At 32.5% G+C, this 230686-nt stretch carries 206 protein-coding genes and 1 tRNA gene (1 of these 207 cut by a window edge); 82 read left to right on the top strand and 125 right to left on the bottom strand.

Translation table 11 applies throughout. The annotated features are described in order from the left end of the window. Positions 1–53 precede the first annotated feature (53 nt). The 5 genes from ACUUYC_RS24020 to ACUUYC_RS24000 all read right to left on the bottom strand — a co-directional run bounded on the left by ACUUYC_RS24020 (position 54) and on the right by ACUUYC_RS24000 (position 3640). Positions 54–785: a head GIN domain-containing protein gene (locus ACUUYC_RS24020; protein WP_474270115.1), complete on the bottom strand. Its 732-nt coding sequence runs from the start codon at positions 783–785 to the stop codon at positions 54–56. A 3-nt stretch (positions 786–788) separates the two neighbouring features. After that, positions 789–1013: a hypothetical protein gene (locus ACUUYC_RS24015; protein WP_474270114.1), complete on the bottom strand. Its 225-nt coding sequence runs from the start codon at positions 1011–1013 to the stop codon at positions 789–791. 20 nt (positions 1014–1033) lie between these two features. Further along, positions 1034–2755, bottom strand: coding sequence for a PspC domain-containing protein (locus ACUUYC_RS24010; protein WP_474270112.1), 1722 nt, complete (start codon positions 2753–2755; stop codon positions 1034–1036). Next, complete coding sequence (locus ACUUYC_RS24005) at positions 2748–3092, bottom strand: PadR family transcriptional regulator (protein ID WP_474270111.1); 345 nt, start codon at positions 3090–3092, stop codon at positions 2748–2750. Before ACUUYC_RS24005 ends, ACUUYC_RS24010 begins: the two co-directional genes overlap by 8 nt. 83 nt (positions 3093–3175) lie before the next feature. Beyond that, positions 3176–3640 (bottom strand): DUF4870 domain-containing protein, encoded by a 465-nt coding sequence (locus tag ACUUYC_RS24000; protein WP_474270108.1) that lies wholly within the window; start codon positions 3638–3640, stop codon positions 3176–3178. A gap of 267 nt (positions 3641–3907) precedes the next feature. Between ACUUYC_RS24000 and ACUUYC_RS23995 the strand changes: the two genes are divergently transcribed. The 5 genes from ACUUYC_RS23995 to ACUUYC_RS23975 all read left to right on the top strand — a co-directional run bounded on the left by ACUUYC_RS23995 (position 3908) and on the right by ACUUYC_RS23975 (position 9032). Next, positions 3908–4078, top strand: coding sequence for a hypothetical protein (locus ACUUYC_RS23995; RefSeq protein ID WP_474270106.1), 171 nt, complete (start codon positions 3908–3910; stop codon positions 4076–4078). A 188-nt stretch (positions 4079–4266) separates the two neighbouring features. Continuing rightward, a complete protein-coding gene (locus ACUUYC_RS23990) occupies positions 4267–4728 on the top strand; it encodes a DUF4442 domain-containing protein (protein WP_474270103.1) in 462 nt (153 codons plus the stop codon). A gap of 57 nt (positions 4729–4785) precedes the next feature. Next, on the top strand, positions 4786–5586 hold the full coding sequence (locus ACUUYC_RS23985) for a TIGR00266 family protein (RefSeq protein ID WP_474270101.1): 801 nt from the start codon (positions 4786–4788) through the stop codon (positions 5584–5586). A 259-nt stretch (positions 5587–5845) separates the two neighbouring features. Then, positions 5846–8704: a DUF7619 domain-containing protein gene (locus ACUUYC_RS23980; protein WP_474270099.1), complete on the top strand. Its 2859-nt coding sequence runs from the start codon at positions 5846–5848 to the stop codon at positions 8702–8704. Positions 8705–8834: 130 nt separating this feature from the next. Then, entirely contained in the window at positions 8835–9032 is a 198-nt protein-coding gene (locus ACUUYC_RS23975; protein WP_474270098.1) for a hypothetical protein, read from the top strand. Between the two features lie 55 nt (positions 9033–9087). On the opposite strand, the gene ACUUYC_RS23970 is transcribed toward ACUUYC_RS23975, so the two are convergent. Next, positions 9088–10026, bottom strand: coding sequence for a LysR substrate-binding domain-containing protein (locus ACUUYC_RS23970; RefSeq protein ID WP_474270097.1), 939 nt, complete (start codon positions 10024–10026; stop codon positions 9088–9090). Between the two features lie 106 nt (positions 10027–10132). Here ACUUYC_RS23970 and ACUUYC_RS23965 point away from each other — a divergent pair, with 106 nt between their 5' ends. Further along, entirely contained in the window at positions 10133–10606 is a 474-nt protein-coding gene (locus ACUUYC_RS23965; protein ID WP_474270568.1) for a Dps family protein, read from the top strand. 362 nt (positions 10607–10968) lie between these two features. Here ACUUYC_RS23965 and ACUUYC_RS23960 read toward each other — a convergent pair whose 3' ends face one another. Both ACUUYC_RS23960 and ACUUYC_RS23955 read right to left on the bottom strand, forming a co-directional pair. After that, on the bottom strand, positions 10969–11397 hold the full coding sequence (locus ACUUYC_RS23960; protein ID WP_474270095.1) for a DUF2141 domain-containing protein: 429 nt from the start codon (positions 11395–11397) through the stop codon (positions 10969–10971). A gap of 173 nt (positions 11398–11570) precedes the next feature. Beyond that, positions 11571–11759: a hypothetical protein gene (locus tag ACUUYC_RS23955; RefSeq protein ID WP_474270093.1), complete on the bottom strand. Its 189-nt coding sequence runs from the start codon at positions 11757–11759 to the stop codon at positions 11571–11573. Between the two features lie 553 nt (positions 11760–12312). Here ACUUYC_RS23955 and ACUUYC_RS23950 point away from each other — a divergent pair. After that, on the top strand, positions 12313–12942 hold the full coding sequence (locus ACUUYC_RS23950) for a hypothetical protein (RefSeq protein ID WP_474270092.1): 630 nt from the start codon (positions 12313–12315) through the stop codon (positions 12940–12942). A gap of 101 nt (positions 12943–13043) precedes the next feature. Here the strand turns inward: ACUUYC_RS23950 and ACUUYC_RS23945 are convergent, their stop codons facing one another. Continuing rightward, positions 13044–13784: a DUF481 domain-containing protein gene (locus tag ACUUYC_RS23945; protein ID WP_474270090.1), complete on the bottom strand. Its 741-nt coding sequence runs from the start codon at positions 13782–13784 to the stop codon at positions 13044–13046. Between the two features lie 608 nt (positions 13785–14392). Here ACUUYC_RS23945 and ACUUYC_RS23940 point away from each other — a divergent pair. Next, positions 14393–15514: a hypothetical protein gene (locus ACUUYC_RS23940; protein WP_474270088.1), complete on the top strand. Its 1122-nt coding sequence runs from the start codon at positions 14393–14395 to the stop codon at positions 15512–15514. A gap of 117 nt (positions 15515–15631) precedes the next feature. Here the strand turns inward: ACUUYC_RS23940 and ACUUYC_RS23935 are convergent, their stop codons facing one another. The 7 genes from ACUUYC_RS23935 to ACUUYC_RS23905 form a co-directional block, all read right to left on the bottom strand. Next, positions 15632–17830, bottom strand: a complete 2199-nt coding sequence (locus ACUUYC_RS23935) for a response regulator (protein ID WP_474270086.1) — start codon at positions 17828–17830, stop codon at positions 15632–15634. A 108-nt stretch (positions 17831–17938) separates the two neighbouring features. Beyond that, positions 17939–19270, bottom strand: coding sequence for a DUF58 domain-containing protein (locus ACUUYC_RS23930; protein WP_474270565.1), 1332 nt, complete (start codon positions 19268–19270; stop codon positions 17939–17941). Positions 19271–19304: 34 nt separating this feature from the next. Next, complete coding sequence (locus ACUUYC_RS23925; RefSeq protein WP_474270084.1) at positions 19305–20312, bottom strand: AAA family ATPase; 1008 nt, start codon at positions 20310–20312, stop codon at positions 19305–19307. Between the two features lie 31 nt (positions 20313–20343). After that, positions 20344–21546 (bottom strand): DUF4350 domain-containing protein, encoded by a 1203-nt coding sequence (locus ACUUYC_RS23920; RefSeq protein WP_474270082.1) that lies wholly within the window; start codon positions 21544–21546, stop codon positions 20344–20346. Continuing rightward, positions 21543–22280: a DUF4129 domain-containing protein gene (locus ACUUYC_RS23915; RefSeq protein WP_474270081.1), complete on the bottom strand. Its 738-nt coding sequence runs from the start codon at positions 22278–22280 to the stop codon at positions 21543–21545. The genes ACUUYC_RS23920 and ACUUYC_RS23915 overlap by 4 nt, the downstream gene beginning before the upstream one ends. 5 nt (positions 22281–22285) lie before the next feature. Further along, the gene (locus ACUUYC_RS23910) at positions 22286–23236 is read right to left on the bottom strand and encodes a hypothetical protein (RefSeq protein WP_474270079.1); all 951 of its coding nucleotides are present in this window, start codon (positions 23234–23236) and stop codon (positions 22286–22288) included. Then, a complete protein-coding gene (locus ACUUYC_RS23905; protein ID WP_474270077.1) occupies positions 23220–24197 on the bottom strand; it encodes a stage II sporulation protein M in 978 nt (325 codons plus the stop codon). Before ACUUYC_RS23905 ends, ACUUYC_RS23910 begins: the two co-directional genes overlap by 17 nt. A 24-nt stretch (positions 24198–24221) precedes the next feature. Here ACUUYC_RS23905 and ACUUYC_RS23900 point away from each other — a divergent pair, with 24 nt between their 5' ends. Then, positions 24222–24962, top strand: a complete 741-nt coding sequence (locus tag ACUUYC_RS23900) for an RDD family protein (RefSeq protein ID WP_474270076.1) — start codon at positions 24222–24224, stop codon at positions 24960–24962. Continuing rightward, positions 24962–25567: a trimeric intracellular cation channel family protein gene (locus ACUUYC_RS23895; RefSeq protein ID WP_474270074.1), complete on the top strand. Its 606-nt coding sequence runs from the start codon at positions 24962–24964 to the stop codon at positions 25565–25567. Before ACUUYC_RS23900 ends, ACUUYC_RS23895 begins: the two co-directional genes overlap by 1 nt. A gap of 54 nt (positions 25568–25621) precedes the next feature. On the opposite strand, the gene ACUUYC_RS23890 is transcribed toward ACUUYC_RS23895, so the two are convergent. Both ACUUYC_RS23890 and ACUUYC_RS23885 read right to left on the bottom strand, forming a co-directional pair. Continuing rightward, positions 25622–26839: an outer membrane beta-barrel protein gene (locus ACUUYC_RS23890; protein ID WP_474270072.1), complete on the bottom strand. Its 1218-nt coding sequence runs from the start codon at positions 26837–26839 to the stop codon at positions 25622–25624. A 112-nt stretch (positions 26840–26951) separates the two neighbouring features. Beyond that, on the bottom strand, positions 26952–27662 hold the full coding sequence (locus tag ACUUYC_RS23885) for a peptidylprolyl isomerase (protein WP_474270070.1): 711 nt from the start codon (positions 27660–27662) through the stop codon (positions 26952–26954). Positions 27663–27664: 2 nt separating this feature from the next. On the opposite strand from ACUUYC_RS23885, the gene ACUUYC_RS23880 reads away from it, so the two are divergent. Next, positions 27665–28312, top strand: a complete 648-nt coding sequence (locus ACUUYC_RS23880) for an NUDIX hydrolase (RefSeq protein WP_474270068.1) — start codon at positions 27665–27667, stop codon at positions 28310–28312. 38 nt (positions 28313–28350) lie between these two features. Continuing rightward, positions 28351–29154 (top strand): lysophospholipid acyltransferase family protein, encoded by an 804-nt coding sequence (locus ACUUYC_RS23875; RefSeq protein WP_474270066.1) that lies wholly within the window; start codon positions 28351–28353, stop codon positions 29152–29154. A 75-nt stretch (positions 29155–29229) separates the two neighbouring features. On the opposite strand, the gene ACUUYC_RS23870 is transcribed toward ACUUYC_RS23875, so the two are convergent. From ACUUYC_RS23870 to ACUUYC_RS23860, 3 genes are read right to left on the bottom strand one after another with little or no spacing between them, the layout of a single operon-like run. Continuing rightward, the gene (locus ACUUYC_RS23870) at positions 29230–29496 is read right to left on the bottom strand and encodes a hypothetical protein (RefSeq protein ID WP_474270064.1); all 267 of its coding nucleotides are present in this window, start codon (positions 29494–29496) and stop codon (positions 29230–29232) included. Between the two features lie 28 nt (positions 29497–29524). Further along, complete coding sequence (locus tag ACUUYC_RS23865) at positions 29525–30151, bottom strand: hypothetical protein (protein WP_474270062.1); 627 nt, start codon at positions 30149–30151, stop codon at positions 29525–29527. 3 nt (positions 30152–30154) lie between these two features. Next, positions 30155–30649: an RNA polymerase sigma factor gene (locus ACUUYC_RS23860; RefSeq protein WP_474270061.1), complete on the bottom strand. Its 495-nt coding sequence runs from the start codon at positions 30647–30649 to the stop codon at positions 30155–30157. A 108-nt stretch (positions 30650–30757) separates the two neighbouring features. Here ACUUYC_RS23860 and ACUUYC_RS23855 point away from each other — a divergent pair, with 108 nt between their 5' ends. After that, a complete protein-coding gene (locus tag ACUUYC_RS23855) occupies positions 30758–32050 on the top strand; it encodes an NAD(P)/FAD-dependent oxidoreductase (protein ID WP_474270059.1) in 1293 nt (430 codons plus the stop codon). On the opposite strand, the gene ACUUYC_RS23850 is transcribed toward ACUUYC_RS23855, so the two are convergent. From ACUUYC_RS23850 to ACUUYC_RS23835, 4 genes are read right to left on the bottom strand one after another with little or no spacing between them, the layout of a single operon-like run. Beyond that, complete coding sequence (locus tag ACUUYC_RS23850; protein WP_474270058.1) at positions 32042–32746, bottom strand: lysoplasmalogenase; 705 nt, start codon at positions 32744–32746, stop codon at positions 32042–32044. The two genes, ACUUYC_RS23855 and ACUUYC_RS23850, sit on opposite strands and share 9 nt — an antisense overlap. Before the next feature lie 52 nt (positions 32747–32798). Continuing rightward, the gene (locus ACUUYC_RS23845; RefSeq protein ID WP_474270056.1) at positions 32799–33470 is read right to left on the bottom strand and encodes a lysoplasmalogenase; all 672 of its coding nucleotides are present in this window, start codon (positions 33468–33470) and stop codon (positions 32799–32801) included. Then, a complete protein-coding gene (locus ACUUYC_RS23840; protein ID WP_474270054.1) occupies positions 33460–34005 on the bottom strand; it encodes a metal-dependent hydrolase in 546 nt (181 codons plus the stop codon). The genes ACUUYC_RS23845 and ACUUYC_RS23840 overlap by 11 nt, the downstream gene beginning before the upstream one ends. Further along, positions 34005–34280: a DUF6576 domain-containing protein gene (locus ACUUYC_RS23835; RefSeq protein ID WP_474270052.1), complete on the bottom strand. Its 276-nt coding sequence runs from the start codon at positions 34278–34280 to the stop codon at positions 34005–34007. The genes ACUUYC_RS23840 and ACUUYC_RS23835 overlap by 1 nt, the downstream gene beginning before the upstream one ends. 167 nt (positions 34281–34447) lie before the next feature. Between ACUUYC_RS23835 and ACUUYC_RS23830 the strand changes: the two genes are divergently transcribed. After that, a complete protein-coding gene (locus tag ACUUYC_RS23830; protein ID WP_474270050.1) occupies positions 34448–36601 on the top strand; it encodes a TonB-dependent receptor in 2154 nt (717 codons plus the stop codon). 367 nt (positions 36602–36968) lie between these two features. Further along, positions 36969–37166: a hypothetical protein gene (locus ACUUYC_RS23825; RefSeq protein ID WP_474270049.1), complete on the top strand. Its 198-nt coding sequence runs from the start codon at positions 36969–36971 to the stop codon at positions 37164–37166. A 271-nt stretch (positions 37167–37437) separates the two neighbouring features. On the opposite strand, the gene ACUUYC_RS23820 is transcribed toward ACUUYC_RS23825, so the two are convergent. The 5 genes from ACUUYC_RS23820 to ACUUYC_RS23800 all read right to left on the bottom strand — a co-directional run bounded on the left by ACUUYC_RS23820 (position 37438) and on the right by ACUUYC_RS23800 (position 41573). After that, complete coding sequence (locus ACUUYC_RS23820) at positions 37438–37677, bottom strand: hypothetical protein (RefSeq protein WP_474270047.1); 240 nt, start codon at positions 37675–37677, stop codon at positions 37438–37440. A 20-nt stretch (positions 37678–37697) separates the two neighbouring features. After that, a complete protein-coding gene (locus tag ACUUYC_RS23815) occupies positions 37698–38363 on the bottom strand; it encodes a LysM peptidoglycan-binding domain-containing protein (protein ID WP_474270045.1) in 666 nt (221 codons plus the stop codon). 139 nt (positions 38364–38502) lie between these two features. After that, complete coding sequence (locus tag ACUUYC_RS23810; RefSeq protein ID WP_474270043.1) at positions 38503–38889, bottom strand: hypothetical protein; 387 nt, start codon at positions 38887–38889, stop codon at positions 38503–38505. A 75-nt stretch (positions 38890–38964) separates the two neighbouring features. Next, positions 38965–39480, bottom strand: a complete 516-nt coding sequence (locus ACUUYC_RS23805; RefSeq protein WP_474270041.1) for a GNAT family N-acetyltransferase — start codon at positions 39478–39480, stop codon at positions 38965–38967. 35 nt (positions 39481–39515) lie between these two features. After that, positions 39516–41573 carry an ATP-binding protein gene (locus ACUUYC_RS23800; RefSeq protein WP_474270039.1) on the bottom strand — a complete coding sequence of 686 codons (2058 nt, stop codon included), beginning with the start codon at positions 41571–41573 and terminating at the stop codon, positions 39516–39518. Positions 41574–41858: 285 nt separating this feature from the next. Here ACUUYC_RS23800 and ACUUYC_RS23795 point away from each other — a divergent pair, with 285 nt between their 5' ends. Further along, entirely contained in the window at positions 41859–43166 is a 1308-nt protein-coding gene (locus ACUUYC_RS23795; protein ID WP_474270038.1) for a phosphatidylserine decarboxylase, read from the top strand. Positions 43167–43480: 314 nt separating this feature from the next. Here the strand turns inward: ACUUYC_RS23795 and ACUUYC_RS23790 are convergent, their stop codons facing one another. The 3 genes from ACUUYC_RS23790 to ACUUYC_RS23780 all read right to left on the bottom strand — a co-directional run bounded on the left by ACUUYC_RS23790 (position 43481) and on the right by ACUUYC_RS23780 (position 48414). Then, positions 43481–46678, bottom strand: a complete 3198-nt coding sequence (locus ACUUYC_RS23790; RefSeq protein WP_474270036.1) for a M12 family metallo-peptidase — start codon at positions 46676–46678, stop codon at positions 43481–43483. 764 nt (positions 46679–47442) lie between these two features. Then, a complete protein-coding gene (locus ACUUYC_RS23785) occupies positions 47443–47901 on the bottom strand; it encodes a protease complex subunit PrcB family protein (RefSeq protein WP_474270035.1) in 459 nt (152 codons plus the stop codon). A 57-nt stretch (positions 47902–47958) separates the two neighbouring features. Next, positions 47959–48414 (bottom strand): hypothetical protein, encoded by a 456-nt coding sequence (locus ACUUYC_RS23780; RefSeq protein ID WP_474270033.1) that lies wholly within the window; start codon positions 48412–48414, stop codon positions 47959–47961. 383 nt (positions 48415–48797) lie between these two features. Between ACUUYC_RS23780 and ACUUYC_RS23775 the strand changes: the two genes are divergently transcribed. From ACUUYC_RS23775 to ACUUYC_RS23745, 7 genes are all read left to right on the top strand, one after another. Continuing rightward, the gene (locus ACUUYC_RS23775) at positions 48798–49424 is read left to right on the top strand and encodes a tetratricopeptide repeat protein (protein ID WP_474270031.1); all 627 of its coding nucleotides are present in this window, start codon (positions 48798–48800) and stop codon (positions 49422–49424) included. Between the two features lie 63 nt (positions 49425–49487). Beyond that, entirely contained in the window at positions 49488–50849 is a 1362-nt protein-coding gene (locus ACUUYC_RS23770) for a 2TM domain-containing protein (protein WP_474270029.1), read from the top strand. Further along, positions 50840–51205, top strand: a complete 366-nt coding sequence (locus ACUUYC_RS23765) for a 2TM domain-containing protein (protein WP_474270027.1) — start codon at positions 50840–50842, stop codon at positions 51203–51205. The genes ACUUYC_RS23770 and ACUUYC_RS23765 overlap by 10 nt, the downstream gene beginning before the upstream one ends. A gap of 92 nt (positions 51206–51297) precedes the next feature. After that, positions 51298–51642 (top strand): 2TM domain-containing protein, encoded by a 345-nt coding sequence (locus ACUUYC_RS23760; protein ID WP_474270025.1) that lies wholly within the window; start codon positions 51298–51300, stop codon positions 51640–51642. A gap of 90 nt (positions 51643–51732) precedes the next feature. Next, positions 51733–52488 (top strand): LytR/AlgR family response regulator transcription factor, encoded by a 756-nt coding sequence (locus ACUUYC_RS23755; RefSeq protein WP_474270023.1) that lies wholly within the window; start codon positions 51733–51735, stop codon positions 52486–52488. Positions 52489–53302: 814 nt separating this feature from the next. After that, positions 53303–54223: a sensor histidine kinase gene (locus ACUUYC_RS23750; RefSeq protein ID WP_474270021.1), complete on the top strand. Its 921-nt coding sequence runs from the start codon at positions 53303–53305 to the stop codon at positions 54221–54223. Continuing rightward, a complete protein-coding gene (locus ACUUYC_RS23745; protein ID WP_474270019.1) occupies positions 54220–54963 on the top strand; it encodes a LytR/AlgR family response regulator transcription factor in 744 nt (247 codons plus the stop codon). The genes ACUUYC_RS23750 and ACUUYC_RS23745 overlap by 4 nt, the downstream gene beginning before the upstream one ends. Positions 54964–55081: 118 nt before the next feature. On the opposite strand, the gene ACUUYC_RS23740 is transcribed toward ACUUYC_RS23745, so the two are convergent. Together ACUUYC_RS23740 and ACUUYC_RS23735 are read right to left on the bottom strand one after the other, a co-directional pair. Continuing rightward, entirely contained in the window at positions 55082–55261 is a 180-nt protein-coding gene (locus ACUUYC_RS23740; protein ID WP_474270017.1) for a hypothetical protein, read from the bottom strand. Positions 55262–55548: 287 nt separating this feature from the next. Further along, the gene (locus tag ACUUYC_RS23735; protein WP_474270015.1) at positions 55549–55755 is read right to left on the bottom strand and encodes a hypothetical protein; all 207 of its coding nucleotides are present in this window, start codon (positions 55753–55755) and stop codon (positions 55549–55551) included. Positions 55756–56099: 344 nt separating this feature from the next. Here ACUUYC_RS23735 and ACUUYC_RS23730 point away from each other — a divergent pair, with 344 nt between their 5' ends. Continuing rightward, positions 56100–56417 carry a hypothetical protein gene (locus ACUUYC_RS23730; RefSeq protein WP_474270013.1) on the top strand — a complete coding sequence of 106 codons (318 nt, stop codon included), beginning with the start codon at positions 56100–56102 and terminating at the stop codon, positions 56415–56417. 110 nt (positions 56418–56527) lie between these two features. Here the strand turns inward: ACUUYC_RS23730 and ACUUYC_RS23725 are convergent, their stop codons facing one another. The 7 genes from ACUUYC_RS23725 to ACUUYC_RS23695 form a co-directional block, all read right to left on the bottom strand. Further along, positions 56528–57709 carry an LETM1-related biofilm-associated protein gene (locus ACUUYC_RS23725; protein ID WP_474270011.1) on the bottom strand — a complete coding sequence of 394 codons (1182 nt, stop codon included), beginning with the start codon at positions 57707–57709 and terminating at the stop codon, positions 56528–56530. Between the two features lie 80 nt (positions 57710–57789). After that, complete coding sequence (locus ACUUYC_RS23720; RefSeq protein ID WP_474270009.1) at positions 57790–58374, bottom strand: superoxide dismutase family protein; 585 nt, start codon at positions 58372–58374, stop codon at positions 57790–57792. A gap of 106 nt (positions 58375–58480) precedes the next feature. Further along, positions 58481–60397 (bottom strand): S9 family peptidase, encoded by a 1917-nt coding sequence (locus ACUUYC_RS23715; RefSeq protein ID WP_474270006.1) that lies wholly within the window; start codon positions 60395–60397, stop codon positions 58481–58483. Between the two features lie 4 nt (positions 60398–60401). Beyond that, positions 60402–63605, bottom strand: a complete 3204-nt coding sequence (locus ACUUYC_RS23710) for a WD40/YVTN/BNR-like repeat-containing protein (protein WP_474270004.1) — start codon at positions 63603–63605, stop codon at positions 60402–60404. Positions 63606–64003: 398 nt separating this feature from the next. After that, on the bottom strand, positions 64004–67294 hold the full coding sequence (locus ACUUYC_RS23705; protein WP_474270002.1) for an amidohydrolase family protein: 3291 nt from the start codon (positions 67292–67294) through the stop codon (positions 64004–64006). Positions 67295–67441: 147 nt separating this feature from the next. Next, positions 67442–68086, bottom strand: a complete 645-nt coding sequence (locus ACUUYC_RS23700) for a DUF2306 domain-containing protein (RefSeq protein ID WP_474270000.1) — start codon at positions 68084–68086, stop codon at positions 67442–67444. A gap of 113 nt (positions 68087–68199) precedes the next feature. Then, the gene (locus tag ACUUYC_RS23695) at positions 68200–68373 is read right to left on the bottom strand and encodes a hypothetical protein (protein WP_474269998.1); all 174 of its coding nucleotides are present in this window, start codon (positions 68371–68373) and stop codon (positions 68200–68202) included. Positions 68374–68658: 285 nt separating this feature from the next. On the opposite strand from ACUUYC_RS23695, the gene ACUUYC_RS23690 reads away from it, so the two are divergent. Both ACUUYC_RS23690 and ACUUYC_RS23685 read left to right on the top strand, forming a co-directional pair. Next, the gene (locus tag ACUUYC_RS23690; RefSeq protein WP_474269996.1) at positions 68659–69012 is read left to right on the top strand and encodes a hypothetical protein; all 354 of its coding nucleotides are present in this window, start codon (positions 68659–68661) and stop codon (positions 69010–69012) included. Between the two features lie 5 nt (positions 69013–69017). Next, entirely contained in the window at positions 69018–70619 is a 1602-nt protein-coding gene (locus ACUUYC_RS23685) for an FAD-linked oxidase (protein WP_474269994.1), read from the top strand. 72 nt (positions 70620–70691) lie between these two features. On the opposite strand, the gene ACUUYC_RS23680 is transcribed toward ACUUYC_RS23685, so the two are convergent. The 8 genes from ACUUYC_RS23680 to ACUUYC_RS23645 all read right to left on the bottom strand — a co-directional run bounded on the left by ACUUYC_RS23680 (position 70692) and on the right by ACUUYC_RS23645 (position 85493). Then, a complete protein-coding gene (locus tag ACUUYC_RS23680) occupies positions 70692–76628 on the bottom strand; it encodes a T9SS type B sorting domain-containing protein (RefSeq protein ID WP_474269992.1) in 5937 nt (1978 codons plus the stop codon). 67 nt (positions 76629–76695) lie between these two features. Continuing rightward, positions 76696–77271 carry a YdeI/OmpD-associated family protein gene (locus tag ACUUYC_RS23675; protein ID WP_474269990.1) on the bottom strand — a complete coding sequence of 192 codons (576 nt, stop codon included), beginning with the start codon at positions 77269–77271 and terminating at the stop codon, positions 76696–76698. 2 nt (positions 77272–77273) lie between these two features. Further along, positions 77274–78047: a hypothetical protein gene (locus tag ACUUYC_RS23670; protein ID WP_474269988.1), complete on the bottom strand. Its 774-nt coding sequence runs from the start codon at positions 78045–78047 to the stop codon at positions 77274–77276. 6 nt (positions 78048–78053) lie between these two features. After that, positions 78054–79391 carry a M28 family peptidase gene (locus ACUUYC_RS23665; protein ID WP_474269986.1) on the bottom strand — a complete coding sequence of 446 codons (1338 nt, stop codon included), beginning with the start codon at positions 79389–79391 and terminating at the stop codon, positions 78054–78056. A gap of 24 nt (positions 79392–79415) precedes the next feature. After that, positions 79416–80678 carry a DUF6265 family protein gene (locus ACUUYC_RS23660; RefSeq protein WP_474269984.1) on the bottom strand — a complete coding sequence of 421 codons (1263 nt, stop codon included), beginning with the start codon at positions 80676–80678 and terminating at the stop codon, positions 79416–79418. A gap of 169 nt (positions 80679–80847) precedes the next feature. Next, complete coding sequence (locus ACUUYC_RS23655; RefSeq protein ID WP_474269982.1) at positions 80848–82110, bottom strand: TraB/GumN family protein; 1263 nt, start codon at positions 82108–82110, stop codon at positions 80848–80850. Between the two features lie 133 nt (positions 82111–82243). Continuing rightward, the gene (locus ACUUYC_RS23650; RefSeq protein ID WP_474269980.1) at positions 82244–82837 is read right to left on the bottom strand and encodes a pseudouridine synthase; all 594 of its coding nucleotides are present in this window, start codon (positions 82835–82837) and stop codon (positions 82244–82246) included. Between the two features lie 208 nt (positions 82838–83045). Further along, positions 83046–85493, bottom strand: a complete 2448-nt coding sequence (locus tag ACUUYC_RS23645) for a GEVED domain-containing protein (protein ID WP_474269978.1) — start codon at positions 85491–85493, stop codon at positions 83046–83048. A 508-nt stretch (positions 85494–86001) separates the two neighbouring features. Between ACUUYC_RS23645 and ACUUYC_RS23640 the strand changes: the two genes are divergently transcribed. Continuing rightward, positions 86002–86886: a T9SS type A sorting domain-containing protein gene (locus tag ACUUYC_RS23640; RefSeq protein WP_474269976.1), complete on the top strand. Its 885-nt coding sequence runs from the start codon at positions 86002–86004 to the stop codon at positions 86884–86886. Positions 86887–87011: 125 nt separating this feature from the next. Beyond that, entirely contained in the window at positions 87012–87890 is an 879-nt protein-coding gene (locus ACUUYC_RS23635) for a T9SS type A sorting domain-containing protein (protein WP_474269974.1), read from the top strand. A 27-nt stretch (positions 87891–87917) separates the two neighbouring features. Here ACUUYC_RS23635 and ACUUYC_RS23630 read toward each other — a convergent pair whose 3' ends face one another. The 3 genes from ACUUYC_RS23630 to ACUUYC_RS23620 form a co-directional block, all read right to left on the bottom strand. Further along, entirely contained in the window at positions 87918–89963 is a 2046-nt protein-coding gene (locus tag ACUUYC_RS23630) for an alkaline phosphatase family protein (protein WP_474269972.1), read from the bottom strand. A gap of 222 nt (positions 89964–90185) precedes the next feature. Next, complete coding sequence (locus ACUUYC_RS23625; protein ID WP_474269970.1) at positions 90186–91829, bottom strand: sulfatase-like hydrolase/transferase; 1644 nt, start codon at positions 91827–91829, stop codon at positions 90186–90188. Positions 91830–92019: 190 nt separating this feature from the next. Next, positions 92020–92664 carry an alpha/beta fold hydrolase gene (locus ACUUYC_RS23620; protein ID WP_474269968.1) on the bottom strand — a complete coding sequence of 215 codons (645 nt, stop codon included), beginning with the start codon at positions 92662–92664 and terminating at the stop codon, positions 92020–92022. A 277-nt stretch (positions 92665–92941) separates the two neighbouring features. On the opposite strand from ACUUYC_RS23620, the gene ACUUYC_RS23615 reads away from it, so the two are divergent. Continuing rightward, complete coding sequence (locus ACUUYC_RS23615) at positions 92942–93400, top strand: helix-turn-helix domain-containing protein (RefSeq protein ID WP_474269966.1); 459 nt, start codon at positions 92942–92944, stop codon at positions 93398–93400. Positions 93401–93403: 3 nt separating this feature from the next. Here ACUUYC_RS23615 and ACUUYC_RS23610 read toward each other — a convergent pair whose 3' ends face one another. The 5 genes from ACUUYC_RS23610 to ACUUYC_RS23590 form a co-directional block, all read right to left on the bottom strand. Next, entirely contained in the window at positions 93404–94561 is a 1158-nt protein-coding gene (locus tag ACUUYC_RS23610) for a tetratricopeptide repeat protein (RefSeq protein ID WP_474269963.1), read from the bottom strand. A gap of 68 nt (positions 94562–94629) precedes the next feature. Next, positions 94630–95106 carry a hypothetical protein gene (locus ACUUYC_RS23605; RefSeq protein WP_474269961.1) on the bottom strand — a complete coding sequence of 159 codons (477 nt, stop codon included), beginning with the start codon at positions 95104–95106 and terminating at the stop codon, positions 94630–94632. Positions 95107–95136: 30 nt separating this feature from the next. After that, positions 95137–95565 carry a GNAT family N-acetyltransferase gene (locus tag ACUUYC_RS23600; RefSeq protein WP_474269959.1) on the bottom strand — a complete coding sequence of 143 codons (429 nt, stop codon included), beginning with the start codon at positions 95563–95565 and terminating at the stop codon, positions 95137–95139. Between the two features lie 73 nt (positions 95566–95638). After that, entirely contained in the window at positions 95639–95977 is a 339-nt protein-coding gene (locus ACUUYC_RS23595; protein ID WP_474269958.1) for a hypothetical protein, read from the bottom strand. After that, complete coding sequence (locus tag ACUUYC_RS23590; RefSeq protein ID WP_474269956.1) at positions 95974–97485, bottom strand: sodium/proline symporter; 1512 nt, start codon at positions 97483–97485, stop codon at positions 95974–95976. The genes ACUUYC_RS23595 and ACUUYC_RS23590 overlap by 4 nt, the downstream gene beginning before the upstream one ends. Before the next feature lie 204 nt (positions 97486–97689). Here ACUUYC_RS23590 and ACUUYC_RS23585 point away from each other — a divergent pair, with 204 nt between their 5' ends. From ACUUYC_RS23585 to ACUUYC_RS23560, 6 genes are all read left to right on the top strand, one after another. Continuing rightward, on the top strand, positions 97690–100470 hold the full coding sequence (locus tag ACUUYC_RS23585) for a response regulator (RefSeq protein WP_474269954.1): 2781 nt from the start codon (positions 97690–97692) through the stop codon (positions 100468–100470). Positions 100471–100800: 330 nt separating this feature from the next. Then, entirely contained in the window at positions 100801–101985 is a 1185-nt protein-coding gene (locus tag ACUUYC_RS23580) for a T9SS type A sorting domain-containing protein (RefSeq protein ID WP_474269952.1), read from the top strand. A 3-nt stretch (positions 101986–101988) separates the two neighbouring features. Further along, a complete protein-coding gene (locus tag ACUUYC_RS23575) occupies positions 101989–103248 on the top strand; it encodes a T9SS type A sorting domain-containing protein (protein ID WP_474269950.1) in 1260 nt (419 codons plus the stop codon). Positions 103249–103274: 26 nt separating this feature from the next. After that, entirely contained in the window at positions 103275–104762 is a 1488-nt protein-coding gene (locus ACUUYC_RS23570) for a tail fiber domain-containing protein (RefSeq protein ID WP_474269948.1), read from the top strand. Positions 104763–104773: 11 nt separating this feature from the next. Then, complete coding sequence (locus tag ACUUYC_RS23565; RefSeq protein ID WP_474269946.1) at positions 104774–106267, top strand: hypothetical protein; 1494 nt, start codon at positions 104774–104776, stop codon at positions 106265–106267. A 12-nt stretch (positions 106268–106279) separates the two neighbouring features. Then, entirely contained in the window at positions 106280–107275 is a 996-nt protein-coding gene (locus tag ACUUYC_RS23560) for a hemagglutinin protein (RefSeq protein WP_474269944.1), read from the top strand. A gap of 35 nt (positions 107276–107310) precedes the next feature. Here ACUUYC_RS23560 and ACUUYC_RS23555 read toward each other — a convergent pair whose 3' ends face one another. The 17 genes from ACUUYC_RS23555 to purL all read right to left on the bottom strand — a co-directional run bounded on the left by ACUUYC_RS23555 (position 107311) and on the right by purL (position 130353). Then, on the bottom strand, positions 107311–108525 hold the full coding sequence (locus tag ACUUYC_RS23555) for a class I SAM-dependent rRNA methyltransferase (protein WP_474269943.1): 1215 nt from the start codon (positions 108523–108525) through the stop codon (positions 107311–107313). 211 nt (positions 108526–108736) lie between these two features. Further along, positions 108737–109102 carry an Lcl domain-containing protein gene (locus ACUUYC_RS23550; RefSeq protein ID WP_474269942.1) on the bottom strand — a complete coding sequence of 122 codons (366 nt, stop codon included), beginning with the start codon at positions 109100–109102 and terminating at the stop codon, positions 108737–108739. 353 nt (positions 109103–109455) lie between these two features. Next, entirely contained in the window at positions 109456–110178 is a 723-nt protein-coding gene (locus ACUUYC_RS23545; protein WP_474269941.1) for a DNA alkylation repair protein, read from the bottom strand. 61 nt (positions 110179–110239) lie between these two features. Then, complete coding sequence (locus ACUUYC_RS23540) at positions 110240–110665, bottom strand: VOC family protein (protein ID WP_474269940.1); 426 nt, start codon at positions 110663–110665, stop codon at positions 110240–110242. An 86-nt stretch (positions 110666–110751) separates the two neighbouring features. Further along, positions 110752–111306, bottom strand: coding sequence for a VOC family protein (locus ACUUYC_RS23535; RefSeq protein WP_474269939.1), 555 nt, complete (start codon positions 111304–111306; stop codon positions 110752–110754). Between the two features lie 438 nt (positions 111307–111744). Then, positions 111745–112386 carry a peroxiredoxin gene (locus ACUUYC_RS23530; protein WP_474269937.1) on the bottom strand — a complete coding sequence of 214 codons (642 nt, stop codon included), beginning with the start codon at positions 112384–112386 and terminating at the stop codon, positions 111745–111747. 308 nt (positions 112387–112694) lie between these two features. Then, positions 112695–113429 carry a hypothetical protein gene (locus ACUUYC_RS23525; RefSeq protein ID WP_474269935.1) on the bottom strand — a complete coding sequence of 245 codons (735 nt, stop codon included), beginning with the start codon at positions 113427–113429 and terminating at the stop codon, positions 112695–112697. A gap of 785 nt (positions 113430–114214) precedes the next feature. Then, positions 114215–116026: an acyl-CoA dehydrogenase family protein gene (locus ACUUYC_RS23520; RefSeq protein WP_474269933.1), complete on the bottom strand. Its 1812-nt coding sequence runs from the start codon at positions 116024–116026 to the stop codon at positions 114215–114217. A gap of 118 nt (positions 116027–116144) precedes the next feature. Continuing rightward, a complete protein-coding gene (locus ACUUYC_RS23515) occupies positions 116145–117335 on the bottom strand; it encodes an acetyl-CoA C-acyltransferase (protein ID WP_474269931.1) in 1191 nt (396 codons plus the stop codon). A gap of 43 nt (positions 117336–117378) precedes the next feature. Next, entirely contained in the window at positions 117379–117726 is a 348-nt protein-coding gene (locus ACUUYC_RS23510) for a four helix bundle protein (RefSeq protein ID WP_474269929.1), read from the bottom strand. 91 nt (positions 117727–117817) lie between these two features. Next, positions 117818–120223, bottom strand: a complete 2406-nt coding sequence (locus ACUUYC_RS23505) for a 3-hydroxyacyl-CoA dehydrogenase NAD-binding domain-containing protein (protein WP_474269927.1) — start codon at positions 120221–120223, stop codon at positions 117818–117820. Between the two features lie 80 nt (positions 120224–120303). Further along, on the bottom strand, positions 120304–120765 hold the full coding sequence (locus tag ACUUYC_RS23500) for a MarR family winged helix-turn-helix transcriptional regulator (RefSeq protein ID WP_474269925.1): 462 nt from the start codon (positions 120763–120765) through the stop codon (positions 120304–120306). A gap of 204 nt (positions 120766–120969) precedes the next feature. Next, complete coding sequence (locus ACUUYC_RS23495) at positions 120970–122745, bottom strand: AMP-dependent synthetase/ligase (RefSeq protein WP_474269923.1); 1776 nt, start codon at positions 122743–122745, stop codon at positions 120970–120972. 220 nt (positions 122746–122965) lie between these two features. Continuing rightward, positions 122966–124030 (bottom strand): fatty acid desaturase family protein, encoded by a 1065-nt coding sequence (locus ACUUYC_RS23490; RefSeq protein ID WP_474269922.1) that lies wholly within the window; start codon positions 124028–124030, stop codon positions 122966–122968. Beyond that, positions 124017–125204 carry a class I SAM-dependent methyltransferase gene (locus ACUUYC_RS23485; RefSeq protein ID WP_474269920.1) on the bottom strand — a complete coding sequence of 396 codons (1188 nt, stop codon included), beginning with the start codon at positions 125202–125204 and terminating at the stop codon, positions 124017–124019. The genes ACUUYC_RS23490 and ACUUYC_RS23485 overlap by 14 nt, the downstream gene beginning before the upstream one ends. Then, complete coding sequence (locus ACUUYC_RS23480) at positions 125205–126071, bottom strand: alpha/beta hydrolase family protein (RefSeq protein ID WP_474269919.1); 867 nt, start codon at positions 126069–126071, stop codon at positions 125205–125207. It abuts the gene before it with no gap. Between the two features lie 595 nt (positions 126072–126666). Continuing rightward, positions 126667–130353 carry a phosphoribosylformylglycinamidine synthase gene (purL, locus tag ACUUYC_RS23475; RefSeq protein ID WP_474269918.1) on the bottom strand — a complete coding sequence of 1229 codons (3687 nt, stop codon included), beginning with the start codon at positions 130351–130353 and terminating at the stop codon, positions 126667–126669. Positions 130354–130597: 244 nt separating this feature from the next. On the opposite strand from purL, the gene ACUUYC_RS23470 reads away from it, so the two are divergent. Further along, positions 130598–131701: a bestrophin family protein gene (locus tag ACUUYC_RS23470; protein WP_474269917.1), complete on the top strand. Its 1104-nt coding sequence runs from the start codon at positions 130598–130600 to the stop codon at positions 131699–131701. A gap of 147 nt (positions 131702–131848) precedes the next feature. Beyond that, the gene (locus tag ACUUYC_RS23465; RefSeq protein ID WP_474269916.1) at positions 131849–132505 is read left to right on the top strand and encodes a carbonic anhydrase; all 657 of its coding nucleotides are present in this window, start codon (positions 131849–131851) and stop codon (positions 132503–132505) included. Between the two features lie 110 nt (positions 132506–132615). Here ACUUYC_RS23465 and fumC read toward each other — a convergent pair whose 3' ends face one another. Next, complete coding sequence (gene fumC, locus ACUUYC_RS23460; protein WP_474269914.1) at positions 132616–134013, bottom strand: class II fumarate hydratase; 1398 nt, start codon at positions 134011–134013, stop codon at positions 132616–132618. 197 nt (positions 134014–134210) lie between these two features. Here fumC and ACUUYC_RS23455 point away from each other — a divergent pair, with 197 nt between their 5' ends. From ACUUYC_RS23455 to ACUUYC_RS23445, 3 genes are all read left to right on the top strand, one after another. Continuing rightward, positions 134211–134708 carry a LysM peptidoglycan-binding domain-containing protein gene (locus tag ACUUYC_RS23455; protein WP_474269912.1) on the top strand — a complete coding sequence of 166 codons (498 nt, stop codon included), beginning with the start codon at positions 134211–134213 and terminating at the stop codon, positions 134706–134708. An 86-nt stretch (positions 134709–134794) separates the two neighbouring features. Beyond that, positions 134795–136168, top strand: a complete 1374-nt coding sequence (locus ACUUYC_RS23450; protein ID WP_474269910.1) for a metallophosphoesterase — start codon at positions 134795–134797, stop codon at positions 136166–136168. Positions 136169–136254: 86 nt separating this feature from the next. Then, the gene (locus tag ACUUYC_RS23445; protein WP_405301422.1) at positions 136255–136419 is read left to right on the top strand and encodes a hypothetical protein; all 165 of its coding nucleotides are present in this window, start codon (positions 136255–136257) and stop codon (positions 136417–136419) included. A 56-nt stretch (positions 136420–136475) separates the two neighbouring features. Here the strand turns inward: ACUUYC_RS23445 and ACUUYC_RS23440 are convergent, their stop codons facing one another. From ACUUYC_RS23440 to ACUUYC_RS23425, 4 genes are all read right to left on the bottom strand, one after another. After that, a complete protein-coding gene (locus ACUUYC_RS23440) occupies positions 136476–137045 on the bottom strand; it encodes a carboxymuconolactone decarboxylase family protein (protein WP_474269909.1) in 570 nt (189 codons plus the stop codon). A gap of 60 nt (positions 137046–137105) precedes the next feature. Further along, positions 137106–137717: a TetR/AcrR family transcriptional regulator gene (locus tag ACUUYC_RS23435; RefSeq protein ID WP_474269907.1), complete on the bottom strand. Its 612-nt coding sequence runs from the start codon at positions 137715–137717 to the stop codon at positions 137106–137108. Between the two features lie 80 nt (positions 137718–137797). Next, on the bottom strand, positions 137798–138517 hold the full coding sequence (locus tag ACUUYC_RS23430; RefSeq protein ID WP_474270563.1) for a type 1 glutamine amidotransferase domain-containing protein: 720 nt from the start codon (positions 138515–138517) through the stop codon (positions 137798–137800). A 117-nt stretch (positions 138518–138634) separates the two neighbouring features. Next, entirely contained in the window at positions 138635–139228 is a 594-nt protein-coding gene (locus ACUUYC_RS23425) for a Crp/Fnr family transcriptional regulator (protein ID WP_474269905.1), read from the bottom strand. Between the two features lie 547 nt (positions 139229–139775). Here ACUUYC_RS23425 and ACUUYC_RS23420 point away from each other — a divergent pair. Next, the gene (locus tag ACUUYC_RS23420) at positions 139776–141413 is read left to right on the top strand and encodes an ABC-F family ATP-binding cassette domain-containing protein (protein ID WP_474269903.1); all 1638 of its coding nucleotides are present in this window, start codon (positions 139776–139778) and stop codon (positions 141411–141413) included. A gap of 14 nt (positions 141414–141427) precedes the next feature. Here the strand turns inward: ACUUYC_RS23420 and ACUUYC_RS23415 are convergent, their stop codons facing one another. From ACUUYC_RS23415 to ACUUYC_RS23380, 8 genes are all read right to left on the bottom strand, one after another. Further along, positions 141428–141877, bottom strand: coding sequence for a hypothetical protein (locus ACUUYC_RS23415; protein ID WP_474269901.1), 450 nt, complete (start codon positions 141875–141877; stop codon positions 141428–141430). A 209-nt stretch (positions 141878–142086) separates the two neighbouring features. Next, a complete protein-coding gene (locus ACUUYC_RS23410; protein WP_474269899.1) occupies positions 142087–142695 on the bottom strand; it encodes a hypothetical protein in 609 nt (202 codons plus the stop codon). 50 nt (positions 142696–142745) lie between these two features. Next, positions 142746–143492: a LytR/AlgR family response regulator transcription factor gene (locus ACUUYC_RS23405; protein ID WP_474269897.1), complete on the bottom strand. Its 747-nt coding sequence runs from the start codon at positions 143490–143492 to the stop codon at positions 142746–142748. Further along, positions 143492–145141, bottom strand: a complete 1650-nt coding sequence (locus tag ACUUYC_RS23400) for an ATP-binding protein (protein WP_474269895.1) — start codon at positions 145139–145141, stop codon at positions 143492–143494. Before ACUUYC_RS23400 ends, ACUUYC_RS23405 begins: the two co-directional genes overlap by 1 nt. A gap of 214 nt (positions 145142–145355) precedes the next feature. Then, complete coding sequence (locus ACUUYC_RS23395; RefSeq protein ID WP_474269893.1) at positions 145356–145943, bottom strand: hypothetical protein; 588 nt, start codon at positions 145941–145943, stop codon at positions 145356–145358. A 101-nt stretch (positions 145944–146044) separates the two neighbouring features. Then, the gene (locus tag ACUUYC_RS23390; RefSeq protein WP_474269891.1) at positions 146045–146686 is read right to left on the bottom strand and encodes a hypothetical protein; all 642 of its coding nucleotides are present in this window, start codon (positions 146684–146686) and stop codon (positions 146045–146047) included. A 298-nt stretch (positions 146687–146984) separates the two neighbouring features. Continuing rightward, positions 146985–147260, bottom strand: coding sequence for a RebB family R body protein (locus ACUUYC_RS23385; RefSeq protein ID WP_474269890.1), 276 nt, complete (start codon positions 147258–147260; stop codon positions 146985–146987). Positions 147261–147322: 62 nt separating this feature from the next. Further along, a complete protein-coding gene (locus ACUUYC_RS23380) occupies positions 147323–147919 on the bottom strand; it encodes an aspartyl/asparaginyl beta-hydroxylase domain-containing protein (protein ID WP_474269888.1) in 597 nt (198 codons plus the stop codon). A 230-nt stretch (positions 147920–148149) separates the two neighbouring features. Here ACUUYC_RS23380 and ACUUYC_RS23375 point away from each other — a divergent pair, with 230 nt between their 5' ends. Next, positions 148150–148827: a LipL32 family surface lipoprotein gene (locus tag ACUUYC_RS23375; RefSeq protein ID WP_474269887.1), complete on the top strand. Its 678-nt coding sequence runs from the start codon at positions 148150–148152 to the stop codon at positions 148825–148827. A 92-nt stretch (positions 148828–148919) separates the two neighbouring features. Here ACUUYC_RS23375 and ACUUYC_RS23370 read toward each other — a convergent pair whose 3' ends face one another. The 4 genes from ACUUYC_RS23370 to prfB form a co-directional block, all read right to left on the bottom strand. Continuing rightward, entirely contained in the window at positions 148920–151355 is a 2436-nt protein-coding gene (locus ACUUYC_RS23370; protein ID WP_474269885.1) for a TonB-dependent receptor, read from the bottom strand. Between the two features lie 123 nt (positions 151356–151478). Next, on the bottom strand, positions 151479–151820 hold the full coding sequence (gene arsC / locus ACUUYC_RS23365) for an arsenate reductase (glutaredoxin) (RefSeq protein WP_474269883.1): 342 nt from the start codon (positions 151818–151820) through the stop codon (positions 151479–151481). 5 nt (positions 151821–151825) lie between these two features. Beyond that, a complete protein-coding gene (locus ACUUYC_RS23360) occupies positions 151826–152449 on the bottom strand; it encodes a zinc-ribbon domain-containing protein (RefSeq protein WP_474269881.1) in 624 nt (207 codons plus the stop codon). 62 nt (positions 152450–152511) lie between these two features. Then, positions 152512–153619 (bottom strand): peptide chain release factor 2 gene (gene prfB, locus ACUUYC_RS23355; protein ID WP_474269879.1). Its coding sequence is split into 2 segments (ribosomal slippage): positions 152512–153555 and positions 153557–153619, totalling 1107 coding nucleotides; the frame shifts between segments, so codons are not numbered across the junction. Between the two features lie 140 nt (positions 153620–153759). Between prfB and ACUUYC_RS23350 the strand changes: the two genes are divergently transcribed. Together ACUUYC_RS23350 and ACUUYC_RS23345 are read left to right on the top strand one after the other, a co-directional pair. Then, a complete protein-coding gene (locus tag ACUUYC_RS23350) occupies positions 153760–156192 on the top strand; it encodes a zinc-dependent metalloprotease (protein WP_474269877.1) in 2433 nt (810 codons plus the stop codon). A gap of 79 nt (positions 156193–156271) precedes the next feature. Next, positions 156272–157294 (top strand): threonine aldolase family protein, encoded by a 1023-nt coding sequence (locus ACUUYC_RS23345; protein WP_474269875.1) that lies wholly within the window; start codon positions 156272–156274, stop codon positions 157292–157294. A 60-nt stretch (positions 157295–157354) separates the two neighbouring features. On the opposite strand, the gene ACUUYC_RS23340 is transcribed toward ACUUYC_RS23345, so the two are convergent. Further along, on the bottom strand, positions 157355–157684 hold the full coding sequence (locus ACUUYC_RS23340; protein ID WP_474269874.1) for a YegP family protein: 330 nt from the start codon (positions 157682–157684) through the stop codon (positions 157355–157357). A gap of 249 nt (positions 157685–157933) precedes the next feature. Here ACUUYC_RS23340 and ACUUYC_RS23335 point away from each other — a divergent pair, with 249 nt between their 5' ends. After that, positions 157934–159616, top strand: a complete 1683-nt coding sequence (locus ACUUYC_RS23335; RefSeq protein WP_474269872.1) for an OmpA family protein — start codon at positions 157934–157936, stop codon at positions 159614–159616. An 87-nt stretch (positions 159617–159703) separates the two neighbouring features. Here ACUUYC_RS23335 and ACUUYC_RS23330 read toward each other — a convergent pair whose 3' ends face one another. Both ACUUYC_RS23330 and ACUUYC_RS23325 read right to left on the bottom strand, forming a co-directional pair. Then, positions 159704–159949, bottom strand: a complete 246-nt coding sequence (locus tag ACUUYC_RS23330; protein WP_474269871.1) for a hypothetical protein — start codon at positions 159947–159949, stop codon at positions 159704–159706. Positions 159950–160118: 169 nt separating this feature from the next. Then, entirely contained in the window at positions 160119–160442 is a 324-nt protein-coding gene (locus ACUUYC_RS23325) for a YbaB/EbfC family nucleoid-associated protein (protein ID WP_474269870.1), read from the bottom strand. A 139-nt stretch (positions 160443–160581) separates the two neighbouring features. Between ACUUYC_RS23325 and ACUUYC_RS23320 the strand changes: the two genes are divergently transcribed. The 3 genes from ACUUYC_RS23320 (at position 160582) to capB (ending at position 165261) form a co-directional block, all read left to right on the top strand. After that, positions 160582–162642, top strand: a complete 2061-nt coding sequence (locus ACUUYC_RS23320; RefSeq protein WP_474269868.1) for a S9 family peptidase — start codon at positions 160582–160584, stop codon at positions 162640–162642. 82 nt (positions 162643–162724) lie between these two features. Then, entirely contained in the window at positions 162725–163765 is a 1041-nt protein-coding gene (capA, locus tag ACUUYC_RS23315; protein WP_474269867.1) for a cysteate synthase, read from the top strand. A 236-nt stretch (positions 163766–164001) separates the two neighbouring features. Beyond that, the gene (gene capB, locus ACUUYC_RS23310) at positions 164002–165261 is read left to right on the top strand and encodes a cysteate-C-fatty acyltransferase (RefSeq protein WP_474269865.1); all 1260 of its coding nucleotides are present in this window, start codon (positions 164002–164004) and stop codon (positions 165259–165261) included. 81 nt (positions 165262–165342) lie between these two features. Here capB and ACUUYC_RS23305 read toward each other — a convergent pair whose 3' ends face one another. Beyond that, positions 165343–166131 carry a nuclear transport factor 2 family protein gene (locus tag ACUUYC_RS23305; protein WP_474269863.1) on the bottom strand — a complete coding sequence of 263 codons (789 nt, stop codon included), beginning with the start codon at positions 166129–166131 and terminating at the stop codon, positions 165343–165345. Between the two features lie 309 nt (positions 166132–166440). On the opposite strand from ACUUYC_RS23305, the gene ACUUYC_RS23300 reads away from it, so the two are divergent. The 5 genes from ACUUYC_RS23300 (at position 166441) to ACUUYC_RS23280 (ending at position 173683) form a co-directional block, all read left to right on the top strand. Next, positions 166441–167643, top strand: coding sequence for a DUF4856 domain-containing protein (locus ACUUYC_RS23300; RefSeq protein WP_474269862.1), 1203 nt, complete (start codon positions 166441–166443; stop codon positions 167641–167643). A 105-nt stretch (positions 167644–167748) separates the two neighbouring features. Further along, positions 167749–168861 (top strand): imelysin family protein, encoded by a 1113-nt coding sequence (locus tag ACUUYC_RS23295; protein ID WP_474269860.1) that lies wholly within the window; start codon positions 167749–167751, stop codon positions 168859–168861. A gap of 63 nt (positions 168862–168924) precedes the next feature. Next, positions 168925–170283, top strand: coding sequence for an HTTM domain-containing protein (locus ACUUYC_RS23290; RefSeq protein WP_474269858.1), 1359 nt, complete (start codon positions 168925–168927; stop codon positions 170281–170283). Beyond that, positions 170276–172705 (top strand): TonB-dependent receptor domain-containing protein, encoded by a 2430-nt coding sequence (locus ACUUYC_RS23285; RefSeq protein WP_474269857.1) that lies wholly within the window; start codon positions 170276–170278, stop codon positions 172703–172705. The genes ACUUYC_RS23290 and ACUUYC_RS23285 overlap by 8 nt, the downstream gene beginning before the upstream one ends. Before the next feature lie 447 nt (positions 172706–173152). Further along, positions 173153–173683 (top strand): hypothetical protein, encoded by a 531-nt coding sequence (locus ACUUYC_RS23280; RefSeq protein WP_474269856.1) that lies wholly within the window; start codon positions 173153–173155, stop codon positions 173681–173683. A 320-nt stretch (positions 173684–174003) separates the two neighbouring features. Here ACUUYC_RS23280 and ACUUYC_RS23275 read toward each other — a convergent pair whose 3' ends face one another. Then, entirely contained in the window at positions 174004–174441 is a 438-nt protein-coding gene (locus ACUUYC_RS23275) for a hypothetical protein (protein WP_474269854.1), read from the bottom strand. Positions 174442–175040: 599 nt separating this feature from the next. Here ACUUYC_RS23275 and ACUUYC_RS23270 point away from each other — a divergent pair. Then, positions 175041–175259, top strand: coding sequence for a hypothetical protein (locus ACUUYC_RS23270; RefSeq protein ID WP_474269852.1), 219 nt, complete (start codon positions 175041–175043; stop codon positions 175257–175259). Positions 175260–175325: 66 nt separating this feature from the next. Here the strand turns inward: ACUUYC_RS23270 and ACUUYC_RS23265 are convergent, their stop codons facing one another. The 4 genes from ACUUYC_RS23265 to ACUUYC_RS23250 form a co-directional block, all read right to left on the bottom strand. Beyond that, positions 175326–177122 carry a sodium:solute symporter family protein gene (locus ACUUYC_RS23265; RefSeq protein ID WP_474269850.1) on the bottom strand — a complete coding sequence of 599 codons (1797 nt, stop codon included), beginning with the start codon at positions 177120–177122 and terminating at the stop codon, positions 175326–175328. A gap of 120 nt (positions 177123–177242) precedes the next feature. Then, on the bottom strand, positions 177243–179774 hold the full coding sequence (locus tag ACUUYC_RS23260) for a PIG-L family deacetylase (protein WP_474269849.1): 2532 nt from the start codon (positions 179772–179774) through the stop codon (positions 177243–177245). A gap of 371 nt (positions 179775–180145) precedes the next feature. Then, the gene (locus ACUUYC_RS23255) at positions 180146–180427 is read right to left on the bottom strand and encodes a hypothetical protein (protein WP_474269847.1); all 282 of its coding nucleotides are present in this window, start codon (positions 180425–180427) and stop codon (positions 180146–180148) included. A 210-nt stretch (positions 180428–180637) separates the two neighbouring features. After that, positions 180638–180823: a hypothetical protein gene (locus tag ACUUYC_RS23250; protein WP_474269845.1), complete on the bottom strand. Its 186-nt coding sequence runs from the start codon at positions 180821–180823 to the stop codon at positions 180638–180640. A gap of 256 nt (positions 180824–181079) precedes the next feature. Here ACUUYC_RS23250 and ACUUYC_RS23245 point away from each other — a divergent pair, with 256 nt between their 5' ends. Beyond that, positions 181080–182855, top strand: coding sequence for a hydrolase/aminopeptidase (locus tag ACUUYC_RS23245; protein ID WP_474269844.1), 1776 nt, complete (start codon positions 181080–181082; stop codon positions 182853–182855). 247 nt (positions 182856–183102) lie between these two features. Here the strand turns inward: ACUUYC_RS23245 and ACUUYC_RS23240 are convergent, their stop codons facing one another. The 6 genes from ACUUYC_RS23240 to ACUUYC_RS23215 form a co-directional block, all read right to left on the bottom strand. After that, positions 183103–184041 (bottom strand): septum formation inhibitor Maf, encoded by a 939-nt coding sequence (locus tag ACUUYC_RS23240; RefSeq protein ID WP_474269842.1) that lies wholly within the window; start codon positions 184039–184041, stop codon positions 183103–183105. 57 nt (positions 184042–184098) lie between these two features. Beyond that, a complete protein-coding gene (locus ACUUYC_RS23235; protein WP_474269841.1) occupies positions 184099–184533 on the bottom strand; it encodes a hypothetical protein in 435 nt (144 codons plus the stop codon). A 265-nt stretch (positions 184534–184798) separates the two neighbouring features. After that, the gene (locus tag ACUUYC_RS23230) at positions 184799–185392 is read right to left on the bottom strand and encodes a Maf family nucleotide pyrophosphatase (RefSeq protein ID WP_474269839.1); all 594 of its coding nucleotides are present in this window, start codon (positions 185390–185392) and stop codon (positions 184799–184801) included. A 3-nt stretch (positions 185393–185395) separates the two neighbouring features. Continuing rightward, positions 185396–186298 carry a geranylgeranylglycerol-phosphate geranylgeranyltransferase gene (locus tag ACUUYC_RS23225; protein ID WP_474269838.1) on the bottom strand — a complete coding sequence of 301 codons (903 nt, stop codon included), beginning with the start codon at positions 186296–186298 and terminating at the stop codon, positions 185396–185398. Between the two features lie 12 nt (positions 186299–186310). Continuing rightward, positions 186311–186841 carry a KdsC family phosphatase gene (locus ACUUYC_RS23220; RefSeq protein ID WP_474269836.1) on the bottom strand — a complete coding sequence of 177 codons (531 nt, stop codon included), beginning with the start codon at positions 186839–186841 and terminating at the stop codon, positions 186311–186313. After that, a complete protein-coding gene (locus tag ACUUYC_RS23215; RefSeq protein ID WP_474269835.1) occupies positions 186831–187586 on the bottom strand; it encodes a Rossmann-like and DUF2520 domain-containing protein in 756 nt (251 codons plus the stop codon). The genes ACUUYC_RS23220 and ACUUYC_RS23215 overlap by 11 nt, the downstream gene beginning before the upstream one ends. Before the next feature lie 179 nt (positions 187587–187765). Between ACUUYC_RS23215 and ACUUYC_RS23210 the strand changes: the two genes are divergently transcribed. The 4 genes from ACUUYC_RS23210 to ACUUYC_RS23195 all read left to right on the top strand — a co-directional run bounded on the left by ACUUYC_RS23210 (position 187766) and on the right by ACUUYC_RS23195 (position 192318). After that, a complete protein-coding gene (locus tag ACUUYC_RS23210; protein ID WP_474269834.1) occupies positions 187766–188050 on the top strand; it encodes a hypothetical protein in 285 nt (94 codons plus the stop codon). 19 nt (positions 188051–188069) lie between these two features. Further along, positions 188070–188507 carry a hypothetical protein gene (locus ACUUYC_RS23205; RefSeq protein WP_474269833.1) on the top strand — a complete coding sequence of 146 codons (438 nt, stop codon included), beginning with the start codon at positions 188070–188072 and terminating at the stop codon, positions 188505–188507. Next, complete coding sequence (locus ACUUYC_RS23200) at positions 188507–188896, top strand: group III truncated hemoglobin (protein ID WP_474269831.1); 390 nt, start codon at positions 188507–188509, stop codon at positions 188894–188896. The genes ACUUYC_RS23205 and ACUUYC_RS23200 overlap by 1 nt, the downstream gene beginning before the upstream one ends. A 119-nt stretch (positions 188897–189015) precedes the next feature. Continuing rightward, entirely contained in the window at positions 189016–192318 is a 3303-nt protein-coding gene (locus tag ACUUYC_RS23195; protein ID WP_474269829.1) for a cytochrome c biogenesis protein, read from the top strand. Between the two features lie 38 nt (positions 192319–192356). Here the strand turns inward: ACUUYC_RS23195 and ACUUYC_RS23190 are convergent, their stop codons facing one another. The 4 genes from ACUUYC_RS23190 to ACUUYC_RS23175 form a co-directional block, all read right to left on the bottom strand. Further along, on the bottom strand, positions 192357–192530 hold the full coding sequence (locus ACUUYC_RS23190) for a hypothetical protein (RefSeq protein ID WP_474269827.1): 174 nt from the start codon (positions 192528–192530) through the stop codon (positions 192357–192359). 134 nt (positions 192531–192664) lie between these two features. Beyond that, entirely contained in the window at positions 192665–193429 is a 765-nt protein-coding gene (locus ACUUYC_RS23185; RefSeq protein WP_474269825.1) for a LytR/AlgR family response regulator transcription factor, read from the bottom strand. A 10-nt stretch (positions 193430–193439) separates the two neighbouring features. Further along, the gene (locus ACUUYC_RS23180) at positions 193440–194453 is read right to left on the bottom strand and encodes a sensor histidine kinase (RefSeq protein ID WP_474269823.1); all 1014 of its coding nucleotides are present in this window, start codon (positions 194451–194453) and stop codon (positions 193440–193442) included. A 29-nt stretch (positions 194454–194482) separates the two neighbouring features. Then, positions 194483–196852 carry an outer membrane beta-barrel protein gene (locus ACUUYC_RS23175; protein WP_474269821.1) on the bottom strand — a complete coding sequence of 790 codons (2370 nt, stop codon included), beginning with the start codon at positions 196850–196852 and terminating at the stop codon, positions 194483–194485. A gap of 126 nt (positions 196853–196978) precedes the next feature. Here ACUUYC_RS23175 and ACUUYC_RS23170 point away from each other — a divergent pair, with 126 nt between their 5' ends. Beyond that, a complete protein-coding gene (locus tag ACUUYC_RS23170; RefSeq protein ID WP_474269820.1) occupies positions 196979–197797 on the top strand; it encodes a hypothetical protein in 819 nt (272 codons plus the stop codon). Between the two features lie 14 nt (positions 197798–197811). Here the strand turns inward: ACUUYC_RS23170 and ACUUYC_RS23165 are convergent, their stop codons facing one another. The 3 genes from ACUUYC_RS23165 to ACUUYC_RS23155 all read right to left on the bottom strand — a co-directional run bounded on the left by ACUUYC_RS23165 (position 197812) and on the right by ACUUYC_RS23155 (position 199441). Further along, positions 197812–198402: an LURP-one-related family protein gene (locus ACUUYC_RS23165; RefSeq protein ID WP_474269819.1), complete on the bottom strand. Its 591-nt coding sequence runs from the start codon at positions 198400–198402 to the stop codon at positions 197812–197814. Between the two features lie 213 nt (positions 198403–198615). Then, positions 198616–199128: a hypothetical protein gene (locus ACUUYC_RS23160; protein ID WP_474269818.1), complete on the bottom strand. Its 513-nt coding sequence runs from the start codon at positions 199126–199128 to the stop codon at positions 198616–198618. Next, a complete protein-coding gene (locus ACUUYC_RS23155; protein ID WP_474269816.1) occupies positions 199118–199441 on the bottom strand; it encodes a hypothetical protein in 324 nt (107 codons plus the stop codon). Before ACUUYC_RS23155 ends, ACUUYC_RS23160 begins: the two co-directional genes overlap by 11 nt. A gap of 60 nt (positions 199442–199501) precedes the next feature. Between ACUUYC_RS23155 and ACUUYC_RS23150 the strand changes: the two genes are divergently transcribed. Together ACUUYC_RS23150 and ACUUYC_RS23145 are read left to right on the top strand one after the other, a co-directional pair. Continuing rightward, complete coding sequence (locus tag ACUUYC_RS23150) at positions 199502–199642, top strand: hypothetical protein (protein ID WP_474269815.1); 141 nt, start codon at positions 199502–199504, stop codon at positions 199640–199642. Positions 199643–199809: 167 nt separating this feature from the next. Continuing rightward, a complete protein-coding gene (locus tag ACUUYC_RS23145) occupies positions 199810–200010 on the top strand; it encodes a hypothetical protein (protein WP_474269814.1) in 201 nt (66 codons plus the stop codon). Positions 200011–200129: 119 nt separating this feature from the next. On the opposite strand, the gene ACUUYC_RS23140 is transcribed toward ACUUYC_RS23145, so the two are convergent. Continuing rightward, complete coding sequence (locus ACUUYC_RS23140) at positions 200130–200717, bottom strand: CHAP domain-containing protein (RefSeq protein WP_474269812.1); 588 nt, start codon at positions 200715–200717, stop codon at positions 200130–200132. A 395-nt stretch (positions 200718–201112) separates the two neighbouring features. On the opposite strand from ACUUYC_RS23140, the gene ACUUYC_RS23135 reads away from it, so the two are divergent. The 9 genes from ACUUYC_RS23135 to ACUUYC_RS23095 all read left to right on the top strand — a co-directional run bounded on the left by ACUUYC_RS23135 (position 201113) and on the right by ACUUYC_RS23095 (position 207612). Continuing rightward, entirely contained in the window at positions 201113–201721 is a 609-nt protein-coding gene (locus tag ACUUYC_RS23135) for a glutathione peroxidase (protein WP_474269810.1), read from the top strand. Positions 201722–202160: 439 nt separating this feature from the next. Then, positions 202161–203570 (top strand): MATE family efflux transporter, encoded by a 1410-nt coding sequence (locus ACUUYC_RS23130; protein WP_474269808.1) that lies wholly within the window; start codon positions 202161–202163, stop codon positions 203568–203570. A 48-nt stretch (positions 203571–203618) separates the two neighbouring features. Next, positions 203619–204779, top strand: a complete 1161-nt coding sequence (locus ACUUYC_RS23125; protein WP_474269806.1) for a trans-sulfuration enzyme family protein — start codon at positions 203619–203621, stop codon at positions 204777–204779. A gap of 5 nt (positions 204780–204784) precedes the next feature. Next, the gene (locus tag ACUUYC_RS23120) at positions 204785–205150 is read left to right on the top strand and encodes a hypothetical protein (protein WP_474269804.1); all 366 of its coding nucleotides are present in this window, start codon (positions 204785–204787) and stop codon (positions 205148–205150) included. A gap of 166 nt (positions 205151–205316) precedes the next feature. After that, on the top strand, positions 205317–205850 hold the full coding sequence (locus ACUUYC_RS23115; protein WP_474269802.1) for a hypothetical protein: 534 nt from the start codon (positions 205317–205319) through the stop codon (positions 205848–205850). Between the two features lie 357 nt (positions 205851–206207). After that, positions 206208–206924 carry a bacillithiol biosynthesis deacetylase BshB1 gene (gene bshB1, locus ACUUYC_RS23110; protein ID WP_474269801.1) on the top strand — a complete coding sequence of 239 codons (717 nt, stop codon included), beginning with the start codon at positions 206208–206210 and terminating at the stop codon, positions 206922–206924. Positions 206925–206929: 5 nt separating this feature from the next. Then, on the top strand, positions 206930–207151 hold the full coding sequence (locus ACUUYC_RS23105; protein ID WP_474269800.1) for a hypothetical protein: 222 nt from the start codon (positions 206930–206932) through the stop codon (positions 207149–207151). Between the two features lie 20 nt (positions 207152–207171). Continuing rightward, a complete protein-coding gene (locus ACUUYC_RS23100; RefSeq protein ID WP_474269798.1) occupies positions 207172–207393 on the top strand; it encodes a hypothetical protein in 222 nt (73 codons plus the stop codon). A 143-nt stretch (positions 207394–207536) separates the two neighbouring features. Next, positions 207537–207612 (top strand) — tRNA-His (locus tag ACUUYC_RS23095). 267 nt (positions 207613–207879) lie between these two features. On the opposite strand, the gene ACUUYC_RS23090 is transcribed toward ACUUYC_RS23095, so the two are convergent. Then, complete coding sequence (locus ACUUYC_RS23090) at positions 207880–209316, bottom strand: hypothetical protein (protein ID WP_474269797.1); 1437 nt, start codon at positions 209314–209316, stop codon at positions 207880–207882. Positions 209317–209818: 502 nt separating this feature from the next. Here ACUUYC_RS23090 and ACUUYC_RS23085 point away from each other — a divergent pair. The 8 genes from ACUUYC_RS23085 to ACUUYC_RS23050 all read left to right on the top strand — a co-directional run bounded on the left by ACUUYC_RS23085 (position 209819) and on the right by ACUUYC_RS23050 (position 217631). Continuing rightward, complete coding sequence (locus ACUUYC_RS23085; RefSeq protein WP_474269795.1) at positions 209819–210409, top strand: Crp/Fnr family transcriptional regulator; 591 nt, start codon at positions 209819–209821, stop codon at positions 210407–210409. A 319-nt stretch (positions 210410–210728) separates the two neighbouring features. Then, complete coding sequence (locus tag ACUUYC_RS23080) at positions 210729–212339, top strand: glutamate synthase-related protein (protein WP_474269794.1); 1611 nt, start codon at positions 210729–210731, stop codon at positions 212337–212339. 116 nt (positions 212340–212455) lie between these two features. Continuing rightward, on the top strand, positions 212456–212842 hold the full coding sequence (locus ACUUYC_RS23075; RefSeq protein ID WP_474269792.1) for a DUF2721 domain-containing protein: 387 nt from the start codon (positions 212456–212458) through the stop codon (positions 212840–212842). A 4-nt stretch (positions 212843–212846) separates the two neighbouring features. Continuing rightward, a complete protein-coding gene (locus ACUUYC_RS23070) occupies positions 212847–214796 on the top strand; it encodes a thiamine pyrophosphate-dependent enzyme (RefSeq protein WP_474269791.1) in 1950 nt (649 codons plus the stop codon). 8 nt (positions 214797–214804) lie between these two features. Further along, positions 214805–215188, top strand: coding sequence for a YHS domain-containing (seleno)protein (locus ACUUYC_RS23065; RefSeq protein WP_474269790.1), 384 nt, complete (start codon positions 214805–214807; stop codon positions 215186–215188). Between the two features lie 96 nt (positions 215189–215284). Then, positions 215285–215740: an OsmC family protein gene (locus ACUUYC_RS23060; protein ID WP_474269788.1), complete on the top strand. Its 456-nt coding sequence runs from the start codon at positions 215285–215287 to the stop codon at positions 215738–215740. Between the two features lie 6 nt (positions 215741–215746). Then, on the top strand, positions 215747–216385 hold the full coding sequence (locus ACUUYC_RS23055) for an ion channel (protein ID WP_474269786.1): 639 nt from the start codon (positions 215747–215749) through the stop codon (positions 216383–216385). Positions 216386–216389: 4 nt separating this feature from the next. Then, positions 216390–217631, top strand: coding sequence for a cation:proton antiporter (locus ACUUYC_RS23050; RefSeq protein ID WP_474269785.1), 1242 nt, complete (start codon positions 216390–216392; stop codon positions 217629–217631). Positions 217632–217646: 15 nt separating this feature from the next. Here ACUUYC_RS23050 and ACUUYC_RS23045 read toward each other — a convergent pair whose 3' ends face one another. From ACUUYC_RS23045 to ACUUYC_RS23025, 5 genes are read right to left on the bottom strand one after another with little or no spacing between them, the layout of a single operon-like run. After that, on the bottom strand, positions 217647–218285 hold the full coding sequence (locus tag ACUUYC_RS23045; RefSeq protein ID WP_474269783.1) for a hypothetical protein: 639 nt from the start codon (positions 218283–218285) through the stop codon (positions 217647–217649). 13 nt (positions 218286–218298) lie between these two features. Further along, positions 218299–218970, bottom strand: coding sequence for a hypothetical protein (locus ACUUYC_RS23040; protein WP_474269781.1), 672 nt, complete (start codon positions 218968–218970; stop codon positions 218299–218301). A gap of 13 nt (positions 218971–218983) precedes the next feature. Continuing rightward, positions 218984–219436 carry a hypothetical protein gene (locus tag ACUUYC_RS23035; RefSeq protein WP_474269779.1) on the bottom strand — a complete coding sequence of 151 codons (453 nt, stop codon included), beginning with the start codon at positions 219434–219436 and terminating at the stop codon, positions 218984–218986. Positions 219437–219489: 53 nt separating this feature from the next. Further along, positions 219490–219897, bottom strand: a complete 408-nt coding sequence (locus tag ACUUYC_RS23030; protein WP_474269778.1) for a hypothetical protein — start codon at positions 219895–219897, stop codon at positions 219490–219492. A 55-nt stretch (positions 219898–219952) separates the two neighbouring features. Next, a complete protein-coding gene (locus ACUUYC_RS23025) occupies positions 219953–220780 on the bottom strand; it encodes a universal stress protein (protein WP_474269776.1) in 828 nt (275 codons plus the stop codon). A gap of 268 nt (positions 220781–221048) precedes the next feature. Between ACUUYC_RS23025 and ACUUYC_RS23020 the strand changes: the two genes are divergently transcribed. The 3 genes from ACUUYC_RS23020 (at position 221049) to ACUUYC_RS23010 (ending at position 223982) form a co-directional block, all read left to right on the top strand. Then, the gene (locus tag ACUUYC_RS23020; protein ID WP_474269774.1) at positions 221049–221459 is read left to right on the top strand and encodes a hypothetical protein; all 411 of its coding nucleotides are present in this window, start codon (positions 221049–221051) and stop codon (positions 221457–221459) included. An 11-nt stretch (positions 221460–221470) separates the two neighbouring features. Further along, entirely contained in the window at positions 221471–223438 is a 1968-nt protein-coding gene (locus tag ACUUYC_RS23015; RefSeq protein WP_474269772.1) for a heavy metal translocating P-type ATPase, read from the top strand. Positions 223439–223526: 88 nt separating this feature from the next. Continuing rightward, entirely contained in the window at positions 223527–223982 is a 456-nt protein-coding gene (locus ACUUYC_RS23010; RefSeq protein WP_474269771.1) for a pyridoxamine 5'-phosphate oxidase family protein, read from the top strand. 127 nt (positions 223983–224109) lie between these two features. Here ACUUYC_RS23010 and ACUUYC_RS23005 read toward each other — a convergent pair whose 3' ends face one another. The 4 genes from ACUUYC_RS23005 to ACUUYC_RS22990 form a co-directional block, all read right to left on the bottom strand. After that, complete coding sequence (locus ACUUYC_RS23005) at positions 224110–224922, bottom strand: T9SS type A sorting domain-containing protein (RefSeq protein WP_474269769.1); 813 nt, start codon at positions 224920–224922, stop codon at positions 224110–224112. Between the two features lie 31 nt (positions 224923–224953). Beyond that, a complete protein-coding gene (locus tag ACUUYC_RS23000; RefSeq protein WP_474269767.1) occupies positions 224954–225964 on the bottom strand; it encodes a hemagglutinin protein in 1011 nt (336 codons plus the stop codon). Positions 225965–226022: 58 nt separating this feature from the next. Continuing rightward, a complete protein-coding gene (locus ACUUYC_RS22995; RefSeq protein WP_474269765.1) occupies positions 226023–229349 on the bottom strand; it encodes a hypothetical protein in 3327 nt (1108 codons plus the stop codon). Between the two features lie 133 nt (positions 229350–229482). Then, positions 229483–230686, bottom strand: partial view of a WD40/YVTN/BNR-like repeat-containing protein gene (locus tag ACUUYC_RS22990; protein WP_474269764.1) — the end only. 2738 nt of this gene lie beyond the right edge of the window; only the last 1204 of its 3942 coding nucleotides appear in the window; the start codon falls outside the window, past its right edge; the stop codon is at positions 229483–229485.

Below are 230686 nucleotides of genomic sequence, written 5' to 3'. Positions count from 1 at the left end.
CGCGCTTTTAGCTTTTTTAGTTGGTTTGGGTATGGGTATTTTTTTGGTTGTGATTATTTTTTATGAACGCCGCCTCCAGAAACTGACTTGTTTTTAGTAACTGATTCAGGGTTTCCGTAATAGTGAATGTCACCACCACTAGAAGTATTTGCGACTAATACATCAGAAGTATAGACTGTAATATCTGCACCACTACTTACAGAAGCATCGCATGATTTTACTTCTAGACCTTTAGCCTGAATATCACTTCCGCTACTTGCATCCGCTTTTAGTGAATCGGCAGTTCCAGAAATTTTAATATCTGCTCCACTTGATGTTGAACAAGAAACCGATTCGGCTTTTACTTCAATCTTAACATCGGCGCCACTATTACTCTTAACTTGTAAATTTTCGGCAACTAAAACATCTGTAGAATATACATCAGCACCACTGGTACTAACAATTTTATCGATGATAGGTAAACTTACATATACTTTTTTTGATTTTGCTCTTCCAATATTTTCTTTTGCGTGAATAGTAAGTACACCATTATCAATATCAGTAGCAATTAATGAAATAATATTTTCGTCAGCTTCAACTTCAATAGAAGCAGTATTACTTTGTGTAATATAAACGTCTAAACCTTCTGAAGCTTTAATTTTTGTGAAATCTTCGTCTGTGTCTCTTTCTTCAGAAACTACATTTCCGTTTCCAACTTTTCCTGAATTGAAATTTAAATCGAAATTACAGGAACTTACTAATAAGCCAACAATGGCAATGGTGATAAATCGAGCGATGGTGATCATAATTTAATATTTTAGTGATTGATGATTATTTATTTTTAGCAGTAAAAAAACTGCTATACAGATGACAAGTGTTGTTGGAATTCCAACAAAAGTACTTGCATATATCCATTCGTTTGGTAAACTGTGTATAGGATAAAGATACGCAATAACGCTACCAACAAACAATCCAACTATTAAAACTGTGATGAGCAGTTTTAATAGTACATATATGGATTGTGAAGTGTTCATTTTTGATTGATGAATTTTATTTAATTATTATTTAATGTGTCTGCCTTAATGCTTCCACTATCAATTTTGATATTATTGTTTTCTTTTTCTTTGTTCTTTTTAGTAATGACTTTAGTTGTTTCGTCATCGTCTTTCTTTAACTTTTTAATATCGTCAGTACAATCAAGACAGATAAGTTCGTCGTCAATTACTTTTAAATAATGCTTCTCTTGTCCAGTATCTAAAATATCTCCTCCTTTTCTTGAATAATTTTGATGATATGATCGTGTGTTTTTATCAGCATATAAAATTGTTCCTTTTGGTAAATACACAGTAATTTCTACCTTTTGTTGGTTATGTCTATCATTCGGGTCAAACAAGAAATATCCATTCAATTTCAATGTATTATCTTCAAAGATATATTCATAATCAATATTACGTGCTCTATCTTTTGCTTGATCGTACGATGCGCCACCAGCAGATTTGTTAATCTTTATGCGAGCATTTTCACTTTCAGATTGCTTCACAGTTAATCGTATTGCTGATGAATATAAAATTTCATTATCATTCTGATCGTATACTCTTTCATAGTCATTAAAATCTCTGTACAGGCGAACATCATAATAATCATTACCAACCATTTTTAGCTTCAATGTATCATTTGCTTTAATTGATAATTCGGATCTCGTATTTACAGATGCATCTACACTTCGATGCATGGCTGCGTTTGATGCTATAATTGCTGCTGAAATAAGTGCGCCAATCCATAAGATAACCATGGCAATTTTTGCAGGTGTTCCAATTGATTTAGAGTTCTTAACTAATATCTTTATTCCTAAAATAAATAATGCAAATGCAGGAATTCCAAATATTAATAATATTAATAGCCCAAAAGTCCATCTAGGAATTTCACTAATCATTCCTAAATCTTGATAATGAAACAATCTATCATTCATGACTATATTATTAAAGTCAAAGAAACTAATACTGATAGATCCAAAAATAATTCCGATCAATAATGATGCAGCGGTAATAATAAAAATAACTCCAAAAAGTTTGGCGAAAATCTTTAAGATTATCATTAAGATATCTCCTAAAGAGTCAAAGAAGGAAGAAGCTCCGCTTTTGGCTTTTTTGCCAACTTCGTCGAAGTTTACATCTGTTAATCGTTCTTGAACATCATCAAACCCTTCTTTGATTTTTTTTTCTATGTTGGTGATGTTCGCTGGCTTTCCCGCCATTGCTAGTTTTTCAGAAGTTGTATTTGCCTTTGGAATAATGAACCATAAAATGATATACACTAAAATTGGCGATCCAGCTGTTATGAAAACTAAGATCAAAGCAAGAATACGAATCCATAAAGAATCAATTCCAAAATACTGTCCAAAACCTGCACATACTCCACCTAAAAATTTGTTGTCATAATCTCTATACAACTTTCTATAGGTGCTATTTTGACGATACCCACTAGATCGTGGATTGTCTTCAAAAATTTCGTCGTCTACTAAGTAATCTTCTGGTTGTCCCATAATTTCAATTACTTCCTCAACTTCTTTCATTCCAATAACTTGGCGCTCACTTTGAAGGCGTTCTGAAAACAGTTCGGCAACTCTAGCTTCAATGTCAGAGATAATTTCATCTCTACCTTGCGAATCGGTAAAAGAACGTTTGATAGCGTTTATATATCGCTGTAGATTGTTATATGCGTCTTCATCAATATGAAAAAACATATTTGCTAAATTTATATTGATTGTCTTATTCATTAGTTGTATTTTTTTGGCGTGTTACGAGTGATACGGCATTTTGTAAATTGTCCCAAGTGGTGTTCAGTTCTTTAAGAAATAATTGTCCTGTTTCTGTTAATCCATAATATTTTCTTGGTGGTCCAGAAGTTGACTCTTCCCAGCGATAACTTAATAATCCAGCATTTTTTAACCTTGTTAGTAGTGGATAAATTGTTCCTTCTACAACAAGCATCTTTGCGTCTTTCAACGTGCCAAGTATTTCGGCTACATATGCATCTTGATCTCGCAAGATGGACAAAATGCAATACTCTAACACACCTTTACGCATTTGTGCTTTTGTGTTTTCTATCTTCATGTTTTCATGTGTCTTTTAATGATATTGTTCGTTTTTTGATTGATGATGATTGATTGATGATGATGATTGATTGATGATATTTTTTATTTGATGAATCGGAATGTAAAAGGATATGTATAATGCTCACCTTCATTTGCTTTCATAGCTGCAATAATTGTATATGCAATATTTACAGCAAACAATAACAAATGTCCAAGTCCAGCTAAAATTCCAATAAAAGAAGCGTGATGTAAATAAAATCCATCGCTAAAATTAATGTTGATGTTATTAAAATGGAAAAAATCCCATGTGTTGAAATGATGCATTCCAAAAATAAAACTAACTGGAAATAGAAGCATTGCACCTGCAATTCTATAGCATAATAAGCTAAGTTGAAAATTTAAAACTTCTTTTCCGTGGTGATCTATAAAATTAGATTCCTTTTTATAGATAGACCAAAATATGATCGGAACTATAAAATTTCCTAAAGGAAAAAAGTACTTACTAAAAGCGGCTACATGTAAAACTGTAGCGACATTTTTTTGATGTTTTGTGATTGCAGAGTCCATTACCTATTATTTTCTTATACAAATATATGGTTAAAAAAAGGTATTATGCAAAACATAGTACTAAAATTTAACAAAATTTAACATTTGATGTTGTGGAAAATTATAGGAAAGGAAGAGGTGTTTTGGATACAATCTATATGTTTATCCCAGTATTTATAGTGTTTGTCACTCTATACTGAGGTTTTGTAAAACATCACTTGTAACTGTTTGATTATAAATAGTGAATATGTTGTTTTGGACTATTGTTAACGTAAAAATCATTTAAACATGAAACTAAAAACATTAGAAATATTCAGAATTAGCAAAAAATCACAAAGAAAAATAGTAGCAGGAATGCCTTCAACTCAAGCACCCAATACACAAGCTCCAATTACAGATCCATGCGTAAGCTTAGCATGTATAGAAGCGGAAGAAGAAAGTCACAATGCAAATAGTTAGACAATAAAATTGCAATAGTAATTTTAAACACAACTATTTTCATAAAATAATTAGAAAGGAATTGACAATTTTTTAGAAGCTATAAACTCTACAGGTCAATTTCTTTCTTTTTTGATATAATTAATACTTACTTTCCGTAAGTGAATGTATTTTTTTGTAATTTGCTATGCGTGCATAAAATATAATTCATGAAACTGACTCCATCAAAAATTAATAAATTTCTATTATTCAAACTTCCATCTGCATACTTTTCTGGTGTGCGATTAAAAGAAATCTCCGAAGATGAAGCAACGGTAACTGTAAAGCATCGTTGGATCAATCAAAATCCTTTCAAATCATTATACTGGGCAACACAAGGAATGGCTTCCGAACTGGCAACAGGTGTTTTGGTAATTCAAGGAATTGAAACTTCAGGAAAAAAAATATCAATGCTTGTTCGATCACAGAAAGGAACATTTACTAAAAAGGCTACTGGACGAATTCGATTTATATGTAAAGACGGTAATAAAGTAACAGAAGCTATAAACAAAGCAATCGAAACTGGCGAAGGACAAAGCCTTACTTTATATGCTGAAGGATTTGATGAAGCTGGTGAAAGTGTTTCTAATTTTGAATACGAATGGGGAATTAAACTAAAAAAGAAAAAGTAAGTGTAACAAACACCGTTTTTTTACATCTAATACATAGCAATCAAAAAACTACATAAAATGACATCACACGAAATTGACTATGAAATATACGGAGCAGAAATGCAATACGTAGAAATAGAACTCGATCCACAAGAAGCCGTTGTCGCGGAAGCTGGAAGTTTTATGATGATGGATGACGGAATTAGCATGAATACCATTTTTGGAGATGGATCAAATCAAGAAAAAGGAATTCTAGGAAAACTGTTCTCCGCTGGAAAACGAATCTTAACAGGCGAAAGTTTATTTATGACTTCTTTCCTAAACAATAGTAGTTTCGGAGTTCGTAAAGTAAGTTTCGCATCACCATACCCGGGAAAAATTATTCCAATTGACTTAACAGACTATAGAGGAAAGTTCATCTGCCAAAAAGATGCATTTCTTTGTGCAGCAAAAGGTGTAACTGTCGGAATAGAATTCTCGAAAAAATTAGGCCGTGGACTTTTTGGTGGTGAAGGTTTCATCATGCAAAAACTAGAAGGAGACGGAATGGCATTTGTAAATGCAGGTGGAACGATGGCTCGAAAAGAATTAGCACCAGGAGAAACTATTAGAGTTGACACAGGTTGTATTGTTGGGTTTACACAAGATGTAGATTACGATATCGAATTTATTGGCGGCATCAAAAATACCATCTTTGGTGGTGAAGGTTTATTCTTTGCAACCTTAAAAGGACCTGGAATTGTATATATACAGTCCTTACCATTTAGTCGTTTGGCAGGAAGAATATTATCATCGATTCCAAGAGGCGGAAACAGTAAAGGAGAAGGAAGTATCTTAGGAAGTATCGGTGATTTATTTGACGGAGATAATAACTTCTAAGAAGTATATACATCATAAAATAGTAAGCGTTAATTATCGAATTACAAATTGTAATCCGATAATTAACGCTTTTTTTATATTATTTTTGGTAAAGCAAAATACATTATAAAGAATAAAACAACCATAAATCTATGTAGAGTTAGGCACAATTTATAAATTACGAGATGTATACATTTGCTGACATTAATTAAGTATATATATTACATCAAAATTGATTTTAAACCTTAAAAAAGAAAATAACTAGACCAAAATCTACTACATGAAAAAAACCTACTTAGTACTTTCATTGTTTTTCCTTATACAATGGAGTCAAGCTCAAATTGTAAACATTCCAGATGCTAATTTTAAAAATTACTTACTTACCGAAATTCTTATAGATACAGATAATGACTTTTTTTGGGACAGTACAATAGATCTGAATAATGATGGAGAAATTCAAGAATCAGAAGCTTTATTACTAACTTCCTTATACATCCCAAATAGGTCAATAGCATCTTTAGAAGGGATTGAGTATTTTACGAATTTGGAAGAGCTAGTCTGTTCTAGAAACCCAATTCCAAGTTTATCAGTTCCCAATAATGTGAACTTGAAAACGATCTCTTATAGTAATTCTTTTTCTGATTTTTCTCTTACTTCTGTAGATGTTTCACAAAATGTAAATCTTGAATATTTAAATATATCAGGTAATGATCAAATTAGTACGTTAGATGTAAGTCAAAATGTAAACTTAGAAAATTTAAGTATTAGTGGATGTAATTTTACTTCTATTGATGTTTCACAAAACATGCAACTAAGAGAATTTAATTGTAATGGGAATTCCTTGACGAATATAGATGTAAGTCAGAATTTAGAACTAAAGGAATTATCTTGTAATTCTAACCCGTTAAACACAATTGACGTCACACAAAACGTAGATTTAGAATCATTAAGTTGTGTATCCAGTTTGCTTACTAATCTAGATGTTACACAAAACCCAAGACTCAGAACTTTAAATATAGGGTATAATGATATTTTGAATATTGATCTTTCTCAAAACCCAAATCTACAATCATTTGATTGTCCTTTTACTTTATTAACGACTCTTGATTTTACTCAAAACCCGAATTTAAAATATTTGGACTGTGAGAATAATAGTTTTACAACATTAGATTTATCTCAAAACTTAAATCTGGAAGAACTTAATTGTTTTGAAAACTCATTAACAACCTTAGATTTAAGTCAAAATATAAACCTAAAACGAATTAATTGTAGTAATAATTTATTAACCAGTTTAGATGTATCAGATAATAGTAACCTTACAAATTTAACCTGTGATGATAATCTATTACAAAGTATAACTACAGCCGGAGCTACTAATCTTATAAATTTGAAATGTAATAATAATTCATTGACAGCTATAAATATTACCGCAAATACAAATTTGAAATATTTACAATGTAATAATAATTCATTGACGCAATTAGATTTGAGTCAAAACAGTGATCTTTTAGATATAGAATGTAATGATAATTCGTTAATTACATTAGATGCAAGTCAAAATCCACGTCTTGATGATATAGAATGTTACAATAATCAACTTGAATATTTAAATATAAAAAATGGAATCAACTCTAGTATTTATGAAGTTATTTTTTATAACAATCCAACGTTAGAATTCATCTGTGTAGATCAAGGTGAATTAGCAGTAATATCAGCAAATATTAGTGTGCCAGCTAATGCTATTGTGAGTACATATTGTTCTTTTACGCCAGGTGGCGAATATACAACTGTGCAAGGAACAGCAACATTAGATTTAGATACAAATGGCTGCGATATGAGCGATGCTATTTTTCCAAGTATGGAATATCAAATTACAAATGGTTCCTCTACAGGAATAGTGATCGCAGATGCAACTGGTGATTATTCAATTTACTTATCTGATGAAGATTCATACACGATTACACCACAACTAGAAAATCCAACGTATTTTACTGTCTCACCAACTTCTTTAACAATAGATACTTCCACAGCATCAAATCCTACAATACAAGATTTTTGTATTACTCCAAACGGAACACATAACGATGTTGAGGTCACAATAGTTCCTGTAGAAGAAGCACGTCCAGGTTTTGATGCTCCATATCAAATTACATATAAAAATAAAGGAACAACTACACGTTCAGGAACTGTACAACTTACGTTTGATGATGATTTGATGGATTTAGTTACATCGAATCCAATGTCTGATGTACAAGCTTTAAATTCACTTACGTGGAATTATACAAACCTAACACCATTTGAATCTCGTACAATTACTTTTACGATGAACATAAATACGCCAACGGACGTTCCAGCGGTGAACGGTAATGATATTTTAAATTATGAAGTGATGATAACTCCAACAGGAGATGATGAAACTCCTGATGATAACGTACTAGTTTTACAGCAAACGGTTGTCAATTCGTTTGATCCAAACGATATCACATGTTTAGAAGGCGAAACTGTGACTACAGATTATATAAATAAATATGTACACTACATGATTCGTTTTGAAAATACAGGAACTGCTTCGGCGGTAAATGTTATTGTAACAGATGTAATTGATGAAACGAAATTTGATGTTAGCACATTAACTCCAACAACGTCAAGTCATGCAATGGTGACAAACATAAAAAATACAAATGAAGTAGAATTTATCTTTGAAAACATCAACTTACCTTTTGATGATGCTTCAAGCGATGGATATTTAGTATTTAAAATAAAAACCTTAGCAAGTTTGGTAGAAAATGATGTTTTTGAAAATCAAGCAAACATCTTTTTCGATTTCAATGTGCCAATTGCTACCAATACGGCATCCACTTTAATCTCAAATCCGTTAAGTATTTCTGAGGAAAATCTTGCGGAAGCAGCAATTACGCTCTATCCAAATCCTGCAAAAGAAATGATTCATGTTACAGCGAATGAACCAATAGAAAAGTTAGAATTGCATACAATAGAAGGAAGGCGTATTCAAACAAAAATTAATGCATCGACAAGTTTTTCAAACACGATAGATGTATCATCTTTGCCAGCAGGAATTTACCTTATGAATATTACTACAACAAAAGGTAAGGCAATGAAGAAAATAGTAAAACAATAAGTTCTGATTTTGTTAAAGTTTTGTTTAGGAAGTATAAACATAGATTTTTTTTACTAAATTTATACAACTTAAATAATAGCCTATACACGAAAATTACTCTTTAAAATTTTAACCTAAACCCTCGTTAAATATGGCAAGAGCGATGTTTGATTACACTAAAACTATACTCAAAAAAGTAAGTTTTGAACCCTCATTATTTTGTAGAGAATTGCAAAAAGCTTTGCAAAGATTACTACCACATGAGGTAGAAGAGTTAAAAATCTGGATAAAATCTCTCGTAACAAAAAACCCAGAATTAGATCAATGTTTAATCTATTTAACACCATAAAAAAAAGCCACGTACTGCGTGGCTTTTCTGTTTTTATAAACGATTTTACCTGTACTTATTTCTGTATAGGACTTATAATTTCTACATTATGAAAAGCGATTGCACCGCGTACAACACCCATAATTACACTTTTTAATGCTTCAATAATTTGCATTTTTAATTCACTCTTATGAAATAGTAAACTTACTTCGCGTGCTGGTCTTGGTTCTTTAAAATGGCGTAAATACTTCTTTTCATTTTCTTTAATATCTAATGTGTGCAAATAGGGGAGCAGTGTCATTCCTAAATTTTCATTAGATAATTTTATTAATGTTTCAAAACTTCCACTTTCAAGTTGAAAATGGTCTTCTTCAATGCTACGCGGCACTTTACACAAATTAATTACACCATCTCTAAAACAATGTCCGTCTTCCAATAATAGAATATCATCAATATCTAAATCTTGTGTCGTTAACTCTTTCTTATCATATAAACGATGATTTTCAGTGGTATAGCCAACAAAAGGCTCATAATACAATACGCGTTCTTTAATTTGATCGTATCCTAATGGAGTTGCAGCAATCGCAGCATCTAAATGCCCTTCATTTAACTTCTGAACAATTGCTTCTGTAGTCAATTCTTCTATTTTTAAATTCACTTTCGGATACTTTTTAATAAAACTTTTTAAAAACATCGGTAACAAAGTCGGCATGATTGTCGGAATAATTCCCAACTTAAATTCTCCACCAATAAACCCTTTTTGCTGATCTACAATATCTTGCATTCTGCCTGATTCATTCACGACATTACGTGCTTGATCAACAATTTTTTTCCCGATTTCAGTAAGCTGAATAGGTTTTTTACTTCTGTCAAAAATTTGAATATCTAATTCATCTTCAAGTTTTTGAATTTGCATACTTAACGTTGGCTGAGTTACAAATGATTTTTGTGCGGCAAGCGTAAAATTTTGATGTTCGGCAACTGCCAAAACATATTGCAATTGGGTGATTGTCATTTATTATAGGTTTAAGTGATAAAAATATAAAAACTATCGATAAAACTTATGATAAAGCTCGTTAATTCTTTAATAATTTTGTTTCAACAAAAAAATAATAAACATGATGACATTAAATATATTAGGACTTGACGTCCAAAAAACTGGAGAATTAATTCAAGATTTAAACGTATTACTAGCAAATTTTCAAGTGTACTACCAAAATTTACGAGGAATTCACTGGAATATTAAAGGAAAAGGTTTTTTTGAATTACATACCAAGTTTGAAGAACTCTATAATGACACACAAATAAAGGTAGATGAAATTGCAGAACGTGTATTAACGCTTGGAGGAGAACCTTTACATACGTTTGAAGATTACATTCAAAACGCGAAAGTTCCTGTTGGAAAACACATTTCACAAGATGAAAAAGCCGTAGGATTAATAATTTCTTCTATTTCGGAATTATTAAAACTGGAACGCACATTACTGGACAAAGCTGGAGATGCAAATGATGAAGGAACAAATGCAATGATGAGTGATTTTATCGCTGAACAAGAAAAAACCATTTGGATGATGAATGCTTGGTTAAATAAATAGTATGTTGAGTTTAAAAAGGTTAATAAACATGAATTGTTAATTTTTCTTAGAAGAATTCTTTTTCCGAAGTGTAGCAGTCATTTTTCGTTAAGAATTTTTGAAGCCTTGGAGAAAATTTAGAAAAGTGAATGTGGTTTTAACTTTTTCAGCTAAAAATACCTCTGGAAAAATTCCCTTTCTTTTGTTGAAGCTTGTGCTGAACTTGATTCAGTATTCTTTGGGAAAGCAAAGAAAACGAAAATTTAAATTATTAAATCTATATTGAATTAACTTTGAATTGTATTTTTGTAGACATACAAAAGCGACACAAATTTGTGTCGCTTTTTTTAATAAAAATAGTTTTGATTGATGTAAACGGTATATTATAAGGTAATCTTCATTGCAAGATTTTTATCAACAACCGTGAACTTAGAAGGTCCAAATTCTGGTGGTCCGTAACTCATAGGATTGTTAGACATTCCGTAGTCTTCTTTTGGCATTCCAGTTTCTTCAAAATCCATGCGCCCATTGTCGTTTTCGTCATGTACACATGTAATTGCATATTCTCCTTTGGGAACATTCGTAAAAGTAACAGTTACCGTATTTCCTTCAATAGTACTTGCTGTAGTTTGTTCTGGTTTCGCTTTCATAAATGTTTTTTCTGAATACAAGGCAAACAATACTTTTCCTTTGTTGGTTCTTACTTTATCAATAGTAACAGTGATTGTAACACCTTCTTTATCAGAAGGAGTAGTTTGTGCTGTTGCGAATAAACTTGAGAATAAAACGGCAATTAAAAGTAATTTTTTCATGATGATTGTGTATTTGATTAATGATTGATTTTTGTTTTGTTATTGTTTGATGATTCAAAAGTCTACATAAAATCAGAATGCACATAAAAAAAGGAACTGGACTGTAATTTTTTAAGGATGAGTTGTAAAAAAAGAGATGAATAACTATTTCATCTCTTTTAAATTTATTATTTCTATGGAATTGTAGGTTTGTTACAGCCGTTTGAACAATAATTCAAGCAACTAATTAATACGGAAGCTACAGTTATAGGGATACAAATTTCGGTCAAACATAACGTTCCTTCTCCTTTTACTGAATTAGCTTGTAAATCACTGATAGACTTCTTATTTAGTGTTAAATTTTTAATTTTCTTTTTCTTCATAAATATTTTTTTGAAGTTAAACATGATTTCAAAGCTATTTTAAAAGAATTTGCCATAAAAGAAACGCTAGTCTTGATTTATAAATAACGAGAAAGTTAAAAAAAATCATTTCCAGGAACCTTTTCAAAAAACAACACGTCTATATATATGTAAGTTGTATTTATTTCAGGAATTGAGTTTTAGTATTTCATTTTCATTGTGTTTCAATTCTTTATAAAATAAAATTAGCGTTTCAACTTTACACCATAGGATTATTTTAGGTTAGGTTTTTTATATACTACAAAACTTCAACTTGCCTTGAATGTTTATTATAAGTAGTTGTATAAAATGAGAAAAGCGAGTTTTTTAACTCGCTTTTTTTATTTTCTATAGGTCAGTATGAGAAACTACATTGTATAATTAGCCCCTTATTTAATCAGTAATAGTAATAGTTTGGAACAAGAATCCTTGTTATATATATAATTGTTAGCAATTTTATAAAAAATACGTAACAAAGTAGCGGTTTATTACACTAATAACAGCGTATACCTAAACTGATTAAAAGAAACGACTTATGAAAAAAATAGAACCATTCAGAAATTTTAATGATGCACTTTCAAATCTAGACAATGGAGGAAGATTTTATAATATTTTGACAAAAGCAGATGATGGAATCATCTCGAAAGCAGAATTGGGAAAAGTAGGTGGAATCTTTAATAACAAACAACGAATGATTTTATTTTTTGAGTTATCAATTTCAAAATTGGATAATGAAAAAAGAAATGCAGTGATTTCAAAATTAGATCAAAGTCTTCAAGAGTCATACCTAAAGTACAAACCAATCGAATTAGTGCCATCTGAAGCGTATACGAAAGGTATAATTGCATCGAACACCATCATTACAGGAATTCCAACGTTGATTGAATCTAAAAGTGAGTTTACAGGATTTATAATGATTCCTATTGTTACAGGAAATGTCACTACATTTACAATGATTCCATTAATTGACATGTATGATGTATATGAAATAAGAGATGAGGAATCTGATGAAAACTTTCTGATTGCGCATGCAAAAGGAGCAACTAAATTGCCTAAGAAAAAAATTAAAGTAGCTGGTATATTAAAAGAATTAAGATCAGATCAGAAAGAAAGAGCAGCTTCTAAACGATTTTTGGAAGCCATTTACCATATGGATATTCACTAACATACTTTAAACGCAGTCGAGAAACTTAGGGAAGTTATTGTTTTTAGCGGTTAAGAACCGCTAAAGTATACACAATATTAAGTTCCATCTTTTTCATTCTATTAATAACTCTTCAACGTTAAACCAAAAGTTAAAAACTGATCTTCTTGTTTTTGATCAGCAATTACAATACTTTCAAACGTATGTAAATAGTTTACTTTAAAGTTTAGAAACTTCCAAATAGGAAACTCTACACCTAAATCTGCACGCCAACGAAAATTGTCACTGTTTTCTAAGGAAGGTTGAAAATAACTTTCATGACTTAGAATGACTTTATCTTTAAACAGATGATATTTCCCGTTTAACCAAAGTGTTCCACGCATCGTGTTTATGGTTGATTCTCCATTATACGCAGCACCAGAACGATTAAAGTTTGTTTCATCAAAGGTTGTATGTTCATATTCACTGGTCAGCGAGACTTTGAGCCAATGTTTTTTCTTATTTAAAATTTGATACGTTACGCCAGCACCAACTAAATAACGTACATCAATTTTTCTGCGGAAATTAGTACTTACAAATGCTAAGGCTAACGGATAAAATCGCCGTTCAGGATTTAAGTATAAAAAATTTAAACTCAATACATCTTCATCTGCTTTTTCTTTTCCAAATTCTTGATATACATACGAGTTTTGCGTTTTAAAAACCCACTTTCTAAACGGTTTAAAACTCACGTTTGACTTTGCTCTGAAAATCAAGGTTTGGACATTTCCTCCTTGCCAAAAACCAGTTAAAGAAAGATCAGCTTTTACACTTAATGTATCACTTTCGTTAATTTGTGCTGATAAGAAAAGGGGAAAGATCAATAAAAAATACAATATCATTTTCATGTGACCACTATAAAATTTTATGTTTTTAGGGCGACGAAAATAAGTAATAATATGTCATAAGCAATAACACTTTTAGAAATTTTCTATATCAAACGTTTTCGCTAACAAGATTGTTTTCTGTTGTTTAGAAAATTACATGGTTTTATATATTTTCTCTTGACAAACTCACCTTTTCTTCAAGTGAAATACATTTTCTTATCAAGTTAAATTACTAGTACTATAAAGAAAATAAATAAATTTACTACGTAGTGAATTTATTTTTACTAGTTAGTAAACTATTTTTTACTACCTAGTAAAGTTTAAAAACTACTTGGCAAAATGATTAAAACCACAAGAGAAAATATACAAAATCTCTTGATGATACATTTCAGTTGTCCGTTAGTTAGCGCATAAACTTAAAGTAGTAAAAACTTTTATTTTACTATTTTAAGTTTGCTTACTTCTTAATAATCAGTAAAAAAAGAAGGTTTCTTTTATGGAGTTACGGGAAACCTCATTGTGTATGTGTAATCTTTGATTTACTTTTATGGAGAATAACAGGAATTCTTGTTATACTTACGTTAGCGATAATTAAAAAACTAATTATGAAGTTTAAAGTCTTTTTATCAAGTAGAAATAATGACAAATTGAGTATAGATGATGTTGACTTTGAAACAATGACAGAAACTAGATTATATCTCAAAGTAGAACTTGAAAAGGAAAGATTTCTTGGAGAACAATTATTTAACATAAGAATAAACGAAGATTTTGCGGCAGATACTTCAATGGACAGCTACAACACTTGTCTTAAAGAAGTCAAAGATTCAGATTTTTCAATTGCAATTGTGAATGGTGCCTCAGGATGGGCTCCTTCAGGAATTGATCTTGGAATATGTCATGCTGAACTTGATGCTGCTATGAATATATCAGAGAAAAAATCAGCAATAATAGATGTAACTAAGTTTTATAATATAAAGCCTATTAATAATGCTGAGGAAAAGAGAAACAAAGTCTTCGCGGAATATTTGACTGAACAAAACAAGTTCAATAATCCATTAAAATTAAAAGCTATCAATAGAAATGAAAGTGGATATAAAACGACTTTACTTAGCTTGATTAAAAATATTCTTTACAAGCATATAAATGAAAGAATTAAAATCGCTGATCTATATTATAATATATCTGCTAATAACAAAATATCACTTGATTGGAAAAAAATGAAGTATACTGAAAGGGATGAACTAATCGTTGATATCTTAAAAGGATTGGTCAAATCGGATGTGAACTTTAATAAATATGAAAATAATGTTACCTCCATTCCAGATAATATGTCAGTCTCAGATGCCAAAGCATTTACTGGGAGGCAATTTTTAAAAGATCATAAGTTAATAACTCTCGCAAAGGAAGGTAAAGAAAAATTTGGACCTATTCATTTCATTGGAGTGTATGGTAATGCTACAGAAATACAAACAAAAAATTTGATTGGTTTTCCTGACTTAAGCGTAATAATTGACGGGTTTGGTTTATATGTATGGGAACAGAATACACATATACAATTAGTTTTTCTTACAGGTTGCAAAACACCAAGTGCATTAACATCTAAATACTTATTATTTCAAAACTGGGCTAAAGCTACAAAAGAGCTGGGGAACATCGAAAAAAGAGCTGAAGCGAGGTATCATATTTTGAAATCTGTTATTGAAGCTGATGCAATTGCAAAAAAATAATTTATTGTTATATCCCAAACTAGCCTAAGTTTCCAACTCACGCCCACAAACAAACTTAAAAAGCCATTCATAAACATCCTGTAAACTACACATTTCATACTCTGAAAAAAAGATGCTTTAGAAATAACTTAGCAAGATATTTTTTAAATCAGATTTCTCAGTAGATTTTGTAATTACATCTTGCATGTTAGCTGTAATGCATTGAGACAATACTTCGTCTTTACTCAGCGCTGTATAGGCAATAATAGGAAGATTTGGGTTGTATGTATGTATTTTAATACTGGTATCAAAACCATTTAGATTTGGCATGTTTAAATCCATTAAAACTAAATCGTACTGCTCTTTCTGAATTTGTTCAATAGCATCATGCCCATTATCAATAACATCACATTGTATCTTAAAAGATTCAACTATTTTTTTTGTGACTAATAAGTTAATTTTATTGTCATCTACATACAGAATTCTTCTAGATGTATTACTAGTAGATAATTTAGGTTGTTCGTGTTTAACAACCATAACCGCAAGACTGAATGCTACTTCTTGATTTTCTATATTAGAAAAAGTTAGCTCCGTATTGTAAAACGATAACAATTGGTTGGACAAAAGAATCCCTAGTTTTAAACCATTATGAGTTTTATCAGGATCATAGGTTGCGTTTTCTTCTTTTAAAGAATTTAGCGTGTCTTCGATGATTCCATTTCCATTGTCAACAATAGAAAATAATAAGTTAGCTGTTTCTGTGTCTATCTTTTCTTCTTGGACGCGAAACGTAACGATGGATGAATTAGGTTCTTCAATCGCATTCTTTAAAAGGTTTTTAAGAACAAGCTCAATTTTGTCCAGATCCATTAAAACGAGATTAGTATCAGATTGATTGTCTAAAACTAACGTGCAATTATTCACGTTTGCGAAAGGTTTGAAATAGTCAATAAGAGTATTGATAAACATCGTCAGGTTTACCGTGCGGTTATTCAACGTTATGTTAATCTTAAAAAAATTGAGTCGCGAATATTGTAGCGAATTGTCAATATGGTGACTTAAGTTTAAAAAGGCAGATTTAATCTGATCTTCAAAACTAAGTTTTTGGACTTGGTTTTCTTGCTTAAAAAAAGAAGAAATTAATTCCTTTAATGTATATAATGGCGTCCTAATCTCATGACTAACAATAGAAAGAAATTTATTTTGATTTATAGTATTAAGACGTAATTCTTTGTTCTTAATATCAAGAAACGTATTTATTTGATTTACTCTTCGTTTCATCCAAATAAAGTATCCTAAAAATAGTAATGCAAAAGCGGTGATTCCTAATAACAGATAGTTAATACGCTTATTAAATGAATTTTCTTTTTCTTGAGTTTTATTAATTAGTTTTAATTTTTCAAGTTCCTTTTCCCTAGTTATAGTTTTGATTACATAATCATTGTTTAGCATGGATTTATACTCTAATAAATCAATCGTTTTATTAAAATATTCTCTGGAATTTTTTTGATAATAAGTTATAGAATCTAAGTTTAACTTAGAAAAATCTTTATGGTAAATAGCTTTGTAATAACTAATTTTATAATAATGTTCATAGATTCTAGGAGAAAACCATAATACAGATTGTAGATGTTCTTTTTTTAGGCGATCCAAAAGTTTATTTGCATATTCAGTTCGAATACCTTTTTCCATCAAAGCGTACGATTGATATAATTGGTACGTGATTAGTAATCGTTTTTTTAACAACTCTTTATTGGAACTTTGCGAATAGGCAGCTTCATAAGTATCACTATTAATTTCATCTATAATGACAGCTGTAAAATCAATTATTGAATCGTATTTTTCTTGATCATACAATCTAATTAATTCAGATTCATAGATGTAAAATTGTTGATCTCCTTTAGTATAAGTATTGTATAATTTTGCGAGTGGCACATACTTATTGTACCCATTAGTATCTTGATTTAAAGCATATAAATGGATTAGATTCGCAAAATTAATTCCAAGACGAAGCGTATCATTCTTTTTTTTATTTAATGCTATGGCAGCAAGAAAATGCTCTTCAGCCTTATTGTATGCGTAATGTTGAATGAATGCCAAACCCAAGAGGTTTTCACTTCGAGCCTTATACGCTTCAATGTTAGCTGCGATTGAAATATCTTGGAGTGTATAAATAGTTTTCAGAGATTCATAGTATTTATCTGATTGCATTTGATTGAGCGCCAGCGTATAAAGAGAATCTAATTGTGAAAGAGAAGTTTCTTGAGAAAAAGCACTCATATACATAAATAAGGAGAAGAATAGCATCCTTACTTTAGTACTTTGAAAAGTTTTCAAACAAAAAACCATTTTTTATTTAAATTACGAAAAATTAGCGTCAGATCGAAAATTTATTTTGAAGCAATAATAAACATTTGTGAATCTCTAGTATAACGAATAACAACTCTACACCAACCCACGCGCTTTCATCTCCAAATACTTATTAATAGCGTCAATCGTTAAGTTTTCTGGAGAAGTTAAGATGGAATGAATTCCGTATTTCTTGAGTTCGCTGACAATCAAACGTTTTTCAAAAGAGAATTTTTCTGCAATGACTTTGTCATACGCTTCTTGTATAGTGCCAGCTTCACCGTAAATCAATTCGTCTAATTCTGTGTTTTTGAAGAAAACCACAACTAACAAATGACTTTTGGAAATTCCTTTTAAGTAGGGAAGTTGTCTGTGTAATGCATCTAGGGTTTCAAAATTTGTGTAGAGCAATATTAAACTTCTATGTTTTATATTTCGTTTAATGTCTGCATACAAGCGTCCATAATCCGATTCAAAGAAATCTGTTTCTACATTGTATAATGACTCTAAAATCATGCTCATTTGCGCACTTCGCTTTTCTGCAACGACAATATTTTCCACCTTTTTTGAAAAGGTAAACATGCCGGCTTTGTCTTGCTTTTTCAGAATTACATTACTCAATACCAATGTTGCATTAATTGCGTAGTCTAACAAACTCAAACCGTCAAAAGGCATTTTCATCACACGACCTTTGTCAATCACAGAATAGACAGGTTGCGATTTTTCATCCTGAAACTGATTCACCATCAATTGGTTACGCTTTGCAGTTGCTTTCCAGTTTATGGTACGTAAATCGTCTCCTATGACATAATCCTTTATTTGTTCAAACTCCATGGTATGACCAATGCGACGAATTTTTTTAATTCCGTACATCGTCAAATTGTTGCTAATGGCAAGCAAGTCGTACTTTTTTAATTGTAAATATGCAGGATATGTCGGAACCATGATTTTATTATCAAAATAAAAGCGTCTGGAAACCAACCCTAAAATAGATTTGATATATACATTTAGTTTTCCAAACGTATATTCACCGCGTTCTGTTGGGCGTAATTTATATTTTAATTCAATCGCGCTTGACGCAGGAATTTTTTTAATAATTGAAAAATCGCGCACTTGAAACTGTTCTGGGATTTCATCAATTATTTTCGCATCAACAGCAAATGTATAATAGTTTTCTAACCGAATAAATACAGAATTGTCATCGCCATTAGAAAACTTTTCAGGCGTTTCACGTTTTCCTGAAAGACCAGTTCTGGTAGCATATAAAATAATGATATCAAGAAATGCAAACGTTACTACAATCAGTAATAATAACTTTGAAATAAAGAAAAATTTCGGAAAAATAAAGCTAACAATAAAACATACAATAACCGCCAAACACGCATAAAAGAAGCGATCTTGGAGATATAATGATTTAAAAAAATGTATGATTTTCTGTTTCACAAGGCGTTTATTTGATTAGTTATCTTGGAATTTCAATAGTTTGAATGATTTGCGCAATGATTTGTTTAGAAGTTACACCTTCCATTTCACGTTCTGGCGTTACAATAATTCTGTGTTGTAATACAGGAATTGCAACTTGTTTTATATCTTCTGGCGTTACAAAATCACGACCATTCATTGCTGCATACGCTTTTGAAGCTTTTAGTATGGCAATAGAAGCTCTTGGCGACGCACCAATGTATAGGAATTGATTGTTTCGTGTATTGATGATAATTTCGGCAATGTATTTTAGTAAATGTGGTTCAATAATGATATCATTTACTAAATTTTGATATTTCTGTATTTGTGCTTTCGATAAGAACGAATTTACCTGGTCTATTTTTTTCCCTTCTTTTAAAGCATGTTCACGCGCAATGATTTCTACTTCTTCTTCTAAGTTAGGATACTCAACATTTATTTTGAATAAAAAACGGTCTAATTGTGCTTCTGGCAAACGATACGTTCCTTCTTGCTCAATTGGGTTTTGTGTTGCCAACACCATAAATGGCGGATCTAATGTATATTTTACGCCGTCCATGGTAACTTGACGTTCTTCCATTACTTCAAATAAGGCAGCTTGTGTTTTCGCTGGCGCACGATTGATTTCATCAATAAGTAACATATTGGTAAAAACTGGTCCTTTTTTAAATTCGAACTCAGATTTTTTCATGTCAAAAATTGACGTTCCTAAGATATCACTTGGCATTAAATCTGGCGTAAATTGAATTCGACCAAAATTAACTGTCAATGATTTTGCAAGCAACTTGGCAGTAATTGTTTTTGCAACACCTGGAACACCTTCAATCAATACGTGTCCTTTGGCAAGCAATGCCGTAATTAGCATGTCAATCATCCCTTTTTGTCCAACAATTACTTTTGAGAGTTCTTGTCTTATTTTTTGGATTCCTTCTTGTAATTCCGACAGATCAATTCTGTTTGTGAATGACAGCGGAGTTCCTTGCGTATTATTTTCTCCTTGTAAGTCCATATATTGATTTTAGTATATATTAATAGCTAAGTTATTTCTTTTCGTTAAAACGTTCCACAGCTTTTGTAATGCTTAGTACGTCTTGTTCTTGGAAATGCACTTTCTTTTTTAGTATGATTATTAGTGATATTAAATCTTTAATTTCATCTTGATCTTTTCCTGATTTTAACGCCAAACGTTTTACAAATGGTTCATCAAGTACTTGTGTATCCATTAAATAATCGTTTCGTAAATGTTCTAAGAAATACGTGATCTTTTTTTGAACAACATTCCGATGATCTCGTGTTTCATAAAATAGATTTCCGATGGTTTTGGTGAAATCGAGTGTTGTATTTTCTAATGGATTTATAATTTTTACAATACGTTGTTTTCGTTTTACATTAAATAGTATAAATACAACTAATGTGAGTAACGAAAGTAACCAAGCCCAACGTAATGGTGGTTGTGATAAGATGAATCGTAATGGTGAATCACTTTCGTCCATTCCTACTTTATTGACCGAATCAAAATAGATATCTTTCGTTGGAATATATCCTAAAACACCTTCTGCATATTTGAAATGATCATCTTTTAGTAAATGAAAGTTTGTAAATGCAACAGGTTGTGTATGCAATAAAAAGGCGCCTTCACCAACAGGAATTTTGACAAAATTTGTATAAATAGAATCTTGACTAAATTTTTGGTAGCCAAGAGGAATTGTCGTTAACGTATCGATTTCTGTAAAGTGAATATTTTTAATTCCTTTTTCAAAAGTGATAGCATTATTGTCTAAATTTTCATTAAAAAAGCCTAATTCTGCTTTTGATGCTAATTGATAGTCATAATTTGTTTTAAATCCGAGTGAATCCTGAATATATCTAGGGATTTCATGTGTAGACATGAAAATGGTATTTCCTTCGGAAGCAAAGTCGAATAGTTCAATTAAAGATGATTCATCTGTGTAAAAACGTGGGCGAATGCTTATGTACGAACCTTCAATAGTATATTTATAAGTATCCCAATCGTACTTGTCATTAAAATATTCGTACGGTGTATTACGAATGTTTTTAACAGAAATGTTATCAAATAAATTGAGGAGTTCTTTGTGTAATATTTTTAAACCATATGGTTTTGTATGGCGTTCGTTATAGGTTTCTGTCCAATCGATCGTAATAGGTTTTGACGACTCAACAGACATTGCTATAATTATAATAGCAACCAATACGCCAATGTATATTTTTAATGTTTTACTCATGCCGCAATGTTTTTAAGTAATACATTAAATGAATCGGACGCTTTGTTGTACTGTATTTTATCAATTAGGAATTCTCCATACCATATGTAATTGTATAAATAAGAAGCATATTGAAATTGCTCACGCAACGTATCATTTTTGATTTCATAGGTATAATCAAGATTCGTTTTTTCAGGATCATACGAAATAACTTCATACGTACTCATCTTTTTGAGCATGTTTAGGTATTGATAACGGACAGCTAAGCGATAATCGTTGTTGATTGTTGCTTCAGAAATTAAAGCATCAAAATCGACAATATGAATATTGGTTTCTACATCTTCATACTGTACTAGTTTTTTATCAGATCTTTTTCCAAAAACCCAACGGCCTTCACCATTCATAATAGCTCTTACAATAAAATAAACCACAAGTATAATGATGACTCCGTAGAAGATAAGTTTCATTGTATTTAAGTATTCTGAAGCTTTCTTTCGCGAACTTAAATTAAATAACTCTTCTATTTTTTGTTCTAACCAATCGACCAAACGTGTAAACCAACCATCAGATTGTTCTACTTCATATACATAATCACTACTGTCATAAGTATCTTTAAAATCATCTTCAAATGTACGTGGTTGCACATTTGTAGAGTCTTCTTGAATAGGAAGTGTTTGCCGCGCAATAGCTGCAGTAGCAATCAAAGTTCCTAACAAGAGAACATTTAGTAAGATGTATTTTAGTTGTTTTGGCATGTAGTTTATAGTCCTGTACCTATTTCGTCAATAGTAGTTTTTGCGTAGATGTTTTCTTTTTCCTCTTTTAAACTATAATATATTATTGTTTGATTTATTTGAGAAATAGCTGATGTCAATAAATTCATTATATGTGAAAATATTTGAGACAGAAAAAGAACAATGAATGAAAAAGACCAAGTTTCATGAACAACTTGCATTGCATTCGGATCTGTTAGCGTAGTAACTCCTAAAATACTTGTAATGATCAATTGAACAATTCCAACTGCCATTTGAAATACAAATACGATAAGAAAGAAAACTGCAATTCCACCGATTGCAGGAAAGAATTTTTGAAAACACATATTAAAACCATAACTGTAGCATTCAACAATACCTTTATCCGTATTAATGTATTCCATGAGTGTTGCATGAAAAAATAACGATATAACAGCGCCTAACAATAATAAAAATGGAATTCCGATAATTGTAATTGTTAATATTAGACCTACAATTATTGCAACAATAAATACGATGATACTAACTAAAATGCTTGAAAAAATGAAAACAATTAATTTTTCAATATTAGCTTTGAGTTCATCAAATAATTCTTTTGACCCGAAGTCTTGACCACGATGTCTGTCGTACAGTTTAAAATATATTGGAACAAATGCATAGTTCAATACACTTACAATAATTATAATAAAGAAACCTATAGAACCATATAAAATGATTGTTCCTAGGTTATCATTAAAATAGTTTGATAAAGCATTAGGATCTCTATTTAGAATCATACTGTTAACGACAACATCTTGGTATACTTTAAAAAAGTAGTAAAACATTGTTGCTAAAATCAACAAGAAAACACCATTTACAATTAAAAAATTTTTAAAGAAATGTCTTCCGTGTTGTTTTAAAAAGCCAAACGTATCTTGAAAATACGCTCCAAAATCTCTCGATTTATATAGTTGAAACATCTAGTCTTAGTTTTTTGTGTACAATAAAAGGGTATATCAAATAATAATAAGAGATAATACCAAGTGTGATTAAAATAATTCCGACTGAAAGCCAGTTGTGCATTACATTTGAATATCGGGTAACAAAGCCTTCTAAAAAGCCTGCGGCAAAGGTAAACGGAAATGTGCTGATTAAAATTTTAATTCCGTTTTTTAGCCCCATTTTAAAGGAAGCCATTCGCGAAAATGTTTTTGGAAACAGAATACTTGCCCCAAGTAACAGACCTGCTGCACCTTCTATGACAATAGCAAAAATTTCCATAGCGCCATGAATCCATATACCACGAACACTTTGCCATAATACGCCTTGTTCATAAAACATATATTGAAAAGAACCCAACATAATACCATTTTGCATCAATACATAACCTGTTCCAAAACCACCGAACACACCAAGTATAAACGATTGAATTCCTACATAAAGATTGTTGAGCGTAATACCGACAAACATTCCGAGTTCTCCTCCGTTTTTATAAATAGCAACAGGATCGCCTTTTTCAATATTATCTAATGTTTCGTTTACATAACCATCACCCAAAATTAATCGGATAAAGGAATCATCATATGCAGCTGAAAATGCACCAATAGCGACAAAAACACCAAATATTAAAAATGCATATAGTACATAACGTCTAAATTGATATACAATAAGAGGCACTTCAGTTTTCCAAAAAGAAATAAAACGATTCGATTTTTCTCTTTTGGTTCTATAAATACGTTGAAAAGCAGCAGAAGCAAGCTGATTTAAATAGCTAATAGTTTTACTCTTAGGGTAATACGTTTGCGCATACGCCAAGTCATTCATCAATTGTATATAAAGTGATGAAAGTGTATCAGGATTTTTAAATTGATTATTATAAATGGTTTGTTCAAAGTTTAACCATTTTTCTTTATTTTGCTTGATAAATGCAACTTCTCTCATAGATACGCTAAAATAAAACATAAAATGTCAGAGATACAAATTAATACTACTCAAAATGTCAACATCAACTTCACTTTAGCGTCAGTTGGAGAACGTATCGTAGCACATCTTATCGATTTGTTGATAAAATTTGCATATGCAGGAATTATAATATGGATACTATCTGAGATTATTGACAGTTCTCCTAAATTAAGAAACTTAGATTTTTGGTCAATAGCTTCCATCTATGTAGTGCTACTTTTTCCTTTTATATTTTACTCTTTAGTCTTAGAAGCAATATTTGAAGGGCAAACGTTAGGTAAAAAAGCGATGAAGATTAAAGTGGTAAAAATTGATGGTTATCAAGCTTCATTTATCGATTATATAATTCGTTGGTTTTTTAGAATTGTAGATTTAAATATGTTAAGTGGTTTCATTGCTTTAATTTCAATAATTATTACTGATAAAGGACAACGCTTAGGCGGAATGACCTCGGGAACCTCTGTAATTTCTTTGAAAAATAAAGTTCGAATTTCACATACAATCTTAGAAGAAATAGGAGACAACTACAAACCTCAATATCCAACGGTAATCAACCTTTCAGACAATGATATGCGTATCATTAAGGAAACATTCATGACTGCACGAGATGCTAAAGACACTGATACACTTTTAAAACTAAAGAAAAAAGTAGAAGAAGTAATTGGAGTTACATCTACCACAGATACGACGACGTTTTTAAATATAATTATTAGAGATTATAACTTTTACACCCAAAACATGTAATGCTTTTTTACTCACTTGATATTATAGGAACATTTGCTTTTGCTATTTCGGGCGTTTTAGTTGCGATGCAAAAACGAATGGATGTATTTGGTATTTTTATCATTGCTTTTGTTACAGCAGTTGGTGGCGGAACATTGCGTGATATGCTTATAGGAAAAACGCCTGTCGGTTGGATGAACGATTTAAATTACGGATACACAATTGCTGCGGCAGTTATTATTTCTATTATTTTTAGAAAGAAATTAAATAAGCTCCGAACGTCCTTATTTCTGTTTGATACAATTGGCTTGGGTGTATTTACCATTATTGGTGTAGAAATTGGAATTTCTGCAAATTTGCATCCTATTATTTGTATTGCTTTGGGAACAATAAGTGCTAGTTTTGGAGGTGTAATTCGTGATATTCTGTGTAATGAAATTCCAGTTATTTTCCGAAAAGAAATTTATGCAACAGCGTGTATTTTAGGGGGAATTACATTTTTTGTATTGAAATATTTCAACCTTAAAGAAAATCTTATTTACATATGTACTGCGTTAATGGTAATCATTATTCGCTTAGTTGTGGTAAAATTCCGTTTGAAACTTCCAAATGTATATCAAAAATAATAACAAAAGCCAAACAACGTATTGCTTGGCTTCTGTATGATGGTATCTATGTTTTTAAAGAATTCTATATCCTACTGAAAAGCTCAGCTGATTAATTTTTAGATTTGTTAAATTATTATTCTCATAAATGTCTCTAGGCGTATTATATCTAAGCTCAAAAAAGTAAGTATTCTTATAACTATATCCAACACCAATTGCGCCTCCAACAGTACTTTTAGAATTTGATGAATCTGAAAAAAGATCTCCTGTAACATTTCTTTTTAAAGCAAAATCAACGACAACAGCTGCATTAAGGAATAATTTAGATGTATCATTGAGAAACATGTAATGACGAAGTCCAATTGGAAGTTGAATTGCAGAATATTCAACTTCAAAAGTTCTAAAAAATGTAGAATTAGTAGTAGCGAAAGAGCCATTACCTTTATATGCTTGATAATTAGGCTCAATAAATGCTGCCCATTTATTTTTATTAAATGAGAATACATATTCTAGATCAACACCGAGCCTTGGACTCCAATTTGCTCCAGACTCAATATCATTATCAAAGCTTTGACCAAATCCTTCCGTTTTTATAATTGTTTTTTGGTTTGAAATACCAAGATTAAGTCTAAGACTCCATTTACCTTTAGTTTCCTGTTTAAAAGCTATAAAGTCATCATTTTTGCAGGTATTATATGCTATAAATAATTGAGTCAAATTATTTTTATTATAGCGTAATCTAGAAATTGTTTTTCTTGATATAGACTCGCAAGTTAATTGCGTATATAGTTGTTGGCGAAACTTATTGTTTTCTGCCAATTCACCATCTCTAGTTAAGTAACTTTTCTTTACTAATTGTTTAATTTGACTATCATCTTTTTTATAAAAAAGTTTACTCAAATCTCCATTTTTGTACCTGTATAATGAAGCCTTTCCTTCAACTAAAACATTTAAAAAAACTGTTTGTTTTCTCCACTCAGGATTTTTGTCATATGATAATTTTGATATATTATTTATAGACATATCAATATTAACCGTATGTTTTTCATACTTACAAATATTTGGAATTGTAAAAGATTTTACAGTAGCTAATCTGGCAATTTTAGCCTCACTATCGAGTGTTAATTTGTATTCAAAACTAACAGGATTATTAACCCAGTCAACGTTTTTGATGTAACAGTCTGTTTTTTGCCCGCTGTTAGAAATGAAATACCCTTTTTCGAATTTTATTTGTGCAGAAAGTCCAGAGGTAATTAACAAAAGGAAAAATAATGCTAAATAATTTTTTTTCATGTGTTTTTAGATCTTTAAATTTTGCCACAAATCTAATAAAACTATGTAAGAATATCCTATACTATTGTATAAGCGTTACTTATTTTTAATAAGCGTAGTATATAGTATGTTTTTAGTCTAAAACTTCAACTTTTTTGATCATAATGTTCTTCTTTGGCCATTCACCTTTATCAGTTTCTTGATTGGCAATTTCGTCCACAACGTCCATTCCGGCAATTACTTTCCCAAAAGCGGTATATTCTTTATTTAAATGATGTGTTCCACCTTTTTTCTGAACAATAAAAAATTCAAATGGAGACGCCATTTTATATGCATTGTCAATTTCTCCACTTGGCATTGAAATTACACCACGATCATGTCTAAATCCTTTTTTTGTATCTGGCGGAAGCAAATACTTACCAATCTTTCGACGTTTTTTTGCAATATTCCAACCATCAGAATTTCCACCTTGAATGACAAAATCTTTTACAACTCTATGAAATTGAGTTCCTGCAAAATAATTTCGCTTGGCAAGCATAATAAAATTAGCTCTATGATATGGAGTTTCATTGTAAAGTTTAATGTCAATATTACCAAAGTTGGTTACAATCCGAACGCGTTGTTCCTTATTTTCTTTTCCGTAGGCAATCATATAATCGAGCACATTTTCCGTAGAAATGAAAACATGTTTTTCTTCCTTTTCTTTCTCTTTTTCCTTTTCTTTCTTTGGAGTTTTTGTCGTGTCAGTTTTTTGGCTTTCGCCAGAAGTAGGTGTGGAAGTTTTAGTATCTTCACAGCTTAGAAATACGCAGGCAATAATCAATAAAAAGCAAATCTTTTTCATAGATGAATTTTGATGACTTTAAAAAAATCCTACCAAAAATAGCAAAAATACCGCTTCCAGGCATTTCTTCACAGTTAAAAATGGCACCTTCTATGCGACAGGAAGCTTTAGCAAGTATGGAAGAGCGTATGAAAACTGCTCGAAAATCAGCAGTAATGGCACTGTTTTACCCAAATACAGAAAACGAAACGAAGATTGTACTAATTCTTCGAAAAGCGTATGAAGGAGTGCACTCAAATCAAGTTGGATTTCCTGGAGGAAAAGCAGAGCCTGAAGATGCAAACTTACAAGTGACAGCTTTACGTGAAACGGAAGAAGAAGTTGGTGTACAGCAAGATGCTATTGAAGTAATTCGAAAGATCACATCAACATATATTCCGCCGAGTAATTTTATGGTACAACCGTATATTGGTGTATCATATACTACACCTACATTTATTCCACAACCGTCTGAAGTGGAATCTATCTTAGAAGTCTCGCTTCACAGTTTGCTCACAGATACATCAATTATTGAAAAAAAAATGACAACTTCTTATGCGGTAGCTATCAATGTGCCAGCGTTTTACTTAAATGATTATGTGGTTTGGGGTGCGACAGCTATGATGTTGAGTGAAGTTAAAGATATCATTCTGGAAGCCATTTCAAATTAGTTTTTGTAAGTTTGTAATTCGCCTAAAAATTAAAATACATGGGATTATTCAAAAGAAATCCTTTTGGACATATACTTTTTCTTAAAAAATGGTTGATTAGAATTGCAGGAACGTTGACACATAGACGGTATCGTGGTTTTAATGAATTGAAGATTGAGGGTTCTGAAATATTGAAAAATTTGCCAGATAAAAATGTATTATTCGTTTCCAATCACCAAACGTATTTTGCAGATGTAGTGGCAATGTTTCACGTTTTTAATGCGAGTTTAAGTGGTAGAGGAGATTCTATCAAAAACGTAGGATATTTATGGAATCCGAAATTGAACTTGTATTATGTAGCTGCAAAAGAAACGATGAAATCAGGTTTGTTGCCAAAAATACTCGCATATGCTGGATCAATAAGTATTGAACGTACATGGAGAGCTAATGGAGAAGATGTAAACCGTCAAGTGAAGATGAGTGATATTTCTAGTATTGGAACTGCACTAGCTGATGGTTGGGTTATTACATTTCCGCAAGGAACAACACGACCTTGGAAACCAATTAGAAAAGGAACCGCACATATTATAAAAAGGTACAAGCCAATTGTAGTACCAATTGTAATTGATGGGTTTAGAAGATCGTTTGACCGTAAAGGACTTCGTATTAAAAAGAAAGGAATTCTTCAATCTATGGAAATAAAAGAGCCTTTAGAATTTGATTATGAAAACGAAAGTGTAAAAGATATTATTGAAAAGTTAGAATTCGCAATAGAGCAACATCCATCATTTTTAAAAGTAATTCCACAAGCAGAATTGGAAGCAATGGAAGAACTCAATAAAAAACGTAAGTGGGAATATTAGATTCACAAAAACATATAAACAGAAAAAAGGGCTCAATAATGTATTGAGTCCTTTTTTTATGAATATAACTGAATCTTAATTATCAGTTGTTGGCTCTTCTTCGTTTGGTGTTTCATCACCGTCTAATGTTGTAGAAACTACATTTCCTAATTTATAAAATAGGTTATAAATTAATTGAATAACTCCACCATTTCCACCAGTATACATTGCTGCATTCATTTGTGTACTTTCTAGGACAAATGCCTTTGAAGCTACTTCTTTGTTAAAAGTTACGTTTTGTTGATGTGCACTTACTGATACTGAAAAGATAAGACACACTATTAAAAAAGCTATTTTTTTCATAATTATTCAATTTTGATGGTAAACGGTTTTATGATTTTAATTGTTTTAATTCTTTGTAATTACGTTTCAGTTTCTTGGTTAAAAGACCGTAAAGTAAATAATATATTCCGTAGAATAATGCTACAATAACACACGCTATTAAAATGGTGACAACTGCTAATATTAGGTATTTAGTAATATTAGCTTCTGCTGAAAACTTTTCCATTCCACCAGTTCCTTCAATAAAACCAATAGGAAAAGCAACGCAAATAGTAAATGCAATCACACTTAAACTATACACAATATAATGTTTTACAGTTTTACGTGTAGAAATAATATTCTGCATTAAATCTTTAATAGAGTTTGTAGTAGAAATCTTTTTATAATTCATAAAGAATTTATAAATAAAGTAAAATACAACCGCAGAAGAAGCGTAGCAGAACCAATTTAGCCAAACTGGCATTGTGGAATCACTCAATAAATCGGGTTGTATAAATAAGGCAAGTACCACAATGGCAATACCAAATCCGAGTTCAAATAAACTGACATAAAAAATCCATTTCACCAAAGAGGATGATTTCTTATGGGTCATTTTGTCAATATCGTTGTAGGATAGCTTAGGCTGATTCTCCTCTTGCTTTTTCCAATCTTTTTTTAATAGGTCTAATTCTTCCATGGGTTATGGATTTAAAATCTTCTTCAATTTGGTCTTAATTCTGTTCATCTTCACTCGTGCATTTACTTCAGTAATACCAATTGTTTCGGCTATTTCTTTATAATTTTTATCTTCCAAGTATAAAAAGATCAAAGCTTTTTCAATATCTGATAATTGCTTAATCGCTTTATACATAATTTTTAACTGTTCTTCTTCAGTGTCATCGTAATCTTGTGATTTTATTTTAAAAATCACACTTTCATAATCTTGCGTCTTTATAGAACGTTTGGATTTTCGGTACAATGTAATAGCAGTGTTTAATGCTACTCTGTACATCCACGTACTGAATTTAGAATCACCTCTAAATTTTGGAAATGCCTTCCATAATTGTATAGTAATCTCCTGAAAAAGATCGTTATGTTGATCTTTATTAGAAGTGTAAATTCTACACACTTTATGAACGATATTCTGGTTACGTTCTAATTGGGTTACAAAATTATGTTCGAGTTCTTTGCTCAATTCTTGATGGTTATTTGATTATATGTATTCCGTTATACAAATATGTTACATATTTTTTAAAAAAGTTTTTAAAAGCTGTATTTTTGTACCGTTAAAAGGGACATTTTTATGAACATACCAAGAACGAGTTTTCCAAGAGTAGTGATTATTGGTTGTGGATTTGCTGGCATTTCACTCGCTAAAGAACTAGGAAAACAAGAAGTACAAGTTGTATTATTAGATAGACATAATTATCATACCTTTCAACCGCTTCTTTATCAGGTTTCTACAGGTGGATTGGAACCAGATTCTATTGCGTATCCAATTCGTAAAATTGTAAAAAACTATCCTAACTTTTACTTTCGCTTGGCAAATGTAGCTTCAGTTGATGCAGAAAAACAATGTGTGTGTACGGATATTGGAGATATTAATTATGATCACTTAGTCATTGCAACAGGTTCCAAAACAAATTTCTTTGGAAATTCTAACATTGAAAAGTATAGTATGGTTATGAAAACGATTCCACAATCGTTAAATCTTCGTAGTCTAATACTTGAAAATTTTGAAGAAGCGTTACTAATATCTGATTTAGAAGAACGCAATGCATTGATGAATTTTGTCATTGTAGGAGCTGGACCAACAGGAGTAGAATTAGCTGGTGCTTTGGCAGAAATAAAAAAGGGAATTCTTCCGAAAGATTATCCTGATTTAGACATTCGTCAGATGAAAATTAACTTGGTACAAGGCTCAGATCGAATATTGCCAGCCATGAGCGAGCAAGCTTCCGCTAAAGCCGAAGATTACCTGCAAGATTTGGGCGTAGAAGTCTGGAAAGATCTACGTGTTACCAATTATGATGGCGACTGGGCAAATACGAATACTGATATTAATTTCAAAACAGCAACATTAATTTGGTCAGCTGGTGTAAAAGGTGCTACAATAGCCGGATTAGATGGAGAAGATTTTATTGTCCGTGGAAATCGAATGGTTGTCAATGAATTTAATCTAGTCAAAGGGTTTAAAAATGTATATGCATTAGGAGATATTGCGGCAATGCAAACTGAATTATATCCGGAAGGACATCCAATGATGGCGCAACCTGCCATTCAACAAGGAAAAAAACTAGGTAAAAACTTAGTGCGACAAATGAAAGGGAAAGAAATGAAACCTTTTGTTTACAATGACAAAGGTTCTATGGCAACAGTTGGAAGAAATAAAGCAGTTGTAGATTTGCCAAACTTCAAGTTTCAAGGAATTTTTGCTTGGTTTGTGTGGATGTTTGTACACTTATTTTTTCTAATTGGATTTAGAAATAGAATGATTGTCTTTATAAATTGGGTGTATAATTACATTCGTTTTGATAGAGAAGCTCGTTTAATCATTAGACCGTATAAAAAGCAAAAACAATCCTCATTAGATTAAAAAAGTGTCTTCTTCTTTAGAATCTTTACTAGGACAGTTCATTGCTAAAATTCCGAGGATTATAAACAATTGAGAAATTCCGTATAAAAACATAATATAAATGTCTTTATACTGCAAGGTTTGATGAAATCTGTTCAGTCCAATTAGAATTTGTGCAATGGTAAAAAATGAAGTTCCTATAAATACCAAACGGTAACTTTTTATATTCACGTTCTTATACCGTAAATATGCAAGTTTTAATAAATTTAAGACCATCGCCATGTAAATAATTACAGGAACTAGTAAATTATTTAATCCATCATACATTAGATAAATCAGTGAAAGCGATATAAGTAGTGAAACTGCCAAATACGGAATCAACCTGTCAATATCGTAGCGCGTTTGTTTGTAAAAATACAAGGAATAGAAAAATATCGCGATTAAAAAAAATACAAGTCCAATAATGAAAGAGTAAAAAGGTGTGTCTTCCAACAGAATAATATCCCCCAAACATAAAAAAGCTAAGGCAGAAAAAATAATTAACCTGCTTTTTAACTCCATTTTTTTACTATTCAGATAGAAAAAAATGCTCAATATGATAATAATTAAAGGTTTTGTGAAAAGTCTTAACTCATAAAACTCTTTAGCATTATTAAAATAAATGTCTAAAGAAAGATTTAGTAAAAATAAGATAATAAACGCTTTGAAAAACTTCATATACTATAGGGGGAAACTGACTAAAAGTTAACGCAATATAGTAAAAAAAGGATTACACCTTATTTTTGTAACTTTTAAGAATTCCCAAAACAATTAAAAATTGGGCTATAGCATAGGTTGACATGATACTAATATTTGAATAGGGAAGTGCAGTATAGAACTTATTGATAGCTAGTAGACTATCAGAAATCATAAAAAATATTGCTCCAATAAATACGGATACATAACCATACTGAAGTACCATTCCTTTTCTTTTAAAAGCGGTTAAAGCCATTGTTAAAATAACTGTCATATACACCAACACTGGAATCAATAAATCTCCTAAACCGTCTTTAATGAGATAATACAGTCCAGCTGCATACACTAAAAGCAATACTGCAAACGGTAAAATACTTTTCTTATCATTTCTATCCCGAAGAAACACCAAAATATACATAACGTGAGCTAATAAGAAAGAAATCAATCCTCCGATAAAAAAACCTTCATCGTTAGATACAAACATCAATAACACATCGCCCCATAAAGAAAAAAGTAACGCTAATATGGTCGTTAATTTTATAGGAAAAGCTAAATGATCAGCATTAAATATAAAAAACAACATCAAAGTAATAACGATGGCTGGTTTTGTAAAATAATGCCACGATTCATACGCCTCAAAACTTCCAAAGATGAGTTCTAACGTTACAATAATTATAAAAATGACAGTAAAAAGTTTAGTTTTCATATAGAAGTTTCTTTAATAAGAAAGTTAAAACAATTAAAATTATACATGGAATGCCAATATAAAAAAATTCATTTTGAAGGACTCGTAATCCCCATTCACTAAAAAAATTGCTAGCACCTAAAGGCGAAACTAAAATTGGTCGCCAAGGGAAAAAGTAACGACTATTTTCAAACGGAATAAAAAAACCAACACCTTTGCCGCCGTTGGTCATTGCATCTAAAAAGCTATGAGATAAGGTTGATAATAAGAAAGCAATATATAAGATAATTCCAGTTTTGGAAAAGTATTTCACTTTTCTATAAAAAATAGCTCTGATTACAAATGCTAATAAAAACGCAAACAAAATACCATGCGAAAACCCACGATGACCTAATGGATGTCCATATGAATAACCAAAATTAAACATGATTACATCTGCATCAGGAATAACAGCACAAAATATAAGTAGTAATGAAAATTTTACAGGGTTTAACTTTAGGTTAGATACTTTTCCAATAGTATAAGCGGCTAACGCATGCCCAAAGATAGAAGCCATTAGTCGGAGTTAGAATATTCGTCTAACATCGCTTTTTCTTGCTTGGATAGACTTTTTACACCTTTGGCATTAATCTTTTCTAAAATACGATCTATTTGTGCCTGTTTCGCCTTTTTCTTGGCGTTGAACTCATCATCAATAGTTTGATATTTATCTTTAGAAGCACTTGAGAAAGTACTGCTTCCAGTTTTTGATCTAAAGATCATGTATAAGAATACGGCAATAACAGCAATGGAAATATAAGGCATTAAACTCATAGTAATGTGACGCTTCAAGCAATTTTGTATACTTCAAATCTACAATAATTCTACTTTTTGTGCAATTGAAATAAATTACAATTCATCCTTGAATTACGACAATTGAGAACTTTCCATTTTTGAAAACCTTCATTTCGTAAGAGATTTGTGCCATCATCAATCAAGAATAACAAAAAATACAATACATGAAAAAATTAGTTTTACTCAGTTGTCTACTATTCCAAGTCCTTGTTTTTGGGCAAAATACGATTTCGGGAATCGTAACGGATCAATCTAACGAATCAATTTTTGGCGCCAATGTATATTTAAAAGGAACATATGACGGCGGATCAACTAACGAAAAAGGGGCATTTACATTTACAACGGACGAAAAAGGAACGCAAACTTTAGTTATTTCTTTTTTATCGTTTGAAACGAAAGAAGTTACTTTAGATGTTTCACAAATGAAAAACATCACCATTCAATTACGTGAAAGTGTAGATGCATTAAATGCTGTAATTTTAAGTGCAGGTTCGTTTGAAGCAGGTGATAATGCCAAAGTAACAGCGTTGAAACCATTAGATATTGTAACGACAGCAAGTGCATTAGGAGATGTTGTTGGTGCTTTGCAAACTTTACCAGGAACAAGTACAGTTGCAGAAGACGGACGATTATTTGTACGTGGTGGACGTGCAGAAGAAACACAAATTTTCATTGATGGAATTCGCGTATTTACGCCATATACTAATACAACGAATAATATTCCTGCACGTGGACGATATTCACCATTTCTATTTAAAGGAATTACGTTTTCTACAGGTGGATATTCTGCCGAATTTGGACAAGCATTATCAGGAGTGTTAGAACTTAATACGATTAATGAACCAGATCAAGAGAAAACGGATATTTCTATAATGACCGTTGGTGGTGCGTTAGGACACACGGAAAAGTGGGAGAAAGGTTCAGTAAGTGTAAGTGCTTCATATATCAATTTAGCGCCATATTTAGAATTGTTTCCTGATCGTAATGAGTGGAAAAAACCATTTCAAGGCGGACAAGGAGAAAGTGTATTTCGTCATCATTTTGAAAACGGAACCTTTAAATTTTATACAGCGTTTGATATTACAAATTTTGAACTTGATCAAGAAAGTATCAATTTTGATGAATTAGTTCGCTTTAAGCTAGATAATAAAAACCTATATATGAATGGTTCGTACAAAGGAACATTTGGCGAAAAATGGTCTATAGCTTCTGGATTGAGTTATACTCGAGACAATTCTAAAATCAGAATCATTGATGACAAAATCAATAGTTTAGAAAATTCGTTTCACTTTAAAACAAAACTTAGAAAGAACTTCAATAATAGAATCAAGTTGAGTTTTGGTGCAGAATATTTTACGACCGATTTTGATGAAAATTTTCAAAACTCAAATATTGCTAGGATAGATTATGGTTTCAAGAATAATTTAATTGGCGCTTTCGCTGAAACGGACATATTTTTCTCTAAAAACTTTGCCATGAAAGCTGGTGTACGTTTAGATCATGCAGATATGCTGAAAGAAACAACAATTTCACCACGATTATCAGTGGCGTATAAAACATCTGAGAAAGATCAAGTATCGTTTGCATTTGGTCAATTTTACCAAAATCCGAACAATAATTATTTGAAATTTAATACAGCATTCAAACCAGAAAATGCAACACATTATATTTTAAACTATCAATATGTGCATGAAGGAAGAACGTTTCGTGCGGAAGCGTATCACAAAGAATACAATGATTTAGTTACGTTTTCTGGCGATTTTCCAGAACCGAACGCCAATTTTGGAAATGATGGATTTGGTCATGCTACAGGATTAGATATATTTTGGAGAGATAATAAAAGTATTAAAAATGTAGATTACTGGATTTCATATTCGTACTTAGATACATCGCGTAAGTTTGAAAACTATCCAACAGAAGCAATGCCAAATTTTGCTACAAAGCACAACTTTTCATTGGTGACAAAACATTGGATTGAAAAATTGAAAAGTCAGGTTGGATTTAGTTATAACTATTCATCTGGACGTCCATATACAAATCCAAACACCGTTGATTTTTTAGGCGAAACGACCAAAGATTATCATAGTTTAAGTGTGAATTGGGCATACTTATTATCACCACAAAAAATATTGTATTTCTCAGTTTCAAATGCATTAGGAGTTCGAAATGTATTTGGATATGAATATGCAAACCAAGCAGATGTAAACGGGAATTTTCAACGTATGACACAACGTCCTGCTGCTGATCAGTTTTTCTTTGTTGGTTTCTTTTGGACGATTAGTGATGATAAAAAAAGCAATCAGTTGGATACGTTGTAGTATCTAGTATTGAGTGGTGAGATGTTAGTATTGAGATTTTGACATCTTGCAGAACTCGATGGTTTTAAATTCAGAATTATGATTTCATGATTCTGAATCTTCTCTTTTATTATTTTTTGTCATTCCTGCAAAGGCAAGAATCCACCATTTCAGTACCGAGTGGATTCCGCAATAAATGCGGAATGACAGCTTAGAATAAAGAGACCCTAAGAACCTAAAAACAAAACGCATTTAATAATTTATTCTTTGCCTGTCTGGATGAATTTCAGACTTGTGTTAACTTGATTATTAGTTATTTAACATTTACTTTGGGTTACTTTTTTTTAATATCTTAACTATACTATATAAATCATTTAATTTTTTAATTATGAAAAAAAGAAATTTCAAATCATTAGACCTTAACAAGACTTCTATTTCTAATTTGAATCGTAAAACTGTTAATGGTGGTCATTCTGGTACTTCGGTAACTCCAGCAACACCAGTTGCTAATTTTACAAAAGGTGATTGTGTTGATACTTTGGGTGATGATCATTGTTGGACACCAACTCCAGGTCTTGGATGGTAAACAAAAAAAAGGACAGCGAACTTAAGTTTGTTGTCTTTTTTTTATAGTAAAATGTAAATAGATACGTTGTAATTCAGAGTTTTTAATTCATATAACTAAGATAAAATAGTAAAGAGACTATCTAAAAGTTTATAAAAACGTCATTCTGAACTTGATTCAGAATCTCATTAAATTGATTTTCAGTTATGATGAGAAACTGAATCAAATTCGGTTTGACAAAGAATCACTTTTTTAGATAGTCTCTTTTTGTTGAAAATTATATGAGATCATACTATTGTATAAGTTTCGTTAGAAAATCAAGATTCTTTTTACTGAGGATGCTTTTTAAATCTTGATAGTTTGATTCATGTGTATTTTTTTCTAAATTATCTAATAAGGCATTGACTAAAAGTGTAATTCCAACAGTATCGTATTGATCTATTACATCTGTTGAGTTCCAATGGATACAGTTTCGTAGATGGTTTTCAAGTTCTTCGAAAGAATGTACTATTAGTTTTGAAGTATTGTGCATAAATTTTAGTTACTTAAAGGTTAGTCTTTACACTCATCGTTATACACAGTACTCACTCTACTTGAAGATTTTATAATATCTTGATAGCATTGATCTGTAGATAAACCCTTTTTGCTACATTTTGCCATAAGTTGCTCAAAAGTTGGACCATCTGGGTTACCATATTTTTGAAGATCTCTAGCTTGAAGACTTCTTACAGCTTGCTTGTCAGCCATCATAAAGCGTGCATTTACACGTGCATTATGTCTCAATTTATAAGCTTTAGAAGCTCTTGTTTTTAAATCGATATTTTGTTCAATCCAATATGTATTCAACTTAGAAATTGCAACAACTTGGTAATTATACCAAATTCGTATATCGCAATCAGTTATTGGTACAGCAACCAATACATCACTTTTTTTTGTTGAACTACCTGAGGAGGCGTACTTAGGAATCCATAATTTTTGTCCAATACGAATCTTTCGAACATCCGTAATTTTTTGAAAGCTTTTATCAGCTAAATGTTTCTCGTTGGTACTTTCAATAATTTTATAATACAAATGTGGATTTCCGTAGGCTTTTTGAGAAATTTTGCTCAACCAATCACCATGTTGAACGGTATATGAATTGTTTACTTCTTGACTATAAAGGTTGCAAAATGATACTTGAAATAGAAGAACTACTAGTAGTTTTGAGAATTGATTCATGGTTTAGGTTTTGGTAGTTTTTATAATATGGCGGTTGTAATGATAAAAATAAGATAAAGATTATAGATATACAATGTGATAGTTTTAATTGTAAGAAAAATGTATTTTAAAACTATTTAGAATCAAAAAAGGATAAACGTTAATTAGTATTGTCAATAGTGTTTACTCTAAAACATTGTTCTTCCCCTAAATACTTTTGATCTCCGTGTTTTTCTGACCAAAAACCATTTAAAACATTAGTATTTATAACGCTATACACAGCAACGCCTTTGTAAATATTAGAATCATCTCCTTTATAATTGAAGTTAATAACTAGAATATTATCTTTATAAAACCCAACACCTTTCATTGTTTGCGAATCATTGTTAATTGACCAATGTGCTATTATTTTATCGTTTTCATTGAAAGATAATTTTAAAATACCTGTATACGTTGTTCTTTCAGCATCTTGATTTACACCTTCAATAGTATAGATGCCAATAATATCTTTTATAGGTACAGGATTCCAAAGTGGAATTGATTTCATAGTATACTTGGTTTAGTTTATACTGTTTATTCTATTAGGTTTGTATAAGAGTACCGTAAATTATGGTGGACAAATTTAATACTCCAAAAACATCACATGATTAGGATTGGTGCATGTATCAGAAACGACAAAATCATGATAACCTGCAATTTTGAAATTATTTTTCGTGTAGAAATTAACCGCACGTTCGTTCTCAATCAATACATACAACCACATTCCTTGTTGCGCTTGTTTTTTGGTAAAATTGACAAAGAAATTGAATAGTAATTTTCCCAAACCTTTACCGTGAAATTCTTTTAAAACGTAGAATCGATCTAGTTTTGTAATTGGTTTTTGATGTATATGTTCATTTTCAGAATTTAATACAATTTTAGAATAACCAACAAGTGTATTTTCAAGATAAATAAGGTGATAAAAAATTTCTGTATGCTGCAACTCTTCGGCTAACGTATCTTTATCAAATGCTTTTTCTATAAAATTCTCTACAGCTTCCTTTGGAGTATTGACCAAATATGTTTCTAAAAAAGTTGTTGTGCCAAGTTTGGTTATCGTTTCTATATCATTAAAATTTGCACTACGAACGGTAATCATTACTATTTTTTTAAGTGTACTAAAATAGTAAACATCTAGTATTTTAAAGGAACAGTTAGCTCTATTTTTGTACCTTTTGGATTCATACTACTAACATTTAGTTTAGAATCAATGATTTTGGCTCTTTCTAAAAGTGTTTTCATACCTAAGGTGCCTTTTTTTATCTTTTCAGAAAAATCAAAACCTTTTCCATTATCACTAACAATGGCGTTTATTATATTATCTTTTTTCTCTACCATAACATTAGAAGCTTTAGCATCAGAGTGTTTTACTATATTATTAAGTGATTCCTGTATGATGCGATACAAATGTAGTTCATGTTCAGGACTTAAAATGCCATCTATATTATCGATATTAAACGTGAAAAAAATGTCGGTATTCTTATCTAATTGATGAACCATTGAAGTAATAGCTGTCGAAATTCCCGTTTGTCTAAGTGTTGCAGGATGAAGTCCATGAGAAATAGAACGTATTTCATGTAATGATTCTTTTGCCAATGTATTTAAGTCTTCTTCTTTAATTTTTTGAATCTTTTTAACAAGTAGCATCAATTTTTGTCCAACACTATCATGAAGTTCTCTAGAAATATGAGAGTATTGATCTTCTCTTTCTTTAATTAGGTTTTGAGAGAACTCCGTTTGTAATTTTCTTTTCTTACTATTAAATTGCCTTGAATACGCTAAAAATGTAATGATAGATATTGCTACTAAGCTTATTCCTCCAAATAGAATAAGTTGAGATTTTGTCTTGTTTTGAGCATCTAATAATTGAATCTCAGATTCCTGTATAACGATTTTTGCTTCTTTTTTCTCAGTTTCAAGTAAGGTTAAATAATAAGAGAAACCATTGGCTTTTTGAACGCTTTCTATGGAATCTTTTATGTTATTAGATATTTTTAAATAGTGATAAGCTCTTTTTTGATTTCCCAAACGATTGTATACTTTGGATAAGAACTCATTGACCAAATAAATACCTTCATAAAAATTTGAACCTGTTAGTGCTTCATTTTCTCTTTCTCCCCAAATAGCAGCTTGGGCATAATTGCCAATGGCATATTCATACTGTGCCATAGCTAAATTATACTCAGGAAGATTAGGTGTTTTTGTATCTTTTAAACGCTTTTCTAATTGTAGTTTGATTTGCTTGGCTTTTTGGATAAAACCATTTTCGGAATATGCTCCTAACTTAGCTATTGACAATTCTAGTAGATAATATTCATCTGTTAAATGTTTATTATACACTGTTGCCGAATCTAAATATCGAAGCCGTTCTTTGTGGCTTCCATGTAGCATTTCATCAAAAGCTTGATCGTAAAATATTGTATAAACTAACGAATTGTTTTGAATATCCTTTGCGAAATCAACGACTTCCTCACGTATTCTTTTTGCTTCTTCTTGTAATCCATTTTGAGAATATAAAATAGCAAGACCTCTTTTAATATGGCCAGTTTTTTTGGGGTTAAATGTTGAATATAATTCAATAGCTTCTAGTAATACAGTAGATGCCTCTTTAAAATCACCTATCATTGAAAGTGAATGTCCAATATCTTCTTTATTATTCACTAAAAGACTCGTATCTTTAGCTTTAAGTGCAAATTCTTGAACTTGTTTCAAGTAAGTCAAACTTTCTTCGAAGTGACCAGACATTAAATAGGTCGCAGCTCCTTCCGAATAAAAATTCCCTAATGCCGAATAGTGCTTGTTTTTAGGAAATTTAGGAATTAACTCATGAAACATTTTTTTGGCATGCTTAATTTGTCCTAACGTTACGGAAAGATGATCTAATAATTCAGAAGAATGAATTAAAGCCAGTCGTATTGAATCTTGTTCCAATGCATATTGAATAGTCTGCTTTGCAAAAACTTCATATTCCTTTATTTTACCTGAACGCATGACTTTTGAGAGACTGTCCATCCATTTTAATTTTTCACTGCCTTGTGTTTTTTCTACTTTAGTTTTAAGTTGTGCTACAGATTGTGTTAATTCTAAATTCTGAGCGCTTACCGTATTACTCACTAAAAGAACATACGCAAATATACTAATGTAACGTGTTTTAATTTTTTTGAAATAGGCCTGAAGTCGTAGAATTTTCATAGAAAAAGAGGTGTAATATGATGATAGCTAAATTATCTTAATAGTGCAGTTTTTGAAATAAGTAGCGGCACTTATATAGCTAGTATCAGTACGTATATTCTGTAGTTCTAATATTTTTTTACTGATGAGAAATTCAATTGGTTTTTAATCTGATAGAGTTATTGTTAAGAAGTTCTAAAATCCGAGCACGCAATTCTACGTGCTTTTAAAATTAGGATATTAATACGCTACTATATCCGTTGTTTTCATCATACATTTGGTATAAATCAAAATAAAACTTTTACCATGAAAAATACAACGATTCATAGCCACAGTGAAATTGTACAAAAGCTAAAAAAGTTACTTGCCGCAGATCCAGCAATGGAAGCAGCGTTACTCGTTTCTTTAAACGCTGCTAATATTTCAGCAGAAATAACATTGAATGCAGATTTATATGCTGCATTGAATGACGAGTTTTACGGAAATGCCTGGCCAGTTACTATAGAACAATATTATGATTATTTAGATATATATGTATGCTTGGTTCCAGATGAAAGCAGCGATCCAAATTATCCAAACGCTTGGAAAAGTACAGATACATCAAATGGTTACAATCAAAAAGTATACGATTTATTATGTCAGTTTTACTGGTTAGTTGATCAAAAAGTGCCAGATACAAACCTTTCTATGCAAAGTTTTCCAAAATTTGCAGATTGGCTGGTAGAATTTGCTGTTGCTTGGGGAAGTTTCTTAGATACAACAGATTCACTTACTAAAGATAGTCTGTATTCGTTTAAGCATAACGCAATGTATAATTATCCATTATATGCTGATAATGCTTCAACTTGGACTACATTTAATGAATTCTTTTATAGAGAATTTAATAATGCTGATCCAAGTACAGGAATTTCACCATTACGTCCAATTGCTGCGCCAAGTGACAATACAACGATTGTTGCACCAGCAGATTGTACATTTAAAGAAGACTATCCAATTGATGCAGAAGGAAATGTAATAGGTCCAGATGGGAAAAAAACAACAGATCGTTTAAAACATACACATACTATTGGTACTGTAAAAGAATTATTAGATAATAGTGAATACGCAAGTGATTTTTACGGAGGAACATTTGTGCATTATTTCTTAGGACCATATGATTATCACCGTTTTCATACACCTGTAAGTGGGACAGTATTAGAAATAAAAGATATTCAAGGGAAAGTATATTTAAATGTAGAAATGGATGGTGATCAATGGGATGCACCTGATGGAGCTGGAGATGGATACGAATTTAACCAAGCACGTGGATTAGTTATTGTAGATGCAGGAGAAGAAGTAGGAAAAGTTGCGATTCTTCCAATTGGAATGGCGCAAGTTTCAGGAGTAATGATGTATACTGAAAAAAAACCACCAGCAGGAGTTAGACCAGAACAGTTAATTAAAGTAGGACAGGAAGTTGTCAAAGGAAAAGAATTTGGTAAATTTAGGTTTGGAGGTTCAGATATCATTATGTTATTTGAAAAGCCACCAAAAGATTTATACATGTATAAAAGAGATCCAGGACATGTGCCAATTCACTTCCAATTTGGACAAACGGCTATTTATCTAAAATAGAAAAAAACATATATAATAGAAAGCAAAACGCCATAACTACTGTAGTTATGGCGTTTTTATATAAAATTGTTCTGAAAATTTTAAAAGATGTCATTTTGAACGTGATTCAGAACCTCATTATACTGATTTTAATGATGACGAGAAATCGAATCAAGTTTGGTCTACTGGAGAAAATTCTTCATATTCTGTATTTCTTATGCGTTTTAATTTGTTTGTTACCTTGTATTGTCTATTTCCATCTTTATCTATTGGAAAAAGAATAAGCCTCTTAAAAAAAGTTAAGAGGCTTATTTTATATAAAAAATCTAAATTATTTATTGAACAATCAACTTCTTTACACTTGATTTAGATCCTATATTTGATATGAATTGTACAAAATAGATTCCTCTAGGATATCTACTAATATCAACTATTGTGGATTGATTTGACTCATTAATACGGCTTAGTACTGATCCGTTAAATGATCGAATTATGTATTCACCACTAGTATCCTTATCTGTTTTTATTTTGAATTCTACTTTTGAAGAAGCAGGATTTGGAGTAACAGATAAACTTAATGTCTCTTTGTCATCTTGTTTAGGGGGTCTTGGCGGATCATCAAAACAATCAGAACATTGTTTATCACTCCAAACAGTTTCACTTAAACCTTTACATTTTGCACCTATTCTATACGAGAAGCAGTTATTTTCAAGATTTCTTGGGAAAATACGAACTCTATCTGTATCACCAATATTCCAAGTCTCAGTGGTTACTGCACCTCCAAAGCAGAAACAATCTGGATCATTCCAAATTACTTCAATAACATATTGATCTGCTCCATTAACTTGGTCAAATGTAGCCCAATACGTTTTACAATCGAAGTCTAAGTTTGTAGGCTTATCTTCAATTCTACAACATGTTCTACATTGAGGATTTCCCCAAATAATAGTACCATTACATCTAACTCCTACTTGAATCGTTAGACATTCAACGTCTTCTGCATTAGGTATTGTATAACTAGTTTGAGTATAACTTAAGTATTTTGTAATACTAGGTTGTGTTAATGGTTTTTCACAACATGTTCCTTCATTAAGATATACACGTAAGACGTAACCATCTACATTAGCTTGACTAGCCCATGAAACCGTACTACTGGAACAATCAAATCCAGGTCTAACTTTTTTTGAATCACAAGGGAAATAAGTATCTATAATACTACAATCGACGACTTGTTCTGGGCTAAAAATATCTACTTTGTTTTTGTCTTTTTCTGATATTTTTACAGTTCTCGCAAAACATATTTCCCCACAAGGAGTACGTAATTTATGAATAAGTGTATACTCTACACCAAACTCTGCGCCACCATAACTAAAATTACCTACAGACGAGCTAACAGGAGTATAACCTCCATTACCATCACTTATTAATAAATACCATTCATGTAATACATTGTGACTACTGTAAGTCTCAAAATTAGAGCTAGAAATAGTGTAAGTAGAACCCGAACCTGCAGTAGTAGCAGGGAAGAAGCTTGCGTCCCAAAAATTATCACAACATTCTACTGTAAATCTCTTTTCTACAGGTGTCCATACTCTACATTTATCTAAATTGGAGAAAGCAATAGTTAATTGGTATTCGCCTTCAGTAAAGTATTTAGGAGTGTCAAGAGCAGCAAATTTTTCAGAAATATTTACTTCATTCATATTTCCATAAAGCCACCCAATAGATCCAAACCATTGTTTTTGACCGTTTACAATTCTCCATGCATGAATGTTGTATTTACTTTCTCCAGTTGTTGCGGTACCATCTGCCCAAATATCTTCTCCAATACAGAAAACATTTTTCTCATTGTCGTTTACATCTTCTAATTTGTAATCAGCAGGCTCTACATAAAAAGGTTCAATAGCAATACGACGTTCACGCCAGCCATAACAAAAATCACTCCAAATTCCATGCTTAACGTAGTATCTTTTAGACATGTCTAACCAATTCCAATTCGCTGTAGTCCCATTTTGTATGCCACCAATAGGACCGTCAATTGTATTTGCATCTGAAACTTCACCTTGTGTATCTGTTTCATAAAGTCCCCACCAATGATTTTGTGGATCTAAATCTGATGCGGTAACCCTCACTTTCCAAGTACCATTATCACAAAACGTTTCAATTTCAAAATTAGCACTGTCTGTAGTGTCGCAAGGGAAACAACTACCTAAACAGCCCGCATCATTGACTTTATCTCGTAATAGATCTCCAGGTTCGTTACCAAACCCTAAAGCAAGATCAACACCTGGACCACCAGTTTGATCACAGTAAGACATTATTGTACCTGAAGTAGGAATGATTGTATTATCATCATCACAATCATCAACATCAGCAACTAATACACTACCACAATCATCTATTTGATCGTCTCCACTAGATCCCCATGCACAATCATGAGTGTGACGAGATCCGATGGTATGACCTATTTCGTGAGCAAATACCTTTACTGATCTTGAATAATTTGGAACATTAGCTATGAATAATCCAGTATCAGTATACGCATGTGCATCATCTTTATCACACAGTTGGTCTCTAAATGCTATTCCACCTATTCCAAAATTGTCTCTATCGACTAGATGCGCTATATCACCATTATAATTGTCATCCAACTCATCGCGAAAATCATTCAATGTATCTGATGAATTACTTTCTGCATAAGGATCATCGGTATCCCATACTAATATTTCTGAAATATCAATAGCTATATTTTCATTTTGATACAAAACAGCTGCTTGATTAAATAAATTTATAATGAAAGTTTCAGTATTTGCCACACTTCCTCTGTTAGTAAATAACTCAAAACCAGCTTCTATGTATACTTTTATACAAGGTGATTCTAACGCTTTAGGAGAATTTTCATCTTTTTTGTCGCGAGTATCTTCAGGTTTTGCACTAGTATCTGTACCACATAAAAATTCAAAAGGAGCTGTTAAATCCTCTTCTCTATAAACAATATGAGATGTACTATTTTCCATTTTTTCAATGGAATAATTTCCGAGATTAGGTAGTGAAAACATTCCGCTTATATTTGTTTTCCCAATAGTTAATGCAGCAATTCCTTTTACTCCATTATAAACTACTTCTCCTCTAAGAATAGTTATTGTATTTCGAATGCTGGTATAGGGTTTTCCACTGCTTGTACGCACAGTATAATTTCCTATGAGATTTGAACTTTCTATTAAGTTTAATTGAGCAAAAGATCCATCAGGAAGTGGAACTGATACTGTAAAGAATCGTTCTTTAGACTTATGAACCTGATCTAAAGCCGATGTTGATACATTAAGAAATTTGAATGCCTTCACTTCTTTTTGAACTAGCCTATTTAGTTTAGCATCTGAGCTCTCTTTAAAAAAATCTATCTTTTCAAAATGGACATTGGATTCTTTTAACTTAGAAATATCGTCAATAAGACAGCCGTGCTTTCGCTCTTGAGCATTTGAGAACAAACATCCCAAAATAAAAAGACTCAATATTAATAAGGTTTTTTTCATTGCTATATATTTTTATGGTTCCTACTCTTTATTATTTGGCTTTTCGGATTCCGCCTTTACCGTATCGTTTTATGAATTAAGAATTATTGGTTAAATTTTATTACCCATATATCATAGCTGCTGCGAAAAAAACCGTTAAGAAGAATTATTTTTTCACTAATACTATTTTTTGTATTTATTTGATAGACAAGTTTTAAAATTAATGTGAGGTAAAACTAATAAAACAACAGTAGTTATAGTAAGTGTTCATATTACAATTCAGTGAATTGTAATAACTAAAAAGAAGTAGATAATATGAATTTAATAAAGGGGAAAAGTGAGCCAAAGTTGGCTTAAACATATAGCAGTCAAACTGTTTTGATCGATAGTCCGACAGTGTATGAAATTCTATAGACAGTTTTCTTATTTGTAGAGTTTGAACATGTAATTTGGTCTATCTCCTTGATATTAGAATATTCTTTTAATTTCTTCTCCATTGCAAGAGTAAAATATCAATACTATTATGATCAATATATTCTTTTCAGATTGTTATTTTTCAGACTAGCGGATATATGTGAAATTCCAGCTATACCTACTATATAGAGAATAATAGAAACTATTAATATAGAAACGAAGACATATTAAGAAGCATTCAAAAGATGAGAGTGTTTCTCAAAAAATGAATTTACCTGCTTCAAATCACGTATCAAAAAGTTCGATTTTAAGCAATTTGAGGTTGACGAAACTTTGACTTTTCAGACAACCTTATTTATAGACTAAAAATTTTATTGAAAAATTACAGGCAATGTATTCTTAGGAATTTTTACAATATGATACGGTTGTGTAATCACTGTAGTTGCAGCTCCTTGTGGAACAAGATCTGTAATTGTTACAAAAATATTTTCTGAGTTTGCATTAACAGTAATGCCTAATTCATATCCACCATTTCCTCTAACTTGGTCAATGGCAACAATAACTGTAAACGCAGAAAAATCAATAGCTGTTTCTGTAAAAGAATCAGAAGTATTGTTTACAGCATCTAATAGTGCAATCAATGCGTTCCATTCAGTTTCCGAATTAATTATAAGGTTTTGTTCAACAACGCCTTGTGAAGAACCACCGTGTAGATTTCCTTTACCAATAAGCGTGGTTTCAATGGTTGTTGTTGTTACTGCTTCAGTATCATCTGAGTTACAACTCAATAAGAATAAGGAAAAAACAAAGAGTATTAATGACTTTTTCATAAAATCGGTTTTTATGTTATGTATCTGTAAGATACATAATTTGTAAAATGGTTGCGTTTAATATTTCGTTTTTTGCCAAAAAACAGCGCCTAAAAGTAGTCCTAACATTAAATATACACTAGCAATTTCCATCCTAATTGCATCTAACTTTTGTTGTGTTAAGGTTAGAATAATTTCTTCTTGTTTAAAAAATAATACAATCGTAATAGCGAGTAAAATGCCCAATCCTAACAATTCAGGAATCCAGCGTTTTTTTAGTTGTACATAAATATGACTTGTCAAAAATCCCCAAATCCAACAAACAAGAAGCATTTCAGCAGTAATAGTTGTTGTTTTACACAAATACAATAACAATGTGAAAAATAGGGCAACCAAAAGCAACTGTTGTATTGTTTGAATGTACTTATGAAGCGCGTATTTATCTTTTTTAAAACAAAAGAATAGTGTGGTTAAAAAATTATAAATCAATAAGGTGCCAGTAGTAATGTACAGAAAATACATAAGTGTATTCATGAAAAGCATAGTTAGGTTATTTCTTTTTAAAAATACGCAAATCACACTACTATGAAATACCTAACAATGGGGAAATTCTTCTTCGCGATAAATGTCAAACCTTAAAAGTGAAAATATTTCTTATCAGCCTATAATTGATAAGTCATAACAGAAAACAATCAACCAATTACAATTCATCCTTAAAAAAAGACAATTCAGTAGTTTCTTTTTTTCTAATATGGCGTTTTGTGAGATATTTGAACCATCAATCAAGAAGAAGTATATCAATCAAATCAATCAAAAAATGATCAGTATCGTATTCATCATCATCCAAAATCTTGCTACATATGTAGCAACAATCATCTAAAACAACATCAATCATTAACACAAAAACATCATCAACAATGAAAAAAGTACTATTAATTTTAAGTTTTATCTGTATTGCTTTTACTGTAAATGCACAAACAAAGTATGAAAAAGGAATGCAAAAAGCATTCGATTTAGTAAAAGCAGATAAAGGCGCTGAAGCAGCAAATTTATTTGAACGTATTTCAGAAGCTGCTCCAAAAGAATGGTTACCTTCCTATTATGCAGCACAAATTAATATTATGAGCGGATTTGCCATTAAAGATAAAACTAAGTTGACGCTACAATTGGAGAAAGCACAAAAACAATTAGACCATGCATCAAGTATTTTGCCAAACAATCCAGAAGTAATGGTTTTACAAGCAATGTTATACACAGTTTGGGTAGCATATGACGGCGCAACATACGGAATGAAATATGGCGGAAAAGTGGCTGAAATTTACGCAAAAGCACATGCAATTGACAAAAACAACCCGAGAGTATTATTGTGTAAAAACGAATGGGACATGGGAAGTGCACGTTACTTTGGAAAAGATACAGCACCGTATTGCGTAGTATTTGAAACAGCATTGGAAAAATTCAATACATACAAAGCACCAAGTGCATTTCATCCTAGTTGGGGAAAAGATCGTGTAGAATATTTAATTGCAGAATGTAAAAAGTAAGCAACAAACGTTCAAAAATCATTAGTATATTTGAAGGAAAGCCATCATAACGATTCAAAAGAAATGAAAGAATTTACCAAAGTTATAAGTGTCGGACTTATTATAGCAGTTGTGTTACTAGGTGTAGATTTAATATTTAGATACACATCAGGAAATGTTATTCATTTCAATCAACGTTTATTGATTGCCTTGGGATACTACTGTATGTATTCTGTTGCTATAAGCATTGTTAATTCATATTTCTTTGAGTATATCAATTTTAAAGTTAATTGGACACCAAGCACAAAACGGTATAGACTATTAGCAGGAATTATAGGATCGATTATAATTACCATATGTACGGTTTTTTTAGTGCGAATGATACAGGAAATTGGAATTGAAGGTGAATCATATAAAGTATTTATAAAAACAGAAAGTTCAGCATTTTACTTTAGAGCATTACTCATTACAATCATATTTTCAGCATTCTTTCATGCATTGTATTTCTATAAAGAATTACAAAAGAAGAAAGTAACCGAGCAAAAAATTATTGCAGGAACGGCTTCTGCACAGTTTGATGCTTTAAAAAATCAATTAGATCCACACTTTCTGTTTAATAGCTTAAATGTACTTAGTTCGTTGATAGATGAAAATCCGCGTCAAGCGCAAAAATTTACGTCAGGATTATCAAAAGTATATCGATACGTTTTAGAACAAAAAAACAAAGAATTAGTAACTGTTGATGAAGAATTCAAATTTGCTAAAACGTACATGAGTTTATTAAAAAAGCGCTTTGAAGATAGCATCATTTTTGAAGTCCCTGAAAATGCGAGCAATCCAGAAAGTAGAGTAGTACCATTGTCATTACAACTATTATTAGAAAATGCAGTAAAGCACAATATGGTAACACCAACAAAACCGTTACACATAAAAATATATGAAGATGGAGGAAATTTAATCATACAAAACAATCTTCAAGAAAAACAAATTGTAAAAAAGAGTAGTGGTGTAGGTTTAAACAATATTAGACAACGATATGACTTACTTACACAACGCGAACTATACATTAACAAAACAACATCGGATTTTCAAGTAGCAATTCCGATGCTAACAAAACAAGTAGAAATTATGAGAACAAAAGCACTAGGTCCAGGAGAAGAGTCTTTGGACGATCAATATATAAAAGCACGTAAACACGTAGAAAACTTAAAAGGGTTTTATTATAACTTATTAGCATACTGTTTAGTTATACCATTTTTAATCTTTATCAACCTAAAAACGGTACCACAATTTCACTGGTTTTGGTTTCCAATGTTTGGTTGGGGAATTGGAATAGCTTTTCATGCCTTAAGTGTTTATTTTGAAGACGGACGTTTTGGGAAAAACTGGGAAGAGCGAAAAATTAGAGAATATATGGAACAAGAAGAACGCAAAAGATGGAACTAATAGAAAGCAATACAACAGACACTCACGAAAGACCAACACACGCACAAAGTGACGCGTACATAAGAGCAAAGCAAAAAGTAGCTAATTTAAAAGGGTTTTATATACACTTGTTTGTATATATTATAGTCAATACATTCATCACTTGGCAGCAAGTATCAGAACATATTGGCAATGGGAAAACACTAGAACAAGCGTTTCAAGATAGTGGAACATATATGCTTTGGATCGTTTGGGGATTTGGAATAGTATTACACGGACTTAATGTTTTTATCACTAACGGTGTATTTGGTCAAAAGTGGGAAGAACGAAAAATAAGAGAATACATGGAAGATGCAGAAAGTCATGCTCGGAAATAAAAGATAAAAAATGAGCTATCACAATTAGTTGTTACTAACTAATATGATTATTCGCAAATTCCATCTTACATAACTAATAAAACGAAAACAAGATGAAAAGATTACCATCATCATCAAAATTTAAAAACTACTCAGAAGAAGAGTTATATATGCAAGCTCGCAAAAGAGTAGAAAAGATAAAAGGATTCTATGTGCATTTTGCAGTATACGTTATTATAAATATATTTTTGTTATCAATTATTGCGGTGAATTTAGATAAAGGAGAAAGTTTCTGGAAATTCGGACACTTCTCAACAGCATTCTTTTGGGGAATAGGAGTTGTATTTCATGCACTTGGTGTATTTGGCATAAACATACTATTTGGCAAAAAATGGGAAGATCGAAAAATTGAAGAATATATAGATAGAGAAAAAGAACGTAGTAAAGGTTGGGAATAACGAACAACCAAAGAGCGTAGCGACCTAAAACCTAAGACCTGTTACATCGAGCGCAGTCGAGATGCAAAACCCAAAAACAACTAAACGAAAATGAAAGTAATCATCATAGAAGACGAAAAACCATCAGCACGTCGCTTAAATCGAATGTTAGAAGCAGAAAACATGCCTGTTGATACCATGTTGCATTCTGTGGCGGAATCTATAGAATGGTTTCAGAATAACGAACATCCTGATTTAATCTTCTTAGATATTCAACTATCAGATGGATTGTCTTTTGAAATCTTTGAAGAAATAGACATTAAATCGGCCATTATTTTTACAACTGCGTATGATGAATATGCATTGCAAGCATTTAAGTTGAATAGTATTGACTACTTACTCAAACCAATTGATGAAGATGAATTGGTTGTAGCAGTTGAAAAATACAAAGCACGAGCGCCACAAACACAAAACGTTCAGCTCAACTTTGATGACATCAAAAAATTATTAGTCAATCCAATAGAAAGAACCTATAAAAAACGATACACGGTAAAAGTCGGACAGCATTTAAAAATGATTCCAATTGACGAAATAGAATGTTTTTACAGCGAAAACAAAGGAACATATGTACATACTACAGAAGGTAGAAATTATCTCTTAGAAACGTCGTTAGAACACTTAGAAGATGAATTATCTCCAGAACTCTTCTATCGCGTAAGCAGAAAATTCTATATCAATATCAATGCAATTAAAGACATTGTAAGTTACACCAACTCACGATTGCAAATAAAATTAAACAACTTCAAAGAACAAGAAATCATTGTCAGTCGAGAACGTGTAAAAGATTTTAAGAACTGGCTTAATTAGTTATAATTATTAGTATTGAGTGATGAGAAATGAGTATTGAGAAACGATAAAAGTTCAGATTCCGCCGTATTTCCCAATTTCACCTCAAAAATCACTCGAAAAGGCATTTATGTTTTAAATTGAAAAATGCTTTTTACCCAAAACCCCAACTCACTAACACCAAACGACAGCTCACTATCATTTTTTTTAGTAGCATATTTGTTTTATTGACTTTTATACTTGAAATTTAAAAACAAGTATGATGATAACAAAACGACTATGTACAGTACTAGGAAGAGTACTTCTTTCCACCGCTTTTATAATACTATTTATTTTTGGCTTAGAGTTGATAAGGTTTAATTTTGATGTTGATAAAGGAAGCAAAGTGATTTTAGAACATTTTGGTTCTATGGTAATAGTTTTTTTTATAACTCTTTTATCTTTTTTTATGACTAATGAATGGATGCGGGTTAAAAATAAACTACACAAACCTTTTCCTTATTTTTTATGGATTTTAGTAATACCAATACTAACATCAATTATAGTAGTTCCAATTTCAAATTATTTCCTTGAAGGAAAAACTAATTTTATTCCTTCACTTAACATTTTGATAGAGTCAAATATCATTATGATTGGTAGTATTATGTTATTTTTTGGAATCATTCATTATTTAAAATATAACTATAAATCTAAAAAAAGCTACAGCAAAAAAAATATATTACATAGTACTATAACACTTAAAAAATTACTTTTATATACATTAGGGCTGTCAATAGTATATTCAGTTATTATATATACAGCTATGTACCAATACATAGGGCTTGAACTAATAGAGATGCTTTTTCTATTTTTTGAAAACTATATAATTGGTCTTACTGTCTGGTATTTAGTACGTTATATTAATAAATTTCTAGAACAGAAAATTTCATTCTTATCATTACTAATAGTTACGGTTATTGGAATTGTTGTAATCATGCAATTTATTTTCCCAATGCTTTATATGACTAGAATGTTGATTGCATATGGATATGATGCTTTTATAAAAAGTCTTGATTTCTCTCTTTATGATAATATTACTATTCATATTTATGAAAGTATTTATGTAATTTTCTGCACACTATTTTATCAATTTTTATACTTCAATAAAACACGTACTATTGAACAAAAAGCATTTAAAGCAGAAATAGGAAAACAAACAGAAAAGTATGAAAGTTTACGTCGTCAATTAAGTCCACATTTTTTGTTTAATAATATAAATGTATTAACTGCTTTGATTGAAGAAAACCCTAAAAAAGCTGTTCATTTCTCAGAATCACTAGGAAATATTTACAGACACTTTTTACGCCAAGAAAATGAAGATGTGGTTTCACTAAAAAGCGCACTTGCATTCTCAAAAAATTATTTAAAATTGTTGAAATATCGCTATGAAGAAGCGTTCAATTATGTATTACCAGATACAGTTGATTCAAATCAGTATATCATTCCGTTAGCATTGCAACAAGTCATTGAAAATACCATTAAACATAACGAAGTTTCAACCGAAATGCCTTTGCAAATTATCATTGGAATACACGATGATTATTTGGTCGTGCAAAATACAAAACAATTAAAGGCCAATACAGAAACGACCAAAAAAATAGGAATTAAAAACATAAAAACACGGTATGCTTTTTTAACTGAAAAAAGAGTCATTATTGAAGATACAACAACTTCATTTATGATTAAATTACCACTTTTAAACATGGAAAACGCATGAAAGCATTAATCATAGAAGACGAGATTCCATCGAGTAGAAGGTTAGCCCGAAAGTTAACAGCAGCAAATGTTGAGGTTGTTGTAGAACTTTCCTCTATACAGCAAGCGATTTCATGGCTACGAAAAAATGAACATCCTGAAGTGTTTTTTGTAGATATTCAATTGGGTGACGGATTAGTATTTGAAATTTTTAAAGAAGTATCAATTTCAAGCTATATCATTTTTACAACGGCTTATGATATGTATGCATTGCAAGCTTTTGAATATAAGAGCATTGCGTACTTGTTAAAGCCAATTACAACCGAGAAATTAGCGGAAACAATTACCAAAGTGAAGAGTTTTCAAACGATTCCAAATCGAATGGAAGAAATTCAACAACTGATGCAACATACAGATGAAACGACTTCAAAGAATAATTTTGCAGTGAAAGTTGGACGAAAAATTAAAATCATCAAACTACCTGAAATTGTATGTTTCTATAGCGAACACAATACTACATTTATACAAACAACGAGTAGTCAATCTTTCCCGATTGATTATTCATTATCATATTTAGAAACGGTTTTACCGAAACAAGTATTCAATCGTGTCAATCGTAAATTTATTATACACAAAACGTTCATCAAAGATATTTCAAACTATACCAATTCGCGATTACAAATCAATTTGAATAAGTATGCTGAGCAAGAAATCATTGTCAGTCGTGAACGTGTAAAAGATTTTAAGAACTGGCTTAATTAGTTTTTAAATGCGTGCATTGTATCCTAGCTTAGATGTACTTTATGAGATAATTTAGATCTAATAAAAGTGCATAAAAAGCGAACCGAAGTTCGCTTAATACTTAAATCAATTTGTTTACTTAGAATGTTTTACAAACATGCTGATCTCCATCTGTAAACCAAACATGATCTGGCTCATGTGGATCATGTGCATCAGTTTGCCCACATGTGTGAGATGGTCCTGGTCTTCCTCCGAATAATTTAAAATTTGAAATTGCTTTTTTGTTAAGCTCTAAATTTTTGAAATTCCTTCTTTTCATAATTTGTACTGTTTTTAAAATTAATAATGATCAATGATAGTAAGAAGAAAAGTGAAGCTCTAAGAAGGTATATGACGATTCAGGGAATTTCATAGTATGCATAATAGAATTCACTGAATTGCGAGTGTTTTCAGATGATTACGGGAGTAATTATTGAAGAAGAATTTAGTTTTTTAACAAAAAAACTATTTTTTACTCACTAAATAGCAACAGAAATGATGAATGAAAGTAAATTGTAATTATAAAAATGAAAGACAAAAAAAGCGAACCGAAGTTCGCTTTAATTATTAACCTGTAGTAAAACTACACCATGATGGAAAAGTTCTGCAAGCCATTCCACCACCATCAGTGAACCAAACATAATCATCATCTATTGGAGGTCCAATAGGATCATCATTGCATCCATTTGATTGTGGCGCTCTTCCACCAATCGCGTTAAAAGTAGCAACAGATACTTTGTTGATTTTTAACGATTTTAAATTACGTTTTTTCATAATAAAAATTTTTAAGATTAATACTTAGTAGTTCCTATATCAAGAAAGTGTTACCCGAAAAAGAAGATTGTTTTTAAAACTATTCATCCATACGATTATCGTCAAAGTAGAAGGTGAAATATGAATTCATAGTATAGCACTTATAAGTACTTTAAGTACGCCTCAGTTTTTCTTTACTCAAAAATATACTCCAGTCACACAACGAAATTGGTCACTTACTCATTTGTTTTTCTTTTCGACTGATAATCAGACATCTTTGAGCTGTGATTAGTCCAAAACAATACGAAAGGCGTATGCTGAAAAGCCTTAAATAGAGTAAGCATTTAATCTAAAATTTTTTAATTATGAGTTTAGTAGGAGTATATAAAAACGATGATTCTGGAGCAGTATTAGAAATTACTACTGTAAATGATACAACTGGTCAAGGAAGTGGAAACTTTACTATAGGTGATGTTTGCATTGGAGTATCAATTGGTTATCACTTTATGAGTTCAGGAGGAACAACAATGTTATTTCATGGAGCTGTAAATGATCCAAACCATTATACAGGCGCATCTGGATTTGGAAATGATACTGCTGCTAGTATCGGAATTCGATTAGCAGGCGGAGTTACATTAGAAAAAGTAGTTATTCCTTTTTCTGGATTTTTTAGAAAACAATAAGTATAAAGTTGAACTTATATTAAAAGCATTCTTTTTACGAAAAGGATGCTTTCTCTTTGGAAGAAGTTTTGCTTTCAACTCAAAACCAAAAAAAGAAGCGAGTCTAAAAATTAATCTTCATCCACACGATTGTCATCAAAGCCAGAAGGTAAAATATTAGGGATAAATTTAATGACGAAAGGAAGTAGTAACATACCGCCAGGTAGCATAAATATTGCCAAACTTGGAATGGTTTTGAAAATGTCTAATAACTGATCTTTTACTTTTTTCTGTTCTTCATCAGTGAGGTTTCGAACCGTTGATTGCGAAAGTAAAATCATTAATTCTTTGCTTTCTTGCAATTCTTTTGACAAGCGTTTTTTATTTCGAGTAATCAATTTAGAAACCATATTGCTAGAGTTTTCATAGAAACTCTGTACCATATTCTGTGATTTCAATAACTTAATATCATCTTTATGTGTTGTGTAGTATTGATGAATATCGTCGGTAGCTTTTAGTATAATTTCTTTTGAAATATGTAAATCATGCGCTAATTGATTTAAAAATGTACGCTCTTGATCGTCAATAATTTTATCACTCCAAAATGTCATACATACCAAATCGACAATGTATTTTTTTGTCAACGGATGGGTTATGTGAATCAGCACATCACTATAATGTAATCGTACGCGATTGTCGTAACGAAAGGAAGCTTCAAACAGTTTGATAAGGCTTTCATCATACGTGCTTTTTTCAGTTTTTAAATCGAGTGCCGCAAAAATAATGGTTTCAATAGAAGATTCTATTGTACGTAAATATGCATCACTCACTTCGCCTGATAACAAATACTTTTCATATGCCAACACATCTACAAAAAGCAATGTATTTGTGATAAAATAATTGAAGTTCTTAGTAATTACATTATCATCAATTGCAATTCGTTTATTGATCATACTTTCCAGTAAATCGTATGATTTCTTTTTTCCTAAGAATAATTCTTCAAAGAATGAACTCTTATAATCGTCTACAATGTTGTAAAAATCTATGATGCTTTCTAAAAAATCTTCTTCAAATTGATGATACTCATGAATAAACAAAAAAGACAGAATGATATTTATTTTACACAATTCATCATGCGTATAATCATTCTTTTCAACCTGATTGAACAACGTATGAAAGTTTGTCCCATAGATAAAACCACACTTTTTTAAGTCAGTATAGAACTCATCTAAAGTATGTGCTTTTTCCTTTTTTGGAAGCGCACGATACTCTTGCAGTAATTTTTTTATCCAACCTTTTGAAGAAGGGTTCATGGTAGCTGTGTATTATAGTGACAAAAATAAAGCTACTCGGTTAAAAGTAGCTTTATCAATATAGTATTTATTTTTAAATTTTATTCGATAATTCCGCCACAGCTTACACGTGCGCCAGCTGCTCCAGATGGTTGCGAGACAAAATCATCCGTTCCTTGATGTACAATAATTGCTTTTCCGATAATATTTTTGTTATCGTCATCACATGTAATGCACCATTCGTCTGTTTCAAAAGTAATTGTTCCGTTTCCTTTAGCATCTGCTTCAAAGTTTCCAATATCTCCTTTATGAAATCCAGTTTTATCACCCCATTTTCCATGTGGTTGTGCAGTTGGATTCCAATGTCCACCAGTTGATTTCCCGTCAGGAGAAGAACAATCTGCTTTTGCATGAATATGAATTGCATGTGTTCCAGGTGTTAAACCTTCCATAAGAGCAATCATTTTTACAGTTCCTTTTGTTTCTGTAAAAACTACATTTCCAGATACTTTACTGTCACTCTTTGGTGTCAAAGCAAATTTAATTTTCGCTTGTTCCACAACTTTTGGAGCTACAGTTTCTGTTTTTTCTTCCGCTTTTGGAGTAACTTCCTCTTTCTTTTCACCTTTACAGCTTACGGAAATTAGTAGCAATCCAACGGCAGCAATTAGGATTCCTTTTTTCATTATTTCTAGGTATTTGTTTAGTTTAAAAATCGCGATTAACAAGGTAAGTAGATAATTAAACATACGCAAAGAATAAATTACGTTTAAAAATTTACATGCAAATGACCTAACCTTTAAAAGGAGTTTCTTTTTTCAAATACAGATCTAAAAATTTTAGAATTCGACTGTTCGCTTCAATCTGATTTTCCTTCTTTACAAAACCATGTCCTTCATCTTCAAATAAAACATATTCCACCGGAACGCCGTTTTTCTTTACACCAGCAACAATTTCATCAGACTCTATTTGTAAAACTCTCGGATCTTTGGCACCTTGTAATACCATTAATGGCTTGGTTACTTTATCTGTATGGAAAAGTGGTGAAATTCTTTTTAATCGAACAGAATCTGCCGTATGTGGATTTCCTAGTTCTAAATACAATGCATCTTTGAATGATTCCCACCATGGTGGAATGCTCTTTAAAGTTCTAACCCAATTAGTCACACCATAAATATTAACACCGACATCAAATTCTTCTGGAGCATATGTAAGCGCAGCCATTGTCATATAACCTCCATACGATCCACCAATAATTCCAATTTTGTCACCGTCAATTTCTGCTTGGGAAGCCAACCAATTTTTACCTTCAACACAATCTTGTAAATCACCTTCACCATGATTTTGGTCGTCCATTTGGAAAAATGTTTTTCCATAACCACTACTTCCTCTATTATTTACGGCAAGCACAGCATATCCATGATTTACTAAATATTGAATTAATGGTCTAAAAGATTGTCTCGATTGTCCACCTGGACCTCCATGAACCCAAACCAAAGCAGGAACTTTTTTAGTCGCAGAAGCTTGTTTTGGTAAGTAATAAATGGCAGGGATTACGGTATCATCAAATGATTTATAACGAATTACTTTCGCGTTCACCATGTCATTTAAGTCTACCGTTTTGTTTAGCGTATTGGTTAATTGTTTTAAATTTTTCGTAGCCAAGTCATACACATATAAGTTTGAAGGCGTATTAGAACCACCAACATACAAGCGCATTTTAGTTTCATCTCTAGAAAAACCAACATTGGTAATACTTTGATTTTCAAAATTTGGCAATTCAATGTTTTTCCCAGAAGCAACATCTTGAATTTCAATAGCATTTTTTGCATCTTCGTTGATATACGTAACACGATATGTTCCGCCATTGGTCACATAACTTCCGCTAATGTCCCATGGTCTTTTGATAACTTCTTCATGTTTTCCGTCTGATAAATTATATTTCATTACATATGAAAATTCAGCATTTACATCAGTTGAATAATACAGCGCAGCATTATCACTTGAAAATTCTTGTGCAACATTTGAACTCATCTCACGATTTACTTTCGTTAATTTCTTTGTGCTGATCGTATAGACAAATAAATCGCTATCACTTGTATTAATTGTTTTAACCAATGCAATATGATTTTTATCATCAGATAATTCAGAAACAGTATAACCTTCCTCATTTTTGTAAATGATTTTTGATGTGAATGTTTCTAAATCCATTTCATGCAAATCCATATAACGACTGTCGCGTTCATTGGATTCATAAAAAAAGCTTTTCTTATCTTTTGCCCATTCAAAGAAAGAAGCTCGCGCACCTTTTTTCGTTGTCAATTCCGTAGAAGTTCCATCAATATTTTTTACGAATAGATGGAAAATCTCGTCTCCATTATTGTCCATTCTGTATAAAATACGATCATCTTCCGGGAAAAATGAAACTGAATAGATTGAAATACTATCCGATTTCGTAATTGGCGTGTAATCACCACCTTTTGTAGGAACTGTGTACATATTGAAAATTCCTGAACGATTACTCGTAATCAATAATTTTGATTTGTCTGAGGAAAAACTTCCGCCAAATACACGTTCGTTATCCATGATTTGCTCAATAGAATATTCTTTTACATTCTGTGCAACGTCTTTTTTGTCAGCTTTCTTTTTATCGTCTTCACACGAAACAATCAAAAGCATTAATGCGAATAGTAAACTTAATTTTTGCATAATATTAGTTTTTTAGTTGAAACGTTTTTGTGTCTTTAAATGGTTTTAAATCAACTTGTTCCATTTCTGTACGATACGTTTTCCATTCTTTGTTGAAAAATGCATTTGTTTTGTCTAACGCTTCTTTTAATGCAACTTCCGCATGGTCCATTAATTGTTTTTCAGTATTTGTTAATCCGTTTTGACGCGTTCTTGCATATCTATTAGCCAAGCCAATTCGTTGCATAACATTTACTGCCGGATTACGTGTAATTCCTTGACGCTTATCAACTTTTCCTAAATACATAGCTACAACGGCATCAATCTTTTTTACAATAGATTTTGATTTTTTAATAGCATCTTTATGTTTTTTCTTGTCTAATTTCCCAAGAACTTTTTGATATTCTTTGGCAATATTTTTACTTTCAACTAATTGTTTTACAGCGTCAGCAGCATTTTGCGTCATGCCTTCAATTTTCTTTCCTGCTGCGTATGTTTCGTTAATGTTTTGTTGAGAAACTTGTAATCGTGGATCGCTTTCAACCTTAATTGATGTTTCAGCAATTTGATCTCCATAGGTTAACTTTAGTTGATATGTTCCTGGTTTTACGTCCATTCCTCCGCGTTCACGTGTACGTTTACGGATAGTTCTTGATGGTCTGTCAACACCTTTTTCGTCCATTCCCCAAAACACTCTATGAATTCCATTTTCTTTTGGAACCTTGTTTTTTAAGGTGCGAATCAATTTTCCATTGTTATATACTTGAAGTGTCAATGAATCCCATTTTACTTTTTTTTCGTCATTTTCTTTTGTATCATCTTCATCTTTCTTATCCTTTTTAGCAGGTTTTGGTATGTCTTTCTTCTTAATGTAATACGAAATCATTGCGCCACCTCTTTTATTTTCTCCATGATAAATAGCATCAGCTCCAAAACGACTTCCTGTTGGTTGTTGATATGCCGCTTGATACGCCGTTGGTGGTTCAAATAATTCTATATTTTTAGCAAGAATACTTTTGTCTTTCGCGATAGCGCGTAATGGACGAATATCGTCTAAAACCCATGCAGCTCTACCAAATGTTCCAATCACTAAATCGTGTTCACGTGGTTGAATCACTAAATCCTTTGTAGAAACTGTTGGAAATCCTGAAGTCCATTTTTGCCATTTGTTTCCAGCGTCAAGCGAAATGTATAAACCATCATCTGTTCCTAAGAATACTAAGTTTTTATTTTCTGGATCTTCAACAATTGATAAGGTATAGCTTTTTACATCAGAAGCATCTACAATACGCTCCCACGTTTTACCATAATTAGTAGTTCTGTAAGCATATGGCTCGTAATTGAATCGTCTGTAATCATTCGCGATAAGCAATGCTTCACCTTGCTTTTTATTAGAAGCTTTCACTTGCGTAATCCAGCTTCCAGCAGGCAAACCTTTTAATCCTTTGGTAACTTCAGTCCATTCCTGTCCACCATTTCTAGTAATATGAACACGTCCGTCATCAGTTGCTGCCCATAACATATCGCGCTCAAGCGGAGAAGGTTCAATCACTAAAACCGTACAATGATTTTCAGCTCCAGTTGCATCCATCGTTAATCCGCCACTTTCAGCTTGCTTTAATTTCTCAGGATTATTTGTAGATAAATCATCTGAAATCACAGTCCACGTTAAACCTTTGTCTGTGCTTTTGTGTACAAATTGACTACCAAAATAAAGCGTACTATTATTAAAAGGATCAATATTGATTGCTGAATTCCAGTTGAAACGAAGTTTTACTTTTGCATCTGGATGTGTTGGTTTTACGGTGTAATTATTTCCAGTCATCCAATCATAACGTGATACAAAACCTTGTTGACTCATAGACCAACCGTAACGAGAATCATCTTTGTCTGGTACAACATCAAATCCGTCTCCAAAAGAAATCTCTTGCCAATATGAGTTGCGAATTCCTTGCGCACGCCATACATAAGCTGGTCCACGCCAAGAACCATTGTCTTGCATTCCACCATATACATTATATGGAAATTCGTTGTCTACATTGATATGATAAAATTGCGCTACAGGAAGATTTCCGATAAAACGCCATGTTTGTCCACGATCTTTTGTGATGTTCATTCCTCCATCATTTCCATCAATCATGAATTTTCCGTTTGTCGGATGAATCCACCATGCATGATGATCAGGATGTACACCATTGTCAACACCATATGCAGGCATTAATTGTCTAAAGTTTTTTCCACCATCATCAGAAACATTCACATATGTAAAAATTGTATACAATCTGTTTTCGTTTTGCGGGTCTACATAGATTTCAGAATAGTAAAATGGACGATTCCCAATACCAGGTTTATCGCTGACTTTTGACCATTTAAATCCGCCATCTGTACTTTTGTACAAAGCATTCTTTTTTGCTTCAATTAATGCGTAAATAATATTTGGACTGCTTGGCGCGATGGCAACTCCGATTCTTCCTAAGTTTCCTTTTGGTAAGCCTTCTTTATCCGTTAGTTTCTTCCATGTTTTTCCTCCATCATGTGTAATGTGTAAACCAGAACCTTCACCACCAGACTTGAAAAACCAAGGATCACGTTTGTGTTCCCACATGGCTGCGATTAGCTTGTTAGGATTTGTTGGATCCATTACTAAATCAGCGGCTCCAGTTTTGTTATTTGCGAATAGAATTTGTTTCCAAGTTTCGCCACCATCAGTTGTTTTGTATACTCCTCGTTCTGGATGTTCTCCCCAAGGTGAACCAATTGCGGCAACATACACGATATCAGGATTTGTAGGATCAATAATCACACGGTGAATATGACGCGTTTTCTCTAATCCCATCAATTTCCAGTTTTTTCCACCATCTAAAGATTTGTAGATTCCGTAACCGCCATTTAAACTGTTTCTTGGATTTCCTTCTCCAGTTCCTACCCAAATAACGCTTGGGTTTGATTGTTGAATGGCAACTGCTCCGACTGAAGCTGTTACTTCTTTGTCGAACATTGGTTTCCATTTGATGCCGCCAGATGTAGATTTCCACAATCCACCAGAAGCTGTCCCAACATACATTACATCAGGATCGTTGTTAACAACGTCAATAGCTGTAACACGTCCGCTCATTCCGCCAGGACCAATATTACGTGGTTTCATATTTTTCACTGTTTCCATGGAAAACTCTTGTGCAGAGACGCCAATAGTGGAAAAGGCGAGTAGTAGTAGGATTAGTTTTTTCATTTTTTTTGGTTGATTTTGGTTTTTATTAGTTTTTTGGTTGATGGTTTGTTATTTAGATTCGCTTGCGATCTTTGATTGTTAGAACGCTTTGTTTCTAGATAACTTTGTTCTTAGATTTTTATCTGTTGTTTGTCAATTCGTGGGTTCTTGAGAAACTTACTAATACCTATTGCCCAAGACCTAATGCCTTTATTATTTACAATTCCAAAGTACTTCTCGATACAATTTTTCTTCATTTCATTTTGAAAAATCACTCGAAGTGACGTTTGGATTTATTTAGTGTGTTTAGTAATTCTAACCGTCAGTTCGAGTGCTAAATCTATGATTTAGTGTATCGAGAACAGTTACGATTTCTTAACACTTTTACATTTAAAATTTATAATTCAATATTTATAATTTTACTGATGTCCTAAATGGCAACCACAACCTGGGCGAGAGAAACTGTTTGATTCTTCATGCCAAGGAAATGCTGCATTGTATTTGCTGTTTTCCCAATAGAATTGTGTGCGTTTTTTTGATTCGTTTCCGATTTCGTTCATCGTTTCTGTATCATACAAACGACCATTAATCATTGTATGCGTAATGCTTTCAGTATTTCTAATGTTGTCTAATGGATTTTTATCCATAATGATTAAATCGGCAAGTTTTCCAACTTTTAGAGAACCAATGTCGTTTCCTGCGCCAATGTATTCCGCAGGATTAATTGTAGCTGTTTTTAGCGCTTCCATTGGTGACATTCCACCTTGTTCCATCATCCATAATTCCCAATGTGCGCCAAGTCCTTGCAATTGTCCGTGTGCGCCTAAGTTTACTTTTACACCTTTGTCAGCTAGTGCTTTTACCGTTTCGGATGTTAGGATATGTCCATTTTTATATTCTTCTTCTGGCAACATTGTACGATGTCTTGAACGTGCATCAATGATTCCTCTTGGTGTGTATTTTAAAAGCTTTTCGTTTTCCCAAACATTCGTTTTTTGATACCAATAGTATTCACCATTTACACCTGCATAATTTACAATTAACGTTGGCGTATAACCAGTTTTACTAGTTCCCCATAATTCTAGTACATCTTTGTATACAGGCGCAACAGGAATGTTGTGTTCAACTCCTGTATGTCCATCCATAATCATGGTCATGTTGTGATAAAATGTTGATCCACCTTCTGGAACTACAAAAATTCCTTCTTCACGTGCCGCTTGTAATATTTGTTGGCGTTGTTCGCGTCGTGGCTGATTGTAGCTTTTTACAGATAGTGCGCCAAATGCTTTTGTACGTCTGATTGATGAACGTGCATCTTCCAGATTGTTTACAACCGCTTTAAAATCACCATCAGCTCCATATAATATAAAACCAGTAGAGTAGAGTCGTGGTCCAACTAATGTTCCGTTTTTCACCAATTCAGATAAGGCAAAAACCGTTTCTGTATTTGCAGATGGATCATGTGCCGTTGTTACTCCAAACGCTAAATTTGCATAGAACTGCCAATGTTTTTGAGTTGTGAGTCCATAACGAAAAGCACCAATATGTGCATGAGCATCAACGATTCCTGGCATGATTGTTTTACCTGTCATGTCGTATGTTTTTGTTCCGCTTGGAACTCTTACATCACTTGCATTTCCAATTGCCTCAATACGATTGTCTTTTACGAGAATTGTACCTTTTTCAATCACTTCTTCATTATCCATTGTGATGATTCGGGCGTTTAAGAATGCAATTCGACCAGAAGGTTTGTCTGTTTTTTGTGTGAGATTAATTTTGATTCCTTTGGTAGTGAGTTCAGGTGTTTTTTCTGGAGAACCGTCTAAAAAGGTAAATCTATCTTTGATTTCATTTGAGAAATATTCATCTCCTAATGTCCATAATACTTTTTTACTATCAGGTGACCAATGTAAATTTACACCAGCATCTTTTGCAATTTGTGCTACAGGAAATGCTTTTGTTTTATTGTCTAAATTTACTTTTTGACCAGTTACAATCATTGGTGCAACATAGGCTTTGTGTAATTGTGAAAAGGCAATCCATTTATTGTCTGGACTTGGAACCATTCTGTTTGCATACTTTGATGTAAAGTGTGTGCGTTTGTCGCTTCCTTGAAGATTCACACTGTGTAATGACTTTGTTAAGTTTCCAAAGTATGTTCCTCCAGTTTGAATAAAGATACGTTTTCCATCAGCTGAAAAGATAGGATATTCACCATCTTTGGTAACAAAATGTGTTTCACTTCCGAAAGCTGTCATTGTGTAGATTCCCGCTTTTTTAGCAAATGTAAATCCTTGATCACTGTTTCCGCGTTCTTTTCTGTATACGATATGTTTTCCATCAGGTGAGAATGAAGGCGTTCGGAAACTTCCTTTTTCAGAAGTTAGTTGTGAAGAATTTCCACCGTTTATTGATATTTTTCGGACTGAACCTAATTTGAGGTCATTCCATGTAACGTATACAATTTCTTTCCCGTTAGGAGAAAAACTAGGTTCCGATTCAAAATCAGTTCCTGTTGTCAATCGTTTAGGTGTTCCATTAGGTAAGTTTTTCTTCCATAAATAACCAACAGCATTAAATACCAACGTTTTTCCATCTGGAGATGTCACTGCTTGACGAATTACTTTCGCATTAAATTCATTTGGAGCAACAGGCGTATCAAACGAAACTGCTTCTGCAATTTGAATATTTGCGTTTACTTTGAACGGAATGTTTGTCACGCTAAGTGAACTGATATTAATTTTATTAATTTTTCCAGCTGCCCAAAATACAATTTCGTTATTGTTTGGCATCCAGCTAAAGTTTGGATAGACACCAAATATTGCCCAAGCTTCTTGCTGATCTTTGTTTAAAGCATCATATATAGGCCATTCTTCACCAGTTATGAGATCATGTAGATATAAAACAGATTTTGTACGAACTCTTTTGATGAATGCTAGTTTTTTTCCATCTCTGGAGATTTGAGGACGTGAAGCACCACCTGGTCCACCAGTTACTTGTGTTGTTTTTCCAGTTTGAAAATCATAACGTTTGATAACATAAATTTGCTTGTTTGGATCTTTGTTGTACTGAAAAAATCCACCAGGATATACATCTTCACTGTAGTATAAATAACGACCATCTGGAGAAACAGAAGGTTCGTTAACGTCTTGCTGCGAATTTTTCTTTTTAGTTAATTGTAAACCAGAACCACCAGTTATGTGATATTGCCACATTTCTCCTGCGCCAAGCGATCTTCCTGATGTAAAATGTTTTCGAGCAACAAATGAATTTCCATCAGGCATCCAAGTTGAATTGTTTAAAAGTCGGAAGCTTTCTTTTGTAATTTGTTTTGCATCTGAACCATTAGAGTTCATCACCCAAATGTTATCACCGCCACCTGCATCACTTGTAAACAATATTTTAGAACCATCAGGACTGAAATGCGGTTGTACTTCAAATGGAATTCCTGAACGTAATACAGTTGCATTTCCGCCAGAAATTGGAAGACTATATATATCACCCAGCATGTCAAATACGATGGTTTTTCCATCAGGACTAACATCCAGATTCATCCATGTACCTTCCGTTGTTGTAAATTTATGATCTTTGTAATTGAAATCTCCTTTAGGATTTGAAACATCCCATTTGTCAGTTTTTGATTTTTCTTGCGCAAGCGAAAAACATACAAAAAAGAGTCCAAGAAGGACAGAAAGATTGGCTTTTAACATTTGGTTATTGGTTTAGGCTTCTAAAATAGCCAATCTTGTGTTAATATTTCTTAAAAGAGTGTTAAGGTGTTTTGTTGAAATCTTAAATATTTAGTGTGAATGAGTTATTGTAACGGAATCGTTTTGAATTGTTAGGAATAGCTTTACTTATTGTGCGATTTTAGAAGTCTTTTTATTTAGTTTCCAAAACCAATAGCTTATATAAGCAAAACCAAAAACACTTGGCATTAGCCAGCCAGCGATTCCTGGAATGAATTGATTTACTACAATAAACGCTGTGACTGCCGAAATGTAACCGCCGAGCATTTTTCCAATATGAAGTTTTAACCAACCTTTTCGTAGTTTTTTAGTGTTTTTGAATAATAGAAAATCTCGTATTGAAAATACAATTCCGATAGTTCCGAAAACAGTTAAGACAATGTTGAGTTTTCCGCTAATTAGTAATGGATAACCGATCATGACAATTCCTGTAAGTAGCATAAAACCAGCAATTATTTTATCTAGCGTAAGCGAAGGGTTTGGTTTTTTGAATCGTAATGCACGATATCCTGTGATGATAAAATACGAGCTAAATAATCCGATTGTGAATAGAAATGGACTTTCATGTTTTGGTAATACAGCAATTACCAACGCTGATATCGCCGAAAATAACATTGTGTAATAAAATACAATTCCAGATTTTTTATGGTAGTTTCCGCCTTTTTTGGTAATAATGGCTATGAATCCAGCGATGAAAGCAATTCCACCAAATGTTGCATGTATGTAAATGAGATAAGTTGCAAATGTGTCCATTGAGTTATTTTTTATCAAATGTCCACTATTTGGAATCACATATTAATTTTTTATGACTGAGTTGTAGTATTTGATTGCTGAATTGTGTTTTCTGTCAAGCAATAAACTAAAATTTATTTTGGGTAATTTGCTCCTAACCAAATCATAAAGCCTACTGAAAGTAGTAATGATAAAATTGAACCATAGAATAGTCCCCAACCTATTTTTTTTAAATGATTTTTTGCATAGAATTTTAATAAGATTCCACTAACTAAACTGATACTATAAATTGTAATTATTAGACTCAAATTATCCAATAATTTAAAAGTTACTAATACTGAAATGTGAATCAATAAAGTTAGTGCAAGCGATATTTTAGCTATGTGAGTCATTATAAATCTTATAATAATCAATAAAAATTTCATTCGTTATGATTCCTTTTGTCAATACCTTAAACTACTAGTTTTCTAATTAAAACCAAAATCATTGTAAGTGTTTTTATGCTATTCTTATTTGCTGAGTATTTGGGTGTTTATACCCTTGAAATTCAACTAGAAAGCGATTATTTTTATATTTAATCAATTTGAGGGATTATGAAAGTAAAATATAAAACATTAGTTAAATGGAGTGTAGCACTTATAATATGCTGCCTTTTCTCGTCTTGTTATAGTGTTCGATTGAAGAATGTATATGGAGATCCAATGCCAGATCCTGTAAGTGATCGAACTGATTATTACAGAATGATGAAAGTCAATGAAATAGATACTGTAATCACTATAAAAGCAACGGATAAAGATTTTACATTATTATTGAAAGATTGTGGCACTAGTGGAATTCATACAGTAGAATATCGAAATACTTTTGGAGGTGTTCTGTTGAGTGCTGTAACACTTGGTCGTAAAAGACGTGTGCGCGTAAAATATGTATGTATGAAACCTAATTTTTAAGAATTATGGCAAAGACAACACCTTACACAAAAAGTACTTGGGATACGCTACATAATAATGGTCCTTTTCCGTTGAAAACTTTATATGTAACCGAATTGGAAGGCTCTGCAAATATGTTTTCAAAATATGATCGTTATAATGATGCAGCGATAGAAATTCAACGACTTATTAGAGAAGCTGCGGATAGAAATGAAGGTTTCAGAGCTTATGGTTCTAGTTGGTCATTATCGCATATTGCACATCAAAAAGACAATATGCATTACAATGGTTTTATGAGTATTCATATTCCAATTCCACAAGAATTGACACATGAAAATACGGCGTATGCTAATGAAAATTTATTCTTTTTTCAATGCGGAAATACCATCAAAAGAATTTCTGAAGTATTAGGTTCGCATGGGAAATCGTTAAAAACGAGTGGAGCTAGTAACGGACAAACTATTGCAGGTTGTATGTCTACAGGCGTACATGGTTCGGCTTTAAATGTTGGTTCTGTACAAGATTATGTAGTTGGAATCAATTTAGTAGTAGGCGATAAGCCAACAGATATAGTATATTTAGAACGACACACGAAACCTGCTTTGAATGATGGTTTTGCTAAAAAGATAAATGCTAAAGTAATCAGAAATGATCATTTATTTAATGCAGCTTTGGTAGGATTGGGCGCTTTTGGATTTATACATGGCGTTGTGATTGAAGCTGAAGATCGTTTTCTGTTGAAACGCTATGTAAAGAAGATAAAAAAAGAGACTGCGTTGGAATTAGCGGATACGATGGATTTTGAAAATGCTGCTTTTAAAATTGATGGAGAAGTAGATGAACATGGAAAACCCAATCGCCCATATCATTATAAAGTTTTTATCAATCCATATACAAATGAAAGTGAATACGTGGTCGAGATTATGTATAAAAAACCATATGCAATTCCATATCCCGATCCATTTCCCGTGATTAAAACATCATTATATAAAGATCTAATTTATTTATTGATAAAAGTATCTGAAAAGTTTCCGAAAAGTATTCCGTGGTTTATTAAAAAATTACGAAAAACAATTCTTCCTACGGTAAATGAAGAGACCTTAGGAACTTTGTATGAAACGTTTTGGGACGCACCATATCAAGGTCCAGCGTTTGCATGTTCGGTAGGAATTCATCACAAAGATTCATCAAAAGCGTATAAGGTTTTAGAAAAAATGACGCAAAAGGAAGGTCCGATTCCAGGAATTTTTGCAATGCGATTCGTAAAGCAGACTGAAGCAACATTAGGTTTTACAAAATTTCCAATTACGTGTATGTTAGAGATCGATGGTGTATTGTGGGAAAAAACAAGAAAGCTAATGAGTTTAACAGAATATTCAAAACGTATGATAGAAGTATTGCAAGAAAATGATATTCCGTTTACGATTCATTGGGGAAAGAATTCCGATTGGAAGTTTCCTAATTTGGTAACTGATATGTTTGGTGAAAATGTTGTTGAATGGAAAAAATATCGAAATGGATTATTATCTACGGAAATGCAACAAGTATTCTCAAATAGTTTCTTACAAGATATAAATTTACATACGCCAAATGATACGAATGATGATGATCTGATAGTTTCATTATAGAAGAAAAAATATCATATAAATAAAAAAAACCGAAGATATTTTTCATCCTTCGGTTTTTTATTTCAGTGTAAATTATCTCTTAAGTGTAAAATGATTGATAAATTCTTTTGGAGTTCCATCAAATGGATCTACATATTCGACTCTAAACCAATAATCAGCTGATGGCATAATGTTTCCATTAAAAGTTCCATCCCATCCTGGTCCAGCAGGACTAATCTGTTTTAAGAGCTTTCCATACCTGTCAAAGATATAAATTTTCGCCGCAGGTTGGTTCTGCAGTCCAATGATATTCCATGTTGGATTGTACTCATCACCATTTGGTGTAAAGAACTGCATAAAGTCTATCAATCCAAAGGTCTTAACAATCTCTCCACATCCATTGGTATCTCTTACCGTAATAGTATGCTGTCCTGATTGCAGGTCTGTGAATATTCCATCAGTTTGCCAAGCTCCATCATCTAATTGATACTCATAACTGCCTGAACCACCTGATGCGGTAGCCGTTACATTATGTGTATCTGCAAAGGCAGGTGTATTCACTGCAATGTCTACCGCAGCTGCATCAGTAGCTGTTTGATAGTACACCACTTCCATATCAGTTTGTCCATTAATAATGGTAGCATCCAAACTGGTAAGATCAAAGGTAGCCGTATCTTGATCGCTCTGATCATCAGCACATTCTTCATAAGTATTAGGAAGTGTTGCCGTTGGGATTGGTTCTACACTCAGCTCTAAACTAGCAATGTTATTAATGTTAACACACTCGGTAACGGTATTCTCCACACGGATAAAGACCGTTTGTGGATCCGTTGTATTCTCAAAGCCATTGACTAAGGCTGCTGTTCCTGCTAAGGCATCTGCCACAGTAGGATGATAAGTCACAGTAAAGTCTGCTATATCCTGTGGAGCTGTTAGTAAGTTTAATGAAGCAGTCACTACATCCCAATCAAACTGTCCTACATCATCAGCGTCATACTCACAAAACACATAGGTAAAGGCTGTATCTGTTAAGGCTGGTAATGGATGTACAATTACAGGTAACTCTACAATGGTATAACAAGGCAGCATATTACTATCAATTTGAAGATCACTCTCCACTCTAACATAGATGATCACCTGTCCGTTAGTGGCAGTTGCCATATCTATGGTATGCATCGTTGGATCAACAATGGCATTGGCATCATCGATGGCATCCATCTGATTGATATGATAGCTTACTGTAACATTATTCTCGTTATCTACAATCTCAGCCTCTGATAGAGTAAGATCAAATACCAAAATCCCATCAACATCATCATCACACTGAGTTAATGGCTCAGGCATGGTGTTAGGAGTTGGTACTGGAAGTACTCGAAGTGTCATAGTGATATCAGTAGTACATCCTGCACTATTGGTTGCTCTGATGCTGATTGTTTGTGGATTGTCTATATTTTGATACGCTGATGGGTCTGTTATTGGCGTGTCACTGGCTAGATCTGCTGCATTAGCATAGTAAGTCAAGGTTAAACTAGTATCTCCGCCTGTGATCTCTAAGTATTTATCGGTTAGATCAAAAGTAGTAAGCTCATCACTGGTATCTCCACTTAACTCATCATCACAGAGTTGAAATTGAGTAGGTTGTACCAGTACTGGCGGTCCAACCACAATAATATCAAAACTACCAATGGCAAAACATTCGGTAGTGTTGTGTTCTAAACGTACCCAGATTGTTTGCTGATTGGCTACAATGTTGGTATAGTTTGTAAGATTCACAATAGGATTAACATCATCTTCTGCGTCCATTTCACTCTCGTGATAACTAAGGGTGAAGTCTCCTGGGGTTTGTGTTCCATAGATCTCTGTCTGTGTCTGAGTAAGATCAAACATATCAAAGCCATCCAAACTTGATGCATCATCACACTCTTCTAAATCTGTAATCACTAGTGGTAATACTGGAATTGGTGTAACTGTTAATAATAGTGGTGTAACAGTAAAACATCCTGTCACAGTATTGGTTGCCAAGACATAGATTGTTTGACTATCCATCATAATGTTGGTATATGGAGAGGCAAGTGGAAATAGATTCATCTGTGCATTTTCTAGTGTCTCATGGAAACTATAATCTACATCAGGCTCATTGTTGATAATATCATTTACCAGATCATTTAAATCAAATAATTGGAATCCATCATTGTCCTCATCACAAATGTCAGCTGTAAGCGTACCATTTGGATCAAGAGTTGGACTCGGAAGTGGATTGACTCTAATATCAAAGGTAATCGTATTTTCACATGTTGTGGTATCATTGGTGGCTCTTACAAAGATGGTTTGCACACCAATCTCTGTATTGCTATACATCGTTGGATCCGCAATAGGAGTATCACTAGCTAGATCCGCTGCATTGGCATAATAATCAAGACTAATTCCTGGCGCGCTGTTAAGTAAGTCTTCTGCCAAAGACGTTAGATCAAACACTTCAATCCCATCATTAAGGCTAACGGCATCACATGCTTCTAAACCTGGCAATTGTACAAGTGTTGGCAATTCATTGACAACAAGGGTTAAATTAGTCACTGTAAAACAGCCTGTGGCTAAATCCTCCACACGTACCCAAATCACTTGTGGACTTGGTGGTATGTTGCTATAAGCGTTTGCATTGTTGATCTGTCCTACACCAGTACCATTAGCGGCATTGACCTGTGTGTTATAATAAGAAATATCATGAGTTAATGGATCTTCTCCATTTAGAATGTCTGGTTCACTTTGAGTAAGATCAAACTGTGCAATCTCATCGGTATCGGTATCACACTCAGCAAGAATTGTTGCATCCATCGCAGCGATCTCAGGTGAATCATGAACAATAAGATCAAGCGATACTACATTGAAACATCCCGTAAGGATATTCTCCACACGGACATAAATTGTTTGAGTATAGGCATTGATATTGGTATAGTTATCCGCTAAAACATTCACATTGTTATCAGCATCTTCTGGAGTTTCGTGATAAGTTACTGTTACTTGTCCTGGAATTACACCACCTGTAATTTGACTCTCAGTACTTCTGATATCAAAAATACCAAAACCATCATTGTCTGTATCACAGTATTCTAATGGTGTTGCAGGGAAAACAGTTGGTGATTCACTGACAACGATATTAAAATTAGTAATACTAAAACATCCTGTAGTTCCATTTTGAACACGAACAAAAATAGTTTGTGGATTGCTGATGTTTGTATATGGAGAGGCAAGTGGGTTTGTGTTTGTTTGTGCATCTACTAAATTGAGATAGTATTGTACAGATACACCAGTTTGTGTTCCGATGATTTGTGCACTTTGTGAATTTAGATCACTAGGAGCAATCCCGTCAAAAGGCTGATCACATACAATTAAATCATCAGGCATGTTGGCGATTGGATTCTCATTGATGATCAGATCAAAACTCATGGCTGTATTGATACATCCTGTCACGGTATTTATGGCGCGCACAAAAATTGTTCTAGGAAAAGAAGTGTATGGACCTGTAATAGGCGCTGTATCAGCTTGTGCATCAGCAAGTGATTCGTGATACGAAACGTCAATATTGGCTTGACCATCGATTACTTCGGTATCTTTAATGGTTAAATCAAAAGTAAATTGATTGGCATCATCACTACAGACGATATAGTCTGTAATTGTATTTTGAGTTGGTAATGGATTTACTGTAAGTGATATATGTTCTCCAAGTCCCAGACATGCATTATCCACATCACTATCGACACGCACAACAATGTTCTGTAAGTTTGGTGATGCATCATTTCTGTGATTACTGATATCTGCAATTGCATTGGTTTCTGCTAGTGCATCGGCAAAGTTCTCGTAGTATGTTATGGTAAGTGTTTGTCCAGTGGCAGGAAAGAGTGCATTGATTTGTGCTTGTGCACCACTAAAATCAAAGGTAGCAACTCCATTGGTGTTATCACCATCCACTAGATCATCATCACAGACTTCATAGGCAATTTGAAATGAAGCAGGGATTTGAGTTGTGGCAACAGACAAGTTTACTTCTCCAGTTCTAGGACAGCCATTTACAGTTTCAATACGTACATATAGAGTTACAGCATTTGTACTTGAATAAGCAGTTGGATTAGCAATAGCACTAACACCATCCATGGCATTCATTAGACTGGTATGATAGGTGAAGGTTTCATTTGCAGAGTCAGCAGATAAAAGTGAATTGGCTTCTGTTAGATTAAAATCAGAAACACCATCGGTATCATCATCACATTGACGAAGTTCAACAGGTTGTAAGATTATAGGAAGTGGATTGACCACTACATCAAAGGATGTAGTTTCAAAACAGTTTGGATTGTCATTGTTTTCAATACGCACGAATACTTGATTCCCACCAGCCATTGGGTTGATGTATGCATCAGCAAGTGCGTTCATATTATCATTGGCATCGTTTAGATTTGGATGATATGAGACTGTAAACTGAGTAGGATCTTGTGTACCTAACACCTGCGGATCAATTGTAGTAAGATCAAAAGTTGAAAACTCATTGGTATCATCACCATCAATAGCATCATCACAGAGTTCATAAGTAGCAATAGGATTTGCAGTTGGTTGATCGAACACATCGAAATCAAAAGAAGTAGTAGCAAAACAATCTGTATTGTCATTATTTTCAACACGAATAAAAATTGTTTCCAGCGTATATGCAGCTTGATTGGTGTACATTCCAGCGATTGGATTCATGTTTGTATCCGCATCAGCTTGAGTAGGATGATAAGTGACAGAAAATTGAGTGTCACTTTGAGTCCCTAACGCTAGTGGAGTGAAATCATCCAAATTCAACGTAGAAAAACCATCATTGTCATTATCACAAATCAATTGATCATCAATGACATTGGCAGTTGGAGTACTAAATACTTGAATTGTAAATGATGTAACTCCAGAACATCCTGAACCACTATCTAATCGTGCCCAAATAGTTTCTAGTGTGAATGCATTTTGATTTTGATACATATCCGAAATTGGATTCGTTGGACCTTGCGCATCCATTTCAGATAAATAGAATGTTACTGTAGGACTTGCTGCACCATTCGCGATAAGCGCATTATTTTGAGTTAAATCAAATATTTCGAGACCATCTCCATTTCCATCACAGGCAGTTAAGTTATCTGGAGTTCCAGGATCAATGTTTCCTGAAATTCGTACTTGAAAATCATCTATAGTAAAACAGCCTGTATTGTCATCTTGTATTCGTACAAATATATCTTGTGGCGCACTCGTATTTTGAAATGCTGCTGGATTTTGAATAGGACTGTTAGCAGTTTGCGCATTTCCAAGTGATGTGTAGTAAGAAATACTTATTCCTGTTTGTGTCCCTATAATAACAGGCGTATTTACAGTTAAATCAAAAATAGTAGAATTGTCATTTGGATCGCCAGTTGTATCACATTCTGCTAAATGCAATAATGTTCCTTGCGGCACTGAATCTGGTGCATCATTAAAGGTCGCAGTTCCTGTCCAATCTAAATCAAAACTACTGTTTCCTATTGGTCTATCTATGACAATGAAGAAACGATCTCCAGGATTTACATCTAACCAACGTACAAAACTATTTCCGGCAGCTCCAGGACCTTCTGAGGTATCTGTTTCTGTAGCGTTCATTCCTGTAAGGTTGTTTCCTTGTCCGGCAGCTTGTGGATTCGTCGTAGAACAGCGAATTGCCTGACCAATATTACCACAACTTACATTGGGGCCAAATATAAAAAAATCAAAATCTTCAGTAATGGCAGTACTTGTTGGTGTTAAGGTAAAGCCGAGTGTTCCGCCTGTATTTACGGTAACATCTAACCATATAGAATTGGTTTCTTGACTTCCACATGTATTTGATCCAGAAAGTTCTTGTGTTCCTACGCCGACTACGTCTAAGTCTTCAAAACCTAGATTTCCGCATACAACAATAGCTTCATTACAATCATTTTGGGAATATGCAATACTAGAGAGGAGTAATAGAATAACTATTACTATTGGTAACTTTTTCATGTTTTTCATAATAATTATATGCAAGATATTAATTTGATCAATACGATACCTATAATTCCCATGATTGTTAGCGTGTACTCCTTGATTTCACGTTTTTAGTACACAAATGAATGATTTCTGTAATTCGTTTCTCACGAGTTGCTTCTCGTTTTGCTTGATTTAACCAATATAAATAGCTTTTTCTATAGGAAGGACTGAAGTTTTGATAGTTTTTGTATGCTTTAGGCGAGTTGTTAAAAGCAGTTTGTAAGTCATTAGGAATGATTAAGTTTTCAACATCATCCAATGCTGTCCATGAACCATCTTTGATTGCAGCAATCATTTTGAGTGAACCACTTTCATGCATTTTATTTTCTGCGATGAGCTGTACAATGTAGGTTTTATTGAGTTTACTCCAAACACTTTTTGGTTTACGTGGGCAGAAATATTGTCGCCTGCGTTCGTCATCTAATCTTTTTACGGTACTATCAATCCAACCGAAACACAACGCTTCTTTTACAGCTTCTTCCCAACGCATACTTTCTTTGTCTGAACTTACTTTGTAAAAGATGAGATAAATACCTGTAGAGCTATCATAGTTTTTTTCTAACCATTGACGCCATTCTGTTGTATTTCTAAAGTATAATTCTTCTCTTTCCGTCATGATTATTGAATATTATCTAAAAATGGTTTCATTTGCAAGAGTATAATATCGTCTCTTTTACGAAGTTCTTTTAAAAACCAACCTTTATGTCCAGCACCATATGTAATTAGAATTCGTTTGTTTTGATTGCGATATTTTTCGAGTGCTTTTTCAATATTCCAATAGTGTGCAATATTGATATTGTCCCAACCGCCAAGTCCTAATTCTACATTAAATAACTTATTATAAACCTCTAAACTGATATTGTAAATACTATCATATGTTTTTGTATGAATAAAATATGGATCGTTTTCTTTTCCAATTGCTTTCATGAGTGAATCAGAAATTTTATTTGCTTTTGTATATGCTTTCCAATCTTCAATACGTGTAGAATCTTTACTGATAGCACGCAATTTTTGCTGTCGTTCCATAGCCATTGGTCGTGTCCAGCCAGCTGTTGGAATGATCTCAAAATTCATCGTTTTTGATAATGGAAAAATAACATCTGTATATTCAGGAAAACGCATCACTCTTGGTTCAGAAATACTATCGTCTTTTTTGAAACCTTCTATAGCTGCAGCAAAACGATCGGGTGGAATTTCCGTAAGGATAATATCTGGTTGAATTTCCTGAATAAGCTTAGTCAATTTTTCAATAGAATATTCCTCTTTGGTCAAATGACCACTATGGATTGTACCCAATACTAATACTTCATTTTTGTTTGTTTTCTCGTGTGTACACGAATTAAAACAGCCTAAAATAATTGTCGCAAATAATATTTTAACTATAATTTTCATCAAAATCTATCTAAATGTTTTTGCAGGAAAAGCAATTAAACTTTCATGTCCGTTTTTGCCAACAGTAGCAATTCCAAAATAGTAATTGTCAATCACAATTCCTTTTAATGTAAATTCAGTAACATCACCTACAAATCGTGAATGTTGCCATTGTGGTGCAGTTGTATCACGCCAATAAATTTTATAACCAACTACATTAGAATCTTCAGATTTTTTCCAACGAAATTTTGCGCTTGGTTGTACAATTCCTCCAATTTCAACATCTTTTGGCGGCAATGGTGACCAACCTAAACTTGCTAAGTTGATTGCGTTTACAGCCGTCAATTTTTTTGCGTACGCAAAATTTACACCTTCAATAACATCACCATATTTGATACCGTTTTCTTCGCGAATATCTTGATGCTGACGATTGTAGTTTTCATGAGCTTCCATAATTCGGATTCCTGCAAAACCTAAATCGTTAAAAGGTCTGTGATGTCCACCACGACCAAATCTGTCCAAACGATAAATCATCATTGGGTTCATTTCGGGCATGTATGTTTTTACTTTTTTGTGTATGTAACGTGCTAATTGTCTTGAGATTCCATCAACTTCACCACCATAAAAACGACGAGCTCTGCGTTGACGTTCTATTTCGTTTGCAGGAACAGGTTCAGAGAAAATTCTAAATGAACGATTGTCAATCACACCATCAACGCCTTCAATATTTCCGATCATATCATTGTTTAAAACACCAATAATATCCCAACCTTTATCTTTTGCATATTTTGCTAAACCTTGTCCGCCAAATAATCCTTGTTCTTCACCAGAAAGTCCAACATAAATGATACTATTTTCAAATTTGTAGTTCGATAAAACTCTAGCAGCTTCAATGGTTCCTGCCATTCCTGAAGCATTATCATTAGCACCAGGCGCATCCGTTGTAAAATCCATAGTGTCGCTTGCGCGCGAATCAATATCGCCACTCATAATAACATAACGATTTGGGTATTTTGTTCCTTTTTGAACCGCAACAACATTTACAACCCAAGCATCTTTTGGGACACGACGATTACCTTCTTTCGTAACAAAATCTTTCTGATAGAAAACTTGTAAACAATCATCACAATTGCCAGATATTTTGTCAAACTCTCCTTTTATCCAACGGCGTGCAGCACCAATTCCACGAGTTTCAGAAATGGTGTCACTAAACGTGTTTCGTGTTCCGAAATTAGCGAGTGTTTTAATGTCGTTTTCTATGCGTTCTTCCGAAACTGCATCAATGATATCATACAAGCGTTGATCGGTTTGTGACATCGCGAAAGCAGTAGAAAAGAGTAGGATAGTAGTGATAATGTTTTTCATAAGGATATATTCTTAATGTATGATTTATTTTTTGGTATAGTTGAATGGTATAATAGCTGTTGTACCATCTTTTTGACTAATGGCAACATATACAATCATATTGTTTTCATCTATAGATTCAAATGTCATTCCTTCAAAGATGGCTTTGTTTTTGGTAACTCTAATCAATTGAAAATCAACGGTTTCATCTTTGGTTTCCCAGCCTTTTAAATCGTTACCAAAATGCTTTAGACGTAACAATAAACTATTGTTTACTTCTGAAATGGTTTCAATTTCATAAAAACTTACTTTTCCATCAGAGATTAATTTAAAAGTTGCCATCATAGAGCCACCAGAAGGTTCACTCCAGTTTTCTTCTGTAATTCCGCCAAAGGCTTCACCTTTCCAGTTTCCAGCGATCCAACGAATATTTTCAAGCTTTGGTTCAAGCGCGGTTTCTTGTTCGGCAACAAGTACTAATTTATTGTTTGGTTTGTTTACCGTAATTCGAGTAATGTTATCAAAGTCTTCTTTATCGAATAGTTTCACGATTTTCCATTCCGTATCTTTTTTAGGGTCAAATCGATATAATGCTTTTCCTTTTCCCATCAAAATAGAACCATCAGCTAACCAACACATATCTTCTACATTGGAAACTGTATTCGTAATTTTTTTGGTTTCGAACGTTGTCGTATTTAATGAACGAATTTCCCAAGCATCATTTTGCTTTTTTATATAGCTTACCAAATTTGTATTTGGAATGTTGTGTAACGATCTACCAATATTGGTGTCAACCGTAGGATGTGTGTTTTTTTTGAAATTTGAAACTACTAAGCGATGTGGTTCATCTAACACAAAGGAAACCAGTACATTTCTAGAATTCCATACATGATATCCAATTTTTAAATCACTAAGTAACGGTTTGCTTTTTCCTCTTCGGTATCGGTATAAACGTTGTAATCCTGTTGTATCGAGTCGGATTGCCGAAAAGTCTTTTGTTGTAGGAATGCTTGTGGGCGAATATTCACTTCCTTGTTTGGTGTCCGTTAACCATTTTTTTTTGCCAGTTCCTGTAGTGTAAGCAAGAACATCGGTTTGTTTGTTTCGCGTCGACGCAAATAGAATGGTGTTTTGATATTGAAATGAAGGTTGATTGTCATATCCTTCATTGTTGGAAATGTTTTTTCCGTTGGTGATTGTCAATTGATCTCCATCTGCTTTTAAATCAAATAGATATACTTCGGTATTTGGTTGGCAAAAAACGGCAAGCGGAATCATAACTACTAAAAGTTGTAGTAATCTTTTCATATGTGGTTGTTGGTTTGGTGACTGAAAGTTACACAATTTTGAAAAGATGGGTTGTTAACACATGATTTTTTAACAAAACAAGAAATATGAAGTGTTAAAAATAACGCAACTATACATTAATGCCTTACATTTTAAAAGAATCATTTCTATAATATTCTAAGATTATTTTTTAAGCTCCTAATCGATCTTTTAAACCTGTAATTTTTTGTAAACCATGACGATTATTGCCTACATGCGCTTGCCCTGTAAGTACCGTATAGCTTGATGGATTTTGGTTTTGATCTTGAGTGATTTTCTCATACATAGCTTGATTCATACCAGCTTCACGATTGTATTCGAAATTTTTATCATCTGGAAGACCTTTTACATGTGGTGAATCTGCAAAGACTACATTTTTACCAGCTTTTATATGAGAATCCACAAGATGCTCATATGTTCCAGCTTGCCCTTGTGCAGCGTACTTTTGATTTTCTTGACTTCGCTCGTTTTGTAGACGAAAGTTATTATCTATACGCTGTAAATATCCTTTTAGCAATTTAGGCATAGGAGTCGTATTATCTTGTGCATATTGTTGTTTGTAATGCGTTACTAAAGGTTGTATTTCTTGGTTGAGCTCTAAATACAACGAATCTTTAGCATTTCCTTGCTGTAAATCATTAGCTAATTTTTGTTTTTGATTAGGTAGATGATGATATTCTCCAAGTACTTCTTTTTCATGTGGATGATTTGCATGTGTTTTACTTTTGCCTGCAGTAGCACCATCATATATAAGTTTTTTTGATGTATATGCATCATAAGCTTTTCCTTGTGGAGACATTTGTTGCTGACCTCTGCTTTTATCATCCTTACCAGTTAACGTATTGAGCCGCATTCCTAAATCGTTGAGCGTTTGTGGATGCAAACTGCTAGTCATGGTTCTGTTTTGTTTATGTATTCCTAGAAATTGTTTTTCGAAATTTGAAAGATGATTATGGTCAGTATTGTCAGCACCAAGTTTATCTTTGTGATCATCTACATCATCTTCAAAATATTCACTATCAACATGCACATCGGTCATATTGTTTGGTTTTTGAGGGGCATTTCCTTTGGGTTTAGTTGGTAAGGTGTCATAATAATGGCCTGCTAAAGCACCAATTCCTGCTCCAATAAAACCTCCGATTCCAGGCGCAATAAAATTTCCTAATAGTCCTAGTGCGGGAGCACCAATGCTCTTTCCCCAAGGGAATCGTTGTATTACTGTTGATTCAGAAGAAGCTTGTTGTTGTACAACTTGTTTTTGCTGATGATCTATCTTATGTTGTAGTTTCTTTTCAGATATACCATTTGGACGATTATCTACAAGTTGAAATGGAGTTTTTTCATGCTGTTGTGAAATTGAATTTGCAACAGATTGACTTTTTGTCTCTTTCTTTTTATTTGTAGAAGTATACATAGCTTTTATCTTTCTTAATAAATCAAAAGCATATTTACTCAATGAATTTAGATTTTGAAAATATTAATTACTATAAATGTAAGATATATATTATATTTCTGCAAGGCGGTTTTTGTTGAAATAATATGATGATTTATGATCTATCTGCAATGATATCAAAAGAATTCACTTCAATAATTTCACCAGATTGTAAATCGTTTAGTAAAATATCACCAATACGAATACGCATTAAACGTAAGGTTGGAAACCCAACTTTGGCTGTCATTTTTCGAACTTGACGAAACTTTCCTTCAGTAATTGTGATGGAAATCCAACTGGTTGGACCGTGGCGAGCATCACGCAGTTTTTTGGTGCGTGCTTTAAAAATTGGTGCAGGATTTAGGATAGAAGCTTCACAAGGCAAGGTTTGATACTTTTTACCATGAATGCCAATTTCGACACTAGTTTTAAGTTGTTCAATAGCTTCAAGTGTAATTTCACCATCAACTTGCACATAATATTCTTTTTCAACCTTTTTACTTCTAACTTGTTCACTAACCATTCCGTCAGTTGTTAAAAATAGTAAACCTTCCGAATCTTCATCCAAACGACCAATTGCCATAATTCCCTCTGGAAAATCACCTAATTCTCCTAAAAGCTTTTTATTCTTTCGTTTGCTTTGATTGTTTACAAATTGCGAAAGATATTTAAATGGTTTGTGTATGATGAAGTGACGATGTTTGGACATTAGGGAATATGATAGGAGCTACTTGATGCAACTTTTATTAGATTTTTTAGTTTTTCTTTTCTAAAAAAAGGATCATTAAAAGTACTCAAAATAGCTTGTTTTATAAACTTTTTTTAATATTATATTCTAATACCTGATGAACTTCAAAATGACTGATTAAATTCATTTTTGTTTCTTTTATATTTCGACTCGGCTTAGCATATATTTTTTAATCTTCGGGTAGTTGTTCTTGTATTAAATATGTACTGAAATTCAAAAAGTTTCCTGAGTGCGATAATACGTTTTGTAAGATAAATGGTGTGTCTGGCGCTGTTCCGCTATATTGTGTTTCTCCATTCATATCAACATCATTATTATTATATCCAGAAACTTTAAAAGTTGGAAAATTTAAACTATTTCCAACATCATTTAATACATTAGATAAGATACTTGGTGTATCTGGACTGGTACCTAAATATTGTATCTTTTTATCTGCATTAACATCTCCTGACCATAGTGCTACTATATTGGCTGGCATACCAAAAGTGGTTTGCGCATTAGAGCCATAAGTGATTTGATTATTAGCTTCTGTAAAATCAATCGAGGTTATAGTGTTAGACAAACTTACTGTTGCAGCGCTCATTATACCTAAGTGATTCCGATGTTTAATTGCCACATAATAATCTCCTGCTGGTTGCTGAAATTCTAGATTAGAAAAACCATCTACAGCTACTACCATTCCATTTCTTAGTAATAAAGCAGACTGACTGTCTACAATAGTTGTATTTGTAACATCAGATCTTAATTCTATATAAACCCAATCCACGACTGCATTGGTTCCTGTAGTATTAAATACAGAAGTATCACAAGATAATCCATCTGCATACGGACTTGTAGTTGGCACTAGATTAGCTACACGCAAATCGTCACGCATTAAGGTTTCTTCTCCCACATTTGGGTTTAAGGCAGCGCCTTGAATATATACTTTTGGACTTAACCCAACTACGCTGCTAGCAGTTACAGTAATCGTATAATCTTCAACTTGACCATATCCGGTTCCTAGACAAGGATCTAAATAATTGGTAGTGTTATATATTTTCTTAACTCGCATTAAAGTATTACCAGCAGTAACGCCTGCGGGTACAACGATCATACCTGTAGCTTGCATGCCGTCGGTTCCGGTTGAGTTAAAAATTGTTTCTGTAATTTCATAAACTTCACCGCTATCATCTAAAATACCATTCTGGTTCCAGTCGATAAAAACAGCAAATCTATTTGTATAACTACCATCTGTATTTCCTTCCAAAGCAATTGGATAGGACATTCCCTCTTCCATTGCTCCAACAATGGATGTATAGTCTTCATGCGCAGGACCTCCTAGAGTAGCATTTGTTACATTACTAATGCCTGCAACATCAACCAAAGTAATAGGTTCAACATTAGCCGTAAATTCTAAAGATCCACAATAAAATAGTCCTACTACAACTGATGCAGTAGCTGAATAATCATTACAATCATCATTTGAAGCTTTTATTCTATAATGATAGGTTGTATTTGAAACTATTGTAGTATCTGTGTAAGAAGTAATATTAGCGTCAACACCAGCTCCAACAGGTACAATCCAAGTCGCGCCTCCGTCGTCAGATCTTTCAATTAAATAACCTAATTCGTTTGTTGCGTTATCAGTCCAAGATAAATCTACTCCAGATGAATTATTCATAGCGGTTAAACCCGAAGGGTTGATTACATCTGTAGGTGCAGCTCCCAATAAATTATAAGCAGTATGACCAAGTCTTATTGCTAAACCATTTGCTATTCGTGTATACTGTTCAGGTGTAAAAATTCCGCCACATGCATCTGAATAATATGACATCACATTATTGATATCTGGTGTATAAGTAAGCCCATTTTCATCTTGCATACTAACGCCATCATTTATAAAGTTACAATTAGCATCATTACTACCATTTGGATCCGCCTCTGTATCACATAATAAATCACCTGTAGAACTACAATTGGAATCTGGTCCAGTTCTAGGAACATTTTCAGCGTTGGCATTTGTATTCCCGTTTCCTGTACTCTGATGTGTATGTGCTAAGTTGAGAAAGTGCCCAAACTCATGCACGAAAGTTCCATTAGGACCATTTAATAGACATCCATTATCCATTAGCATATTAAGAGAATTAGTATCATTACTAGGATAACGGGCATAACCACAAGCTCCTCCAAAATTAGGGATAGTAATGCTATCAACAAAATAGACATTCACGGCATCATAGGTAGAGTTAGCAGCAGTCATTGCAGCTTCTTCTGTAGTATCGAATGTATACAAAGCAGAACTATTGATAATATTTACAGAATGTATATAAAATTCAATGCTCGCAGCTAGATAGAAATTATTCAAATTTGCTACGCCTTCATTTACATCTGCCATCGAAACTCCTCCATTTCCAGCATCATCCGTAACAATATGAATTCTAATAGGTAAACAGGTAGTCCCTGTATTTTCTCTCGTTGCTCCTGCCTTATCCACAACATCAAGTGTGTATCTTATTTGACTTTCAGTCATAGATGGAGTACCACACGATAAGTTTTGGCTATTAAGTTGAATGCTAAAAAAGAAAACAAGTGATATAAAGAATGTTTTTGTGCTAATCTGAGAGATTAAGTTGGTCATAATGTTAATAATTGTTTTTCATAATGATGAAATTCAGAGAATCAAGTAATCAAAATGTGGTTAACATTCCTAAATTAATATAAAAAATTATACTAAACTACTAAAGTTGAAATATTTATAAAGTATTATTAGCGACTGAAAAATAGTTTTCATGAGTCTAAATAAAACAAAAATACCCGTTTCAATATTGTTGGAATCATAGAAATCCTTTTAGGAATTAGTTTACTGTTTGAAACTACACGATCTGTTGCCACAATAGGAATCATTATTTTATTAGTTGCTGTATTTCCTGCAAATATATATCATTATCAAAAGGCAAGACGTAAAGGGAAATTTGTTATTCCAACCTTGATTCGATTGCCAATACAAGCACTGTGATCTATTGTATACGTTTATATGATATTTTTAGTGCCCTAAAAGCATAAAAAATATATTGAATTAGGGTTTTAAGCAATTATGAAGACGTGATTTATTTCTATATTGCTTGTAAGATTAAACTACGAATACTATGAAAAAACAAATACTCTCTTTATTACTATGTTGTTTTCCAATACTTTTTTATGCACAATCACTTCAAGTAAACGATTTTGAAGATGGAACACTTAATAATTGGACCAATTCAGATGGAAGTACAGTTAATTTAACAAATGAAATACACGTAGATTCAAATCCAATTTTTGATGGAGGTAATAATTATTTGAGAAAGACTTGTGATGGAACAAATACTGCAACTGGAATTATGAGTATTAAATCATTAGATTTTCTTGAAGGAGATTTTTTTATTCCGGGACTATTTGGATTTCCTGCATTTGAAAATTGTGAATTTATAGTAAGAAATACCAATAGTTTTGATTTGCATTTGAGAATTGTATTAACAGGATTTAATAATGCAAAAATTGTAACTACAAATCCTTTTATAGTTCCTGCGAATTCTGGATGGATAGGAGGAAACTTCTTTCTAAGTGCTGAGAGTAATACTTTTACATTATTTCCAGGATCAGCAACAAACATAGATGTTTATGGTGTTTTAACATCAGTTACATCAACAGAAGTTATTCATAGCACTACAATATCAACAGAAGGAGAAAATATAATAGGATTATTGGAAATTGATGCTTTTAATTACTATTTTTTATTATCTACAGAAGAAATTTTTTTAAGAGATATTCATGTATTTCCAAATCCAGTAGTAGATCAATTATTTATCAATTTTCCACATAAAACAAAAGGAACACTTACCTTAACTTCTATTGATGGCAAGCGATTGCTTTCGCAAGAACTAACAAGTGCACAAATGCAATTAGATATGTCTAAAATAAGAAGTAAAGGTATTTATTTCTTAAAAATAGAAACACCTTTAGGAACATTGACAAAAAAGATTGTCAAAAGTTAAGTATTCAATATCTCTTTTTTACAGCCCTAAAAACAGCAATTTTATGTCAAATTAGGGTAGAATGTATTTTAAATTTGTAGATAAATAATTACATTGTAGTAAATTAAGAATGAAAAAAACACGCTATGAAAAAACAACTACTCTTCGTATTATTATCATTACCATTATTTCTTCAAGCACAATGGAGTAATTTTGAAGATGGAACATTAGATAATTGGACAAATTCAGATAATTCTACAACTGCATTGACCAATCAACTTCATTCGAATACAGGAACTGCTGGACCTACCTTTGGTAATTTCAATTATTTATTAAAAACCTGTGATGGTACGAATAGTGTAAATGGACAAATGAGTATTAAATCGTCAGATTTTAGTGGAAATATTATAATTGGAACTAATGGAGCTGGAAGTTTTGGTGTTGCTTATTGTGATTTTTTAGTTAGGAATACGAATAGTTTCGATTTGCATTTGCGCATCGTACTTACTGGATCAAATGATACAAAGATAGTTTCTACGAATCCTATAATTATTCCTGCTGGGTCACCATGGATGTTCACTACTTTTCCTATTGACTCAAATGGTGTTTTTACATTATTTCAAGGCACAAACCCAGCAACAGATTATGTAGATTCTGTTTTGACAAACGTAATAGAAACTGAAATTATTCATAATACAACGATAGCCACTGAAGGAGAAATTATCACTGGAACGTTAGAAATAGATAGTATTGGATTTATCCACTTATTATCTGTAGAAGAAAAGTTTTTGAATGCTATTAAAGTGTATCCAAACCCTGTGGTTGATCAATTGTATATCAATTTCCCAAATACCACAAAAGGAACACTTAGCTTAACTTCTATAGATGGTAAACAATTGCTTTTGCAAGATATAACTACTGCACAAGTACAGTTAGACATGTCTAAAATAAAAAGCAAAGGTATTTATTTCTTAAAAATAGAAACACCTTCAGGAACTTTGACAAAGAAGATTGTAAAAGGCTAAAGGTGTAATATTCTACATTTATAAACTTTATTTATTTAAAGTGTATGTTCCTTGCTTATACTGAATTGTATTTGTGTTGGCATCTGCCCAAACTAATGTGAGTGTAGTTTCATCAGAAGCCATTGCAATAGGACTGTTGACATTGATAGAAACATCCGTCATTTCTTGTTCTTTTGTCCATCCAGCTTGATCTAATGTTGCATAACCGTTGCTTAGTTGATTTTCTGCGGAATAAATTCCTGTCAACCCAAATACTTCGGTATATGCGTTTGATAAATCTTTATAGCCGCCTCTGTGTACCAAATGCATTTCTCCTGAAACTGTTGATACAGCCATATTCCCTAAATTTTGATATTCATCTGCTAAAGCTGCCATCTTTTTTGAAAAATGACCTACGGAAAAATCTGTGACTGACCATTGATGCAATGTTGTATTGTTTTCAGGTGCAGGATTGTCATGAAAATCATGCGCTTTAAAAGCATTAAATGGTCCTGTGTTATAAGAAGTAATGCGCATTTTACGCGTGTTTCTTTCTTTATATATTAAAAATAAAGAAGCGCCTAACTGCCCTAATGTCATTGGACCATCTGTCAATTGATTCACAGGAACTTGATCTTTAAAGACACCAGTTGCATTACCAATTTTAGATTGAATGAAACCATTGTCAGAAACCCAACATAACATTAATCTATTTTCTGAGGTTGCCATGTCTAAATAGGAAGTTAAAGCAAAACTTTTAGCTGATTTTATTCCTAAAGCTGTAGTAGAAGACCATTGTTTTGTGGTAGCGTCATAAATAGTCATCATTAATTCAGCATCAATACCAATATTTATCAAAATAGTATTGTTTCCTATTGATGCTAAAGCAATTTCTCCTTGTGTAATAATTCCCAGTTTGTTAGGATGACTCCATCCTGAAGAAGTAAGAATACTATCAAATAACTGTCCATTTGGACTAGAAAACACCATATGCTTTCCTTCCAAGCCATTTGTGACGGCCAAAGCAGTGCCGACGGCTAGTTTTGTGTCAATAGCTGCATTCCAGGCAAAAGATTCATTCCAAAGAAATCTGAACCAATTTGCTCCGTAATCATTCTTTTTTAAAGAACCTAATTGGAAATTTTCTTGTACAGTTCTAATCAAATTATAATGATTATAAGGTGTATCAATTGTAGTTCCAGGTGTAATCATATCACCTAAAAGAACCGTATATATTTGGTTTGGTCCATCGTAATTGGTGTCATAACCATTAGCATCGTAATCAGCTTCATCAAAGGTAATTACTAATAAAGTTCCTTTTGGTACGTTTGATTGTTCCCAAGCTTTTTGTGGATCAGTTAATAGTAAATCGATATCTAAGTTTAATCCAATATTTTTTAATCCAGTTGCATCGCCTCCTTGAATCTTTGTGGTTTCAATATCTCCTAAAAAAACATGTTCTAGCCAAGCAGATAATTGTGGTACTAATTGTGTACGCGGATTGGTGTCAATATGTGTATTGTATAAGTAATGTCCGTCATTCCAAATATCTGGTGTAAACCAACTATATTCTGGTAATGCATCATTAGCAACATCTTGCCAAAACTCAACATCACTTACAATTTTTTTCCATCTATTTTCATCTTTTTGAACATTATGAAACGAAGCAAAAGCATTATGTTTTCTATAATATCTAGAAAGCTCCGTTTTGCTGTCAGCAGGAGGGAATTGTGTAATTGGTTGCTCTGTTGTAGGATAATCAGGATTAACCCAAGCTGGATTCCAAACATCATTGTTAGGTTTGTCAGGATATGCCTCCATATATGCTTTCCAGCTTATGTTTTTGGCTTCTAATAAATCTACTAGTGTTTCCTGCATTAATGGAGAAGCTGGAGGAATATCATTGGTTACACCACAAATTTCACCAGCAAAAGATGCTAAATAATTAGTTTGTGATGGATGAAAAGCACCAAAATAATTCGTCATATCCGCTCCTGCAGATGCTAGTTTTTTTAGAAATGGATTTTGAATTACATAACTTCGGTACTGATTCTCAAACATTATGGTAATAACGCGATCGAAAGGTTTGCTCATAATATTGGGTTAATAAGGTTCGTTTTATACAATATGGTTTATAAATGTAAAACAAAGATTAAGTATACACAATTTGATTGCATTCAAATCAAGCAAAAACAGGTATAAACACGTATTGGTAATCAAATGAATATGTATTTGTTTGATGAGATGGTAAAACAAAAACTACCTCAGTTGCGAGATAGTTTTTAATTGTTTTTTATAGAGAATATTTAATCTGAATCATTCAGTTTTTTGACTAGGAACATCTGCAAATTCCCAATTGTTTGGTAGTGTGTAAGTTTTTTGCATTTTAGAGGTAAGAATAGCGTGTAATTCTTTCCAAGTATCTAAAACAGTTCCATGAACATTCGTAGAATTTGCCAAAAGATTTTCAGTTTCTGTTTGTCCGCCTTCTGTACTATAATCATACAATTCATATTGAATTACTGATGATGGCATACTCGAATCATCTTTACTTACTGAAATTTCTCCGTTATAATTCACAACACCATAGTTTTGGCTTCCATAATCAGCAGCATAATAGACACCATATTTATATTGATGACTAATGATTCCTCTTATACAAGTATAGGCAGACATGGAACTATCATCAGTAGCAAAGTAATTATATTCTCTATTGTTTGAAACACCTTTTAGAACAGTATTGGCATAGCTTTCTCCTTGTATAGCAATATTTTTAGGAACGTTTGCACCAGTGATTTCTATAATCGTTGGCATTAAATCTATTAGCGAAACTAAATCGTCTTTTACTACATTTTGTGGTAAGTTTGGATTGGAAAATATCATCGGAACATTGATGGTTTCTTTGTAAATCGTGTTTTCCTTTTGACGTAATCCTCCTTGTGACATTGCCATTTCTCCATGATCAGATAATCTAATTACATAAGTATCTTTTTCCAGTTGATCTCCTACATGAACGTTTGCTCGCATTGCTTTGATAATATCACCTGTCAAATCATCAATTAAGGTTTGCAAATATGCATAGAATTTTAAATAATTTAATGCTTCATCATGATCTAGTTTTCCTCCTTGAAAAAGATCTAAAAAATTTTGTTGTGCAGTTGGTTTTGTATCTAATGTAGCATAATAGCTTTTCGGAAGTGTAAAGTCACGATATGCTTCTCCTAACCATTTTTGATCAGCATAACCAGCACTAATTGGCGCATACGGATATACCCAAACATCATGCGGGTTTGCCAACGAAACCACTAAACAAAATGGTTTTTCATCTTTTGGATTGTAATTTTTGATAAAGTCTACTGCTGATTCTTGACTATCTAGAAACATTGGTCCATGTACAATTCTATTGTCATTCGCGGCTGTTCCGCCTCCAAGAGAATTCAACGGAGAGTTTTCATTAGGTTTTTCAGTTCCTCTTTCTGTCATGTTTGTTTCACAAGTACCTAAATCTGGAGACGTCCATCCTGGAAATGCATAATGATTTTCCATCGCATCATCTTCTATCATCATGCGATCCATATCTGAAGGACGCATATAACTAAAGTTTGCAAAAGAAGCATCTAAATGCCATTTACCTTTGTACACCATTCTATAGCCTGAATCGGTCATGATTTGTCCTAATGTAGCTAAAGATCCGCCCATTGGTAAGGTACGACTCATATTTATAGTATCATTTACTTTAAGCACACCATTTACTGTAGGATACGTGCCTGAAAAAATAGTGGATCTACTAGGCGAACATGCTGTTGAACTACACATGTTGTTTGTAAAAGTAACACCAGTTTTCTTTAAATGTGTTGTCCAAGGCAAATGCTTTTCTGCCCATCCGTCTGGGAAATGTTGAATGCTTCGTTGTTGATCGGTAATTAGAATAAGAATGTTTGGTTTTTTCGCTTGTTTCATGATATAAGTTTTCAAAGTTTGATCTATATAAATGTATATCAAAGATGAAAATTATACAATTTCATTTCGGTTGAATTTTGAAAAACACGTATTACCACGTATTGATAATGAGGTAGTTATGTGTGTAATTCACAAAAAATAACTAGATAGACTTAGAATTTACGATCTAAAAACAAAAAAAAATATAATATTATACATTGCTTTTAATGAATTCTGAAATGATATCAGCTTCATTTATCACACAAATATGACTTCCATTTTCAATGATTAAATCTGGCTTTTCAACTAATTTATACGGTAAGGTTTTGTCATTAGTTCCATGAATTCGAATAATTTTAGTAGTAGGAACTTTAGGAGCTGTCCAAGTAGACAATGCTTTTATTGCCCATTGCAAATAAGAGTTTGTTTGCTTTTCGAGCATGCTCTTAAATAGAGCTGTTGTCTCTTCATCAAACCCGTGACTTTTACCCCAAAATTTAACAGATTTAATGCAAATTTCTTTTGTAAAAAAACGATCTACGTGTAATGGTTTTACAATTTTGAATGAAAGCGGTAATTCTTTCCTTGATTGTATACTTGAAACTAAAATGATTTTTTCAATTGGTTGTATACTTGCAATTTCTTGCGAGACAATTCCGCCTAGCGAATGACCAATTAAGATTGTTTTGTCAGAAGAGGTTTTAGCAGTAGCAAACAAACGTTGTGAATACTCATGAATGTGCTCGTTTTTGAGTGGTTCAATCCAGTTGAGATATTCAATTTCAAAGTCTGATAGATTCAAATTGTGAAAAATACGATCATCATAACCAAGTCCTGGAATTAAAATAAGTCCCATATGCTTTTTGCAAAATTATAGATTCGTAAAGTTAATGTATATATTTAAAAGCTATTCAAATAGCTGAAAATTCTTCTTGTAAGATGTTTCTAAAAAAGGAAATAATAGAGTGTTTGTATATGATGAAACCTCATTTTATTAAATGAACTATTGTTTCGAATAATTGGTGTCAGGTAACTGTCATATAACTGTCGTGTCCGTGTCTGCTTGCTTTCAACGGAAAGAAAGCTGAATGCGTATCTTTGTCCAATAATTATTATTAAAGATGTATACGACCATGAATTCAAATAAAATTAATTTAAGAGATGTGAAGAAGATGCGATTAGAGCGTCATTGGTCACAAGAACAACTTGCTGAAATGAGTGGTTTGAGTATACGAACGATTCAACGAATTGAAAATGGAGAAAATGCTGGTTTGGAATCATTGAAATCATTGGCGGCTGTTTTTGAAACAGATATTGTTGATTCAGATAAAAAAGACGAAATGGAACAGATTAGAAAAGAAGAAGCATATGTTGAAAAAGTGAAAGGTTTGTATAAATATGTTGCTATTGCAGCAGTGAGTCTAATTGGTCCATTAATTCTTGCAATTATGGATGCTGCAAATTGGAGTGTTTTTCTATGGGTATTACTTTCTTGGGTAGTTGTAATAGGTATTTATTCGTTGAATGTTTTTGATTTCTTTGGAGAAGAATGGAAACAAAAATTGATTGAAAAAAAGTTCAAAAAGAAATAAGTTCTATTCTTTACAATGTTTCTTTACGGCTCCTAAAACCATTGAATTTGTATCTCCAAGAGAAACTGCTTTTTTTAAATCTTCACAAACTTTAGTGAGTTCGGCAGCTGGAATTTTAGTTTCTTTTGAAGCCATTATGACTACATCTTTGGATTTTGATAAAGTACGACTGTTTCCAAATTCATATTTTCTAATTATAGCAAAAGCTCTATTTGAGTAGGCATTGGTGTAGTAAGGCTCTATTTCTAGTGCTTTATTAAAATCTGTAATCGATTCATCAAATTGAAAATTATTTAGCTTTGCTGAAGCTCTTGCAAAATATCCATCAGCCCAATCTTCATTTAACTGAATGCATTTTGTGTATTTTTTTATTGCCGATTTAAAATTTCCTTGCCTATAATACGCTTGTCCCTGATTGTAGAATTTAAAAATCTTATCGCTTAGTTTATCGTTTTGATACACTCCATTTTTGTAGCTATTTTTACCTTTTAATTTTCCAGTTGAGTAATACGTTAACGATTCGCCATTCATTTTTCCAGCTTCATTAAATAAAGATTCTTGTTTTAATTGTCCGTTTGGATGATACATTTTCCAACTGCCAACTTCTTTTCCTTTATTAAAATTCCCTATTTGCTTTAAAGTTCCATCTTTATAAAAACGTTTTTCAACTCCATGTGAAATTCCGTTTTCATATTCAATTTCGTCAGATATGTTTCCGTTTAGATAGTAGAATTGTCGTTTTCCTTTTAATTTACCATTTACAAAAAAACCTTCTCCTTGTTTTTTTCCAGTCAAATAATAATCTATAAATTTCCCTGAGTATGATGTTGTACTATTTTTTAAACACCAAGCGCCATTCTTTTTAACCATTAATTTTGATGTTGGAATTGCTTTGATACTATCTGGTCTTTGCGCATATGCTTTGGTAAAAACATAAATGATTTTATCAGAATTTTTATAACCGTATGATGCTATTGTCTTTTTATCTTTTAGAACGAAAACAGTACTAATTTCTTCTTGTGTTAATGTCCCAAATCCTTCTTTTGGTTCTTCTATTACTGGAATAGAATCGACAATGTAAAGAATGTTTTCATTTGTGTTTTGACTAAAACCAACGAATGTCATTAAAGTTAAGAGGAACGTTATTAGTATATTTTTCATTCGTATTTTTTGTAATTAATGATTCTTTTTAGATTTTAATTAGAAGTGTTATTCGTGCTTTTTTATGTTCAGAATCTAAATTTTAAAGCAAACCAAACGGCGACAAATTCTTCTAGTGTTACATCGCCATCAATTGTAAATAATACATCACTTGGAAAGCGCGAACGTTCTTTATATACTTTTCCATCTCTAATCGTAGCAATGATATCAAAAATAGAATTTGAATTCTCTTTGTATACTTTTCCATCTTTGATATTGAATAGAATATGATTTGCCATTCGCGAGCGTTCGTTGTACACCTTTCCATCTCTTACCGTATAAAGGACATCAAATACAGATGTAGAATTTCCTTTAAAAATTTGATCATTCATAATAGTGTAAATAATATCACCACTAAAAAAAGAATTTTCCTTGTACACTTTTTCATCTTTTACCGTACAAATCAAATCCATTGAAAATGTAGAATCACCTTTATACACTTTTACTTGTGCTAAGAGTGTACATGTTGTAAAAAATAGGAGTGCAGTACTGAGTAACTTTTTCATATAGATGAAGATAAGAATTATTTTTTCGAGTTACGTTAAATCTTTCGTAAGATAATGCGAAGCATGCCCTTTTGGTCTATCGTTTAATGTGGCTATATGTTTATATCCAACTTTTTCGTAGAATGGTTTCGCTTGCCAACTAGTTGTTTCCACAAAAACTTTCTCACAGTTATGTTCTTTGGCAAACTTTTCGGCAGATACAATCAATTCTTTGCCGATTCCTTTTCCGCGACATTCTTCAGATAACCATAACAATTCAATATGCATTGTATTCCAAAAACAAGTTGCTCTTACGCCGCCAATTATAGTTGAATGTTCATTTCTAGCAAACACAAAAAATTTTACTTCAGCTTCAATTGGTTCAAGATCGGGTACTTTTAATTGGTTGAAGTCAATAATTCCTTTGCTGATAGTTTTTGCATCAGCTTTGTTTGGGTTTGTTGTAATTTCTATGTTCATTTCAATGTGTGCAATTTTGATTAAAAGTAGGATTTTAAATTAATTATAAGTAAATAGAATATGGAATACTTTTTCATCCATAAAAGAATTCTAATACTCCACTAATTAAAGTCAAAACTCCAGCGCCTAACATAATGTAACTCCATAATCTATTTGATATAAAAAAGAAATGATTATACATTTCAATCCGTACTTTCTTACCATCATTTATAACATAGTCATAGCTTGTATGATAGGTCCAAATAAAAGACAATAGAAATCCAATTCCCATACTAAATTGGAAAGAAGCTTCAGAAGAAAAAAAAACTCCAACATTATCTTTCAAAAAGCTATATAGCAATGTAACACCTAAAAATGGAACGATGATAAATACAGGAATTAAGATTCCTCGATTGTTATAAAGTAAGATCATTCTAAGGTTTCTGATAGTTCTTCTGCATCTTTCTTATTCGGAAATACTTTTGAAACAATATACCCTACAATCATTGCAAAAGCAAACGAAGGCGCCAATACATCTAATTCTACAAAATACGCACCAACACTTTCTAAGTTCGACATTACAAATTTGAAAAATATAACAGAAGCAAACCCAGTAATCATAGACGCAATGGCTCCTTTTTCAGTATATCCTTTCCAGAATAATGATAGAATAATTACAGGACAAAACGTAGCGGCAATTCCAGACCAACCAAAAATCATAATCCAAAAAATCTGTCGATCAGGATATAAGAAATATAGTAAAACTGCGATTCCAAGTGCTACCATTGCCATTCCAATAGTAACCAATCGAGAGAATTTTGTTAAGTCTTCATCTTTTAAATCGGGTCTAAATATTTTCTGATAAAAATCACGTGTAATCGCGCTTGACGCAAGAATCAATAAGGAATCTATGGTAGACATTATTGCAGAAAGAACGATCGCAATAAAGATTGCAACTAAAATTGTGGGTAAAAATTCGTTAGTAATCATGCTCAATACATCTTCTCCGCCAGTTCCTAAAACGGACTCAGGATCTTGTCCGGCTTGTGTAAAATAGATTCGAGCAAGTATACCAATGGTTACAGCTGCAGCATCTGTTAAGAGTGTAAATAGAAGCGCTACCCATTTTCCTTTATCAATTTCATGTTCACTTTCAATAGACATAAAACGGACATATACTTGTGGTGATCCTAAGAAACCTAATCCAATCATGGAGAAACCAAGAATGGTAAATAAGTTCATCCAACCGTCATTACTTCTTCCCATGAATTGTGTTAATGTAGGATCAATTGCATTTAATCCTTCCGTAATTCCAGCTCCGTGATCCATAGAAAACCATACTACAATTGGCAGTAAAACGAGGCCGAAAAACATTAAAATACCTTGAAACATATCTGACCAAACAGCAGCGACAAATCCACCAATAAAAATATAAATAAGCACAATTGTAAAACCAATTAAAACACCAATTCGATAGTCAATACCAAGCATGGACTCAAATGCAATTCCGGTGACATCCATTTGCGAAGCCACATAAATGACGACAAAAACCACTAATACCGAAGCAGAAATAATCCGTAGCGTGTTTGTGGACGATTTAAAATGACTTTGAAGGTAATCGGGTATTGTGATTGCTTTGTATTCGTCAGACCGCTTTTTAAAGCGTTTTGCCATAAATTGCCATGAGATAAAAACGCCGAGTAATTCACCTGCAACAACCCAGTAACCAGAATAACCTGCAATGGCGCCCATTCCTGTTAAACCGATTAAAAGCCATCCAGACTCGCCAGTGGCTCTCGCAGAAAAAGCAACAGCCCAAAAGCCCATTTTTTTTCCTCCTACATAATAATCACTCATACTTTTGACTCTTCGCGAAGCCAATATCCCTATTAAAAATAGAATGGCTACATAAATTGCTAGAACGGTAATTTTTGTGATCATTGGTTTTTGGTTTAGGTTATTTTTATAAAGATAGTGTTTGGATAATAATTTGTATTGTTTAAAAAGATTAAAATTACAATTAACCAAATTTCGAAAGTAAGTAACTGTTTTTGCGGCTTTATTTATCTACTGATGTGTAATTGCTTCAATTTTTTTATGCTTTTTGGTTTAAAACCTTATTTTTGAATAAGAATCAATAACTAAATGCGAACTTTCTTTTTTTTAATATTCACTGTAATTCATTTTATTTCTTTTGGGCAAACAGTTGATGTTCCTAAATATTTAGAACTAGTAGAAGATGAAAAACAATATTATATTGGAAATTATGTTGAATATTATATTGACTCTACACGCTCGCTTTCTTTTGAAGAAATAAAAAACAGAAAGTTTTACAAACTTGAAAAACCACCAAGTGTATCAGAGGCAATAGTTTGGTATAAGTTTTATACAATTCCCAAAACAACAGCAAAACAGTTATTATTTACACCAAATATTGTTGATCTTTCAGATGTATATATTCCTTATAAAAATGGTTATAAACAGTATAAGGTAGGAATTCTTACCAAACGGAAAATGAAGTATATAACTGGAGATGCTTCTGTTTCAAACTTATCAATTGATTCTTTAGATTTTACAAAACCCTTTTATTACAATAAGCGACAGCTTGGTTTTAGTGGAAAAGCTTATTCAAAATATTCAGGTATTTTATTTCTAACAAATAATGTAAACAACTGGTATTCAAATAAACTTACGGAATATGATGACAATTATAGTTTTAAACAGTGCTTAGCTGTTGTATTTATTTCGTTTTTGCTGTTTTTAGTAAGTTATATAGTTACAAAAGATAGAAACTTCTTGCACTATAGTTTGTATCTGCTTTTTACAACGCTCATATTTATTATGATGTTTCGAAATATTTCGAACTTCTTAAACTCCATACATCCATATATAATAAACTATGTTGGGATTGTTAGTGTAATTATGGCTTCGGTAACATATTTTTATTTTGTAATCTATTTTGTAGAATTAAAAAACAAAAATTCAACGATTTATAAATTAGCTCAATTTACTATTATAGCTTCTTTAGTATTTGCCGCTTTCATTTTACTACAAATGATTTTTGTGCCGTATTTTTCGTATAGATATGTGCTTATAGATTCTTATAACATTATATTTTTAATCATCTCAATTATCATTTTTATTTATCTAATGTTTACACCATTAAGTATTGCAAAAAGGATTGTTGTTGTTGGTAGTTTGTTTTTAATTATAGGGCAAATATTGAGTGTTGTTTTGGGGCTCTCTTTTTTCTTTATAGGAGCGGTAATTATTGAAATTATTCTTTTTTCTGGAGTTGTTTCGTATCAAAATAGAATCACAAATAACAAGAGAGTTTTAAGCGAATCCGCATTAGAAATCGAAAAAAGTAAACGAGAAAATCTGCAAGAATTAAATGAATTAAAGTCTAAATTTTTCTCCAACATTTCACATGAGTTTAGAACACCATTAACGCTAATTTCTGGTCCAATTCAACAACAACTAGAAAAGAAAGATTTGCCAGATGAAGAACGTAGTAATCTTGAAATGATGCAGCGAAATTCTAATCGGTTACTTTCTTTGGTAGATCAGTTATTAGGCGTGTCAAAAGTTGAATCTGGAAATGTAGTATTAGATGTATCAAATAACAACATCATTACTTTTACTGAAATCTTAATTGATAGTTTTAGATTTACGACTAAACAAAAACTCTTAAAATTTGAGACCGACATAGAGCCAACAGTACTTGAAACTTGGTTTGATAAAGATATTGTCGAAAAAATTATTACAAATCTATTGTCAAACGCTGTAAAGTACACTTCTGAAAATGGAGAAATTGCTTGCAAAGCTGTTGTAAAAGACAATGAATTTCACTTTGAAATAAAAAATACTGGAGAACAGTTAACACCTGAAGAAATAGAGAAACTCTTTGACCGTTTTTACCAAGTTGATCAATACAAAGAAGGAACTGGAATTGGATTGTCGTTAGTCAAAGAAATTGTAAGTCTTCATAAAGGAACAATCTCAGCCACCAGTATTGAAAATTGGATAACTTTTAAAGTGATGTTGCCAATTGCTAAAGCTGATTACAAAGATTTAGAAGCTGAAGAAGTATTAGAACATAAAGATGTAGAAAAAGACATTGTGATTTCCAATACAATTCTAGAAAATGAAAATGATTTTGATGATGATACACCAATTCTTTTAATTGTTGAAGATAATACGGATGTGAGAATGTATGTTGATTCTATTTTTAAAGACAACTATAAAATTATACATGCTGAAAACGGACAAGAAGGAATAGATTTGGCAATTCAGCATGTTCCTGATATTATTATAAGTGATATCATGATGCCGGTAAAAAATGGTATTGAACTCTGTAATACTTTAAAAACGGACGAGCGAACAAGTCATATTCCAATTATTTTACTAACCGCAAAAGCTGGTGAAGAAAACGAAATTGAAGGTGTGAAAACTGGTGCCGACGACTATATTACAAAACCTTTTAATAACGAACTCCTAAAACTAAAAGTTGAAAAACTGTTGGAGAATATAAAAAAACTACAGGAAAAATTTAGTCAAGAAGTTCTTTTAAAACCAACAGAAATTTCAATCAGTTCTACAGATGATTTATTTCTAAATAGATTGCAAGATGTTTTAGATGATAAATTGGTAGAATCTACTTTTAATACAGATGATTTTTGTAAATCAGTAAATATGAGTAGAATGCAATTACACAGAAAACTGAAAGCTTTATTCAACATGACAACTACAGAATTTATTCGTTCGCAACGTTTAAAACTAGCTGCTGATTTGTTAAAAACATCTGATGTAACCGTATCACAAGTTGGCTATAGTGTCGGTTTTAATGATCCTGCATATTTTAGCAAACGCTTTAAAGAAGTCTATAATTGTACGCCTACACAATACGCTAAAAGAGGTAATTAAACACCTTATATTTTTAAATTTTCTTTCTTTTTTTTAAATGTTTATTCTTCATAAACATAGGTAATCTCTGCGTTTCAAGCAATGTTACAATAGTCATAGTGTTTGTTACAATACTTATAGTCTTCACGCAACTACACAACTACTTTTACTCTCATAAAAACTATTCTAAATGTAATTAATATAGGAATGAAACTATATGAAGGGAAATTAAAAGAAGCATTAACCGATAAGATTTACTTAAACGTAAACAATCTTAAGAAAGGTTCCTACACCTTAAGTATTATTAATAAAAACAAAGTCATACAAAAGACAACTTTTAAAAAATAACCCATGAAATCAAATATCCACGAATACAAAAACAACTATTTAAAAATGGGGAAGCAAAAAATCATATTTCTGATTGCGTTGCTATTTTTAATTAATACATCAAACGTTGATGCGCAATCTAATAATACCTTCTTTTTAGGACATAGTTTGATAAACTTTGAAGTACCAAACATTGTAGATAAGTTATCAATTGCAAGCAGTCAAACCTTTTCATATGATGCTAACATTGGAAATGGAGCTACTTTATCATGGCATTGGAACAATCCAACAACTGGACAAGGAGATCAGTGGGATTTGACACTACCTAATGGCGGATATGAAAACTTTATTTTAACAGAAGCTGTTCCGCTACTAAATCATTTAAACAGTAGTAATACTTTTCAAGTTGCAGATGACTTTTGCAGTTTTGCGAATCAACACAATCCAAACATTCAATACTATATATACGAAACTTGGCATTGTATTAATAGTGGTAATGGCAGTACTTCGGGTTCTGGAGGTTATCCATGCGATTGGGATACGGAAAGTAATACTCCATGGAGAGATAGACTTGACATAGATCTAGCAAAATGGGAAAGTATTGCTGATCATATCAATTTGACGCACACAAACCCGATGTTAATAATTCCTGGTGGTCAAGCGCTAGGTAGATTGTCTGATCGTATTGAAGAAGGTACAGTTCCTGGATTATCTTCAATCTTTGATTTATTTGTAGATACACATCATTTAGACTCACGCGGTAATTATTTTATTGCTTGTGTGATGTACGCTGTCATACATAAAATGTCTCCAGTTGGCTTACCAAACCAACTAACAAATAGATATGGTAATTTATATACAGTATATCCAACGCCAGCACAAGCTGCAATTATGCAAGAAATTGCATGGCAAACTGTCTGCGATTACCAAAGAGATGGAGTTGAATGTGCTCCGTTAAGTGTTTCATCGATTGAAGATGAACGTTCCAAAATTAAAATTTACCCTATACCTGCCAATGATCAATTGTCTATTCAATTTACTGATTCGTTTGCTAAAAATATCTCGTTTTCAATCTATGATCAATTAGGAAAAATTGTTCATGAAGGTGTTTTAAAATCTGAAATGACATCTATTAATTTAATAGCGTTATCCGCTGGAATCTACTTTCTGAAAATTAAAAATGAAACGTTCAAATTTATAAAATCATAACACATGAAAAAACACTACTCAATTTTTTGCATACTATTTTTCTTAAGCATTCAAGATCATACTGCACAAACTGAATTTAGAAGAGATTCCATCCATATATTTTCTTGGTCAAGTGCTGATACTAATTGGTCTCATAACACAAGAGAATTATACACATTTGATTACGAAGGAACGAAAGAAACCAATCTATTACGATTGATAGCGAATGGTGGTACTGGTAATTGGGTGAATTTTTATCAATTTAATAAAGACTATAATACTTTAAACAATATAACCGAAAGTATACAACAAAATTGGAGTAGTGATAGTTGGTCAAATAGTGCAAGAGATACGCATACATACAATGCACAGAACAATGAAACTGTTTTTCTATATGCCATAAGAGTGAACAATGCTTGGAGAAATCAAAGACGAGAAATTAAAACCTATAACGGAAACAATCTTACCATTAAAACACTTGAAGAGTTTGACGGTTCTGTCCTTGTTCCCGAAGATAGATACCTATATGAGTACGAAATAGGCTCTGATAGATTAACGCAAGAGATTGAGCAAATCTATTTCGAAGACGTAGATTTTTGGCTCAATGTAGAAAAAAAGGAATACAGTTATACCAGTTTTGGAGCATTGGAAAAAATAGAAGAATTTGGATTTAATGGAAGTCAAAACGATTTTAATGTAAATGGATCGGAACAAACTTTATATAGTTACAATGCATTACAACAACTTACGGAGCGAACAAGGCAATTACGAATAAGTGGCACCTACAGAAATTTTGAGCGTTTTGTATATGTATACACACTGGGAAACCAAACAGAACTAATCATTCAAGAATGGGTTACTGCGGATGGTGTTTGGATAAATAAATTTAGGCAACTACGAACGTTTGATGCAGATGATAACGAAACCGAACTTATATATCAAGCTTGGAACGCAGATACTGATGATTGGCGAAACCTAACGCGTAGCGTATCATTTTGGAGTGCTGCTGCTGCTTTTGATGCTACAACACTAAGCATAAACTCAATTGATGAAAACTCGTATTCCGTTGTTGTATATCCAAATCCGACAGCAAATTACATCAACATAAATACTAATACTTCAACACCAGTTCATTCGGTGACTTTGTTCAATCTACAAGGACAACAAATTCTTAAAACTAACGGAGAAACAAAAATTGCTATTGGTCATTTAGCAGCAGGCACATACTTGATTAAAATTCATATTGACAATAGTATACTTACTAAAAAAATTGTAATCAATTAAAAAATTGAAAACGTAAAAATAAGCTCATGAGAAAAATAATTACAGTACTTGTCTTACTATTAGTAACAATTTCAACTTTTGCGCAACAAGGCATAAATTATAAGGCAATTATTAAAGACGATAGTGGTAATGTAGTAGTCAATGACTTAATACAAGTACAATTTAGTATTCGTACGAGTACAAATATTGCAGACAATGTTTATGTAGAAACGCACTCACCAACTACAAATGCTAATGGTTTAATAATACTCAATATTGGAGAAGGCGTAGCAACCAGTGGTGTTTTTACAGACATAGATTGGGCAACCAGTGATCATTTTTTAAACGTACAAATAAATACTGGCGCTGGATTGGTAGATATGGGAACTACTGAGTTTATGGCAGTGCCTTATGCAAAACATGCTGAAACAGCTGCTAATGTATCTGGCTTAGAGCAAATAACAGAAAACAATGGCACACAAGATAATACTGGCTGGAGATTGGTTGGTCGTAACCCCAATTCTCACTTACCAATAGGTGAAGGTGCCATCGACTTTAGTACTTTTGGAGATCTAGCTGGAGGTGCTAGTGGTGATTATTCTATGGCTATTGGTCCTGGCTCAGTAGCTTCAGGACATTCTTCATTTTGTAGAGGTTATAATTCAAATGCTTCTGGAACAGGATCTACGGTAATAGGAAGCTATTCTTCTGCCTCAGGAAATGGTTCTATAGCATATGGGTATGCTTCTTGGGCTTCAGGTATTAGTGCTACAATAATTGGGTCATATTGTAATGCATCAGGTTTTGGTTCAACCGCCATTGGTCATAGATTAGAAGTAGATTCTTATTATTCATTTGCTCTTGGAAGATATAATATTGGAGGTGGTAATTCTAGTACTTGGGAAGATACTGATAAGCTATTTGAAATTGGTAATGGTGTAGATGATGATCATCGTAACAATGCAGTAACGGTTTTAAAAAATGGTAAAGTTGGTATCGGCAGAGATCAACCTTCTAGTCTGCTTGAAGTCGCCCATGAAAATAGTCCGCCTACATCTAGTGATTACACAAATGCATTTAGCATACACAATAAAACTACAGGTGGTTCTTGGCAATTTTCAACAGTCAGCTCTGGGCATTTAAGTATATACAAAAACGGAAGTTATCGTGGTTTTTTTAATCAAGCTAGCGGAACGTATAGTTCTATTTCAGACAGACGTGTAAAAAAAGACATCATAGCTATAGAAGATGGTACGCTAGCCAAAGTAATGCAATTAAATCCTGTAAGTTATTTAATGAAAGATCAAAAAGGAAGTAAGCGGAACATCGGTTTAATATCTCAAGAAGTAAAAGAAATATTTCCAAGCATTACACATTACGTTGAAGAATCTGACTTGTTGACCTTATCTTATTCAGAGCTTATTCCAATACTTATAAAAGCTTTACAAGAGCAACAAACCAATATTGAAACTCAAAACAAAACCCTTGAAAAACTAATTCAACGAATTGAAGCATTAGAAAATAAAAACAACTAAAAAAACACCCTGTGAAAACACTTAAACACCTCATATTAGGATTGGTACTATTACTAACCTATACAGCAACTGCGCAAACTGGCTTTAATTACAAAGCACTTATAAAAGATGGTTTGGGAAATGTTGTAAGCAATCAAGAGATACACATACGGTTTACAATTTACTCGGTAGGAATTCCTGTGATTCCAAATTATCAAGAAAGGCACATTGCTACTACCGATGCCAATGGTATTGTAATAGTTACTATTGGAGAAGGTGACGATAATATCGTTGGGACCTTTCCAGGTAATTGGGCGCCAAGCATTAAACTTAATACAGAAATAGATATAGAAAAAGATGGCACTTATGTAGATTTTGGCGAAACCAGCTTTAAAAAAGTGCCAATGGCAATACATGCAGATAGTGCAGGAAATGTTTTTAGTGGTGATTATAATGATTTAATCAATCAACCATTAACATCTGCAGGTTTAGAGCAAATAACAGAAAATGGAAATACAGGTTGGCGATTGGTTGGTCGTAATGCTGCAAATTATGGAAACATAGGTGAGAACGCTGTAGATTTAAGTTATAGTGAATTATTATCATCAGATTATGGTGCCACTGGAGAAAGCTCAATAGCAATGGGAATTATAACAACAGCTTCTGGATTTTCTTCAACGGCTATGGGAAATGGTACGTTAGCAACAGGAAATACCTCAACAGCAATGGGAAATGGTACGTCAGCAACGGCAAATTTTTCAACAGCAATGGGAAATTCTACAGAAGCTTCTAGAGCTTATTCAACTGCAATGGGATTTTCCACAACGTCTTCTGGTTTGGCTTCAACAGCAATGGGACGTTCTACAGAAGCTTCAGGTGATTATGCAACTGCAACGGGTATTTTTACAACAGCAAAATCCTATGCTGAAATTTCGATTGGCGCATATAATACAGATTACACACCAGTAAGTACTACAAGTTTTTCTGGAAGCGATCGTATATTTAATATAGGCAATGGAGTCTTCAATTCAAATAGAAGCGATGCGTTAACTGTTTTAAAAAATGGTACCATAACTGCACCTAGTGTAACGAACTCATTAATTAATACTGCTGGTGACAAAGCACTAATAACAAAAGAATACGCAGATACGAATTATTTAGTGACTAGTGGTAGTGTAGATATTTCTATTGATGGAGAATTACAACAAACAAGTACTGGCAACGCAAATTTAGTCCCGATCGCCTATGGCATTGTAGAATCTACTGGAAGTGTTTTAAGTGGTACAGGTAATTTTACTGCTTTTCTTAGCGGTAATGTATTTATTATAGATGTCAACGGTACAGAATCATTAAATTATAGTAATACAGTAGCTATCATAACACCAATTTCTACTACAGCTAGAACTTCGACTACTACTATCTCTGATGGCAATGGAGATAGTGATGCAGACCTTAATGTACGCATCTTTACTGCTAGTGGCACGCAAGTAACTACAACTTTTCAATTTGTGATTTATAAACTATAAAAAATGATTTTTATGAAAACAACATATATAGTACTCATAGTATTGCTCATAAGTCATATTGGATTTACGCAAACCATAGAAAAATATAGTATTGATAGTGGAGGAGCATCAGCTACAGCTGGTGGATTAGAAATACTTTATACAATCGGAGAAACAAACGTACAAGAACATACTACGACAACGCTTTCTGTTTCTGAAGGATTTATTACGACTGATTTTAAAATTAATATCAATCCAAAAATATTTTTGCAAGGACCACTTTTAAATCCAGCTACTACAGGATTGATGAATGATGATTTAAGATCAAATAATCACTTACCAACTACATCTCCGTACGCAGATGCAGCTATCGCAGCAGCAACTATATTCAATTTAGGTGGAACTTCTGGTACAGGAATGTCACAAGATGATATTGTAGATTGGGTTTGGGTAGAAATACGCCAAGCAAATGATAACACTAAAATCGTACGAGCACAATCGGCATTAGTACAACGTGATGGAGATATTGTAGACGTAGATGGCGTTTCAACAGTACAACTAAATGCAGCACCAACCAATTACTATGTAGTGGTAAAACATAGAAATCATTTGGGAATAATGTCTGCCAATATAATTACGCTCAATAGTTCTGTGACAAGTGTTGATTTTACCAACCCAACTACACAAACTTTTGGTTCCAATGCACAAACAACTTCTGGAATTCCTTCTGGAACAATGGCTCTGTGGACAGGAGATGTAAATAATGACGCAATTGTACAATACTCAGGAACTACGCCCGATTCGCCAAGTATCTTATCACTCGTGCTAAATGATGCAGGTAATTTTTTAAACTTCCCAACATTTGTAGTTAGCGGATACAACTCGCACGATATCAACATGGATGGAAACACACAATACACAGGAACAGCGCCTGATACGCCTATTATTTTACAAAACGTATTAGCACATCCAGGAAACTTTTTAAACTTTAGCACGTATCAAATTCTAGAACAATTACCAGAAAATTAAAACACACAGCAATACTAAAATTCAACTATGAATATTTAATCAATTCTGATATACACACATTTTAAATATGCGCCTTCTTTAAACCCAATTGGATGATCGACGTCGTGGAGTGTTTTTTCAAGAATTGTATAATCTGCATTGTTTCTGTGGAGTGTTTCTTCCACTAAATCAAAGAAGACTTCTGAGGTAACTCTAGAACTGCAAGACGCTAAGACTAAAGTTCCTTTCTTTTCAACTAATCGTAACCCGAGTTGTGTCAGTTTTTTATAACTCGCCAATGCTTTATCAACTTCCGTGGCACTTTTAGCAAACGATGGTGGATCAATCACAACAATATCAAATTTCTTTTTTGACTTTGCAAGTTTGGCTAATTCATCAAAAGCGTCTCCTGTAATCGTATGATGCGTTCCAGAAAACTCGTTTAATTTGGCATTATGCTGCGCAATTTCTAACGCAGGTGCGCTAATATCAAGACTCGTAACTGCTTTTGCACCACCAAAAAGCGCATGAATGGAAAATCCGCCAGCATATGAGAATACATCTAATACTGTTTTACCATTGGCAAGTTCACCAACTTTCTTTCTATTGTTTCTGTGATCTAAGAAATATCCAGTTTTATGACCATGAATTACGTTTGCCGAAAAATTTACACCATGTTCTTTAAAAACAATTACTTCATTGTTGAGTTCACCATCTAAAATTTGTCCGTCTGTAAAATTGAATTGATTTTTTTCTTTTTGCACATTCCTACTCAATCGTAACACTGTAGTTTCTGCTTTACTTACTTTGATCAATTCTGGTAAAATATCTTTTAAATGATAAAACCAGAACGAAGCGTATAGCTTTACGACAAGCACATTATCATAGACATCAGCAACCAATGAAGGTAAGTTGTCATTTTCACCATAAATGAGTCTGTAACTGTCTGTATCGGTTTGTAATAACGGAATTCTTTTTTGATAGGCTTCATTCACTTTTTTAGCAAACCATTCTGCATTAATCGTTACCGATTTGTTTGCTTGTAGTATTTTAATTCGAATTGGTGAATTGGGATCGTAGAATCCACAAGCTAGAAATTTATTTTTTCTACTATCAAAAATAACCGCTAAATCTCCAGAATTACCTTCTTTATTTTGCTTTACAATGCTATTTTCAAAAACCCACGGATGTCCTTTTTTAACCAACGTTTCCGTAGCGGGTTTTAGTTTTACAGCAATTTTCTGTGTTTGTATATTTGGTAAATTGATCAAGTTTTTTGCTTTGTGATGAATCTTGACAAAAGTACGGTTTTTGATTTGGTATTGAGTGGTTAGTAGTGAGTATTGAGAGTTTTTAGTTTTGTCATTCCTGCGAAGGCAGGAATCTATTTTTAGTTGTTTGTGGACACGAGTTTACTTCGATAAACTCAGCACAGGTTAAACTCGCGCTAGCTGGTGGTAAATAGTTAAAATTGATAAGTGGTTAAAAAGCCCGGACGGCACGGATATAATTGTGTTCAATTGGATGTACGCGATACCTGTCGCCAGTGCGGAAGTTATGGGCCCAAGGACCGATGTAATCGGATTCCTGAGAACTCCAATACCAATCACTAGTAAAGCCACCATGACCGTATATGTGAAGAGCATTATACATTTGAAACAGCTCACGCATTGACGGAAGGATCCAGTCTTCATAACCTTGTAACTTCAGTTCTGAACATATTTTCTTTGCCTCATACCACGTTTTCCTTCCTTGATCATTTTCAGCAGCTACAAAGCCATGTTCGCCGTATTTATCTACAGCGAATATGATACCACCATGCGCTATATCCCCAATTTTGTATGCCATACTATTTTATTGTTTTAAGAAAATTGTTATTTTTATTCTCTTTCAAAGGAATGAAATTTATTTAACTTTTTTACTCTTTAAGTTCTAGTTCTTAATGATTTAATCCATTTTGGAGCGACTTTTTTTAGAATCAGACATTTTAGTGTATGGAGCCTAACGTGTTTGTGTACGATTAGTTGCGTGGTTTCAGCAACTAATTAAGCGAATACAAACCGAATAGAAAGTCTGTGCGGATTTTTATTATAATACTTATCTAAGAAATGATGTTTTTAAGCTTGTTTGCGGGCACGAGTTGGAAACTCGCGCTAGCTTGAGTAATGCACGAATGCTTTTTATGATTGAATGGTTTCACCTCAATTTCTCTTTACATAATTATTCCGATTCAAACCAACCTCTATTTTCTTTCGAAACCAATTCGCAACAAGATCTTCATTTTTAATTTCCTTTTTGTACAATTCTATAATATCCGGATGAAACTTAGCTGTCGTTTTTGAAGCCCAACCGACACCTTGTCTAATTTCTTTGTCTTTAGTATTTGCCATTGAAAGCAAAATTTTAAACATCGTTGTTACATGTTCTTTTTCTAACCCTTTTTTGATTGCATAATGCGTTCCAGCTCCTAAAGAACGAATCACCCAATTCGTATCATGATTGGATAATTTATGTATTTCTGGAATTGTTTTTTTAGGTTGATGTAACAATGAATAACCAAAAACACGTTCACCTATAATATCACATACATACCAAATGTCTGCGTCTGCTATATATTCAGATGCTTTTTCAAATGATTGTTTAAAATGACTTTCCAATCTTTTTTGAAGAATGATTCCTAAAAGTACATTTCCACCTTCCGTTTTTAATCTTTGGATTGTATCACAAAAAGTGATGTGTTGATTCTCAGGAAGTGTGTTGTAAATAGTTTCTCCACAATATTCTAAAATTGGAAATTTGACTTTGTTGGATAGTATTTCTAAATGCACTTTTTCTACAAAACTATCTAAACCATTTTGATTGTATACGACAAAACATTTTTCAAGTATTTCTTTGATTTCAGATTTTCTCGTGATTAAGCGCATTTTTCTAATTGATACAAATGATTTAGAATGTATTGTAGGCAGTTTATACCGTAATTTGAATTTATTCTGAAAGATTAAGTTGCCATGAAATACCAAATTTATCTTCACACCATCCGAATTTTTTACCAAAGCCGTAATCTCCCGAATCATAATTGTCAAGAGGAACCATCACCTGACCTCCATTTGAAGAAAGTTTTTCAAATAAAGTTTGAATCTCATTTTCTGAATTACATTCGACGAACAATGATACTCCAGGCGAAAATGACCAAGCATGATTATAACTACTTTCAGAAACCATATAGGCAGCACCATTTAATGTAAATACTCCATATTTGATAAGCTCTGGTGTTCCTCCAGCTTCTCCTTTTTGGTATTTTGTGATGCTATTAATTTCCGAATTTGGAAAGATAGAAATGTAGAAATTTATCGCTTCTTCAGCCTTTCCGCATTGGTCACCAACAAATGTTAGAAATGTTGTTATTTTCATCTTTTTAAATTTTAGTTAAATCCAATAGTTACGTATAAATAGTATAGAGACCGAATGGAAAATATATACTGGCGGGTTATTTTTTCTTATTGTAAATTTAATTGCCATGAAACACCAAATTGGTCAATTACCCAACCAAACTTTTGGCTGAAACCATAATTATTCAATGGCATGGTTATAGTACCATTTTCAGACAGTTTTGAAAATAGTCTTTCAAGTTCGTTTTCATTTTCACATTCAATGTAGTTAGAAACGGCAGGTGAAAAATTCCAATCATGAACAGGTGGACTGTCACTGCATTTAAAGAGGTTTCCGTTTAACTCAAATGTGGCAACCATAATTTTTCCTTCTTCAACAGGACCTCCTTTTCCCCATCGTTGTATGTTAACAATTTTGGAATTATCAAACAATGCAACATAAAAATTCATTGCGTTTTCAGCATTATTATCTTGAAAAGTCAGGAAAGTTGCTATTTGGTTTTTCATAGTAGTCTTATTTTGTGTCAATATATTTTTCAAGCTGTCATTTGCTGCTTGAAGTTTTTCTATTTCAACTAGGTTGTTTTTTTTAGTTTTTGAGTCTGTGCAACTTATAGCTGCCAAACTCAATAATAATAATAATATTGGTATAGTTCTTTTCATTTTAAAATGATTTAATACTATTTTGATTAAACTTTTTATTGTTCTTCAAAATGATCGCTAACGTGTTTGTGTATGGCTAGTTACGTTGGCTAGGAGGTAAGTTAATAAAAGAAAATGAATCAAAGGGAAATCCTATAGATTTTCTGAGTAGATACAGGACAAGCAATTTATGATCTTGGTTGTTGTAAACTGACTTTTCAATTTGAGTTTTCTTTAAGTTCTATAAATATAAATTATAGAAATCAATGTCATAGTAGCTATGGCAATAGAAAGAAAGTAATATTTACTAATTCTCTTTTCATTTAATGTTTGTTTAGAGTGTGTACAAATATGCTTAGTTAATAGGGAAATTCTAACTAAATTTTCCTATTAACTAAGCTATGAATTTTTGTAACATCTTACAAAGTAATCAATTATACATGTTGTTATATATTGATTTTAGTCAAGATTTGGCTGAGGTGTTAGCCTTAAATATGGTTTAACTTCAGTATGTCCCTTTGGAAATAAATTAGGAATATCTTCATTAGAAACTGAAGGGACAATAACACATTCATCTCCATTATTCCAATTTGCAGGTGTAGCTACTTTATGATAAGCTGTCAATTGTAAAGAATCAATAACTCTTAATAATTCATCAAAATTTCTACCTGTTGATGCAGGATACGTAATAGTCAATTTTATCTTTTTATTATTATCAATAACAAAAACGGATCTTACAGTCAATTTGCTATCCGCATTAGGATGAATCATATCATATAGCATGGCTACTTTTTTATCCTCATCTGCAATAATAGGAAAGTTTACAACTGTATTTTGAGTTTCATTAATATCATTTATCCAACCATTGTGTGATGCTAAACCATCTACACTTAATGCAGCTACTTTTACATTTCTTTTGTCAAATTCAGCCTTGTATTTAGCTACTGTTCCTAGCTCGGTAGTACAAACAGGAGTATAATCCGCTGGATGTGAAAATAAAATTCCCCAACTATCTCCAAGCCAATTGTGAAAATTTAATTTCCCTTCTGTTGAATCTGCTGTAAAGTTTGGTGCTTCATCACCTAATCTAATTGTTCCCATGATTTTTATGCTTTATAAATTAATGTATGTTTTTTTAAAATTTGTATAATATATATATAACAAAAATTTTAAGTATGAGTTTTTGTTATTTTGAATAAAGGTAAGTCATTCATTACAATTGTGCACTATGATTCTTCGAAGTACAATTAGAATATTAGTGAGTTTGTTTCTTTTGTCATTGACTTCGTCGAATCTTCAATTTGCTGCGTTGGAAGGAATCTGTTTTTAGTTTTGATTGTAGGTATGAGTTTCAAATTTGTGCTAGCGTGGATAAGTAGGGTAGAACCATGCAATTATTTTAAAAGCTATTAGCCAACATTGTTATTCATATAATCTATTGTGTTTGCTAGTCTAGAAAAACTAAAAGGAAGATGATCATATCCGCTATATGTATTCGATCTGTTTAGCGATTCTTTTAAATTATGAGTCCATCTATTGTATCTTTTATTTTTTATAGTTTCAATATCAATTGTATTTATAAACTCTTTGTAATAATTTAAAAATTCATCTCCAGTAATTGTATTTTGATAAACTTTAACCCATATTGGATTTAAGTACAAGAAAAAGTATGATGGACTATAAAAAAGATGCGATGCAATTTTCCAATACTCAACTTCAGTGATACTGTTAGATTTGATTTTTAATTTTAACATCTCTAGAGTATCTTTTCTTTTCTTCCATTTTTTTCGCAATTCACTTTGGTTAAGCTTTACATAAATTGTAAGAATTGCAATAGAGGACATGTATAGGATAAATTGATATTTTTGAAATATGACGTTATCATACGTTATATAGAATACAACAATAGAACCAATTATCAATGTTAACCAAGTGGGTAAGAAGAATAAACTTCCCTTCATTCCTTTTGCATCTAAATAAGCCGTAATTAATGCTAAAATTTGTAACGATATAAAAGCTTCTTTTGTTCCGCCAATCATATCATAATGATAACCAAATAAAGGAAGTACTAATTGAATAACTCCTAATAAAGCTACTGCAATAACTGCCTGCAATAAGGCATACATGTTGAATACTATTGGCATTTTTATATGTTAGTTAATAGTTTGTGTATGATTAGTTACGTCTTTCAGTGACTAATTTAACAAATACAAATCAAATATAAAACACTTGAGAATTTTTTGAAAGAACGCTAAGCAATCATGTTTTTTAACTTATTTGTGAGCATGAGTTTGAAACTTGCGCTGGTGTTGAGTTTTACCTAATTTTAGTTTTACAAGTTTTTCTTTTACTAGCTCTAGGAGTTTTTACATTTTTATTCAGAGAAAAACATTTATCATTTGCAGGATTATTGCATGTGTTGCATAATGGAACGATCATCAGTGTATTACTAGATGTGTCACTGCAATTGAAGACATGTGCGCCAACATGAACAGGGTTTGTACAGCCAGATCTTGAACATACAGTTGGTCTAGCTAATTTTGTTGTTGTTTCCCAATGATGAATGTAAGTTTTGCAACCGCATGCAAGTGGAAACATGGCCTTTCTTTTGGAGTTTTTTACTGATTTTCCTATAAAAATGATTTAATAAATAGATGATTTTTATGGAAAAATATTCAAAAATAAATAATTTATATTGTGGATTCCCGTAATTCAGCCAAAAGCATTTATGAATTCATAGTGAAAAATAGATTCCTGCCTACGCAGGAATGACAAAAAGATGTATTGTAATAATCATGAGATACTGAATCAAGTTCAGCATGACGCTCTATGAGTGTTAACAAAAAAGCCATCTCGGGATAGAGATGGCTTTTTAACAAACAACTAAATTCTAAAACCTATAGTGAATTAGAATTCTTCTTAAATATTTTTAGAAGCAGTATTCATTTTCTGCGGTCATTTTTTCTGCAATTTGATTACGTAATGCAACTACGTTTGGCATGTTTGCATATTTCGTGAAACGTTTTAGTCCCATAAGCATCATGCGTTGTTCGTCACCTTCAGCAAACGAAACAATTCCTTCTTTTGCTTTTGTTGTGATTTTTTCTACCGCGTTGAATAAGTTTAAACGTGTCATTGCGATTTGAATTTCCTGAGAATCTTCTCCAAAACGTTTAGCATTTTTCTCTGTACGTAGGATTGACGATTCTATCATGTAGATTTCGATCAAAATATCAGAAGCAGCCATTAGTAATTGTTGGTGTTCCTCTAATTGAGGTCCAAATTTTTGAACAGCCGATCCAGCAACCATTAAGAATACTTTTTTAAGTTTTCCTAATAATTCTTTTTCTTCTGAGAATAATTCAGAGTAATCTGGAATGTCAAATGAAGGAATTCCCATCAATTCGTCCGCTACTTTCATTGCAGGACCTAATAAATCAACATGACCTTTCATTGCCTTTTTAACCAACATTCCTACAGCTAACATTCTGTTGATTTCGTTTGTTCCTTCATAGATACGAGAAATACGCGCATCTCTCCAAGCAGATTCCATCGGCGTATCAGCAGAGAATCCCATTCCACCAAAGATTTGGATTCCTTCGTCTGTACAACTTTGTACGTCTTCAGAAACTTTTACTTTTAAGATTGAGCACTCAATCGCATATTCTTCTACACCTTTTAATTCTGCTTCTTGGTGTGTGTTTCCTTCTGATTCACGAATTGCAATTCGATCTTCAATATTTTTTGCAGCTCTGTACGATCCTGATTCTCCAACATAACACGCTGTTGCCATTTCTGCTAATTTAGCTTTGATAGCACCAAACTTTGCAATAGGAGTTTTGAACTGAATACGCTCATTTGCATATTTTGTAGCTTCTGTAATCACACGACGTTGTGCATCTAAACAAGCTGCTGCCAATTTGATACGTCCAACGTTTAATGCGTTCATTGCAATTTTGAAACCGTTTCCTCTTTCAGAAAGCATGTTCTCTACAGGAACTTTTGTTTCACTAAAGAATACCTGACGTGTAGATGAAGAGTGAATTCCTAATTTGTGTTCTTCTTCTCCTAACGTGATTCCATTTGGATTTTCTCTATCAAATTCAACAATAAAACCTGTAATGTTTTTGTCATCTTCAATACGAGCAAAAACGATAAATATTTCTGCAAAACCTGCATTCGAAATCCACATTTTTTGACCAGAAATCAAGTAATGTTTTCCATCATCAGATAACACAGCTTTTGTTTTACCAGAATTTGCATCCGATCCTGCGCCTGGTTCTGTCAAACAATACGCACCAAATTTTTCTCCTGTTGCTAATTTAGGAACATATTTTTTCTTTTGTTCTTCTGTTCCGTATAGAGTAATTGGCATTGTACCAATTCCTGTATGTGCTCCAAAAGCAGTTGCAATAGATCCAGTAGCTCCAGAAATATAATCACAAGTAAGCATCGTAGAAACAAATCCCATTCCCATTCCGTCATATGCTTCAGGAACTGAAACTCCTAAGAATCCAAGTTCACCAGCTTTACGCATGATTTCTTCGGTAAGTGCATAGTCTTTCTTTTCAAAGCGTTCCTTGTTCGGCCATACTTCACGATCGATAAATTCCTTTACCGATTCTTTCATCATGTTCTGCTCCTCAGAAAAATCTTCAGGAGTAAATACGTCTTCACATTTTGTTTCTTTTACTAGGAATTGTCCTCCGCGTAAGATGTCTGTTTTTATTTCTGTGCTCATTGTCAATTATAGATTTTAGTTTCTAGTAGTGAGTATTGAGATACTATTACTAGATGTTTTCAGTTTGTTATGATTGTGAATAGTAATAAACTCACTACTCACTACTTATATCTCAATTCTAATTCAAGAATTCAAAAACTCCAGCAGCTCCTTGTCCAGTTCCTACGCACATGGTTACCATTCCGTATTTCCCTTTCATATCGCGCTTACGCATTTCGTCAAATAATTGAACCGATAGTTTTGCTCCTGTACAACCTAATGGATGTCCTAATGCAATTGCTCCACCATTTACATTTACGATGTCTTGATTTAAATTTAATTCGCGCATTACAGCTAATGATTGAGAAGCAAAAGCTTCGTTTAATTCGATTAACTCAATATCGTTTTGTTGTAATCCTGCTTGCTTTAATACTTTTGGAATTGCAGCAACAGGTCCAATTCCCATGATGCGTGGTTCAACACCTGCCGCAGCATAGTTTACTAAACGAGCAATTGGTTCCAAGTTTAACTCTTTCACCATTTCTTCGCTCATGATTAGAACAAAAGCAGCTCCATCACTCATTTGTGATGAGTTTCCAGCAGTAACACTTCCGCTTTGAGCGAATACAGCACGTAATTTATTTAATACAGCAGTACTAGTTCCTTTACGAGGACCTTCATCTTTATTTACTGTGTAACTTTTTGTCGCTTTTTTACCGTTTTCATCAATGTAGGTTTGATCTACAGTAATAGGAACGATTTGATCTTGAAAACGATCTTCTGCTTGTGCACGCAATGCTTTCATGTGTGAATTGTATGCGAATTCATCTTGGTCTTCACGAGATACGTTGAATTGGTTAGCAACAGCTTCTGCCGTATTTCCCATTCCCCAATAGTAATCTTCATGACCTGCATTTACGATATCGTAGTTCAATTCCGTTTTAAATCCTGTCATAGGAACAGAACTCATACTTTCGGCTCCACCGGCAATAATACAATCTGCCATTCCTGCTTGAATTTTTGCAGCTGCCATTCCGATCGTTTCTAATCCTGATGAACAGAAACGGTTTACGGTAACTCCAGGAACATCCACAATGTCTAATCCCATAAGTGAGATTAAACGTGCCATGTTTAGTCCTTGTGAACCTTCTGGCATTGCGTTTCCAACAATTACGTCATCAATACGTTTCTTGTCGAAGTCTGGCAATTCATTCATCATGTATTGAATCGTTTCGGCTGCCAATTCATCCGTTCTTTTAAATCTGAACACACCTTTTGGAGCTTTTCCAACGGCTGTTCTATATGCTTTTACTATGTATGCTGTTTTCATTTTAAATGAATAGTATTGAGTATTGAGTTTTTAGTATTGAGGTTTATAATTTCTGCTGAAAAGCATAATTCATTTTTTGTATTTCAATACACTGCTCAATTATTGGTTGTACTTTTTCTTTGTTTATGAGATTTAACTCTATTAATAATATCAATTGCGTTTGAAGTTCGTAATTAGAACCATTTGCAATACTTAAAAAATGCTTAAATTCTTTGTTAGAATTTCTTCCTGCACCTTCAGCAATATTTGAAGGAATGGAAACGGCACTTCTTTTGATTTGAGATGTTAACCCAAATCTTTCATCTTTTGGTAAATCAGTAACAAGTAGATATAAAGCTTTTGTCAATGCTATTGACTTTGTCCATATTTTTAAATTATCTACTTTATGCATTTTTTATAGTATTGAGTTTTGAGGTATTAGTATTGAGAGAGGTTTTTAGAGCTTGTCTCATTTCTCAATACTAACATCTCAAAAACTATTTTTAGTTTCTAAGTGGCTTACCAGTCTTCAACATATGTTGAATACGCTCTAAGGTTTTACGTTCTGTACATAGACTTAAGAATGCTTCACGTTCGATGTCTAATAAATAATCTTCGCTTACTAGAGTAGGTTCCGATAAGTCTCCACCAGCCATTACATACGCTAGTTTGTTAGCGATTTTCTTGTCGTGTTCCGAAATGTATTTACTTGCTTCCATAGCATCTGTTCCTACTAAGAACATTCCCAAGGCTTGTTTTCCAAGAACTCTTACGTCTTTTCTACGCATTGGTTGTGTATATCCAGATTCTGCCATCAGTTTCGCATGTGCTTTTGCTGTTGCGATTTGACGATCTTTGTTTACAACAACAACATCTTTTCCTTTCTGTAAGATTCCCATATCAAAAGCTTCATACGCAGATGTTGCTACTTTAGCCATTCCGATGGTTAGGAAATATTCTTGCAATACGTTTAATTCTACATCTCCTTTTCTAAATGTATCTGAAGCTCTTAACGCCATTTCTTTAGAACCTCCACCGCCGGGAATTACTCCAACGCCAAATTCAACCAATCCAATGTATGTTTCCGCCGCAGCGACCACTTTATCAGCATGCATAGAAAGCTCACATCCACCACCGAGTGTCATTCCGTGAGGTGCAACAACTACAGGAATAGAAGAGTAGCGTGCACGCATCATTGTGTTTTGGAACATCTTTATAGCTAAATTTAACTCGTCATATTCTTGTTCAACAGCCATCATGAATATCATTCCGATGTTTGCTCCAACAGAGAAATTCGCAGCTTGATTTCCAATAACTAATCCTTGGAAGTCTTTTTCTGCTAAATCAATTGCTTTGTTGATTCCTTGTAAAACACCACCACCAATCGTGTTCATTTTCGATTGGAATTCTAAGTTGATGATTCCGTCACCTAAGTCTTCAATAACTGCTTCACTGTTTTTCCAAACTTCATTCGATTTACGAATGTTATCTAGAATAATGAATGCATCCTGACCAGGTTTTTTAGTTTGTGCTTTTGCAGGAACATCATAATAATACGTAGCTCCATCTTTTACTGTGTAGAATTTTGTTTCTCCAGCAGCAATCATTTCAGTTACCCAAGCCGCTGGTTCTTTACCTTCAGCTTTCATCAATTCAACTCCTTTTTCGATACCAACAGCATCCCAAATTTCGAAAGGACCATTTTCCCATCCGAAACCAGCTTTCATTGCATCATCAATTCGGTATAATTCATCAGAGATTTCAGGAATTCTATTTTGAACATACGCAAACATTGCTGCGAAGTTTTTACGGTAGAATTCTCCCGCTTTATCTTTTCCACCAACTAATACTTTAAATCTATCAATTGGTTTGTCAATCGTTTTTGTTAATTCAAGTGTAGCAAACTTGGCTCTTTTTTTAGAACGATATTCTAACGTATCTAAATCTAACGTAAGAATTTCTTTTTTTCCTTCTGCATTAACTGTTTTCTTATAGAAACCTTGTTTTGTTTTACTACCCAACCATTTGTTTTCCATCATGGTGTCGATGAAACCTGGCAGTTTGAATAATTCGTGTGCTTCGTCGTCTGGACAGTTTTTGTAGATTCCGTTCGCAACATGCACCAACGTATCTAATCCGACTACATCAACAGTTCTGAATGTTGCTGATTTTGGACGACCAATTACTGGTCCCGTTAATTTATCAACTTCTTCAACTGTTAATCCTAATTCTTTTACTTGGTGGAATAGACTTTGAATTCCGAAGATTCCAATTCTGTTTCCAATAAAAGCTGGTGTATCTTTTGCTAATACAGATGTTTTTCCAAGGAATTTTTCACCATACATCATTAAGAAGTCTGTAACTTCTTGTTTACAATCTGGTCCTGGAACTACTTCAAATAGTCTTAAATATCGTGGAGGATTGAAAAAATGCGTTACCGCGAAGTGTTTTCTAAAATCTTCACTACGACCTTCATTCATAAATTGAATTGGAATACCAGATGTATTAGACGTAATTAATGTTCCTGGTTTTCTATGTTTTTCAACTTGCTCAAATACTTTTTGTTTGATATCTAATCGTTCTACAACAACCTCAATAATCCAATCGACATCTTTTATTTTGTGAATATCATCTGTTAAATTCCCAGTAGAAATTCTGTTTGCAAATTTCTGAGAATAAATAGGAGATGGTTTTGATTTTAGTGACGCTTTTAGGTTATCATTCACCATTCTGTTGCGTACTACTTTATCTTCAAGCGTTAATCCTTTCGCTTTTTCTTTGTCGTTAAGTTCAAAAGGTACTATATCTAATAGTAGCACTTCGACTCCGATATTGGCAAAATGACAGGCAATTCCAGAACCCATAATTCCAGAACCGATTACTGCTATTTTGTTAATTGGTCGCTTCATCTTTTTTTCAATTTTTAATGTGTTTCTCAAAACTTACTTTGTAAAGAATAAGTAGATTTTAAGTATTTTTTGGTTATTTATTATTTCTCTGCATTAACTTCCATCGAGGAGTTATATATTTTCTTATTACTAATTAGTTCCAGAATGATTTCTGATACTTCATAGAAATTTTTCAGTTTTTCTTCGTCAATATTTGCACGGATTGCATCGTTGAATCGTAATACAGTCGTTTTAGAAACGTCCCGCATTTCACGTCCAAATTCTGTTAAACAGATTAATACGCTTCGTCCATCTTTTGGATTCTTTTTTCGGTAAATAAGTCCTTTTTCCTCCATACCTTTTAAGGTACGTGAGAGACTCGTAGCTTCCATGCCCATTTTGGGACCGAGTGTAGTGGAAGGTGTTCCGTCTTCTTGATCAATACTTAGTAATGTGAAACCAGTTGCCATTGTACTTCCGTACTTTCCAGCCTCCTCATTATACATTTTAGAGATGGCTTGCCACGTGGCTCTCATTACATGATCTATAGTTTTTTCTTTCATATGGTTGTTTGGACTCCAAATATAAGAAAAAATACTATGCACGCATAATAAAAAAGAAAATAATTTTATGAATTTGCTAATTTTTTAGCAAGAAGAATAAGAGTACTATATAAAATCACGGTTTAATTATGATTCTTATATAATTTCGTTTTGAGTGAACAAGATACAAAAAAACCGCTCATGAAGTTTGAGCGGTTTTAAATTTTATGCACGATCGTATATTCGTTCGCAGCAGTCTTTATAAATTTCTTTAATGACTTTTCGTTTCATTTTCATCGTAGGTGTTAATTCACCGCCATCAATAGACCAAACTTTAGGTATGAGTTCAAAACGTTTGATTTGTTCCCATTTACCAAAATTGCTATTTGCTTCATCAACTTCTTTTTGAATACGAGTAATGATTTCTTCTGAAGTACATATTTCTTCTTCAGTAGTGCCAATATTTTTATTTTTCTTTTTAATCCAATCTTTAATGAATTCAAAGTTTGGTTGAATTAAGGCAGCTGGCATTTTTTCACCTTCACCAATCACCATGATTTGTTCAATGAATCGTGATTGTTTGAATCTGTTTTCTAACAATGCTGGAATTACATATTTTCCACCAGATGTTTTGAACATATCTTTTTTACGATCCGTAATTTTTAAGAATCCTTCATCACAAACTTCTCCAATGTCTCCTGTATGGAAATATCCTTCAGACATTACACTTGCTGTTTTTTCAGGATCTTTATAATATCCTTGCATTACGTTTGGACCTTTTACTAAGATTTCTCCATCGCTTGCAATTTTAACTTCTACATTATCAATGACACGTCCGACAGTTCCAACTCGGAATCCGCCACCTCTAACATCATTTACAGAAACAACAGGTGAAGTTTCTGTTAATCCGTAACCTTCCATGATTGGAATTCCAGCTGCAGCAAATACACGTGTCAAACGCGCTTGTAATGGTGCACTTCCTGAAACCATTAGTTTAAGGTTTCCACCTAAACCTTCTTGCCATTTACTGAAGATTAATTTTCGAGCAATTTTTAATTGTGTTTCGTACCACCAACCGTTTTGGCCGTATGGTTCGTATTTTAATCCGAGCTCTATTGCCCAGAAGAATAATTTCTTTTTAATACCTGTTAAGTCAGTACCTTTTGCATAAATTTTGTCGTATACTTTTTCGTATAAACGTGGAACAGCTGTCATAACATGTGGTTTAACTTCTTTTAAGTTATCACTGATTTTTTCAATAGATTCAGCAAAAACAATTTCAATTCCACAGTATTGATATAGATATAATATCATACGTTCAAACACATGACAAACAGGTAAGAAGCTTAATGCTTTTGCTTGTCCATTGTGTAATGGAACTCTTTTTTCACTATCTAAAACATTTGAAACTAGGTTGCTATGAGATAGCATCACACCTTTGGGTTTTCCTGTTGTTCCAGATGTATATATTAAGGTTGCTAAATCTTCAGGAGTTACAGCATCTTTACGAGCTTGTAATTCATCATCATTGCTTGTATTTTTTCCTAATTCTAATAGTTTGGACCAATTTGTTTCACCAGTAATCTGATCAAAAGTATATACACCTTTTAGTTTGGTGTTTCCTTTAATTGCATTTAGTTTCTCAACAATTTCAATATCTGAAACAAAACAATAAATTGCTTCAGAGTGATTTAGAATGTACTCATAATCTTCTTTTGAGATTGTTGGGTAAATAGGAACATTTTGCGCACCAGTTTGTAAAATACCAATGTCCATGATGTTCCATTCTGTTCTATTTGTAGTTGATATTACTGCTATTTTATCGTTTGGCTGAATGCCTAAACGAAGTAAACCTCTACTGATTTCATTAGCTTGATCTATATATTCTTGTGTCGTAGTAGAAACCCATTGTCCGTTTTTAAAAGAAGTAAGGGATTTTGCTAAAGGGTAATTTTCTAGTTGGTAATAAGGAAAATCAAATAGTCTCGTTACATTAGTCATTCTCAGATTTGGTTTTTGTATGAAATTGCAAAATATGAAATTTGTTAGCCATTTTCAAAAGGAATGCTCAAAAAAAAAGAACAATTTATAAGAAGTTGGCACTTTTATAAAATTACTATTAAGTAATTAATAAAATTAATGCATATAGTTTATTTGAGTTTGTCAAATTTCTACAAAAAATGATTTTATCTTATTAATCAAGTTATCAACAATGTATCTTTTATTCTAGTATGCTGTTATACACTTCTTTGGGTCTATAGAAAATTTTAAAAGATTCCCATATTCCTCTAAACCATCCAATTTCATTATAGGTTAGATTATTTTCTTTACAAAAGTCAATTAATAATTGATTTATTTTGGGATAGTGATAGTGATGGCAATTAGGAAATAAATGATGTTCAATCTGATATTGTACACCTCCCAATATATATTTTCCTATTATACCTGCCCTGAAATTTGTAGTAGTATAGATTTGTTTGATAACAAAATTCATTTTTTCATTTTCTTTAGTTAAAAATAATGCTTGATGCGGAAAGTGAGCAGGAGCAAAAGCGAAAAACATACCATATCCCATAAAGGCTGCACGGAGATAATAAAATAATAGCACTTGTGGAATATCAAAAAAGAAGCATGGCAGAATTAACCAAATTAAAAAATGACTTGAAACTACAGATAGATCTATGATGTCTTTTTTTGTAACTCCTCTTTCTTTGATTAGCCTATATATATGTGTTAGCCCGTCTTTTTGTACATTAAAAAGGTTTAAGGTTAATGCAAAAGGTATTATTAAGAATTGAAGTTTGAAATATTTTTTTTTGAATGAAGAAGCATTTTCATATTCATTTTGGTTCATGACAAACCATGGCATAAGATTTATATCTTCATCTATATCAATAATATTCGGATTTGGATGATGTACAACTATATGTTTGTGCATCCAGTATTGATGTGAAGAACCAAAAAAGAACCCATAACCTAGATGGACCAAAAGGGAGTTTATTTTTTTATTTTTCACTAACGAATAATGTGATGCAGTATGCGTGCCTGTTGTAAGACCAATACCAGATAACATCATTAGAAATAGAAATATAATGCAAACGATGATATTTGAGCTATACATAATAGCTAGTATATAAAATGCAATATGCAAAATAACATGAGATGAAAACTCTAACATAGATAATTTCTCATCTATTTTATTCCTGTATCCTAAGTTATTAATCTTTTTAGATAATTTAGTAAAAGAAGATTCTAGTTTTGATAAATCAATATTAGATACGTTCATAATTTATATGTTTTAAATGAGATTTATGCAGCAATACTTGATATACTGCCGAATCCGAATATCTAGCAGCAGAAACACAACAATTTAAATAGTACTCCCAACAGCGTAAAAATTCGTTACTGTAATTGGCTTTATTGCGTATTTCTTCTTTATGCTTTAAGAAGTTTTTAAGCCAAAAATGAGAAGTAGGTCTGTAGTGCCTAATAATATTTTCTACATCAATTATAGCCATATCATTTTTTTCTATATGTCTACTTATTTCAGATAGTTTTGGTTGATTAGAATTAGGAAATATATATTTTTGAGTAAAAGGATCGTGAATGTTTTTTTTGGTATTACATCCTACAGCATGAATCAGAGCGGCGCCTGTAGGAGTTAACATTTTTTCTATTAATTTAAAGTAAGTTTTATATTCGTTTCTCGGAACATGTTCTAACATTCCAATACTTACAATTTTGTCAAAACTTCCTTGAGTTTCTTTGTAATCTTTACAGATAATTTTAATATGCTTATCTAGTCCTTTTTCTTTAATTTTACTGTTGCCAAAATCGGCATGCTGTTTACTATTAGTAACACCTATTCCTGTTACTCCATAGTTCTGTGCAGCATAAATTAGAAAACTTCCATAACCACAGCCAATGTCTAAAATTGTATCTTCTTTTTGAAGTTGAATCTTATCTATGATGCGTTGAAATTTTTGATATTGTAAATCGTTTAAAGAGTCATCTTCCTTTATCAAATATCCACATGAATAGGTCAAATTTTCATCTAACATAAATTTGAAAATATCAAAGCCAATATCATAGTGCCTTTTAATATTATAAGATTTACCTTTTATAGAATCTTTAAGTCTTTGATAAGCAATTGATAATACTAGCTTCTTATTCGATTTTATGGCTTTGTCAAATTGGTTGATAAGCAATAGATCTAAAAAATTAAATATTTCAGAATTTACCATCGAAAAATATTCTTTCATGTAAGATTCTCCAATTCCTAAATTTCCTTTGCTAATTATTTCATTAAAAAACTGTTCATTTTTGACTTGTATTGTTACTTGCGGAAAATTTTCATCTTGGATTCCATAAACTAGTTTCTCATTAGATGGTAACTCTAGAACTAGGTATCCTTTTTTTATGAATTTTTTAAAAATAGTATTGATTATTTTTTTACTCATTTAATGATTGTTTTTAGGATTAGATAATTCTATTATTTCATCTAAAAATAGATTCCAAATAGGAACTTTATTTTTACTTCTGAAAAAGCCAAAATGACCAATTTTTTTAAGTTCTAAAGATTTAGGTATTAAGTGCTTTCTTTCAATTTGAGCATTTGAGTATTTACTTGTAAGCCAATCTACGGTTGCTTTAGGAGCGTAATTATCGTCTTCAGTACTAAAAGATTTTATAGGGCAAGTAATAGCTTCATATTTTTGCTTGGCATCAGGAATATGGTCAAACAAGTAGTTTTTACTACAACACCATTTTTTCCATTCTAAAGCCATATCTTTTGGTAAATCTTCTGAAGCTCCCAATTTTTTTCCTGGGAAATATCCAAATAATGGAGTTAAAACTGGAATAAGTAAATGCCATGTTAAATACATTTTAAACCTGTTGAATCCTTTCCAAAACTTCCAATATCCAGTTTGTGCAGCTACTAATAAAATACCATCTGCAAGTTTGTTAGAAGGCGTCAAACCTATTAATTGGCCTCCTATACTATGTCCTAAAATAATTAACTTTGTGTCTTCATTATTTTGTTTCACATAACCAATTACCGCTTCTAAGTCATTAGTAGCCCATGAGGAAGCCGAGGTATTGAATTTTTTTAAGGATTGTTGTTTAGAAGCGCCAATACCAGCATAATCAAATGTATAAACTGTAAAATCATGTTGTCTTAAAAATTCAGAAAATTTCAAATACAAGGTTTGCTTAACACCGGTTGCAGAAGCTATAATAACAGCAGCTTTTGGTTTCTTTGACGCAATAAACTCTACAACTGAAATGTGGTGATTATTCTTTGTTTTGATTACTACTGAATTCATGATGATTTAATTATAAAATTAATAATATCATTTTCTATTAACTTAAAATTTAAGTGTCAAAAGCAGCAGAATGTACATATTTAGGACTATTTACTTTAAAGCGGAATTTCATTTTTATCAGTGTCTAATCCTACATAGTTGACATCCAAATAGTACAAAAATAAAAAGGTTAATAATTTATTTTATGATGTATTTTTCTATTAAATAATATGGTTTTAACTACAATTTAGATAAATTTTTATTATTTATCACAAACAAATTAGATTTTTGTTGACTATTTCAAGGTGTTAAACATCTGTAAATGGTTGATTTAGATAAAAATTATTTCTATCCTAAATCATATAGTTAGATTGCATTATTACTGTAAGTTGTTGGTTTTCAATAATTTCCAGTAATTTGTGTTAAAAAGATTTAAATCTGAATAAAAAAGAATTATAAACTATTGACATAGATTTAGTTACATGAAAAATATAAGTACCTGAAAAAGGGTTTTTATCAGATTGAGAACTCAATCTTTTGAATTGTACTATCCTGAACAAAAAAAACAGCCTTTGAAAACTTCAAAGGCTGTTTTTGTATAATATAGGATTACTACTTATTTTTTATTTTCAATCCACAATTTAGCATTTACAAAAGCCTCTAACCAAGGAGAAACTTCATCTTTTCTTCCTTGCGGATAATTTGCCCAATTCCACTGGAATGTAGAACGCTCTATATGTGGCATGGTTACTAAATGTCTTCCAGTTGTATCACATAGCATAGCTGTGTTAAAGTCAGATCCATTTGGGTTTGAAGGATAGCCTTCATAACCGTATTTGGCAACAATATTATAGTCTGCTTCCGAATGTGGTAAATCAAATTTTCCTTCTCCATGAGAAATCCAAACACCTAATGTTGTTCCTGCCAATGTTGATAACATTACCGAATTGTTTTCTTCAATCTTTACAGAAGTAAAAGCACTTTCGTGCTTCTGAGAATCGTTATACGTCATTTTTCCATGTGCTTCATGTTCTGGATTAATAACTTCTAATTCCATGAACAATTGACAGCCATTACAGATTCCTACTGATAATGTATCTTCTCGTTTAAAGAAGTTTTTCAATGCTGTATTTGCCTTTTCATTATACAAAAATGCACCTGCCCAACCTTTTGCCGAACCTAATACATCTGAATTCGAAAATCCTCCAACAGCGCCAATAAACTGAATATCTTCTAAAGTTTCACGACCCGAAATTAAATCAGTCATGTGTACATCTTTCACATCAAAACCAGCTAAATACATAGCATTTGCCATTTCGCGTTCACTATTACTTCCTTTTTCACGAATAATAGCTGCTTTTGGCTTTGATTTTGCTTTTCCAACGATGTCAGAAATTTTCCCTGTGAAGTGACTTGGGAATGTATATGTTAACGGCTGATTTTTATAATTATCATAACGATCTTTTGCCAAACCATTTGCCGTTTGTTTTTGATCGAGTAGGAAAGAGGTTCTGTACCAAGTGTCTCTTGTTTCAGAAACATCAAACGCGAAATTATCTTCGTGGTTTTTGATGTTTACCGTAGCTGTATTTGTTACATTTCCAATATTGAAAAAGTCAATGTTGTTTGCTTTCAATGTTTCTTCAACACTAGCGTCCGCTTGAAAAACGATTCCCGCATTTTCAGAGAAAAGTACTTTGATTGAATCTTCTTCTGCCAAATTTGATATGTCTAGGTCTGCGCCTAAATTGACATCAGCAAAACACATTTCTAACAAGGTTGTAATCAATCCGCCTGAAGCGACATCATGACCAGCAACAATCTTTTCTTTTTTAATTAAGTTTTGAATCGTATTAAACACAGTTTTTACGTATGCTGCATTTTGTACGTTTGGCGCTTCATTTCCAATAGCATTTAATACCTGATTGAAAGAACTTCCACCTAATTTAAAATCATCTTGTGAAATATTGATATAGTAAATATTTCCATCATTTTTTTGTAAAACAGGTTCAACAACTTTACTGATTTCATTACAATTTGCTGCCGCAGAAATAACTACTGTTCCTGGAGAAATTACTTCATCATCACCGTATTTCTGCTTCATTGATAACGAATCTTTTCCAGTAGGAACATTGATTCCTAAATCAATAGAAAATTCTGAAATTGCTTTAACAGCTTCGTATAAACGTGCATCTTCACCTTCATTTTTACATGGCCACATCCAGTTTGCAGATAGTGAAACACTTTGTAAGTTATCTTTTAATGGAGCCCAAATAATATTTGTTAAAGCTTCTGTGATGGAATTACGACTTCCAGCCACAGGATCTATCAATCCAGAAATTGGCGAATGTCCAATAGAAGTTGCAATTCCTTCTTTTCCATTATAATCAAGTGCCATAACACCAACATTATTCAACGGAATTTGTAATGGACCAACACATTGTTGTTTGGCAACTTTTCCACCAACACAACGGTCTACTTTATTTGTTAACCAATCTTTACAAGCAACAGCTTCTAACTGTAAAACTTGGTTTAGATAAATGTGTGTATTTTTAGTTTTATATCTTGGATTCTTATAATTACGTTCAACAGTTTTATCTGTCATGATTGTTTTTGGAGAACTTCCAAACATATCACTTAATGCCAAATCCATTGGTTTGTCACCTTTGGTTTTTGATTCAAATGTAAAACGATCGTCACCAGTAACATCTCCAACTGTATACATAGGTGAACGTTCACGCTCGGCAATTTTGTTCAACGTTTCTATATGTTCTTCTGCAATGACAAGTCCCATACGTTCTTGTGATTCATTTCCGATGATTTCCTTAGCAGAAAGTGTCGGATCGCCCACAGGCAACTGATCTAAATCAATTTTCCCTCCAGTTTCTTCCACCAATTCAGACAAACAGTTTAAATGCCCACCAGCACCATGATCGTGAATAGAAACGATGTAGTTTTCATCACTTTCTACCATACCACGAATTGCGTTTGCGGCGCGTTTTTGCATTTCAGGATTTGAACGTTGTACTGCATTCAATTCAATTCCTGTTGAGAAAGCACCAGTATCTGCGGAAGAAACGGCAGCGCCACCCATTCCAATTCGGTAGTTTTCTCCACCAAGAATTACAATTTTATCACCTTCTTTTGGAATGTCTTTTATAGCTTGATCAGCTTTTCCATAGCCAATTCCACCAGCTTGCATGATTACTTTATCATATCCTAACTTTCTAGATTTTGCTGTACTTGAAGCATCATTTTCTTTATGTTCAAACGTTAAGACAGATCCACAAATTAAGGGTTGCCCAAATTTGTTTCCAAAATCAGAAGCACCATTTGAAGCTTTGATTAAAATGTCCATTGGTGTTTGATATAACCAATCTCTGGCTTCAAATTTTTCTTCCCAATATCTTTTTTCTTCTAAACGTGAATATGAAGTCATATACACAGCTGTTCCTGCTAATGGCAATGAACCTTGTCCGCCAGCAAGTCTGTCTCTGATTTCTCCACCAGAACCAGTTGCAGCTCCGTTGAAAGGTTCCACAGTAGTTGGGAAATTGTGTGTTTCCGCTTTAAGCGAGATTACAGATTCAAATTCTTGTGTTTGATAAAAGTCTGGTTTGTCTGCAGTTTTTGGTGCAAACTGTTCCACTTTAGGACCTTTTATAAAAGCTACATTATCTTTATATGCTGAAACAATATCGTTTGGATGTTGTTTTGATGTTTCTTTGATGAGTTTGAAAAGTGATGTTGGTTTTTCTTCACCATCAATTACAAATGTTCCATTGAATATTTTGTGTCGACAGTGTTCAGAGTTTACTTGTGAGAAACCAAATACTTCTGAATCAGTCAATTTACGACCTAATTTCTCTGCAAGTTGTTCTAAGTATTCAATTTCCTCTGAATTTAAAGCTAAACCTTCTTGCGTATTGTAGGCTGCAATATCTTCAATATCTAAAATTACTTCTGGTTCAATATCAATGGTAAATGTATCTTGGTGTAAACCGTTGAATTTTTGAGAAATCATTGGATCAAAATCAGCGTAATTTTCAGCTACAGCTTTAAACTCCTCAATTCTGATAATGCCTTCAACGCCCATATTTTGAGTAATTTCTACGGCGTTTGTACTCCAAGGTGTAATCATTGCGGCTCTAGGGCCAACAAAAAAAGCATCCAACGATGCTTGTGCTATTTTAGATACGTTCCCAAAAAGCCAGTTGAGCTTGGCAACGTTTTCTGTTGATAATTCTTTTGCTGTTTGTACAGCAAATACCTTGCTGTCTACGTTTCCAAAGAAATGAATCATTATGTAGTTGTTTGTGTTGTTGTTTTTAAAAGTGCAAATTTAGTGTATTTAGAAGTAATTTAACTTAAAATTAAAGGTATAATTTAGGAGTTATTCACGAGGTTTTAAACATGCTAGATTGTTAGCCTTTTTTAGGCATGTTAAAAATTAGATTATTAGACCATTCTATCTTTTAATTCTTTAGAAAGTCAAAAGAATAGTTTAATAGGTTTTTGTATATTACTGACATAATTTTATCCAACTTATGTATACAAGAAGAATATTTCCTGTAACTGGTGTTTTAAAATGGACACGTCGTTACATCTTTTTATTTCTCATTTTAGCTACTATTCCTGTAATTTTATTTGATGTTTTAGGAATGAAATGGTTTCGAGTGCCTTGGTTACCATTAGGTGTTTTGGGTACAGCTGTTGCATTTATTGTGAGTTTTAAAAATAATGCATCTTATGATCGATTGTGGGAAGCTCGGAAAATTTGGGGTGGCATTGTAAATTCGTCACGTTCGTGGACAATTATGGTGAAAGATTATATTACGAATGATTTTGCGTCTGATTCCATTCCTGAAAATGAATTGTATGCTGTCAAACGTGAATTGGTGCATAGGCATGTAGCTTGGTTAACAGCTTTGCGCTATCAATTGCGAAAGGAGAAACCTTGGGAAATGCACTTGAAGAATAAGCGATCTAATAAGGAATTTCGTTCAAAGCAATATAAAGTTTGTGAAGATGAAGAACCAATTTCAGAAATCATTAAACCATATATTTCGCAAAAAGAACATGATGAAATATTTGCCAAAGGAAATCAAGCTTCACAATTACTAGGAATTCAGTCTAAACGTTTAAAAGAACTAAAAACAAAAGGTTTAATTGATGATTTCCGTCATATGGAAATGACCAATATGCTGGTAGAATTTTACACATTACAAGGTAAAAGTGAACGTATTAAGAACTTTCCATATCCAAGACAGTTTGCAACGTTGAATTATCTTTTCGTATGGATTTTCATTATTCTGTTACCATTTGGAATTATGGATGGTTTTGAGAGTATTGGCGATCATATCCTTAAAGATTTGGCTGTACATGATTCTCATTTTTCAACAATGCATCGAATACAAGAATTTATCGCAAGTCATTTTGAATGGTTTTCTATTCCATTTAGTACGCTGTTAGCGTGGGTTTTTCATACAATGGAAGCTATTGGAGAGAATACAGAAAATCCATTTGAAGGCGGACCAAATGACGTACCAATTACTGATATGAGTAGAGGAATTGAAATAGACATCAGACAATTAATTGATGATACAGATATTCCTGCTCCTTACGAATGGAAAAACGATATTGTGATGTAACTTTTGCTAAATGTTAGCTAGACGTTTGCTCTATATTTTTCTTCACTCGTGCTAAGAAAATCTGCAATAATGAAATTTTTTTCTTACAAATGTATTTTTTTAATTACTTTTAATTAGAAAATAGTAACTAACTAATACCATTATATTATGAGTAAAAAAAATAAAAAAGAACTAAAGTGTAAAGACGTAGAAGGTGTAATATATACTGATGCGCCAAAAAAAATATTGAAACGTTTGGAGTGTGGAAACAAGCGTTTTATGAAAGATAAACTAAGAAATGAAAAACAAGGTAGTATACAACGTGAGAAGTGGAATACAACACAAGAACCTTTTGCAATTGTATTAAGTTGTGCAGATAGTAGAGTAGTGCCAGAACTTGTTTTTGATACTGGATTAGGAGAATTATTTGTCGTACGTGTGGCTGGAAATATAGCTAATACTGATTCTATTGCAAGTATAGAGTACGCAGTGGCTGTCTTGGGATGTAGACTTATTGTCGTGTTAGGTCACGAAGGCTGTGGAGCCGTTGGTGCAGCAATGGATGGAAAAGATATGGGTTATAATTTGAATCATTTATTAGTAAATATTTTACCTGCTGTGAAGGCTTGCGGATGCGATGCTTCTAAAGACAATGTGATTGTTGAAAATGCATTGCATGCTGCGAACGAATTAACTGCTCGTTCTGAAATTATTAGCGGTGCTGTGAAAGATTCAGGATTAAAAATTCATACAGGGTATTATCATTTAGAAAGCGGGAAAGTAGATTTTGATAAAAAGTCACCTTGTAGAAAGAAGAAAGACTAGTTGAAGAATTGAAAGATTTTAGAGATTTCAATCTTTAAAACATTCAATAAACTAAAAAACGCACTGAAATCTCAGTGCGTTTTTTGTTTTATATAATTTGATAAAAACGATTATTTCATCGCGCCTACCATATTTTCTGGTTTTACCCATTCGTCATATTCTTCTGGAGTTACATACCCTAAATTTACAGCTTCTTCACGTAAGGTAGTTCCGTTTTGGTGTGCTGTATTTGCAATTTCAGCCGCTTTGTAATATCCGATTTTGGTATTTAAAGCCGTAACTAACATTAATGAGTTGTTTACCAATTCTGTAATTCTCCCATGATTTGGTTCAATTCCAGCTACACAGTTTACATCAAAACTTACGCATGCATCTCCAATCAATTGTGCCGATTGTAATACGTTGGCAATCATCATTGGTTTGAAAACATTTAGTTCATAATGACCTTGTGTTCCTCCAACAGTTACTGCAACATCGTTCCCCATTACTTGTGCACAAACCATCGTAATAGCTTCACATTGCGTTGGATTTACTTTTCCTGGCATGATAGAACTTCCAGGTTCATTAGCAGGAATGATTAATTCTCCGATTCCTGAACGTGGTCCAGAAGCCATTAAACGAATATCATTTGCTATTTTATTAATTGAAACCGCTAATTGCTTTAATGCACCATGTGTTTCCACCATTGCATCGTGAGCCGCTAACGCTTCAAATTTATTTTCAGCAGTAACAAAAGGCAATTCAGTAAAACGTGCGATAAATTCAGAAACACGTTTTGCATATCCTTTAGGAGTATTTAATCCTGTTCCAACAGCAGTTCCACCTAAAGCTATCTCACTTAAGTGTGGTAACGTATTTTCTAAAGCTTTTAAACCGTGATTTAATTGAGAAACATATCCAGAGAACTCTTGCCCTAAAGTTAAAGGAGTTGCGTCCATTAAATGTGTTCTACCAATTTTTACAACATTTTTGAATTCTTCTGATTTCTTTTTTAAAGTATCGCGTAATTGTGAAACACTAGGAATTGTATTTTCTACAATTTTTTTATAGGCTGCAATGTGCATTCCAGTTGGAAATGTATCGTTTGATGATTGTGATTTGTTTACATCATCATTTGGTTGAATCGTTTTTTCGCCTTCACCAATCTTTTTTCCAGCAATTTGATGTGCTCTGTTGGCAATCACTTCATTCACATTCATGTTTGATTGCGTACCAGAACCAGTTTGCCAAATCACTAACGGAAATTGGTCATCATGTTTTCCTGCTAAGATTTCCTCACATACTTGCGCAATTAGATCTCTTTTTTCAATAGGTAATACACCTAATTCACAGTTTGTAAAAGCCGCAGCTTTTTTCAAATAAGCAAATCCGTAGACAACTTCTAATGGCATACTTGCAGGTGTGCCAATTTTAAAATTATTTCTTGAACGTTCCGTTTGTGCTCCCCAAAGTTTGTCTGAAGGAACTTGTACTTCGCCCATTGTATCTTTTTCTATTCTATATTCCATTACCCTGATAATTGTTTTCGATTTGCAAATTTAATTGTTTTCCATAACATATAGATTTATTTATAATGTTTTTATAGTTAGTACAAATTATGTTTGCTATCGATTTTTTTTACTTTTTAGCTAAGATTTATTTTGAGTGTCTTATTGTGTACTAGAAAGAGTACAAAATATTTAATTTTACTTTCAAAATAGAATAAATGAAATATAACTGCTTACTAATTTTTTGTCTACTATGTTTTTGTTGTGTAGCACAAGAAGTAAATGATGGATATGTACGAGTGATTTTAGATGGTAAAGAAGCATATATGTCTGTAGAAACAGGGGAAATTAGTTCTGATATATCCGAAAAGAATATTGTAAAAGACGTTTCAACTATTACAACTCAGGCTGAAACATTGACTCATATTGTTAAAAAGGGAGAGACTTTGTATGCGATTTCAAAAAAGTATAATATGTCAGTTAATGCATTATCAAATTTGAATGAATTGAAAAGTACAAGTTTACGTATAGGACAAGTTTTAAGTGTACAAACTGCGGAGTTCAAAGATGAATCAACAAATATATATATCGTAAAGAAAGGAGATACACTGTATTCAATTTCAAAAAGAAATGCGATATCTGTTTCTGATTTAAAAAGTCTCAATAATTTGAATTCCAATGATTTATCTATAGGACAACGATTGAAAACTAAATAGGTGACATTTTAGAATCACGTATATGTACTTATATATGTTTGATTGTATTTTCAGTATCTTGTAGATCAACTAATAAACAACGAATAATGAAAAACAATTATATATATACGTTATTAATTTGCGCGTTATTTTTTGGATGTAAGCATGATACTAAAAAGTGTCCTAAATGTCCAAAAACGCATGTTGAAGTTGCAACAACGGTAAGCAATAATAAGTTTATAGCATTGTCAGATGTACATGTAGATGGAGATTTAAATGAAACTACTTTTGGTCATTCAGCTGTAAGTGTTACAAGTGAAAAACTTTGGTTGCGGACAAAAGCTAAGATTGAATTAACAGCTTGTAAAGAAAGCCCAAAATTTATGGTGTATTTGGGCGATTTACCAGGTTATGACGATAATGAAAGAGCAAATAATACACATTTAATGCTTGAGAATCTACGAAACTTAGAAGTCGATTTCCCAATTTTGTATTTACCAGGAAATAACGATTCTTTAGAAGGCGATTATCATTCTTTTAGTAATAGTGCAGAAGAAACTGTATTGACTAAAGATGAAGATAAAACAAATCCTTGGCCAATTATTAATAGCAATTCTTCAACAGTTCAGGTAAAAAACTTGGATGATTCTAAGAAAGCGTTTGGTTATTACTCAGTAGATTTAGTAGATGGAACAAGTACATTAAAAGTTATTGCACTAAATACCGTAATTTTTTGTTCAAAAGGATATCATCACTATGTTGATGATGATGGCGTTTCGCAACAAAAAGCATCACAAGAGCAAATGGCTTGGTTAGAGAAAAAATTAGGTACACTTGGTACTAACGATCGCGTACTAATTATGATGCACATTCCACCAGGAACTGATGGTTATAAAAATGTAGATAATAGCGGAAACGTTACTTACGGTCAAATGTGGAATAATCAATTGACGTATACAACAAAGGATAAAAAGGGTAAAACAGTTACCTATGAACTTCAAGATGGATTTATTCAATTATTAGCAGGTTATAAACCTAATATTGTAGGTATGCTGAATGGACATACACATTTGGACGGATTGCGTAGAGTATACAATTCTACACATAAGCAAACTCCAGAATTTGTAACATATAGCATCACAACTCCAGGAATTGCAGTAAATCATAATAATAATCCAGGATTTAAGATGTTTACGTATGATTCATCTACGTTTGATTTACTAGATTTTAAAACATACTATGCTTCACCAACAAATACAACGAAAGATGGAGAGTTTGAATATGCAAAAGATTCTTATTATACATTTAGAGAAGCGTATAATGTAACAGGTACAACAAAAACTATTCGATCAGTTATTGAAAACTCATCAACAGGTCTACTTGTAAAAAATATGGGGAAAACGATTGGCGTAAAAAGTAATAAAGATGTTAACAATGCCATGAATTTAGATACAGCATTAACTGTGTATAGACAAAAATAAAATTGTTAATAATTATAGATGTTTCTATATGAATATTTAATTTAATCCAATATCTTTGTGGCTGAATTCGATAAATTCCGGAAAATATGTTTGAATTTGATCAATATTTAGGCTTTTTAGCTTTCCTTACAATCTTAACCATTGGATTTTGGTTAATGATTCTTTTATTAACCTTCATCGTACCATATTGGGTAGGTGGAGCGTTGAAAGAACGTTTTGATGAGTGGAGAGAAGCAAAAAAAGACTCCTAAATACTAAAAGGACAAAAGCAAAAAGGGAACTCATATGAGTTCCCTTTTTTAATATATTACTTTTTCCAAATTCTACTTTTAAAAGTATCATCAGTTGGCGTAGTATATACGTGATTAAAATAATTACTCATTGTTTTAATTCCAACAGCGGCAATTACACCAAGAATAGCAGTTTCTGTATAACCAGTATTTAAAAACGTATCAATAGCTTCATGAGAAGGTAAACCTCGTGTTGTTGTTATAATTTTAGAGAATTCACTTAATGCTTTTAATTTTTCATTCGGAACCTCCGTATTCGCCCGTATGGCATCAGTAACTTCGGTTGGAACATTTGTCATATGATCACCAACAAAACTATGTGCAGCCATGCAGTATTCACAATTATTCTCGTAAGAGATAGATAGAAAAATTACTTCTTGTTCTTGTGAGCTGAAGCCAGAATTTGCTCTGAATGAATTGTACGAGTTAACATAACTATCAAGCAATGCAGTATTGTTAGCCATGCCTGCATACATATTTGGAATAAAACCTAATTTCTTTTCAGTATCCTTTAAAATCGTACTCGAAATTGCATCTGAATTTTCAATAGTTTTAGGAGCTAACGTTATTTTTTTTAATGTATTCATATTATATGGTTTTAAATTTAATAACTAAGCATTTGCTTAGTTATTGATTAAAAAAAAGGTTTATAAATTTTCAATTGTTGTTACGATAAAATCATCAAGCTGTTGTTTGGTAAACATTTTAGAAGCGACAGATAATCCTTGTAAAGAAACCATTAGATAATTAGCCTGTTTTTGAACCAATGCTTCAGTTTTGGTTGTGTCTTCTTTTAACTTTTCAATAAATGCAGTTTTTACATTACTGGCAAATTTTAGAATTTCAGTCAAAATCAATTTATCAGCATTCTGACCTAATTCATTAACTGTATTTGTCAATAAACAACCTTTATTTTGATGTGTGTCTTTAGAGAATTCTATAAAATTATGGAAATATTGTTCAATAGCAACGATTCCATCTTTTGAAGCTAATAGTTTGTCAATAAGTTCTTTTTGTGCTTTTTTCTTGTAACATTTCATGCTTTCCAAAAAGACACCTTCTTTGTTTCCAAAACTCGAATACATAGAAAACTGATTGATGCCCATTTCTTTTTCAAGCATTCTCACAGAAGTAGTTTCGAATCCATTACGCCAAAAAAGCTCCATTGCTTTTTCAATAACTTCTTCCTCTATATATTGTTTTTTTCGAGCCATATTAATTTCAACAATCAAAACTAAGCAATTGATTAGTTTTGACAAAATAAACTTTTGTTAAAATAAAATAGCGATACAAACATTGTTGTGTTTATATCGCTATTTTTCAATATATATTGGGGAATCTACTTTAATTCTTCTAATAATAATTCAGCTACTTTTTCTGAAGATGCAGGGTTTTGCCCTGTAATTAATAAGCCATCTTTCACAGCATAACTGTTCCAGTCGGCGCCTTTTGAATATATTCCGCCATTTTCTTTCAACATATCTTCAACCAAAAATGGTACAACATCTGTTAACTGAACAGCAGCTTCTTCACTATTGGTGAATCCTGTTACTTTTTTTCCGTTCACTAATGGAGTTCCGTCCATATTTTTTACATTTTTCAATACAGCAGGCGCATGACAAACTGCAGCTATAGGTTTTTTGTTGATGTAAAAAGATTCTATTAATTTGATAGAATTTGGGTCTTCTGATAAATCCCATAATGGTCCATGTCCACCAGGATAAAAAATTGCGTCATAATCAGCTTCATTGATAGTTGCTAACTTTAATGAATTGGCTAAAATATTTTGCGTTTCTTTATCTTCATTAAATCGTTTTGTTGCAGGAGTTTGAAAAGCTTCATCCTCACTCTTCGGATCTATTGGTGGTTGCCCACCTTTTGGTGAAGCAATTGTAATAGCTATATTTTTATCTTTTAAAGCATAATATGGAGCTGCAAATTCTTCAATCCAGAATCCGGTTTTTTCTCCAGTTTTTCCAAGTTGGTCATGACTTGTTAAAACGAATAATACTTTTTTTGATTTAGTTTCAGAAACCTTGGGAGGTTCTTTACTTTTCATAGTACATGCAGTGATTAAGATGATTACTGCAAGTACACTCATTATATACTTCATAGGGGAAATTGTTTTATTTATAACAAAAGTATAAAATGATGTGTGAAAAAAAATTGATGTATGTTAAAAAGCGCTGTTTGCAATTTCTTTTCGAATACGACTCAAACTTTCTGTCGTAATACCTAAATAAGAAGCAATATGATAGTTTTTTACATACTGTTCAATGTTTGGGAAATCTTGTGTAAAATTGAGGTAACGTTCTTTTGCAGATTGTGATAAATTGGCGAGAATTCGTTTTTGAAAATTTACAAACGCACGTTCCAGTTTTTTACGAATATAACTTTCTGTTTTTTGAATTTTAGCATAAATTTCTTCCATGTCATCTTTAGAAAATTTAAATACTATTGAATCTTGAATACATTCAATATTTAAAACTGCTTTTGATTCAGAAAAATAGGCAATGTAGTCACTTATCCACCAATCTTTAATTGCAAATTGAATAGTGTGTTCTTTTCCAGCTTTCGTAATAAGGTATGTTCGCAAGCAACCATCAAATACAAAATAGTGATGTTTTACATGCTCTCCTGATTTTAAAAGAATTGTACCTTTTTTAACCTTGATGCATTCACACTTTTGTTCAATAAATGAAACCTCCTTTTTAGTAAAAGAGAGTTTTTTTGTAAAAATTTCTTGAACAATGGCATATGATTCCTGCATGAAAAAATAATTATTGTAAGTATAAATCTACACATTAATTCGCTTGATATATAATTTTTTATAAAGAAATTTCAATCCTTCGAAAAGAAATAACGTACAAGAAATTAAAGCTGTAAAAAACAATGTGCTGTATACGAGATCATTAAATTGAAAAAAATTAGTGAAATAAGAAAGTAATTCAATAGCTATAGAAGCGCCTAAAACAATGCGAAGTATTTTTTTAATAGAACCTTTTACCAAATACATTTCATAAAGTACAATTAAACAAACAAAGAATAATACTTCAAACCCTTGATATCTAATACAGATTATTATATCCGAATCGTTTACTCTATTCATCGCAGCTTGAAAACTACTATATGAGAAATAGGTGAAAACTAATTGTAAAACTAAACACGAAATTCCAAAAATGAATTGTTGTGACTTCATACTAGTAAGTTACAATTTTTTTAAAGCAATAAAAAATGATTGCAAAATTTTAAAAAACTGAAACTTTTACAAAATACTATTGTCTTTTTAGTAATTTCGCAATCTCAAAAAAGAATAGATGATTACTGTTGATAATATTGCCGTAGAATTTAGTGGAACTACGTTGTTCAGTGATGTAAATTTTGTCATTAATGAAAATGATAAAATTGCACTGATGGGGAAAAATGGTGCTGGGAAATCTACAATGATGAAAATTATTGCTGGAGAACAAAGCGCAACTCGTGGAAAAGTAAGTTGTCCAAAAGATACGGTAATTGCCTATTTGCCACAGCATTTATTGACAGAAGATAATTGTACGGTGTTTGAAGAAGCTTCTAAAGCATTCAAGCATATTTTTGAAATGCGTGATCAAATGGATGCGTTAAATACAGCATTGGAAACACGAACGGATTACGAAAGTGATGCGTATATGAAAATCATTGAAAAAGTTTCAGAATTAGGAGAGCAATTCTACGCATTAGAAGAAATAAATTATGATGCCGAAGTTGAAAAAGCACTAAAAGGACTTGGATTTAAACAAGGCGATTTTCAACGAATGACAGATGAGTTTAGTGGTGGATGGCGAATGCGAATTGAATTGGCAAAGATTTTATTACAAAAGCCAGATTTAATTTTACTTGATGAGCCAACTAACCACATTGATATAGAATCGGTGATTTGGTTGGAAGATTTTTTGGTGAATAAAGCAAATGCTGTGATGGTAATTTCGCATGATAGAGCATTTATTGACAACATTACAAATCGTACAATTGAAGTCACAATGGGACGTATTTACGATTATAAAGCAAACTATTCTCATTACTTAGAATTGCGAAAAGATCGTAGAACACATCAAATAAAAGCATACCAAGAGCAACAAAAATACATTGCAGACAATCAGGCATTTATTGATCGTTTTAAGGGAACATTTTCAAAAACGAATCAAGTAGCTTCACGTGTTCGTATGTTGGAAAAATTACAAATCATAGAAATTGATGAAGTAGATAATTCTGCATTAAAACTAAAATTTCCGCCAGCGCCACGTTCTGGAGATTATCCAGTTATTGTGGAAGAATTAACTAAAAAGTATGACGAACATGTAGTTTTTAAAGATGCTAGTTTCTCAATTGCTCGTGGCGAAAAAGTATCGTTTGTTGGGCGAAATGGAGAAGGGAAATCAACTATGATTAAATCTATTTTAGGAGAAATAGAACACGAAGGAAATTGTACGCTGGGACACAATGTAAAAGTTGGATACTTTGCGCAAAACCAAGCTTCTTTATTGGATCAGAATTTGACAATTTTTCAAACGGTTGATGAAGTTGCCAAAGGAGATGTGCGTACACAAATTAAAAATATTTTGGGTCAGTTCATGTTTAAAGGAGATGATATTGACAAAAAAGTAAGTGTACTTTCTGGTGGAGAAAAAACACGTTTGGCAATGGTGAAATTATTGTTGGAACCTGTGAATTTATTGATTCTGGATGAACCAACAAACCATTTAGATTTACGTTCTAAGGATGTTTTAAAAGATGCATTAAAAGCATTTGATGGAACTTTAATTCTAGTTTCGCATGATCGTGACTTCTTGCAAGGTTTATCACAAAAAGTATTTGAATTTAAAGAAAAACGTGTACTAGAACATTTTGAAACGATTGATGCTTTCTTAGAAAGAAATCGTATAAAAAGTATCAAAGAAATTGATTTGAAAGCATAAATTATAAAGAATGTTTATTCCATAAAAATTTTACTATCACTGTCGATATTGGTCTTTTTATTAAATTGAAATTCGTAGAAATTTGCAGCTCCTTTTTTTGCAGAAATCACTTTAGAAGTTCTTCCCATTTCTAAATTGTTGTTATCAAAAACTTTAAGTGAAAGTGTGTCATTAAAATCTTTGTCAAAAATTAGATATACATTTAGCATATTATCGCTTCCTCCATCAATGCTTCCAAGTGTTATTTTTCCAAATGAAATACCTTTATTTTCTATGTTTTCGTCTGCATTAATTTTGATTTGAAACGTTTCTTCTACACCTTCAGAAACACCTTTGCTAAATTCTCCAACAGATTCACCGACAATTTTCCCGCCTTCTTTGATAGCGCTCTTGGTTGTTTCTTTGACTTTTCCACAAGAAACTATACAAAAACAAGTCAGCAATAGTGTAAAAATTGATTTCATTTTTTATCTTTTAAATTTTGTGAAATATAGCAAATATTATGAATAGTTTTATGTTTTGCATAGTGTCTTTCAAGCGTGAAGATGTTCCTTTACAATATCTAAGATTTTTTTAAAATAATAATAGAAATGTCTATGTGGTTTATTCAAAGTGTATACTATATAAAAGGCTGTTTTTGAATACTGAAAAACAGCCTTTTCTTTGAAGTTTTTTAAACAATTTTCCATTCACCATTCTCATAACGACAAGTTATTTGATTAGTTTTGGTTAAATCTAAAATAATGTATCTGGATGTAGCTTCCGTAGAATTCAAAGTACTATCCATAGTACCAGTTTCAATATCTTGTTGAAACCAAACCATTACTTCATCTTTTGGAGTTAATGTCGCCTGACCTATTACTATCTGGTTTTCTGATACATAAATAGGATCCATAGTAGTTTGTCCCTCAATTCCTGTAGACATTTGAGATACACCAGTATGAATAGGTCCGTAATCATTTATAAATGTTAAACTTGTATCTGGACCACCACTAACTTGTTTTTCTAAAACACCATATTGATTAAGTGTGCAGCTATTCCCTAAATCACATGATTGTGTATTTGTAACTGGGTTTACAACAACTCCGTTTTGAAAAGTATTATTGCCAAATAATTCATATTGTGGTTGCCATGAGAATTGATTGACTAATAGAAAATTTCTATAAACTTGCCATGCGACATTAAAACTACTGTTTACTTTTTTTGCAAAGCATAAATTATATGCTGATTGTTTTAGTATTTCCAAATCATTTGTTGCGATTTCTACTTTTACTGTTTTCATTTTTGAATGGTTTTAGAGTGATTAATTTATGATAATATGGTATTTAGTTTTTATTTAATAGTTTGAAATTTATTGATGAAATCTTTATACTTTCCGCTTAACGTAGCTTTATAACCGCCTGTTAATATGATAAGATTATCGGCAAGAACAATTTCTTCTACTTTTTGAACGTTCACAATAAAGTTACGATGTGTTCTGTAAAATTTTGTTTCATCCAATAAATCAAGAATTTTCACGAGTGAGATGAGAATAACAAATTTTTCTTTTTCAGTAATGATATTACAATATTTTTCTTCAACTTCTATGTAAATGATTTCGTCAATATGAACTTTTTTGAGGGACTTTCCTTTTTTAATGAATAGATAATCTTTACTAATAACAGTATTTTCATCTTCGCTTGAAAAAGAATCTTCTTGCCCATAAAACTTTTCTAAAGCCGTTTCAATCGCATATAATAACTCCAGTTCATTGAAAGGCTTCACGATATAACTATAGGGATGTGTAAGCTTGGCGCGATCAAATATTTGACGGCTTGTTGAACTTGTTAGAAATATAAAAGGTCTTAACTTATTTGGTTGTGTGTCTATGAGTTCAGCAAAAGCAATTCCGTCTGGTCTTTCGCCTAAAAAAATGTCAATAATTGCAATATCAATGTCTTTTTCATAAAATAATTGTACGGCTTCTTTAAAGGTTTGTGCTATGCCAGCAACATTAAAACCATTCTCGCTGAGAATTTGACTCAGTATATCGCTTTGTTCAGGTGTATCTTCAACAATAAGTACATTAATATGGTTCATTAGGTAGGGTTTTTAGGTAGTGAAATAATCATTTTGGTGCCTTTTCCAAGTTCACTTTGAATAGAAAAATCACCATTGTTTTTTTTAATCATTGATTTACAGAGTTGCATGCCCAATCCAGTTCCAATGATATCTTCATGTTTCTTTTTGGAAAGTAGTTTGGTGTTTTTTAATAAGCCTTCTCGTGTTTCGTTGTCCATTCCAATGCCAGTATCTTCAACAATAAGATGACAAAAATTTGAATCATCATTTTGTGTGTAAATTGTAATAGTTCCTTTTGAATTGGAAAACTTAATGGCATTATCTATAAGATTTCGTAAGATGATTTTTAATGATTCTTGATCCGCATATACAATAGTTTTCTTATCAATTTTAGTAGAAAAAGAAATCTCTTTATCTGCTAAAATCGCTTTGTAGTTAAACGAAACATGTTCAACAATAGAAGCTACACGTAATTTAGTAATTTGAAAAAAAGATTGCTTGGCTTGCAACATTGCCCAATTGAGTAGATTGTCTAATAAATTGTATGCGCTGTTGACAATAGAACTATTTTTATTTAGTAAACTTTTGACTTCTTCGTTATTTTCGGTATTAAGCTTAGTAACCAACTTTTTATTACTTGTTTTAATAGCATTTACAGAAGAACGCAAATCATGACTCACAATAGAGAAAAGTTTGTCTTTTGTAGCATTGAGTTCATCTAAATCTTCTTTTTGCGCATTGATAATTTTATTAGATTTCACTTTTTCACGATAAAAATAGAAACTAGCAATTAATAATAGTAAAAGTATAATTGCTGAATACAAAAAAGTATTTCGTTCAGCTTCTTGTACTTCATTTTTAGCTTTTAAAACAGCAACTTGTTTTTGTTCTTTTTCAACTGCAATTTTCTTTTCTGCTTTTGCAGTTGCGTAAATTCTATTTTGATCATTGAGAGAAGCTGTCCATTGTTCATATTCTTTTCGGTATTGAATCGCTTTTTTATACTCTTTTCGATTTTCTTCAACAACTGCCATATTTAGCGCTGTATTTTGTTTTGACTTTAAATCGTTAGTAGTTTTAGCTAGTCGATACGCTTTTTCAAAATATGGAATCGCTTGTGCGTCTTTATATTGATCATAATAAAGCGTCGCTAAATTTCCATAAGAACCAATAAGTTGAATAGTATCTTTAGCTTGCTCTAATAGTAGTATACTTTTAGTTAAATATGGTTCAGCTTTCGCATAATTTTGAAGATGTAAATAACAAACACCAATGTTATCTTTAATACGTTCAATATTTGTGATTATGAGCGAATCATTCGTTAGGTTTTCTATTTCTTTGAAATAAGCAAGAGCTTTATCATATTCATGCGATTCTAGAGTTATTGTACCTAGAAATGCAGTTATAGTATTGTGAAATTTAAATTTTTTAGAGACTTTTAAAAACTCTCTTTTTGCTTCTTTAAAAATTTCTTTTTGATTAAAACTGTACCCACGAAAAAAATGGCAATAATCTATTAGTTCTTTATTTTTAGGAGAATTATTTAAGCATTTTGTAGTATAAATTAAAGTAGAATCCCATTCCCTTTGAATAAAAAAAATACGTGCTTTTGAAAAATGGTTATATGTTTTTAATTGGTCAGTACTACTTTTTACTTTTTGTTTCAAGTTGTCAAACTCAAAATCTTTTTGTGAAAAAAGGAGGAGTGGGCTAATAGAAAGAATCAGAAAAAATATAGTTTTTAACCTTAAATGCATGTACTATTTTTTATACAATGTAGGTAAAATTTTAAAATAAAAAAAAGTAGTGATTTTGTACTCACTACTTTTATATTAAGATGTACACATTTGAATCTGTTTAAGAGTTCTTTTTTTATTAATATTAACTACCGCTTGTAGGATTTTTAACAGTAGTCACAGTTCCTCTTGTAGTTGCGGGATCAGTATCAATTAGGAAAACTTTTGCAGTCACAATACCTTCTAATTTTATCCCATTAAATTGATTTACTCCTAGGTTTACATAGAAGCCGTCATAATAGTAATTTGGTGATATTTGTCCTTTGTAGTCAAAGGAAATATATATATTTAATTGAGGTTCCCCAGTTGTATTTAGCGTAAAACTATATTTAAATTTTAAGTTATATTTTGTTATAGAATCTATAGTTCTTGCAAAAGTCGTAATATATAGACCAGCTAATAGATTATTGTTATTTGTATCGTAGTATGGGAGCACTACGGGAGAGAGAATTCTTTTACTGCCAAGCGAGAATTGTTGTAACCCTTTCAATGGAGAATGTCCAGAATGAATAAGGGGTAAAGTATTGTAAAACATATCGCTAAAATCAATCGTCTTTAAGCAGGTACTATTAGAATATTTTTTTATTGTTTTAGCTTTATCTAGTATTTGCTTTATAATTGCCATTTCTTTAGTAGCAATTAAGGGTGTTTTTTGTTGGTGTGAAAAAATCATAATATAATTGGTTATTTATTTTCCCTACTCTATTTAGGCTTTTCGGATACCGCCTTTAACTTAATTAAATGATTCTATGGTTTGTGGACTTGTAATTATAACTAGCTAACACTTGTAGGGTCTTTAACAGTAGTCACTGTTCCTCTTGAACCAACAGGATCATCTTGCCAGAGGTATGTGGTAACTTGTTTAGGACAAACGGGTAAATCTAGTTGAAAATTAACATAAAATATTTCAAGTTCAGATTCAGATTCAGATTCAGGTTTAAGGGAATAGTCAATTAAAAATTCAGGAGTAAAGTCAGTTCCACTCCATTGATTTTTAAGATATATCTTTATTCCATCATTCAAAGTCTTACCTGAAGGAGTTGTAACTAAGCAACAACAGAAGTAGTCAAGTGAATATAAATTAGAATTAGGTTTTTTTAATGCTGTAACAATCGAAATCGGATTATAAAGATGAGGTAAATTATTCACAGTAAGCATTTCTAGTAATGCAGTGCTCTTAAGTAATAAGTCTTTATTTTCTAACACAGTTATTATTTTTTCGGAAGATTTCTTTTTCTTAATTTGATAACTATACCCATTTGGTATGTTAAAATATGGAGAAGGTGGTTTAGTAGTTTTTACTGGTGGAGAAATAATTGTTGCTGCTGGAAAAACAATTTCTGTTGGTGAAGACTTAGTTTCTGTTGGTAAAGGCTTAGTTTCTGTTGCAGGTAAAAGAAGGTTTATTATGTTCATAATATAATTAGTTTAAATATTTCCCCTACTCTATTTAGGCTTTTCGGATACCGCCAATTGTTTAGTTATTAAAAAATTGTATAGAATTACTAGCTTGTTTAGTTAAGTAATTCTATACAAAGAAAAAGTATAGTACACTTGAGTATGAGATAAATAGAACGAAAGGCTACTTTTTAGGAACGAAGACAGAAAGTCTTGGAATAAGATTTTTTAAGAAAAGAGTATAAACGAAAACAGCGAACCGAAGTTCGCTGTTATAATGAGTTTATAAAGTATTGTAAAAATATACTAAAAGAAATTATTTTGTATCATCAAGAATTTCTTTTGTTGCAACACCTGTACTTGCAGTATCTATACTGTATAAAGTAGAAATTCCTTGTGTCGTAGCAGCTTGTGAAGTTATTTCAGTATTCTGTTGACTGGTAGTAGCATTGTGAGCAGCATTACTTAGCGCTTGCGAAGTAGCTTGCATTAAGTTTCCCATTGCTATTGCAGGTGAATCGCCAAGAACTTTTGTATTTACTTGTGTAACTGAGTCCGTGATTTGTGAGTTTACGCTTGTTGGTTTAGACATAATATGTTAGGTTTAAAATAATTCATAATAATTTTCTGAAAGCAGAATGGATTCTTTTTAAATTACAAATCACTTTCCTTGATGATAGTACGAATCCAATCATTCGGAATCATATCAATAGTTAAGTTTACGCGTTCTTCGTCTCCATCATTGATAACTCTGTGTGGATCTGTTAAACGTAAGTACCAACATTCTCCAGGTTGCATAGGAACTTCTGTATCATTCAGGAAAAACTGTACGCCATCTTTGTTTAATATAGGAATCGTTAAACGAATTACCGAACTATGTACTTCCAAACCTAATGTTGGATCTGTATGTTGCTGTACAACAGAATTTGGCGCTAAACGTAACAAACGCACCAATGTTACTTTTGTGTTTGCTTTAAAAGTATCTACAACACTTTTTAGATACGGAGAATCGTTTAAATAATCTGTATCTAACCAATCACACCAAGAACCATCTGCATAATCAGCTGCTGGTGGTGGCATTGGAATTGAAGTATCAACCGTATGTGCTGGCGCGCGTAACGGAATAACATTATAATATTCAAAGTTTTGAAGTTTTAAGGCTTCAAACTCAGCTAACATTTTTTCGGAATCAAATGTAAAAGGTAATTTAATTCGATCTTTAGTTCGCTCTTTTGGTTTTGCGTGCGCCATAATATATGATTTTGTATTGATCAGTAATTTTTGAAAATCTAAAGTACTAAAAAAGTATAAAACTGTCTATGTTAAAGTAAAATGAAACTTCAAAATAGCGAGATTTACGTAAGTGAAATCGTTCAGAAATTAGATCTGTATATAACTTTTGCTGTTTAATGAATTAAAGATTCTTTAATTTTTAATATTAAAAAGTAGTAGCTTTACTGGACAAATAAAAAAACAACCAAATGAAAACAATCAAAATTTTAAGTTTATTAGTCATTTTTCTATTCTCTGTTGGAAGCGTTAATGCTCAAAAATTGAAAAAGTTCGGAAGTTCAATTGAAAAGAAAATTGGTCCAGTTAAAAAAAGAGTTCCTTATTTAGACGTTATTAGTTATTTAGGACATGCTTCTCCAGGTACAGAAAGTGAAATAAAAGACGGAAAGAAGTTTTACTACATATACATATGGGTTCCTGCGGTAGCGCCTGAATTAGGTTTGAGAATGGTATCTCCGGCAGGAAAAACAAAAACTAAAAACCCTATTATGGGAAGTGGATATGAAGAAAATAAAAAATCAAAAGATTACTTTGACACGTATATTACACTAGAAAGATCAGATGTATTTACAAAAGGCGGAGTTGCTGATGCAGCAAATGCAACTTGGACTACACTTAAAAAGAATGATGACAGCTCAGAAATGCCAAAACAACCTAGCGGTAGAAAATATAACTCTCTGTTACGTTATAAAAGTAAAACTGGTGATCCTTTAAAAGCATTGACAACAGGATTATACAGAATTGGATTTACATCGTATAAAAAAGGAGAAGTTAATGGAACATTCCTAGCACAAATAGGATCTCCAGTGAAATTACCTGGTATTGTAATGTCTAACTCTATAGAAGGTTTATTAGAGAAAATGTAATAATTGTCAAAAATAACTTTATAAAAAAAAATCCAAGTCTAACCAACTTGGATTTTTTTGTTTTATTTTGAATTAGAACTTTGAAGTACTAGTTATGGAGCAGCACTAAATCCGCCTTCATCATTAAAGTTTTGTCCACCATTTCCACGTTGCCTTTTCTTTTTCTGATTGAACCTGTATGTAAATGATAAATTAAAAGTACGCTCTCTCCATTGAAATTCTCCTTCATTATTAAACGTGTCTGTAAATGATTCTGACTGACGTTTTCTTGAATTAAATACATCACTTACGTTGAACGCAATGGAAGCTTTGTCTTTAAATAAATCTTTGCTGAATGCTAAGTTTGCAGAGAAAAGTCCTTTTCTAATATTCTGTGCATCTTCACTTGGTCCTCTGTAAAATAAACGTGTTTGCCAGTCAATTCCGGCTGGAAGCGTTACTTTATTATTGATACGAACAAACCAACTTAAATTTTCAGCATCAAAATTTACACCATTAAAATCACCTCTATTAATTGATTGAAATAAATTAAAGTTTCCATTTACACGCCATTTCCTTGATGGATTGTACGTCAGCGTAAATTCAAAACCATAACGGTCATTTCGAGCTAAGTTAATTGGAGTTCTACGAATAATTGGTACTTCTTCACCATTTAAGATTGTTGTTTCACCAGTATCTTCACTTATAAAATTGAATACATCTGTCGCGCGTTGAAAGTAGATAGAAGTATTTAATGTAAGTTTTCCGAAACGATTCAAATATCCTAAATCAACTCCGTTAGAATAACTTGGATCTATATCTGGATTTCCTTGAAATACATTGGTAATACTTGAACGTGATGGAAATGGATTGATGAATCGTGAACGTGGTCTACGAATTCTTCTGTTGTATCCTAACGTAATACTTTGATCTTCTGTAATTTCATATCCAAGATTTATAGTAGGGAAGAGGCCAACATAATTTTTCTTATCTAATGTTCCGCTTGTTAATTGATCTACTGTAATTCGTGTGCTTTCCATACGTAAACCTAACAAGTATGAAAACTTGTTCATCTTGTTTCCGTATTGTGTGTAAAAAGCATTTACATATTCACGATAGTTTAATACGTTGCTTAAATCTGAATCAGACACAAAATCGTTTCCTTCTAAAAAGGCAACTAAATAATCAGTGTTTAGGTCTAAAAAGTTTCCACGGTATCCAAATTCAAACTGAGCTGTTTCACTCAACGGAACTGTATAATCTGTTTGTAATAGAATACGATCTTGATCTTCAATCGTTCCTACTTGTTCTGCCAATACATTATCAACCGAAATAAATGAATTTTCAGTTTCGCTGCTACTTTCATATTGAAAATCTACAGTTAATTTATGACCACTTTTTTCAAAGTTCTTATCAAAGTTTAATGCATACTGAATCGTTTTGTCATCTTCTGTTTCAGGATCAAAACGAGTACTCTGATTCGTTATATTAAGACCTGAATCAAATTGCGTAAGTGTATTTACAGTACTACTTTCATTATCACTATTTCTGTAGACTAATGAAGCCGTTAATGAACTCGATTTATTGATATACCATTCGACACCAAAGTTGGAGTTGAATCCTTTTCGAATACGATCAAACGTTCTGTCTTCTTCTAAAAATGTATTTGGCTCATCACCATTAAAATATTCGGTAAACGTATTTGAATTTCCAGGAACTTCTCTGTAATTGTATCCTGAAGTTGTAAAGAAATTAAAATCGCCAGTTCGGTAATTAATATTTCCAGAAACACCATATCCTTTTGGATATGAAATGTTTGTAGTAATAGCTCCGTTGATTCCTTGTAATTTGCTACGACGAAGAATAATGTTTAAGATTCCTGCAGTTCCTTCTGCGTCATAACGTGCTGATGGAGATGTAATGATTTCTACTTTTTCAATTGCTTCTGCTGGTAATTGTCGTAATGCATCTGTTGAATTTAAGCCAACTAACCCAGAAGGTTTTCCATTGATTAAAATACGAACGTTTTCATTTCCTCTTAGGGAAACATTTCCTTCTACATCTACAGAAACCGAAGGAACATTGTCTAGCACATCACTAACAGTTCCACCGCGAACCGTTAAATCTTTTCCAACATTATAAATTTTCTTATCAAGTTTAATTTCAACCGTTGTTTTTTCAGCAATAACTTCTACTGCTGCCAGACTTTCTAAATCTTCCGTCAGTAAAAAGTTTCCGAGAGAAGTATCTTTTAAAAGTGGTTTTGATTTTATTGTTTGTGATTTGAATGAAATAAATTCCACTCTAATATCATATGTATCAGCATCGACAACAATGCTAAATTCACCTTTTCCGTTGGTAATTCCACCAGTTACAGGTTTCTTTTTAGCAATATCTTGAAAAATAATGGTTGCATATTCAAGAGGTTGTTTAGTTTCCTTGTCGAATACTTTCCCAGTAATGGTAACCTTTTTTGAAGTATTTCCTCTTTGTGCAAATACAGTTGAGATAGTTCCTAAGAAGAATAGGAAGAATAATAGCTTTTTCATTTCAGTGAGTAATTTTTTTTGGCTTTTTGATCTTCTTTTGACTGCAAAGAAAAAGGATGGTTTAACTATAAATGGTTAAAATTCTGTTAAAAGAAAAACCCAGCAAAATTGCTGGGTTTGTAATTATAGAATTGTTAAAATATTTTCGGGTGGTCGTCCAATTACTGCTTTGTTATTGTTAACCACAATTGGTCGTTCCATAAGCTTTGGATTTGAAAGCATAAGCTTTATAATATGTGCTTTGGAAATTCGTTTGTCTTTATAGTTTTCTTTCCAAAACGCTTCGTTTTGTCGCACTAAATCTATAGGTTCAATATCAAGAAGTTCTATAATTCTTGTCAATTCAGCTAAAGAAAGTCTATTCTCTAGATATTTAACAATAATAAAATCTTTTCCTGATTCTTTCAAAATAGCAAGTCCTTCTCTAGATTTGCTGCATCTTGGGTTGTGATATATTTTTATCATTTGTCTTATTTGTATATTTCTACGAGTTCTTCTTTCTCATATAAATCATTAATATCAGCTTGTAAAATATAATCTGTTGTTTCTGCATAGAAATCTGTAACTGTTTCAGATTTAGACATAAACTCAGATTTTGTGGGAGCGCTATAGCCACCTTCATATGAATATTGACCTTGCTTTATAAAAATGGTATCATTTCTAACTTCTACAACTTTAGCAAAAGAATATTCTTTAGAAGCTTCTTTAAACACCATAATGTCATTAGCTTCTATATGTGTTACATGATCAGCCATTTCTTTATCATGCTGACTAGATGCATAAAAAGCATATCCAATTAATAAAGCAATAATAATTAATCCAGAAAATAAATAAAATGGTGTTTTAAAATGATGTTTTTCCATGTCCACTTTATCCTTCAACTGTTGTGGCATTTCTTTTTTCTCTAGTACTTGTTCACAATTTTGACAAACTGAGAAATACTTTTTAGAGTAAGGGAAAACTGGAATCCAAAAAAGATCGGCATATTTAGAAATTGCGTTAACATAAATTTCATTAGACTCACAGTTTGGACATTTTGCTCCTTGAATTTTTCGAGTTCCTAAGTCCTTAGCACTAGTTCCGTAAATAATCATTCTTTTATAAGTGTTAAGTTATTTCAAGTACAATGATACTGATTTCAAAATAAAATGCTGAACTATAGACCTTTTTCCTCTTTTTTCTGTCCCATTGACATTAAGTAGGCTTTTAGGAATTCGTCAATATATCCATTCATCACTGCATCAACGTTTCCTGTTTCATGAGCAGTACGTACATCTTTTACTAATTTATACGGATGCATTACATAGTTTCGAATTTGTGATCCCCATTCTATCTTCATTTTTCCAGCTTCAATATCATCACGCGCTTCCAGTTGCTTTTTCAATTCAATTTCATACAATTGCGATTTTAACATCTGCATAGCGCGTGTTCGGTTGTCTTGTTGTGAACGTGTTTCCGAACATGAAATTTGAATTCCAGAAGGTTTATGTTTTAATTGAACTTTGGTTTCTACCTTATTTACATTTTGTCCACCAGCTCCACTAGAACGAGATGTTATGATTTCAATATCAGCAGGATTAATGTCAATTTCAATTGTATCATCAATTAAAGGATACACATATACAGACGCAAAAGATGTGTGACGTTTTGCGTTACTATCAAATGGAGAAATACGTACCAAACGATGGACGCCATTTTCACCTTTTAACCAACCAAAAGCAAAATCTCCATCAAACTCGAGTGTCACCGTTTTTATCCCTGCAACATCACCTTCTTGATAATTGAGTTCTTTAATTTTATATCCTTGTCGTTCGGCAAACATTAAATACATTCGCATTAACATATTTGCCCAATCGCAACTTTCAGTTCCACCAGCACCAGCCGTAATTTGTATAACAGCACTCATGCTATCTCCTTCATCAGACAGCATATTTCGGAACTCTAAATCTTCAATTTTTGTTTTTGTAGCTTCAAATTGTGTTTCTACTTCTTCGCCAGTAGCATCACCTTCTTTGTAAAATTCGTAGAGTACTTCCAAATCTCCAATTAAGTCAGCAACTGCATTGTAATCACTAACCCATTTTTTTTCTCCACGGAGTTTTTTCATGAGGATTTCTGCGTCTTTTGGATTGTCCCAAAAGTCAGGAGCATACGTTTTTTCTTCTTCGTTTGAAATTTCTATAAGCTTGGCATCTATGTCAAAGATACCTCCTTAACGCACCAAGGCGATTGATAAGATCTTTAATGTGATCTGTAGTTATCATGTTTGTTCTTTTTATTCTTACAAAAATAAGATGTTTTATGTATATTCATAGCGTAAAACAGAAAAACCGAAAGAATCAAAATTGCAACTGCTTTTTAAATGATTTTTTATGGTTGAGGTTGAATCAAAATATGACTCTAAATGAAGAAATGTACGCTGTTGGTTATCATTCTATTATGCACGTCTTTTAGCTTTTCGCAAGAGAAACCGAAAAAGAAAAAACAACAACATCCACGCGAATACTATAAAGGATATTTTAATTTCTCGTATGAAGAAAAGCGAGATAAGATTTTCTTAGACGTCAAAAACCTTAATGAAGACTTCTTATACGTGTATTCACTTGCAAGTGGTGTTGGTTCTAATGATATTGGTTTGGATAGAGGACAGATTGGCAATGGAGTAGTTGTCCAATTTCAAAAAATGGGCAACAAATTGATGTTGGTGCAACCCAATTTGAAATACAGAGCAAATACCTCAAACAATTTAGAACGCAAAAGTGTAGAGCAAGCTTTTGCAAAATCTATATTGTTTGGTTTTCCAATCATTTCTTCTAAAGATGGTATACATACAATAGATTTGACACCATTTTTAATGCAAGATGCACATGGAGTCATGGAAAGTTTAGCAAACAATAAGCAAGGTATGTATAAGCTTGATGCTTCTAAAAGTGCATTATCATTACCACGAACAAAAGCGTTTCCTGAAAATGTAGAGTTTGAAGCATTATTGACTTTTAAAGGAAAAGCAAAAGGTGGCTATATAAAAAGCGTAACACCAAATGCTTCGTTGGTTACGGTAACACAACATCATTCGTTTGTAGCATTACCAGATGCTAATTACAAACCTAGAATCTTCGATCCTAGAAGTGGCGCAATTAGTACTTCGTATTACGATTATGCAACGCCAATTCAAGAGCCGATGCAAAAACGTCTTATTACGAGACATCGTTTGGAAAAGAAAAATCCAAATGCCCAAAAGAGTGAAGCTAAAGAACCAATTATTTATTATTTAGATCCTGGAACGCCTGAACCTGTGCGTTCAGCTTTGTTAGATGGCGCACGTTGGTGGAATGAAGCTTATGAGGAAATTGGCTATACAAATGCTTTTCAAGTAAAAATGTTACCTGAAGATGCAGATCCAATGGATTTACGTTACAATGTAATTCAGTGGGTTCATCGTTCTACACGTGGTTGGAGTTATGGTGCAAGTGTTGTAGACCCTAGAACTGGAGAAATTATAAAAGGGCATGTAAGCTTAGGAAGTTTGCGAATTCGACAAGATTTCTTAATCGCGCAAGCTTTAATGAATGCGCCTTTTGCTACGAATGATAAAAATTATAAACCGATGTTGAAAATGGCGTTGGCACGAATTCGACAATTATCAGCACATGAAGTTGGACATACAATAGGTTTTGCGCACAACTTTGCTGCAAGTACCAATAACAGAAGTTCGGTGATGGATTATCCACATCCGACAGTAAAAATTACTAATGGAAAAATAGATTTGTCTGACGCATATGCAACAGGAATTGGTTCATGGGATAAAGTAACGGTAGCATATTCATATTCAGAGTTCAATTCAGCGAAAGCGGAACAAGATGGATTATTACAGATATTAGACAAAGCATACAAAGCAGGACATCGTTTTATTTCAGATTCGGATGCACGACCCGCAGGAAGTGCGCATGCAAATGCACATTTGTGGGATAATGGAACAAGTGCTACTGATGAATTACAAAATGTATTGGATGTACGTGCGCTAGCAATGAAGAACTTCTCAAAAGATAACATTCGTAGTTATGAACCGTATAGCATGTTAGAAGATGTATTTGTACCCTTGTATTTTTTCCACAGATTTCAAACAGAAGCAACTGCAAAAATAATTGGTGGACTGGAATACAATTATGCAACAAAAAATGATGGTCAATTAATTACTGCAGTAGTTTCTCCAAAAAAACAACGTGAAGCTTTGGATGTTTTAATGAAAACGCTTGACGCGAAGACACTTAAGATTCCTGAAGATAAGCTAGCATTGTTTCCACCTAGAGCTTACGGATATTGGCGATCAAGAGAATCGTTTAAAGGAACTACAGGTGTTGGTTTTGATGCAATGGCACCAGCAGCTACAGCTAGTGATATGACATTGTCATTTTTGTTTCATCCTGAACGTACTGCACGTTTGATTCAACAAAAAAGTTTAGATAAAAAACAACTAGACTTTATGGAAATGACCAATGAAGTATTGAAAAATACACTATACAAAAAATATAAAGACGCGCATGAATATGAATTAGGACATATTGTTAATGTAAATGTTTTGAAACATTTAATGAACTTGGCACAACATCCAAATGCATCTCCTGCTGTAAAAGCACAAAGTAAATATTTGTTATATGATATTGGAAAGAAAGTAACTTCAAAACGATATGAAGATGCTGAAAAACCATATCAATTCTATTATTTAGAAATGATAGAACAATTCAAAAAATATCCAGAAAAGTTTAAAATACAAGCGTCTCCAAAAATTCCAGATGGTTCACCAATAGGAACGGATGCATGTAATTATATGAACTAACGATTTACGAATTGTAGATTTCTGAACTATTCAAAATATTTTAACTAAAATCTCAATACTCAATACTCAATACTAAATAATGAGAATCAATTTAATTAGTGATACGGTTACGAAGCCGACTCCACAAATGCTCAAAGCAATGTTTGATGCGAAAGTTGGAGATGATGTTTTTAAGAAAGACGAATCAATCAATCATTTAGAGCAAAAAGTAGCTGAAATGTTTGGAAAAGAAGCCGCATTATTTTTTCCTAGTGGAACAATGGCAAACCAAACTGCGATTAAATTACATACAAATCCTGGAGATCAGGTTATTTGTGATAAAGATGCACATATATATAATTATGAAGGCGGTGGCGTTAGTTTTAATAGTGGCGTTTCGTGTAAATTGGTTGATGGACATCGTGGAATGTTTACAGCTACACAAGCCAAAGCAGCGATAAACCCGCCAGATTTTTACCATAGCCCATTAACATCTTTAATTGCGTTAGAAAATACTGCCAATAGAGGTGGTGGCGCTTGTTGGGATTTTAGCGAAATTGAAAAAATTCATACTGTTGCAGGCGAACATGACTTAGGTTTTCACCTAGATGGCGCTCGTTTATGGAATGCATTGGTTGAAAAAGGAGAAACACCAGTACAATATGGAAAATTATTTGATACAATATCCGTTTGTTTATCAAAAGGATTAGGTTGTCCGGTTGGATCTGTATTGATTGCTGATGAAGAAACGATTCATAAAGCATTGCGAATTCGTAAAATTCTTGGTGGCGGAATGCGTCAGGCAGGATATTTAGCTGCTGCAGGAACATATGCATTGGACAATCATATAGAACGTTTGGCAGAAGATCATGAAAAGGCTAAAGAAATAGGGAAGACCTTAGAAAATTTAGCTAGTATCAAAAAAGTAGAACCAATTGATACAAATATTATTATTTTCTATTTACAGGATGATATCGATGAACAGAGTTTTTTAAATAAGCTAGAAGCTTTAGGAATTGACTTGATTGGTATGGGAAGCGGAAAGCTCAGAATTGTAACTCATTTAGATTATACCGCTGAGATGCATCAAGAATTTTTAAAAGTGATTAAAAGTATAGTATAAAACTAAAAAAAGGCAACTCAATGAGTTGCCTTTTTTTAGTTCGTATATGTGCTGTGTATTCTATTCTGATAAGTCTTTTACTTCTGCACTTCCTGCATTCTTCTTAACAGATTCAATTCCATTTTCCATTCCTGCTTCGCTAGCATACATTTGGCTGCTACCAACAATTTGCCCGTTTCCTGCTTTTAAATTAAAATGAAACTTTCCATTTTTGGCAGTTTTACGTTCAAATTTACTATCATCAGTTGAGTTCTTTTTACAAGACTCAACACCATTCTTAGCTCCACTTTTATCTGTATATCCTTGACTCGACATGATGATCTGTCCGTTTTTAGCCTTTAAGTTGAAGTAAAACTTATCATTGTTTTCACTTTGAAATAATTCAAACATAGTTATTAGAGATTTAGTTATATGTAGTAAATATATCAAAAAAATATTGGAAAAGAAATGCTATTTGAATCATTTCAAAATTGAGATACAGGATTTTTCCTGAAAAAATGCAGTTAATCGATAATAGTTGTGTTTTAAACTAAATATTATGTACGCATAACTTTATAATAATGAATTAGTTTACCAAATCTATAAATTTGTATCTTGTAAGAAATAATAACAACAATTAAATAATTAATCATTAAAAACATGAGAAAAAAACTATTATTTGGACTAGCATTAGCCTTTGGTTCTTTTGCTTTTGGACAAGACTTACCGACAAACCCAGAACCTGGAAAGTGTTATGTTCGCTGTGTCACACCTGATGTGTATGAAAATCAAGATGTACAAGTTATGGTATCACCAGCTTATAAAAGGTTGAAAATTGTACCAGCAAGATACAAATCTGAAAACGAGACTGTGATTTCTAAAGTAGCTGGTAGACAATTAGCTGTAGTTCCTGCTGAATATGGAACAGAATCTTTTGAAGTAGTTACTAAAGAAGCTTCTCAACGTTTAGTGAAAGTCCCATCACAAACAAGTAAAGACGCGGAAACAGTTGTAGTAAGTGAAGCAAGTTACAGACTAAAAATTGTTCCTGCTGTTTATGAAACAAGAACTTTTGATATTGTTACAAGACCAGCATATCAAAAAGTAGTAATTGTTCCTGCAGTTTACGAAACTAGAGATGTAGTTATTACAACGAAAGAAGCATCACAACGTTTAGAAGTAGTTCCTGCAGAATGGGGAACTGAAACTATAACGTACAAGAAAAGAGAGTATGGATCTACTGTATCTATTGTTCCTGCATCATTTACAAGTGATTTTGAAACAGTTGAGATAAAGCCAGCTGCTGCACAATGGCAAATGAGTGAAATTCCACCAGCTGATTGTAATTCTTCAAATCCTGACGATTGTAGATACTGGTGTTACAAAGCTATTCCAGCTCAAAATGTAACAGTTCCAATCAAGCGTTTAGCTGCTGATGCATCTTCTGTTGCAACTCCTGATTGTGATCCTAACAATAATGGTGGAAAACCATGTGGTGAAGGAACATTTACAAGAACAATTATGGTAACGCCTCCTTCAACAAACGTAATTTCTATTCCTGCTAAAACTAAAACTGTTAAGAAAACAGTAATGGTAACGCCTCCTACAACGAGAGTTGTTGATGTTCCAGAAATTAGAAAGACAATGAAGAGAAGAGTAATGGTAACTCCTCCAACAACTGAACGTATTGAAATTCCTGCAATCAGTGAAACTGTTAAGAAAACTATTATTACAAACGAATCTACTCGTGTTGTTGACATTCCTTCTGTAAGCAAAACTTACAAGAAAACAGTAATGACAACACCTCCAACATCAAGAACAATTGATATTGCTCAGAAGCAAACGACGTTAAAAACTACAAAATTAGTAGATGATGCTAGTGTAGTTACTACAGATGTTCCTGCAGTATTTAAAACAGTAACGAAAGAAGTGTTAACTAAGAAAGGTGGTTTAACTACTTGGACTGAAGTTGATTGTAAGTTATTAACATACAACAACCTTAACATTAACTGGAATTTAGGTAGTGCAACATTAACTGCGTCTGCAAAGCGTGAAATTGACCAGAAGTTATTACCTGTATTAGCAACTGGAGTTTCTGTAGAGATTGCTTCTCACACAGATTCAAGAGGAACAAAAGAAAGTAACGAAGCATTATCTCAAAGAAGAGCACAAGCAGTAACAAACTACTTAATTTCTAAAGGGACTAATTCTAGTAAAATTGTTTCTAACGGATACGGAGAAAGAAGATTATTAAACAGATGTAAAGATGGTGTTTCTTGTACAGAAAGAGAGCACTTGGCAAACAGAAGAACACAGTTTAGAGTATTAGATCAAAAGAACTAAGACTTTAGGTTAAGATAAATTTATAGAAAAGGGAAGCCAATTGGCTTCCCTTTTTTTGTTTAGTTTTATTATAATTAAATTACTCTATTAGCACCAAAAAGTATCTGGGCAATGTCCTAAAGAACAATTTCCTGCTAAACTATTGTCAGGGCAATCTCTTATATCTGCTGTCAATGGTGTTGGTCCATCGCTAACAATTGTTGTTGTGAAAGGATCAGCTGCAGAAGTAGTTTTTGTATCTGAAGAACATGCTCTTCCTCCAAAAACAGTAGAATGCATATTTGAAATAGATTCTTTATTCAATAGTAAACTTTTTAAATTTCTTTTTTTCATGATAATAATTTTTAATGTTATTGATTTTTGTTGTCGACAGATTAAACTTAAGATCATTTGCGAAAAGAACTTCAAACTAACTTATGAAAAGTACATTTCAATTGCTGAAAAATAAAAAAAGAGCTATTCTGCAGAATAGCTCTTTACTTAATAGTGTGTATTTTTTAACTTATGAAAACATGTCCATCCCAGGAATGTTAGGCATACCATCTTTCGCAACGGCACCTACTTCAGCTTCATGTACTTCTCCTGCACGAGTGATGGCTTTATTTAATGTTAAAATTAAATAGTCTTCAAGTTGTTCTTTATCTTCTAGCAATTCATCAGCAATTGCAATAGATTTAATAGTTCTATTTGCTGTAACAGTCACATTAAGAAGGTTATCCGAACTTTTTTCATCAATCAAAACTGAATGTAATCGTTGCTTTGTTTCTTCTACTTTTTTCTGGGTTTCTTTGAGTTTCCCCATCATTCCCATTAAATCTCCAAACATTTATAAATAATTAAAAGGTTAATTTTTACAAAATTATTAAATTGTAGGCGTTTAACATACCTTTCAAATGAAAAAAAATGCGATTATACTGTTAATCAGTATCTTACTTATAAATTCCTGCAAAAAGAATCCACAAGAAATGAAAAATACCTTATCTGTACCTACAGTTGCCAAGAAATCTACAAAACTTGAAAAACATGGAGACGTCAGAATTGACGATTATTATTGGTTAAATGATAGAGAGAACCCTGAAGTAATTGCATACCTAGAAGCTGAAAATGCATATAATGATGAAATGACTTCGCATACAAAGGATTTTCAAAAAGATTTATTTGAAGAACTAAAAGGAAGAATCAAAGAAGATGATGCTTCTGTTCCTTATAAATTAAATGGATATTGGTATGTACGTAAATATGAAGAAGGAAAAGACTATCCAATTTATACTCGAAGAAAAGGAACACTAGACGCACCTGAAGAAATTTTGTTTGATGTAAACGAAATGGCAAAAGGACATTCATATTATAGACTTACAGGTGTAAATATAAGTCCTGATAACAAATTGGCGGCTTTTGGTGTTGATACGGTAAGTAGAAGACAATACATCATTCATGTCAAAAATCTTGAAACTGGTGAAATCTACAAAGAACGTATCGAGAATACGACAGGTAGTTCAACTTGGGCAGCAGATAATAAAACATTATTTTACGCTAACAAGGATGCGCAAACACTTCGTTCTGAAAAAATATACAAGCACAAACTAGGTGAAGATGTAGCCAAAGATGAAGTGATATTTCATGAAAAAGATGAAACATACGCGACATTTGTATACAAATCAAAATCAAAAAAATATCTTATAATTGGTTCTTACAGTACATTATCTTCTGAATATAGAGTGCTAGAAGCTGATAATCCTGATGGAGAATTCAGAATATTCCAAGAACGTGTTCGTGGTTTAGAATACGGTATTGCACACTATAAAGATCATTTTTACATTTTAAATAATAAAGATAAAGCGACGAACTTTAAACTATCAAAAACGCTTGAAGCTAAAACAGGAATGGACAATTGGGAAGATATTATTACACATCGCCCAAAAGTATTGATAGAAGATATAGACATCTTTAAAAATTTTCTTGTTGTAAGTGAGCGTGATAATGGTTTAAATAAAATTCGCATTATACGATGGGACGAAAAAGAAGATTATTATTTACCGTTCGACAATGAAACATATACCGCAAATACGAGCACGAATGTAGATTTTGATACTGAAATCTTACGTTATTCATACAATTCAATGACAACGCCAGCTTCTGTGATCGATTTTAATATGGTAGACAAAACCAAGAAGGTGTTAAAAGAACAAGAAGTATTAGGTGGAAAATTTGATAAAGATAATTATACATCGGAACGTTTGTGGGCAACTGCTGCTGATGGAACAAAAATTCCAATGTCAGTTATTTATAAGAAAGGAATCAAAAAAGATGGAAACAATCCTGTATTACAATATGCGTATGGTTCCTATGGTTCTACTATAGATCCGTATTTTTCTTCTGCACGATTAAGTTTACTCGATAGAGGATTTATCTTTGCAATTGCACATGTTCGTGGAGGTGAATACTTAGGTAGAACTTGGTATGACGATGGAAAGTTGATGGAAAAGAAAAACACATTCACTGACTTTATTGATTGTTCAAAATATCTAATTGAACAAAAATACACATCAGCTGAACATTTATATGCTTCTGGTGGAAGCGCTGGTGGATTATTAATGGGAGCAATTGTAAATATGAATCCAGAATTATACAATGGAGTTATTGCGTCTGTTCCTTTTGTAGATGTAGTTACAACAATGTTAGATGACAGTATTCCATTAACAACTGGAGAATATGATGAATGGGGAAATCCAAATGAAAAGGAATCTTACGATTATATGAAATCATACTCACCATATGATAATGTTGTAACAAAAGCATATCCAAACATGTTGGTTACGACAGGTTTACATGATTCACAAGTGCAATATTGGGAACCAGCAAAATGGGTTGCAAAACTAAGAGAATTTAAAACAGATGATAACATTTTACTACTGCATACAAATATGGAAGCAGGTCATGGAGGTGCATCTGGACGCTTTGAATCTTTAAAGGAAGTTGCTGAAGAATATGCATTTTTACTAGACTTAGAAAATATAAAAGAGTAATTAAAAAATTTAACTTAAATTTGCAAGGTTTTGCATTTTTGTAAAGCTTAGTAAAAAAACCCTGTACAATCTAATAGTTTTTATGGAACAACAAATTAATGCTTTTGATAACGTACTCGAACTCATCGGGAATACGCCTTTGATAAAGTTAAATCACATCACTAAAAACATCAAAGGAAATTTCTATGCAAAGGTAGAAGCATTCAATCCAGGACATTCAACAAAGGATAGAATTGCTTTATATATTATTGAAGAAGCAGAAAGAAAAGGGATTCTAAAACCAGGAGACACTATTATTGAAACAACTTCTGGAAATACAGGATTTAGTATTGCTATGGTAAGTATCATTAAAGGATATGAATGTATTTTAGCAGTAAGTTCTAAATCATCCAAAGACAAAATTGACATGTTGCGTTCTATGGGCGCAAAAGTATACGTTTGTCCAGCACACGTAAGTGCAGACGATCCACGTTCGTACTATCAAGTAGCAAAACGTATTCATGAAGAAACAAAAGGTTCTGTATACATCAATCAATATTTTAATGAATTAAACATTGATGCACATTACAACAGTACTGGTCCAGAAATTTGGAAACAAACAAACGGACTTATTACACACTTTGTTGCATGTAGTGGAACTGGAGGAACAATCTCTGGAACAGCAAAATACTTAAAAGAACAAAATTCAGACATTCGTATATTAGGAGTAGATGCATATGGTTCTGTATTAAAAAAATATCACGAAACGCGTGAGTTTGATTCCAATGAAATCTATCCATATCGTATAGAAGGATTAGGTAAAAACCTAATTCCGACAGCAACAGATTTTGATATGATTGATAAATTTGTGAAAGTAAAAGATGAAGAAAGTGCACACAAAGCACGTGAAATCTCAAAAACAGAAGGTCTTTTCGTAGGATATACAAGTGGTGCAGCAATGCAAGCAATTGAACAACTGGCTGAAGAAGGTGAATTTGATGAAAACAGTAATGTAATTGTCATTTTTCCAGATCATGGTTCTCGTTACATGAGTAAAGTATATAGTGACGATTGGATGAGTTCTCAAGGATTTTTTGACAGTAAAAATATTGAAGAAGCACAAAAAATTGAATACATAAAATAAAGTATTCATAAAACATTAACATATTAAAAAGCAACATATTAACTAATATGTTGCTTTTTGTTTTCACATATAGAAATATCTTTAATTAAAATCATAAAATACTATCAACTCAACATAAAAGTGTAATAATTATGATAGCCACGTAAAAATATTTATTTTTGCCGTTGAAGTTTTGTGAAAACTTCTTAAATTACCCCGATAACCCGAATTGATACATAAAGAAAAACTTAGATAGAATGAAGGACTTATTTGCCAAAATTTACAGAGATAAAGGACCACTAGGAAAATGGGCATCACAAGCAGAAGGATATTTTGTATTTCCAAAATTGGAAGGAGAAATTTCTAATCGAATGAAGTTTCAAGGAAAGGATGTAATCACTTGGAGTATCAATGATTATCTAGGGTTAGCAAACAATCCAGAAGTGCGTAAAGTTGATGCTGAAGCTGCTGCAGCTTACGGATCAGCATACCCAATGGGTGCACGTATGATGTCTGGTCATACAGACTTACACGAACAACTTCAAGATGAGTTGGCTGAATTTGTTGGAAAAGAAGCAACATACTTACTAAACTTTGGATATCAAGGAATGGTATCTACAGTTGATGCATTAGTATCTAAAAATGATATCATTGTATATGATGTAGATTCACATGCGTGTATTATTGATGGTGTACGTTTACACATGGGAAAACGTTTTACGTTTAAACATAACGATATTGAAAGTTTAGAAAAAAACTTAGATCGAGCTACGAAAATGGCTGAACAAACTGGTGGAGGAATCTTAGTGATTTCAGAAGGAGTTTTTGGAATGCGTGGTGAACAAGGGAAATTAAAAGAAATAGTTGCCTTAAAGAAAAGGTATAACTTCCGTTTATTTGTTGATGATGCACATGGTTTTGGAACGCTTGGTGAAACAGGAGCTGGAGCAGGGCAAGAACAAGGAGTTCAAGATGAAATTGATGTATACTTTGCAACTTTTGCAAAATCAATGGCAAGTACAGGAGCATTTATTGCAGCTGATAAAGAAATCATTGATTACTTAAAATACAACTTGCGTTCACAAATGTTTGCGAAATCATTACAAATGCAATTGGTTGTTGGTGCGTTAAAACGTTTAGATATGTTACGCACAATGCCAGAATTAAAACAAAATCTTTGGAAAATTGTTAATGCATTACAAAGCGGATTAAAAGATAGAGGTTTTGATATTGGAACAACGAAAAGTTGTGTAACGCCAGTATACCTTAAAGGAAGTATTCCGGAAGCGATGGCATTGGTAAAAGACTTACGTGAAAATCATGGAATCTTTTGTTCAATTGTAGTATATCCAGTAATTCCTAAAGGATTAATCTTATTAAGAATGATTCCTACGGCTTCACACACATTACAAGATGTAGAGGAAACGTTAGTCGCTTTCTCTGCAATTCGTACACGATTAGAAGACGGAACATACAAACGTGTCTCAGCAAAGCTAATTGAGATGATGGGCGAATAATTCCAGAAAGATATATATATTAAAAACCCACAACTTTATGAGTTGTGGGTTTTTTAATACTCTTTTATGATTTTAAAAAAATTACTCAACCCTAACTGCCACCTCAACAGCTTTTCCATTCTCATACACCGTAAACTTCACAACTTTTCCATTTGCATCTTTTACAAACTCAAACTGTAAAGGCGCTTCTTTTAAAAACAACGAAGTATCAGATTTTGCATGTAATTCCGAATTTAGTTGTCCTGCTTTAATTCGTAAAGTAGTATTCTCCATAAAAATAGTTACAGTTCCAGTATTTGGAGCTTTATACGTTCCTATTAAAGATTTCTTGCTAGCTTCTGACAGTTGTATAGACTCCTTATTCGAATTCTCAGAAGCTCTTTGATGATCGTAACTCAAAACGCGAGACATGCGCCATTTTCCTTGCTCATTTTTCCAAACATGTGTAAACTTTGCCGATTCAATTAGCTTTTCTTCTGTACCATTTTCTGCCAAATAAAAAAGATGTTCACCTGTAATAATAGCGCCATAATTAGCTATTGGATAAACGTTTACAGTTCCATTGACAGCTTCTCTTCGTAGTTTCACGTTTGGATCTTTACAAAGTCCTGTAGATACTAAAGAGATTAACTTATCAGCAGTCTTTGTCAAACCGCCTTTATCATGATAAAATTCCAAATCGTCCGTTAAAAACTGTTTAAAATCTTCTACAGAACATGAATTATAAGCTTTCCAAAACTGAGCATCCAATGTCAAAATTTTAGATTTTAAGTTCTCTGTAGAATTTGATTCTTGACTTAAAGCTTGATTGGAAAAAAGAAGTATACCCGATACGAATGTACACACTAAGTAATTTTTAAATAATTTCATTTTTTTTGATTGATGATTAATAATTGATGAATAACTATACTACTATGACGACTCAAAAAGAAATCGGTTACAAGAGTTTGAAACTTAAAATAACAACAAGATTATTAACTTTTTATATTCACTAATCATTGGATACATAAATTTAACATTCATAGATTCAGACTTAAATAGTTGATAGTTATGAAGTTATATTTTATTTGATTAATTTCTTTTAAATTTATTAAGATTAAGTCTAAATAAACTTTGTCAATTCAAAAGTCCATAATATATTTGCCAAAAAAATAACAACATCTATAAAATATAATCATAATGAAAAAAGTATTAGTTGGATTAATGACACTTTCAAGTTTCGTATTTGTATCATGTTCAAGTGACGATGACACACCAGCACCAGTCGATCCACAAGTTGTAGCGCCAGCAACATATACATTCAGTAGAGACGGAGCTTCTACAGTAAGTTACAGTGGGCAAACGACAAGAATTGAAATGGGAGAAGAATTGATCAATGCATTAAAAGATAATACACAAACAGAAGCTACGCTTGATGGAATGTTTGCACATGCGGAAGGAAATGCAGATTTTAGTGATGCAGATTTAAATGCTTCAGGGAAAAGTATTCGTAGCAAAACAGCAGCTTCTTCTGATTACTTTTCAGCTAATACAACAGATGCCAATGCAATCAAAGCTGACTTTGACTTATGGATTGCAAGCCAAGTTTCTGATGTATTTCCAAACTGGAATACTGTAGCAACTGCAGGAAACGCAGGAAATTTGCAAGAAGCTGGTGGCGGATCTACACGTTATATCAATGGAAAAGGGTTAGAATATAATCAGGCAATAAACAAATCTTTAATAGGAGCATTAATGGTTGACCAAATGTTAAACAACTACTTAAGTACTTCAGTTTTAGATGCTGGTGATAACAGAACAAATAATGATGCAGGAACTGTTGAAGATGGTAAAACATATACAACTATGGAACACAAATGGGATGAAGCATTTGGATATTTGTACGGAACTGACAATGCAACAAGTCCAATTTTAAACGAAGATAGTTTTCTAAACAAATACATATCAAGAGTTGAAAATGATACTGACTTTGCAGGAATTGCCTCAGATGTATATGAAGCTTTCAAATTGGGTAGAGCGGCAATTGTAGCTAAAGACTATACAGTTCGTGATGCGCAAGCAAACATCATCAGAGAAAAAATATCAACAGTAATTGGAGTAAGAGCCGTATACTATTTACAACAAGGGAAAGCTAATTTAGGAACTGACAATGCAAGTGCATTTCACGACTTATCAGAAGGATTTGGATTTATCTATAGCTTACAATTTACACGTAAACCAGGAACAAACGTACCATACCTTACAAAAACACAAGTTGATGGATTCATTTCTCAATTAATGACTGGAAACGGATTTTGGGATGTAACTCCTGCAACACTTGACGAAATTTCTGAAGCAATCTCAGCAGAATTCAGCTTTACAACTGCGCAAGCAGGAAGCTAAAAAAATTATTTAGAATTAGTATAAAAAAGTAGCCAATCCGTTAGGATAACATTGGCTACTTTTTTACATTTGCAACGTTTATTTAGAATAAATAGAAATAAGAAAATGATAAAGAAAATTATCCCAGCCGTATTTTTAGTCATATGTATTGCAGCATGTAGTTCAAGTGATGACAACGTAGTATCTGATACGCCAGATACAACTGCATTTGATAGAGCAGCGATGTTACGTAATTTTGCAGACAATTTAATTATTCCTGCATATCAAGCGTTAAATAATGATTTAAGTGCATTAACTACTGCAAAAGATAACTTTACAGCGACACCAAATCAAGCAAACTTAGATGCTTTGCGTTCAAGTTGGCTTACAGCTTACAAAACATGGCAACATGTGGAAGTTTTCAACATCGGGAAAGCGGAAGAAATTCTATACAGTTTCCAAATGAACATCTATCCAACAAACATTACAGATATTCAAAATAATATTGCGAATGGAAATTATGACTTAACAGCAGCCAACAATAACGATGCTGTAGGTTTTCCTGCGCTAGATTATATGTTATATGGAATTGGTGCTAATGATACAGAAATTCTTGAAAAATATACAACAAATGCTGAATCAGTAAAATATCAAACATATCTTTCTGATGTCATCAATCAAATGAAAAACTTAACGCAAGAAGTCTTAAACGATTGGAATGCATCTTACAGAGATACATTTATCGCAAGTACATCAAACACGGCTTCAAGCGCAGCAAATAAAATTGTAAACGATTATCTCTTCTACTATGAAAAAGGATTAAGAGCTAACAAGATTGGAATTCCAACAGGAAACTTCTCTTCAACGCCTTTACCTGAAAAAGTAGAAGCTTTTTACAATCAGGAAATATCAAAAGAACTTGCTTTAGAAGCATTAACGGCTGTTCAAAACATATTCAATGGAAAACATTTTGGATCAAGCACTTCAGGAATTGGTTTCAAAGGATATCTAGACAATTTAGACCGAACTGAATTAGCAACGATGATTAACGGACAGTTCAACACTGCTCGTGAAAAAATACAAGTATTAAACGCTAACTTTTCTACACAAATCAATACGGACAATACAAAAATGACACAAGCGTATGATGCGCTTCAAGCAGGAGTTGTATTGCTAAAAGTTGATATGTTACAAGCATTCAATATCAGTGTAGATTATGTAGATGCAGATGGCGATTAATACAAAATAAACTAAAATATAAAAAGGTTGTCCATAACATAAGGCAACCTTTTTTTATGTAAAATGATAAACCGTTTTCAAACATATCTTAACCAAAAAACAAACGCTTCCCCATTAGCGGTTTTTCGTATTGGTTTTGGTCTTATGATGTGTTACAGTATCATTCGTTTTTGGGCTAAAGGTTGGATAGAAACAGTATATCTTGAACCTTCATTTCACTTTTCATACTATGGTTTTGAGTGGATAAAACCCTTAGGGAACTTTACCTATGTTCTCTTTGCAATTTGTGGATTAGCTGCATTCTTTGTTGCGATAGGTTTCAAATATCGAATAGCAGTCATCACATTCTTTCTAAGTTTTACGTACATCGAATTGATGGAAAAAACAACGTACTTAAATCATTACTACTTTATAAGTATTCTAAGTTTCTTGTTAATTTTTCTTCCTGCAAATGCTACGTTTTCAGTAGACAATATCTTAAGAAAAAGAAGTTTTGAGCAAATTCCAAAATGGACGATTGATTCGATAAAACTATTACTCGGAATTGTTTATTTCTATGCTGGTCTAGCCAAAATAAACTCAGATTGGTTATTCAAAGCAATGCCACTAAAAATCTGGCTGCCTTCCAAGTACGATTTACCTATAATTGGCGAAAGTTTGATGCACCAAAACTGGTTTCATCATGCTATGAGTTGGTCAGGAATGTTATATGATTTATTCATTCCGTTCCTATTACTCTACAAACGAACACGTTGGTTTGCGTTTGCATTAGTGGTTTTCTTTCACGTATTCACACGCGTGTTATTTCCAATCGGAATGTTTCCATATGTTATGATCATTGGATCACTAATCTTCTTTGAAGCTGATTTCCACAAAAAAATCATTGCTTTCATCAAAGGAATGCTACAAAAAGTAATTCAAATCAAAACGAATGTAATTAAAATCATGCCTGAATATCATGTAAAATATAAAACAATAGTTGTTCCAATACTAATTGCTTTTTTTATGATACAAATCATATTTCCTTTCAGATATCTGTTGTATAATGGCAATCTGTTTTGGACAGAACAAGGATATCGTTTTTCATGGCGTGTAATGTTAATGGAAAAGATGGGAAGCACAACATTCAAAATAGTTGATGGTGAAACAGGAAATTTTTTCTATGTAAACAATAGTGATTTTTTGACATCGTATCAAGAAAAACAAATGAGTTTTCAGCCAGATTTCATTTTAGAATATGCACACTATTTAGGAGATCATTTTACAAGTCAAGGACACAAAAATGTGCAAGTATTTACAGAAAGTTATGTAGCGCTCAACGGACGTTTGAGTCAACCATTTATAGATAAAAATGTTGATTTATATCAACAACAAGAATCATTTAAACCCAAAAACTGGATTTTACCATTTAAAGATGATTAACATAAAAAAAAATAGTGTACTCATTGCATTTTGTTTGTGTAGCATTTCCCTATTTGCACAACAAAAAATTTCAGGAACTGTAACAGCAACAGCAACCAATTCAACAATTGCAAATGTTGATATATACGATAAAGCTTCTGGGAAAGTTGCGACGACAAATGCGCAAGGTTATTACGAATTTGAAACAGAAAAAGAGAACATTACGTTGGTGTTTTTCTCGTTTGAATTTCAAGTAGTTGAGAAGAAAATTGTGGTAAATAAAGATGTTGTTTTGAATATTGGTTTAAAAGAACTCGGAGAGCAGCTATCGGAAGTACAATTGAAGGTTCGTAAAAATAAAGTATTCGCGCTAAAGCGATTAAAAGATGTAGAAGAAACGGCAATCTACGCAGGAAAAAAGACAGAAGTTGTATTGGTTGATCAATCGATGGCAAACTTAGCTTCTAACAATGCACGCCAAATATACAGTCAAGTAGTTGGGTTGAATATCTACCAAAATGATGATGCAGGTTTACAATTAAACATTGGTGGACGTGGTTTAGATCCGAACAGAACGGCAAATTTCAATACACGCCAAAACGGCTATGATATTAGCGCTGATGTACTAGGTTATCCTGAAAGTTACTATTCGCCTGCGGCTGAAGGATTAAAAGAAATTCAAATCATTCGTGGCGCTGCTTCATTGCAATACGGAACGCAATTTGGAGGTTTGGTCAACTTTGTAATGAAAGAACCTAACAAAGAAAAACCATTTGAATTCATCACACGAAATACAATTGGAAGCAACAATCTATACACAAACTTTACGAGTGTAAGTGGAACGAAAGGAAAATTTAGCTACTATTCGTTTTTCAATTACAAAAAAGGAGATGGATTCCGTCCAAATTCAGAGTTTGAATCTAAAAACGCATATGCACACATTGGCTATCAATTCAATGAAAATACAAAATTAGAAGGTGAAGTAACATACTTACGTTACTTGGCAAAACAAGCTGGTGGGTTAACGGATCAAATGTTTAATGAAAATCCGTTTCAAAGTAACAGAGAACGCAATTGGTTTCAGGTAGATTGGTTATTATATAACTTAAAACTATCACATAAATTCTCAGAAAAAACAAACTTCACGTTCAATGCATTTGGCTTACAGGCATCTCGTAAAGCATTAGGTTTTCGTACAAATAGAGTGAATCAAGTAGATCCAGGAACGGAACGCGATTTAATAAAAGGAGATTTCAATAACTTCGGATTTGAAGCACGATTGTTAAGTGAATACAAGCTATTTGGTAAAAAAGCTACGTTCTTAGTTGGTTCAAAATTCTATAAAGCAGACAACACAAGTGAACAAGGTCCAGGTTCTACAGGAAGCGATCCAAATTTTGATTTTCAATTAGATGATTTTCCAAACTATCAAAATCAATCAGCATATGATTATCCAAATTTGAATATTGCTGTTTTTGGTGAAAATATCTTTTATGTAAATGATAAACTATCAATCACACCAGGTTTTCGATTTGAACATATAAAAACAGAAAGTGCTGGGTTTTTCAAGCGAATCAATACAGATGCTGCTGGAAACGTTATTCTAAATGAAACAATTGACAATAGCGAAGTACGTGAACGTTCGTTTGTGTTATTCGGGTTAGGCGCAAGTTACAAACCTACTGACGCGTTGGAAATCTATGGAAATGCTTCACAAAACTATCGTTCGGTAACGTTTACGGACATTAGTATTATCAATCCTGCGTTTGCGATCAATCCAAATATTGACGATGAAAAAGGTATGACAATTGATTTTGGGTTGCGTGGAAGTTATAACAATATTGTTTCGTATGATATTGGTGCATTTGGATTGTTTTACAATGATAGAATCGGTTTTGTACAACGTGCTTTTGCCGACGGAAGTGTAAAAAGTGAGCGCGGAAACATTGGTGATGCTGTGATGTATGGAGTAGAATCTTTGTTAGATTTTAATCTGAATGAAATCTTCATCAAGAATAACGATTATAGTTTCAATTACTTTATCAATGCTGCGATTACAGATTCAGAATACACAAACTCGCAAGAAAATGGAGTAGAAGGGAAGAAGGTAGAATTTGTGCCAAACATCAACCTAAAAACTGGAATTCGTTTTGGCTACAAAAACTTCTTATCTAACATTCAGTATACATACTTATCAAAGCAATTTACAGATGCATCTAATGCGGTAGAAAGTAACTTAAGTGGTTTAATTGGTGAAATTCCTGCCTATGATATCTTAGATATTTCTATGTCATATACATACAGAAACTTCAAGCTTGAAGCTGGAATCAATAATCTATTAGACAACGAATATTTCACACGACGCGCTACGGGTTATCCAGGTCCTGGAATCATTCCATCTATTGATAGAAACTTTTATACAACGTTGCAGGTGAAATTTTAATTGTCATTGACTCCGTCGAATCTTCGATTTCTTGCGTGTCATATTGAGCGCAGTCGAAATGAATACGGGAATCAGTTTCTAAATAAAACTATAATTCAAAAACTTGAAAAACGTCATTCTGAACTTGATTCAGAATCTTATTACAGTGATTTTTAAAGATTATGTGAAACTGAATCGAGTTCAGTTTGACGTAACCTATGATTTTTAGTTTAGATTATTTTATTACTCTCTTGAAGGAAAATTATGTAATTTAGCAGGAATATACTTATAATTCTAAAACCATTGATTATTGTTAACTATTCTCCGATAGTTTTTTTTCAAATAGAAGAAAACCTAAAAGTTATTATGATTATAATAGCAATTCTTGTTATTGTAATAGGTCTAATTTTAATAACTAATCTCTTTCGTAAACAGTTAAATTTTTTTAGAGGTCAATTTACTAGCTTAGTGAACAGAAATAATGAGATTAAGTTAAAACTCAAAAAATACACTTTCCTAAAACTAGACAAACAGCTCGTTTCTAGCATTCGTCAATATTTAGTATTCTTTTCTAATTATGTAAAAGACAGTAAGCAAGTTAATATTACGATGCATGCTTCTGAAGTAGAAGGCGGCTTAGATATAGCCTTTGATTTTCCAGAAACGACAACCAAAGAAGAACTACAAGCTTGGTTGGATGAATATTTAGGTTTTTTAACTACAGAGAAAGATAATTTTCAAGTAAATACAGTTGCTGAAGTAACTCACGAAAAAGCGGATGTTTTAATTTTAAGATTAAGAAATCAAGTACAAAGTTTTAGACATTCACTAGATATCCTTAGAGTTGAAAATAAATTATTAAAAAGTCAAAACGAGCAAATTTCAGATATTACAAAATTATTGGCTAGTAAAAGTGATCAAATTTTTATTCCAATTGGAAATCATAATTCTTTAGGTAAAGAACAAAGTAATACAACTGATAAAAAATATGATTCGTAAGTTTTTAGAAACCTGTAATGCAGAAGTCGCAAAAGAAGTTATCAAAACTATTGCTGAAAACGGCGAAGGTTGGGTTCAGTATATTGGCGGAATGTTTTAGTTTTTAATAGGTACTCACTTCCGTCACTTCGAGTGGTTTTCGGAATGAAATGTAGAAAATTGTATCGAGAAGCATTTGTAACGTATAAGTAGATCTCGATACAAAATTCAAGGAATTTTACTCGATCTGACGAACCCATAAAAAACAAATTAAAAAAAGCAGTTCCCAACTGATAAAGAAACTGCTTTTACTTTTAAAAAATGGTAGGTTGGTTTTGCGTTTAGCTATAAAACTCTGAATGTGGTTGTGGTTTGTCAGTTCCCCAAACTGAAACAGATGCTACATTTGGGTTTTCCTTTCCGTTTACGGTTGCAGAATCAAAGCGCAATACCGTATTTCCTTTATCGCCACCAATAGCAGCTGTAGAAAGTTCAGCAACAATAGTTACATCACCATCTATCTGCGTAGGATCAATAACTAATTGAGAAAAAGCAGTCGATTCTACGTTGTTATATTTGTAATTTGCCATTAAGCCAAACTTATTAGCGTTACTTCCATCATTATTCCATACATATGGATTATCTCCATCTGGTGTTGTGCTCCAATTTTGTCCTGTTTTAGGATCAACCATATTTCCGCATCCTAATGCTGTCACATTAGCTGTGTATGCTGTCGCTCCTTCGGCTTTGAATGTAATTGTAATTGTTTGTGCGCTCATGATATAAAATTTTAAAAATTAAAAAAACGATTCCTACTCTTTTATGGTTTTTCGGATTGCACCAGAAACAAATAACTCACTTGTAAAGCATGGTAGATTAGTTAATTAATTTCATGTCAAATAACTTACTTTTTATTGCTGAATTTGTGTGTAAAATTTACGGTTTTGATAAGTTGCGTAAAATTACCTGACGTTCCGTATTTATACGTCATCTGGATATGAAACGTTGATTGCTTAGGAAATAAAGACGGTTTTCTAATTAAAGAAAACCGTCATCAACTATTGAGTAGGGTACACCTTCACCAAATTTATAAACGGCTATGTGCTGTTAGACTATTACTATGTTTTTGTAAACAATTAAATTTTATAAAGCTAAATAACAATAATTACAAATGATATAAAACTTATATATCTGACCTTTTATAAAGGATCACTTAAAATAGTATTGTGCTATTTTTTTTAACTGTTTGATTGTGATTATTTTATGTGTAAATCATAATCAATGTTTTTAAATTTCATCAATTATAAAACTTAATAAAACTGGGTAACAATTTGCATTGAGATGAACTTTAAAGTATTAACCATAAATTTTTTTAATTATGAAAAAAAAGAAAGTTACTAACTTGTTATTAAACAAGAGATCTATCTCTAGTTTTGATGCAGTTCAGTTAAGAAATGACTTGGTAGGAGGAATCTCTGGAAGTCGTTGTGATTGTTCAAATGATTGTCCATCTGGTCCACCAGATGAGCCGTATGAGCCATACACAAGTAGAAGTTTTACTGGTGGCATTCCATCTGAATGTGAATCTGCAGGATAGAACTGAAAACAAAAAAGCGAACTTTAAAAAGTTCGCTTTTTACATTTATATTATATTTTAATTGAGTTATGCTACTTTCTTCTTTTGTACTGATTGTATAATAGTTGCAATAAGGATAACCAATACACAGCCAAATAAATTCAACCACAAATATGGCATTAAATCTATCCACCAAACAAAAACAACAGCAATTTGTGTAATAACTGCAGCCGTAAATACAGCATTTCCTTTTATGAATTTGAAGAAGAATGCTAATAAAAAGATTCCTAATACGTTTCCGTAGAAAATAGAACCAATAATATTTACCAATTGAATTAAGTTTTCTGCCAAACTTGCAAAACAAGCAATGATAATGGCTAAAATTCCCCAACCAAGTGTGAACATTTTTGTAGCATTTACATAATGTGCATCGTCTTTTTCTTCTTTCAGATTTCGTTTGTATAAATCAATAGATGTAATTGTAGCCAATGCGTTAATTTCAGAAGCCGTTGATGACATAGCCGCTGAAAGAATTACCGCTAATAATAGTCCAATCAAACCAGCTGGAAGGTGTTCTAAGATGAACGAAATAAACATATAATCACGATCATTGGTTTCGCTATCTTTTGCCGATTCTTTATACCAAGACGTTAATTCAGCTTTTTTCTCTTTATAGGCTTCACTTTCCGGATTTGCGTTAAGCGCGATTAATTCCTGTGATAATTTATCATATTCCTTTCCATAATCTGCGTCAATAGCACGTTTGATCAAATATTTTGATTCGGCTCTGTATGTTTTTTCAATACTATCTAATTGTAATAATTGCTTTTTATCAGCCTCATTATATGATTTTGCTAATTGCAAACTCACCGTTTTTTTCTGATTGAATAGTGCAGTTTGCTTGTTTTCTAATATTTCATATTCATCACTATATTCAGAAGCTAATACTTTTTTTGTAGAAGACTCAATAAAGTTTAACGGTGCAGGTTCGAATTGATAAAATACAAAAACCATGATACCAACCAATAATATGAAAAACTGCATTGGTACTTTTAGTAAACCATTAAACATCATTCCCCAACGCATTTCTTTTACAGATTTCCCTGAAAGATAGCGTTGTACTTGACTTTGATCAGTTCCAAAATAGGAAAGTGCTAAGAAACTTCCTCCAATAATTCCTGTCCAAATTGTATATCTATTTTCTAAATCGAAAGAAAAATCTAAGACTTCCATTCTGCCACTAGCACCAGCAATATCAAGCGCTTTGATGAAACCTATATCTTTAGGAATCAAATCGAGCGTAATAAAAAACGCAGCGAACATTCCAGCAAATATGATAAACATTTGTTGCTTTTGTGTGACACTTACAGCTTTCGTTCCACCAGAAACCGTATAAATAATAACCAACACACCAATAATGATGTTGAGTGTAACTAAGTTCCAACCGAGTACAACTGATAAGATAATGGCTGGCGCAAAAATGGTAATTCCTGCCGCCAATCCACGTTGAATTAAGAATAGAATAGCCGTTAGACTTCTGGTTTTTAAATCGAATCGATTTTCCAGAAATTCATAGGCTGTATATACTTTGAGTTTATGATATAAAGGAATAAATACCATACAAATGATTACCATGGCAATTGGTACACCAAAGTAAAATTGTACAAATCCCATTCCGTCACTAAAGGCTTGTCCTGTAGTAGATAAAAAAGTAATTGCGCTTGCTTGTGTTGCCATTACTGATAAACCAATAGTCCACCATTTCGAAGAGCTTCCACCTTTAATATAGTCTTCTGCGCTTTTGCTTCCGCGTGTTTTCCAAGTTCCATAACCAACAATTGCGGCTAATGTTCCTATTAATACAATCCAGTCTAATAATTCCATGCAGTCAGTTAGTTAAGAGAAAATATTCATGAGTACGTAAAATAATAAGATGTATGCCAAGTTGGCAACCAAAATGATTGTGTACATCTTTTTCCAAACAAATTTTTCAGTATTCATAAATTAGTTTTTTAGTTGTGGTTTTGTGATCACTTGTGTTTTACCAACAGAAATCATGTTGCTAAACAATTTGTATGCGCCAGGAACGCCCGCAGGTAATTCGCGGAAGAAACTCAATCCTGTATAGATATAGTTTCCTTTTCCGTATTTGGCAACTAATAAACTTCCTTTTTTTGGTGATTCTCCTTTGTCATGCATAGAAAGAATTGGCGTAAATTCTGAAGACCAATCATTCGGGAAATACAATCCACGTTCTTGTACCCAACCGTCAAAATCCTTTGCTTCAATTTTGTTTGGGAAGTTTACAATAGAATGATCTTTTGCAATAATTTTTACTGAAGCAGTTTCGTCTGTTACACGATCTCTTGACAATGTCAATTTGTACGGAGCGAGCTCATCACGATCTACTTTTATACGACGATTAGTGTTGTATTGTACAATGACGTTTCCACCATTTTTCACATAATCTAAAATGTATTTTTGCTTAAATTTTAACTCATCTACTGTATTGTAGGCTCTAATTCCGATAACAATAGCGTCGAAGTCTTTAAGTTTTGCAGCATCAATCGTAGTTGGATCAATTACCGTAACATCATAGCCAATTTGTTGCAAACTTTCAGGAATTGCATCTCCAGCTCCTTGAATGTACCCAATATACTGACCACTCTTTTGAATATTTAAACGTACAACTTTCGTTTCCGATGGTAATAAAACCGATTGTTTCGGAATATGATCGTATTCAATTTCATTCAACGAAAGTGTATACTTTTTATCTCCAATAAATACTTCCGGAACCAACGTTCCTTCACTTTGAGTTGCTGGCGGAACTACAGTAAACATTAATGTTGCTTCATCGCCTTTTTGGGCAATAGTTACTTTTTGTTTTTTTGGATAGACTTCCCAACTATACGGATGTTTTATAGTTACATAACCATCTAAGTTATCTTTTCCAGCTTTGACTGTTACCGGAATTTCTTTTGCTTTATTGTCTGAAAATATAATTACAGGATCTTTGAATTTTGCCGTTACTGCTGGTAAAATTTCAAATGGTTGATACAACTCACCTTTATCTGGTTTTGAATAGCGATAGATAACAGGTTTAGTAATGGTAATCGGTTTTCCGTCAATTTCTAAATTGAACTTTAAAACGGAAGGTCTTGGTGTTTCTGGCAATCCACGTAAATGTTGATCTTCCACTTTGTACATTCCTAATGTACCTTTTTCATATAACCAATACGGCGCAGAATACGAATCAGTCGCTAAATTTACGTCAAGCGTAAAATTTTCCTTTTTATTTGGTGCTAATGAAAGTGTTTTTGACGTCGTTTTCTTGTCTATTGTTGATGTGATAGAATTTAGTTTGATGTTTGCATTACTTCTATTTAATACTTCAATATTCACTTTCATATTAGCTCTTGGCGTTGCGTTTGCTTCCGAAGCAGAAGCTTCTATGTACAATCCGGCGCAAGCCTGAATAATTTCTTCAATCTCAACTAATTTAATAGCTTTCCAATGTTCATCTTCTATGTTTTGAATCATTCCATATGCTTGCATTAATTTAGGCAAATGCGCAGCAGGATTTACAAAATTGAAGTTTGCTTCTATAGTTGTTAATATGTTTCCAATAGCTTTTCCACCTTTTACACGGCTCCAAGATGTGTCAATTCCTGAGAAAATATTGCTTTTATCTTCAGGGAAATCACCTTTTAAAAATTCAACATACTCTTTTTGAGAACCACGTGTTGTTACACGACCAAAACCTTGACATAAATGTTGACTACTTGCAATAGAAGCCAATTCATTATTAGACAATCCTTTTAAAGGATAGTATACACCAATGTCAAAATTGAGCATTTTACTTTTATCTGCTTTTTCAAATTTTTCACGACTTCCATAAAACCACCAAGATGTGTTGAAAAATAAACGAGTTGGTTGCCAAGCTTCATAATCTGAAAGTTGAGAAGCATACGCATTTTTATCGCCAGCTAAGTCAAAAGCTTCCATACTTAACATAGCGGAAGTTGTATGATGTCCGTGTGTTCTTCCTGGGGTTCTGTGATCAAAACGATTGATAATTACGTCTGGCTTAAATTTTCTTATTGCCCAAACGACATCACTTAGTACTTCATCTTTATTCCAAATGTCTAACGTTTCATCAGGATGTTTTGAATATCCAAAGTCGTTAGCGCGTGTAAATAATTGTTGTCCGCCATCTACACCGCGAGCGGCCAATAGCTCTTGTGTACGAATAACACCTAATTGTTCACGAATTTCTGGACCAATTAAGTTTTGTCCACCATCACCACGTGTCAATGATAAATACGCAGTTCGCGCTTTCACATTATTTGACAAATAAGCGATGAGTCGTGTATTTTCATCATCAGGATGTGCTGCAATGTATAATGCAGAACCTAAGAAATTTAGTTTTTGTACTTTTTCGTAGATTTGGTTGGAAGAAAGTTTATTTGGTTTTTGTGCTGAACTTGTATAAACAAAAGCACAAGTCACTAAAATAAACAGTATTAGTTTTTTCATTAGGAAATATTTGGTTCAAGGTAAGACCAAAAATAGGAAAGTTCACCTATAGAAATATAGTTTTTAACGTTCTTTAACTTTCGTTGAATTCTATTTAAAAACCAAACAGATTACTTTAGAATTGTTTAGACAAAATTTTAGTACGTAAATACACAAAAAAAGCGAACCGAAGTTCGCTATATAATTTAAACTAAAAGTTGTATTAATCTCCTTTAGTTTTGTGCTTTTTTATTATTCCATCACCAAATATTAATTCAGCGTTTAGGATTTTGTACTGCTCAAATTTTTCTAGCATAATAAATATTCTTGTTATGAAGAAAAGAAAAAAGCAAACCGAAGTTTGCTTTTTAATCATATACTATAACTTTGCTTTAGCAACCACCGCCATTTGGCATTGATTCCATGCAATCTTCCCAAGCACAAGAATTGTTAGAACCACAATTAGCTTGTGTTTGACAGTTATTGGTATTATTTCCGCCGCCGCCATTGTAAGGACAATAACAGTCACTCATAAAATCAGGATCTCTTGATGGACAATCTTGCCAAAAGCAAGAACCATTTTCAGATTGATATCCACCCTTTACTACATTGGTTTCTAATTTAGAAATTGAACTTTTGTTAAGGGATAAACTTTTTAAATTCTTTTTTTTCATGATTTAGTATTTTAAACTGTTAACAGATGCAATTTGAATTAAATAAACAATTTGTGAGTGTCGGACCTTCGTCACATATAATAATGCTTTCTGCATGACAAGGTCTTCCGCTAGCACCTTTAGCAATGTGAATTTCTAGATTTGAAATTGATTTTTTGTTCAGGCTTAAATTTTTAAGATTTCTTTTTTTCATGGTTTTGGTTTAAATGATTAATAACACGCGTAACATTGTCCATTATACCACTGAATTCCCCAACCGTAACATTGCGATTGTGGCCATCCGATAGGAATTCCGCCCGTTCCACCACAAAATCTACCCTTTCCACCATTTATAGTTTTTTGGCTGTCCTTTTCTAATTTTTGTACTCCTTTAAGGTTTGAAATGTTTTTTAACATGATTGTGATTTTTTTTGGTTAATAGCTTAAAAATAAGGTAAATACCTGAATTTATGTTACGGAAGTACCGTACTTATTAGTTTGGGAGATGTTAATGTTTTCTTGTATTCTCAATAATTTGTGTAGCTTTGAGAAGAATCATATTTAACTCAATTATACGTATCCTAGTTCTATGAAATTATTAAAAAATAGTACCCTTATTTTGATCACTTGTATACTATTTAGTTGCACTACTCAAGAAAAAGAAAAGAAAACAATGCCAACATACGCCAATGATACACATTCATATGCAAGGCCAAATGAAGCAGTTGCTAAACATTTGCAATTAGATATTGATGTAAATTTTGAACAGAAAATTATCACAGGAACGGCAACGTATACTATTGAAAACTACGCAGGCACTGAAATCGTTTTTGATGCAAAAAATTTGAATATAGAGAAAGCAACGGTTGATGGAAAGGAAGTAAAGTTTACGCTTGGCGCGAATGATGCTGTATTGGGACAATCATTAACAATTCCTGTTGAAGAAGATTCAAAAGAAGTCGCTATTACCTATGCAACTACTGATAAAACAGAAGCATTACAGTTTTTAAATCCGCAACAAACTGCTGATAAAAAGTTTCCTTTTTTGCTTACACAAGGTCAAGCTATTTTAACTAGAACTTGGATTCCGATTCAAGATAGTCCACAGATTCGCTTAACGTACAATGCTAATGTAAAAGTTCCAAAAGACTTATTAGCAATTATGAGTGCCGAAAATCCAAAAGAGAAAAACAAAAATGGTACTTATAGTTTTAAGATGAAACAGCCAATTTCACCATATTTAATTGCGTTAGCGGTTGGAGATTTAGTTTACAAAGAAATTAGTCCAAGAACTGGTGTATATGCTGAAAAATCTATGATTGAGAAAGTTCATTACGAATTTGCTGATATGGAAAAAATGGTAAATGCAGCCGAAAGTTTATACGGAACGTATGCTTGGGATCAATTTGATGTGGTTGTATTGCCACCAAGTTTTCCGTTTGGTGGCATGGAAAATCCACGTTTAACGTTTGCTACACCAACCGTAATTGCTGGTGATCGAAGTTTAACGAGCTTGGTAGCGCACGAATTAGCACATTCATGGTCTGGAAATTTAGTCACAAATGCTACTTGGAATGATTTCTGGTTGAATGAAGGATTTACGGTATATTTTGAAATGCGTATTATGGAAGCTTTATATGGAAAAGAGTATGCAAATATGCTCGCTTCTATTGGACGTCAAGATTTAGCAGAAGAAATAGAAGGATTCAAAAATCAGCCTGAAGCAACACATTTAAAGCTCGATTTAAAAGGAAAGAATCCGGATGACGGAATGAACAGTATTGCGTATGACAAAGGATATTTATTCTTAAGAACACTAGAAAATACAGTTGGACGCAAAAAAATGGATTCGTTTTTAAAAGAATATTTCAACAAACATGCATTTTCTACTATAACTACAGAAAAATTTATTAGTTACCTAAATGCAGAATTATTAGAGAAGAACAATATCGACTTTAATGTTGATGCTTGGGTTTACAAAGCTGGAATTCCAGAAAATGCTTCAAAAATACAATCAGATAAGTTTCAAAATGTAGAAGAAGCAATTGCAGCTTGGGAAAAGGGAACATTGAAAGAAAAGGATTTATGCAGGAAGAATTGGAACATTCAACAAAAAATTCACTTCATCAGAAATATTCCTGCAGGAATATCTATAGAAAAATTCACAAAACTTGATACAGCTTGTAATTTTTCAAACGCAACAAATTCATACATCGCTATGGTTTGGTTTGAACAAGCAATTAATCATAATTATCATGCAAATGATGTAGATATGCGCATTGATAACTTTTTGATGACCGTTGGTCGTCGTTGGTATGTTTCAACCTTATACAAGGCTTTCAAGCGTAATAATCGATTGGAAGATGCAAAGCGTATTTATGAAAAAGCACGCCCAAATTATCATTCAGTTACCGTAAATACAATTGATGAAATGTTGACGAGTGATTAATTCAATTTGCAAGTTTGAGTTTCAATAAATAAAAGAAAGGATAAAATAAGGGCATATTTTATCCTTTTTTTTAATGAGATATCTAAGCCAAGCAAGGTTAAGCGTGGAAATATGACTTAAATATGTTTAGTAAATAATTTATCAGATTATTATACTTAAAGATCGTGAAATTTTAGCGCTTATGGTTACGGTTTTACCATATAACAACTATTTGATTGCTATTGACAAATGCTTGTTTTTGTAGGATTTACAAACCTAATTTTTTACGCAAAACACTGTCTTTTACACTATTCTTTGACCAATATGGTGTTTTTAACTGCTTGATTCTTGTTGCTTTAGTCGTTAAAATTTTGGCATTACTTCCATAGCCACTTTTAGAAATTTCTGTCCAACCTAAAATATCATACGGAAAGCTAGTATTGAAGTTGATGGCTAGTTTTCTGTTCAATTTTGGATAGTTTAGTGTGTATGTCGAAGTGGTTCCAGAAGTTGTTAACGTTGTTGATGCTTCATACGTTTTTAGTGGAATATGTTTCATACGCAATACTTCAAACGCAGGAACTATTTGTTGTGTTCCTAAAGGTAATTGAGAAGGATCAATTCTGAGTTTTGTCCATAATTCATCTTCTAAAATTGCTTTATCTATTGTAAATTCTTGATCAGATTCACTTTCAAAATATGAATATGATTGTACTTCAAACTGCGCTCTATTATTGAGTTGTGTAAAAACATGTCCACACCATTCTTGCATGGAAGAAGTTACTTTGATAGCGTGTTTGTTATTACTAACCGGATAAAATGCACTTGTCATTACACTATATGGATAAATTCCTGTGTAGAATTTTTTAGTACTGTTCAATTTTAAAACTGGAACATTATTAGAGCGCTGTTGATCTGCTTTGACTTGTTTTTCAGGATTGAAATCTTCCGTAACATAAATTAAGACAGCTTTTCCCTTGTGAATTTCGCCATAGCGACCTTGTTCCAATTCAAAAGAAGTGAGTTCGGCAGTTCCGCTATACCAATATTTTTTAAACTCGTCAGAAGTTGGTTGCGCTGGATTACTAACTTTTACAGCGTTTTCAATGGCAACTGGTTTGGTATCATTTTTTACATTTGAACAAGCAATGATAGTTCCGGCTATAGTAAGTGTGGCTAAAATGAGATGTTTGGAGATCGCTTTCATCGTTTTTTTATAAAGATATTTAAAAATGATGATTGCGCAATGCGGTTTAACAATGTGTTAAAAGAGTTTAAGCGTATTTGTTTTTATTCGTCTTAAGATGATGAATGCAATGATGATCGATAATAAAAAGATCATAGCAATGATAAAAGGTGTACACGATTTGTGTAATGTATCTGAATCGCTAGATATAATAGAACCAGTAGTAGCTAATAACGGTCTTTGAGAATCAGCATTATCAGTCGTAAGTAAGTAATCAATGTTTCCTAAAGTGTTTGTTTCTAATGCGACACTTTTGTAAGGGTTATTGTTTATTTTATGAGTACCGATGTTAGAAATGTCCCAAGAAGTGAGTTTACCATTTTTTTGATAAGCTTCGCTACCATACTCAATTTCTGCAAAATTGATAATAGATGGTGTTGTTTCTTGCGCACAAATAGTTGTGTGCGAAAGGAATATAAATGAAATAATAATACAACGTATAATTTTTTTCACAAATAGATTATTTTAGGGAATCTTTTATAAAGCTACTAATTCTATCGATACAATACCTCTATAAACTTATAAGATTGCCTTTTTAATGTATAAACTGTTCTAAATCTTAGATGAATGGTAAAATATGACGTATTTGTTTCATAACCATTTATATATATAACAACTTAAATCGAAAAAGCCAGACATTGCTTGCTTTGTCAGGTATTATTCAAAGCTAAATTTTGGAATCTAATATGAATTGATAAATGTTTTTTAATAGAAAAAATCAAAATAGATTTTCAATTTCTGAAAACACTTTATAGACTAAATGCGTAGGTAAACCAACAACATTTGCATAGGAACCTTCAATACGTGAAACTTTGGTATATCCAATCCATTCTTGAATTCCGTATGCGCCAGCTTTGTCAAATGGCTTAAAATTGGTTACATAGTAATTAATTTCAGCATCGGTCATTTCCTCAAAAGTTACTTTCGTAATTTCATGAACTACTTTTTGTGAAGTCGCAGTTGTAAAACATGCAGAAGTGATTACTTCATGACTTTTTCCGCTCATTACTTTAATCATATCAAATGCTTCTTTTGCATCTTGTGGTTTTGCTAACGAAACACCTTCATGCCAAACGACAGTATCTGAAGTAACTAAAACTTCGTTGTTTTTTAGTTCATCTTTAAAAACAGACGCTTTTAGTATAGCCAAGTAATCTGAGATTTCATGATGTTGTAAATGTTCAGGGTAAACTTCATCTACAGATTTTAATCGGATTTCAAATTCAAGACCTAAATCTTTAAAAAACTGTTGCCTTCTTGGCGAACCAGAAGCTAAAATGATATGGTATGTTGAAGAAAGTTTGTCTAACATAATTTAAAATAAAGGGTCAAAATAGTAAAATACAACCGTTGATAGAATTCCGAACAACATAATTAATTTAAGTAAAAAAGATAACATTCTATATTCACGTTTCGTATCCGCTTGCCATATTTTGACGATAAAATAGAGTAGTGGTAATAATAATGTGAACAATGCGTAAACCGTTATAATCGTTTTACCTTGAAGATATTCACTAATTACATAAAGAATAAAAACAAGTAAGAATCCTGCTAAAATAGCCGAAATTTTATTCACTCTATTTCTGCCTAAAACAATTGAAAGCGTTTTCATACTTGCATTATAATCACCGTTTACATCTTCATTATCTTTCACAAGTTCGCGTATGAGATTGATTAAAAATGCAAAAATGGCGTAGATGAGTACTACTCTGATTATAAGATCGTTTCTAAAAAAGTTGTTTTTTGTAAAAATTGGGAACGCTAAAATCAAAATACTTGAAGCGACTAAAAGTGATACGATAATATTCCCAATGAAGGCTATCTTTTTTAAGTATTTTGAATATAGAAATAGAAGCAAAGCAATTGCAATAAAGATTGTAGTATTTTCAGGTAAACTAATCACACCAACATAGATTCCGAGACCAATTCCCACGAAAGTGAACACAAAGTAAAGAAGAAAAGCGTTCTTTTTAGTGATGAAAGTATCAATAAAAACTTTATGAGGTTTGTTGATGAGATCCGTTTGTACATCATAAATATCGTTAATGATATTTCCGCCTGCGGCAATACAAACAGTAGCTAAAACTAAACAGAAAAACCTAAGTGAATCTAATGAATAACTTGAATATGGATTAATTAAATAGAGCTTAAATAGATATTGTGTCAATGCAATCATAACCAAGTTTGGAAAACGAATGAGTTGTAAAAACTTTAGCATGATTTTTAGGGTTTAATCGTACTTCGCGTCAAAATTATCGTCCCACTTTCCTTGTACTTTCATCACTTGGCGAATTACATCTCTTGCTGCACCTTTTCCACCATCGACATGTGAAATGTACTTGCAAATTTCCAACACTTCATATGCTGCATCTTGTGGACACGTTGACAATCCAACACGCTTTAACACAGGAACATCCGGAATATCGTCGCCCATGTACAACACGTTTTCAAGTTTTATGTTTTTCTTCGCAATATACTCGTCTAATTGTTCTACTTTTTGATGCGCGCCTAAGTATATATCTGTAATTCCTAAACCTTGTAAACGCTTACGAACACCTTCATTAGTTCCACCAGAAATAATACATACATTATAACCGTTCACTACGGCAGATTTAAGTGCGTAACCATCTTTTATATTCATACGACGCAGCATTTCACCTGAAGAAGTTACGGTAACTGTTCCGTCTGTCAATACGCCATCAACATCAAAAATAAAGGTGTTAATGTGGTTTAAATATTCTTTATAGCTTTTATCTTCCATAAGTTTTTGCAATTGATTGCGTGAGCAAGGTATATATTTCTTTGTGAATGTCTTTATCTAATTTTTCTAAGTGACTGTCAATCGTTTTCTGATCGCCACGTTTTGCAGGTCCAGTTTGTGCCATATAAGGCGTAAGCGTATTAATTTTGTCTGCTGTTTCTTGAATGAGTGGACTCAATATTTCAAAAGGAACATTGTTGGTTTCACAAATTTCATGTGCAATTCTGTATAAATGATTGCTAAAATTATTCACAAAAACCGCCGAAACATGTAATGCACGACGTTGTTCTGAACTAATCTTATAGGAAGGACTTCCAATAGCATCAGCAATAGACTTTAATATTTTAAAATCAGCTTTTTCTCCACTCTCCAAACAGATTGGAATACCTGAAAAATCAACATGTACACCTTTGGAAAACGTCTGTAATGGATAAAATATACCGCGTCTATTTTTTTTGTGTAATTCGTGCATAGGAACACTTCCAGAAGTATGTGCAACCAAACGATCTGTAAATGGTAATTTATTAGCAATAGAAGTAATGGCGTCATCAGCAACTGCGATTATATAAATATCTGCTTCTGCAAGATTTTTTAAACTTGTAGTGGTTGCTACATCTTTGAAATATGGCAATGCTTTTTTCGATCTATTATAGACTTGAACAACAGTAAGTGTCTCAATTGTTTGAAAGACATTGTATAAATGTTGCGCAATATTTCCAGCGCCTAAAATGACGATTTTTATCATGCTGCTAAAATAGGAACACTTTACGGTTTTTAAAACTTTACAGATATACTTTTCTAGTGATTCATATGAAATAGATAAAAAGAGAATCTATTTATTTGAAAAAACACCAAATATGACCAATATCATATTTTAAGATTGCAAGAGTGTAGATATTTGTCAAGAACAAAACTCAAAACAAAATGACACTCTATACAAAATATTATAACGAATTTCAGAATAAGTATACGATGTATATCCCGTTAACAATTATATTGCAAAGTTGTATTGGATCAATTGCGGCAATGTATATTTTAATGACAGGATTGGATACAATTTCATCACTAGTTCAATTATTTTTATGTGTAATATTATGTATGTTTTATAATGCTGCAATTTTAGCACAAATGAAGGGGGAATTAGTATTTAATATGTTGATCCTAAGCTTGTTGTTTAATGTTGTGTTTATTATCATAAATGCAGTTTAACTAAAACAATTTTTGTAGAATGTGGAACTTTTTAAAAGTACATAAATACCTAATTACATTAATTTGGGTTGGAATGGTTTTGGCTATTAGCTTCATGGAAGCGCCACTAAAATTTCAATCTGAACTAGTAGATACACGTATTGGTGTTAGTATTGGAAGAATCGTTTTTACTGCGCTCAATAGAGTAGAAGTGATACTTCTAACTATATTTACGATACTAACATTTGCTTCGGGTAATTTTAAAAGAAGTTATCTATTGCATATTTTAATAGGAATCATAGGAATTCAAACCTTTTTGTTACTACCTTTCTTAGATGATAGAGCGTTGCAAATTATACAACAGCAACCTGTAGAAGATTCAATTTTACATATCAATTATGTATTGCTAGAAATCATAAAAGTAGTTGTATTATTGTGGATAAGTGTTTACAATATAAAAAAACAAGCAAATCGCTGATGAAACATGACATTCAAAATAGAGCAGATGTACACTTATTGGTAACTACTTTTTATGCTAAAATTAGAAAAGACGAATTGTTAGGACCTATTTTCAATGCTAAAATAAAAGATTGGCCACATCATTTAGAACATTTGGCAGATTTTTGGGAAACCAATTTATTTTTTGTCGCCAAGTACAAAGGAAATCCATTGGAAAAGCATGCAGAAGTTGATGCTGCTGAAAATAATACAATTACAGAACTTCATTTTGGAGTTTGGTTAAATCATTGGATGCAAACGCTAGAAGATCTTTTTGAAGGTGAAAAAGCAACGATGGCTAAAAACCGAGCCCGTAAAATGGGCACATTTATGTACATCAAGATATTTCAGGCACGAACTACTATCTAAATCATTACATATATAATATTCCAAAATAAGTAGAATTTGAATGTTAAATAGACATTAAATTATGTAAAATACCGTATTTTTGCATATTGAAATTTTGATCTAAACGATAACGCTACATAATGGGTAATTTCATCAAGAATATTCTCTTTTCTACACGATTAATGGCTGTCCTCTTTTTTGCATTCGCTTTGGCCATGGGAATAGGAACTTTTGTCGAAAGCGAACACGGAACAACAACTGCAAGAATTTGGGTTTATAATGCATGGTGGTTTGAAATGATCATGTTGTTTTTCATGATAAACTTCTTTGGAAACATTTTTAAATATCGCTTGTTGCGAAAAGAAAAATGGGCAACATTACTAATTCACTTATCTTTCATATTCATCATCTTAGGAGCATTTATTACACGTTATGTGAGTTATGAAGGTGTAATGCCAATTAGAGAAGGCGCTACTGAAAATACTTTTCTTTCCGAAAAAACATACATTACAGCTTTTGTAGATGGAGAAATAAATGGTGAACCAAGACGAAAAATTTTAAAAGGAGATTACTTAATATCTCATAAAGGAATTGCTCCAGGTTCATGGTTAAATGGAAGTTTTCCATGGAAAAATGATTACAATGGGCAAGATTTTACCATAGCATACAAAGGATATATTCAAGGAGCAGAAGAAGGAATACTAGAAGATGAAAATGGTATTGAATATCTTAAAATTGTAGAATCTGGTGGCGGAAATCGTCACAATCACTTTTTAGAATCAGGGAAAACAGCAAGTATTCACAACATCTTAGTTGCGTATAATATGCCCGAAAAAGATACCGTAAATGTAAATAAACCAGTGATTAGTATTCGATCTACAGATGCTGGTTATACCATTCACAGTCCATTTGAAGGTGATTACATGATTATGGCATTGCAACAAGGCGGAAAAGTTGTCAAAGATAGTGTACAACCATTCCAATTACGTTCGTTATACAACTTAGGCGGATTACAATTTGTAATTCCAGACCCAGGGAAAAAAGGAAAAATTGGTGTTGTTGAAACGCCTGAAAAACTAAAAGATCAGGCAGATGCGATTATTTTAGAAGTGACTACCAATGGTGAAACAGAAGAAGTTCGCTTAATTGGTGGAAAAGGAACTTTAAATCCACCGATAACAACAACTATTGGCGGATTGGAATTTCATCTTTCGTATGGAGCTGATCGTTTAAAGCTTCCATTTAGCATTAAACTTAATGATTTTATAGCTGAACGTTATCCAGGAACTGTTGGACAAGGTGGTTACAAATCATTTATGAGTAGAGTAACGTTGGTAGATGATTCTCCTTTTGATTACGATATTTATATGAATCATATAATGGATCACAAAGGATATCGTTTCTTTCAAGCGCAGTTTGATAGAGATGAAAAAGGAACCATTCTTTCTGTAAGTTATGATTATTGGGGAACAAATATTACCTATTTTGGGTACTTCCTATTATACTTTGCATTGATGGCAATTATGTTTGATAAAAATACACGTTTTGGTGATTTGAAAAAGCAATTAGACAAAATCAAAAAGAAGAAATCGACATTGACAATTATTGCGTTATTGTTCTTTAGTTTTGGAGCTATTGCTCAAGAAAATACTGAAACAGGAACACAAGAAACAACCAAACAAGAAACAGTTGCGCAGAAAGATGATCATGCAGGGCACAATCATGCGCCAGGTGAAGAGCATGAACATGAAGTTGTTACCAAAGAAATCACAGACACACAAATAGATTCTATCATTGCAACAAACTTAGTAGCCAAAGAACATGCTGAGAAGTTTGGACGTTTGGTTATTCAAGATGATGATGGACGTATGAAACCTGCCAATACATTTGCTCAGGAACTTTTACGTAAACTAAGTAAATCAAACACATACAATGATAGTATATCTGCAAATCAGGTATTATTATCAATGATTCAATATCCGAAGCTTTGGTACAATGCAAATATTATCAGTGTAAAACGTCAAAAACACGATAGTTTACGTAAAATCATTGGAATTGAAAAAACGGATTATCATGCAAAACTCACAGACTTTTTTGATGAAAAAGGACGTTACAAGCTAGCGCCATATTTGGAAGATGCATATGCTTCAAACACACCAAATCAGTATCAAAAAGCAATTAAAGATTTTGATTTAAAATTAGGATTGCTAAACAGAGCCGTTTCGGGTGATATCTTAAAAATATTCCCAATTCCAAATCATGAAAACAACAAATGGATTTCTGGACGTAACTATTTAGATAATCCAGATCAAGGTATCAAAGATTCAGCGTATGCGAAATATGTAAAAAACGCAATGCCTGTATACACATTGATTTTAAATGCTTCGCAGAAGAATAAAAATTATACAGAAGCAGACAAAATGCTTGAAAGTTTTCGCAAGCGACAAGAAGAATATGGAAGCGAAGTATTGCCTTCTATTGACAAAATTAACGCAGAAATCACGTATAACAAATACAACGTTTTTGAAAAGCTAATGATGTATTATTTGTTAATCGGTTCGTTGATGTTCATCTTTATTATTCTACAAATATTTAAGGATAATAAATTAATGCGTACTGCTATTTTGATTTTCAAAGTAATAATCATTCTACTTTTTGTATTGCACACATTAGGATTGGCAGCACGTTGGTACATTTCGGGTCATGCACCTTGGAGTGACGCGTATGAATCTATGATTTATGTTGGTTGGGCAACGATGTTATTTGGTTTGTTATTTGGACGAAAGTCAGATTTAACCATTTCATCTACAACCTTTGTCGTAGCAATGATTTTATGGGGTGCACACATGAATTGGCTCGATCCAAACATAGCCAATTTACAGCCTGTATTGGACAGTTATTGGTTGTTAATACATGTAGCGGTAATTGTAGCAAGTTATGGTCCATTTGCCTTAGCAATGATTTTAGGAATTGTTTCGCTCTTGCTTATAATACTTACAACTAAGAAGAATAAAAAACGCATGGAACTCAACCTAAAAGAAATTACCATTATCAATGAAATGGCAATTACAATTGGTTTAGTAATGCTAACTATTGGAAACTTCCTTGGTGGAATGTGGGCAAATGAAAGTTGGGGACGTTATTGGGGATGGGATCCAAAAGAAACATGGGCATTAATCAGTATTATGGTATATGCGTTTATATTACACATGCGTTTAGTACCAGGATTGCGCGGAAGATGGTTTTTTAATTGGATGGCAATTTCTGCATTTGGTTCAATTCTATTTACCTATTTTGGAGTAAACTTCGTATTAAGCGGACTACATTCATACGCAACTGGAGATGCCGTTTTAGGCTTACCATTTGTAATTACTGCTACTGGTCTTTGGCTACTTTATGGAGCATTAAGTTATTGGCGTTATCAAATTCACTACAAAAAGTAACAATTTTTTATAAAAGTAAGCACGTTAATTGTATTCGATTAGAATGTAATTAACGTGTTTATTTGACTTACTGTTAAAGTTGTTTGAATCTTATCAATATTTACCAACGATATTACGGAATGTGAATCATATGCAGCAAATGATACGATATGATCTACATTTACTTGAAATTCTACATCATCAAGATCGGTGATTTCTATAAACTTTGGCATGATTTGTTTTTTGAAACAAAATAGTTCTAATTCATCACATAATTCGCAGGATAAACACCCTTTTTGAGTTTGTTTATATATGTATTCAGGAATTTATAAGAGATAATTTCTTTTACATTTATACCTCAAAAACATCATTGCTCCAACCATTTTCTAAAGTCAGAAGTGGTAGATGAACTTGTCATGGCTTTTTCTTTAATGCCCGAAAGTTGAATGAGCAATCGATTTTTAAAATGACTTTCAATGTTTTCAATGTATTCTATATGTACAATTTGACTCCGATTGATGCGATAGAATTTTAAAGGACTCAACATTTCTAAGATGGTACTTAGGTTATGTGAAATCGGATATTTTTTGCCTGAATTATCAATTGCCATACAAAAATCACCAGAAGCTTCTATCAAGCTAATATCACTAACATTTAGCAATTGAATTCCTTTTGATTTTTTGATAACAAAACGTTTCTTATAATGAATTTCCTCTTGCTTTAAAGCTGTTTTCAACAAGTCAATTGTTTCATTTTGAATTGGTTGGTAATTAGTTGTTTTGAAGAATGATTGAAATTTTTGTAATGCTTGTTTTACATCATCTTTTGTATACGGTTTTAAAATGTACGCAATTCCATTGGTGCGAAATGCTTGAAACAGATATTCATCATGCGCCGAACAGAAAATAATTGGACAATCTATTTTTACGGTATTAAATACATCAAAGGAAATTCCGTCCAATAATTGAATATCAGACAGAATTACATCATACTTATTTTCTGTAATAAATGCAATAGCTTTTTCGTTTGAGCGTGCCCAATCGTGTGTAATTTCTTCATCAAAATATACATTCAAATTCGCTAAAAGCTTTTCGTATGCAGGAATTTCGTCTTCTAAAATTAATATATGCATAATTGATGATTTATGACTCGTTACTTAGTTTTATAATTGGAATTTTTATAGTGAATTTGCCTGCGGCATTTACGATAATTGGCTTTTTGTCAGACAGTAATGTATAACGATATTCTAAATTTTTTAAGCCAGTACCAAGCGATTCTTGAGTTGGTTTTATATTACTTTTCGTATTTGAAATTGACAACCACTCATCATAAACTTGAATTGTTGCTTTAATGGTTTTTCCATGTTGAGCCCGATTGTGTTTGGCTATATTTTCTAGTAATGTTTGAATAGCGCCCGTAGGAACAAATTTATCTTCCAATGTGCTATGCTTAATAATTTCAAATTCGTAATCGTTCCCAAAACGTGTTTTTATTAAAAACATATAATTTTCTGCAAAGTTCATTTCCTCAGTCAACTCCATCACTTCTGCATCTTTAGTTTGAATGAGATAACGATAAATTAATGAAAGTCGATTCACGTATTCTTTCGCTTTCTCAGTGTCGCTATCAATTAAAGCATCAAGTGTATTCAAATTATTAAATAAAAAATGTGGACTGATCTGCGAGCGCAGTAATTTTAGTTCATTCTCTTTTTGTTTTTCCTTGATAGATCCAAACAAAATTTGATTTTCATAATACTTCTTCGCTAGTAGCAAACCAAATGGCAAACCAATACTTTCTGCGGTGTTTGAAATAAAATTTAATATCCATTGTACATTAAAATGAAGTTTACTCCAATCTGCTCCGCCACTATATATACCTATTGCACGTTCAAGAAATCCTGCGAGAACCATTGTTACTACTGCCCAAAAGGTAAAATGTATATACTTTTTCTTGTTAATAATATAGTTTGGAAGTAACCAATACATGAAAATGAGGATCATTCCAATATCTAGTATGATGAAAGTTGGAATATCTAAAAAATACTCAATTAAATCATTTTTCTCATTTACATATTCATATATAGTCATCAATACAGACACTCCGTAATAAATTACGAGTAACATGTAATCAGATTTGTTGATTTTTGTATTCATATCAAGGATTAAATGTACTGTAAAAAGTATTAATTTTTCGTTTTAATACGATCAACTTCATCACCAGCACTGTTTTTTCTGTTTTTTGATTTGTTATACTTTTTACCAAAACTATAACTTAATTGTAGAAAAACATTTCTTCTTGGCCAATTGCTAATAATATTTGCATTCACATTATCATAATTGATGCTTCCATAAAACTTACGATCAATAATTTCTTCCAATTCTAAACTTACTTTCAATTTGTCATCCATGAATTTTTTGCTAAATGCGATATCAATTCCTGCAATCCATTCAAATTCAATTTGTCCATCCAATCCACCAGAAGTATAATATCCAGAAATTTCTGAGTTGATGTTCCAAGGAAGTTTGTATTCAGCACTTGTAAACCAAGTTATGCTCCATTTTGAAGTATCAAGTTGCGGAGTTAAATTTTTAGAAGTATAACTATTATGATTTGCAATAATTCCAGTATAACCTTCAACACCTTTTATAAAGCTTAATGGAGCAAAAAGACTGAAGCTCCAGTTTTTGTTTTCTGCTAAATTGATGGTAGAACGAGACGTTTCTGAAGTTGTATCATTTTGAGAAATAATTTGAAACAATATATCATCTGTTTTACTATAACCTACGCTGAAAAAAGGTTGATTCTCATATGTTAAGTTGAAACGTAAACTATTTGTTAATGCAGGCTTTAAAGTTGGGTTTCCTTCTTCAAATGTAAATGGATCGTAATAATATACAAACGGATTTAATGATTCATATGATGGTCTTTGTATGCGGTAACTATATGCAATATTAGCACTAATTTCATCAGTGATTTCACGAGAAACACTCAAGCTAGGGAAAAATTTAGAAATCGTACGATCTAGCGAAGTATTAAGGTTTTGTGAAGTTCCAGTAGTTTTACTTTGTTCCCAGCGCAATCCTCCAGAAAAAGACCATTTATTTACACTATAATTAAATTTTGAATAGGCAGCTATGATGTTTTCATCAATTAAAAAACGATTCGTTTGATTGCTGTTATTTACAAAATCACCATTAGAATTCTGAACCAACGATTGTAAATCACTATCAGAATCTACATCCGAATATTTAAATCCAGCACTCATCGTAAAATCTTTGCCTAAAACTCTTTTGTAATCTGCTTTATAGGTTTGAATCTTATATTTCGCATCTTGAAAATAGCGTTGATTTGCATACGCAACATTACTTTGTCCTACTTGAAACAAGTTATTTTCATTATCAGAATTATAGTTTACATAATTAAAATCAAGTGTTAACTTATTTACTTCATCATCATATTCGTAATATGGATTTACAATATATAACGCCCAGTTTTTATCATACTTATTATCTGTAACTAACATTTCTGTAGTTCCATTGCTTGTAATATTAGTCACGTTATCAGTAATACGGTCAGAATCACTTCCTGTACGTCGTAAGCTAATTCCTGTAGTATGTTTATCGCTGATATAATAATCTAATCCAGCGCTCAATCGTAATGTGTTTGGATCATATGGCGAGCGAGAAATTTGGTCATATACTTCATCTCCAACCTGACGGATAAGTTGTAAGTCTTCGCGAGAAGAAGATTTAGAATAACTAGCGCTAGCTTGCCAGTTTATTTTATCCTTATAACTTGCAATAGAAGCGCTTGTTCTATACATAAAATCATCTACATAACCTACCATCGTTTTCACGGTTCCGTAGGTTCCAAGTTTTACATTTCGCTTTAAAATAATATTGATTAGTGGTCCAGAACCATCTGCATCAAACTCTGCACCAGGTTGTTGAACTAACTCTATCTTAGCAATATTATCTGCGGGCATTTCACGTAATAGCGTTGCCATGTCCATATAATTGGTAGATTTCCCATTAATTAAAATTCGAATATTGCTTTGTCCAGCATAGCTCAAGTTTCCATTGGTAATTAATACACCAGGAATTTTTTTCACAACGTCTCTCACGTTTGAATTTACCATTTCGGAATTTTCCAGATTGATCACTAATTTTTCTGCAGTTTGCGTAATTACTGGTTTTTTTGATATAATAGTAACTTCTCCTAAATTTTCAGGTAGATCTTCTTTCAGTGTAAAATCGAAGGTTACATTTTTACTAGTTTCAATGTTTAATACAATTGATTTTTCAGTTTTATAACCAAATAAAGAAGCTTCAATCGTATAGCTTCCGTTTTTTACATTCTTAAAAATATAGGTTCCGTCATCAGAAACTGTCACTGCTTTAATAGCTTTGTTGTTTTCGGTTTCATATAAAACTACATTTGTAAAGGATAAAGGATTTTTTGCTTCGTCCATAACTTTTCCTGAAATGGTACTTTGTGCAAACATGGAAAAGCTTCCAAGCAATAAAATGATGTTGAGTAAAGTTTTTAACATAACTGTTCGTGTTTTTTGATACACAAATATGTTTCAGAATCTATACATACAAAAGGAGATTCTGCCGAATTGGGTTTAAAAAAAGGTGAATTGGGGATATTTTACTGTTTAAAAAAGATTGATTTTATGAAATTTTTCCGCGTATTACTTCATACTCTAATGGTGCTACTCTTAACCATCTTAACACAAGTAGGCGGTTTGGCGTATTTGATTTATTTATGGTTGAAACGTTATATAAACACTTTAGGTTGGAAACGAAAACTGCTCAACTTTGGACTTTTTACAATCATTTATAGCGTATTATCATTTACAATCTTACCAATAATAGCTTTAAGTATTTATAATAGAAAAGCACTTCCTATTACACATTCGGCTTTAAAACCATTGCGAATGTATACGTATATCATGAATCGTCATTATGTAGATAAAGATTTATATGATGTATTGTTGAATTCGGCAACACAAATGCAAGAAGAATTTCCAAAAACGATTACTTATTATTTAGATGCATGTTTTCCGCTTGGCGCGAAATTTCCCTTATTACCACATTGGAGTCATAACGACGGACGAAAAATAGATTTGGCATTTTATTATACAGATACTACAACAAAAGAAAATAAAAGCGGAAGCCCATCATGGTTAGGCTACGGAGTTTGCGAATCGCCAAGAAAAGGAGAGGAGAACATGCCTGAATATTGTGCGGAGAATGGGTATTTCCAATATAGTTTGCTGGAAAAAATTGTGCCACAGTATAACAAAGATGCGTATGCTTTTGATCCAGTTAGAACCAAAATACTTATTCAGAAATTGACAGCTTCCTCAAAAATCAAAAAAATATTTATAGAGCCACATTTAAAAAAACGGATGAATTTGACAAGTGCTAAAGTCCGTTTTCATGGTTGCCATGCAGTGCGTCATGACGATCATATTCATGTGCAGATGTAGCGGTTTTTAGATGTTTACTTATTTTCTTTTAAAACCATATCAATTGTTATTGCACCAGATAGAATTGCTACTTTATTTGTAGTATCTGTAAAATCTGAATTTAAATCCACATTGTATTTATCTGCAGTAGTAAAAATCTCTTTCATTGCGCCATTCCATTTTTTACTTATTGTCCCGATTTGTTTATCGTGAGCATCTTTTATTTGAAAGTTCCAAGCTTTCCAATCTCCAGTAATTGCAGCGATTAGCTTTTCTGACTTATCATGAATTTTAAAAGTAGGTTTAAACAATTTAAATTTTTGTTTTATTGAACCAATAGTATGTCCTCTAGCGTCATCAATTGTAATTGTTGACATAAAGAAAGTCCAACCTCTAGAAATTGATGCTTGTAGTTTTCCATCAGAATCTTTTATCTCTAGTCTAAAAGGCATCATGTTTTTGTTTAATAATAATCTAAGGAACTTTTGTCCTGTAGAGACTTTTTGGTTCACAGAACCTATTTCATTTCCTTTATCATTAAATATTTTGTAGGTATTTTCAAATTTGAAATAGTTAACTTTTTCGTCAATAAAATAACTGTTTGTATCAAAAAAAAATGAACTCATTTTTTAGTAGCTTTAATTTAAATCCAGATTCTTAGGCATTTCGGTTTTGCCGCGTTTCTTAATTGGTATCTGCACTCCAATTCTATTTCCTCATCAAACTTTAATAGAATACTAAAGTATAATTTTGCTAAAGCTAAACGAATATCCTTTAAAATAAAAGTAAATTATTTCTTTTGTCATGACGTTCATATTCATATGCAGTATTAATATTCACTATTCAACAATATCATATCCCGTTTCTTTAATTCCTAAATAATCTTGTTTAGACTTTCGTTTTTTCAAAATTCCTTTTTCTTCTAGTTCAATTAGTAACTTTTTTAATCTTTTAACTCTTTTTTTCTGTGATAAAATCCATGCTTGATCTCCTACAGGAGCACCATTTAACTGCATTAAATTTATAGGAGTAATGACGATTTTTTTATTTGCGGTTTTCAATATGATAATAATATCTAGAATGCGTTCTACAGATAATTCATTAGCGTCGATTCTAGAAACATCTGGATATTTTTTCGAAAATGAATCTACTTCGTGTTTTAACATAGTTTTTGTTCCATATTGTAACAATTGCTCCATTAACTTTTCATCTTCAATATAAAACATATCTGGACAAGGATCTTTCGGTCGTACAGCAACCATAAGTAATTGTCCCAATCTAAAATCTGGGTTTGTTTTCCAAACTTTTTCGAGTTCCTCTAAAATTTTCGGGATACGATTTTTATCTCTCATTATGCGGTCGATTACTTGCGTAGTATTCCTTTTTAGCTTTTTTATTTCGGTAATAACCAACCACAACTAAGGATAATGGAAAGAAAAGTATAATTCCAATCCATTTTAAAATGGTCAAAAATACATTCGATGAACTTTCATCAGCTTTTCTACCTGTTAATTCTAGATATTCTGAATAGGTTGCTGTATTCTTTCTGAGTAATTCGTGAGCAGCTTCCAATTCATAACCGTTGTATTGAGCCGAATTGGTAATTATAGAAACGAGCTCAGACTTAGTCTTATGTTTAAAATCTTCTATATATCTGGCTTTCATGATATTATTTTCGTAATTATTTTTTTGTTACTTTTTATATTTAATTGATACTAATATAGTATGAAAGTTATAATTTTTATTATCGTTATCGCCCTTTTCTTTTTATATGCAATCTTTTTTCCTAAAGGTGTAAAAATACTTGGTATGCCAGCCGAACAATTTTTTTCTAAGGAAAAGTCAGATGAAAACGATGCTGACTAACTATTCTTTTCGCAACCAATAACAACTTTATTATAGGTTAAAGTTTTTCAACATATAAATATAAAATTTTTTAATAAATGATGAAGTGAGTTTTTAAATTGTAAAATCACTTTCTTAGGTGTAATTTGTAGTACCAAAATATTTTATTAATTTTTAATTATTTAATCATGAAAAAACAAATTTTAAGTATTGGAAAAGTTTTAAGTAAAAGGGAACAAAAAGCAATCTATGCAGGAGCATTAATACCAATTGAAATTGGTTTTCCTTGTGAAGAACCACAATTAGCGCCACCACCAATTGGATGTTATTACAGACGCATAGCGCCATGTACGTATAGATTAATATGCATTAGTCCATTCGAAATTTAATAAAAAGTAGCTGTCTAAAAATGTTAAAACGCGTCATTCTGAACTTGATTAGTTTGACGAAAATTTGAAGTTTTAGACAGCTTCTTTAAATTTTCTCATAAGCAATAATAATAGCAGATTTATTCTTTTCGCAACCAACCTACAATTTTTTTGTATGAAATTTCCCAACGATTGTTTTCATGAGTTAAATCGTAAGAAATACGCGTACGACTAAATGGACCTGCATTTTGTTGAATAATAGTAACTGAGTTATCCGTGACTTCCGTTACAATAGCAACATGTCCAAACGAATTATACCAAGAACTTTGAAACACTAAAATGTCATTTGTTTTTGGTTTTGAAATACTTTGGTTTGTATACTGAATCAAGTTGCGTTGCGTATTCAGTTTTCCATCTTCTATTGTTGGATTAAAAAAATCTTTTGCATGTCCATAACTATCAGGCATTTTATGATGTAAATGTTCATAATAATAACGTTTGACAAATTCAACACATTGAAACTCTAGTCCTAAGTTATAACCATCTTTCGCAACATTTCGTTTTTCCACATGATTCACAGCACCATTATAATACACCGAAATAGTATTAAATGTATCTAATTCTTGACCAACAGTTTTAAAAGGATTTATGTTTACATGTTGTGATAGCTTTAAAAAACAAATACATATTATAAATACTATAGTTACAATCAGAAATTTTCGTTTCATGCAGATAAAATAATTAAATCCCATTTAAAATATAAGAGCAATAATATAAAAGTAATTAAGAACTGAATTAAAATATGTTTGTCTGTCTTTTTTACAAACCTTTTTAATAGAAAATCAAGAACTAAAGGAATAAATGCAAAAAGACAAAATATAAAGCCAACTAAGTAATGCCAACCTTCTGGAGCATTATCTGGACGTAGTAATATATATATGCCAGATAATAATTGGAAAATGAAAAAGAGTAATAAAGGAGTAATTCTATTTTTCTGCATGACGAAAAATAAAAAAAACTTCATGATTTAAAAATTAAATATCACAATAATGTGTTCAAAAGTGTAAAAAGAAGTCAAGCTCCAAACGAATACTTTTGTATTTTTACGAAAACTAAAAGCCTAATGAGAATATTTATACTGTTGCTTGTTGCATGTACTGTAAGTTGTACATCAAAACCAAAAGAAAAAGTAAAAGAAACAGTTTCAACTATAGAAACTACCACAAAAACAACACCTGAAAAAACTATGGAAAAAGGATCAATTCATCAGTTTACAGTAAAAGATATTGCTGGAAACGATTTCAAATTAGCCGATTTAAAAGGGAAAAAAGTACTATTTGTAAACACAGCTTCTGAATGCGGATTAACGCCACAATATGTGCAATTACAAGAAGTATATGACAAATACAAAGATCAAAATTTTACAATTATTGGTTTTCCTGCAAACAATTTTGGCGCACAAGAGCCTGGAAGTGATCAGCAAATTGCTAAATTCTGTAAAGCAAATTATGGTGTAACGTTTCAAATGATGAGTAAAATTTCTGTTAAAGGAGATGACATGCACGAAGTTTACAAATTCCTAACGCAAAAATCACAAAATGGATTGGAAGATTCTGACGTTGCTTGGAACTTTCAAAAATATTTAGTGAACGAAAATGGTGAATTAGAAAAAGTAGTTTCTCCACAAACATTACCAAACGATGAAGCTGTTATAGCTTGGATTGAAAAGTAAAAAGTAATTCTGGTGAGTTCTTTTCCGCAGTGTAGCAAAGCTTTCTCGTTAAAAATTTTTGAAGCCTTGGAAAAAAATTAGAGAAAGATTTGCGGTTTTAGCTTTTTCAGCTAAAAACACCTCAGGAAAAGTGTCCTTTCTTTTGTTTCTTTTCTTTGGGCAAGCAAAGAAAATGAAAAATTGAAATTGAATTTTAGTCGTTTAGCGATGACATTGTTAATAATAACTAAAGGTTGTTTTATTCAGACTTAAGTCGAATTCACTTACATATAACAATATCGCTTTTTTGAAAGATTTGTATAATCCGAAAAAAAGGCGATATTTGTGTCATTATGGATCTCTAGGTAATATATATTCGGAACTCGTCGATGACTATCGACCCTTTAAAGTAACCCAATCTTCTTGAGGTTACTACATTCTAATATATAATATTACAATAATGTCACAAGACCATAAAATATCAATCAAACAACTATATTCATACTTCAAAGAAGCTTTAAAAGGCTCTCAAAATAATTTTACAACTGGAAGCATCCGAAAAGCAATTTTTATGCTTTCCATTCCCATGATTCTAGAAATGCTGATGGAATCAATATTCGCAATTGTAGATATTGCGTTCGTTTCACAAGTCAGCACAAATGCAGTCGCAACGATTGGACTTACAGAATCGGTCGTAACGTTGGTATACGCGGTAGCCATTGGAGTTAGTATGGCTGCAACGGCTATGGTTGCTCGAAGAATAGGAGAAAAAGATCCGGAAGGCGCATCTAAAGTCGCAGTGCAAGCACTATTTTTAGGAGTTTTCATCGCAAGTATCGTGAGTGTCATTGGAATCATCTATCCAAAAGAAATCTTAGGACTCATGGGCGGCGAACCTGAACTTATTGAAGAAGGTTACGGCTATACACAAATTCTACTAGGTGGAAATATGACAATTATGTTACTATTTCTAATCAATGCCATATTTAGAGGCGCAGGAAATGCTTCTATTGCAATGAAAGCATTGATTCTATCCAATGTACTTAATATTATATTAGATCCGATATTTATCTTCGGATTTGGTCCAATTCCTGCTTTTGGAGTAGAAGGTGCAGCGATAGCAACAACAATTGGACGTGGAAGTGCCGTATTATTTCAACTAGGAATCCTTTTCTATGGTTGGAGCGTAATCAAAATTAAATTCAAAGATTTAGTAATACGAACTGCCATTATGTTGAATCTTTTGAAAATTTCCCTTGGCGGAATAGGACAATTTATCATTGGAACATCAAGTTGGATATTCCTAATGCGAATGATGTCCGAATTTGGAAGTGATGTCTTAGCTGGATATACAATTGCTATTAGAGTTGTTATGTTTACACTTTTGCCTTGTTGGGGAATGAGTAATGCCGCTGCAACATTAGTTGGACAAAACTTAGGAGCAAACCAACCAGAAAGAGCGGAAACATCTGTTTGGAAAACTGGAAAATACAATGCGTGGTTTATGGGAATTGTATCGATCATCTATTTAGTATTCGCGAAAGAAATTATTCGCTTATTTACAGATGAAGCTATCGTGATAGAAAATGGAGCATTATGCTTGCAAATTATTGCTGCTGGATATATTTTCTATGGATATGCTATGGTGATTATACAATCGTTTAATGGAGCTGGCGATACTAAAACACCAACATACATCAACTTTTTATGTTTCTGGCTATTTCAATTACCGTTTGCGTATCTCATGGCAATACATTTTGAATATGGACCAAAAGGTGTATTCTGGGCAATTACAGCCGCAGAAGTTTTAATAGCAATAGTTGGAATGATCGTCTTTAAAAGAGGAAAATGGAAGGCTGTTAAAGTCTAGGTTACTAACTGGTAGTTTTGTAATTTAGTTGCAACGAAAATACTTTTTATGAAAAATAAAAAATTAGGACTCAATACAGTCTGTACACATACAGGAGAAGTTAAAGATACACAATTCAAAGGAGCTGTTTCTCCACTTTATATGAGTAGTTCATATGCGTTTGAAGATGTAGATGTAAAGCGTTATCCGCGATACTTTAATACACCAAACCAAGAAGCATTAAGTAAAAAAGTTGCCGCGTTAGAGCATACAGAAGCCGCCATGATTTTTGGAAGTGGAATGGCAGCTGTAAGCACAAGTTTACTAGCTTTTTTACACAAAGGTGACCATATTGTATTGCAAAATGCATTGTATGGCGGAACTATGAATTTAGTGTTGGAAGAATTTGATAAATATGGAATTGAATATTCGTTCACGAAAAGTTTAGATATAAAAGACTTTAAAAAGGAAGTCAAGAAGAATACGAAAGTTATTTATATTGAAACACCTTCGAATCCGTTATTGAAAATTACAGATATTCGAAAAGTTGTCAAACTTGCTAAAAAACACAACATTGTTACTATGATTGACAATACGTTTGCGAGTCCTGTAAATCAGTTGCCAGGAACAATGGGAGTTGACATTATGATTCATAGTGCAACGAAATATTTTGGTGGACATAGTGATATTTTGGCAGGTGCAGTTGCTGCTTCCGCAGAACACATGGATCGTATATTTCAACTTGGGAAAAACCTAGGTGGAAGTTTAAGTGATTTTACGGTTTGGATGTTAGAAAGAAGTATGAAAACATTAGGAATTCGTGTTGCAGCACAAAACAAAAATGCGCTAAAACTCGCTAATTACTTAGAAAAGCATGAAGCAGTTGCTAAAGTATATTATCCAGGATTAAAATCGCATCAAGATCATGAATTGGCAAAATCGCAAATGTCTGGCTTTGGCGGAATGATGTCTTTTGAATTAAAACCAGAATATAATGTTTCAAAATTTTTCAAATCGTTGAAACTAATAAAACCTTCAATGAGTTTGGCTGGTGTAGAAAGTACCGTGTTAAGTCCGACACAAACTTCACATGCATTGTTAACTACTGAAGAACGTAAAAAGCAAGGAATTGCAGACGGATTGATTCGTTTCTCGGTTGGAATAGAGGAGAAGAAAGACATCATTTCAGATCTCAATCAAGCAATAAAAAAATCGAAAAAAAAGAAGTAAAACGTATGAGAAAAATAAAATTAATCTTAGCAATGATATTAACGTTCACTTTTATAGCGTGTGGTAATAAAGATGCTAAAAATACAGATAATGATTTGAAAGTAGGCGGTTTATACGTTTCTCAAAATGAAGATGGTACCTATGGTATTACAAAAATAATAGCATTGGATGAATTTGCTGTGCATATAAAAATGTATTCAAATAAATTTGAAGTAATGCCAGAAGATATAGATGCTGAAAAGCTACAAACTTTTATTGGGCATGCGCCAATGGCAAAAGAAGGTTTTTTACTAGATAGTCCTAAATTATTGAAAGTAGAAAAAGTAACGGAATCAGAATTGGAAGGTTACAACTATTACAAACAACAATAATGATTAATTTGTTTAGAAATAAACGAATCATAAAACAAAGCCTCAATGATATTTCGTTGAGGTTTTTTGTTTTTATTAATCTTTCAAAAAATAAATATCGTATCAATAGTTGTAACAATTATCAATTATTTACACCTTATTAGATATATAATTATTATAAAACTAGATGAATGTATTAGAAGAATTTGCTAAAAAACATGATGGAGTTTATGAAGAAGATCCGAAAGTCAGTATAAATTTTCCAAATGGAAAACAGAGCTATCAACGACAAAAAGGTTTGTTTGTAATTGATGGAAGTAAAATTAAGATCAACATTAATGAAGTTTCAGATGCCGTACGAACTGCAGAGCCGTTTCGGATTGCACTCTATTTCGATAAAGTATATAAAACTACGCTTACCATGTACCCAAAAGGTCTATGGAATCGTATAAAAGATATTTTTTTTCCTGCTAAAGCAAGATTTATTCCACGAAAAGTAAACAAACAATTTTACATTCATGTTGATAGAAAAGTGTGTAAAAAGTTAGTTAATAACAAGATATTTGTTGAAAACATTCTTAATGAACAAATTTACATTCAAACTCAGCACAGAAAAGTTACTAGCATTATACTAACGCCAGCATATGGAATAAATAATGTTGAACATTTAGAAAAATTTATTACAGTTTTGAAAGAAATTGAAAAAACTATTAAAACTTAAAATAAAATAAAATCGAATCTAGAAAAAACATATTAAGCGAAAAAAGTATCCGTATTATACAGGAATTCAACGTTAGTCCAGGAAAAGACTTTATAAGCTAGATTGCAAGTCATGAAGAATTTGTAAATGAAGAAAAGAAACTACTTAAAGAAATTTACCAAAAGGTAAGTGTTTTTGAGCTATGGAATTTTTCCAATATTAATACAGGAAGGAAAAATGCTATAATCTTTCTAAAAGAAAATTATGGATTAGATCAAAAAACATGTGAAATTATAGTGAATGATATTTCGTATAATTGGTTGTAATCGTTTTGAGAATTAAATAAATTGTATTTTTGTAAAAAGCATAAAGAGAAGCATGAAATTAGACATATTAGCTTTTGGCGCACATCCTGATGATGTAGAATTAGGTTGTGGAGCCACAGTTGCAAAAGAAATTACAAATGGTAAAAAAGTCGGAATTGTCGATTTGACTCGTGGCGAACTTGGAACACGTGGTTCAGCAGATTTACGAGACATTGAAGCGGCAAATGCAGCGAAAATATTAGGCGTTGAAGTCAGAGAAAATCTAGCGTTTGCAGATGGTTTTTTTAAGAATGATAAAGCGCATCAATTGGAAATCATTAAAATGATTCGTAAATACCAACCAGAAATTGTATTATGTAATGCAATTGATGATCGTCATATAGATCATGGAAAAGGAAGTCAACTCGTAAGTGATGCTTGCTTTTTAAGTGGATTAATGAAGATTGAAACACAGCTTGACGGAAAAACACAAGAAAAATGGCGACCAAAGCATGTATATCATTACATTCAATGGAAAAACATTGAACCAGATTTCTTAGTTGATGTATCTGGATTTATAGAAACCAAGCATAAATCTGTGATGGCATATAGTTCACAATTCTATGATCCAAAGAGTAACGAAGCAGAAACACCTATAACGAGCAAAAACTTTATAGATAGTATAAACTATAGAGCAAGAGATTTAGGTCGCTTAATTGGCGTTAATTACGCCGAAGGATTCACTGTTGAACGATATGCTGCGGTAGATTCCATTTCAGATTTAATATAAAGACTATGGAAGAACAAGAGCACATACACAATCCATTTCAATTTGAATACGCGTCTAGCACACGAAAATTTTCAGTATGGACAAAAATGATGGCAATAATATTAGTATTGATTTTTATATCAATTCCATTGTATGAAATCAATGAGCATACCTTTCAACTCAACGCAACTATTTTTAACTTTACTGGAGATTGTTTTGGAGGTGTTCAATATTGGCAACTTTTTTAATATCAATTAGAAATAGAACTATGGAACAAGAACACATACACAATCCATTTCAATTTGAATATGCGTCTAGTACGCGAAAATTTTCAGTACGAATGAAGTTGATAGCAATTCTATTAGTGTTGATTTTTATTTCGATTCCGTTATATGAGATAAGTCCAGAGGCTTTTAAAGCAAATTATGTAATCGTTCCTTGTGATTGTCCACGAACATTATCCCATGGTTGTTTTCATTTTATACTTTAATCTCTTAGATATTAAAAAAAGGCTAAAAAAAATAGAAGCTAATATTTTCATAATCATATAGATAAAAAATAAAGTGAAATAAATAGCATAAACACTTTGGATAAAAAATGAAATAACATATATTTGCATCCGCTAAAACAAATGGTGATTGTAGCTCAGTTGGTTAGAGCATTGGTTTGTGGTACCAAGGGTCGCGGGTTCGAATCCCGTCTTTCACCCTTTTATAAACTCCTCTTTATGAGGAGTTTTTTTTGTTTTAGAGTTTTTTTTTGAAAGCTATATTTCTTAATCTTTTTTACTCAGAAATATCGTTTCGACGCGTTTTTTAATTATGAAAATTATTTAGCTATACAATTTGTTTAAAATGAAAGAAAGCCCTAAAAAGAGCTTTCTGTAAATTGATTTTATTGTTGTGCGTTTGTCTTTTCTAAAAGGAAAACACTTTTCATTATCAATACTATTATCGAGGTTGCTTATTTAGAATGTTTACCTGAGTACGCCTAAATTAAACATCTCCCAAGTCCATGAAACTCCAGCACCAAGACTTATAGGTAAAATAGAAACACCTGCTGTTAAGGACAGTCCAGGACCGCAGTTACTCCAATTAATAGTATCCATTGGGTAATTACCAGATATATTTACTCCGATACCAGCACCTGCAATTGGTGTATCAAAGGAAACTCGTGTATACACTCCAAATCCTTTAAGACTTACAGGTGTAGAGTTTGGAAAAACTCCAAGACCAATTCCAATATCAGCACTTACATTTGTTTCGAAGCCTGCAGAAGTTATTAAAACTGCCATAGAACGGTTAGTACCATCTAAGCTGAATAGAAAACCTAGACTATAACCAATTGAAAGAAAAAATGAAGCATCGGCTTCTATTCCTATAAAAAGTACTGGTCCAGCTTTGCCATTGGAAGATCCCGAACTTGGAGCGATAATATTTTTGAACCCTTGCATGGCTGGGCTTTTTTTGAAGCTTTCTACCTTATTTGTTAATGCTCTATCAGGCCTAATTCCCGTAAATATTGAGCTTGGTCCAACAGGTATTTTATTTAGATCATCTCTAATACTACTTGCTTTTCCATGCAAATCATTATTTTTGGCATATTCAGCCAATTCTTTCATTTTGGCTTTTTGTGATTGAGATGGAGGTGAAGGGATTGCTCTTGTTCTAGAAACATATGGTTGTGTTAGTCCTACCAATGCTTGGAAATTAATCATATTTAATACTCCATGTCCACTTGCATTTTTTCCATAATACTGCAGACCAAAATGAGCCTTAACATCATCATAAGCTGTTATTTTTTGTTCGAAAATTAACTTTTCATTTTCCCAAAGTTTTAAATTACCCTCTTGAAAAACCATAACCACATTATGAGAATGGAAACTCGTTCCAGTCGAAAGTTCTGAATCGCCCATAAATACCCAATTAGATGCATCACCTTTAGGGTCTACATAATAATATTTTCCGAATGGTTCATATTCTCCATTTTTATCTTTAGCATAATGAAGCATTAATCCACCTGGTAGTATTGCAGAAGCACTTCCCGTATCAGTCCTATTTAAATGAGAAACAGTCATTGTAAAAGAAAAAGTAACGCTTAATGGAATATTCTTTTCTTTATCATTTAATGTAAATGATTTTTTGAGAGTAGCAATAACTCCTCCTCCTGACTCTTTGTGTAAACCCGCAAACTCAATACCGTTTTGGAGAAATACACAACTATTTCCTACTGGGATTTTTTGTGAATTATTATTCTCACGTATAACATTCCATTCAGAGGATCGTTGATTAAAAGGATCAAAACGAACTTTGTCTCCATAACCTATGCCTACTTTATCATCATCTCTTTTTCGTGTTGGATGTAATTCTATTAATTCAAAAATTTCGGGGCTAAAACCATACTGATCTTCCATTGTTGTTTATTTTAAATGTTTATTATTAGTACTCATTAAGAATAGAAATGGGCTTGCATAAAATTTAATAGAAATACTATTTCTTTAAATTTTAATACAAAGGATGTTAATTAAATTTTATTATTGAGGGATAATAGAAATCAAATTTAATATATTGTTTTGGTGAAATTTCAGGTGTAAATACTTGATTATGAAAAGAGTAATTATACGCTTTAAAACCGTTTGATGTTTTTTATTCTTAAGAATTTTCTCTAACGACGCATAATTTATCGCACAATAAGAATATGTATTTCTTATAAGTATAAAAGAATTTTATAATAGATTCCTAAATCATCCAAAAACTGTCGTCTAAAGTAACTATTGAGAATATAGTCCAATTGCTTACACATTAAATTTTATATATTTGAATTCATAACAATTACCAAAACTACAATTGAAAGCAATCACTAAATATTGGTTTCTGGAAGGATTTAATCTTTTCAAAAAACTCGGAATACTCAACATGATGAAAATCTGTGAGATTCTTGAGATGGACACTATTGAAAAAGGAAAATCGATAGTACTTCCTGATGCACATAAAAATAGTGTCTTCTTTCTAAAAAAAGGAAGTGTAAAGATTGTAAATACTACAAGTGATAATGTTAAGTACATTGTAAAACGAGGAAACATCTTTGGTGAATTGGCGCTTTTCGACAAAGAAGTAGCAACCGAAGAAGTTGCTTATGCTTTAGAAGATTGTATAATATGCTACATAGATGCTGAGCAAATGGAAGGATTGATGGAGAAACATAAATCCTTAAAAAATGGTGTGCTTAAAATCTACGGATTGCGTATAAAAAAACTAGAACGAAGATTACACGATTTATTATATAAAGACAGTACAACAAGAATTAAAGAATTTATTACCGATTATTTAAATGAATTTGGAGAAACGAATGAAGAAGGGAAACTAATAGCAAAAAACCTTTTGTCTCACAAGGAAATTGCAAACCTTACCAATACTTCACGGCAAACAGTGAGTAATGTACTTAGTAAAATGCGAAAAGAAGGTAATATTGATTATGATGTCCAATTTATTTCTAAAACGAAATAGTTAACAATGCATATAATAATCCCTGTTTTTCAGTAGTATACGAACTCCAATTCGCTAGAATCAACTTGTTAATAATAATTCCTACCTTTAAATTATTACTGCTATTAAAAATGGTAATAAGATGATACGGAAAACCACAATAATGCAGAAAACATAAAAAAATAAATGTTTTTTGTAAAAAAAAGCACAAAGTGTCGTCTAAAGTAACTATCTAATATTTAGGTCTTTTCTATATTTCAGAAAAGGTCTAGCTTGCCTATAATTTAGAGATAATTAAAACCAACAGCGTAAGCAACAATAAAAAGCCAACCTAGTATTTATGAAAAAACCAGTAGTAATTGCCCAAGTAAGTGAGTTAATAAATAAACAACCAGTTCATGCATTAGTCAACGGATTAGACTTAGTAATTGTAAAATTTGACAAAGATATCTCTGTACTTTACGGAAGATGTTTGCACAGAGGCGCACTAATGTCTGACGGTCACGTAGATGGCCACAATCTTATCTGTGGAGTTCACGGTTGGGACTACAGAGTAGATTCTGGTGTTTCAGAATACAATAACAAAGAAGTATTGCATAAATTCTCAACGAAGATTGAAGAAGATAATTTATTGGTCGATGAATTTGAAATTGATGCCTATTTAGTCAATAGTCCACAACCTTTCAATAGAGATGAATACTTAGGTGCGTATGCAGATACACATCCTGAAAGTACGGAACCATATACAGGTTACATAAAAGAACTAGCCAAAAATGGACTAAAAAACCTTGGACATCACGGTTTTTCAGCATCTATGGGCGTAGACAGAAATACACTTCCTAACTGGAATGATATTCAATTTTTACCAGCACAACTAGCTTCCAGACCTTTACTAGATCATGAAAATGTAGCAACTAAAGTTATCATTGGTCCAAAAGCAAAAAAACCTTTAGAACTAGACATACCGCTTTTTGTAAGTGATATGAGTTTCGGAGCCTTATCGCGCGAAGCAAAAATTGCACTATCAAAAGGAGCACAGCTAGCAGGAACAGGAATCTGTTCTGGAGAAGGAGGAATGCTTCCAGAAGAACAATCCAACAACTCAAAATACTTCTATGAATTAGCATCTGCACAATTTGGGTTTTCTTGGGATAAACTAGACAATGTACAAGCCTTTCATTTCAAAGGCGGACAAGGTGCAAAAACTGGAACTGGCGGACATTTGCCAGGAAACAAAGTAAGTAAAGAAATTGCTGAGGTGAGAGGATTAAAAGAAGGAGAAACGGCAATTTCGCCAGCAGCAAACCCTAACTTTCATACAGTGCAAGACTTCAAAGATTTCTCAGACAAAGTACGTGAACGCACAGGAGGAATTCCTATCGGATTCAAAATTGCAGCAAGTCACATAGAAAAAGACATTCAATTTGCACTAGATGTTGGTGTAGATTATATCATTCTAGATGGTCGCGGAGGCGGAACAGGTTCTGCGCCAACCATTCTAAGAGACAACATTAATGTACCGACAATTCCTGCATTAGCAAGAGCACGAAAATACATGGATAAAGTTGGAGCAACCGATGTTACACTCGTAATTACAGGTGGTTTGCGTATTGCGGAAGACTTTGCAAAAGCAATGATGTTGGGCGCTGATGCAATTGCAGTATCCAATTCGGCATTGCAAGCAATTGGCTGTTTAGGAATGCGCGCTTGCGGAAGCAACAACTGTCCAGTAGGAATTGCGACGCAAAAAGAATCATTGCGTAGTAGATTAATCATAGACTCTTCTGCGAAGCAATTGCATAACTATTTTGACGCCACAAATGACTTAATAAAAGTTGTTGCACGTTCGTGTGGATATGACGATGTAACTAAATTCAATCACGATGATTTATCTACATTCGATAGAGAAATGCACTATCTAACAGGAATAAACTACGCAGGAATTAAATAGAAAAATAACAATTTGGGCGTTACCACAAGGGTCAGGCCTTTCACTATATCTTTTGCAAAAAAAGCAAAAGGATGCCGTTGCAACCCTTAACGCAAAAGTCAAGTAAACTAAAACAAATGGAAAACTGGTATTTACCCATCACAATAGTCCCAGGAATTGGTCTGTTAATTCTATCAACCTCTAATCTTATGGTCACTTTAAGTAATGAACTCAATGGACTCATAAATGAAGGTTGTAAAGACGAAGCTATAATCATTCGAAAACTTACTCAACTAAAAACCTTAAACAGAGCAATGGTATTTTTCTATATCGCAGTTGCATGTTTGGCAATTTCAGGATTAATAGGTGGTTTGGAGTTAAGTTTCATAGAAAAAAGTGCTACGTATATAAGTATCATCGGAATTGTAATTATGCTTTTTGGATTATTCTCTCTCATAAAATACTCATACAGAGCAGTAAGTATTCGACAAGATCAATTCAAAACAAGAATCAACAAAAACTAAAAACATGGCTACAACCAAAAAATGGTACAGTGTACTAAAAGATAAAAAAACATTACCAGAAGGACGTGTTCAGACGGTTACTGCTGGTCATCAAGGAGTTTGTTTAACGCATTATAAAGGCAAGTTTTCTGCACTGGATAATAAATGTCCACATCAAGGCGGTCCGTTAGGAGAAGGTTCTATAGAAAACGGAATGCTACGTTGTCCTTGGCACGGTTGGGATTTTGATCCATGTACAGGAATGTCGCCAGGCGGTTATGATGATGGAATAAAAACCTTTGAAGTAAAAGAAGAAGGTGATGAAATTCTCATCGCTGTAGAAGAAGAAGAAACACATCAAGATACTATTTCTGATGTCATGATAGAAACCATGGTAAATTGGGGAGTGAATACAGGTTTCGGTATGGTTGGACATTCAAACCTAGGAGTTGCCAATGCAATGATGCGACAAGAAGCAAAAGGAAACTTTCAATTCTTTGGTATTCGTCATGAAGGCGCAGCAGCTTTTGCAGCTTCAGCCTATGGTAAATTAATGGGGAAACCAGCTGTAAGTTTTGGTATTGCAGGTCCAGGTGCTACAAACATGTTCACAGGAATGTGGGATGCAAAAGTAGATCGTTCGCCAATGTTAGTACTATCTGGTCAGGTAAATACACAAGTTGTAGGAACTGGCGCATTTCAAGAAGTAGATTTAGTAGGAGCGTTTCAAACTGTAGCAAATTTTAATCACAGTGTACAGCAAAACTCAAAGCATAGTGAATTGATGAGTTTGGCTATAAAAAGTGCAATATTAAACAGAGATGTATCACACATAACATTTCCTGATGAAGTCGCTTTTATGCCTAAACCAGCTAGAGAAAAAGCACAAACACCAGAAGGAAGAATTACACCAATGAACATTTCGCCGCCTAGGCAAATGGTTTCAAAAGCTGTAACAATGATAGAAGGTTCTAAAATGCCAGCCATCATAGTTGGTCACGGAGCGCGTTTTCATATGAAAGCAATTACAGCTTTCGCTAAAAAACTAAACTGTCCAGTGATTACGACGTTTAAGGCAAAAGGACAAATTTCAGATCATCATGAGTTAGGTTGTGGTGTATTAGGAAGAAGCGGAACGCCTATAGCTTCTTGGTTTATGAACGAAAGTGACTTACTCATCGTATTTGGTGCATCTTTTTCCAATCACACAGGAATCACACCAAAAAAACCAATCATACAAGTAGATTATGATCCAACAGCATTGAGTAAGTTTCATAAAGTTGATGCTGCACTTTGGGGAGAAATTTCGGAAACCTTATCTATCATAGTAGAACAAACAGAAGGAACATTAAACACTGTAGACAGACGTCCGGAAATTGCAAAACGTTGGGAAATATGGAATGAAGAAAAAGCAAGTCGCCTAAAAGATGAAAGTAAAATTGGATTGAGTTCTATTGCCGTTTTTGAAGCAATGAACAAAGTAGTTCCAGACAATGCGGTAATTGCCGTTGATGTTGGAAATAATACTTATTCATTTGGACGTTATTTTGAACCTAAAAACCAATCGATTTTAATGTCAGGATATCTAGGATCTATCGGTTTCTCATTGCCAGCCGCAATGGGCGCATGGGCAGCACAAGGAAAAGACAGACCAATTTGGTCGGTTTCTGGCGATGGAGGTTTTGGACAATACTTAGGTGAAATGATGACGTTGGTAAAATACAATATGAACATCAAACATGTATTACTAAACAATTCAGAACTCGGAAAAATATCGAAAGAACAAAAAGCAGCAGAACTTGATGTTTGGAAAACATCTTTACACAATGTAAATTTTGCAGCATATGCAGAAAACTGTGGTGCTTTAGGAATTAGAGTGACCAAAACAGAAGAACTATTGCCAGCTTTAGAACAACTTAAAGCACACAATGGTCCAGCATTATTAGAAATAATAACAGACGCCACATTAATATAAGTTAGAAAATGAAACAAAATTTAAAAAACGGAATCGCTGCTCAAGGATTTGATGTAGTATCATTCTTTAATGGTAGCCCAAAGAAAGGAAATCAAAATTTTAGTGCTAATTATGATGGAGGAAAATATTTGTTTTCTTCAAAAGAAAATAGCAATAAATTTGAAGCTTCTCCAGCAGCATTTATACCACAATATGGAGGTTATTGCGCTATTGCAATGTCTGAAGGAGCAGCAGCAAATCCAAACCCTAAAAGTTGGGAAGTAAGAGATAATAAACTCTATTTCTTTACACGAATGTTATTTGGAATTATTGATGCAAAACGTCAATGGGTTAAAAAACCAGAAGAGTTAAGAAGTTTGGCAGATACTGCTTGGATTAAAATGAACGCATAACGTGTTAACTTACATACTTAAAAGTAACAAGAATTAAAATACAGAATAAGCCCAAAACTCATCTAGAGTAGGCGTAACCAACACAAAATTATTAAAATGGAAAACTCACATTTAGAAACTTTTAAAGCAGTAGCACAAGGAAAAGGATGGCCAACTACTGTAGCTATAACAGATACAGAATGGACGTTGCAAACAGATGAACCTGTTGAAGATGGCGGATCGAATAGTGGACCGAATCCTATGCAACTTTTTATTGCATCTTTAGCGGGTTGTCAAAATGAACAAGCGCAAGTTGTTGCAGATGAACTTTCTTTGAGTATTGCACAGATTGATATACAAGTAGAAATTGATCTTGATCTTGCAGGTTTTATGGGAGAATCAGATAACTCAAACGGAAGTTATAAAAATGTACGATTAGAAGCTTCCGTATCTGGAGATGCAACAGCTGAACAAGTTAAAAATTTGGGTCAAAAAGTAGATGATCGTTGTCCTATTTTAGGTTTGTTACGCACTGGTGGTTGTAACATTGAAAGTACTTGGAGTAAAAAATAAACTAGTTTGAAATATTTAGAAAAACATAAATATCTGATTGCTTTATTAAGTGTTTTTAACTTTCTATTGACACCTATACATGTAGCGCTTATTGATATAAATACTGCACATATAGTTGTTGTAAATTATACACTTGTTATACTTGCGAGTTCATTAATTGCTGAAACAATTAGAGCTCGTGTGATAACGTATATTTTAGGAATACTAGTTCTTATTTGTATATGGCTTGAATATTCAATGTTCAAAAACAGAATGCTAGAGTGGATTCGCTTAGTAAGTTCTCTTTTATTGTTTTTTAATTTCTGTGTTTTACTCGTAAGACAATTAGTGAAAATCAAAATGGTGAACCTCCGTTTTATATTAGGACCATTATTGGGCTTTTTATACTTAGGAATCTTAGGTGGAATTCTATTTGAAATGATCCATCTTTTAGATATAAATTCATTTCAGTTGCCTGAAAACACTTCAGGATACATTTTCTACTACTTTAGTTTTATAAGTATTACAACAGTAGGTTACGGAGATGTAACACCATTAACGCATTCCGCGCAAGCCGTAACAATGGTTTTAAATATAATAGGTCAATTTTATTTAGCAATTGTTATTGGTGTTTTTGTGGGGAAATATATTAATTCAAAATCATAAAACTATGTTCGAATCTTTTAGTATTATATTTACGATTGCCGCGTTGTTTAACTATATCAATTATAAATGGTTAAAACTGCCAACGACTATAGGTTTAATGATTTTAAGTTTACTTTTAATTATTCCAATTACGTTTAGTAAAACACTGTTTCCAACGTTTTATAGATTCTTTTGCGATATTATTGTGAATGCTGACTTTAAAACACTTTTACTTGATGGGATATTAAGTTTTATGCTTTTCGCAGGAGCATTACATGTGAATCTTGCTGCACTTGCCAAAGAAAAAAAATCAATTTTATTATTCGCGACGTTAAGTGTACTAATATCAACATTTTTAGTTGGCGGATTGGTGTTTGTAGGAGCACAATTAGTTGGATTAGAATTACCTTTTATACATGCGCTTTTATTTGGAGCATTAATTTCTCCAACCGATCCAATAGCAGTAATGGCAATTTTAAAGAAAGCTAATATTTCTGAAAGTTTAGGCATAAAAATAGAAGGAGAATCGTTGTTTAATGATGGAATTGGTGTTGTTGTTTTTTCTGGAATTTTATTACTTGCAACTGCTACAGGAGAACACAGTACGGCAGAAATTGGAGCAGAAATCGGAACATTATTTTTAGAAGAAGCTATAGGCGGATTGGTTTATGGATTGCTAATTGGTTTTCTAGGACTAAAATGTATTCAATCATTAGAAGAAAACCCGCAGTTAGCCGTAATGATAAGCCTTGCTGTTGTAATGGGCGGAACTTCAGGAGCATTTATGTTACATGTCTCAGCGCCATTGGCAATGGTAATAGCAGGATTATTAATTGGACATAAAATACACATAAATGATAATAAAAACCCTGTGCAAAAAGCCTTCAATTCCTTTTGGGAAATATTAGATGATGTATTTAATGGAATTTTATTTGTTCTTATTGGATTAGCGATTCACTTACTAGAGTTTACCACAGGCTATATTATATTGGGTATTCTGGCAATAGTAATTGTACTTTTCGCACGATTTATCTCTGTACTTTTACCATATGCTTTATTAAAACATGAAGAAGAAAAACCAATAAAAACAATTGCAATTTTAACTTGGGGCGGATTGCGTGGAGGAATCTCTATCGCGTTGGCATTAAGCTTAAGTCAGGAACTATCTGGAGATCTAATACTTCATATAACGTATGTTATTGTGTTATTTTCAATTATTGTTCAAGGATTAAGTATTGGTAAAGTTGTGAGAAGACTATATAAATAGCGTTTTAAATTGACGTTACGATTTCTTTTTAGAAATGATATCTTCTTTCTCTAAAGATTTCATTACAACTTTTACATATTCATTAATAGATTTTGAAATATCTGTAGGATCAATTACCGTATATGTTCCAGTCCAAATTAATGATTTCTTAGCATCTTTTTGCAAGCTATACATGGAAGTTTCAACATATAAAACGTTATATTTTTTATAATAATCTTGTTCAAAATACGTGTCTTGAGAAGTTAAGTAACCACCAAGAAATTTTCGCAATTTATAATCAAACTTTGGTGATGCACCAGTACGCGATTCATTTTCTTGAACACTTTTAACTTCAGAGATTAATACAGTATCATATCCGACAGTTAATAGTTTGTCTATTTGAGTTTCAATTTCGGCTTCAGTTTGTTCTGTATCTTGAAATAATTTTTCAAAAACCACGGCACTTTGTATGGCTTTGATATTTCGTTTATGTAACTCGGTGACAAATTTAAATTCAGAATTACTTCGAGTTTCAAAATCAGGAGAAACACTAATAACTAAAATGTTTGTAGGATTAAAATTTGAATGTTCAGGATGTACCCAGCTTTTGTTCAGGTTTACAGAAGAACATCCAACCATAATAATGGACAATAGTATAATTTTAAATATTCTCATTTGTGTATAATTATTAATCAATTACATCTTTCTTCAGTTCAATAATAGTAGGCGGATTGATAAGTTGTTGTGCTTCCAAAACAGCGATTGTCAACTTTACATAATCATCTACAGATTCGTCAACAGACGTAGGATCTACAATGTCAATGTACCCTTTCCAGAGTAGTTCTCTATCTTTTGTTGGACAAATGCAATACATGGCAGTTTCTGAATGATATATTTTGTATTCATTATAATATTCAGGATTGTAGTATATATCTTGATACATTAAATAATCGTCTGTAAACTTTCGATACGTTTCATCATAGCTATGATATGTATCCTTGTATGTTATTTTGTCTTCTACACCAATGATTTTAGTAAACAGAATAGTGTCAAAACCATCTTCAATTAGTTTATTTTCAAGTGCTTTCAATTCTTCTTCCGTCATTTTTTCTGTTCTAAAAGAAGGATCAAATAAAGTTAAACTTGTAATGGCTTCAGCACCACGTAATTCTAGTTCGGTTTTAAGTTGTTTCTCATACTTTTGTCGTGCTTCCAAGTTTGATGTCAAACCTACAATTAATACTTTTCCAGGTTCATATATATCTATATCTGGATTCTTCCAATAGTCTATAAGTTGTGTTGTTGTACAAGCTGTTACTGTGAAAATAACTGTCAATATTGTAAAAAGTAAACGTTTCATAATAAGTTATTTTTTAATGATTCTTGTTGAACAAGTATCGTTGTTTTTCTTCTTTTTTGATTCCTTTAATAATATCAATTAGCTGTATTTTAAGTAGTTGATAGTTTGTTTTATATTGATGAACTTCTTCAATTAATTTCTGGTGTATTTTTCTATAAGTAGCTTCATCTTCAGGTTGATTAATTCCATCAACGAGTATCTTAAGTTCCTTTTCATGCTTTATTACAGAAGCGATAAGAGATTCATTTCGCCGTTCCGATCTATTGATTGCATCTACAATTTCTTTATCACTAGAAAAATCATTTAATTCCAGTAATTGCAGTGTAAATGTTTTAATAAGGTGTTTAAAAAAAAGATGTTCATCTTTGCTAAAATTCAATTCAGAAAGCCAGCCTAAAGAGTCTTTGTGCATTTCTTCAGCACTAAGCCATTTGATATAATTTGTATGTGTTTGTGTAGTTTTCATGAAGCTATTATTTTATAAGTTTATGGTGTTCTACAAAAATTCTTGTGTATAATTTAGTTTGACTCAAAAAAATCTCTTACCCAAGCTTTTACTTGGTTCTCAGTCATGCTATCAGTTTTTCGGATGCCTTTTATTTTTGTACTTATATCATTGTGATGCTCCTGTAATTCCTTACTCAACTTTTCGTTGGTACCAGCTGGTCCAAAAATGACTAAAGCGTCAGTATCTTTTATTTCAAAAACTATTTCTTTGAAATATGCTTTCATTTGATGCTTTTCACGTTCTAAGTATTTACTATCCTGTATAACATCTTGTGGACCGCCTTTTATGCGTGTTCCGGAACCTCCATGTGGACGAAAATACTCTATATTGGAAGTGATCGTATTTAGTGTCTCTTGCTCGTTTTGTAGTGTTACAATTAGCGCTTTATGCTTGTCTAGCCAAATTCCTGTTTTTTTCATTGGGTTTATTTTTAGATATTAAATCGTATAACATATACTTCCTGAAGCTAGCTGTTTATTCAGGAATTACCAGAAAAGGAACTATTGGTTGAAATCCTATTTTTTTGATTACGGGTTCTCGTGTAATTCGTTCCATAAAACTATGTGAATAATGAACCATAGCTAAGATGTCTATTTCCAACTCTTTTATAAAATCATTAATTTCAGTTGCTTTGCTTGCATACTCTGGAATCCAATGATAGCTGTGTATATAATTTTTTAAATACTGCTTCATCATTGTAAAATTATTCTCTTGTATTTCGGATAATTTCTTTTCTTCATTGATATGCATAATTCTAATTGTTGAATCGTATAAATCAGCTAAATTTTTTAAATAGTGTAATTCTTTGGCATCACAATTTCTGTTGAAATCAGTTGGAAAAGCAATTTGTTTAGGAGCTTTATATTCATAGTTATCGGGCACCATCAAAACAGGGCAATTTTTCACTTTTTTAATGATGTTAGTAGCATTACTTCCAAAGAAAATCTCTTTAGCTCCAGTCGCACCTTTTGTTCCCATAACAATAAGATCAATAGCATATTTTTCTATGGCAGTTTCTACAACACCGTCTAAATTTCCGATGTTAAAAATTACTTTGAATTCATGATTTTCATTTGCGTTCGTATCTTCTAATGTAGTCTTCAATTCCAATAAATCTTTCTTTGCATTTTCAGTCATTGTGGTTAATAATTTATTCGATAAACTGGACATTCTTGAAGATGTTACTTTTGTAGCATTTAATAGATAAAAAGTACACTGTTCATTAGCATATAAGTTTAATGCATATACAATTGCGCTCTTGGCATTGTCTGAAAAATCGGTTGGTAAAAGTATTTTTGTCATAGTTGATAATTTTAGATTAGAGAATTAATCTCGTTGTACATTTTGAAGCGCCAAAAAATCAATTGAAATCAATATTTTTTCTTATTACTATAGTATTTAAGTTATGAGTTAAAGGTATATGTAACGTTGAAAATAAACTATGATAAATGTCAGTTAATGAGTTAGATATAGTGTGTATGGTATGAAGAGAATAGTATATTTTATTACTGATTTATATCATAGGAGTAAAACAATAAACATGCTAATTTTGTTAGGAATACAACTAATTATGAACACTAAAAAACATATAGCTATTTCATTTTATCAACATCTTGGCAAGCTGTTTTATGCAATCGCTTTGGCGGATAAAAAGATGAAAGAAGAAGAGTTTGAAGTAATGAAAAAAGAGGTCTCTTTATTGAGTAAGAATAAACATCTTATGATATCAAACACAAAAATTGATATTGAACATTGCATAATAGCAACGTTTGATATGCTTTATTTTAAAAATATAGAAGCACAAGCTTGTTACAAAGACTTTATAAAATTTAAAAAAGCTCACGAATCTTTATTTACGGAATCATTAAAAAAAATAATAGTAGAAATAGCGAGTAAAATTGCAACTAGTTTTTCTAATGTAAATAAGTCAGAACTTATGATGATTGCAAAATTGAGTATTGAATTCAAAAAGACAAACTGATAAAAATATTTATGTCAAATCATACAGAAAAAAAACATTGGTATCATTTAATTTTTGGTAAAAAAACAGAATTGTATTTCGCACTATTATGTGGAGTCTTTTTACTGATAGGTTTCCTGTTAGAAAAATTTACAAATGGTCTAGATGGTATCTTTTATACATGTTATGTTATTTCATATATTTTTGGAGGTTATTTTGTTGGAATTGAAGCTTTTGTTAAAATTAAAAAAGGAGGTTTTGATATAGATTTCTTAATGATCGCTGCTGCTATTGGAGCTGCATATATCGGCAGTTGGGCAGAAGGTGCTTTGTTGTTATTTTTATTTAGTTTAGGGCATGCATTGGAACATTATGCAATGTATAAAGCAAAAAAATCAATAAAAGCATTAGGGAAATTATCACCCAAAACTGCACTTGTAAAAAACAATGGGAAACTCAAAGAAATTCCTATAGAAAAATTACAAATTAATGATATTATTGTAGTAAAGCCTAATACAAAAGTAGCTGCCGACGGTGTTATCATAAAAGGGAATAGTAGTATAAATCAAGCACCAATAACTGGTGAAAGCATTCCTGTGGATAAGACAAGTATTCCGAATACGAATAATGTATCCAACTTTAATGAAATAGAGGCAAAATATACTGTATTTGCGGGTACAATAAATGGTGACAATAGCATAGAGATTTTGGTGCTAAAACTCAGTAAAGATTCTACAGTTGCCAGATTAATAAAGATGGTTAGTGAAGTAGAAACTCAGAAATCTCCAACACAAAGGCTTACTAAAAGGTTTGAAAAATGGTATGTTCCTATCGTGTTAGTAAGTGTCTTTTTATTATGTTTTGCCTATGTCGTCATTGAAGAAACTTTTAATGAAAGTTTATACAGAGCTATTACAGTATTAGTAGCCGCGAGTCCTTGTGCTTTAGCAATTTCGACACCAAGTGCAGTATTAAGCGGAATTGCAAGAGCTGCCCAAAAAGGTGTATTGATTAAAGGAGGAAAAGCGTTAGAAAATTTAGGATCAATTACAACAATAGCTTTTGATAAAACAGGAACGCTTACAGAAGGAAAACCAACATTAACAAACATTATTCCTGTGCATAATTTTAATGAGCCTGAATTTATAAAATTGGTGCTCGAAGTTGAAAATTTGAGTAATCATCCACTAGCAAAAGCTATTACAAAAGAGATAAAAAAACAATATGAAATTGAAGTTTCAAACTTGGCTTCAAATGTAAAAGAAATTCAAGGAAAAGGAATTACTGCAATCTATAATGAAGAGAAGGTTTTTATTGGTAATATAAAATTGATGACTGATAACGGAATTCAAGTTGATGAGTTTATAACTTCAAAAATGGAAAGCTTGTTGCAAAATGGACATACTGTGATGTTGGTTGCATACACAAACAAAATTATTGGCTATGTAAGTGTTATGGACGTGCCCAGAAAAACAGTAAAAAGCACATTGAAAAAACTAAAAGAAATAGGAGTGAAGCGCATGATTATGCTTACTGGAGATCATCAAAACGTTGGAGATGCAATTGCTAAACAGATAGGAATCACGGAAGTGAAAGGAAATTTATTACCACAAGATAAAGTTGCCGCAATAAAAGTATTATTAAAACGAGATAAAAAAATTGCAATGATTGGTGATGGCGTTAATGATGCTCCTGCAATGGCGTTAAGCACAGTTAGTGTTGCTATGGGTGCAGCAAGTAGTGATGTGGCATTAGAAGTTGCAGATGTAGCTTTGCTATCTGATAAAATTGAAAATTTTCCTTTTGTGGTAGGACTCAGTAAAGCATCAAAACAGATCATAAAACAAAATATTTGGATAAGTCTAGGCATGGTTTTCTTTTTAGTGCCGATCACAATTCTAGGACTTACAAATATTGGAGTCGCTGTTTTGTTACATGAAGGTTCAACAATAATTGTGGTTCTAAATGCTTTGCGATTACTGCGTTATGAAATGGAGTAGAAGTATCCTCAATTGAATTATTTTAACATGACGAAAATCATGGTTTTGTAGCTTTACAATGTATAGTTTTAGTGTAAATATTAAAATTATGATTAAGATACTTAGCGAAACAGAAAGTTATCAACTTTTAGAGACAAATTATATCGGTCATTTGGCATATATTTATAGCAAAAGACCTTTTATTGCGCCTATAACATATTACTTTGATAAACAGCAAAATAACATTGTAGGATATTCAGCAGAAGGTCATAAAACCATTGCAATGCGTACTATAAGTGAAGTTGCTTTGGAAGTATCAGAAATCAATTCGGTAAACGATTGGAACTCTATTGTAGTTCATGGAACCTATGAAGAACTTCAAGGAAGTGAAGCTAAGGCATATCTTCATGATTTCTCATTAGGTGTAAAAGATTTAATCATCCGAAAAGAGCATAGAAAGTTAGACTTTATCAATCAATTTTCTAGCAAAATATATAAAGACGATTTACCAATTGTTTTTGTAATCAAAATTGAAGAAATAACAGGGAGAATGCGAAGAATTTAATTTTATATTCACACAAACTATTTATAAACAAGAGATATAATTTGTTATATTTTAATATTGATTATACAAAAAAAACCATCGTATCAGATGACAAGATGGTTTTTATAACATTAAACTAAATTTTATACTATTCTTTAAGTATTTTAATTGTTTTTTGAGCGGTTTCAGTTTGAACTTTTACAAAGTACATTCCTGATTGCAAATTGCTCATATTTATCGTTTCAAGATCAGTTGTTGATTTCAAAACTTGTTGTCCATACATGTTTAAAATCTCTACACTTTTAATCGTATTTATTCCACGAATATTAATGTAATCTTTTGTAGGATTTGGATACACAGCTACATCAATTAATTCCTCACTAGGTGTACTTAAGGTCGCAAAATTAATACCTGAATCTCCTGATAATCCCAAAGCATTAGGATCTACAGCATTCGTAAAAACAGTTGATCCATCATCAATCATATCTGCTTGCAGAAAAGATTTTAATGGTGTTATTGAATTAGCTAAAGTCGAATTGTTAGGTAAGATATATAAAAACCCTGATGTTGGAGTTCCATTTACTTGTATAGTTACTACAGGTGTAGTTGTTGCTGCTGAAGGAGCAGGCAACGTAACAACACTTCCTAACGTTTCTGTTATTAAATATCCATCAACGCTTGGTTGCCCTACATCAGTTCCATTAAAAAAAGTTGCACTGGCACCACTTCCGAGCGAAGAAGTAACCGTAGCGGTAATTCCATCTGGTAAAATAATAGTAAATCCATAACTCTGTACAGAAGTTGCAAAATTTGAAGTACTACTATTAGGTACTACAGCAATGGAATAATTGTATGATGCATTTTCTATAAATGTATAGGTATAGCCATCTTGCGCTTTTAATTGTCCTGAGAAAAAACATAGGACTAAAATAAGTAATGTAGGTAAAGTAATTTTGTTCATAGGTAAGTTAATTTTAAGAGTGTTTGTTCATTTAATTTTCGGGTAATTGTTCTTGTATTTGATAAGTGCTAAAATTAAGGAAATTTCCCGGATGTGCTAATACATTTTGTAAGATAAAAGGTGTGTCAGGAGTTGTTCCTGTGTATTGAGTGTTATTATCCATGTTTACATCATGAATATTATAACCTACGACAGTGAATGTTGGAAAGTTTAGAAAGTTTCCTGAGTCGTTTAATATTTCTGACAGTATACTTGGTGAATCAGGAGTTGTACCTGAATATTGTACAACGGTATCGTCATTTACATTACCTGACCACATTGCTGTTTTTCCAGTTTGCATTCCAAACGTAGTTTGTGCATTGCTTCCGTATGTAATTTGGCTTGTTGCATTTGTAAAATCGATTGTAGTCACTGTACTAGATAAGGCTATGGTATTAGCCGTGATTATTGATAAGTGATTTCTGTGATGTACAGCCACATAATAGTTTCCTGCTGGCATATCAAATTCAACGCTAGCAATTCCATCTTCGGCTACGATATCTCCATCACGTTGTAATAATGCTGATTTTGAGTCTAAAACAGCTGTGTTATCTGTAGCACTACGTAATTCGATATATACCCAATCTACAATATTATCGTTTGTAGTTCCTGCTCCGCTAGTTCCTCCATTATTAAATACGGAGATATTACAAGATAACATATCAGGATATGGAGAACGTGTAGGAATGCTTACACCTCGTAAATCGTCTCGCATTAATGTTTCTTCTCCTGTATTTGGGTTTAATGCTGCTCCTTGTAAAAACACTATTGGGTCAACTATAATTGCAAGTGTTATTGTTGCTTGTTGAAATCCTTGGGTTAGGGTAGTAGTACCATCAGTGATGGTTGTAACTACGAGTTCTCCAACGGTGAAATCGAGTGTAGTTGTTCCATTCGAAATTGTATTTCCTCCAGAAGCAACTACTTGTCGTTCGATACTTTGTGCATTTATAAAAAATGTACACAGCATGAATGCAACTATGAGTTTGTATGTTTTTTTCATTTCTATGACCTTTAGTTTTAAGACAGTTATTTTATAGGTTACCCTATTTTATTTTTTATTAATTTTCAGGAAGTTGTTCTGTAATTTGATACGTACTAAAATTCAAGAAGTTTCCAGGATGTGCTAATACATTTTGTAAGATGTACGGTGTATCAGGAGTTGTTCCTGAATATTGCGTTTTTCCATCCAAATTCACATCATTTACATTGTATCCATTAACAACATAGGTTGGAAAGTTTAAAAAGTTTCCAGCATCATTTAATACCGTAGATAGCACAACTGGAGTATCAGGACTTGTTCCAGAATATTGCACAATAGCATCACTGTTTACATTTCCTGTCCACATACCAAGTTTATCAGAAGGCATTCCAAAAGAAGTTTGCGCATTGGTTCCAAAAGTAATTGGGGAGGTAGCATCTGTAAAGTCTATAGTAGCTGTTGTTCCTACCATCAAGTTTACACTTGTGTTTGTCATAATTCCTAAGTGGTTACGATGCTTAATTGCTACAAAGTAAGCATTAGGCAATCTATTGAATACAACAGGTGATATTCCGTCTGTAGTACTTACAATATCACCATCGCGCTGTAATAGTGCTGATACTTCCTGTATTACGTTTGTTGAATTAGTTGATTCTCTGATTTCAACTCTAATCCAATCTACTATGGCATCATTTCCTGTTACATTCAATAATGTATTATTAATTGTTATTCCATCTCCGAAAGGACTTATTAATGGTAGTAAATCATCTACTCTTAAATTATCTCTCATTAACTGTTCTTCTCCTAGATTTGGGTTAAGCGTTGCGCCTTGTAAAAACACCTTTGCAGCTAGAGGCAGTTCATTACAGTAACCATTAACATCTGTTATAGTTATTGTTCCTGTGTGCGATGACACATTATTATTTACATCTGTTGCTGTTACTGTTACCATGATATCTCCAATATCTGCACAATTAAATGCTGTTTGTGTAGCCACTAGTGTATCTACACCACAACCATCAATAATTCCAGTTGTTGGTATAAAAGCAACAACATCGTTAGTTGCTGACCATTGTGCTGCATTGCGGCCAGGGACTACTGTTGCTGCTGTACCATCTATATTCTCTATTCCTTGTGTTTTATCATCTGCAGTTAATGGAATATTGGTCGTGTGTATTTCTATACGATTTGAACCTTCAAATAACTTCACCTGAGTTGTTGTAATATCATTAACATCGTCAATATGAGTAACACTATCCCAATCCATAATTAAAATTCGATTTGGTGCTGTTCCAATAGTTTCGTAACGCATAGTTCCGCCATCTTCAGGGTTAATATCGTTCCAATCGAAAGCAATTAAATTATTTGGAGTTGTTGTATCTGGATCTGGAAGTGATTGCCCGTTACAACATCCATCTCCACTTTCAGCTGTGAACGTAATAAATCCATTAGATGAAATATAAAAGGAACTATATAAATTACCATAAAAAGTAAAATCGAAACCAATTGATAAAGCACTAGAAACTTCATCATCTTCTAAAGTAACTACTGTTCCTGCTGCTGATATATCTACTCTATCTAGAGTGCCCGTCTGGTCTACTGTATAACCTCTTGCTAAAGGATCTGGTCCTAAAAAATCATCTGCAGTAAGCGTTAGTGTTCCATCTTCACTTAATTCAAAGGTTTGGTTTGGCACTGTAAATAGTGGTGCTTGTGTGTCTGTTACTGTTACATCATAACTACAAGCAACAGTTGCTCCCATATTATCTAATGTATCATATGTAAAAGTAGTAGTCGTTCCTACATCTAAAAGCGTTCCACTTGCCGGTCCAGCTGTAATATTACTGGCACATGGGTAGTTATATACAACACCACAACTTGCTATATCTGACTCTAAAGTTTGATTCCCTGGACAACTAGGAATAGTTATTGTAACCGTAGTGGAACATGTTACTTCATTTCCGCTTGGATCTCTAACAGTTAGTGTTACTGTATTATCACCTATATCTGCACAGGTAAAATCTGCTTTATCTAAAGTAAAGGTACTTGCAGCACTACAATTATCTGAAAAACTTTCTATTATATCTGAAGCTTCAATAGAAACTGTTCCATTTGCATCTAACTCTGCTGAAAAAGAAGCAACACATTGTACTACAGGAGCTATATTATCAACTACATTAGTAAGTATACTTCTATTAGTTGTATTACCACTTACATCTGCAGCAGATATTACAAAACTTCGAAACCCAGTCTCATTGCATGTAAACTCTGTTTGACTTAGCGTTATGGTGTCAATAGCACAGTCGTCTGTAACTGTTATGTTTAATGCAGCTAAATCTATCGTCGCTACTCCATTACTATCTAATTCTAAAGTTATTATACCTGGAGGACTGGTAATTACTGGAGGTGATTCTACAATAGTTACAACCACATCTATAACAGTGCTATTATTTTGCTCGTCTGTTGCAGTTAATTGAATGGTATTATCTCCTAAATTTGCACAGGTAAAATCTGTTTGACTTAAACTTAATGTTATATTAGCTTCACTGCTACAATTGTCGGTAACTCCTAACCCAAAAACTGTAGGATTCACAGTTATATTACCTGTGTTATCTAATGTAGCGGTTGTTGTATTTGTTCCTAATGGTGATTGGTCTCCTCTCACCCATACACGATGTATTGTGCTTTGTGTATTGCCTGCTGCATCATCTACTTCCCAGCGATTTCCTAAACCTCGAATTCCCCAGTGAAATTGACCACTACGCCAAAAAGGAAATTCTGTTAACGCTAAATCGCCTTGATTAGAAAAGGAATTAAATCCTTGCGCAGGGATATTTGCACTATGTCCTGGTAATGTTGTATGATTAAAAGACGTTTGAATTCCTGCAAAATTACCTGATCCTGTTTTAAGATAATTTAAAACACTCGTGTAAGAGGTTTTAAAATCAATAACACGGTTATGCCCTGTGGTTACTCCATAGAAACGTACCTCTTCAAAATCGATATCTGCAGCAAGTGCATTCCCCATGTGTCCCCAATTGGCAGTTCCTGCTTCATTGTCTCCTAAAGTTGAAGATGTTAATAATGGTAAATCTGTGTTTTGCACGTTGAGAGCAGAGTTGTCTCCTGCTAAGTGTACATAATTCAATACCATTAACCAGCCACCGCCATCAGTGTCATTATCTAAAACTCCTTGAAAGGTACTTCCGTTAAAGTTAAAATAATACGTTCCGCTTGGAACACCTCCAACAGTAGCTTGTAATAAATTTTTAAAAGGATTGGCCATGGTTCCGTCTCCAGCATTTCCAATTGTTGGAGCTGTGGTATCTTCTCCAGGACCGCATTGGGCTAAGCCTATTTGTATATTTAATACTAAAATAAGGTAGATAAGTAGGTTTTTTTTCATGAGTTATTGTGGTTTGAAATCAATATGATTTAGTTACTGTCATTTATAGTTAAGACATCATTTTAAATAGTTACCCTATTTTTATTTAGAAAAAATCATAATTTTATAATTAACTTTTTTACTAATTCTATTTTTAATTTTCAGGTAATTGTTCTTGTATTTGATAGGTGCTAAAATTCAAGAAGTTCCCCGGATGCGCTAGTACATTTTGTAATATAAATGGCGCATCAGGTGTTGTTCCTGTGTATTGTGTTTTTCCATCTAAATTCAAATCATTTACATTATATCCGTTGACAACATAGGTTGGAAAGTTTAAAAAGTTCCCTGCATCATTCAATACAATAGATAAGATACTTGGCGCATCTGGTGTTGTACCAGAATATTGTACCGTTGTATCTCCATTTACATTTCCTGTCCACATTGCTACTTTTCCTGATTGCATTCCAAACGCAGTTTGTGCATTGCTTCCAAATACATTTTGACTTGCTTGATTGGTAAAATCTACTATTGTAGGTGTTCCTTCTAAAAAGTTAACACTTGTATTAGTAATTATGCTTAAGTGATTTCGGTGTTTGATGGCGATGTGATAATTTCCTTCTGGAACCACAAAATTGATTGTTGAAACTCCATCTATGTTTACGACATCTCCATCACGTTGTAGCAATGCTGATTGACTTCCTAGAATTGTTGTATTAGTAGTCGCATCGCGCAATTCTACCCAAATCCAATCCACAATTGCATCAGCTCCAGTAGTATCAAAAACCTCAGCTTTACAGGTTAATCCATCAGCGAACGGACTTTGTACAGGGATTATAGTTGCTTCACGAAGATCATCGCGCATTAAGTTTTCTTCTCCAGTATTTGGATTGAGTGCCGCTCCTTGCAAAAAGACTTTAGCAACTACTTCAATTGGTTCTTTTCCTTCGATTGTAAAATCATCAAGCACAATTCCTTCTTCTGTAATTACAGAATCTGAATGCAAACTGATTCTAAATACAATATTGTCTTCATTTGTTAAATCCGTTTCTCCTGAATTTGCATTTATTTTAAAGTCATATGCATATTCGGTCATTGTTGTATTTGTTCCTGTCCATTGTGCGCCAGGGCAGCCTGGACAATCAGAACTTCCATCATTAGTACTATTATACCAATTTGGCTGACTGTTAACAGTTCCTAAGTTTGCCCAAGTACTTCCTCCATTTAAAGAGTATTGCACATTTGACCAATCCCAATCTGTTTCAAGCATATACGCCATTTGAAATTTTAACACGGGATCTATTATTTGTGTAAAGTCATAACAATTAGAAACTAAATAAGCATCTACTCCTTCAGGATAG

The sequence above is a fragment of the Kordia sp. E genome, assembly GCF_056033805.1.
The sequence above is the reverse complement of the archived record's forward strand: the minus strand, read 5'-3'. Positions and strand labels throughout refer to the sequence as shown.

Bases quoted from the DNA above. Each gene is read 5' to 3' on its own strand.
- ACUUYC_RS23515 (WP_474269931.1), bottom strand. From the start codon at position 117,335: ATGAAAACAGCATACATAGTAAAAGCATATAGAACAGCCGTTGGAAAA.
- ACUUYC_RS23340 (WP_474269874.1), bottom strand. From the start codon at position 157,684: ATGTTTGAATTATTTCAAAGTGAAAACAATGATAAGTTTTACTTCAAC.
- ACUUYC_RS23190 (WP_474269827.1), bottom strand. From the start codon at position 192,530: ATGCCAAAGTTTATAGAAATCACCGATCTTGATGATGTAGAATTTCAA.
- ACUUYC_RS23320 (WP_474269868.1), top strand. From the start codon at position 160,582: ATGAAAAATACCTTATCTGTACCTACAGTTGCCAAGAAATCTACAAAA.
- ACUUYC_RS23970 (WP_474270097.1), bottom strand. From the start codon at position 10,026: ATGACAATCACCCAATTGCAATATGTTTTGGCAGTTGCCGAACATCAA.
- ACUUYC_RS23015 (WP_474269772.1), top strand. From the start codon at position 221,471: ATGTCAAATCATACAGAAAAAAAACATTGGTATCATTTAATTTTTGGT.
- ACUUYC_RS23000 (WP_474269767.1), bottom strand. From the start codon at position 225,964: ATGAAAAAAACATACAAACTCATAGTTGCATTCATGCTGTGTACATTT.
- ACUUYC_RS23005 (WP_474269769.1), bottom strand. From the start codon at position 224,922: ATGAACAAAATTACTTTACCTACATTACTTATTTTAGTCCTATGTTTT.
- ACUUYC_RS23040 (WP_474269781.1), bottom strand. From the start codon at position 218,970: ATGAAACGTTTACTTTTTACAATATTGACAGTTATTTTCACAGTAACA.
- ACUUYC_RS23760 (WP_474270025.1), top strand. From the start codon at position 51,298: ATGAAAAGATTACCATCATCATCAAAATTTAAAAACTACTCAGAAGAA.
- ACUUYC_RS23960 (WP_474270095.1), bottom strand. From the start codon at position 11,397: ATGAAAAAATTACTTTTAATTGCCGTTTTATTCTCAAGTTTATTCGCA.
- ACUUYC_RS23210 (WP_474269834.1), top strand. From the start codon at position 187,766: ATGACACTCTATACAAAATATTATAACGAATTTCAGAATAAGTATACG.
- ACUUYC_RS23425 (WP_474269905.1), bottom strand. From the start codon at position 139,228: ATGCAGGAATCATATGCCATTGTTCAAGAAATTTTTACAAAAAAACTC.
- ACUUYC_RS23240 (WP_474269842.1), bottom strand. From the start codon at position 184,041: ATGAAAGCGATCTCCAAACATCTCATTTTAGCCACACTTACTATAGCC.
- ACUUYC_RS23800 (WP_474270039.1), bottom strand. From the start codon at position 41,573: ATGAAAATTCTACGACTTCAGGCCTATTTCAAAAAAATTAAAACACGT.
- ACUUYC_RS23445 (WP_405301422.1), top strand. From the start codon at position 136,255: ATGTTTGAATTTGATCAATATTTAGGCTTTTTAGCTTTCCTTACAATC.
- ACUUYC_RS23060 (WP_474269788.1), top strand. From the start codon at position 215,285: ATGGAAAACTCACATTTAGAAACTTTTAAAGCAGTAGCACAAGGAAAA.
- ACUUYC_RS23905 (WP_474270077.1), bottom strand. From the start codon at position 24,197: ATGAGAGAAGTTGCATTTATCAAGCAAAATAAAGAAAAATGGTTAAAC.
- ACUUYC_RS23380 (WP_474269888.1), bottom strand. From the start codon at position 147,919: ATGGCGCACGCAAAACCAAAAGAGCGAACTAAAGATCGAATTAAATTA.
- ACUUYC_RS23155 (WP_474269816.1), bottom strand. From the start codon at position 199,441: ATGAAAGCCAGATATATAGAAGATTTTAAACATAAGACTAAGTCTGAG.
- ACUUYC_RS23915 (WP_474270081.1), bottom strand. From the start codon at position 22,280: ATGCCAAAACAACTAAAATACATCTTACTAAATGTTCTCTTGTTAGGA.
- ACUUYC_RS23715 (WP_474270006.1), bottom strand. From the start codon at position 60,397: ATGCAAAAATTAAGTTTACTATTCGCATTAATGCTTTTGATTGTTTCG.
- ACUUYC_RS23615 (WP_474269966.1), top strand. From the start codon at position 92,942: ATGAATTCAAATAAAATTAATTTAAGAGATGTGAAGAAGATGCGATTA.
- ACUUYC_RS23535 (WP_474269939.1), bottom strand. From the start codon at position 111,306: ATGAAAAGAACTATACCAATATTATTATTATTATTGAGTTTGGCAGCT.
- ACUUYC_RS23265 (WP_474269850.1), bottom strand. From the start codon at position 177,122: ATGGAATTATTAGACTGGATTGTATTAATAGGAACATTAGCCGCAATT.
- ACUUYC_RS23175 (WP_474269821.1), bottom strand. From the start codon at position 196,852: ATGTTAAAAACTTTACTCAACATCATTTTATTGCTTGGAAGCTTTTCC.
- ACUUYC_RS23570 (WP_474269948.1), top strand. From the start codon at position 103,275: ATGAGAAAAATAATTACAGTACTTGTCTTACTATTAGTAACAATTTCA.
- ACUUYC_RS23440 (WP_474269909.1), bottom strand. From the start codon at position 137,045: ATGAATACATTAAAAAAAATAACGTTAGCTCCTAAAACTATTGAAAAT.
- ACUUYC_RS23275 (WP_474269854.1), bottom strand. From the start codon at position 174,441: ATGAGCGCACAAACAATTACAATTACATTCAAAGCCGAAGGAGCGACA.
- ACUUYC_RS23305 (WP_474269863.1), bottom strand. From the start codon at position 166,131: ATGAAATTATTTAAAAATTACTTAGTGTGTACATTCGTATCGGGTATA.
- ACUUYC_RS23995 (WP_474270106.1), top strand. From the start codon at position 3,908: ATGAAACTAAAAACATTAGAAATATTCAGAATTAGCAAAAAATCACAA.
- ACUUYC_RS23145 (WP_474269814.1), top strand. From the start codon at position 199,810: ATGAAAAAACAAATTTTAAGTATTGGAAAAGTTTTAAGTAAAAGGGAA.
- ACUUYC_RS23195 (WP_474269829.1), top strand. From the start codon at position 189,016: ATGGGTAATTTCATCAAGAATATTCTCTTTTCTACACGATTAATGGCT.
- capA (WP_474269867.1), top strand. From the start codon at position 162,725: ATGGAACAACAAATTAATGCTTTTGATAACGTACTCGAACTCATCGGG.
- ACUUYC_RS23725 (WP_474270011.1), bottom strand. From the start codon at position 57,709: ATGAACCCTTCTTCAAAAGGTTGGATAAAAAAATTACTGCAAGAGTAT.
- ACUUYC_RS23105 (WP_474269800.1), top strand. From the start codon at position 206,930: ATGGAAGAACAAGAGCACATACACAATCCATTTCAATTTGAATACGCG.
- ACUUYC_RS23990 (WP_474270103.1), top strand. From the start codon at position 4,267: ATGAAACTGACTCCATCAAAAATTAATAAATTTCTATTATTCAAACTT.
- ACUUYC_RS23225 (WP_474269838.1), bottom strand. From the start codon at position 186,298: ATGCTAAAGTTTTTACAACTCATTCGTTTTCCAAACTTGGTTATGATT.
- ACUUYC_RS23405 (WP_474269897.1), bottom strand. From the start codon at position 143,492: ATGAACCATATTAATGTACTTATTGTTGAAGATACACCTGAACAAAGC.
- ACUUYC_RS23180 (WP_474269823.1), bottom strand. From the start codon at position 194,453: ATGAATACAAAAATCAACAAATCTGATTACATGTTACTCGTAATTTAT.
- ACUUYC_RS23825 (WP_474270049.1), top strand. From the start codon at position 36,969: ATGAAAAAAAGAAATTTCAAATCATTAGACCTTAACAAGACTTCTATT.
- ACUUYC_RS23540 (WP_474269940.1), bottom strand. From the start codon at position 110,665: ATGAAAATAACAACATTTCTAACATTTGTTGGTGACCAATGCGGAAAG.
- ACUUYC_RS23465 (WP_474269916.1), top strand. From the start codon at position 131,849: ATGAGTAAAAAAAATAAAAAAGAACTAAAGTGTAAAGACGTAGAAGGT.
- ACUUYC_RS23890 (WP_474270072.1), bottom strand. From the start codon at position 26,839: ATGAAAAAAAATTATTTAGCATTATTTTTCCTTTTGTTAATTACCTCT.
- ACUUYC_RS23185 (WP_474269825.1), bottom strand. From the start codon at position 193,429: ATGCATATATTAATTTTAGAAGACGAAATTCCTGCATACGAAAAGCTT.
- ACUUYC_RS23605 (WP_474269961.1), bottom strand. From the start codon at position 95,106: ATGAAAAAGTTACTCAGTACTGCACTCCTATTTTTTACAACATGTACA.
- ACUUYC_RS23290 (WP_474269858.1), top strand. From the start codon at position 168,925: ATGATAAACCGTTTTCAAACATATCTTAACCAAAAAACAAACGCTTCC.
- ACUUYC_RS24010 (WP_474270112.1), bottom strand. From the start codon at position 2,755: ATGAATAAGACAATCAATATAAATTTAGCAAATATGTTTTTTCATATT.
- ACUUYC_RS23550 (WP_474269942.1), bottom strand. From the start codon at position 109,102: ATGGCATACAAAATTGGGGATATAGCGCATGGTGGTATCATATTCGCT.
- ACUUYC_RS23770 (WP_474270029.1), top strand. From the start codon at position 49,488: ATGAAAGAATTTACCAAAGTTATAAGTGTCGGACTTATTATAGCAGTT.
- ACUUYC_RS23805 (WP_474270041.1), bottom strand. From the start codon at position 39,480: ATGATTACCGTTCGTAGTGCAAATTTTAATGATATAGAAACGATAACC.
- arsC (WP_474269883.1), bottom strand. From the start codon at position 151,820: ATGATAAAAATATATCACAACCCAAGATGCAGCAAATCTAGAGAAGGA.
- ACUUYC_RS23880 (WP_474270068.1), top strand. From the start codon at position 27,665: ATGAATTTTGATGACTTTAAAAAAATCCTACCAAAAATAGCAAAAATA.
- ACUUYC_RS23820 (WP_474270047.1), bottom strand. From the start codon at position 37,677: ATGCACAATACTTCAAAACTAATAGTACATTCTTTCGAAGAACTTGAA.
- ACUUYC_RS23430 (WP_474270563.1), bottom strand. From the start codon at position 138,517: ATGAAAAGTAAAGAACCTCCCAAGGTTTCTGAAACTAAATCAAAAAAA.
- ACUUYC_RS23130 (WP_474269808.1), top strand. From the start codon at position 202,161: ATGTCACAAGACCATAAAATATCAATCAAACAACTATATTCATACTTC.
- ACUUYC_RS23685 (WP_474269994.1), top strand. From the start codon at position 69,018: ATGGCAAAGACAACACCTTACACAAAAAGTACTTGGGATACGCTACAT.
- ACUUYC_RS23200 (WP_474269831.1), top strand. From the start codon at position 188,507: ATGAAACATGACATTCAAAATAGAGCAGATGTACACTTATTGGTAACT.
- ACUUYC_RS24015 (WP_474270114.1), bottom strand. From the start codon at position 1,013: ATGAACACTTCACAATCCATATATGTACTATTAAAACTGCTCATCACA.
- ACUUYC_RS23270 (WP_474269852.1), top strand. From the start codon at position 175,041: ATGAAAAAAAAGAAAGTTACTAACTTGTTATTAAACAAGAGATCTATC.
- ACUUYC_RS23670 (WP_474269988.1), bottom strand. From the start codon at position 78,047: ATGAAAATTATAGTTAAAATATTATTTGCGACAATTATTTTAGGCTGT.
- ACUUYC_RS23125 (WP_474269806.1), top strand. From the start codon at position 203,619: ATGAAAAATAAAAAATTAGGACTCAATACAGTCTGTACACATACAGGA.
- ACUUYC_RS23370 (WP_474269885.1), bottom strand. From the start codon at position 151,355: ATGAAAAAGCTATTATTCTTCCTATTCTTCTTAGGAACTATCTCAACT.
- ACUUYC_RS23620 (WP_474269968.1), bottom strand. From the start codon at position 92,664: ATGGGACTTATTTTAATTCCAGGACTTGGTTATGATGATCGTATTTTT.
- ACUUYC_RS23910 (WP_474270079.1), bottom strand. From the start codon at position 23,236: ATGTTTCAACTATATAAATCGAGAGATTTTGGAGCGTATTTTCAAGAT.
- ACUUYC_RS23845 (WP_474270056.1), bottom strand. From the start codon at position 33,470: ATGAAAACTAAACTTTTTACTGTCATTTTTATAATTATTGTAACGTTA.
- ACUUYC_RS23020 (WP_474269774.1), top strand. From the start codon at position 221,049: ATGAACACTAAAAAACATATAGCTATTTCATTTTATCAACATCTTGGC.
- ACUUYC_RS23720 (WP_474270009.1), bottom strand. From the start codon at position 58,374: ATGAAAAAAGGAATCCTAATTGCTGCCGTTGGATTGCTACTAATTTCC.
- ACUUYC_RS23525 (WP_474269935.1), bottom strand. From the start codon at position 113,429: ATGCCAATAGTATTCAACATGTATGCCTTATTGCAGGCAGTTATTGCA.
- ACUUYC_RS23675 (WP_474269990.1), bottom strand. From the start codon at position 77,271: ATGACGGAAAGAGAAGAATTATACTTTAGAAATACAACAGAATGGCGT.
- ACUUYC_RS23765 (WP_474270027.1), top strand. From the start codon at position 50,840: ATGGAACTAATAGAAAGCAATACAACAGACACTCACGAAAGACCAACA.
- ACUUYC_RS23490 (WP_474269922.1), bottom strand. From the start codon at position 124,030: ATGAACGTATCTAATATTGATTTATCAAAACTAGAATCTTCTTTTACT.
- ACUUYC_RS24000 (WP_474270108.1), bottom strand. From the start codon at position 3,640: ATGGACTCTGCAATCACAAAACATCAAAAAAATGTCGCTACAGTTTTA.
- ACUUYC_RS23870 (WP_474270064.1), bottom strand. From the start codon at position 29,496: ATGAAAAAAATAGCTTTTTTAATAGTGTGTCTTATCTTTTCAGTATCA.
- ACUUYC_RS23520 (WP_474269933.1), bottom strand. From the start codon at position 116,026: ATGAGCACAGAAATAAAAACAGACATCTTACGCGGAGGACAATTCCTA.
- ACUUYC_RS23810 (WP_474270043.1), bottom strand. From the start codon at position 38,889: ATGAAATCAATTCCACTTTGGAATCCTGTACCTATAAAAGATATTATT.
- ACUUYC_RS23010 (WP_474269771.1), top strand. From the start codon at position 223,527: ATGATTAAGATACTTAGCGAAACAGAAAGTTATCAACTTTTAGAGACA.
- ACUUYC_RS23735 (WP_474270015.1), bottom strand. From the start codon at position 55,755: ATGAAAAAACGTAATTTAAAATCGTTAAAAATCAACAAAGTATCTGTT.
- ACUUYC_RS23300 (WP_474269862.1), top strand. From the start codon at position 166,441: ATGAAAAAAGTATTAGTTGGATTAATGACACTTTCAAGTTTCGTATTT.
- ACUUYC_RS23815 (WP_474270045.1), bottom strand. From the start codon at position 38,363: ATGAATCAATTCTCAAAACTACTAGTAGTTCTTCTATTTCAAGTATCA.
- ACUUYC_RS23255 (WP_474269847.1), bottom strand. From the start codon at position 180,427: ATGAAAAAAAAGAATTTAAAAAGTTTATCCCTTAACAAAAGTTCAATT.
- ACUUYC_RS23925 (WP_474270084.1), bottom strand. From the start codon at position 20,312: ATGGACTTACAAGGAGAAAATAATACGCAAGGAACTCCGCTGTCATTC.
- ACUUYC_RS23085 (WP_474269795.1), top strand. From the start codon at position 209,819: ATGATGAAAATCTGTGAGATTCTTGAGATGGACACTATTGAAAAAGGA.
- ACUUYC_RS23030 (WP_474269778.1), bottom strand. From the start codon at position 219,897: ATGAAAAAAACAGGAATTTGGCTAGACAAGCATAAAGCGCTAATTGTA.
- ACUUYC_RS23285 (WP_474269857.1), top strand. From the start codon at position 170,276: ATGATTAACATAAAAAAAAATAGTGTACTCATTGCATTTTGTTTGTGT.
- ACUUYC_RS23215 (WP_474269835.1), bottom strand. From the start codon at position 187,586: ATGATAAAAATCGTCATTTTAGGCGCTGGAAATATTGCGCAACATTTA.
- ACUUYC_RS23505 (WP_474269927.1), bottom strand. From the start codon at position 120,223: ATGAAGCGACCAATTAACAAAATAGCAGTAATCGGTTCTGGAATTATG.
- ACUUYC_RS23135 (WP_474269810.1), top strand. From the start codon at position 201,113: ATGAGAATATTTATACTGTTGCTTGTTGCATGTACTGTAAGTTGTACA.
- ACUUYC_RS23600 (WP_474269959.1), bottom strand. From the start codon at position 95,565: ATGAACATAGAAATTACAACAAACCCAAACAAAGCTGATGCAAAAACT.
- ACUUYC_RS23410 (WP_474269899.1), bottom strand. From the start codon at position 142,695: ATGAAAACAGTAAAAGTAGAAATCGCAACAAATGATTTGGAAATACTA.
- ACUUYC_RS23345 (WP_474269875.1), top strand. From the start codon at position 156,272: ATGAGAATCAATTTAATTAGTGATACGGTTACGAAGCCGACTCCACAA.
- bshB1 (WP_474269801.1), top strand. From the start codon at position 206,208: ATGAAATTAGACATATTAGCTTTTGGCGCACATCCTGATGATGTAGAA.
- ACUUYC_RS23920 (WP_474270082.1), bottom strand. From the start codon at position 21,546: ATGAGTAAAACATTAAAAATATACATTGGCGTATTGGTTGCTATTATA.
- ACUUYC_RS23655 (WP_474269982.1), bottom strand. From the start codon at position 82,110: ATGTATACTTCTACAAATAAAAAGAAAGAGACAAAAAGTCAATCTGTT.
- ACUUYC_RS23250 (WP_474269845.1), bottom strand. From the start codon at position 180,823: ATGTTAAAAAACATTTCAAACCTTAAAGGAGTACAAAAATTAGAAAAG.
- ACUUYC_RS23590 (WP_474269956.1), bottom strand. From the start codon at position 97,485: ATGATCACAAAAATTACCGTTCTAGCAATTTATGTAGCCATTCTATTT.
- ACUUYC_RS23865 (WP_474270062.1), bottom strand. From the start codon at position 30,151: ATGGAAGAATTAGACCTATTAAAAAAAGATTGGAAAAAGCAAGAGGAG.
- ACUUYC_RS23170 (WP_474269820.1), top strand. From the start codon at position 196,979: ATGAAATTTTTCCGCGTATTACTTCATACTCTAATGGTGCTACTCTTA.
- ACUUYC_RS23895 (WP_474270074.1), top strand. From the start codon at position 24,962: ATGCTTTTTTACTCACTTGATATTATAGGAACATTTGCTTTTGCTATT.
- ACUUYC_RS23855 (WP_474270059.1), top strand. From the start codon at position 30,758: ATGAACATACCAAGAACGAGTTTTCCAAGAGTAGTGATTATTGGTTGT.
- ACUUYC_RS23205 (WP_474269833.1), top strand. From the start codon at position 188,070: ATGTGGAACTTTTTAAAAGTACATAAATACCTAATTACATTAATTTGG.
- ACUUYC_RS23120 (WP_474269804.1), top strand. From the start codon at position 204,785: ATGAGAAAAATAAAATTAATCTTAGCAATGATATTAACGTTCACTTTT.
- ACUUYC_RS23955 (WP_474270093.1), bottom strand. From the start codon at position 11,759: ATGAAGAAAAAGAAAATTAAAAATTTAACACTAAATAAGAAGTCTATC.
- ACUUYC_RS23350 (WP_474269877.1), top strand. From the start codon at position 153,760: ATGAAGAAATGTACGCTGTTGGTTATCATTCTATTATGCACGTCTTTT.
- ACUUYC_RS23680 (WP_474269992.1), bottom strand. From the start codon at position 76,628: ATGAAAAAGTTACCAATAGTAATAGTTATTCTATTACTCCTCTCTAGT.
- ACUUYC_RS22995 (WP_474269765.1), bottom strand. From the start codon at position 229,349: ATGAAAAAAAACCTACTTATCTACCTTATTTTAGTATTAAATATACAA.
- ACUUYC_RS23830 (WP_474270050.1), top strand. From the start codon at position 34,448: ATGAAAAAATTAGTTTTACTCAGTTGTCTACTATTCCAAGTCCTTGTT.
- ACUUYC_RS23630 (WP_474269972.1), bottom strand. From the start codon at position 89,963: ATGAGCAAACCTTTCGATCGCGTTATTACCATAATGTTTGAGAATCAG.
- ACUUYC_RS23775 (WP_474270031.1), top strand. From the start codon at position 48,798: ATGAAAAAAGTACTATTAATTTTAAGTTTTATCTGTATTGCTTTTACT.
- ACUUYC_RS23730 (WP_474270013.1), top strand. From the start codon at position 56,100: ATGAGTTTAGTAGGAGTATATAAAAACGATGATTCTGGAGCAGTATTA.
- ACUUYC_RS23295 (WP_474269860.1), top strand. From the start codon at position 167,749: ATGATAAAGAAAATTATCCCAGCCGTATTTTTAGTCATATGTATTGCA.
- ACUUYC_RS23795 (WP_474270038.1), top strand. From the start codon at position 41,859: ATGAAAAATACAACGATTCATAGCCACAGTGAAATTGTACAAAAGCTA.
- ACUUYC_RS23455 (WP_474269912.1), top strand. From the start codon at position 134,211: ATGAAATATAACTGCTTACTAATTTTTTGTCTACTATGTTTTTGTTGT.
- ACUUYC_RS23875 (WP_474270066.1), top strand. From the start codon at position 28,351: ATGGGATTATTCAAAAGAAATCCTTTTGGACATATACTTTTTCTTAAA.
- ACUUYC_RS23025 (WP_474269776.1), bottom strand. From the start codon at position 220,780: ATGACAAAAATACTTTTACCAACCGATTTTTCAGACAATGCCAAGAGC.
- ACUUYC_RS23690 (WP_474269996.1), top strand. From the start codon at position 68,659: ATGAAAGTAAAATATAAAACATTAGTTAAATGGAGTGTAGCACTTATA.
- ACUUYC_RS23335 (WP_474269872.1), top strand. From the start codon at position 157,934: ATGAGAAAAAAACTATTATTTGGACTAGCATTAGCCTTTGGTTCTTTT.
- ACUUYC_RS23850 (WP_474270058.1), bottom strand. From the start codon at position 32,746: ATGAAGTTTTTCAAAGCGTTTATTATCTTATTTTTACTAAATCTTTCT.
- ACUUYC_RS23530 (WP_474269937.1), bottom strand. From the start codon at position 112,386: ATGGGAACAATTAGATTAGGTGATGAAGCACCAAACTTTACAGCAGAT.
- ACUUYC_RS23700 (WP_474270000.1), bottom strand. From the start codon at position 68,086: ATGGACACATTTGCAACTTATCTCATTTACATACATGCAACATTTGGT.
- ACUUYC_RS23610 (WP_474269963.1), bottom strand. From the start codon at position 94,561: ATGAAAAATATACTAATAACGTTCCTCTTAACTTTAATGACATTCGTT.
- ACUUYC_RS23575 (WP_474269950.1), top strand. From the start codon at position 101,989: ATGAAAAAACACTACTCAATTTTTTGCATACTATTTTTCTTAAGCATT.
- ACUUYC_RS23595 (WP_474269958.1), bottom strand. From the start codon at position 95,977: ATGATCTTACTTTATAACAATCGAGGAATCTTAATTCCTGTATTTATC.
- ACUUYC_RS23385 (WP_474269890.1), bottom strand. From the start codon at position 147,260: ATGTCTAAACCAACAAGCGTAAACTCACAAATCACGGACTCAGTTACA.
- fumC (WP_474269914.1), bottom strand. From the start codon at position 134,013: ATGGAATATAGAATAGAAAAAGATACAATGGGCGAAGTACAAGTTCCT.
- ACUUYC_RS23745 (WP_474270019.1), top strand. From the start codon at position 54,220: ATGAAAGCATTAATCATAGAAGACGAGATTCCATCGAGTAGAAGGTTA.
- ACUUYC_RS23785 (WP_474270035.1), bottom strand. From the start codon at position 47,901: ATGAAAAAGTCATTAATACTCTTTGTTTTTTCCTTATTCTTATTGAGT.
- ACUUYC_RS23360 (WP_474269881.1), bottom strand. From the start codon at position 152,449: ATGATTATTTACGGAACTAGTGCTAAGGACTTAGGAACTCGAAAAATT.
- ACUUYC_RS23755 (WP_474270023.1), top strand. From the start codon at position 51,733: ATGAAAGTAATCATCATAGAAGACGAAAAACCATCAGCACGTCGCTTA.
- ACUUYC_RS23395 (WP_474269893.1), bottom strand. From the start codon at position 145,943: ATGATTTTTTCACACCAACAAAAAACACCCTTAATTGCTACTAAAGAA.
- ACUUYC_RS23585 (WP_474269954.1), top strand. From the start codon at position 97,690: ATGCGAACTTTCTTTTTTTTAATATTCACTGTAATTCATTTTATTTCT.
- ACUUYC_RS23635 (WP_474269974.1), top strand. From the start codon at position 87,012: ATGAAAAAACAACTACTCTTCGTATTATTATCATTACCATTATTTCTT.
- ACUUYC_RS23740 (WP_474270017.1), bottom strand. From the start codon at position 55,261: ATGAAAAGAAGGAATTTCAAAAATTTAGAGCTTAACAAAAAAGCAATT.
- ACUUYC_RS23485 (WP_474269920.1), bottom strand. From the start codon at position 125,204: ATGAGTAAAAAAATAATCAATACTATTTTTAAAAAATTCATAAAAAAA.
- ACUUYC_RS23840 (WP_474270054.1), bottom strand. From the start codon at position 34,005: ATGGCTTCTATCTTTGGGCATGCGTTAGCCGCTTATACTATTGGAAAA.
- ACUUYC_RS23660 (WP_474269984.1), bottom strand. From the start codon at position 80,678: ATGAAAAGATTACTACAACTTTTAGTAGTTATGATTCCGCTTGCCGTT.
- ACUUYC_RS23510 (WP_474269929.1), bottom strand. From the start codon at position 117,726: ATGCATAAAGTAGATAATTTAAAAATATGGACAAAGTCAATAGCATTG.
- ACUUYC_RS23975 (WP_474270098.1), top strand. From the start codon at position 8,835: ATGGCAAGAGCGATGTTTGATTACACTAAAACTATACTCAAAAAAGTA.
- ACUUYC_RS23545 (WP_474269941.1), bottom strand. From the start codon at position 110,178: ATGCGCTTAATCACGAGAAAATCTGAAATCAAAGAAATACTTGAAAAA.
- ACUUYC_RS23075 (WP_474269792.1), top strand. From the start codon at position 212,456: ATGGAAAACTGGTATTTACCCATCACAATAGTCCCAGGAATTGGTCTG.
- ACUUYC_RS23375 (WP_474269887.1), top strand. From the start codon at position 148,150: ATGAAAACAATCAAAATTTTAAGTTTATTAGTCATTTTTCTATTCTCT.
- ACUUYC_RS23450 (WP_474269910.1), top strand. From the start codon at position 134,795: ATGAAAAACAATTATATATATACGTTATTAATTTGCGCGTTATTTTTT.
- ACUUYC_RS23260 (WP_474269849.1), bottom strand. From the start codon at position 179,774: ATGAAAAAACTAATACTGTTTATTTTAGTGACTTGTGCTTTTGTTTAT.
- ACUUYC_RS24005 (WP_474270111.1), bottom strand. From the start codon at position 3,092: ATGAAGATAGAAAACACAAAAGCACAAATGCGTAAAGGTGTGTTAGAG.
- ACUUYC_RS23330 (WP_474269871.1), bottom strand. From the start codon at position 159,949: ATGAAAAAAAGAAATTTAAAAAGTTTACTATTGAATAAAGAATCTATT.
- ACUUYC_RS23980 (WP_474270099.1), top strand. From the start codon at position 5,846: ATGAAAAAAACCTACTTAGTACTTTCATTGTTTTTCCTTATACAATGG.
- ACUUYC_RS23035 (WP_474269779.1), bottom strand. From the start codon at position 219,436: ATGAAAACTACACAAACACATACAAATTATATCAAATGGCTTAGTGCT.
- ACUUYC_RS23150 (WP_474269815.1), top strand. From the start codon at position 199,502: ATGAAAGTTATAATTTTTATTATCGTTATCGCCCTTTTCTTTTTATAT.
- ACUUYC_RS23100 (WP_474269798.1), top strand. From the start codon at position 207,172: ATGGAACAAGAACACATACACAATCCATTTCAATTTGAATATGCGTCT.
- ACUUYC_RS23985 (WP_474270101.1), top strand. From the start codon at position 4,786: ATGACATCACACGAAATTGACTATGAAATATACGGAGCAGAAATGCAA.
- ACUUYC_RS23790 (WP_474270036.1), bottom strand. From the start codon at position 46,678: ATGAAAAAAACCTTATTAATATTGAGTCTTTTTATTTTGGGATGTTTG.
- ACUUYC_RS23220 (WP_474269836.1), bottom strand. From the start codon at position 186,841: ATGGAAGATAAAAGCTATAAAGAATATTTAAACCACATTAACACCTTT.
- ACUUYC_RS23665 (WP_474269986.1), bottom strand. From the start codon at position 79,391: ATGAAAAACATTATCACTACTATCCTACTCTTTTCTACTGCTTTCGCG.
- ACUUYC_RS23900 (WP_474270076.1), top strand. From the start codon at position 24,222: ATGTCAGAGATACAAATTAATACTACTCAAAATGTCAACATCAACTTC.
- ACUUYC_RS23090 (WP_474269797.1), bottom strand. From the start codon at position 209,316: ATGGAAGATCAGTATGGTTTTAGCCCCGAAATTTTTGAATTAATAGAA.
- ACUUYC_RS23420 (WP_474269903.1), top strand. From the start codon at position 139,776: ATGATTACTGTTGATAATATTGCCGTAGAATTTAGTGGAACTACGTTG.
- ACUUYC_RS23500 (WP_474269925.1), bottom strand. From the start codon at position 120,765: ATGAAAGAAAAAACTATAGATCATGTAATGAGAGCCACGTGGCAAGCC.
- ACUUYC_RS23045 (WP_474269783.1), bottom strand. From the start codon at position 218,285: ATGAGAATATTTAAAATTATACTATTGTCCATTATTATGGTTGGATGT.
- ACUUYC_RS23710 (WP_474270004.1), bottom strand. From the start codon at position 63,605: ATGAAAAAACTAATCCTACTACTACTCGCCTTTTCCACTATTGGCGTC.
- ACUUYC_RS23140 (WP_474269812.1), bottom strand. From the start codon at position 200,717: ATGAAACGAAAATTTCTGATTGTAACTATAGTATTTATAATATGTATT.
- ACUUYC_RS23940 (WP_474270088.1), top strand. From the start codon at position 14,393: ATGAAGTTTAAAGTCTTTTTATCAAGTAGAAATAATGACAAATTGAGT.
- ACUUYC_RS24020 (WP_474270115.1), bottom strand. From the start codon at position 785: ATGATCACCATCGCTCGATTTATCACCATTGCCATTGTTGGCTTATTA.
- ACUUYC_RS23625 (WP_474269970.1), bottom strand. From the start codon at position 91,829: ATGAAACAAGCGAAAAAACCAAACATTCTTATTCTAATTACCGATCAA.
- ACUUYC_RS23580 (WP_474269952.1), top strand. From the start codon at position 100,801: ATGAAATCAAATATCCACGAATACAAAAACAACTATTTAAAAATGGGG.
- ACUUYC_RS23965 (WP_474270568.1), top strand. From the start codon at position 10,133: ATGACATTAAATATATTAGGACTTGACGTCCAAAAAACTGGAGAATTA.
- ACUUYC_RS23950 (WP_474270092.1), top strand. From the start codon at position 12,313: ATGAAAAAAATAGAACCATTCAGAAATTTTAATGATGCACTTTCAAAT.
- ACUUYC_RS23415 (WP_474269901.1), bottom strand. From the start codon at position 141,877: ATGAAATCAATTTTTACACTATTGCTGACTTGTTTTTGTATAGTTTCT.
- ACUUYC_RS23050 (WP_474269785.1), top strand. From the start codon at position 216,390: ATGTTCGAATCTTTTAGTATTATATTTACGATTGCCGCGTTGTTTAAC.
- ACUUYC_RS23115 (WP_474269802.1), top strand. From the start codon at position 205,317: ATGAATGTATTAGAAGAATTTGCTAAAAAACATGATGGAGTTTATGAA.
- ACUUYC_RS23495 (WP_474269923.1), bottom strand. From the start codon at position 122,745: ATGACTAATGTAACGAGACTATTTGATTTTCCTTATTACCAACTAGAA.
- ACUUYC_RS23750 (WP_474270021.1), top strand. From the start codon at position 53,303: ATGCTTTTTCTATTTTTTGAAAACTATATAATTGGTCTTACTGTCTGG.
- ACUUYC_RS23245 (WP_474269844.1), top strand. From the start codon at position 181,080: ATGCCAACATACGCCAATGATACACATTCATATGCAAGGCCAAATGAA.
- ACUUYC_RS23160 (WP_474269818.1), bottom strand. From the start codon at position 199,128: ATGAGAGATAAAAATCGTATCCCGAAAATTTTAGAGGAACTCGAAAAA.
- ACUUYC_RS23325 (WP_474269870.1), bottom strand. From the start codon at position 160,442: ATGTTTGGAGATTTAATGGGAATGATGGGGAAACTCAAAGAAACCCAG.
- purL (WP_474269918.1), bottom strand. From the start codon at position 130,353: ATGATTCATTTCTTTGGAAACGTAGACAGCAAGGTATTTGCTGTACAA.
- ACUUYC_RS23640 (WP_474269976.1), top strand. From the start codon at position 86,002: ATGAAAAAACAAATACTCTCTTTATTACTATGTTGTTTTCCAATACTT.
- ACUUYC_RS23230 (WP_474269839.1), bottom strand. From the start codon at position 185,392: ATGTTAGACAAACTTTCTTCAACATACCATATCATTTTAGCTTCTGGT.
- ACUUYC_RS23480 (WP_474269919.1), bottom strand. From the start codon at position 126,071: ATGAATTCAGTAGTAATCAAAACAAAGAATAATCACCACATTTCAGTT.
- ACUUYC_RS23165 (WP_474269819.1), bottom strand. From the start codon at position 198,402: ATGAGTTCATTTTTTTTTGATACAAACAGTTATTTTATTGACGAAAAA.
- ACUUYC_RS23780 (WP_474270033.1), bottom strand. From the start codon at position 48,414: ATGAATACACTTATGTATTTTCTGTACATTACTACTGGCACCTTATTG.
- ACUUYC_RS23080 (WP_474269794.1), top strand. From the start codon at position 210,729: ATGAAAAAACCAGTAGTAATTGCCCAAGTAAGTGAGTTAATAAATAAA.
- ACUUYC_RS23390 (WP_474269891.1), bottom strand. From the start codon at position 146,686: ATGAACATAATAAACCTTCTTTTACCTGCAACAGAAACTAAGCCTTTA.
- capB (WP_474269865.1), top strand. From the start codon at position 164,002: ATGAAGGACTTATTTGCCAAAATTTACAGAGATAAAGGACCACTAGGA.
- ACUUYC_RS23650 (WP_474269980.1), bottom strand. From the start codon at position 82,837: ATGTCCAAACATCGTCACTTCATCATACACAAACCATTTAAATATCTT.
- ACUUYC_RS23560 (WP_474269944.1), top strand. From the start codon at position 106,280: ATGAAAACAACATATATAGTACTCATAGTATTGCTCATAAGTCATATT.
- ACUUYC_RS23065 (WP_474269790.1), top strand. From the start codon at position 214,805: ATGAAACAAAATTTAAAAAACGGAATCGCTGCTCAAGGATTTGATGTA.
- ACUUYC_RS23070 (WP_474269791.1), top strand. From the start codon at position 212,847: ATGGCTACAACCAAAAAATGGTACAGTGTACTAAAAGATAAAAAAACA.
- ACUUYC_RS23885 (WP_474270070.1), bottom strand. From the start codon at position 27,662: ATGAAAAAGATTTGCTTTTTATTGATTATTGCCTGCGTATTTCTAAGC.
- ACUUYC_RS23470 (WP_474269917.1), top strand. From the start codon at position 130,598: ATGTATACAAGAAGAATATTTCCTGTAACTGGTGTTTTAAAATGGACA.
- ACUUYC_RS23705 (WP_474270002.1), bottom strand. From the start codon at position 67,294: ATGTTAAAAGCCAATCTTTCTGTCCTTCTTGGACTCTTTTTTGTATGT.
- ACUUYC_RS23645 (WP_474269978.1), bottom strand. From the start codon at position 85,493: ATGACCAACTTAATCTCTCAGATTAGCACAAAAACATTCTTTATATCA.